This window comes from Neobacillus vireti (assembly GCF_001026695.1).
Classification (GTDB): Bacteria; Bacillota; Bacilli; order Bacillales; family Cytobacillaceae; genus Neobacillus; species Neobacillus vireti.
In genome coordinates, this window is sequence record NZ_LDNB01000012.1 from 460645 (window position 1) to 667491 (window position 206847).

220 protein-coding genes, 2 tRNA genes, 1 rRNA gene, 2 pseudogenes, 1 riboswitch and 1 other annotated feature (1 of these 227 only partly in view) are annotated in these 206847 nt (G+C 38.3%); of the genes and pseudogenes, 167 read left to right on the plus strand and 58 right to left on the minus strand.

Annotation, left to right across the window (positions count from 1 at the left end; all coding sequences use genetic code 11):
* From AA980_RS15325 to AA980_RS15360, 7 genes are all read left to right on the plus strand, one after another.
* Positions 1-722, plus strand: partial view of a hypothetical protein gene (locus tag AA980_RS15325; protein WP_024028703.1) — the 3' portion only. Its footprint begins 88 nt before the window's first position; only the last 722 of its 810 coding nucleotides appear in the window; its start codon lies off the left edge, out of view; the stop codon is at positions 720-722.
* A gap of 453 nt (positions 723-1175) precedes the next feature.
* Positions 1176-2819, plus strand: a complete 1644-nt coding sequence (locus tag AA980_RS15335) for a YceG family protein (RefSeq protein WP_024028701.1) — start codon at positions 1176-1178, stop codon at positions 2817-2819.
* 3 nt (positions 2820-2822) lie between these two features.
* Positions 2823-3926: a toxic anion resistance protein gene (locus AA980_RS15340; RefSeq protein WP_024028700.1), complete on the plus strand. Its 1104-nt coding sequence runs from the start codon at positions 2823-2825 to the stop codon at positions 3924-3926.
* Positions 3927-3959: 33 nt separating this feature from the next.
* Positions 3960-4571, plus strand: coding sequence for a TerD family protein (locus AA980_RS15345; RefSeq protein ID WP_024028699.1), 612 nt, complete (start codon positions 3960-3962; stop codon positions 4569-4571).
* 33 nt (positions 4572-4604) lie between these two features.
* Positions 4605-5183, plus strand: a complete 579-nt coding sequence (locus AA980_RS15350) for a TerD family protein (RefSeq protein ID WP_024028698.1) — start codon at positions 4605-4607, stop codon at positions 5181-5183.
* Between the two features lie 132 nt (positions 5184-5315).
* Complete coding sequence (locus AA980_RS15355) at positions 5316-6110, plus strand: thymidylate synthase (RefSeq protein ID WP_024028697.1); 795 nt, start codon at positions 5316-5318, stop codon at positions 6108-6110.
* Complete coding sequence (locus AA980_RS15360) at positions 6107-6598, plus strand: dihydrofolate reductase (protein WP_024028696.1); 492 nt, start codon at positions 6107-6109, stop codon at positions 6596-6598. The genes AA980_RS15355 and AA980_RS15360 overlap by 4 nt, the downstream gene beginning before the upstream one ends.
* A gap of 47 nt (positions 6599-6645) precedes the next feature.
* Here the strand turns inward: AA980_RS15360 and AA980_RS15365 are convergent, their stop codons facing one another.
* Complete coding sequence (locus tag AA980_RS15365; RefSeq protein ID WP_024028695.1) at positions 6646-6885, minus strand: hypothetical protein; 240 nt, start codon at positions 6883-6885, stop codon at positions 6646-6648.
* Positions 6886-7212: 327 nt separating this feature from the next.
* Here AA980_RS15365 and tatA point away from each other — a divergent pair, with 327 nt between their 5' ends.
* The 15 genes from tatA (at position 7213) to AA980_RS15435 (ending at position 19643) form a co-directional block, all read left to right on the plus strand.
* The gene (gene tatA, locus AA980_RS15370) at positions 7213-7407 is read left to right on the plus strand and encodes a twin-arginine translocase TatA/TatE family subunit (protein WP_024028694.1); all 195 of its coding nucleotides are present in this window, start codon (positions 7213-7215) and stop codon (positions 7405-7407) included.
* A gap of 102 nt (positions 7408-7509) precedes the next feature.
* Positions 7510-8247, plus strand: coding sequence for a twin-arginine translocase subunit TatC (tatC, locus tag AA980_RS15375; protein WP_024028693.1), 738 nt, complete (start codon positions 7510-7512; stop codon positions 8245-8247).
* Positions 8248-8934: 687 nt separating this feature from the next.
* Positions 8935-9546, plus strand: a complete 612-nt coding sequence (locus AA980_RS15380; protein WP_024028692.1) for a TasA family protein — start codon at positions 8935-8937, stop codon at positions 9544-9546.
* A gap of 171 nt (positions 9547-9717) precedes the next feature.
* Positions 9718-10518, plus strand: coding sequence for an amyloid fiber anchoring/assembly protein TapA (tapA, locus tag AA980_RS15385; protein WP_024028691.1), 801 nt, complete (start codon positions 9718-9720; stop codon positions 10516-10518).
* 86 nt (positions 10519-10604) lie between these two features.
* Positions 10605-11189, plus strand: a complete 585-nt coding sequence (gene sipW, locus AA980_RS15390; RefSeq protein ID WP_024028690.1) for a signal peptidase I SipW — start codon at positions 10605-10607, stop codon at positions 11187-11189.
* A 60-nt stretch (positions 11190-11249) separates the two neighbouring features.
* A complete protein-coding gene (locus AA980_RS15395) occupies positions 11250-11873 on the plus strand; it encodes a TasA family protein (RefSeq protein ID WP_047771709.1) in 624 nt (207 codons plus the stop codon).
* A gap of 99 nt (positions 11874-11972) precedes the next feature.
* Entirely contained in the window at positions 11973-12206 is a 234-nt protein-coding gene (locus AA980_RS26975; protein WP_156351185.1) for a hypothetical protein, read from the plus strand.
* 137 nt (positions 12207-12343) lie between these two features.
* Complete coding sequence (locus tag AA980_RS15400) at positions 12344-12595, plus strand: DUF2535 family protein (RefSeq protein WP_024028688.1); 252 nt, start codon at positions 12344-12346, stop codon at positions 12593-12595.
* Between the two features lie 144 nt (positions 12596-12739).
* Positions 12740-13582 (plus strand): DegV family protein, encoded by an 843-nt coding sequence (locus tag AA980_RS15405; protein ID WP_024028687.1) that lies wholly within the window; start codon positions 12740-12742, stop codon positions 13580-13582.
* A 103-nt stretch (positions 13583-13685) separates the two neighbouring features.
* Positions 13686-15194, plus strand: a complete 1509-nt coding sequence (locus AA980_RS15410; protein ID WP_024028686.1) for a spore germination protein — start codon at positions 13686-13688, stop codon at positions 15192-15194.
* Positions 15195-15205: 11 nt separating this feature from the next.
* Complete coding sequence (locus AA980_RS15415; RefSeq protein ID WP_024028685.1) at positions 15206-16327, plus strand: GerAB/ArcD/ProY family transporter; 1122 nt, start codon at positions 15206-15208, stop codon at positions 16325-16327.
* Complete coding sequence (locus AA980_RS15420) at positions 16311-17468, plus strand: Ger(x)C family spore germination protein (RefSeq protein ID WP_024028684.1); 1158 nt, start codon at positions 16311-16313, stop codon at positions 17466-17468. The genes AA980_RS15415 and AA980_RS15420 overlap by 17 nt, the downstream gene beginning before the upstream one ends.
* A 78-nt stretch (positions 17469-17546) precedes the next feature.
* Entirely contained in the window at positions 17547-18122 is a 576-nt protein-coding gene (locus tag AA980_RS15425) for an SCO family protein (RefSeq protein ID WP_034724129.1), read from the plus strand.
* A gap of 112 nt (positions 18123-18234) precedes the next feature.
* On the plus strand, positions 18235-19059 hold the full coding sequence (locus AA980_RS15430) for an SGNH/GDSL hydrolase family protein (protein WP_024028682.1): 825 nt from the start codon (positions 18235-18237) through the stop codon (positions 19057-19059).
* A 5-nt stretch (positions 19060-19064) separates the two neighbouring features.
* Positions 19065-19643 (plus strand): YpmS family protein, encoded by a 579-nt coding sequence (locus AA980_RS15435; protein WP_024028681.1) that lies wholly within the window; start codon positions 19065-19067, stop codon positions 19641-19643.
* Positions 19644-19711: 68 nt separating this feature from the next.
* Here the strand turns inward: AA980_RS15435 and AA980_RS15440 are convergent, their stop codons facing one another.
* On the minus strand, positions 19712-20464 hold the full coding sequence (locus tag AA980_RS15440) for a DUF4397 domain-containing protein (RefSeq protein WP_024028680.1): 753 nt from the start codon (positions 20462-20464) through the stop codon (positions 19712-19714).
* A 329-nt stretch (positions 20465-20793) separates the two neighbouring features.
* Between AA980_RS15440 and rsgA the strand changes: the two genes are divergently transcribed.
* From rsgA to AA980_RS15525, 18 genes and pseudogenes are all read left to right on the plus strand, one after another.
* Positions 20794-21861, plus strand: a complete 1068-nt coding sequence (rsgA, locus tag AA980_RS15445) for a ribosome small subunit-dependent GTPase A (RefSeq protein ID WP_024028679.1) — start codon at positions 20794-20796, stop codon at positions 21859-21861.
* 577 nt (positions 21862-22438) lie between these two features.
* The gene (msrA, locus tag AA980_RS15450; RefSeq protein WP_024028678.1) at positions 22439-22981 is read left to right on the plus strand and encodes a peptide-methionine (S)-S-oxide reductase MsrA; all 543 of its coding nucleotides are present in this window, start codon (positions 22439-22441) and stop codon (positions 22979-22981) included.
* On the plus strand, positions 22971-23402 hold the full coding sequence (gene msrB / locus AA980_RS15455; RefSeq protein WP_152681156.1) for a peptide-methionine (R)-S-oxide reductase MsrB: 432 nt from the start codon (positions 22971-22973) through the stop codon (positions 23400-23402). The genes msrA and msrB overlap by 11 nt, the downstream gene beginning before the upstream one ends.
* A gap of 139 nt (positions 23403-23541) precedes the next feature.
* The gene (locus AA980_RS28160) at positions 23542-23709 is read left to right on the plus strand and encodes a YjcZ family sporulation protein (RefSeq protein WP_024028676.1); all 168 of its coding nucleotides are present in this window, start codon (positions 23542-23544) and stop codon (positions 23707-23709) included.
* Between the two features lie 246 nt (positions 23710-23955).
* On the plus strand, positions 23956-25311 hold the full coding sequence (locus tag AA980_RS15460; RefSeq protein ID WP_024028675.1) for an aspartate aminotransferase family protein: 1356 nt from the start codon (positions 23956-23958) through the stop codon (positions 25309-25311).
* Complete coding sequence (locus AA980_RS15465; RefSeq protein WP_024028674.1) at positions 25312-26004, plus strand: 3-oxoacid CoA-transferase subunit A; 693 nt, start codon at positions 25312-25314, stop codon at positions 26002-26004. It begins immediately after the preceding gene.
* The gene (locus AA980_RS15470) at positions 25989-26654 is read left to right on the plus strand and encodes a 3-oxoacid CoA-transferase subunit B (RefSeq protein WP_024028673.1); all 666 of its coding nucleotides are present in this window, start codon (positions 25989-25991) and stop codon (positions 26652-26654) included. The genes AA980_RS15465 and AA980_RS15470 overlap by 16 nt, the downstream gene beginning before the upstream one ends.
* 30 nt (positions 26655-26684) lie before the next feature.
* The gene (locus tag AA980_RS15475) at positions 26685-27971 is read left to right on the plus strand and encodes a peptidase (RefSeq protein ID WP_024028672.1); all 1287 of its coding nucleotides are present in this window, start codon (positions 26685-26687) and stop codon (positions 27969-27971) included.
* Positions 27972-28013: 42 nt separating this feature from the next.
* Positions 28014-28868, plus strand: coding sequence for a putative beta-lysine N-acetyltransferase (gene ablB, locus AA980_RS15480; protein WP_024028671.1), 855 nt, complete (start codon positions 28014-28016; stop codon positions 28866-28868).
* A 67-nt stretch (positions 28869-28935) separates the two neighbouring features.
* Positions 28936-30330 carry a sigma-54 interaction domain-containing protein gene (locus AA980_RS15485; protein WP_024028670.1) on the plus strand — a complete coding sequence of 465 codons (1395 nt, stop codon included), beginning with the start codon at positions 28936-28938 and terminating at the stop codon, positions 30328-30330.
* Positions 30331-30476: 146 nt separating this feature from the next.
* The gene (gene kamA, locus AA980_RS15490) at positions 30477-31916 is read left to right on the plus strand and encodes a lysine 2,3-aminomutase (RefSeq protein ID WP_024028669.1); all 1440 of its coding nucleotides are present in this window, start codon (positions 30477-30479) and stop codon (positions 31914-31916) included.
* Between the two features lie 11 nt (positions 31917-31927).
* Complete coding sequence (locus AA980_RS15495; RefSeq protein WP_024028668.1) at positions 31928-32212, plus strand: YokU family protein; 285 nt, start codon at positions 31928-31930, stop codon at positions 32210-32212.
* A gap of 117 nt (positions 32213-32329) precedes the next feature.
* Complete coding sequence (locus tag AA980_RS15500; RefSeq protein WP_024028667.1) at positions 32330-32557, plus strand: YozE family protein; 228 nt, start codon at positions 32330-32332, stop codon at positions 32555-32557.
* Positions 32558-33010: 453 nt separating this feature from the next.
* Entirely contained in the window at positions 33011-34486 is a 1476-nt protein-coding gene (locus AA980_RS15505) for a recombinase family protein (protein ID WP_024029350.1), read from the plus strand.
* A 193-nt stretch (positions 34487-34679) separates the two neighbouring features.
* Positions 34680-35321 (plus strand): annotated as a pseudogene (locus AA980_RS15510) (tyrosine-type recombinase/integrase); the annotation flags it as partial.
* Between the two features lie 535 nt (positions 35322-35856).
* A complete protein-coding gene (locus AA980_RS15515; RefSeq protein ID WP_024029352.1) occupies positions 35857-38607 on the plus strand; it encodes a homing endonuclease associated repeat-containing protein in 2751 nt (916 codons plus the stop codon).
* Positions 38608-38650: 43 nt separating this feature from the next.
* On the plus strand, positions 38651-39037 hold the full coding sequence (locus AA980_RS15520; RefSeq protein ID WP_235815168.1) for a helix-turn-helix domain-containing protein: 387 nt from the start codon (positions 38651-38653) through the stop codon (positions 39035-39037).
* Between the two features lie 18 nt (positions 39038-39055).
* Entirely contained in the window at positions 39056-39346 is a 291-nt protein-coding gene (locus AA980_RS15525) for a helix-turn-helix domain-containing protein (RefSeq protein WP_024029354.1), read from the plus strand.
* A gap of 17 nt (positions 39347-39363) precedes the next feature.
* Here the strand turns inward: AA980_RS15525 and AA980_RS15530 are convergent, their stop codons facing one another.
* Both AA980_RS15530 and AA980_RS15535 read right to left on the minus strand, forming a co-directional pair.
* Positions 39364-39747, minus strand: coding sequence for a hypothetical protein (locus AA980_RS15530; RefSeq protein WP_024029355.1), 384 nt, complete (start codon positions 39745-39747; stop codon positions 39364-39366).
* Between the two features lie 3 nt (positions 39748-39750).
* Positions 39751-39999 carry a helix-turn-helix domain-containing protein gene (locus AA980_RS15535; protein WP_024029356.1) on the minus strand — a complete coding sequence of 83 codons (249 nt, stop codon included), beginning with the start codon at positions 39997-39999 and terminating at the stop codon, positions 39751-39753.
* Positions 40000-40670: 671 nt separating this feature from the next.
* Here AA980_RS15535 and AA980_RS15540 point away from each other — a divergent pair.
* From AA980_RS15540 to AA980_RS15550, 3 genes are all read left to right on the plus strand, one after another.
* On the plus strand, positions 40671-41276 hold the full coding sequence (locus tag AA980_RS15540; protein ID WP_024029236.1) for a hypothetical protein: 606 nt from the start codon (positions 40671-40673) through the stop codon (positions 41274-41276).
* Between the two features lie 84 nt (positions 41277-41360).
* A complete protein-coding gene (locus AA980_RS15545; RefSeq protein ID WP_152681159.1) occupies positions 41361-41603 on the plus strand; it encodes a hypothetical protein in 243 nt (80 codons plus the stop codon).
* 1 nt (position 41604) lies between these two features.
* Positions 41605-42150: a hypothetical protein gene (locus tag AA980_RS15550; protein ID WP_024029238.1), complete on the plus strand. Its 546-nt coding sequence runs from the start codon at positions 41605-41607 to the stop codon at positions 42148-42150.
* A 377-nt stretch (positions 42151-42527) separates the two neighbouring features.
* On the opposite strand, the gene AA980_RS27260 is transcribed toward AA980_RS15550, so the two are convergent.
* Positions 42528-42881 carry a hypothetical protein gene (locus AA980_RS27260; protein WP_034724359.1) on the minus strand — a complete coding sequence of 118 codons (354 nt, stop codon included), beginning with the start codon at positions 42879-42881 and terminating at the stop codon, positions 42528-42530.
* Between the two features lie 335 nt (positions 42882-43216).
* On the minus strand, positions 43217-43504 hold the full coding sequence (locus tag AA980_RS15560; RefSeq protein ID WP_024029240.1) for a hypothetical protein: 288 nt from the start codon (positions 43502-43504) through the stop codon (positions 43217-43219).
* Between the two features lie 496 nt (positions 43505-44000).
* Between AA980_RS15560 and AA980_RS15570 the strand changes: the two genes are divergently transcribed.
* The 13 genes from AA980_RS15570 to AA980_RS15620 all read left to right on the plus strand — a co-directional run bounded on the left by AA980_RS15570 (position 44001) and on the right by AA980_RS15620 (position 57815).
* Positions 44001-44339: a YolD-like family protein gene (locus AA980_RS15570; protein WP_024029242.1), complete on the plus strand. Its 339-nt coding sequence runs from the start codon at positions 44001-44003 to the stop codon at positions 44337-44339.
* A 78-nt stretch (positions 44340-44417) separates the two neighbouring features.
* Positions 44418-44807, plus strand: a complete 390-nt coding sequence (locus AA980_RS15575) for a hypothetical protein (protein ID WP_156351191.1) — start codon at positions 44418-44420, stop codon at positions 44805-44807.
* An 88-nt stretch (positions 44808-44895) separates the two neighbouring features.
* Positions 44896-45699, plus strand: coding sequence for a nuclear transport factor 2 family protein (locus AA980_RS15580; RefSeq protein WP_156351192.1), 804 nt, complete (start codon positions 44896-44898; stop codon positions 45697-45699).
* 409 nt (positions 45700-46108) lie between these two features.
* Positions 46109-46240, plus strand: a complete 132-nt coding sequence (locus AA980_RS28045; RefSeq protein ID WP_268926656.1) for a hypothetical protein — start codon at positions 46109-46111, stop codon at positions 46238-46240.
* Between the two features lie 90 nt (positions 46241-46330).
* On the plus strand, positions 46331-47122 hold the full coding sequence (locus AA980_RS15585; RefSeq protein ID WP_024029245.1) for a hypothetical protein: 792 nt from the start codon (positions 46331-46333) through the stop codon (positions 47120-47122).
* Positions 47123-47131: 9 nt separating this feature from the next.
* Complete coding sequence (locus AA980_RS27265) at positions 47132-47281, plus strand: hypothetical protein (RefSeq protein WP_156351193.1); 150 nt, start codon at positions 47132-47134, stop codon at positions 47279-47281.
* A 260-nt stretch (positions 47282-47541) separates the two neighbouring features.
* Positions 47542-48105, plus strand: a complete 564-nt coding sequence (locus AA980_RS15590; RefSeq protein ID WP_024029246.1) for a recombinase family protein — start codon at positions 47542-47544, stop codon at positions 48103-48105.
* A 227-nt stretch (positions 48106-48332) separates the two neighbouring features.
* Positions 48333-49046, plus strand: coding sequence for a hypothetical protein (locus tag AA980_RS15595; RefSeq protein ID WP_024029247.1), 714 nt, complete (start codon positions 48333-48335; stop codon positions 49044-49046).
* Positions 49047-49294: 248 nt separating this feature from the next.
* On the plus strand, positions 49295-49558 hold the full coding sequence (locus AA980_RS15600) for a hypothetical protein (protein WP_024029248.1): 264 nt from the start codon (positions 49295-49297) through the stop codon (positions 49556-49558).
* Between the two features lie 126 nt (positions 49559-49684).
* Entirely contained in the window at positions 49685-51724 is a 2040-nt protein-coding gene (locus tag AA980_RS15605; protein WP_024029249.1) for a type I restriction-modification system subunit M, read from the plus strand.
* On the plus strand, positions 51724-53043 hold the full coding sequence (locus AA980_RS15610) for a restriction endonuclease subunit S (protein ID WP_024029250.1): 1320 nt from the start codon (positions 51724-51726) through the stop codon (positions 53041-53043). The genes AA980_RS15605 and AA980_RS15610 overlap by 1 nt, the downstream gene beginning before the upstream one ends.
* The gene (locus AA980_RS15615; protein WP_024029251.1) at positions 53040-56021 is read left to right on the plus strand and encodes a type I restriction endonuclease subunit R; all 2982 of its coding nucleotides are present in this window, start codon (positions 53040-53042) and stop codon (positions 56019-56021) included. Before AA980_RS15610 ends, AA980_RS15615 begins: the two co-directional genes overlap by 4 nt.
* 120 nt (positions 56022-56141) lie before the next feature.
* Positions 56142-57815, plus strand: a complete 1674-nt coding sequence (locus AA980_RS15620) for an ATP-dependent nuclease (RefSeq protein WP_024029252.1) — start codon at positions 56142-56144, stop codon at positions 57813-57815.
* Between the two features lie 218 nt (positions 57816-58033).
* Here AA980_RS15620 and AA980_RS15625 read toward each other — a convergent pair whose 3' ends face one another.
* Positions 58034-58216: a hypothetical protein gene (locus AA980_RS15625; RefSeq protein ID WP_024029253.1), complete on the minus strand. Its 183-nt coding sequence runs from the start codon at positions 58214-58216 to the stop codon at positions 58034-58036.
* A 112-nt stretch (positions 58217-58328) separates the two neighbouring features.
* Between AA980_RS15625 and AA980_RS15630 the strand changes: the two genes are divergently transcribed.
* From AA980_RS15630 to AA980_RS15635, 3 genes are all read left to right on the plus strand, one after another.
* The gene (locus AA980_RS15630; RefSeq protein ID WP_024029254.1) at positions 58329-58664 is read left to right on the plus strand and encodes a hypothetical protein; all 336 of its coding nucleotides are present in this window, start codon (positions 58329-58331) and stop codon (positions 58662-58664) included.
* 295 nt (positions 58665-58959) lie between these two features.
* Positions 58960-59088 (plus strand): hypothetical protein, encoded by a 129-nt coding sequence (locus AA980_RS28050; protein ID WP_268926657.1) that lies wholly within the window; start codon positions 58960-58962, stop codon positions 59086-59088.
* 125 nt (positions 59089-59213) lie between these two features.
* Positions 59214-59801, plus strand: coding sequence for a hypothetical protein (locus AA980_RS15635; RefSeq protein ID WP_024029255.1), 588 nt, complete (start codon positions 59214-59216; stop codon positions 59799-59801).
* Positions 59802-59807: 6 nt separating this feature from the next.
* Here AA980_RS15635 and AA980_RS27270 read toward each other — a convergent pair whose 3' ends face one another.
* The gene (locus AA980_RS27270; RefSeq protein ID WP_156351194.1) at positions 59808-59969 is read right to left on the minus strand and encodes a hypothetical protein; all 162 of its coding nucleotides are present in this window, start codon (positions 59967-59969) and stop codon (positions 59808-59810) included.
* 190 nt (positions 59970-60159) lie between these two features.
* Between AA980_RS27270 and AA980_RS26470 the strand changes: the two genes are divergently transcribed.
* Both AA980_RS26470 and AA980_RS15640 read left to right on the plus strand, forming a co-directional pair.
* Complete coding sequence (locus tag AA980_RS26470; protein ID WP_024029256.1) at positions 60160-60333, plus strand: YozD family protein; 174 nt, start codon at positions 60160-60162, stop codon at positions 60331-60333.
* Between the two features lie 191 nt (positions 60334-60524).
* The gene (locus tag AA980_RS15640; protein ID WP_024029257.1) at positions 60525-60833 is read left to right on the plus strand and encodes a YodL domain-containing protein; all 309 of its coding nucleotides are present in this window, start codon (positions 60525-60527) and stop codon (positions 60831-60833) included.
* A gap of 32 nt (positions 60834-60865) precedes the next feature.
* Here AA980_RS15640 and AA980_RS28055 read toward each other — a convergent pair whose 3' ends face one another.
* Positions 60866-60997, minus strand: a complete 132-nt coding sequence (locus tag AA980_RS28055) for a hypothetical protein (protein WP_024029258.1) — start codon at positions 60995-60997, stop codon at positions 60866-60868.
* 142 nt (positions 60998-61139) lie between these two features.
* Here AA980_RS28055 and deoD point away from each other — a divergent pair, with 142 nt between their 5' ends.
* The 4 genes from deoD to AA980_RS15660 all read left to right on the plus strand — a co-directional run bounded on the left by deoD (position 61140) and on the right by AA980_RS15660 (position 65388).
* Complete coding sequence (gene deoD / locus AA980_RS15645) at positions 61140-61844, plus strand: purine-nucleoside phosphorylase (RefSeq protein WP_024029259.1); 705 nt, start codon at positions 61140-61142, stop codon at positions 61842-61844.
* Positions 61845-61988: 144 nt separating this feature from the next.
* Entirely contained in the window at positions 61989-63500 is a 1512-nt protein-coding gene (locus AA980_RS15650; RefSeq protein WP_024029260.1) for a lmo1851 family serine protease, read from the plus strand.
* Between the two features lie 70 nt (positions 63501-63570).
* On the plus strand, positions 63571-64479 hold the full coding sequence (locus tag AA980_RS15655) for a CobW family GTP-binding protein (RefSeq protein ID WP_024029261.1): 909 nt from the start codon (positions 63571-63573) through the stop codon (positions 64477-64479).
* 87 nt (positions 64480-64566) lie between these two features.
* Positions 64567-65388 carry a hypothetical protein gene (locus tag AA980_RS15660; RefSeq protein ID WP_024029262.1) on the plus strand — a complete coding sequence of 274 codons (822 nt, stop codon included), beginning with the start codon at positions 64567-64569 and terminating at the stop codon, positions 65386-65388.
* A gap of 39 nt (positions 65389-65427) precedes the next feature.
* Here the strand turns inward: AA980_RS15660 and AA980_RS15665 are convergent, their stop codons facing one another.
* On the minus strand, positions 65428-65673 hold the full coding sequence (locus AA980_RS15665) for a hypothetical protein (protein ID WP_024029263.1): 246 nt from the start codon (positions 65671-65673) through the stop codon (positions 65428-65430).
* 94 nt (positions 65674-65767) lie between these two features.
* Between AA980_RS15665 and AA980_RS15670 the strand changes: the two genes are divergently transcribed.
* Both AA980_RS15670 and AA980_RS15675 read left to right on the plus strand, forming a co-directional pair.
* Positions 65768-66046, plus strand: coding sequence for a hypothetical protein (locus AA980_RS15670; RefSeq protein ID WP_024029264.1), 279 nt, complete (start codon positions 65768-65770; stop codon positions 66044-66046).
* A 12-nt stretch (positions 66047-66058) separates the two neighbouring features.
* Positions 66059-66535: a FixH family protein gene (locus AA980_RS15675; protein WP_024029265.1), complete on the plus strand. Its 477-nt coding sequence runs from the start codon at positions 66059-66061 to the stop codon at positions 66533-66535.
* A gap of 33 nt (positions 66536-66568) precedes the next feature.
* On the opposite strand, the gene AA980_RS15680 is transcribed toward AA980_RS15675, so the two are convergent.
* Positions 66569-67027, minus strand: coding sequence for an Hsp20/alpha crystallin family protein (locus AA980_RS15680; protein WP_082195744.1), 459 nt, complete (start codon positions 67025-67027; stop codon positions 66569-66571).
* Positions 67028-67097: 70 nt separating this feature from the next.
* Positions 67098-67574, minus strand: coding sequence for an Hsp20/alpha crystallin family protein (locus AA980_RS15685; RefSeq protein ID WP_024029267.1), 477 nt, complete (start codon positions 67572-67574; stop codon positions 67098-67100).
* 200 nt (positions 67575-67774) lie between these two features.
* On the opposite strand from AA980_RS15685, the gene AA980_RS15690 reads away from it, so the two are divergent.
* Positions 67775-68563, plus strand: coding sequence for an SDR family oxidoreductase (locus AA980_RS15690; protein ID WP_024029268.1), 789 nt, complete (start codon positions 67775-67777; stop codon positions 68561-68563).
* Positions 68564-68640: 77 nt separating this feature from the next.
* Positions 68641-68799 carry a hypothetical protein gene (locus AA980_RS27500; RefSeq protein ID WP_162837346.1) on the plus strand — a complete coding sequence of 53 codons (159 nt, stop codon included), beginning with the start codon at positions 68641-68643 and terminating at the stop codon, positions 68797-68799.
* Between the two features lie 101 nt (positions 68800-68900).
* Here the strand turns inward: AA980_RS27500 and AA980_RS15695 are convergent, their stop codons facing one another.
* Together AA980_RS15695 and AA980_RS15700 are read right to left on the minus strand one after the other, a co-directional pair.
* Positions 68901-69461, minus strand: coding sequence for a GNAT family N-acetyltransferase (locus tag AA980_RS15695; RefSeq protein WP_024029269.1), 561 nt, complete (start codon positions 69459-69461; stop codon positions 68901-68903).
* Between the two features lie 301 nt (positions 69462-69762).
* Positions 69763-70890, minus strand: a complete 1128-nt coding sequence (locus tag AA980_RS15700) for an amidohydrolase (RefSeq protein WP_024029270.1) — start codon at positions 70888-70890, stop codon at positions 69763-69765.
* A gap of 170 nt (positions 70891-71060) precedes the next feature.
* Between AA980_RS15700 and AA980_RS15705 the strand changes: the two genes are divergently transcribed.
* The 5 genes from AA980_RS15705 (at position 71061) to dapF (ending at position 74894) form a co-directional block, all read left to right on the plus strand.
* Positions 71061-71258, plus strand: a complete 198-nt coding sequence (locus AA980_RS15705) for a PLD nuclease N-terminal domain-containing protein (protein WP_024029271.1) — start codon at positions 71061-71063, stop codon at positions 71256-71258.
* Entirely contained in the window at positions 71258-72166 is a 909-nt protein-coding gene (locus AA980_RS15710; RefSeq protein ID WP_024029272.1) for an ABC transporter ATP-binding protein, read from the plus strand. The genes AA980_RS15705 and AA980_RS15710 overlap by 1 nt, the downstream gene beginning before the upstream one ends.
* Positions 72163-72942 (plus strand): ABC transporter permease, encoded by a 780-nt coding sequence (locus tag AA980_RS15715; RefSeq protein ID WP_024029273.1) that lies wholly within the window; start codon positions 72163-72165, stop codon positions 72940-72942. The genes AA980_RS15710 and AA980_RS15715 overlap by 4 nt, the downstream gene beginning before the upstream one ends.
* 99 nt (positions 72943-73041) lie before the next feature.
* Complete coding sequence (locus AA980_RS15720; RefSeq protein WP_024029274.1) at positions 73042-73833, plus strand: hypothetical protein; 792 nt, start codon at positions 73042-73044, stop codon at positions 73831-73833.
* 77 nt (positions 73834-73910) lie between these two features.
* The gene (dapF, locus tag AA980_RS15725; RefSeq protein ID WP_024029275.1) at positions 73911-74894 is read left to right on the plus strand and encodes a diaminopimelate epimerase; all 984 of its coding nucleotides are present in this window, start codon (positions 73911-73913) and stop codon (positions 74892-74894) included.
* A gap of 7 nt (positions 74895-74901) precedes the next feature.
* Here dapF and AA980_RS15730 read toward each other — a convergent pair whose 3' ends face one another.
* Positions 74902-76746, minus strand: a complete 1845-nt coding sequence (locus AA980_RS15730) for a DNA ligase D (protein WP_034724374.1) — start codon at positions 76744-76746, stop codon at positions 74902-74904.
* Between the two features lie 130 nt (positions 76747-76876).
* Between AA980_RS15730 and ku the strand changes: the two genes are divergently transcribed.
* Positions 76877-77707, plus strand: a complete 831-nt coding sequence (ku, locus tag AA980_RS15735) for a non-homologous end joining protein Ku (RefSeq protein ID WP_034724361.1) — start codon at positions 76877-76879, stop codon at positions 77705-77707.
* A 390-nt stretch (positions 77708-78097) separates the two neighbouring features.
* A complete protein-coding gene (locus AA980_RS15740; RefSeq protein WP_024029278.1) occupies positions 78098-78301 on the plus strand; it encodes a cold-shock protein in 204 nt (67 codons plus the stop codon).
* A gap of 38 nt (positions 78302-78339) precedes the next feature.
* Here the strand turns inward: AA980_RS15740 and AA980_RS15745 are convergent, their stop codons facing one another.
* On the minus strand, positions 78340-78633 hold the full coding sequence (locus AA980_RS15745; protein ID WP_082195745.1) for a DUF6509 family protein: 294 nt from the start codon (positions 78631-78633) through the stop codon (positions 78340-78342).
* A gap of 250 nt (positions 78634-78883) precedes the next feature.
* Here AA980_RS15745 and AA980_RS15750 point away from each other — a divergent pair, with 250 nt between their 5' ends.
* The 4 genes from AA980_RS15750 (at position 78884) to AA980_RS15765 (ending at position 83506) form a co-directional block, all read left to right on the plus strand.
* Positions 78884-79567 carry a TorD/DmsD family molecular chaperone gene (locus AA980_RS15750; RefSeq protein ID WP_024029280.1) on the plus strand — a complete coding sequence of 228 codons (684 nt, stop codon included), beginning with the start codon at positions 78884-78886 and terminating at the stop codon, positions 79565-79567.
* Positions 79546-81939, plus strand: coding sequence for a DMSO/selenate family reductase complex A subunit (locus tag AA980_RS15755; protein ID WP_024029281.1), 2394 nt, complete (start codon positions 79546-79548; stop codon positions 81937-81939). Before AA980_RS15750 ends, AA980_RS15755 begins: the two co-directional genes overlap by 22 nt.
* Before the next feature lie 3 nt (positions 81940-81942).
* The gene (locus AA980_RS15760) at positions 81943-82539 is read left to right on the plus strand and encodes a DMSO/selenate family reductase complex B subunit (RefSeq protein ID WP_328586710.1); all 597 of its coding nucleotides are present in this window, start codon (positions 81943-81945) and stop codon (positions 82537-82539) included.
* A gap of 181 nt (positions 82540-82720) precedes the next feature.
* On the plus strand, positions 82721-83506 hold the full coding sequence (locus AA980_RS15765) for a 4Fe-4S dicluster domain-containing protein (protein WP_024029283.1): 786 nt from the start codon (positions 82721-82723) through the stop codon (positions 83504-83506).
* A 52-nt stretch (positions 83507-83558) separates the two neighbouring features.
* Here the strand turns inward: AA980_RS15765 and AA980_RS15770 are convergent.
* The 3 genes from AA980_RS15770 to AA980_RS15780 all read right to left on the minus strand — a co-directional run bounded on the left by AA980_RS15770 (position 83559) and on the right by AA980_RS15780 (position 85155).
* Positions 83559-83647, minus strand: a tRNA-Ser gene (locus tag AA980_RS15770).
* A gap of 17 nt (positions 83648-83664) precedes the next feature.
* A tRNA-Gly gene (locus AA980_RS15775) sits at positions 83665-83735 on the minus strand.
* Positions 83736-83877: 142 nt separating this feature from the next.
* Positions 83878-85155, minus strand: coding sequence for an MFS transporter (locus AA980_RS15780; RefSeq protein ID WP_024029284.1), 1278 nt, complete (start codon positions 85153-85155; stop codon positions 83878-83880).
* A 179-nt stretch (positions 85156-85334) separates the two neighbouring features.
* Positions 85335-85583 (plus strand) — a binding site (T-box leader).
* Positions 85584-85647: 64 nt separating this feature from the next.
* Here AA980_RS15780 and trpE point away from each other — a divergent pair.
* The 10 genes from trpE to odhB all read left to right on the plus strand — a co-directional run bounded on the left by trpE (position 85648) and on the right by odhB (position 97564).
* Complete coding sequence (gene trpE / locus AA980_RS15785; RefSeq protein WP_024029285.1) at positions 85648-87054, plus strand: anthranilate synthase component I; 1407 nt, start codon at positions 85648-85650, stop codon at positions 87052-87054.
* Positions 87035-87646 (plus strand): anthranilate synthase component II, encoded by a 612-nt coding sequence (locus AA980_RS15790; protein WP_024029286.1) that lies wholly within the window; start codon positions 87035-87037, stop codon positions 87644-87646. Before trpE ends, AA980_RS15790 begins: the two co-directional genes overlap by 20 nt.
* The gene (trpD, locus tag AA980_RS15795; protein WP_024029287.1) at positions 87618-88643 is read left to right on the plus strand and encodes an anthranilate phosphoribosyltransferase; all 1026 of its coding nucleotides are present in this window, start codon (positions 87618-87620) and stop codon (positions 88641-88643) included. The genes AA980_RS15790 and trpD overlap by 29 nt, the downstream gene beginning before the upstream one ends.
* On the plus strand, positions 88644-89435 hold the full coding sequence (gene trpC / locus AA980_RS15800; RefSeq protein ID WP_024029288.1) for an indole-3-glycerol phosphate synthase TrpC: 792 nt from the start codon (positions 88644-88646) through the stop codon (positions 89433-89435).
* Positions 89432-90040 (plus strand): phosphoribosylanthranilate isomerase, encoded by a 609-nt coding sequence (locus AA980_RS15805; RefSeq protein ID WP_024029289.1) that lies wholly within the window; start codon positions 89432-89434, stop codon positions 90038-90040. The genes trpC and AA980_RS15805 overlap by 4 nt, the downstream gene beginning before the upstream one ends.
* A 17-nt stretch (positions 90041-90057) precedes the next feature.
* Positions 90058-91263, plus strand: coding sequence for a tryptophan synthase subunit beta (trpB, locus tag AA980_RS15810; protein ID WP_082195753.1), 1206 nt, complete (start codon positions 90058-90060; stop codon positions 91261-91263).
* Positions 91260-92045 carry a tryptophan synthase subunit alpha gene (trpA, locus tag AA980_RS15815; protein ID WP_024029291.1) on the plus strand — a complete coding sequence of 262 codons (786 nt, stop codon included), beginning with the start codon at positions 91260-91262 and terminating at the stop codon, positions 92043-92045. Before trpB ends, trpA begins: the two co-directional genes overlap by 4 nt.
* Positions 92046-92152: 107 nt before the next feature.
* Complete coding sequence (gene mnmH, locus AA980_RS15820; RefSeq protein WP_024029292.1) at positions 92153-93223, plus strand: tRNA 2-selenouridine(34) synthase MnmH; 1071 nt, start codon at positions 92153-92155, stop codon at positions 93221-93223.
* Between the two features lie 226 nt (positions 93224-93449).
* Positions 93450-96302: a 2-oxoglutarate dehydrogenase E1 component gene (locus AA980_RS15825; protein WP_024029293.1), complete on the plus strand. Its 2853-nt coding sequence runs from the start codon at positions 93450-93452 to the stop codon at positions 96300-96302.
* Positions 96303-96304: 2 nt separating this feature from the next.
* A complete protein-coding gene (odhB, locus tag AA980_RS15830; protein WP_024029294.1) occupies positions 96305-97564 on the plus strand; it encodes a 2-oxoglutarate dehydrogenase complex dihydrolipoyllysine-residue succinyltransferase in 1260 nt (419 codons plus the stop codon).
* A 63-nt stretch (positions 97565-97627) separates the two neighbouring features.
* Here the strand turns inward: odhB and sda are convergent, their stop codons facing one another.
* Positions 97628-97753 carry a sporulation histidine kinase inhibitor Sda gene (sda, locus tag AA980_RS15835; protein ID WP_407937465.1) on the minus strand — a complete coding sequence of 42 codons (126 nt, stop codon included), beginning with the start codon at positions 97751-97753 and terminating at the stop codon, positions 97628-97630.
* Positions 97754-97978: 225 nt separating this feature from the next.
* Here sda and AA980_RS15840 point away from each other — a divergent pair, with 225 nt between their 5' ends.
* Together AA980_RS15840 and AA980_RS15845 are read left to right on the plus strand one after the other, a co-directional pair.
* Positions 97979-99616 carry an AMP-binding protein gene (locus AA980_RS15840; protein WP_024029295.1) on the plus strand — a complete coding sequence of 546 codons (1638 nt, stop codon included), beginning with the start codon at positions 97979-97981 and terminating at the stop codon, positions 99614-99616.
* Between the two features lie 99 nt (positions 99617-99715).
* Positions 99716-99919 (plus strand): DUF6501 family protein, encoded by a 204-nt coding sequence (locus AA980_RS15845; protein ID WP_024029296.1) that lies wholly within the window; start codon positions 99716-99718, stop codon positions 99917-99919.
* Positions 99920-99971: 52 nt separating this feature from the next.
* Here the strand turns inward: AA980_RS15845 and AA980_RS15850 are convergent, their stop codons facing one another.
* The 5 genes from AA980_RS15850 to AA980_RS15875 all read right to left on the minus strand — a co-directional run bounded on the left by AA980_RS15850 (position 99972) and on the right by AA980_RS15875 (position 105813).
* Complete coding sequence (locus AA980_RS15850) at positions 99972-100571, minus strand: YhcN/YlaJ family sporulation lipoprotein (protein ID WP_024029297.1); 600 nt, start codon at positions 100569-100571, stop codon at positions 99972-99974.
* A gap of 128 nt (positions 100572-100699) precedes the next feature.
* Complete coding sequence (yidC, locus tag AA980_RS15855; protein ID WP_024029298.1) at positions 100700-101491, minus strand: membrane protein insertase YidC; 792 nt, start codon at positions 101489-101491, stop codon at positions 100700-100702.
* 488 nt (positions 101492-101979) lie between these two features.
* Positions 101980-102732 (minus strand): pyruvate formate-lyase-activating protein, encoded by a 753-nt coding sequence (pflA, locus tag AA980_RS15865; protein ID WP_024029300.1) that lies wholly within the window; start codon positions 102730-102732, stop codon positions 101980-101982.
* 67 nt (positions 102733-102799) lie between these two features.
* Positions 102800-105025 carry a formate C-acetyltransferase gene (pflB, locus tag AA980_RS15870; protein WP_024029301.1) on the minus strand — a complete coding sequence of 742 codons (2226 nt, stop codon included), beginning with the start codon at positions 105023-105025 and terminating at the stop codon, positions 102800-102802.
* A gap of 335 nt (positions 105026-105360) precedes the next feature.
* On the minus strand, positions 105361-105813 hold the full coding sequence (locus AA980_RS15875) for a cupredoxin domain-containing protein (RefSeq protein ID WP_024029302.1): 453 nt from the start codon (positions 105811-105813) through the stop codon (positions 105361-105363).
* A 262-nt stretch (positions 105814-106075) separates the two neighbouring features.
* Here AA980_RS15875 and mprF point away from each other — a divergent pair, with 262 nt between their 5' ends.
* The gene (gene mprF / locus AA980_RS15880) at positions 106076-108601 is read left to right on the plus strand and encodes a bifunctional lysylphosphatidylglycerol flippase/synthetase MprF (RefSeq protein WP_024029303.1); all 2526 of its coding nucleotides are present in this window, start codon (positions 106076-106078) and stop codon (positions 108599-108601) included.
* Between the two features lie 146 nt (positions 108602-108747).
* Positions 108748-109908 (plus strand): D-alanyl-D-alanine carboxypeptidase family protein, encoded by a 1161-nt coding sequence (locus tag AA980_RS15885; RefSeq protein ID WP_024029304.1) that lies wholly within the window; start codon positions 108748-108750, stop codon positions 109906-109908.
* A 40-nt stretch (positions 109909-109948) separates the two neighbouring features.
* Here the strand turns inward: AA980_RS15885 and AA980_RS15890 are convergent, their stop codons facing one another.
* Entirely contained in the window at positions 109949-110206 is a 258-nt protein-coding gene (locus AA980_RS15890; protein WP_024029305.1) for a hypothetical protein, read from the minus strand.
* A 173-nt stretch (positions 110207-110379) separates the two neighbouring features.
* Here AA980_RS15890 and AA980_RS15895 point away from each other — a divergent pair, with 173 nt between their 5' ends.
* Positions 110380-110868, plus strand: a complete 489-nt coding sequence (locus AA980_RS15895; protein ID WP_024029306.1) for an Hsp20/alpha crystallin family protein — start codon at positions 110380-110382, stop codon at positions 110866-110868.
* A gap of 93 nt (positions 110869-110961) precedes the next feature.
* Complete coding sequence (locus AA980_RS15900; RefSeq protein WP_024029307.1) at positions 110962-111372, plus strand: hypothetical protein; 411 nt, start codon at positions 110962-110964, stop codon at positions 111370-111372.
* A gap of 29 nt (positions 111373-111401) precedes the next feature.
* On the opposite strand, the gene AA980_RS15905 is transcribed toward AA980_RS15900, so the two are convergent.
* Entirely contained in the window at positions 111402-111644 is a 243-nt protein-coding gene (locus tag AA980_RS15905; protein WP_024029308.1) for a YkuS family protein, read from the minus strand.
* A 99-nt stretch (positions 111645-111743) separates the two neighbouring features.
* Here AA980_RS15905 and AA980_RS26475 point away from each other — a divergent pair, with 99 nt between their 5' ends.
* A complete protein-coding gene (locus AA980_RS26475; RefSeq protein WP_024029309.1) occupies positions 111744-111875 on the plus strand; it encodes a YuzL family protein in 132 nt (43 codons plus the stop codon).
* Between the two features lie 229 nt (positions 111876-112104).
* Here AA980_RS26475 and AA980_RS15910 read toward each other — a convergent pair whose 3' ends face one another.
* Positions 112105-113724, minus strand: coding sequence for an ABC-F family ATP-binding cassette domain-containing protein (locus tag AA980_RS15910; RefSeq protein WP_024029734.1), 1620 nt, complete (start codon positions 113722-113724; stop codon positions 112105-112107).
* Positions 113725-114105: 381 nt separating this feature from the next.
* A complete protein-coding gene (locus AA980_RS15915; RefSeq protein WP_024029735.1) occupies positions 114106-114708 on the minus strand; it encodes an SCO family protein in 603 nt (200 codons plus the stop codon).
* 138 nt (positions 114709-114846) lie between these two features.
* Here AA980_RS15915 and AA980_RS15920 point away from each other — a divergent pair, with 138 nt between their 5' ends.
* From AA980_RS15920 to AA980_RS15930, 3 genes are all read left to right on the plus strand, one after another.
* Positions 114847-115242, plus strand: a complete 396-nt coding sequence (locus AA980_RS15920) for a CidA/LrgA family protein (protein ID WP_024029736.1) — start codon at positions 114847-114849, stop codon at positions 115240-115242.
* Positions 115226-115903, plus strand: coding sequence for an LrgB family protein (locus AA980_RS15925; RefSeq protein ID WP_024029737.1), 678 nt, complete (start codon positions 115226-115228; stop codon positions 115901-115903). The genes AA980_RS15920 and AA980_RS15925 overlap by 17 nt, the downstream gene beginning before the upstream one ends.
* Before the next feature lie 374 nt (positions 115904-116277).
* Positions 116278-118206: an endonuclease MutS2 gene (locus AA980_RS15930; RefSeq protein WP_024029738.1), complete on the plus strand. Its 1929-nt coding sequence runs from the start codon at positions 116278-116280 to the stop codon at positions 118204-118206.
* A gap of 43 nt (positions 118207-118249) precedes the next feature.
* On the opposite strand, the gene AA980_RS28060 is transcribed toward AA980_RS15930, so the two are convergent.
* Positions 118250-118381: a hypothetical protein gene (locus AA980_RS28060; protein ID WP_024029739.1), complete on the minus strand. Its 132-nt coding sequence runs from the start codon at positions 118379-118381 to the stop codon at positions 118250-118252.
* A 61-nt stretch (positions 118382-118442) separates the two neighbouring features.
* Here AA980_RS28060 and AA980_RS15940 point away from each other — a divergent pair, with 61 nt between their 5' ends.
* A complete protein-coding gene (locus AA980_RS15940; protein WP_024029740.1) occupies positions 118443-118646 on the plus strand; it encodes a cold-inducible protein YdjO-related protein in 204 nt (67 codons plus the stop codon).
* A gap of 71 nt (positions 118647-118717) precedes the next feature.
* On the opposite strand, the gene AA980_RS15945 is transcribed toward AA980_RS15940, so the two are convergent.
* Positions 118718-118903, minus strand: coding sequence for a hypothetical protein (locus tag AA980_RS15945; protein WP_024029741.1), 186 nt, complete (start codon positions 118901-118903; stop codon positions 118718-118720).
* Between the two features lie 121 nt (positions 118904-119024).
* Positions 119025-119162 carry a protein YhfH gene (gene yhfH, locus AA980_RS26480; RefSeq protein WP_007086707.1) on the minus strand — a complete coding sequence of 46 codons (138 nt, stop codon included), beginning with the start codon at positions 119160-119162 and terminating at the stop codon, positions 119025-119027.
* Positions 119163-119441: 279 nt separating this feature from the next.
* Between yhfH and AA980_RS15950 the strand changes: the two genes are divergently transcribed.
* From AA980_RS15950 to AA980_RS15965, 3 genes are all read left to right on the plus strand, one after another.
* Complete coding sequence (locus AA980_RS15950; RefSeq protein WP_024029742.1) at positions 119442-121595, plus strand: PAS domain S-box protein; 2154 nt, start codon at positions 119442-119444, stop codon at positions 121593-121595.
* A gap of 164 nt (positions 121596-121759) precedes the next feature.
* Positions 121760-123799 carry a formate dehydrogenase subunit alpha gene (fdhF, locus tag AA980_RS27860; protein ID WP_407937466.1) on the plus strand — a complete coding sequence of 680 codons (2040 nt, stop codon included), beginning with the start codon at positions 121760-121762 and terminating at the stop codon, positions 123797-123799.
* A 190-nt stretch (positions 123800-123989) separates the two neighbouring features.
* Complete coding sequence (locus tag AA980_RS15965) at positions 123990-124817, plus strand: LysM peptidoglycan-binding and 3D domain-containing protein (protein WP_024029745.1); 828 nt, start codon at positions 123990-123992, stop codon at positions 124815-124817.
* A 46-nt stretch (positions 124818-124863) separates the two neighbouring features.
* Here the strand turns inward: AA980_RS15965 and AA980_RS15970 are convergent, their stop codons facing one another.
* A complete protein-coding gene (locus AA980_RS15970; protein ID WP_024029746.1) occupies positions 124864-126162 on the minus strand; it encodes an MFS transporter in 1299 nt (432 codons plus the stop codon).
* Positions 126163-127078: 916 nt separating this feature from the next.
* Entirely contained in the window at positions 127079-128584 is a 1506-nt protein-coding gene (locus AA980_RS15975) for a nitrate/nitrite transporter (RefSeq protein WP_024030660.1), read from the minus strand.
* Positions 128585-129044: 460 nt separating this feature from the next.
* Here AA980_RS15975 and AA980_RS15980 point away from each other — a divergent pair, with 460 nt between their 5' ends.
* Positions 129045-129698 carry a potassium channel family protein gene (locus tag AA980_RS15980; protein WP_024030659.1) on the plus strand — a complete coding sequence of 218 codons (654 nt, stop codon included), beginning with the start codon at positions 129045-129047 and terminating at the stop codon, positions 129696-129698.
* Between the two features lie 56 nt (positions 129699-129754).
* Here AA980_RS15980 and AA980_RS27505 read toward each other — a convergent pair whose 3' ends face one another.
* Positions 129755-129913, minus strand: a complete 159-nt coding sequence (locus tag AA980_RS27505; protein WP_034724988.1) for a hypothetical protein — start codon at positions 129911-129913, stop codon at positions 129755-129757.
* Positions 129914-130027: 114 nt separating this feature from the next.
* Positions 130028-130216, minus strand: coding sequence for a hypothetical protein (locus tag AA980_RS15990; protein WP_024030658.1), 189 nt, complete (start codon positions 130214-130216; stop codon positions 130028-130030).
* A gap of 424 nt (positions 130217-130640) precedes the next feature.
* Between AA980_RS15990 and AA980_RS15995 the strand changes: the two genes are divergently transcribed.
* Both AA980_RS15995 and AA980_RS16000 read left to right on the plus strand, forming a co-directional pair.
* Complete coding sequence (locus AA980_RS15995; RefSeq protein WP_024030657.1) at positions 130641-132599, plus strand: LTA synthase family protein; 1959 nt, start codon at positions 130641-130643, stop codon at positions 132597-132599.
* A gap of 52 nt (positions 132600-132651) precedes the next feature.
* The gene (locus tag AA980_RS16000) at positions 132652-133560 is read left to right on the plus strand and encodes a thermonuclease family protein (protein ID WP_024030656.1); all 909 of its coding nucleotides are present in this window, start codon (positions 132652-132654) and stop codon (positions 133558-133560) included.
* A 42-nt stretch (positions 133561-133602) separates the two neighbouring features.
* On the opposite strand, the gene AA980_RS16005 is transcribed toward AA980_RS16000, so the two are convergent.
* Complete coding sequence (locus tag AA980_RS16005) at positions 133603-134079, minus strand: hypothetical protein (RefSeq protein ID WP_024030655.1); 477 nt, start codon at positions 134077-134079, stop codon at positions 133603-133605.
* Positions 134080-134293: 214 nt separating this feature from the next.
* On the opposite strand from AA980_RS16005, the gene AA980_RS16010 reads away from it, so the two are divergent.
* The 11 genes from AA980_RS16010 to AA980_RS16055 all read left to right on the plus strand — a co-directional run bounded on the left by AA980_RS16010 (position 134294) and on the right by AA980_RS16055 (position 148445).
* Positions 134294-137737, plus strand: coding sequence for a hypothetical protein (locus tag AA980_RS16010; protein ID WP_024030654.1), 3444 nt, complete (start codon positions 134294-134296; stop codon positions 137735-137737).
* A gap of 188 nt (positions 137738-137925) precedes the next feature.
* Complete coding sequence (locus AA980_RS16015) at positions 137926-139086, plus strand: cation:proton antiporter (protein WP_024030653.1); 1161 nt, start codon at positions 137926-137928, stop codon at positions 139084-139086.
* Positions 139087-139247: 161 nt separating this feature from the next.
* On the plus strand, positions 139248-139376 hold the full coding sequence (locus AA980_RS28065) for a hypothetical protein (protein ID WP_268926676.1): 129 nt from the start codon (positions 139248-139250) through the stop codon (positions 139374-139376).
* A gap of 265 nt (positions 139377-139641) precedes the next feature.
* Positions 139642-140640: an ABC transporter substrate-binding protein gene (locus tag AA980_RS16020; protein WP_024030652.1), complete on the plus strand. Its 999-nt coding sequence runs from the start codon at positions 139642-139644 to the stop codon at positions 140638-140640.
* A gap of 263 nt (positions 140641-140903) precedes the next feature.
* Positions 140904-141935: an ABC transporter permease gene (locus tag AA980_RS16025; RefSeq protein ID WP_024028905.1), complete on the plus strand. Its 1032-nt coding sequence runs from the start codon at positions 140904-140906 to the stop codon at positions 141933-141935.
* Positions 141910-142704 carry an ABC transporter ATP-binding protein gene (locus tag AA980_RS16030; protein WP_024028906.1) on the plus strand — a complete coding sequence of 265 codons (795 nt, stop codon included), beginning with the start codon at positions 141910-141912 and terminating at the stop codon, positions 142702-142704. The genes AA980_RS16025 and AA980_RS16030 overlap by 26 nt, the downstream gene beginning before the upstream one ends.
* A 245-nt stretch (positions 142705-142949) precedes the next feature.
* Entirely contained in the window at positions 142950-144065 is a 1116-nt protein-coding gene (gene hppD / locus AA980_RS16035) for a 4-hydroxyphenylpyruvate dioxygenase (RefSeq protein ID WP_024028907.1), read from the plus strand.
* 105 nt (positions 144066-144170) lie between these two features.
* Positions 144171-145103, plus strand: coding sequence for a fumarylacetoacetate hydrolase family protein (locus tag AA980_RS16040; RefSeq protein ID WP_024028908.1), 933 nt, complete (start codon positions 144171-144173; stop codon positions 145101-145103).
* Positions 145103-146266, plus strand: coding sequence for a homogentisate 1,2-dioxygenase (locus AA980_RS16045; RefSeq protein WP_024028909.1), 1164 nt, complete (start codon positions 145103-145105; stop codon positions 146264-146266). The genes AA980_RS16040 and AA980_RS16045 overlap by 1 nt, the downstream gene beginning before the upstream one ends.
* A gap of 113 nt (positions 146267-146379) precedes the next feature.
* Positions 146380-146994, plus strand: coding sequence for an NUDIX hydrolase (locus AA980_RS16050; RefSeq protein WP_024028910.1), 615 nt, complete (start codon positions 146380-146382; stop codon positions 146992-146994).
* 89 nt (positions 146995-147083) lie between these two features.
* Complete coding sequence (locus AA980_RS16055) at positions 147084-148445, plus strand: aspartate kinase (protein ID WP_024028911.1); 1362 nt, start codon at positions 147084-147086, stop codon at positions 148443-148445.
* A 90-nt stretch (positions 148446-148535) separates the two neighbouring features.
* On the opposite strand, the gene AA980_RS16060 is transcribed toward AA980_RS16055, so the two are convergent.
* The gene (locus AA980_RS16060) at positions 148536-149102 is read right to left on the minus strand and encodes a hypothetical protein (protein ID WP_024028912.1); all 567 of its coding nucleotides are present in this window, start codon (positions 149100-149102) and stop codon (positions 148536-148538) included.
* 166 nt (positions 149103-149268) lie between these two features.
* Here AA980_RS16060 and AA980_RS16065 point away from each other — a divergent pair, with 166 nt between their 5' ends.
* The gene (locus tag AA980_RS16065; protein WP_024028913.1) at positions 149269-149886 is read left to right on the plus strand and encodes a TrkA C-terminal domain-containing protein; all 618 of its coding nucleotides are present in this window, start codon (positions 149269-149271) and stop codon (positions 149884-149886) included.
* 31 nt (positions 149887-149917) lie between these two features.
* Here AA980_RS16065 and AA980_RS16070 read toward each other — a convergent pair whose 3' ends face one another.
* A complete protein-coding gene (locus tag AA980_RS16070; protein WP_024028914.1) occupies positions 149918-151477 on the minus strand; it encodes an ABC transporter permease/substrate-binding protein in 1560 nt (519 codons plus the stop codon).
* The gene (locus AA980_RS16075; protein ID WP_024028915.1) at positions 151477-152601 is read right to left on the minus strand and encodes an ABC transporter ATP-binding protein; all 1125 of its coding nucleotides are present in this window, start codon (positions 152599-152601) and stop codon (positions 151477-151479) included. Before AA980_RS16075 ends, AA980_RS16070 begins: the two co-directional genes overlap by 1 nt.
* 271 nt (positions 152602-152872) lie before the next feature.
* On the opposite strand from AA980_RS16075, the gene AA980_RS16080 reads away from it, so the two are divergent.
* The gene (locus tag AA980_RS16080; protein ID WP_024028916.1) at positions 152873-153556 is read left to right on the plus strand and encodes a M50 family metallopeptidase; all 684 of its coding nucleotides are present in this window, start codon (positions 152873-152875) and stop codon (positions 153554-153556) included.
* Positions 153557-153939: 383 nt separating this feature from the next.
* A complete protein-coding gene (locus AA980_RS16085; protein WP_024028917.1) occupies positions 153940-154404 on the plus strand; it encodes a GreA/GreB family elongation factor in 465 nt (154 codons plus the stop codon).
* A 72-nt stretch (positions 154405-154476) separates the two neighbouring features.
* Here the strand turns inward: AA980_RS16085 and AA980_RS16090 are convergent, their stop codons facing one another.
* Both AA980_RS16090 and AA980_RS16095 read right to left on the minus strand, forming a co-directional pair.
* The gene (locus AA980_RS16090; RefSeq protein ID WP_024028918.1) at positions 154477-154998 is read right to left on the minus strand and encodes a MerR family transcriptional regulator; all 522 of its coding nucleotides are present in this window, start codon (positions 154996-154998) and stop codon (positions 154477-154479) included.
* Complete coding sequence (locus tag AA980_RS16095; protein ID WP_024028919.1) at positions 154985-155884, minus strand: MerR family transcriptional regulator; 900 nt, start codon at positions 155882-155884, stop codon at positions 154985-154987. Before AA980_RS16095 ends, AA980_RS16090 begins: the two co-directional genes overlap by 14 nt.
* A gap of 254 nt (positions 155885-156138) precedes the next feature.
* On the opposite strand from AA980_RS16095, the gene AA980_RS16100 reads away from it, so the two are divergent.
* From AA980_RS16100 to AA980_RS16165, 14 genes are all read left to right on the plus strand, one after another.
* Positions 156139-156783 carry a VC0807 family protein gene (locus tag AA980_RS16100; RefSeq protein WP_024028920.1) on the plus strand — a complete coding sequence of 215 codons (645 nt, stop codon included), beginning with the start codon at positions 156139-156141 and terminating at the stop codon, positions 156781-156783.
* Positions 156784-156817: 34 nt separating this feature from the next.
* The gene (locus AA980_RS16105) at positions 156818-157414 is read left to right on the plus strand and encodes a TetR/AcrR family transcriptional regulator (protein WP_024028921.1); all 597 of its coding nucleotides are present in this window, start codon (positions 156818-156820) and stop codon (positions 157412-157414) included.
* Between the two features lie 79 nt (positions 157415-157493).
* Positions 157494-157997: a GNAT family N-acetyltransferase gene (locus AA980_RS16110; RefSeq protein ID WP_024028922.1), complete on the plus strand. Its 504-nt coding sequence runs from the start codon at positions 157494-157496 to the stop codon at positions 157995-157997.
* 12 nt (positions 157998-158009) lie between these two features.
* A complete protein-coding gene (locus AA980_RS25850) occupies positions 158010-158669 on the plus strand; it encodes a DUF2306 domain-containing protein (protein WP_024028923.1) in 660 nt (219 codons plus the stop codon).
* Between the two features lie 90 nt (positions 158670-158759).
* Complete coding sequence (locus AA980_RS16120; RefSeq protein WP_024028924.1) at positions 158760-159500, plus strand: polysaccharide deacetylase family protein; 741 nt, start codon at positions 158760-158762, stop codon at positions 159498-159500.
* A 122-nt stretch (positions 159501-159622) separates the two neighbouring features.
* A complete protein-coding gene (locus AA980_RS16125; RefSeq protein WP_024028925.1) occupies positions 159623-159970 on the plus strand; it encodes a hypothetical protein in 348 nt (115 codons plus the stop codon).
* Positions 159971-160119: 149 nt separating this feature from the next.
* The gene (locus tag AA980_RS16130) at positions 160120-161628 is read left to right on the plus strand and encodes an aminotransferase class V-fold PLP-dependent enzyme (RefSeq protein ID WP_034724242.1); all 1509 of its coding nucleotides are present in this window, start codon (positions 160120-160122) and stop codon (positions 161626-161628) included.
* 190 nt (positions 161629-161818) lie between these two features.
* The gene (locus AA980_RS16135; RefSeq protein ID WP_024028927.1) at positions 161819-162121 is read left to right on the plus strand and encodes an urease subunit gamma; all 303 of its coding nucleotides are present in this window, start codon (positions 161819-161821) and stop codon (positions 162119-162121) included.
* A 33-nt stretch (positions 162122-162154) separates the two neighbouring features.
* The gene (locus tag AA980_RS16140; protein WP_034724244.1) at positions 162155-162478 is read left to right on the plus strand and encodes an urease subunit beta; all 324 of its coding nucleotides are present in this window, start codon (positions 162155-162157) and stop codon (positions 162476-162478) included.
* A complete protein-coding gene (gene ureC / locus AA980_RS16145; protein WP_024028929.1) occupies positions 162475-164187 on the plus strand; it encodes an urease subunit alpha in 1713 nt (570 codons plus the stop codon). Before AA980_RS16140 ends, ureC begins: the two co-directional genes overlap by 4 nt.
* Positions 164188-164197: 10 nt before the next feature.
* Positions 164198-164656 carry an urease accessory protein UreE gene (gene ureE, locus AA980_RS16150; protein ID WP_024028930.1) on the plus strand — a complete coding sequence of 153 codons (459 nt, stop codon included), beginning with the start codon at positions 164198-164200 and terminating at the stop codon, positions 164654-164656.
* On the plus strand, positions 164646-165332 hold the full coding sequence (locus AA980_RS16155; protein WP_034724224.1) for an urease accessory protein UreF: 687 nt from the start codon (positions 164646-164648) through the stop codon (positions 165330-165332). The genes ureE and AA980_RS16155 overlap by 11 nt, the downstream gene beginning before the upstream one ends.
* Before the next feature lie 23 nt (positions 165333-165355).
* Complete coding sequence (gene ureG, locus AA980_RS16160) at positions 165356-165967, plus strand: urease accessory protein UreG (RefSeq protein WP_024028932.1); 612 nt, start codon at positions 165356-165358, stop codon at positions 165965-165967.
* A gap of 1 nt (position 165968) precedes the next feature.
* A complete protein-coding gene (locus AA980_RS16165; RefSeq protein ID WP_024028933.1) occupies positions 165969-166793 on the plus strand; it encodes an urease accessory protein UreD in 825 nt (274 codons plus the stop codon).
* Positions 166794-166944: 151 nt separating this feature from the next.
* On the opposite strand, the gene AA980_RS16170 is transcribed toward AA980_RS16165, so the two are convergent.
* Positions 166945-167838: an urea transporter gene (locus AA980_RS16170; RefSeq protein WP_268926651.1), complete on the minus strand. Its 894-nt coding sequence runs from the start codon at positions 167836-167838 to the stop codon at positions 166945-166947.
* Between the two features lie 134 nt (positions 167839-167972).
* Here AA980_RS16170 and AA980_RS27870 point away from each other — a divergent pair.
* Positions 167973-168112 (plus strand): annotated as a pseudogene (locus AA980_RS27870) (alpha-L-glutamate ligase); the annotation flags it as partial.
* Positions 168113-168147: 35 nt separating this feature from the next.
* On the opposite strand, the gene AA980_RS16175 reads toward AA980_RS27870, so the two are convergent.
* Entirely contained in the window at positions 168148-168681 is a 534-nt protein-coding gene (locus AA980_RS16175; protein ID WP_024028935.1) for a YceI family protein, read from the minus strand.
* Positions 168682-169053: 372 nt separating this feature from the next.
* Here AA980_RS16175 and helD point away from each other — a divergent pair, with 372 nt between their 5' ends.
* Entirely contained in the window at positions 169054-171378 is a 2325-nt protein-coding gene (gene helD, locus AA980_RS16185; protein WP_024028937.1) for an RNA polymerase recycling motor HelD, read from the plus strand.
* A gap of 250 nt (positions 171379-171628) precedes the next feature.
* Here helD and AA980_RS16190 read toward each other — a convergent pair whose 3' ends face one another.
* Both AA980_RS16190 and AA980_RS16195 read right to left on the minus strand, forming a co-directional pair.
* Positions 171629-171763: a BA3454 family stress response protein gene (locus tag AA980_RS16190; RefSeq protein WP_034724229.1), complete on the minus strand. Its 135-nt coding sequence runs from the start codon at positions 171761-171763 to the stop codon at positions 171629-171631.
* A gap of 122 nt (positions 171764-171885) precedes the next feature.
* Entirely contained in the window at positions 171886-172116 is a 231-nt protein-coding gene (locus AA980_RS16195) for a hypothetical protein (protein WP_024028938.1), read from the minus strand.
* Between the two features lie 269 nt (positions 172117-172385).
* Between AA980_RS16195 and asnS the strand changes: the two genes are divergently transcribed.
* Positions 172386-173777: an asparagine--tRNA ligase gene (gene asnS, locus AA980_RS16200; protein ID WP_024028939.1), complete on the plus strand. Its 1392-nt coding sequence runs from the start codon at positions 172386-172388 to the stop codon at positions 173775-173777.
* A gap of 58 nt (positions 173778-173835) precedes the next feature.
* Here asnS and AA980_RS27510 read toward each other — a convergent pair whose 3' ends face one another.
* The gene (locus AA980_RS27510) at positions 173836-174009 is read right to left on the minus strand and encodes a hypothetical protein (protein WP_024028940.1); all 174 of its coding nucleotides are present in this window, start codon (positions 174007-174009) and stop codon (positions 173836-173838) included.
* 155 nt (positions 174010-174164) lie between these two features.
* Between AA980_RS27510 and AA980_RS16205 the strand changes: the two genes are divergently transcribed.
* The 4 genes from AA980_RS16205 to AA980_RS16220 all read left to right on the plus strand — a co-directional run bounded on the left by AA980_RS16205 (position 174165) and on the right by AA980_RS16220 (position 175606).
* Positions 174165-174383: a helix-turn-helix domain-containing protein gene (locus AA980_RS16205; protein WP_024028941.1), complete on the plus strand. Its 219-nt coding sequence runs from the start codon at positions 174165-174167 to the stop codon at positions 174381-174383.
* Positions 174384-174577: 194 nt separating this feature from the next.
* Positions 174578-174949: a DUF2089 domain-containing protein gene (locus AA980_RS16210; RefSeq protein ID WP_024028942.1), complete on the plus strand. Its 372-nt coding sequence runs from the start codon at positions 174578-174580 to the stop codon at positions 174947-174949.
* Positions 174950-175333 (plus strand): SHOCT-like domain-containing protein, encoded by a 384-nt coding sequence (locus AA980_RS16215; RefSeq protein ID WP_024028943.1) that lies wholly within the window; start codon positions 174950-174952, stop codon positions 175331-175333.
* A gap of 3 nt (positions 175334-175336) precedes the next feature.
* Positions 175337-175606 (plus strand): hypothetical protein, encoded by a 270-nt coding sequence (locus AA980_RS16220; RefSeq protein ID WP_024028944.1) that lies wholly within the window; start codon positions 175337-175339, stop codon positions 175604-175606.
* A gap of 90 nt (positions 175607-175696) precedes the next feature.
* Here AA980_RS16220 and AA980_RS16225 read toward each other — a convergent pair whose 3' ends face one another.
* Positions 175697-177178 carry an amino acid permease gene (locus AA980_RS16225; RefSeq protein WP_024028945.1) on the minus strand — a complete coding sequence of 494 codons (1482 nt, stop codon included), beginning with the start codon at positions 177176-177178 and terminating at the stop codon, positions 175697-175699.
* Between the two features lie 106 nt (positions 177179-177284).
* A riboswitch (Lysine riboswitch) is annotated at positions 177285-177476 on the minus strand.
* A gap of 132 nt (positions 177477-177608) precedes the next feature.
* Between AA980_RS16225 and AA980_RS16230 the strand changes: the two genes are divergently transcribed.
* The 3 genes from AA980_RS16230 (at position 177609) to AA980_RS16240 (ending at position 180946) form a co-directional block, all read left to right on the plus strand.
* A complete protein-coding gene (locus AA980_RS16230) occupies positions 177609-178469 on the plus strand; it encodes a YitT family protein (RefSeq protein WP_024028946.1) in 861 nt (286 codons plus the stop codon).
* Between the two features lie 179 nt (positions 178470-178648).
* A complete protein-coding gene (locus AA980_RS16235; protein WP_024028947.1) occupies positions 178649-179878 on the plus strand; it encodes an MFS transporter in 1230 nt (409 codons plus the stop codon).
* An 81-nt stretch (positions 179879-179959) separates the two neighbouring features.
* The gene (locus AA980_RS16240) at positions 179960-180946 is read left to right on the plus strand and encodes a DMT family transporter (RefSeq protein ID WP_024028948.1); all 987 of its coding nucleotides are present in this window, start codon (positions 179960-179962) and stop codon (positions 180944-180946) included.
* Positions 180947-180991: 45 nt separating this feature from the next.
* On the opposite strand, the gene AA980_RS16245 is transcribed toward AA980_RS16240, so the two are convergent.
* The 3 genes from AA980_RS16245 to AA980_RS16255 all read right to left on the minus strand — a co-directional run bounded on the left by AA980_RS16245 (position 180992) and on the right by AA980_RS16255 (position 182357).
* On the minus strand, positions 180992-181852 hold the full coding sequence (locus AA980_RS16245; protein ID WP_024028949.1) for a DUF421 domain-containing protein: 861 nt from the start codon (positions 181850-181852) through the stop codon (positions 180992-180994).
* Positions 181853-181872: 20 nt separating this feature from the next.
* The gene (locus tag AA980_RS16250; RefSeq protein WP_024028950.1) at positions 181873-182079 is read right to left on the minus strand and encodes a DUF1657 domain-containing protein; all 207 of its coding nucleotides are present in this window, start codon (positions 182077-182079) and stop codon (positions 181873-181875) included.
* A 74-nt stretch (positions 182080-182153) separates the two neighbouring features.
* Positions 182154-182357 (minus strand): DUF1657 domain-containing protein, encoded by a 204-nt coding sequence (locus AA980_RS16255; RefSeq protein WP_024028951.1) that lies wholly within the window; start codon positions 182355-182357, stop codon positions 182154-182156.
* 225 nt (positions 182358-182582) lie between these two features.
* Here AA980_RS16255 and AA980_RS16260 point away from each other — a divergent pair, with 225 nt between their 5' ends.
* From AA980_RS16260 to AA980_RS16265, 3 genes are all read left to right on the plus strand, one after another.
* Positions 182583-183188, plus strand: a complete 606-nt coding sequence (locus tag AA980_RS16260; RefSeq protein ID WP_024028952.1) for a hypothetical protein — start codon at positions 182583-182585, stop codon at positions 183186-183188.
* 141 nt (positions 183189-183329) lie between these two features.
* Entirely contained in the window at positions 183330-183488 is a 159-nt protein-coding gene (locus AA980_RS27515; RefSeq protein WP_024028953.1) for a hypothetical protein, read from the plus strand.
* Positions 183489-183620: 132 nt separating this feature from the next.
* Complete coding sequence (locus AA980_RS16265; protein WP_024028954.1) at positions 183621-184538, plus strand: YitT family protein; 918 nt, start codon at positions 183621-183623, stop codon at positions 184536-184538.
* A gap of 218 nt (positions 184539-184756) precedes the next feature.
* On the opposite strand, the gene AA980_RS16270 is transcribed toward AA980_RS16265, so the two are convergent.
* The 3 genes from AA980_RS16270 to AA980_RS16280 form a co-directional block, all read right to left on the minus strand.
* Positions 184757-185008 carry a sigma-G-dependent sporulation-specific acid-soluble spore protein CsgA gene (locus AA980_RS16270; RefSeq protein ID WP_024028955.1) on the minus strand — a complete coding sequence of 84 codons (252 nt, stop codon included), beginning with the start codon at positions 185006-185008 and terminating at the stop codon, positions 184757-184759.
* Between the two features lie 318 nt (positions 185009-185326).
* Positions 185327-185557 (minus strand): hypothetical protein, encoded by a 231-nt coding sequence (locus tag AA980_RS16275; protein ID WP_024028956.1) that lies wholly within the window; start codon positions 185555-185557, stop codon positions 185327-185329.
* Positions 185558-185726: 169 nt separating this feature from the next.
* Positions 185727-186437, minus strand: coding sequence for a class I SAM-dependent methyltransferase (locus tag AA980_RS16280; protein WP_024028957.1), 711 nt, complete (start codon positions 186435-186437; stop codon positions 185727-185729).
* A gap of 175 nt (positions 186438-186612) precedes the next feature.
* Between AA980_RS16280 and AA980_RS16285 the strand changes: the two genes are divergently transcribed.
* From AA980_RS16285 to AA980_RS16295, 3 genes are all read left to right on the plus strand, one after another.
* A complete protein-coding gene (locus AA980_RS16285) occupies positions 186613-187419 on the plus strand; it encodes a metallophosphoesterase (protein ID WP_034724232.1) in 807 nt (268 codons plus the stop codon).
* 117 nt (positions 187420-187536) lie between these two features.
* Positions 187537-188109 (plus strand): YkoP family protein, encoded by a 573-nt coding sequence (locus AA980_RS16290; protein WP_024028959.1) that lies wholly within the window; start codon positions 187537-187539, stop codon positions 188107-188109.
* 108 nt (positions 188110-188217) lie between these two features.
* Positions 188218-188490, plus strand: coding sequence for a hypothetical protein (locus tag AA980_RS16295; RefSeq protein ID WP_024028960.1), 273 nt, complete (start codon positions 188218-188220; stop codon positions 188488-188490).
* A gap of 123 nt (positions 188491-188613) precedes the next feature.
* Here AA980_RS16295 and AA980_RS16300 read toward each other — a convergent pair whose 3' ends face one another.
* Positions 188614-189495, minus strand: coding sequence for a VanW family protein (locus AA980_RS16300; RefSeq protein WP_024028961.1), 882 nt, complete (start codon positions 189493-189495; stop codon positions 188614-188616).
* Between the two features lie 183 nt (positions 189496-189678).
* Here AA980_RS16300 and AA980_RS16305 point away from each other — a divergent pair, with 183 nt between their 5' ends.
* The 9 genes from AA980_RS16305 to mug all read left to right on the plus strand — a co-directional run bounded on the left by AA980_RS16305 (position 189679) and on the right by mug (position 198390).
* Positions 189679-190266, plus strand: coding sequence for a helix-turn-helix domain-containing protein (locus AA980_RS16305; protein WP_024028962.1), 588 nt, complete (start codon positions 189679-189681; stop codon positions 190264-190266).
* Positions 190238-191209 (plus strand): alpha/beta hydrolase, encoded by a 972-nt coding sequence (locus AA980_RS16310; RefSeq protein ID WP_024028963.1) that lies wholly within the window; start codon positions 190238-190240, stop codon positions 191207-191209. Before AA980_RS16305 ends, AA980_RS16310 begins: the two co-directional genes overlap by 29 nt.
* A gap of 137 nt (positions 191210-191346) precedes the next feature.
* Positions 191347-191544: a hypothetical protein gene (locus AA980_RS16315; RefSeq protein WP_024028964.1), complete on the plus strand. Its 198-nt coding sequence runs from the start codon at positions 191347-191349 to the stop codon at positions 191542-191544.
* 168 nt (positions 191545-191712) lie between these two features.
* Positions 191713-192414, plus strand: coding sequence for a response regulator transcription factor (locus AA980_RS16320; protein WP_024028965.1), 702 nt, complete (start codon positions 191713-191715; stop codon positions 192412-192414).
* Positions 192386-193810: a sensor histidine kinase gene (locus AA980_RS16325; RefSeq protein ID WP_024028966.1), complete on the plus strand. Its 1425-nt coding sequence runs from the start codon at positions 192386-192388 to the stop codon at positions 193808-193810. The genes AA980_RS16320 and AA980_RS16325 overlap by 29 nt, the downstream gene beginning before the upstream one ends.
* Before the next feature lie 170 nt (positions 193811-193980).
* On the plus strand, positions 193981-195429 hold the full coding sequence (locus tag AA980_RS16330) for a S1C family serine protease (protein WP_024028967.1): 1449 nt from the start codon (positions 193981-193983) through the stop codon (positions 195427-195429).
* Between the two features lie 160 nt (positions 195430-195589).
* On the plus strand, positions 195590-195724 hold the full coding sequence (locus AA980_RS28070; protein WP_268926652.1) for an RAxF-45 family protein: 135 nt from the start codon (positions 195590-195592) through the stop codon (positions 195722-195724).
* A 159-nt stretch (positions 195725-195883) separates the two neighbouring features.
* Positions 195884-197755: a ribosomal protection-like ABC-F family protein gene (gene abc-f, locus AA980_RS16335; protein ID WP_024028968.1), complete on the plus strand. Its 1872-nt coding sequence runs from the start codon at positions 195884-195886 to the stop codon at positions 197753-197755.
* Positions 197756-197883: 128 nt separating this feature from the next.
* Complete coding sequence (gene mug, locus AA980_RS16340; protein WP_024028969.1) at positions 197884-198390, plus strand: G/U mismatch-specific DNA glycosylase; 507 nt, start codon at positions 197884-197886, stop codon at positions 198388-198390.
* Between the two features lie 17 nt (positions 198391-198407).
* Here the strand turns inward: mug and shc are convergent, their stop codons facing one another.
* The gene (gene shc / locus AA980_RS16345) at positions 198408-200294 is read right to left on the minus strand and encodes a squalene--hopene cyclase (RefSeq protein WP_024028970.1); all 1887 of its coding nucleotides are present in this window, start codon (positions 200292-200294) and stop codon (positions 198408-198410) included.
* Positions 200295-200382: 88 nt separating this feature from the next.
* Between shc and AA980_RS16350 the strand changes: the two genes are divergently transcribed.
* The 6 genes from AA980_RS16350 to AA980_RS16375 all read left to right on the plus strand — a co-directional run bounded on the left by AA980_RS16350 (position 200383) and on the right by AA980_RS16375 (position 205161).
* Positions 200383-201507 (plus strand): DUF2515 domain-containing protein, encoded by a 1125-nt coding sequence (locus AA980_RS16350; protein WP_034724235.1) that lies wholly within the window; start codon positions 200383-200385, stop codon positions 201505-201507.
* Complete coding sequence (locus tag AA980_RS16355) at positions 201476-201877, plus strand: CBO0543 family protein (RefSeq protein WP_024028972.1); 402 nt, start codon at positions 201476-201478, stop codon at positions 201875-201877. Before AA980_RS16350 ends, AA980_RS16355 begins: the two co-directional genes overlap by 32 nt.
* A gap of 218 nt (positions 201878-202095) precedes the next feature.
* The gene (locus AA980_RS16360) at positions 202096-202536 is read left to right on the plus strand and encodes a peptidylprolyl isomerase (protein WP_024028973.1); all 441 of its coding nucleotides are present in this window, start codon (positions 202096-202098) and stop codon (positions 202534-202536) included.
* A gap of 106 nt (positions 202537-202642) precedes the next feature.
* On the plus strand, positions 202643-203428 hold the full coding sequence (locus tag AA980_RS16365; RefSeq protein WP_024028974.1) for a divergent polysaccharide deacetylase family protein: 786 nt from the start codon (positions 202643-202645) through the stop codon (positions 203426-203428).
* Positions 203429-203527: 99 nt separating this feature from the next.
* Positions 203528-204280 carry an exodeoxyribonuclease III gene (locus tag AA980_RS16370; protein WP_024028975.1) on the plus strand — a complete coding sequence of 251 codons (753 nt, stop codon included), beginning with the start codon at positions 203528-203530 and terminating at the stop codon, positions 204278-204280.
* Between the two features lie 110 nt (positions 204281-204390).
* Positions 204391-205161: a class I SAM-dependent methyltransferase gene (locus AA980_RS16375; protein WP_024028976.1), complete on the plus strand. Its 771-nt coding sequence runs from the start codon at positions 204391-204393 to the stop codon at positions 205159-205161.
* 55 nt (positions 205162-205216) lie between these two features.
* Here AA980_RS16375 and AA980_RS27275 read toward each other — a convergent pair whose 3' ends face one another.
* Positions 205217-205354, minus strand: a complete 138-nt coding sequence (locus AA980_RS27275; RefSeq protein ID WP_156351188.1) for a hypothetical protein — start codon at positions 205352-205354, stop codon at positions 205217-205219.
* 70 nt (positions 205355-205424) lie between these two features.
* A complete protein-coding gene (locus AA980_RS16380; protein ID WP_024028977.1) occupies positions 205425-206246 on the minus strand; it encodes a YitT family protein in 822 nt (273 codons plus the stop codon).
* A gap of 541 nt (positions 206247-206787) precedes the next feature.
* Here AA980_RS16380 and AA980_RS16385 point away from each other — a divergent pair.
* A 16S ribosomal RNA gene (locus AA980_RS16385) occupies positions 206788-206847 on the plus strand; the annotation flags it as partial.

Genomic DNA, 206847 nt, shown 5'->3' on the forward strand with positions numbered 1-206847 from the left:
AACCCGTTGAGAAAAAAGATAACAACTGGGTTGCTTATATGACAGAAGCCTCTTTCATCGCGTTAGAAGAACTGGCCCGGCAAAGTTTATTTGTCCCCGTTACAACGAGAACAACCGAGCAATTTAAGCGATTCGTGATTTTCGCTCACGACATTCCGATTAAATATGCAATTACTTCAAATGGAGCTGTTATTCTCAATCAAGGTGTGCCAATGGAAGAATGGACGGAGCATATTTTTGCCCGTTTGCATACTGAGTCGGTCCAACAAGATGAATTACTAGCGATTATACAAAGAGAAGGATTTCATTTTGATGGGCAAAAGAAGCAGGCAGAGAAGCTGTTTTTTTATTATATCTTAAATAGTCAGCCTTCTCTGTTTGATAGGAAAGTCCTCAATGAATTAGTGTTAAAATATGGCTGGAGGATTTCCTTGCAAGGAAGGAAGCTGTACTTTATCCCGCGAGCAATCAGTAAAGGAGATGCCCTTGAATTTATTTGTAAGCTTGAGGGGACGAAGGCGATAGCGGGAGCAGGCGACTCCATCCTTGATTGGGACTTCCTGCAGAACTGCCAATATCGTTTTGTGCCAAGACATGGCGAACTAACGAATTTGGAAAATACAAATGGCCTTACATTTACGCTGAATAAGGGTGTGGATGCAGGTGAAGAAATTCTTCACCAGTTTTTAAAATTGATTCCCATAAAATCTAGTTCTTTTTAACCAACCGGTTGAACACAAAAAAATATAGGCTGAAAAAAGCTGCGAAGCTGACAAAAAAGAATAGAATTGAAACGGATATTGATTGCAGCACTGGGGAGAGCAGCAGCGTGAAAACTAAACTGATTACAAAAAGATCAAGATAAATAAACGCATCAGAGGTCATAATTTCCAATAAGGAATTTATTTCCTTATCAATGAGCTCCATCTTCGGGCGCTTATATAAAAATCTCATTCAAGTCACCTACTTTAGTTTGGATACTCCATTAGTATGTAAGGACAAGGAGAAAGGTGAAAAATGATCAAATAACCTAAAATAACGAAACATTTTTAGCTGACTTTCGTATAAACAAATGAACACTTTTGGTAACTGTGATATGATGATAAGGTACCTTTACATAATTTAACTAACAGTCTTGAAAATAAGCTTTCGCTTTCAGAGGGAAGGGATTATGAATGTATCCACCATTAAATCAATTGAGCGTCCGTCCTGTAGGGGCCCTTTCCAATGAAAACTGGTCTGGTATGCTGAAAAAGCCATTGCCAGAACGGCCAAATTATTCGCTGGAAAATGGAACCATTCAGATTGGGCAAGTACTGGGGAAGTTTTTGGGAATACCGATTGATACGGACGATTATTATAACCAGCTTTATGATTATGTTAATAATACGGCAGAATGGAATCTGCATTTGCTAAGTGAGGAGTCACTTGATAAAACTATCAACAACGCCCACTTTCAAGCAATTCAAAAAGTATTTAACATTAATCAAGAACAGAAGCTGTCGATTAACCGTTTTACTGCTTTTCTTGACGGGGAGCAGCTTTTGTTAAAGTCAAGTGTACCTGTAATCCATCGTAAATTAAGAGAAGCGATGATTGCAACGCTTGAATTGTACACAAAAATCGAAACTGACGGGTTGAAAAACCAAGAGCTGAGAAGAGTTCTCGTTGATCTTGTTAAGTGGTCCATCAACCATTTGCAGCCACAATTGGAGACGGCTGACCCGCAAAAAGCGATGCCGAAATTTTTGTGGTACGGTGACTTTAAGAAGAGCCATCAATATTTTTTATTTTATTTAAGCAAGCTTGGCTGCGATATTGTTATTTTTCATCCCGAAGGTAAGGATATTTTAGCAGGAATAATTGATGAGCCCGTTTTCACGCATCGATTCCAAAATAACCTGCCTGCGGAACCGTTTCCTACTGAAAAACGGACCAGGAAAACAACGGTTGCTTACCGGGCATCAAAAGAGATTGAAACAATATTAAACCAAGAAGGTTCCGGCCTTTATAAACCTTGGCAATTAAGGGATTACACGCCTTCTTCAATTACGTTAAAAACAACATATGATGAACTGTTTATTCTTTGTAAAGAAATAGCGATGATTCGACCTGATTTCGAAGTGAGGAATGGGGAAGTTAAAATTCCTACGATTTTCGCTAAAGTACAAGGGGTAAGCAGGAATCGAAAAGAATACTGGGAACGGCTGCAAGCGCTTAGCCAATTAGAGCATAGTTTACTGATTCGTAAACTCCCTCTGACAATCGCAAGCACGAGCGATTTCCGCTTTCATTATCGCAATGCACTGGGCAGAGATGGTTTAATTGTCCCTGAAAATATGATGCGGTCGCACTACTGGCCCTATTCATTTTTATCAGCTGGCCTGCAAAAAGGAATTGCCAATGCCGTTAGAAGCATCTGCGAGAAACCAGGACTAAAGCCTTTACCGAATGAAAGTCTAGAAGATGTGAAAATGTATCTTTTTACCCAGGCAATGTTTATGCAAAAAAATATTATTCAATTGCTAGAACGATTTGACTATTCGCAGCATGTCCCGAAAGTAATTATTTACAATAATGAATTATCGGGGATGCTTTCGAGATCGGATGCGGCGCTGCTGCTGCTGCTAAATCAGTTCGGTATTGATATCGTACTTTACAATCCGCCAGGTCATAATGATATCGAAAATTACCTCGATGACCAATTATATGATAAACATTGGCTTGATGATATAGTATTTGAATTGGAATTTAAAGAGCCCTCTCTTTTCAAAAAAGGGCTTTTTCAAGGAATCTTAAAAAATTTAAGGGGAGATTAACAAGTGAATCTATCGCCAAATCCATCAAATGGCTTAACTCCTGCAGCCGTGGACGACAAATTAACGGAGACAAAGGCTTCTGACATCAAGCTTGCTCTTCGCAAGGAACCGGAAATTCAAAATTTGGCCCGCACGATTGATGAGCGCGACCAAATTCAAGTATTAGAGTTTGGGAAAGAACCTGCCGTGCAAATATCGCGTTTTTCCGATCAGATTTTGAGCAATATGCGGACGACAAAGGTAGAAGATTCGGGTGAACTTCTTAAACACCTTGGCCGAATTATGGATAAATTCGATGCGAAGGATTTCCAGAAAACCTCCGGCGGCATTTTTGGCAAGCTCTTTAATAAGGGCGAAAAAATGATAGAAAAGCTGTTTGGAAAATACCAAACGATGGGTCAGGAAATTGATAAGGTATATGTGGAAATTTCTAAATATCAGCATGAAATGGTCGACTCAACAACCATGCTTGAACAAATGTATGAACAAAACTATCAATACTATTTGACGCTGGAAAAATACATTGTTGCCGGTGAAATCAAGGTCGAGGAGCTAAAAAATACTCAGCTTCCACAGCTTGAGGCACGTACTGCCTCAGGTGATCAGCTAGCATCGATGCAATTGGATTCATTGAAGAATGCGATAGAGCTGTTAGAACAGCGGATTTATGATTTAGAAATGGCGAAAATGGTTTCCTTGCAGACAGCACCGCAAATCCGCCTGCTGCAAAGAGGGAATACAAAGCTAATTGGGAAAATCAATTCCGCTTTTGTTACGACAATTCCAATTTTTAAAAATGGCTTAATTCAAGCCGTGGCAGCAAAAAGGCAGAAGCTTGTCGCTGATTCGATGAGTGAGCTTGACCGCAGGACAAATGAAATGCTCCTTAAAAATGCTCAAAATATTTCGCAGCAAAGTACTGATATTGCAAGGCTTGCCGGCGGTCCAAGTATTAAAATCGAGACAATCGAGGAATCTTGGAATATTATCATCAAAGGGATGCAGGAAACACGAGCAATTGAAGAAGAAAATAAACGGATGAGAATTGAAGGCACAAAACGGTTAGAACAGCTGCAGGATAATTTTAAAAAGCTGAAACAATCATAGTTACTATAAAATTTCTTAATTGGGGTGGATGAATTGGCTATTAATTTGCAAAAAGGTCAACGAGTTGATTTAACGAAAAGTAATCCGGGACTATCTAAAATCTTGGTAGGACTAGGCTGGGATCCGGTCCAAAGCGGTGGCGGCGGCGGTTTCTTTGGCGCACTGTTTGGCGGTGGCAGTGCTCCGAATATTGACTGTGATGCTTCTGTTATCATGTTAGGAGCAAATGATAAGCTCCAAAACAATAAAGATGTCATTTATTTTGCGAATTTAAGAAGCAATGATGGCAGTGTTCAGCACACTGGAGATAATTTGACTGGGGATGGAGACGGCGATGACGAGCAAATCATCGTCGACTTAAGTAAAGTTCCATCAAGAATTCAAAAGCTTGTTTTCGTTGTTAATATCTATGATTGTGTAAAAAGAAGACAACATTTCGGCATGATTCAAAATGCGTTTATCAGGATTGTTAATCCTACCAATAACCAAGAGCTGATCCATTATAATTTATCAGATAATTATGGCGGGCTAACTTGCCTGGTTGCTGGGGAATTATACCGCCATGGCAATGAGTGGAAGTTCGCTGCCGTAGGTACTGGCACGACAGCTGGCAGCCTTAGTGAAATTGTTCGTAGTTATAGCTAAAAAAATATAAAAGTTCTTGATGGGGTGATTAATTTGGGTATTAACTTAGCAAAAGGACAAAGAGTAGATTTAACCAAAACGAATCCTGGGTTAACAAGGGCAATTATCGGCCTTGGATGGGATACCAACCGCTACAGCGGGGGACATGACTTTGATTTAGATGCATCCGCATTTTTAACAGATGCAAACAACAGGGTGATTAATGATTTGGACTTCATTTTTTACAATAACTTAATTCATTCTTCAGGTGCGGTCGAACATACAGGGGATAACCGGACGGGCGAAGGTGAGGGTGACGATGAACAAATCAAGATCAATTTCAGTAAGGTTCCGTCCCATGTTCATCGGATTGCTATTACGGTTACGATTCATGATGCCGAAGCAAGAAGCCAGAACTTTGGTCAAGTCTCAAATGCCTTCGTTCGTTTAGTTGATGAGGAAACAGGCAGCGAGGTTCTAAGATATGATCTTGGCGAGGACTTTTCAGTTGAAACCGCTGTAGTGATCTGCGAGCTCTACCGCCATAACGGCGATTGGAAATTCAATGCGATTGGCAGTGGCTTTGCAGGTGGACTAGCATCCCTTTGCCGTAACTTTGGGTTGCAAGTGTAATTTTTTTCGAAAAAGCTGCCTTTTTTGCAGCTTTTTCTATTGATTGGTGACCACTTTCTCATATCAATTGAATAAATAGCTCCACTCCACTAAAATTAATAGATATGAATTGCAGATAAGGGAGTGTCAGATGTGAAGCAATATTTACAATTATGTGAGCATGTGTTAAAAACGGGTACTGTGAAGAGCGATCGGACCGGTACGGGAACAATCAGTACCTTTGGTTATCAAATGAGATTTAATTTAGAAGAAGGTTTTCCACTAATTACTACTAAAAAGCTTCATTTAAAATCGATTATTTATGAGTTGCTTTGGTTTTTAAAAGGCGATACGAACGTTCACTACCTGCAGGAAAATGGTGTCCGAATTTGGAATGAGTGGGCAGATAAAAACGGTGAATTAGGGCCGATTTATGGTCATCAATGGCGGTCCTGGACAGGGGCCGATGGGAAAACGGTTGATCAAATTAGTGAATTAATTGAGCAAATCAAGACAAATCCAAATTCAAGAAGACTGCTTGTCAACTCCTGGAACGTAGCTGAAATTGATAAGATGGCGCTGCCTCCTTGTCATTGCCTGTTCCAATTTTATGTGGCAGATGGGAAATTGTCTTGTCAGCTCTACCAGCGCTCAGCAGATGTATTCTTGGGAGTTCCATTTAACATCGCTTCTTATGCCCTGTTAACGTTAATGATTGCTCAAGTATGCGACTTAAAGCCGGGAGAATTTATACATGCGTTTGGCGATGTTCATATTTATCAAAACCATCTTGAACAAATTAACGAGCAAATGAAAAGAGAACCGCGGATACTGCCGATTCTAAACATCAATCCGAATGTTAAGGATATTTTCTCATTTGAATTTGAAGATTTTAGCTTAGATGGATATGATCCACATCCACATATAAAAGGAGTGGTCAGTGTATGATATCCTTTATTGTTGCTATGGATGAAAATAGAGTAATCGGCAAGGATAATCAGCTCCCCTGGCATCTTCCAGAAGATTTAAAGTTTTTTAAAAAGGTGACAATGGGGCATCCGATTGCGATGGGGAGAAAAACGCATGAGTCGATTGGCCGCGCGCTCCCTGGCAGGGAGAATATTGTAATTACCCGAAAGCACGGCTATCAATCCGAGGGATGTACGGTCTTTCACTCAGTGGAGGAGTTTATCAAGTACAGCCGTAAACAAAAGGAAGAAATTTTTGTCATCGGCGGGGCGGAAATTTTCAAAGAAACATTTGCCTATGCAGAATGTCTTTACATCACGCTTATTCATGAAGAATTTGCAGGGGACACTTTCTTTCCAGCTTTTGATCTTGAAAACTGGGAGCTCAAATCCTCTGAAAAAGGGACAAAGAATGAAAAAAATCCTTATGATTATGAATTCCGGATATATCAACGAAAAGCAAAGTAAACGAAAAGAAAGCCTCGGCAATTTATGCTGATGCTTTCTTTTCAATATTATAAATATGTCCCATTTAATTCGTATTCCGCTAATTTTGCAAGCATACGTCTGAATTCATGGGGATGGCAAAACTCTTCCTCGTGGAAGTGGGTTTTAACCCAAGCAATTAATTCAATCGGGCTATTAAAGTATTCGCCGCTTCGGTCACTTTTGCGAATGGTGTATCTTCCATTGTCATCATCAATTGTAATCTCAACAGGGAGGGCTCCATCATAACTGCTTAGTGAAAATTCCATCCTCATCACATCCATTCCATAGGGTTTTAAATCTTCATTAGTATATGTTTCTATTGTTCAAATTATATGCAAAAAACGACCAGTTGTCAAAATATTTAAAAAAATTACGCAGAACAATTGGACATTGACTTAAGTTGTGGTTATTGATAAATTGGTCTATAGAGATTTAAATGAGCTTTATAAGGGAAATGCTAAACATCACAGGTAGGTTAATTTTAACGGATATTGTGAACTTACTATGAATTATTCCAGAAAATTAACCCAAAATGAATTTTCGATACTATAATCATAGTAGAAACACACAAACTTTGAAGGGGATGTTAATCCATGTTTTCAAATATCGGAGTACCCGGATTAATTTTAATTTTAACGCTTGCATTGATCATTTTTGGACCGAAGAAACTTCCGGAAATCGGAAAAGCTTTCGGACAAACTTTAAAGGAATTTAAAAAGTCTACTCGCGAACTTACGGACGATGTAATGAAAGACATCGATGAAGTAAAGAAAGATGTGACTAAATAAGGTGTAAGATTTGCGTCTTACACCTTTTTTTCTCGAGATTTGTAACTATAAGACACGTGAATACGTGTTAATCTTCATCCTATGAAATTGGCAGGGGATTACATGGAAGATAAAGAATTAAATTTAGTTGATCATTTAGAGGAATTGCGCAAACGGATTATTATATCGGCACTAGCATTTGTTGTCTTCTTTATTGCCGGTTTTATTTATGTCGATGATATCTATCGATGGTTTGTCGGTGATACCAAACTAATGGTTCTCGGCCCGAGTGATATTATGTGGATTTATTTTATGCTGGCAACAGTAATTGCCGTAGCAGGGACGATCCCTGTTTTAGCGTTACAAATATGGTTGTTCGTTAAGCCGGCATTAAGACCAATTGAGAGAAAAATTACGCTATCCTATATACCTGCATTATTTTTCTTATTTCTACTAGGCCTTGCCTTCGGATATTTTGCTATTTTTCCGATGGTTCTGGACTTTTTGGTGAAAATGGGTCAAGATATGTTCGTCACAAACTTCACAGCTGAGAGATACTTTAGCTTTATCATGAATATGACCCTCCCATTCGGGGTGCTATTCGAACTTCCAGTAGTGGTCATGTTTTTAACTTCTCTTGGGATAATCAATCCCTATCTTTTAACAAAAGTTCGAAAATATGCCTATTTTGTTCTTATCATAATTGCCGTCGTTATTACACCGCCGGACTTTATGTCTGATTTTGTTGTGACTTTGCCGCTCCTGCTTCTTTATGAGATTAGTATAAACTTATCGAAATTTGTTTATCGGAAGCGATTGAAAAAATTGCAGCAAGAAGAGGATGAAATAATCGAAGCCTAAAGACCTTACGAGATCTAAATCTGTGAATAACGAAAATAGTCCCCATTTCAATTCGTTGGAATGGGGACTTTTAATTAAGTTTTATTCCTTTCATCCATCCAAGCTTGAAATTTCACGTAATTAAGATAATCCCTGAAAGCATTTTTTTTAAGCCATTCTCTATAGCAGACTGTATTAAAGCCTTCCACTCATTGTCCAGCACATAGTTTATAGATTCATCGTCTAACAAGGAATCTATACTGACATCTAAGGGGATTGCCACCTTTTTTACAAATTGCATCGATGGATTTGATTGCAAGCCCCGTTGTAATTGGCTCAAATAAGACTTGAAACATTTGCCAGCTTCGCAAGCTCTGTAAGCTAATACCCCTTATTTTCCCGCAGATATTTGATCCGTTCCCCAATCATCACCCTCATCTCCTAATAGTAAAGCAAAAAATTTACACTCTATCATTCAATATAAAGCACAATAGATTCATTATAAAATACAAAATAGTAAGAAAACTAGAGAAAACTAGAGAAAAAGCCCTGAAATTGTTCTTAATTAAGAAAATTTGTCTATATTTGGGGTTTTTCAAGTTGGTTGTTTTGGCCTATACTCAACTTATAAGTTCGTTAAGGAGAACAAAGTAAACCACTGACACGAACTTATAGCAAAAAAACAGGGAATAAGAGGAGGAAACAAAAATGAGTCTTAAAAAGAAATTAGGTTTAGGCGTAGCATCAGCAGCATTAGGTTTGTCATTAATTGGTGGAGGTACATATGCTTACTTCAATAGCGTTGCCACAACAAACAACGCCTTTACAGCAGGTACATTAAATTTAGCAGCAAGTCCAACAACAATTATTGATGTGAAAAATATCAAGCCTGGTGACTGGATGAATCGTACGTTTAAGTTAGAAAACAACGGTACATTAGATATTTCAAAGGTGTATTTATATACTAACTATACTGTTTCCGGTCCGAATTTAAAAGGTGATGATTTCGGAAAGCACATCATCGTTCATTTCTTAAAAAATGAGGATAAGAGCTCTATCCTTGGACCTAGTAATGTAATTGCTAGCAAAACTCTTTATGAATTAAAAAATATGAGTCCTGATGCAGTTAAAAACCAAAGCCCATCTTTCTTAGGTATTCAAGGTGGGGAAAAATCAGGATTAGATGCTGGTACAAAGGATAATATGTACGTTAAATTTGAGTTCGTTGATAACGGAAAAGACCAAAACGAATTCCAAGGTGCATCCTTACAACTTGAATGGAAATTTGACGCACAGCAAACTGCTGGAGAAAATAAATAATATAGAAAAAAGAAGGGTGGGGCCATACCCATCCTTCTTTTAAAGTACTATCAATATTTATTCTTTTCACGTTAAATAAATTTTCCATTACTTTATCTAAGGTGAAGAAAATAAAAACAAGATTCTTACATAGTAATTATATATTTAAATAGTTTCAAGGAGATGAGGGGAGTGATTAGGATTAGATATTCGAGATTAAAAAGGTTGGGGAAAAAAGATAAAAAAATTAAACTAGCATCCCAAATCTTAGCAATTTGGTATCTGCTGCTGTTTACAGTTGGATATTTATCCTCTGATACCGGTGCATACTTTAATTCCTCATCACAAATAAGTGGGGCCATTACAGCGGGGACATGGCAAGAACTCTGGGATAAAAGTTCACTCAAGTTTAAAAATGGTGAAAATGAAAATAGCAAAAAGGTGAAAGACCAAATGATTACTAATTGCGATGTGGTTGAAATTACAGCTGCAATTCAAAATGTTGGCAATGATATGAAAGGTCAATCACAGTTTGAAGTGTTCTACAATGAAAGTAAAAATCCGAAGGATGGGCAAAAAATAGGCGAAGGAAACATTGAGCCGCTTAAATCTGGTGAATTAGCTATCCTTAAATATTCTGTAAACAACCCTGGTAACTATAAATTTAAGGCATTACAACGCCCAGGTCATGCTAATAAGTACGAAACAAGGCAAGAGCTATGGAGTGAAACAATTACTGTCAAATGCCAAGCATCAAGTAAGTCTCAAAATGAGGAAAAATCCACTTCTCAAACACAAGAAGTAATTATTCCGGAAAATAAGAAGAATCAATCAACCGAAGGTACTAAAGATAAAACGCAACAATCATCAAACGAAGATTCTAAAGAAGTGCCTCCATCAAATGAACAAAATCAATCGAAACAAAGTGGAACAGAAGAGAATCATAGCCTAAGTAAGTTTGCAGATGATGGTTCTGCAAGTGAAGGTAATTAACAAATGGAATTCATTTTATATAAGTAAAAATACCTTCAATTTTGTAAAAATAATATGTTAATTTTGAAATAGAAAGGTAGAGGAATATGAAAGTAAAAACAGTGAAAAAGTGGATGAGTAACATAATTTCGGTAATCTTATTATTAGTTTTTGTATTAATGCTATTTGTTGTTGTTTCCTCGAAAGCAGCGGGTGGAGAACCGCAAGCATTTGGTTACCAATTAAAGACGGTCTTATCGGGATCGATGGAACCTGGAATAAAGACGGGGTCAATAATTGTAGTGAAACCTACCGCTGACACGAAAAGGTTCAAAAAAAATGACGTAATCACTTTTAAGGAAGAAGAGAACAAATTAATCACACACAGGATTGTGGAAGTAATAAAAGATGGCGAAACCGTAATGTATAGAACTAAGGGTGATAATAATAAGACTGAAGATATGAACCCTGTTCTATCAGAGAACGTTGTGGCGATGTTTACCGGTTTTACGATTCCCTACCTAGGCTATTTTACGGAATTTTCTAAGTCCAAACAAGGAAATGCGCTCTTATTAATCCTACCTGGTATTTTACTTTTACTTTATTCAGTATTTACCATCTGGAAAACAATTTCTAAACTAGAAAAGGATAATAAATCATCTTCACAGGATACAGAAAAATCTATTAGCTAAAAACGTATATGAAGGGATTTTCTTTTATTAAGAGGAAGTCCCTTCCTAATGGAGGATACTATGAATAAAAAAAAAGTAGTTACTGTCTTGGTTTGTTATTTTTTGTTAGTAGGAATTATCATCTTTGTCCCCTTTTCTCAAAAAACCTATGCTGCTGGGGTGCAGGACATAGACATTGCTACCTCGCCAGAAAAGGTTTTATTTGATGTATCTAATTTAAAGCCAGGTGATTGGGCGGAACGAACCTTAACAATTCAAAATAAAGGGAAACAGGATTTAAAGTATTTATTCTCTAGCAAACTAAAAGAAGGATCTGATAAGTTTTATAAAGAGCTGAAATTAATAGTATCAGATAAAAACAATGTGTTATTCGATGGAAAAATGCAGGATTTCAACAAATTAGATCCTAGGTTTATCGGAAAAAATAACACCGAACAATTATTTTTTAAAGTGGCAGTACCAGAAGAATTAGATAATCAGTACCAAGGGCTTACCTGTAAGGTAGAATTTAAATTCTATGTGGAAGGCACGTTAGGCGGCTTATTGCCAGTAGATGGTCCTAAACTACCTGAAACCGGTACAAATATGTTCAATATCATAGTAGCTGGAGCCGCTTTGATTTTAACAGGTTCAATCTTTCAGTTTGTTCTTGCAAGGCGTAGAAAAATAGCTAAACAAGCTTAATAATGCCTTGATTGTAGATCGATGATCAAGACTTTTATTCTATTAGTCTAAAAAGAGACATATAAATTTTTAAAGAAATACAATAAACGGGAGCTGATAATGATGTACAAAAAGACCTGCCCCAAATGCCATCAACCATCCTTCAGCAGCAGTATTTCAGACAAATGGACCTGCCCAACCTGCAGCAATGACCTCACCCATGAAAGACCCCATGATGCTGAGTCCAGCAAACGAATTAAACCACAATTGTATTTAATCAAAAACTGTGATGCCCAATTTAACCCGAAATCTGATCCGCAGATGAGCCCTTATTTATTTAAATCATTTGACTAGGACAGACCAAAGACTGTGGTCTGTTTTTTGATGTGAAAAATTCACAAAAGTTTTCCTAAACCAAGCATAATTTGACACATTTCGGGGTGCGTTGGGTGTATAATATAGTCAAACGGGTGAAAAAGAGGATTGATATTTTGTTATTGAAAAGCCTAGAGTTCAAAACTAATGTTGGACAGAAGGTTAAGGTTATGGAGATTCCTGTATTGGAGGAAGATAGTAAGTATAAATTTATGATCCAAGTCCGTTTACAGACGTTTCTGACGTCGATTTGCCGGGAGAAATTTCCGAAAAAATGTTACTCCTTTAAAGATTACTTGAAGAAGGTCATGAAGTGGCCGGATTATGAGCAATTATTTAAGGTTGGAGAACTAAAGAATAACGCATAATTCCCTTCGAGTATCGGGTGTTCCGGTACTCTTTTTATTTTACCATTGCGAATAGCCTGACTATTAAAGGGACTGATAGATTGTGTTTCATTCAGTGGCTGAAACCTGTATAATACTAAGCAGTATTCCTAGGGATGTGAATGTATGAGCAGAATAAAAATTGTCACCGATTCGACATTGGATATATCAAAAGAAGCTGCTGAAAAGCTGGGCATTATTGTTGTTCCTTTAGCGATAACGATAAATGGAGAAACCTATTTAGACCGGGTTGAATTGGAACCAGCTGAATTTATTGAAAATATGAACAGCTCTAAGGAACTGCCGAAAAGCTCACAGCCATCCACCGGCGCCTTTCTGGAAGTTTATGACCGTCTTGGGGAAGAGGGCTATGAAGTCCTATCCATTCATATGACCGGCAAATTGAGTGGAACGGTACGCTCAGCAGAAAGTGCTGCGCAAATGACCGAGACAAAGGTAACGGTGGTTGATTCCAAGTTTATTTCGAAAGCCCTTTCGTTTCAAGTAAGGGAAGCGGCTGTACTTGCCGAACAGGGGAAAAGCATGGATGAAATTCTCGACCATATCGAGGTAATCCGCAGGTCTACAAAATTATACATAATGGTGGATACATTAGAGAACCTTGTAAAGGGCGGGCGTATCGGCAAAGGAAAGGCCTTTATCGGCTCGCTTTTAAATATCAAACCGATTGCTTCCCTTGAAGATGCAGAATATACACCGGTTACGAAGGTGCGCAGTCATTCACAGGTTGTTAAATTTATGGCGAAGCAGTTCGCAGAGGATGTTAAAGGGAAAACAATTCGCGGTGTCGGCATTGCTCACGCTGAAGCATATGGGCTGTCAAAAAAAATAAAAGAAGCAATATATGAAGTAACTGGGTTTCAGGATATTGAAATTGACTACACTGGCCCAATTGTCAGCACCCATACCGGACCGGGTGCACTTGCCTTAATGTATTATTTTGATTAAGAATATCAAGACTGGATGGTGCCTGACACCATCCAGTCTTTTTTTTGGTAAAAGTAAAATTTTTGGTCATCCTAAAAGAAATTAATATTCAAAGGTGTTGCCAATGATTAAATGGTTGCTAGGAAAAAAATCGACAGAACCGTCAAAAGCTCATAGTTTCATTATCGATGAACTTAAGGAACAAATAAAAAGCGAATTAAAGGTCGGTTCAGAACTTACCTATAGAACCTTAAAAAAAGATAAGCAAAAGCTGGTTTTTTGTTTTATGGATAGCTTAGTTTATAAACCTGGTCTAGATGAGTTTATTATCGCTCCGATTCAAAAGAATGCAAAATTGGAATGGACCTGCGAAGCAATTGCTCAAATACTGCCTATATCAGATTTGTCAGCAGTTAATCAATTAGATGAGGTCGTCACAGGAATTATCGAAGGAAAGGTTTACATTTATGTTGAAGGACAGCCATACGGATTACAAGCTGATGTAAGTAAGACGGTTGAAAGGGGCATTGAAAAAGCTGAGACGGAATCACTTGTTTATGGGCCGAAAATTGCTTTTACAGAATCACTGATTGGAAATATTAATATTTTAAGGCACAACATAAAAGATCCTAACCTATGCATGGAAGATTTGACGGTTGGAACAAGATCAAAATCCAAGGTGAAGCTAATTTATATTAAAGACATCGCAGCTGAAGAACATGTGAATGGATTTCGGGAGAAAATTAATCAACTTGAGATTGACCATGTTGCCGGCGCTACAGTCCTTGGTCAATTAATTGAAAATAATAGTTGGAGCGTTTTCCCGCAATTAGTGACAACAGAGCTTCCCGATCGGGTCACAATTGCCTTAATGAGAGGAAAAGTCGTTGTACTAATGGACAGGAGTCCAGATGCCTTATATGGACCAACACCTTTTTTTACCTTTTTCGAATCCACAGAAGATGTTTATATGCGCTGGAATATGGGACTTGGTCTACGATTTTTACGGTTACTGGCAGCTTTCTTATCTGTACTCCTCACACCAGCTTATGTAGCTGTTCTAACCTACGAGGTGATTCCATCCGCATTACTTGTTTCATTGGGTCAATCTCGGGCGAATGTACCATTTCCACCTGTGTTTGAGGCACTTCTGCTTGAATTTTTTATTGAGCTCCTACGAGAGGCAGGAGCGAGGCTGCCAACCAAAGTCGGTCAAACTATGGGTATTGTTGGTGGTATTGTCATCGGACAAGCGGCAGTTGACGCTGGGTTCACAAGCAATATCTTAATAATTATTATAGCCCTTAGTGCGCTCGGCTCTTTTACCACTCCCAGTTATTTAATGGGTACGGCGATAAGGATGGTTCGTTTTCCGATAATTATTTTAGCTGGAATTTTGGGTGGAATCGGTATCATGATTGCTTTTTGTTTTTTCATCATTCACCTCTTAAAATTGGACACGATGGGTGGGTCTTATCTTTCACCTGTCTATCCGTTAAGATGGAAGGACTTAGGCTACAGTTTCTTCCGGGTGCCAACCCAATATCTTTCGAAACGACCAATAACGAACCACCCAATAGATGTGCAACGATTTTCAGCCCCAAAAGCGAAAAAAAAGGATGTAGATGAATAGGAGCGAAAAACATGAAAGTGAATTTACATCCGAAGGAAAGTTTACTGTTTAACGCTTTTCAACTTATATTTATTATCCACTCCGTTCAAGTAGGGGTGGGGGTTGTGGGACTGCCGAAAATTGTCTTTTTAGAGACGAAACATGATGCCTGGATTGTCGTGTTCTTTGCGGGAGTTCTCACCTCGGTTATCTTGTGGTTCATGATCGTGATGTTAAGGCAGTATGACAGTGCTGATTTTTATGGAATTCATGTTGATGTGTTTGGAAAATGGCTGGGTAATTTTCTCAGTTTTGGTTATATAATCTATTTAATAGCTTGCTTCTTCGTGATTTTTATGAATTATACCGAAATCGTCCAGGTTTGGATATTTCCCAAATTGCCAACCTGGCAGCTAGCATTCATCCTAATTTTGTTAGCCGTTTATGCTGTTCATGGTGGCATTCGAGTCATTGTTGGTGTTTCTTTTCTCTCCGTTATAGGGACTTTATGGATCATCCTTGTGTTATTTGTCCCGTTGCGGTATGCAGACTTCACACATATTTATCCGATTATGAATGTGGACATTAAACACATGTTAAAAGGTATTCAAAGGACATCGCTTTCGATTATGGGTTTTGAATTAATCATGTTTGTTTATCCATTTGTTAAGGAGAAACACCGCGCTCTTCTATATGTCCAAATTGGGAATCTCTTCACAACGTTTACCTATACACTGGTCACTTTTATATCCATTGTCTTTTTTGCAGAAGATGGCCTCAGTAAGGTCATTTGGCCAGTGATATCGATGTTAAAAATTGTCCGTCTTCCCAATCTTGAAAGATTTGAATTTATAGCCGTCTCCTTTTGGATGCTCGTTATTTTACCTAATTTGTGTCTCTACTTATGGGCATCATCAAAGGGATTTTCTAGAATCATAAAAAGGACGCAAAAAATGGGGATTTGGATTATTGCAATTGTGGCTTTTGGAGCATCCTTCTTCGTTAAGGCCAGATATCAAATGAATATGGTTACCGATCTAGTTGCAAAAGCTGGTTTTTATGCGGCTTTTTGTTACCCTGTCGTTCTATCCATTATTGTCTACTTGAAGAAGTGGTTGGCAAGGAGGAAAAAATCGCATGTTAAATCGGCTTAAATGGATAATGCTCGCAGCGTTTTTTTCATGTGTCATGTTGATTTCAGGGTGTGCCGAGAAAAAACAATTAGAAAAGTTGGGATTAAGTACGGCAGTGGGATACGATTTGGAAAAAGAAAATCATATTAGAGGTACAGTGGTTATCCATAAGTTCGATCCTTTGGCAAAAAATTTGACCGAGATTATTACGGTTGAAGCTAATACGAGCAAGACTCTAAGGCAAAAGCAGAATCTTGAAACGGACCAAAAGCTTGTATCTGGTCAGCTTCGCTGTGTCATTTACAGTAAGGAATTGGCGAAAAAAGGAATTGTACAACTGGTTGATGCCCTAAATCGTGATCCTACTATAGGGAATACAGTTTATTTAACAGTGACAGATGGTAAGGCTTCTACGATTATGAATATGGACAAAGAGAATCAAAAAATAGATCTTGGGACCTATCTATATAATTTAATTAAACAAAATGTCGAAAGTGAGCAGCTTCTTTTGCCGACACTTTTTGAATTTAATCATCGCTACAATGACCATGGAAAAGATCCAGTTTTACCGATTCTTAGGATTAAAAATGGGAATGTTATTCTATCAGGTGTAGCTCTTTTTCAGGATGATCGTACAGTGGCAGAATTAAAAGGGGACAATATTTTTTATTTGAAAATCCTATCAGATAAATTTAAATCTGGGACACATGAAATGGGTTTTGACCGTTCACGATTTAAAAAGCTCATCATGAATCAAGAAGGAAATGCATTTAGGACCGTTTACAAAAAACTATTTCTTAATATTGATAATATTCGCAGTAATACAAAAATCAAATTGGTTGATAAAAAAAATCTCCGTTTTAAGGTAGCAATAAAGCTCCAATCTAGGTTGTTAGAAGCTACAGAGCCATTAGATCTAGCTAATCCGGCGAATATTGAGTATATAGAAAAAGTGGTCGGTAAGGAAATGGAAAAGGAAATAAAAAAGTTACTCATCTTTTTCCAAAAGAATAAAGTCGATCCAATTGGGATCGGAAATGAATATATAGCACATAACCGCGGAAAAATGCTTACTAAAAAGGAATGGAGAGATAAATACAAGGATGTTAAATTTGATGTCCATGTCCAAAACACGATAGTAAAAACAGGAGTAATTGATTAAAGCTTGAATACTTTCTTCTTTTTAAAAAGTTTGTTAGACTATTCACGTAATAGAAAAGAAAAGTATGCAGGTGATAGGATGAAATTTCGGTTTTTGTGGTTATTATTGGTTATTTGTACCCTGTTAGTGTCAGCCTGTGGGCAAAAGAAAATTGAAAATGAGGTTACTTGGCCGGTTAAGGATTTTTCCGCGACCACTCAGGATAACAAGCCGTTTGGCTTAAAAGATTTAAAGGGTAAAATAACGATTTCTAACTTTATTTTTACCAGTTGTCCAGATATATGCCCGCCGATGACTTCCAATCTGATGAAATTACAGAAAATGGTGAAAGATGAAGGGTTAAAGGATGTGGAATTTGTCTCCATTAGTGTGGATCCAACGGTAGACACACCTGAAGTGCTAACCCGCTATGCCAATCAATTTGGTGTTGACTTTAATAATTGGACATTTCTAACTGGCTATTCTCAAGAATTTATAGAAGAATATGCACCGAAAAACTTTAAAACAATTGTTAAAAAGGTGTCAGAGGGTAATGTCATGCACCAACCGTATTTTTATCTAATCGATCAGGACGGGAACATAAAAAAAACATATAAAGGGAACGAACAAGTTCCTTTTGATGAAATTATCAGTGATATCAAGGCATTACAATAGACCAATTAATGGGTCTATTTTTTTATCCAAGAATATGATATAGTACATTTTTGTTTTGTATGATTGGTGTCGTGTTATAATAATATTAGTTTAGAAGGCAGGTGAATAAAAAATGAAAAGGTTTTTCACTCTTCTAATTCTCTCAACATTTTGTTTATCATCCTGCAGTCAGTCAGATCAGTTGGCATTACATCAGGAGAAGAAGGCAGCGACCCAGGTTTTTAAACCGATTCCTGCTGATTTTGTACCGCGGAATTTCACCGTGCTGTCTGCTGGCGATTCCTTAACTCAAGGTGTCGGCGATAGTACGAATCAAGGCGGTTATTTACCATATTTAAAAACATTGCTTGAAAAAGAAAAAGGCGTCCAGCAGGTGGATTTCTTTAATTATGGGATAACGGGAAATCGAACGACGCAGTTATTAAAAAGGCTGAAGACACCTGAAATGAAGGCAGACTTACAGAAAGCGGACATGGTCATTATTACGATTGGCGGAAATGATATCATGAAGGTAGTAAAGGATAACTTTACCAATCTGCAGCTTCCTGTTTTTACAAAAGAAAAAGAAACCTTCCGCCAACATTTAATACAAATTTTCGAGGCGATTGTTCAAGAAAACCCACACGCATCGATTGTGTTAGTCGGGCTGTACAATCCGTTTTCCAAATGGTTTTCTGATATTAAAGAAATGGATGAGATTGTTTCCGATTGGAATAAAGCTGGTCAATCGGTTGTTGCTAACTATCCTAACGCCTATTTTGTACCGATTGAAGATTTGTTTTTGAATACAGAGGAAAATCTTTTGTTTACTGATAATTTCCATCCGAATGACAAAGGTTATGAACTGATTGCCGAGAGATTAAACGAGACCTTGGAAGCACGGGTAATCCCTGATTTAGCGAAAAAAGCATTCCTGGTGACGACAGAGGAGAATTAGTTTTTATGAAAAATAAATGGAAGATTGGATTTCTAATCTTGTTAGGAATCAACCTTTTATCCGCTATTATTATCATATCATTGATTATGTTTCCGTCTGCAGATAAAGAAATCAGCAAATGGAAGGCTCCAGTGGGCGACCATGTAACATTTAATGTGAAGTCAAATAAATCTGATTTAAATAAGCTTATTAATCATTATCTAAAACAGGAAGCTGCCGATTCTCCCATTGCTTATCGGGTATTATTGGGGGACGAAGTGGAACTATACGGAACCTTGCCGTTTTTTAGTGAACAATTAAATATGAAATTAACATTTGAACCAGAGGCATTAAATAATGGCGACTTGGTCCTAAAGCAAAAAACGATGTCGATTGGCAGTTTAAACCTGCCGATTTCATATGTTTTAACTATTATTAATGAAAATTATAAGCTCCCAAAAGGAGTACACATTAAACCAAATGACAAACTTGTCTATGTAAACATGCAGCAATTAAAGCTGAAGAGTGATATTAAAATTAAAGCGAACAAATTTGATCTGAAAAAAGATGACATATCGTTTTCTTTATTAGTGCCTGTAAAATAGGTGCCTCGTCATTTGAGGCACCTTTTTTTGTAGGATTTTTTCGATGCTGATTGAATGGAACCAAGGTATTAATCCTTAATACTGATAATTTGAAATTCTGGTTTATCTTTTGTTAACCCTACAAATACGATTGTGCAGCTTTCATTGGCCCTGAATTGAAGCTGAGGGATAGGCAGGATAATGGTCTCGCTGCCTGCTTCTCTTACTTCGAGGTCTACGGTCATCGGTGTTAGAGCTAAATATTCTGTTGCCTGCTTATAGGTAAGGTTTGGAAAGACTATATCCCTGTCCTTAACGGCAATATCAAGCGGCTGGGTGTCCGGTGATAGGTGGATGAAACGGACCTTGGCTTCATTTGCTGGCACCTGGGGTAGATTTTCAAACATCAAAAGGCGCATTTTTTTGACATGGTCAATGGTTGCCAGTGTATAGGATTTACCCGGCTCCATGGTAATTTTTTTATTTAAAACACTATCCACCATGTTTCCTGCGGGGTATATATCAATATGGTATTTACCAGCCCTTAATGGAATATCCGTACTAACATTTTTAAATGGCAGGTCTCTGATCATCCGTTTCCCATTTATATAAATATCAACATTGGAGGCATCATGGGAGGTATGAAGGACGCGGATCTTTGCTTCTTCTTGGTAGGTTTGAGAATGAGTACGCATCATGTCCATTGCTTTATTCATGTTTTTATAGTGTTTTAAATAGAAATGCATGTGTAAGCCTGGATTTGAATATTTATAGAACTGTGCTAATAAATCATACATGGCTGCCTTTTGAAGATAATCCGCATGGGTTCTTTTTTCAGACATACGAGCAACTCCTATCAAATCGTTTACAACATAAGATATTCATGTTTTATTAGGTGGGTGTCTATTTTTCTTACCCGTTAGAAATATATCCATTTATTATTTACAAATGGATAATTTACACATATAATGATTACAAATAAGTCTGAAAGCGGGTGACGTGCAATGTTAATTGAAAATACGAAGAAAATCAATTATTTGAATATTGTTTGCACAGCCCGTAAATTTTCTATTTAGGATTTTATTACCTTATTTCCTTATGCGAATCAAACCATGGGCTGTGCGTGCCTATGGTTTTTTATTTTTCAAAAAAATTCGCTGGAGGAATAAGAATGAATTTATTATCAATTGGTTTAACTGACATAGAAACAAAAGAATTTGCTCAAATCAACAGAGATGAGGATTTAATCCTTGGCCGCGTGGCACTTGAGCATAAGCAGATGTACCGAGTGTGGACGGAACTTGGTGAATTATTATGTGAAGTAACAGGTAAGTTCAGCTTTCAGGCAATATCACGGGAAGATTTCCCAGCGGTTGGTGATTGGGTCGCCATTAAGCCTCGTGCTGAGGAAGGAAAGGGTACAATTATTACCGTATTACCGCGAAAAAGTAAGTTTTCAAGAAAATCGGCAGGGGGGACGGCCGAAGAACAAATTATTGCAGCAAACGTGGATACTGTATTTCTCGTTAACTCCTTAAATGAAGACTTAAATTTAAGAAGAATCGAGCGTTATTTATTACTGACATGGGAAAGCGGTGCCAACCCTGTTTTAGTGTTAAGTAAAGCAGATCTTTGTCAAAATATTGAAGAGAAAATCGCTGCAGTGGAAGCCATTGCATTTGGTGGTGTTCCGATCATTCCGATTAGCGCAGAAACGCTTACCGGACTTGAAAAGCTCGAACCATTTTTACAGCCGGGAAAAACAATTGCATTGCTTGGTTCTTCCGGGGTCGGGAAATCAACCTTAACGAACCGATTATTAGGTGCTGAGAAGCAATTGGTCCAAGAGATTCGTGAGGCAGATGATAAGGGGAGACACACAACCACCCATCGGGAACTCATTCTCTTGCCGATTGGATGCGTCTTGATTGATACACCGGGGATGCGGGAATTGCAGCTTTGGGAAAGTGCAGATGGATTAGCGGAAACCTTTTCAGAGATCGAAGTGTTAGCGGAAAATTGCCGATTCCGTGATTGCCAGCATACTGATGAGCCAGGCTGCGCTGTGAGGACTGCCATTAATGACGGGCAGCTTGCGGCTGAAAGGCTGGTAAGTTACACAAAGCTGCAAAAGGAGCTGGCGTTTATTGAAAGGAAAGCCGATAAACGCGCCCAAGCTGAAGTAAGAAAACAATGGAAGACTCTAAACAAACAAATGAAACAACGGAAAAGCCGTTAATGAATCATCCCGAGGCAGAATAAAGCTGTCTCGGTTTTTTTATAATATCAGAATTTATTTGGCTTTTCTTTTAAAATCCGATTCGCTAATAAATTGAAATATTCGCTAATAAGTGGTCCAGATACGCTAATAAACCATCTAGATTCGCTAATAAACTCCCGAAATTCGCTAATAAAAAATTGGATGAGTATAATTGACTGAATTCCTTGTGGGAAAAACATGTTTTTCAGACGGGCGAGTCTCTTCTAATTACATTTTTCGCTAAATCGACGTCCAAAATGGATAAACTATCACACAACAGGCTGTTTTTTTCCCAAAAGTTACTGTATTTAATGCAATTTGAGGTACTTTTAAAAGATAAGAAATTTCGACTTCGAGAATTGTCCAGCTCCAGTGCCTAGCCCTTCGAAGTCATAAGGCAATCCGTCTATAAGGTTAAAACGCAACCTTTCGGTCGGCTCATCTTGTGCTTGTCGGGGCTGAACAAGGCGCTTGCGCTTTTCTTATTTCGGACAGTTGATTTTATTTTTGCAGAAACTTTCGTTATACTTTTAGATAAGCTGAAAGGGGTGGGAACGTGGAAAAGAATTATCAACTAGCAACGTTTGCCGGCGGCTGTTTTTGGTGCATGGTGAAGCCATTTGATGAACAGCCAGGCATTAATAGCGTTATTTCCGGCTATACAGGGGGGACAGTTGAAAACCCGACATACCAACAAGTTTGTTCAGATACAACCGGGCATTATGAAGCAGTCCAAATAAATTATAATCCATCACTTTTTCCTTATGAAAAGCTGTTGGAATTATTTTGGCAGCAAATTGATCCAACAGATCCAGGCGGACAATTTTACGACCGCGGGCAATCCTATCAAACAGCAATATTTTACCATGATGAAACACAAAAAAGGCTTGCTGAGGAATCAAAACAAGCTTTACAAGAAAGCGGGCGGTTTAATAAGCCGATTGTAACGCCGATACTTCCGGCACAAACTTTTTATCCTGCTGAAGAATATCATCAGGGTTACTATAAGAAAAATAAAGCCCATTATGAGTCATATCACGTCGGTTCAGGTCGTGCAGGCTTTATTGGGAGGCACTGGGGGAATGAAAATGCAGAATAAAGATTTGAAAAAGGAATTAACACCAATCCAATATGAAGTAACTCAAAATAACGGAACGGAGCCGCCGTTTCGAAATGAGTACTGGAATGAAACGAGAGAAGGAATTTATGTAGACCTTGTTTCCGGAAAACCGTTATTTAGCTCACTGGATAAATTTGATGCCGGCTGTGGCTGGCCAAGCTTCACTAAACCAATACAAGCTGAAGAGGTCATTGAAAAAACCGATACGAGCCACCATATGATCCGTACAGAAGTAAGAAGTAAATCGGCAGATTCCCATTTAGGTCATGTATTTAATGATGGGCCTGAGCCAAATGGTTTGCGTTATTGCATCAATTCTGCTTCTTTACGGTTTATCGCGAAAGAAGACCTTGAAGAGGAAGGGTATCCGGAGTTTACCAAACTGTTTGAAGGAAAATAATTCTCCAAAACAAATATCATCATATCTAACCACAAAATTATCATTGTCTTGTTGGAAATAGGCGAATGCACATACAGGTCAAGTATCTACTTCATAATGTAGGAATGAAAAGACACAATTTCGTGAGGAGTGAAGGCTAATGTATGGATATGGTGGATATGGTGGTTTTGATGGCTGCTGTGGCGGCGGTTATCCCGCAGGAGGATACGGCTATGGTGGCGGCGTAGGATTTGGGTTTGGAGGATTTGCTTTAATTGTTGTCCTGTTTATCCTCTTGATAATCATTGGTGCAAGCTGGGTTTATTAATAAATAAAGCTAAGGCTGTCTTTAGAATTCATTCTAAAGGCAGCCTTTTTTTCTCCAAAGATTATTTTTTTTATTGAATAATGGAATTTTTTGGCCGAAGTGCAAAAGGGATTTTTACTAATAGTGTAGAAACTATTAAAGCAGATAAGTAAAAGATGAAATAAATAAAATGAAAGAAACAAAAAAATGAATCATACAATTTCTATAAGACCTGACATATTTTGATAAGAAAAGTGGTGCTCATTTGTGGAAAAGTCCTATTTAATTAAACCAATGCTTGATGAAGATTACCCTGTTATTGATTATGGTAAAGGGGTCTATTTATTTGATATGGAAGGCAAGAAATATTTAGATGCTGCTTCAGGTGCTGTCACCGCTAATATTGGTCATGGTGCTGCCGAAATTATGGAAGCCATGCAGGAACAGGCAAAAAAGGTCTCGTTTGTATATCGTTCGCAATTTACAAGTGGAGCAGCTGAAAAGCTGGCCCAAAAAATCGCGGCTTTGTTACCGGGAGACCTCAATTGGAGTTTTTTTGTGAACAGCGGATCAGAAGCAACGGAGACCGCGATGAAAATGGCGATTCAATATTGGCAGGAAAAGGGGATTCATACGAAAACGAAAGTTTTATCAAGATGGGTTAGTTATCATGGGATTACTTTGGGAGCGCTTTCAATGTCGGGACATACCGGCAGAAGAGCGCGGTTTGTGCCGCTGCTGGAGGACTTTCCGGTGATCAACCCGCCTTATTGCTACCGATGCCCCTATAATCTTACTGCGCCAACGTGTAATTATTTATGTGCCAGAGAGTTGAATCAAGCGATTGAGCGCATCGGGGCGGAGAAAATCGCTGCCTTCATCGCTGAACCGGTTATCGGTGCATCAGGCGGGGCAATTACACCTCCGAAAGATTATTTTAAAACAATCAAAGAGATTTGTGACGCCCATGACATCCTGTTTATAGCTGATGAAGTGATGACAGGCTCTGGCAGAACGGGAACGATGCTTGCTTCAGAACATTGGGACATCATTCCTGATATTGTTGCCTTAGGGAAAGGGCTGGGGGCAGGCTATGCACCAATTGCGGCAGCTGTTGCCAGTGAAAAGGTGATGGAGCCCATTTTGGCGGGATCAAAGTCAGTGATGAGCGGGCATACATTAAGTGCCAACCCCCAATCATGTGCCGTGGCGCTCGCTGTTCTTGAATACTTAGAAAAAAACGAGATTATGAGAGAAGTAGAAAATAAGGGAGAGTACTTAAGAAACGAGCTTGAAAAGTTAATAGCCCAATACTCCTTTGTCGGTGATGTCCGCGGGAAAGGGTTGTTACTAGGGATTGAATTCGTCGAGGACCGTATTACGAAAACACCATTCCCAAGGCATGCCTTGGTCACGCAACAAATGGTGTCACTTGCAAAAGAAAAAGGTCTCATCGTTTATCCTGCTGGGGCTGGAATTGATGGTGTTAATGGTGACTCAATTATTATTTCTCCTCCATTAACAATCACCACGAATGAAATGGAAGAACTTATAGACTTATTAGCGGCAACATTTGAAGCCTTTTCAAACCAAATAAACGCAGGAATGGCTGGTGACATGTAAATGGATAATCCGTTTGGGAAAATCACGACCTTGGAGCGTGTCTTAGAATTATTTCATAATCGGATGACAATAATGTTTGGCGGATTTGGCGGAGTAGGATCGCCGCCGGCACTTATCGATGGCATTCTTGAAAAAGGTGTTTGCGAGCTTACATTGATTGGTAATGACACGGGTTTTCCGGATATCGGCATTGGTAAATTAGTCAGCCGAGAAAGAGCTGTTAAAGTGATTGCCTCGCATATTGGTTCAAACCCTATTGCAGGGCAGTTGATACATGACGGAAAGCTTGAAGTAGAGTTTTCGCCGCAAGGCATCTTAGCAGAAAGAATCAGGGCCGGGGGGGTGGGCTTAGCCGCTATTCTTTCTGATATCGGGATGGACAACGAGCTGGTCTCAAAAGAAAAACCCCGCGTCCAGCTTGGCGGGAAGGACTATCTGATTGAAACCGCCTTAACTGCAGAGGTTTCGATTGTTTTTGCGAAAAAGGCCGATGAGTATGGAAATTTAATCTACGATAAAAGTGCCCGAAATACCAACCCGCTCGTTGCGATGGCTGGAGAAATAACGATTGCAGAGGTAGAAGAAATTGGTCCCCTTGGAAGTCTTAACCCTGAAGAAATCATTACCCCGGGTGTGTTTGTTGATTATCTGATTCCATCGAAGGGAGTGAACTGGAAATGGGCATGGGAGTAGACATCCGCAATCAAATGGCCAAAAGAGCTGCTGAGGAAATTCAAAGTGGAATGGTTGTTAACCTTGGGATTGGCATCCCTTCACTTGTTCCTAATCATTTATCAACAGAGACAATGGTGATGTTTCACGCTGAAAACGGTATTACTGGAATGGGCCCAAGTCCAGCTAATGGAGAAGAAGATGAAAACCTATGCAATGCAGGGGGATTTCCTGTCACGTTGAATAGCGGCGGTTCCTATTGTGACAGTGCGATTGCATTCGGGATGATCCGCAAAGGGAGAGTCGATATTACCATTCTCGGTTCACTTCAAGTCAGTCAGAATGGCGACCTTGCCAACTGGATTGTACCCGGGAAAAAGGTTCCGGGGATGGGCGGGGCGATGGAACTCGCCCAAAAAGCAAAAAAAGTGATTGTAGTCATGAATCATTGTGACAAACACGGCAACCCGAAAATTGTTGCCTCCTGCTCATTGCCATTAACCTCATCTGAATGTGTCGATCTTATTATTACAGATTTAGCTGTTTTTAAGGTAACCGCAGAAGGACTGCTTTTAACAGAATTGTTTGCTCCTTACAACTTGGAGGATGTTATTAATAAAACAGAGTGTGAATTTAAAATAAGTGAAAATGTTCGCAACATCCCGTACTAAGGATAAAACTGGCGAGGGGGAGTGAAGCGTTTGAAGAAACATGAAATCCGCATTAATCAGTGGTTAAAGGAGAATCGAGCTAGAGGAGCAAGGCTATTACAAATACTTGTTCGGGAAAATAGCACAAGGGGGAAGGAAAGCAGCACGCAGGCCATTATTATTGAAAAATGCCGTCAGCTTGGCTTAACACTGGATATTTGGGAGCTTGGCAGCGATGAATTAAAAGGCCACCCCGCCTATTTCTGTGACCGCCAGAGCTTCGATGGTAACCCTAACTTAGTTGCTGTATTAAAAGGCTCAGGCGGCGGTAAATCGGTTATTCTAAACGGTCATATCGATATCGTTCCTGTCGGAGACGAGTCTAGCTGGAGGCATGACCCGTTTAGCGGGACGATTGAATGTGGTAAGCTATACGGCAGGGGTGCAACAGATATGAAGGGCGGGAACGTCTCCTTGCTAATGGCACTCGAAGCCTTAATTGCTAATGGAATTAGACTTAATGGTGATGTCATCTTTCAAAGTGTGATTGAGGAAGAAAGCGGCGGAGCGGGTACACTTGCTGCTGTATTGCGTGGGTACCATGCCGATGGTGCGATTATTCCTGAGCCGACCAATATGAAAATATTCCCGAAGCAGCAGGGCTCGATGTGGTTCCGAATTACGGTTAAAGGCAGGGCTGCGCATGGCGGAACGAGGTACGAAGGCGTAAGTGCAATTGAGAAATCAGTGGGTGTCATTCAAGGATTACAGCAGTTAGAGAAAACTAGAAATGCCAAGATCACAGACCCTCTCTTTGATAAAATCCCCATTCCCATCCCAATAAATATTGGAAAAATAACAAGCGGCGAATGGCCATCTTCGGTGCCTGACACCGCTATCATCGAGGGAAGAATGGGTGTATCTCCAGAAGAAACGATCGAAGCGGCACAACTGGAAATGGAAACCGCTTTGAGGGAATGGAATCAACAGGATGAATGGTTCCGCGAAAATCCTCTGCAAATTGAATGGTTTGGCGGGAGATGGCTGCCAGGTAATCTTGAAAGTGATCATCCATTGATGAACGCACTTACAAGTAGTTTCAGCGAAGTCCTAGGTGTAAGCCCTGTCATTGAAGCAAGTCCGTGGGGAACAGATGGTGGGATTTTATCTACTGTTGGGAATACTCCGGTGGTCGTCTTCGGTCCAGGTATAACGGAAACCGCTCACGATGCTAACGAGCATATTGACCTTGAAGATATGTTCGTTGCAAGTGAGATTATCGCCCTAACATTACTGCGTTGGTGTGGAGTCAATGAAGTTTCAGATGATGATAGGTAATCAGGTTGTTCGTAAATTATTTATGATAAAGGGGTAAAAGAAATGAATCAAACGGCATCTACTATTTACCTCGAGGAAAGCAGTTATTTCCTCGAGGTTTATCTAGATCCTTTTAATAAACGTATCCGGATCGATAATTATCGTGGAAATACTAAATTACTATTAGAAAAGGCCGAAGAGCTCGTTGAACAATATCAAGCTGAAAAGCTAATTATCAAAGGCCGCAGCGAAGATTGTCTGCCGTTTTTTGAAAAGGGTCTGCAGCCGGAAGCGGTTGTCGATCGCTATTTCCTTGGTTCTGATGCCCATTTCTATTCAAAGTTTTACACCGAAGAGCGCAAGAGAAATGATCATTGGATAACGGAGGATGGGATGATTCGTAGTATTTATCAATTAGATACATCGATTCAAAAAGCCTATCCGCCAAAGGAATATGAATTAAGGAAGGCTGAAGAAAGCTGTGCAGAGGAGCTTGCGGCATTGTACCGACAAGTATTTCAAATTTATCCCACCCCATTAAATCATCCGGAATATGTAAAAAAGACGATGCAGGAGGGAACAGTCTATTATGTCTTTTTCCATCAAGGTAAGATTGTCAGTGCTGCTTCTGCAGAAATAAATGCTTTTTATAAGAACGCTGAATTAACGGATTGCGCAACATTAACGGAACATAGAAAATACGGTCTAATGAAGATTATCCTTCAAGCACTGGAAGTTGAGTTGAAAGGCCAAGGAATCTTTTGTGCCTATTCAATCGCTAGGTCCTTATCCTTCGGCATGAATGCGGTGTTATATCAGCTCGGTTACGCGTACCGTGGAAGGTTAATGAATAATTGCTTTATCTATGACAAGCTTGAAAATATGAATATGTGGGTTAAAAATCTGGCAAACTGCTAAAATTTGGGCTTATAGGTGACAACTTTTCGGCACCTTTGCAACTCGTTCAGAAGGGCAGGTGACATAAATGGTTCAATTAACGGCTTTGACGCAAGAGGTTCTAAGTGCGATTCTAAAAAGCATTGATGAAGGGATTCATGTGGTCAATACAGAGGGAAAAACGATTTTTTACAATGAAGTTGCCGCAAAGCATGATGGCATGGATGTGAAGGAAGTGCAGGGAAAGTACTTAATTGACGCATTTCCCTCGCTGACAAAAGAGTCAAGCACGTTGTTAAAGGTGATTAAAACGGGTAAGCCCATTTACAATCAAACACAAGTATACCTAAATATCCATGGGACGAGAATTGATACGATCAATACAACCCTGCCTATCCTGCTTGGCGAAGAAATTATCGGTGCTGTTGAAATCGCTAAGGACTATTCAAGAATGAAGCTACTTGCCGAAAGTCTATTAGATTTACAAAAAGGCTTAAACAAAGGCAGTCGGAAAAAGGTATTAAAGCAAGTGAATTATACCCTCGGTGATTTAATCTCTATTAATCCAGCCTTTATTAGCATGAAGGACGAGGCTAGGAAGCTAGCGAAATCAGATTCCCCAATCCTCGTCTATGGTGAATCGGGAACGGGAAAAGAATTATTCGTTCAAGGAATCCATCATGAATCACACCGTTCGGGCGGTGCGTTTATTGCGCAAAATTGTGCGGCGATACCTGAAACCCTGTTGGAAAGTATTCTTTTTGGTACGGCAAAAGGCAGCTATACAGGGGCTGTTGATCGAAAAGGGTTATTTGAACTTGCTGATGGGGGAACCCTTTTCCTTGATGAACTACATACAATGCCGATTGAACTGCAGGCAAAGCTCTTAAGAGTTTTAGAGGATGGGATGGTTAGAAGGGTTGGCGGCTCGCAGAACATATCGGTGAATGTCCGCGTTATTGCGGCGATGAATGTGCATCCAACAATTGCGCTTCAAAATCAGGTGCTCCGTTCTGACCTTTTTTACCGCTTAAATGTCTTTACCTTTTCGCTGCTTCCGTTACGGGATCGCAAAGATGATATTTTGTTCTTATCCGCTTATTTTATTAAGGAATTTAACCGGAAATTAGTGAAAAACATTCAAGGCATTGAGAAGAAGTTGGAGTTATTTTTTACTAGCTATCATTGGCCCGGGAATGTACGCGAATTAAAACACACCATCGAATATATGATGAACGTTTGTGAGGACAAGTTCCTTCGCTATGAGGATCTGCCCCTTATGTTAAGAAATCATCCCGACCCGCCAAAAGATAAAAGCTGTCCAACTGAAAGTCTATCATTAAGAAAAAATATTGAGGCATTAGAAAAAAGTCTTATCAGTGATGCCCTTGATTTATGTAAAGGAAATATTAATCAAGCGGCGAAGATATTAGAGATTCCTAGACAAACCTTGCAATATAAAATGAAAAAAATGATAACATAAGCTGCTGATTTTTCGGCAGCTTTTTAACAATGTTTAAAGGCTGAAGAATATGAATTTTCGATCAAATGTTCATCCTTAAGTGTTTTTAGGAGTTGGCACGCTTCTTGCATGTTATATAGTAAAGCATGTTTAAGGGGGAATTCATAATGAAGCCATTTTTATATAAACCAAAAAGGCATTGGCAAGATATCGAGCTGTGGAAAGATATTACCGAAGAACAGTGGAATGATTGGCTCTGGCAATTAACGAATACAATTCGGACATTAGATGATTTAAAAAAGGTGATTAACTTAACTCCCGATGAAGAAGAGGGGGTCAGGATTTCAACGAAAACAATTCCCTTAAATATCACACCTTATTATGCATCCTTAATGAACCCTGACGATCCGCGCTGCCCAATCAGAATGCAATCCGTGCCAATTTCAAAGGAAATATATAAAACAAGATATGATCTTGAAGATCCATTATATGAGGATGAGGATTCGCCGGTACCAGGCTTAACACACCGTTATCCTGACCGTGTCCTTTTCCTAGTAACCAATCAATGTTCGATGTATTGCCGTTATTGTACAAGAAGACGCTTTTCCGGACAAATTGGAATGGGTGTGCCAAAGAAACAGCTTGATGCCTCCATTTCCTATATCAGGCAAACACCTCAGATCCGTGATGTGTTAATTTCCGGAGGGGATGGTCTGTTGATCAATGATAATATTCTGGAATATATTCTAAAAAATCTACGGGAAATTGACCATGTTGAAATTATCCGGATTGGAACGAGGGCACCTGTCGTGTTCCCACAAAGAATCACGGAAAACCTCTGTAATATTTTGAAAAAATATCATCCGATTTGGCTGAATACCCATTTTAATACTTCAATCGAGATTACCGAGGATTCGAAAAGGGCGTGTGAAATGCTTGCTAACGCCGGCGTTCCGGTTGGCAATCAGTCTGTCATCCTAGCGGGAATCAATGACAGTGTGCCAATTATGAAAAGACTTATGCATGATTTAGTGAAAATTCGTGTCCGCCCATACTATATTTACCAATGTGACCTGTCAGAAGGAATTGGCCATTTCCGTGCCCCTGTTTCTAAGGGACTCGAAATTATTGAGGGGCTTCGCGGCCATACGTCTGGATATGCCGTACCAACTTTTGTGGTGGATGCCCCTGGAGGCGGTGGAAAAATTGCCCTGCAGCCGAACTATTTAATTTCGCAAAGTCCGGAAAAGGTCGTTCTACGTAATTTTGAAGGGGTGATCACTTCCTATCCGGAGCCTGAAAATTATCTGCCTGGCAGAGCAGAAGGTTATTTTCATGAAATTTATCCTGACATGGAGAAGAAACGGTCTTTTGCCGGAATCGCAGGCATCATGAATGATCAGCATTTTAATCTTGTGCCGGAAGGGTTGACAAGGCTTAATCGTCGTAAGGACTACAATACAGATCCTGATCATACGTCTCTAAAGGATAAACGAAGTAAACGCGATGAATTAAAGGATAAAAAATTTAGAGCCTTGACAGAGAAAGAAAAGGGCTGCCAAGAAACGAAAAATGCAGTTAAATCGGCAGAGATAATTAATGAATAGGGGTGGAATTAGTGGAAATAGCATGTGAATGGTGCAGCAGCATAAATGTAAAGAAAACGGCTGCATCCGTTTTCTGGGAATTGCCTGATGGCGCGCGGGCAATTGAAATTACAGCAACTCCCACCTATTGCTGTCGGGATTGTGAGATGATATATCAGAGCGAACCAATTATTAAAGAAATAGAAAATCATTTGTATTTAGTTGATTGTAAGCAAATTGGAAAAGTGATTTCCTTTGAAGAATTAATGAAAATACCGAGATTATTGAAAAAGAATTATTTTGACTTCTCTTCATAATGGAAGCAGCCTGAAATTTCGGGCTGCTTTTTACAATGGAATTGCTGGACGATACCTGCATGATTCGTTATAGTATTCCTAAGAAAAAACGAAATTGGCTAAGAAGGGCGAATTACAATGAGGAAATCTTTTTATCACTTTTTAATGAATTATAGACACCCGGCACCAAAGGATGCGATAAGTAGCTTTGCAAATGCGGCTTTTTTGGATGTTGCCTTTCCGAAATCGGCGGATGATTACCATGAGCTTAGTTCCTACCTGGAGCTCAATGGACATTATTTAGATTCGATGACTGTATTTGATGAAGTTTGGGAGCTTTATCTAAGTTCAGAAAACAAAATATAGGCATCAAGAGTCGCCTCATAATTCGAGGCGATTTTTTCATGATATTAGATTTTATATCATTGAACTTTGAGAATTGTCTATCTCCAGCGCCCTAGCGGCTAGTGTCCTTCGCCCTCCGCCCTACGATAAGTCAACATCGAATCGCTCCGCTCTTCGTGTTTCCTTTATCTCAGTTGGAGTGCTCCAGGCCATACGCCGCTGACCAGGGCGCTTCCGCTTTCCTATTTTATAATTGTCATGCGCTTTTATTTCAGGCGGTGCATATACTATTGTAATCAAAATTCACGGCTTATTTTTTGAGGGGATGGGAGGACATGACAAAGAGGAAAAAACCGAATTATAAGATCGGTGATACGGTCGTGATTACTATTTATGGTACTGTCGGCAGGATAACAGATGTTAATTTTCTAAATTACTGGTAATACTACATATCAAGGGAGTGGTAAAACCAAAATGTCATTGTCTGCTATTTATTTACGACTATCAAGAAATGAGGAGCAACTGGATATTGACGAGATTTTAACGAATCATCGGAATGCTCTAATTAAACTTGCGGATCAACAGAAGTTAACCTATGAAATCTACCAGGAAATTTCCAGTGGCGTAAATACTGAAAGACCGGAATTGAATCGATTATTGAGTAATCTAGATCGGTATGATTATCTACTTGTGATGGATATTGACCGAATTTCTCGGGATAATGCTTACGCTGAACAAATAAAGACCATGCTGATTGCCCATGACATAAAAATATTAACTCCTCAAGGAGCAATCGATTTAACCCAAGAAAGTAATGAGATGTTATTTTCATTTCAAGCGATGATGGCGAACTTCGAATATAAGCAAATAAAAAAAAGATTATCAAGAGGACGTCTTGCTGCCGCGGAACAAGGCAGATGGGTGATGAGCAATAAAGCACCGCTTGGGTATAAAAAGGACGAAAATCAAAAATTAGTGGTTGTTGAGCAAGAAGCAAAAACTATCAGATACATCTTCGAGAAAACGAAAGAAAGAGTCTCTGCAAATGAAATAGCTAAACAATTAGATGGGCTTGATTGGAGAAGCAGAAGTGGATTAAAGTTAACCACTTCCCACATTTCTTCTATAAGAAGAAATGTCGTTTATTATGGCGTAGTGGCTGCATGCAGAAGAGTCAATGGGAAAGTGGTGGATGAAGTCTTTGTTGAAAATGCTCACGAACCTATCGTTTCTAAGCAGCGATGGTTAGAGGTGCAAGAAATATTGGATGAAAATTCAACAGGGAATTTCTTTAATAAAAAGAAGGTGACCAGAAGGCTTCAAAATTTGATTTTTTGTAATTGCTGTAATAGAAAACGATACATCCAAACGGACGGTAACGGAACAGATTTCATCAAGTCATGTTCTTACAAAATAAGTAATAATGCCTGTAAAGATAGAGGTCACAAGTATCTCCCTGTCGAGGAATTTATTATACAAATAGTTAAGGGGAGAAAAAAGGACTTTCAACAGGCATTAATAAATTTAAAAGCATTCGATACATCTAAAGAAGAAAATAAATTAATTGTGCAAAGAAATTCCCTTGATAAACAAATGGAAAAGTTTAATAATAGGAAAAAAAACTTAAAAATAATGAGGATGGATGGAGAAATTTCGAAAGCCGACTTTGCTGACTTTAGCAAGGAGATCGAAGAGAAATTAAAGCAAGTTGAGCAACAAATAGAATTAATTAATATACAATTAGAAAATTTGAATAATACAGAAGAGGAGCAAGAGCGGTTAGAACAATGTATTAAAACGTTAGACAATCTAGACTCACTTGATCCTGAGGAATGTAATACCTTCCTTAAGACATTCATAAAGAAAATCTGGTTCTCAACCAATGCAATAGCGAACCACAATACCAAAAAAGAAACCCCTGATGTCACAATAGAAATTGAATGGCTTTAATATGCAGCACGTCCCCATAATGGCGACCGGGAGTCTAATCTCTCCTGGGACGCCATACTACATACCAAAAAAGCGGTTTAAACCGCATTACAAAGCCTTTTAGTTCAAACGGATCTGTCGAATCTGTTCAGCAATAAAAGACTACGGAAGGCTATCCTATTGAAAAGACATTGGTTGCGGTCCTGTGACAGAGGAAAGCGGCTGGATTACGACTAATTTTTGAGCTGACATAAAGATTAAAGTCGATCAGCCGGTCAAGGAAGGGGCAACAGACCGCGAGATAAATCTTCTGTTATCTTTATTGGATTTGACAAAGTTCGTCGAACTGCGGGACGCTGCGGCGGTCCTGTTAATGTACCAGACAGGAGTCCGGATAGGGACTTTATCGCAGTTAGAACAAAAACACGTTGATTTGGAATCGAAACTGCTTCGAATTGACGGCGGAATCATAAAGAACCATGAAGCGATCTATCTGCCTTTTGATGATGTTCTTGCTCGTATCCTGGCGGCGCTAATGAAACAAAACGACCTGATCCGTACAGATTCCAAGATAAATAATGATTATCTATTCATATCTATAAACGGTAGCATGATAACAAATAGTCCGACGAATAACAACATCACGAAAAGACTGTGTAAATACTTGCGGGATTACAGTCTGAAAAATATTAATCCTCACGCCCTACGCCGCGGTTTTGCGAAGAATTTGCTTCGCAAGGGGGCAGATGTCGCGTTAATCTCTAAAGCGCTGGGACATTCGGATTTGGCTGTCACAACGCGTTATCTGCATATTTCAAAAGATGAAGTAGTCGACAGTTTAAGAAAATACCTTTAATAATAAATAAAAAAAATAAAAAATAAAAAAATTGGGTGTCAGCTTAATTGGTTCTCTTGTGGGGATTAAATAGGCAAATCACATACAAAATAGCACTCACCTTAACATTAAATTAATTTTGTATAATAATTATTACATAAGACTGTTTTTGTATAATTTAAATCCTGATTTTTTAACTGTTTGAATAATTGCTAATAAGAAATTTCGTACCGCCTTTATCGAAAGTCAGATAATTTTAATTTTAAAGAAGACTCGCTAAGATGTCTTCTTTTTTTGAATTAATTATGTATTACTGCCATAGTGCAGAAATTTATACCAAAACAAAAAAATCAACATAAAACAACCACCTACCATAAATTGGACGGTGGTTGTTTGTTTTCTTGCACTCTAGTTTACTGTAAAATATAAAATATGTAATAGACACAGAAATCACAGATTAGACTAAAAAATTTACTTCCACCTGCCAGTACGTTGCAGACAATTCCTTTGTTTAAACTTTGATTTCTGTGTCTATACTAAATACGAGGTGAAAATATTGGTAAAATACACTGAAGCGGATATTTTAGAAATGAAACAAGAAATCGTTCAATCCATAAAAAAATATCATGCAGAAGTAGGAGATAACTTAACAAGGCGTGACTATGAAAAAAAGGAATACAGTGTTTCGCCAACAACCATTCGCAGGTATTTTGGTACCTGGAATGAAGCTTTACGGGAAGCCGGAATACAAAGAGATGAAGAATTATCTCGCGAAGAACTGAAAGGAAAAATTAAAGAATCATTATGGAGGTATTACGAGGAAAACGGAAAGATTCCTTATCGAGATACATTTGCCAAAGCTGAATATGGTTTTTCAAGATCAACAGTTGAACATGCATTTGGAAACTTCACAAATGCATTGATTGAGGCGGGACTAAAGGAAAATCCCAAAACACCTCTTGATGAGCAAGGAGAAAAAACGCGAAAGCGAATCTTACTTCTTATCAAAAAATTCATCGAGGAAACAGATGAACGTTCTTTTTTAGCTTTTAGGAATCAAGGGAACCGTATTGGTGACGCTACAATCAAGAAATATTTTGGTGGTTGGGAAGCGGCTTACGATGCGGCGAAATACGGCGACCAAATTCTTTATTCAAAAAAAGAATTAATGGCTAAGTTCGAAATTCCTAAAAACTTCATAAGGGGCTTAGAATATATTGACTGTATAAGGGAAAAGCTGATTGATTCCGGACATGACAAACGGAGCGGCAGTGTGTACCGGATACCTGAGAAAGAAGCTGATTTTATTGTCAGTTATTATCATGAACTAAAAGCCGAGCACGATAGCTATACCAATCAAAAAGGTTGGTTTACAAGCGACGAAGGTTTATTAAGTGTCTTTTATACAAGTGAGTTCTTAAATAAAATGATTTCGAACGGTGAACTTATTGAAGGCAAGGACTTCGTTGTGGTCGACCGGATCGATTGGCATCATGTTGAAACGAATAAATTATCTTCCGCTGGTAAAATTCTTTATTTACACAAAAATTCATTCGTGAAATTCCCTAAAATGACGTTAGGATCGATGGTAAAAGCATTCAGCAAAATGGGTGTTCGAACCTCAACGGAAACCTTAACAAAATTAAGGGAATTAGAGCTGATAAAGGCAACTGAAACAACGTCGTTCGAAAATACTGTGATAGAATATTTTGATCAAGAGAAAGTTTTAAAGGCTCTAAGATATTATTTATCCGCTGCAGAGCGGACAAACAATGAGCTAAGCTCATATGACTTTCTAAATGAAGAGCAACAAAACATTATCGACCAATATATTTCTGCGCGTGAGAGCGGTGTTGTCATCAATTTCAACGGTTATAAAGCCAGAAGGAACGTTGCCCACCCTGAATTGCGTTTACCAGAGGTAAAACAACGATTGGCTAATGCATTTTTTAGCATTATCTGTGGTCGAAGCCGGATTAATTACGGCGGAGGTAGAATTGAAAACATTCCAGAAAAGGAATTTTCAAAATTTGACCCTGACTTATTCGAAATAACCGATGTAACTATGGACGATTATGTCTTTGTGTCAAATGGAAGAAAAACCACAACGCTGATTCAACGCTATGCCGATTTGAAAACTTTTTATTATTGGATTTTAATGAGAAAAGATGCAGAACCAAAAGTGGATTTTGAGGCATATCAAAAATTTGATTCCATGAAAAAATCCATTCAAAATTTCCTTGATCAATTCCCGAGAAAACATTCGGACAAACCTGTACGTGAGGTTATTGATACACAGGTAAAGGTATTCATGACGCCTGAGCAATTGGTTCAAGGCAGGGACGCAATTTTAAAATCATTTAGAGGATTAAAAGCTTTGCAATATGCTGCAATGTGGATGTTAGGTGCCAACGGGATTCGACCGGAGGAGTTCTTTCATTTAAAGCTTGAAGACCACTTTGACTTAGATGAAAATGGGCTTATGAAGCTTAATGACAAAGGCTACGGAGAAATGATTATTAATGAAATAGTAGGTAAAGGGTCATATTCAACATCTCACCCTGATTTTAATTTACCTGTGCCAAATGATACGGTAGAAGCGGTGAACAACTATTTTAAAGCATTATACCGAATGCAAGGACCCAATAACCCGGTCGGCAAGGGATATTTCCTCCGACGTCATGCAATAACACCGGATAAACCTATTAAAACAATGGATAAAAAATTCATGGAACGTCTACGATTGGTTGCTGATTTTTTACCTGCGGAAAAACGGGAGCATTTAATCCTTAAAAATACTCGTCATTCCTTGTATACCATCATGCGGAAAACGCCAATTAATGATGAGCATTTAAGGGACAATGTAAGACCGTATGCCTTGTTATACCATATGAGGCATAATCCGGTTGAACAAACAATTGGTGATAAGTTTTACTTGGAAGCAATAACTCGTGATGAGTACTACGAGTTCCTTGATAAAACAATCAACTTTCCCTGGAAGCTTGAAGAATTACGGGAAAAACATCTAGATGAACGTCCGTCTATAGAATACGAAAAAAATGATCTAATCATGGGGGGAGAGGAAAAAGAAGTAGGTTCAACCCCATCGTCTTCAAAACCTTTAGGACAAAGCGCAGAAGAAAGAGAGTTGCGCAAGCAAAAGGAAATTGAAGAGGAAGCGTTGAACAAACTTAGAACAAGACCTAAAGGAATGAGTATAACCGACTGGAATGCCGCAAGAGACAAACATAAAAAGGCAATAAAAAAGATAGAATTAATATTAAATTTTATCTTCACACAGTCCTAGTCGATAGCAATCTTCCTTTCGGAGAGGAGAAAAAACGGTGGAAATGCAATTTGCTGAGCGCGTTCGAAACATTACTTGGAAGGAATTTCAGGAACAAGCCGAAAAATTTCCTGAAATAAAACTATTTGAAGCCATTGACGATGATGTATTATTAAAAACGGATGATATTGAATACTACGCAGGGGTTACCAAAGAAACTGTAAGAAATTGGGCGAGAACAGGCAAAATCCGTGTTCATGCTCCTGTTGGAAAGATACTGATCAATGGAGATGACTTCAAAGAATTTATGTACGAAAGGTTAAAAAAGCTGGGATTGCAACTGAGCCAAGAAAAAGCAAAACTGGCTAGGCTTAAAGATTCATCCCAAATAATGAAGTCGCAGAAAAAAGTCGAATCCATTGTAAAAAGGTTGGCGTATTATTATCGCTAACATCAGGGGGATAGGGATATGTCTTTTAAAGAGGTTATCCAAGAAATGAGTTGGAAGGAATTTGAGAAGGTGGCGCATCAGTATCCAATTAAAGTGCCGCGTATTTTTGAGTTGGTTGATGACGATACTCTACTAACTACCGAAGACATCGAGGAATTGGTGGTGGTCACTAGAGAAACGGTCAGAAACTGGATTAGAACGGGGGCTTTGCGTGTTCACTCTCCGGTCGGTGTGTATCGTGTTAATGGCGATGATTTTAAAGAATTTTTATTCGAACGTTTTAAAAACGAATTTTTAAAAGATATATAAAAAACCATCGTTCACACTTACGATGGTTTTTTTTCATGGAATTCAATTAACGTCTCAATCTTTTTAAGCAATGTCAAAAAACTTTCATCTTCATACTTGGTGGCGGAACGTCTTAGTTTATTTGTAATCTCCGTAAATTCCCTTCTAGGATTATAGATCTTTTGTTTTTGAATGTTTTTTTGTTTGCCGGGTTGATTTTCGAGAAATTGGTGCAGGGTAATGATATTCCCTTTATTGGCGCATTCGCTGCATACCCACAAGGTGGTCACGGCTTCCATGGTTAACTTATTGCCACAGTGAAAGCATGGAAATTCAATAAATAGCCCACCGTCAAATTTATAGTCAATCTTTAGCTTCTTGAAAAAGCTCAAAGCCACGTAAGCTTTCCCTAATTTGCTCAAGAATTATACACCTTCCGCGGTCTGAAGCCAATTAGGCTTGACCCTGTGCAGCTTCATAAACTCCATAAAATCTGCTCCGGTAACAATATACTTTTTCCCGAACTGATACGACGCTAGCTTGCCAGTCCTGCACCATGACCGCACGGTCTCTTGGGTCATGCCAACCATTTCCGCGATTGTTTCGACATGCAAGATAGTATCAGGATCCACCTTGAACATATCATGGATATCATCGTAACCTCTTTTTGACATATTAACCAACTCCTTATTCATATCTTTGACAGTTTTCACAGAATATATACATTTTCGAAGAAAAAGAATATTCGAGTTGACCGGGTAGAGTTAGCTGCTATTGTATGGTAGACCTTTGAAAGGACCAAGCGAAATGCTGTTGACGGTTTATGCGAATAACGGATACCTGTACAAACCAATGAACACACGGCTGAACTGCAAATAGGATGGCAATGGATACCCTAAATGATTTACACACATACGATGGCGTGTAATGTACACACAGAACAACTGCACATATGTTGGTATTTATGTACCCTATTACATCCATACATACGTGCATGGTAAGTAAGTATAACGTTTAGTACGGCATATTGCCCTCTATTACAATATGGACAAGGGTAACAAAATCCTTAACTACAGAAAATACATAAGCACATACACACATTTGGTGGTATTGTATTACGAGGATACTGACATACAAGCGTGTGTGTCTAGTATGGCAAATAGCACTTACATACTGTACGGATAGGGTAACGGTTGATATGTCAATGTAGTGTACATATATTCGACTGTACACGGGGTTGTATAAAGTCCCATTGAATAATTCACACATATATGGGGGACATTAAGTATAACTAATATACGGTGGTTATCCCTTACATATTGCCGGAAAGGAAGGCAGCCAGAAAATGAAAATTGATTTGGAGGAGTTTGCTAAAAGGAAGAAAAAACTTAAGCGGAAAGATGCCCGGATTGAATTTAGGCTAGACCCTGACCTTCACACTTGGTTCAAAAATTACGTAGAAGGGTTGGGTTTAACTATAACTGAGGCTCTTACCTTTTATATGGAGCAACTTCGACAGTCAGCCTCTAAGGAAGAAAAAACTGCAAATAGCGAAGTACCAAAAGAAACAAACAGAGAACAAAAAAATGGAGGAACCGTATCAAATGAATGTGTACAGAAACCGCATGATGAAACCGAAACATCATTAAAGCAAAAACAAAATGATGGTTTTTGGGAAAAGGAAAATAAAACGGCTAACGCAATTGAAGAGCCTTCAGAAATAATAAAAAAAGAAAAGAAAGCTAGAACCAACCTTAATGCTTTCAAAATTGGTAATATTGCCCCTTGCCCATTGTGTGGTGAGTGGACAAATTATTCTAAATTTGTTGACCACCTCCGAAAATATCACGGGATCGAAAAAACAAAAGAAATTCTTAAGTCTGATGAAAACCTCAAAATTATGTTCAAAATGTACCTTATTAAAAAGGAAGAAATAGCACGAGGAAAATAGAATCTGTTAGCTTTTTCTATTAACTGAGGATTACGACAGTGATTTTATTTTTAGGAAAATGGGAAAACTAGGAATATGAAAATTATGATTAATCGAATCCGACCGATTGAAAATACGTATCAAGTTTACGGAATGCTAGCTGCTTATGATTTTCTGGTTTCGTGGTTTGCTAAAACCAATAACCACTTTCAAATACAAACGGAGGATGATGTATTTCTGCTGGATTTAGTAGGGAAAAACCATTTCTACACGGAAAAGGAAATGAAAAAAGCCGTTCAACAGAAGTTCCACCTTCATTTTAAAAATGCAAATAAAGGAGAGTTGTGACTTGAAAATTACAAACGTCCAAGTTGATTTCTGTTTTCCCCACGGTCGAAAAAAAGATGTCTATATTTTAGGTGGTACAGTAATGATTGCAAATTATTTTCTAATTAAATGGAGAGCGCAAGCCGACAAAGAGTTTAACATCATAAAAAAATCAAAATTCAAATATGATAAAAACCAAGCGGGTCTTGGTCGTGAAGAAGAAATGTGGCAGGAAATAACCAAAGCAGTTCATTTATATAAACCAACCTATTTTGAAGAATTAGAACAAGTGCTTTCTGAATTTTTAGCAAATAGTATTCGAAACGTTGAAGTTACTTCTTGTGTTCTACACAGCAAAAGTGACAACTACTTTTTAAAAGGACATATTAAGCTCCTCCCTATAAGATGGCGAGCACGAGCCAATGAGGAATTTAAAGTGATAGACCCAAAAAAAGACATCAATTTGTCGATGGATTTTGGAAAAGGAGAAGAATTGCGTTTGGCAATTGCCCGTGCTGTAAAACTGCATCGTCTCCCTTATATAACAGGATTAGCGGACGCCCAGTAAAGGTAACGGGTTCCGTTTCCTATCGCAAACAAAGAAAATGTAATATAAAATGTCTATCAAATTAAGGGCTAATTTGATAGACATTTTTTGTTGGTATAAAGGGATTTACCCTTGATTTATATGTTTATTTGTATAGCAATTTGTAGTTGAATATGTTGAAATATACTGGCTAGTATATAACAACATTACTATATACATATTGCTATACAAATTAGGTATAATAAATTCGCTACAAATGCTTGTTGTTTAATTAGGAATAGTGTAAAATTACACTAAATATAACAATGGGTTAACTTAAAAGGGGGAGAGTTTATTAGAATTTTATGGTTTGTAGCCTCGTTAATTCCAATGCCGTTTTTGTTTCACTACTTTGAAACTCAGCCATCTCCGAATGCATCAGTTGTAGCGTTTGGAAGTTCTTTCATATTTGTCCTTTTCGTCGGTCTTTTATCGACCAAAACGGAAGTTCGATTTATTCTTTTTACAAACATCTTTTCTATCATAGTATCGGTTTTGTTGGGGACAACGTTTATAACTCCTCCGAATGAGTCCTGGTTTAACCCTTTTGGAATGAATTTCGCCATTATATTTACCGGTATTGCCATTTTAATCGGGCAATTAATAATTCGATTAATTTCAAAATCCATATTATTAGGATTAAAAAATGAATAAATTCTTATTGCATTAACGGAGCTCAGTTTATACTGGGCTTTTTTATTTTTAATGGACAAAATGCACTGCATAAAGCAGTGCATTTTTGATTACATTTTTAATTACTTTTTGGTCTACATTTTAAAGTTTTGCGATAGGAAACGGAACCCGTTATCAACAGGAGATCCACCTTCATTTTAAAAATGCAAATAAAGCACAGTAGCCTGAGCTGTAATTCTTTATATAACAGTATCAACGGACGCCCATTAAAGAGTTCCGTTAAGGGAGAGAAACATTACAAATGAAGTATCAATTAGCAGACATTTCATCTGTTATTTGGAAAAACAAAAACCGATAAATAAAATTATCGGTTTAATCTTTTAATGGTACATATTTTCTTCGTATTGCGTCGTAACTACTTTTTAGTTTGTGAATCATTTAGTTGCCGAATTATTGCTGTTTTTGCTTTGTTTTCATCATCATTTCCTTTATTTCCTTTCCCACCCTCTAAAACTTCAAATGGACTGTCAAGGTTAAATGCAATTCCTAAATCTATCTTCGTGACCTCTCGTTTATAAAGTTTAATCAACCTTTCTCTTGTTTCATCAATTAAAGCCTTTAGCCCGTCAACTTCGTGTTCACCATCATAACCAACAAGAATTGCAATTGTATCCGAAAGATATTCTTTTTCAATGTCATTCATTTTATTTATCTCCTTTAGTTTCATATTGTTCGGAATGTGAATTACTCATTAAATCCTTTCAAAAGATTTTTAACCAATTTTTTGCTTGTGTCGTCAATAATTTTATCTCACCTTTTTCATCCAATACTGATAATATAACAACCAATGAAATCCTTTCGGATTCAGTGATTTTATAGGTGTTTATCATTTCTTTTTTCACAAACTCCAAATTTATCGTCCTTTCTATTTCACAATATTTGTCTTTTATTACCAATCACATTTTAGCACCAAATAAATAATATAGGTAAAAATATTAGATTTATTAGTGAAATCTTTTATTAATTCCGTAGTTAATTCAGGTACGTTTTAGGGAGAAAAATGAATTGCTAATTGAGATTTTCCCTCCCAAAACGGAACACGTTACCCATTAAAGGGCGTTTTTTATTTTAGTAAAACACCGTAATTATTTCGTTAAGAACGTTAGTTCGTATATAATGATATTAAGGAGATGATCGAGATGAAAATACGCGACCGCGGCAAAATTAAATGGCAGCCGGCTTCATTTATGCCGGAAGGATTTGCGATGACACGCGAGATGTTTAAGGATCAGCAGCGGCTGGCAAAGCCGTTGATTGACGAATATGAAAAAGAGGAGTTTGACCAGCGCATAGCTTATGCAATGGCGTATCATTTGGCGGTAAATCTATCCGTATGGGATGACGGCTTTACGGAGCAAATAACGGGTAATGTACATTACATCGACCCGTTAACGAAGCATTTATGTGTGGAGGTTAAGCCAGGTGAATTTGAGCGGCTGGCATTCGATAAAATCGTTGGCGTAACTGTCGTTGATTAGTTATAAAAGGAATCAATCTTAAAGCGCCAGTCGATGGCGCTTTTTATTTTTGAAGTTCTATGAATATTCTTGGTGGACATGGAAATAACTGTTGAAAATTACGTTGGAGGATTAGCGATGAAAATAAATAAGATAATGTCATATCTTGACACTTTAACTATTGAAGAAAAAAAGCACGGATATACAAAAATCCTGGATCTCTTTTTCCAGTTACTTAAGCAACGTTATTTAAAAGAAGTTGAAAGTATAGCATTTGCGATATTCCTTCACAAACTCCCAGATTCTTTGGTTAAGGATTTAGTAGGCTTTGAAGACAAGCTGTTCTGGGACGAAGTATTAGACATAATACCTGAAAAAGCTGAAATAATATTCAAATGGTTTATGGTTGGTGTTGTACAAATGAATAGACCTGAAGATGATTCTATTAAGATAATGGAAGAGCTTATCGATAATGATATAGCGAAGTAATTTTAAAGAACAAACTAACGCCAATAATTGGCGTTTTTTTAATTGTACATAATTTGAAAATATATGAGAAAAATAATAGGAATCAACAATGATGAATGAGGTGAATCATGTGCCTGATTTTATAAAAAGGCTCATAAAAGGCAAGTTATGCTTTGCGTTGTTTCTGTTACTTTCCTTTAATGGTTTAAGCGTAGAAGCAGCAACAAAAGATGAAGCGTTGAAAGCGGTCGAGAATTTCCTAAAAGCACAAAAAAATTGTAATGTGGATATTATGGTTGATAACTCGGAGTACTTCCTCAAAATCGAGAATCTTAAGGAAATGTACACAGAGCTCTGTCACAAAAGTCCACTAAAACAAGCCAAAATAACGAAATTTAGCTTAATTAACGAAGAAACAGCTTTAGTATCCATTCAAGCCACATATAAAGAAATGATTAATATTAGAACAACTCCAGTCATCAAAAAAGATGGCAAATGGAAGATAGTCATTGGGGTTCCGCCAGCTGGAGTCAAGAATACAAATGTAACAAAAAGAACAGCTAAGGAAGCAGAAATCGCACAGCTGTTTAAAGATTACACTGACTCCATAAAAGCCCGTGATATGGAGAAAATGAAATCCTTCATTAAAATTTTGCCTGATTCCCCGGATGAAAAAATCGAGGAACACCTACAAGCGTTAAGCGAGCAGCCTATACCAGAAATCATCACATATGGGATAAATTATATTTCGGAATCGTTGGCGATTGTTCAAGTTGAAATTAAATTTCCTAAGCATACCTATGCACAAAATTTATCTGTTACGAACGAAAACGGGCAATGGAAAATGATTTATGGACATCTATTAACCAATTCATTTATTCCAAATACCGGTAAATCGATTGACATAAAATAATCAATGAATCATTTTGATCAAAAGATCACCATTTTATTTATGGTGGTCTATTTTTATGAAAATCCAGGTATTGCGGCTAATAAATAGACTAAAGATATGCATCGATTATGTGGAATGATTTGTAAATGCCCGATAAGGCGTTTTTTTCATTGTTAAATGGGTATTGAAATACTAATACGTTGTTTATTAGGAAAGTGGGAGTTAGGAGATAGAATAAAAACCCAATTTGAAAGGGAGGGCTGCCGACAATTTTCGATGACATTTTTGTTTAGTACCAACTTTCATTGGATTGGGAAATGTTTGTAGGGAAATACTGATGAAACATGAAGAATATTGTTTAACGAAAAGGGTAATTAGTAATCAACCGAAACAATAATAATAATTAATAGATTTTTTTTAGGAGGCGCACATGTTTAAAAGAATAGATAAAATATCAACAGATTCTAAAATTGAAAATAAAAGAAAAAAGAAACTTGAGAATGGAAAAACTGTGTATTTAGCAACATTAAAACGAAATAAGCCTAGTGTTTATGGAAAATAAAAGTCCTCTTACCATTTATTGTTGTAGTATTGTCTATATTTTGATAATATTTAAAATTAGACAAATACATAATTGGTGAGGGGGATTTTTTTGTTTAAAAAGCGGTATGGAATACCTGGGGCTCTTTTTGCTTTCATTATATTTAAATATGTTGATGAAAGAGCGGGAGATTTATTGGGGTATCTACATAAATTAATGGCAAAGCCATTTTCTTTGTCCTTTCTACAATATAAAGAAAAGATGAGTCCTGCATTATCTACCGGGCAATTTATTCTTCTGTTCAGCATTTATAGCTTGATTTTCTTTGGAATAGTTTTTTTAATTACAGCTCCTTTTAAAAAGGCTAAAAACATATTTGAAAATTATGAAGATATAGAAGAAAAGTTAGGCGATGCATTACTTTCCTTAGAAAAACAAGACGTTGAAAGAGTTATAGATGTTAAAATAACTTCTTACATGACTGCAATCGAATGGGAAGTTAAAAGAATTTTTAATGTGAGGAAGAAACAGATTGACTTTATCTGGTATTTCCCAAAAAGAGTAAACCAAGTTGTTACTGATGATTATGAGTTAATTTATTTGAAAAATCCAAAAGATCTCCATCATGCAAAGTTTTACATTGATTCATCTTTAAACATCGAAGGTATCAGATTGAAAGAAGAAAATGTAAAAGGAAGATGGGAAACACCAAATGCTAAGTTTTCTCAATTCATTACTGCTCGAAATGTTGGCAAACCGCGTTTAGGACTAGCTGTTTACATTTATAAAGAAAATGTTATTAATGAAGAAAATGAGCAGGAATTTGCTCATTTCACGACGAATTTGTTATTATTAGGTTTATATGATCCATTTGTAAAATCGATTGAAAAAAGAGTAATTTAAGGAGGGAATATGATGGCAAGATTGGGTTATAAAATCGGTTCCTCTACATTAAAAAGAAGCGAAAAGGCTGCAATGGGAAAATATCATAAAGGTGTAAAGTCACTAGGGGAAAGTAAGGTAAAGAATAAAGAAAACAAGCGAGTACCTGTTACTTCATAATAATACAACATTGTAAAAGCTGATTCTTTTATCAGCTTTTTTTGTATGTTTTTAATTTTATTTAAGGCTTATATTAGAAAAAATAAAATTACTTATATATCCGAAAAACGACCGTTTAATGGATAAATTTTCAGAAATCCAAAATGGGTCATTTTTTTGATAAAATAGAGGTAAAATTTGTAAGTAAAAGGGTCCGGAAAGTAAGATGTACGGAAAATTTCCATTTGACCCTTTTTCATACACTAATTGGAGGGAAAATAATGAAACTTGGGTACGCTCGTGTGTCGACCGATGATCAAGACATGCTGATGCAAATTGAAGCGCTGAAGGCTGCCGATGTTGAAGAAAAAAATATTTATAAAGAGCATGTTTCGGGAATGAAAAAAGAAAGACCGGAATTAAAACGTATGCTTGATTATGCCCGCGAGGGCGATGAAATCGTAGTGTTTAAGCTTGACCGCGTCAGCCGCAGCTTAAAGCACCTGGAGGAACTTGCCGATCATCTTGAAAAACGTGGGATAGAATTCATTTCACTTCGTGAAAAAATCGATACAACGACCGCCCAGGGAAAACTCTTCTTCCGGATGATGGGGGCATTTGCTGAGTTTGAACGCGACATCATTTCTGAACGAACAAAAGAGCAATTGGCTGCCAAAAAGAAAAACGGCGTCAAACTCGGTCGACCAAGCGTTGACGCGGAAAAACTTGAAATGGCATTTGCCTTGCATGAATCCAAACGCTATTCAGTCAAAGAAATCACAGAAAAAACCGGAATCAGCCGGACTACGTTTTACGATTATTTACGAAATCGCCCTGTAAGCTAGGGCGATTTTTTTTCATTGATTTCCCGTGAATAAACTTAAGGAGGCTAACCAATTTTCCTTTAATATAAACTTTACTTAATAATTTATCTGAAGTTTGATTTAAATCAACTGCACTTATAACGGTACAGTGTCATCGCATAAATTTTCGTACAATTTTTTTCGCAGAGTTTTCTTGATTTCTCGTTAATTCTTTTTATAATGGTGCGAAATGAAAAGGTGGTGTTGTAATGTTGGGTTGGATATACACTGTGTTAATGGCTTTTGGTACTTACCAATACTATATTTATGGTTCAATTCTTTTTACTTTTTCACTTATAATAACCATTGTGTATTTTTGGTCTTTTGGAATTTTTACAAATTATAAGCATGACCCAGACAATATGCCTACGGTTTGGGTTTGGATTAATGTTTTATCACTAATAATTGGATTGGGGTTATTCGTTTTTTCATTTTTCGTACACAACCCTTCCGACGTTGTACGACATGACAATATTGAAATTAATTCTCAAGAAGAATTGAATACATATGTTGATAATTTAAATAGGATTTTAATTCCGATAGAAATTACGCAATCTAAAATAATTGAATTAAATTCTGATTTAACAGATGAAAATTATGAAGATAAAAGAGAACAAAGTCTAGTTCTTATCGGCGAACAATTAGAAAATATTGATAACGTAATCGATAATTTAAGTGAAATTGATATACCTGATATACCAGAAAAAGAAACGGTAGAAAACTTTAACATCTCATTATTAGATAGTTATAAAGAAACAAAAACAGCGCAAATGAATATGTTTAATTTTTTATCTACAGGTGATTCGCAGTACAAAGAAAACTATGACTCGATTTTAAGCAATCACGATAATTCGATTCATCAACATTATGTTGATGAATTTATTAAAGTTTTAGATAAATATAAAATAAATTCGAGCTTTTAGACCTTTAAAAAAACTTGTTAAATTTGGATAAATGTTTTTTTATGGTAAGAATAAAAAATCGAAAATAATAACAAAAGGGATGGTTTGTATTTCTATTTTATGACTATATGCGAAAGCGTCCTGTAAGCTAGGGTGATTTTATATTTCTTCTTCAAATCATTAAAAAAGCTGGTAAAAAAAATTACCAATTAATTGAAATATATAAAACCTTCGTTATAATGATTGGGATTGAAACGGAGGAGATAATAATGTCTAAAAAAATAGGATTTATATTATTTTTAGTGATTGGATTAATTTTTTCTTTCAAGGCAAATGGAATAAATTTCAATGATAATACTCAGCCATATTTTAAAATGAAAGCTTTTGAAAATGCTGCTAAGCATCCAGAGAATATAAATCGGGAAAAAGCTGACTTGTTGTATAAAGCTAGATTTGGAACACCTTACGAAAGAATGAAGGAATTGGAAAATTATAAAAAACAATGGTCAATGTCCGGTCGTCCTAACTTATAGGACGATTTTTTATTTCTGCGATTTTTATCGTTTTATAAATATAATGAAACTTTCGATTAGTTGCGGTAAAATAAAAAGGAAAATTATGAAAATAGTCTTAGACTAACAGACGGGGTGACTATAAAAATGGAAGTTTTAAACAACAACGAATTCGTTAATTTTATATGGAAAAATGCTGAAATTCTTCGCGGTCCATATAAAAAAGAAGAATACCAAGAAGTAGTGTTACCGTTATCTGTATTACGACGATTTGACTCTCTATTACAACCTACAAAAGAACAAGTTTTAGAAAGGGCAAAAACGATTAAACACGACGCCATTTTAAATAGAATTACTGGATATGACTTTAATAACATAAGTCAATTCGATTTCCAATCGCTTTTAAGAGATCCTGACAACATAGCAGCTAACCTGCGCAATTACATTCAAGGTTTTTCTGCTAATATTCGCATTATTTTTGAGCGTTTTGAATTTGATAAGCAAATTTCAAAAATGGACGAGCATAACCTATTGTACAATGTTATACAGCTTTTCGCTGGGATAGATTTAAGTATAACTCGTGTATCAAATATGCAAATGGGATACATATTCGAAGAATTTATCCGTCGTTTTTCAGAAAATGCGGAAGCAGGTGATCATTACACACCACGTGAAGTCATTCAATTAATGGTAAATCTTATTTTAAACGAAGATCAATCAGAATTGATGCAGGAAGGAAAAATCGTTCAAATAGGAGATTTTGCATGCGGGACGGGGGGCATGCTTTCAGAAGCTACTCGCTTTATTCAAGCGTTAAATCCCAATACACAGGTAGAAGTGTTTGGACAGGAAATCAATCCGAAATCCTACGCAATTGCCTGCGCTGATTTACTGATTAAAGGGCAAAACGCGGGGCACATTGCCTTCGGAAACTCATTGACAGATGCTGACGGTCATAAGGGGTTGCAGGCGCGGTATGCGTTAATGAATCCTCCATTTGGTGTTGATTGGAAGCATTATGGTGAGAGCATTATCGAAGAATATCAAGAAAAAGGTTTTGATGGTCGGTACGGTGCAGGTCTTCCTCGTACATCTGACGGCTCTCTTTTGTTCTTACAACATATGGTATCGAAAATGAAACAGGATGAAAAAGGGAGCCGAATGGCAATTATTTTGAATGGTTCGCCTTTGTTTACCGGAGATGCCGGAAGCGGAGAAAGTGAGATTCGTCGTTGGTTAATTGATGAAGATTTACTGGAGGGTATTGTCGCATTGCCTGACCAATTATTCTATAACACAGGAATTTCAACATATGTATGGATTCTTTCAAATCGAAAAAATGATGATTTAATGAAGGGTGCAGTTCGGAAAGGAAAAGTTCAACTTGTTGATGCTACCAGTTTTTTTCTAAAAATGAGAAAAAGTCTTGGAAATAAGAGAAACGAGATAACGCATTTGCAGATTGACGAAATCACACGTATTTATGGTGATTTCAAGGAGAGTAAAAATTGTAGGATTTTTGATGGTGCTGATTTTGGTTATAAAAAAATAACAGTTGAGCGACCGCTAAGGCTTAATTTTATGATGTCTAAAGAACGAATCGAAAATCTTTATGGTGAATCAGCATTTACGAAATTATTCGATGAAGAAGAATTTTTAAAACTAAATCTTAAAAAAGATAAAAAGGGCGCTGAAGTTAAAAAAACAGAAAAATTAGAAGAAGGAAAAAAACTTCAAGAAATAATTATTTCTATTTTAACAAAAAACTCTTCAGATAAATTGTACAAAAACCGAGAAGAATTTTTAAAAGTTCTGAAACCGTTATTCAAAAATGTTCCAGAGGTCAAAGCGGGTTTATGGAAAGCCGTTTATATGGGGCTATCTGAACGGGATGATACAGCCGATATATGCTTAGATGCCAAAGGCAAAGTAGAAGCAGATCCAATACTCCGAGATACAGAAAACGTTCCGTTAAAAAAAGATATTTTCGAATATTTCGAACGTGAAATATTACCAAACGTACCTGACGCTTGGATTGATGAAAGCAAAACAAAAATCGGTTATGAAATACCATTAACACGCTATTTTTATAAGTACGAAGAACTAGAAAATTCCGCGAATTTAAAACAGCGGGCAATTGACCTAGAGGATAGTATCCAAGTGCTATTAAAGAGGGTGCTTATATAATGAGTTATAGAAGTAATAATCAAAGCAAAATTTCAGATATTGAATGGACTGGAAACATACCAGAGCATTGGCAGATTAAAAAAGTATCAGAGTTATTTGAACAGAGAAACGAAAAGGTCAGCGATAAAGACTTTGAGCCTCTGTCTGTAACCAAAATGGGGATTTTGAAACAATTGGAAAATGTCGCTAAAACGGATAACAATGATAATAGAAAAAAAGTTCTAAAAAATGACTTTGTAATCAATAGTCGTTCCGATAGAAAAGGTTCATGTGGTGTATCCGAATTTGATGGTTCTGTATCTTTAATTTGTACAGTAATAAAGCCAAAAACAAATAATACTTATATGGACTATTATCATCATCTGTTCAGAAACAAGATGTTTTCAGAAGAGTTTTACAGATGGGGCAGAGGAATAGTTGATGATTTGTGGTCGACTAGATGGGATGAATTCAAAAGAATTCTTGTGCCTTGCCCTCCCTTTGAAGAGCAAAAGAACATTGCAAGTTTCCTAAATCAAATTTATAAGTCAATCGAAGACTTAATTTATAAAAAAGAACAGCAATTGATTACACTTCAAAAATATCGCTTGTCGCTAATCACTGAAACAATAACTCGTGGATTGAATCAAAATGAAAAATTGAAGGATAGCGGTTTTGATTGGATAGGAAAGATACCTTACAACTGGGAAGTTAAAAAATTTAAGTATATCAAAGACGCGCCAATGTTATACGGGGCAACAGAATCTGGGGAACCAATACAGGAAGGGCAACCTAGGTATATAAGAATAACCGATTTAACACTAGATGGAGAATTAAAAAATGATGATGTTAAAGGATTAGAACCTCGTAAAGCTAGACCTTTCTTATTAGAGGATGGAGATATATTGTTTGCAAGATCGGGAGCAACAGTAGGGAAAACATTTATTTATAAAGAAAAGTACGGTCCAGCATGTTTTGCAGGTTACATGATTAAATTTTCTCCAGATTGTAGGATAATTGAACCGGATTTTCTTTATTATTTTACAAAATCAAGTATATTTTATTTTCAAGTAAACGAAGCAACAACAGTTGCAACTATACAAAATGTAAGTGCGGAAAAATATTTAAACTTTGTAACCGTTTTGCCACCGATAGAAGAACAAAAGGAAATTGCAAACTATATACAAGAAAAAACGGCTGAAATAGATGATGCTCTTCTGAATATACAAAATCAAATTGAAACATTTAAACAATATAGAAATTCTCTAATTTATGAAGCCGTAACAGGAAAAATCAATATTAATGATTACAATGTAAGCGTATTGGAGGTGAAATTATGATATTTACACCAGATATTTTAAAAGAACGTGCATTTCAAACAGTGGTCAAGGAATACTTGACCACCGTAAATGGTTTTTTTGAAGGTACTAATCAGGATTACAATCGTCAATATGCCTTTGATGAAAAGCAATTGTTTTCATTTCTTGAAGAAACTCAAGAAAAAGCATTGGCGAAATTGAAAGATATTTATAAAGCGCAATACAAACAAAAAATACTATTTCGATTGGACACTGAATTAAAGCGTCGTGGTATGGTCGATGTCCTTCGCAAGGGGATTAAGGATTATGGCGTTCAGTTAAAACTGGCTTATTTCAAACCACCGACTACGTTGAATAAAGAATTGATTGTTCTTTATGATAAGAACCGCCTGTCCGTAACGGAAGAGTTGGTTCATAAAGAAGATGAACGTATCGATCTTGTTATTTTCCTAAATGGCTTGCCGGTCCTCGCTTTTGAACTAAAAAATGAATTCACTGGTCAAGACGTCGTTGATGCGAAACAGCAATGGATGCATGACCGCAGCGGGAAAGACCTTCTGTTCCGGTTTAAGCAGCGGGTCATTGCCTGCTTTGCAATGGATACAAACGAAGTGTTCATGACAACAAAATTAAATGGCACTAAAACATTCTTCCTTCCGTTTAATAAGGGATACAATGGCGGTAAAGGCAATCCTCCGGTCGATGGGAAGCTGAAGACCCATTATGTATGGGAGGATGTATTAACTCGTGAGAACCTGGTTGAAATCCTTGATAAGTTCGTTTATCTGAAAGTCGATGAGGACGAAGATGACGAAGGCAATATCATTACTAAAGAAACATTGATCTTCCCGCGTTATCATCAGCGTGATGCGGTTAAAAATGTCTTAAATCATGCGAAAGCTTTTGGTTCAGGTCAATCATATTTAATACAACACAGCGCTGGCAGCGGTAAAACCAATACTATTTCATGGTTATCACATCGTTTAGCAACTCTTCATAACGATGAAAACCAGCCTGTTTTTGAAGGCGTTATTGTCGTTACGGACCGTAAAGTATTGGATAAGCAGCTCCAAAAAGCGGTCTATCAGCTAGAACATAAAGCGGGAATGGTTGCGAAAATTGAAGAGGACTCTTCTCAATTGGCAGAATCTTTGAATAAAGGCACCAAAATTATCATCACAACAATTCAGAAATTCCCATACATACTCGATAAACTTGGTACATTAAAAGATAAGAATTATGCTATCATCATCGACGAAGCACACTCTTCAACTAGCGGAAAGAACATGGCAGCTTTAACGACCAGCTTAACTCTTGAAGAAGCGCAAAAGCTCGATGAAGAAGCAGAAGCAATTGAAACTGATGCTGAAGAAAAAATCCTGAATGAAATCAATCGTATCGGGAAACAGGCTAATATCAGTTTCTTTGCCTTCACAGCGACACCAAAAGGCAGCACCTTGAAAATGTTCGGCACCGAAGATGCTGAAGGCAAACCGCGTCCCTTCCATCTTTACAGCATGAAACAGGCAATTCAGGAGAGGTTTATCCTAGACGTATTACAAAATTATGTTTCTTATAAAACATATTACCGGGTCGCTAAAAAAATTGAAGACAATCCGGAATTTGAGAGCGCAAAAGCAACAAAAGCCATCTCGCGGTTTGTGAGCCTGCACCCGCACAATATTGAGCAAAAAACTGAAATTATTATCGAGCACTTCCGAAAAGTGACAAGCAAGAAATTAAACGGACAGGCAAAAGCAATGGTCGTTACCGCTTCAAGACTCCATGCGGTCAGATACAAGTTGGCTTTTGATGCATATATCAAGAAAAAAGGTTACAAAGCTATGAAAGCGCTTGTCGCATTTTCTGGTACTGTAAAAGACGACGGAGATGAATATACTGAGCCAGGCATGAACCGTTTTTCAGAAAAGCAATTAACGAAGAAGTTTGATAGTGATGAATATCAGGTATTGCTTGTAGCCGAAAAATATCAAACCGGTTTTGACCAGCCAAAGCTTCATACGATGTTTGTTGATAAAAAACTCTCAGGGCTAAAAGCCGTACAAACTTTATCACGCCTTAACCGGACTTATCCTGGAAAAGAAGACACCTTCATTTTAGACTTTGTTAATGATCCGGAAGATATTCGCAAATCGTTTGAACCATATTATGAAGATACCGTATTAAAAGGCGATGTGGAACCGAATGAACTTTACAGCATCCAGCAGGAAATCGATAATTATATGATTTTGCATGAAGAAGAAGTAAATAAATTTGTTGAAATTATTTATAAAGACAAAAAAGCAAAAAAGGATACGGAGTTATCAAATAATTATATTGATGTAGCGGCAGACCGGTATAAGCGAATGTCTGAAGAGGAGCAGCGGGAATTTATAAGTCTCGCTAGAAAATTCAATAGCCTTTATATGTTCATCCTACAGATTACACCATTTAAAGACGTTGATCTTCATAAATTATTCGTTTACCTACGGTATCTGTTAAAGAAAATTTCTATTAAAGGAAATCCTCCTATCAGCCTAGAGGATAAAGTTGTCCTTGAATATTATTCCATTAAAGATAAAGGGAAGGCGGATATTTCCCTTGGGGAAGATACAGAAAAATATGTTACGATAAATGTTAACGGTAGCGGAGCTAAAGAGGACCCGCCAATAGATCCGCTTACGGTTATTTTAGAGCGACTAAATTCTAAAAACGGGACCGAATTTGGCGAGCATGAAAAGCTGAACATTCAGCAGATTGTTGAAATTGCTGCAAGCGATGAAACGCTCAGGACTCAAGCGCAGAATAATACCTATGATGATTTCATTCTAGGCTTTCGGAAGAAGTTTTTGGATTATGTGGTTGCGGGATTTGATAAAAACCAGGGATTCTTTGGAAAAGTGCTTGATGATGATTTGTTCCGTTCGCAGTTAGAAGAACATATGGGAGAACATGTGTATAAATTATTAAACGCGTCAGGTTTTGATAGCATTAATTAAAAAGGAGGTCGCCCTCCTTTTTTTGATTGTAAAAGTATTAATGCTTTGTTGTATTATAAAAAGTAAGAAAAATATAAAAAATACTACAAAAGCAGTTGAGAAAGGGATTAGGAGAAAACAATGATTACTAAATTAAAATTAAAATTTGGTGCAACTCCAGAAAGTGAAAATTTAGAGCTAACAACAACTCCGGTTACAGTATTTGTTGGACCAAATAATTCGGGAAAGTCCAAGATATTAAATGAAATATTGTATTATTGCAGAGAAGGGCAAAAAAATGCCCAAGATGTAATTCTTGATGATATTGAGTTTCAAAATATGAATATAGAATTTGGGAATATTGCTCTATCTCGACTGAAACGAAAACCATTTCCACAGGAATCAATCCAACCAGGTAACATAATTGTTGGAAATTATTCCGAAAGGACTCAAATAAGTGAGCAGGGGTTTTTAAGCTTTTTCAATAATCCAAATGAGCAAAGATATAATTTTTGTCATTTTTTTTTAAGATACAGTTCTTTATTTTTGGATGGGCAAAACAGGATGCAGTTAATAAATCATCAGCAAGCTGGAGATTTACAAGCACCTCCAGTGAATAGTTTAGCTCTATTATTTAGAGATGATAACAAAAGAGAAGAAGTACGTAGGATATTATATGATGCCTTTAAAAGGTACTTTGTGATTGACCCTACCGAGTTAGGTACATTAAAGATGAAATTTTCTAACGTTGAACCGGAAAATGACATTCAAGAAAGGGGAATTCACAAAGACGCGGTTGATTTCCACTCACAGGGGCAAGAGATAACGAATCTTAGTGATGGTGTAAAAGCATTTACTGGAATTATTACTCAAGTTGTTGCAGGCGACCCTTCTGTCCTTATGATTGATGAACCTGAAGCGTTTTTACATCCCTCATTATCGTTTAAATTGGGAAAAGAAATTTCATCATCTGCTGCAAATTCAAATAAAAATATATTTGTTTCAACACACAGTGCTAACTTTATCATGGGTTGTATTCAATCAGGTGTGCCAGTTAATATTGTACGTTTGACTTATTTACATGGTGTACCAACTGCAAGAATTCTTCCAAGTGAAAATTTATTAAAACTAATGAGGAATCCTTTATTGCGCTCAACAGGCGTAATTGAGGGCTTATTTTACGAATCCGTAATTGTGACAGAGTCAGATTCTGACCGTGCTTTTTATCAAGAAATAAATGAGCGTTTATTAAAATTTATGCCCAACTCAGGTATTCCTAATTGCTTATTTATTAATGCTCAAAATAAGCAAACGGTACACCATATCATAAGACCGTTAAGGGAATTGGGAATTCCTGCAGCAACAATAGTCGATATTGATGTTATAAAAGAGGGGGGAACAGTTTGGGCGAATTTTTTAAAAGGGGGCTATGTTCCCGAAATATCGTACGATTCTCTTGGCAATATGAGGGGAACGATAAAAAGAAAGTTTGATGAATTAGGGATAAATATGAAAACACAGGGTGGTATATCCACTTTGCCTCCAGATGTTCGTGAAGCCGCAGACAATTTTTTAAATCAAATCGCCGAATATGGTTTATTCGTAATTAAAAATGGAGAATTGGAAAGCTGGCTAAAGGAATTAGAAGTTACAGGTCATGGTTCCAAATGGTTAATCGACATTTTTGAAAAAATGGGAGAAAATCCGGATTCTGAAGAATATTTAAAACCCACAGAAGTGGATGTATGGTATTTCATGAAAACAATAGGGGAATGGCTGTTAGAACCTAACAGAAAGGGTATACCAAAAGATTAAATTATTGTGCTAAAATTACCTCCAAATAAAATGCAAACTTTCAAAACAAATGGAAGCCCCCTGCTATAATGAGCGCTTTCATTTACATTAGCTAGTATTTCCTCCGTAAGGTTTTTTTGAAAAGGCTTGAAGTTATTCTAGGAGTGGAAAATCAGGAAAAACAAGCATAAAAAGATTAAGTCCGTATAATTGTGTAAAAGCGCCAAAAGGCGCTTTTTTTAGTAATCTAACTCGATCCGTTTCACCGTAACATCCATTTCATCGAGCAGTGCAACAAGATTTGTTAAGTCGGTCACCATCATTTCTTTATTGTACAGGTCATCACCGATTACCATGTTCAAGATTCCTAAAACTTCTGCTTTGATGGATGCGATTTCTTCTTTTCGTTCAAAATCAATCATAATTTCACCTACTTTGTTGTTTGTTTTCCTACATTTTTCCAACTGTAAATAAAATTATTCCCGAGTGAACAAATTGCTGGTGGGGCATTTTATTACAAAAGGAGGATGAAACATGAAGTTAAAGCTTATGGTTGTTGGTACTGAAACAGGAACTATACGTTTGCCAATATTCATTCCGAGCGGAATGATAACAATATCTGCCGTATTTGATATAAATTGGAGACTGCTGGATGTTTATACTCATCCAATTGAAATAAACCGATTAAATTTAAATGATGATGAAACCAGACTATGTTATAAGCAAATAGCTAATCATATTGAATATTTAAAGTCCTTCGTCCGAAAGAATCGTATGAGATTTCTAACGCGTACGGCTTATGATGAAGATGATTTTATCATGAAAGATTCGTACAATATCACAGATGAAGAGTTAATTTACTCAGAGTAAATAAACGAATAAAAAGAGCGCCGGATGGCGCTTTTTGCTGTGAGCCGATAGTCGGATAGATGATTAGATTTTCACCACTGAATAATTTTACCAATTATGCGCAAATTAATAATAATTGTGAATAATTAAACAGTCTTATGGGAGGATAAGCATTCGTATGATTGAAAATAATAAATTCTTGCGCTTGATTGAGTAAAAAACAACGTTTAATATTTTTATATTATGCTTCTAAAAAAACATTAAAGACAAGATACCAAACAAGTTCCGGTAGCATATTTTGCTATGAGGTGATCTCATGAAAGTGAAATATGCCGAGAGAGGAACTTTTGATTCCGAGAAAGCGGCAAGGGGACTAGTTGAACTGACAAATAAACGTAAGAAACCGTGCCGAAATGATAAAAAAGGAAATGACAAGCTAAAGTAAACTCATGTATCATTTGGTATATGAGTTTTTTTGTTTTGGAAACTCAGACCCCCTTTAAATCATAGGGTTATAAATCCGGCTACTTTAGAAAGTTTACGGATGTTAAATGGCTCGACGGAAAGTACGTGTATGAAGTAAATAAAAGTGATGGGCTGTTCATAGAATCCGCCTTACAATTACTATCGGAGTATGAAGGCACGGTATTGGAGCACGAACAGATTGATATTGAATATAAATTCTTCTTCGGAGATTTAGTTCAAGTCAGTGGTTATGGTGCCGATTTATTTAAAGTGGTTGGCTTTCGAACAGAGATTTGGCGGTACAAAGAAGACGCTTGGGAAGATATTATTTATGAGTTATCAAGGGTGAGTGATGGGGAATGGCTCGAAGCAGGTGAAGAGGAACTGACACTTGTAGCTGATGCGGAGAATGCTGATACATTTATCCAAAAGTTAGGAATCCTATACTTAGTGAATAAGCAGGAAAAGGCAGCAAATATACCTAAACCACTAAACATGGTAAGAAAAGCGGAATTTGAAGAAATTGAAAGAAAGAAGGAAAAAAAGGAATTAATTGACAACCTCTTGGACATATTTAATGATTACCGAATTTTATATGAAATGTTTCATGATCAGGAATATTATCAAGTAATGCGGGTGATTCTCAGGAAATTAGAAAGTCTAGGGAGCAATGATGGCAAAAGTCATGTATAATTACCATCATGATGCCTCAAATAGTAAATACAGGACAAATGGAATTCCTGCCCATTTAATCAGAAAAAACAACGTGTTGGTAATCTTCTCAAAGAGTCGGAGGGTGAAACCATCCTCCTTATTTACATCTTCTATCCATGCCTCAAGCTTTAATTGAAAATATGACATCCTTATCACCTCATAGTGTTCTTTTCAATCATCCTATGCTTGTCCAAGCGGAAATAGACATGGCTTCTTGATAAAATAAAAGGTTCGGAAAAACATTAATAAAGTCTTAAGGGTATACCTTCTCTTTACAACGTAAATGGCATGAAAAAGCTATTTCCATCATACATTCTCTAAAAAGGGGGCGATGCTAATGAGAGAAATTGAAGTATTTATTGATACAGAAGAGATTGCCGAATTTTTCTTTCATGAGCTAGTGAAAAGGGGATACGTTCCTAGTGAAGAAGAATTAGAAGAAATCGCTGATATAACGTTTGAATATTTAATTGAAAAGAGCATTATTGACGAAGAGGTAGAAGATGAATAGGAAACTAGTAACTCAAGGTTCCATATACGATAGATGATAGGTGCAGTTACTCAGTTATTTAACCCTTGAAACATTTTTCTTCGGTAAAATGAGGAATTCGACAAAAATAGTGAAAATTCTAAGGAGGATTTGACAATGTGTATGGCCAATTATTAGAATAAGCGATTAATTCTAATAATTGGAGGTATATGATGATCAAGGTATTAACAAGAAGAGCAAATATTCAGTATGATGTGACGATCTTTCAAACTCCAAAGTACCGCGAAAATAAAGGATATAAAGAGGTCTATCGTACGAACATTTCGGCAAATAGCCGGGAGCAGTGTTTAGAGGAAACCTTCAGCCGCTTTAACGTAACCGATAGATTACCGGCAAATTATAAAGGAAGATTTCTCGCAACCGGCGATATCATCTTGATTGATGAAGCCCGTGGCGGCCAGTATTATTTTCAATTAAAACCCGGCGGCTGGTTCCCCATAAATCGTATCATTCTACTTTAAAATGAACAGTCAATAAACCTAAGGAGATACCCTTAGGTTTTTTTTCTTCCGCCTGTAGCGTTATGCTCTTTTGCATGTGCTTCATGTTCCGCGACAATCGCTTCAGCAGGGATGTGATTATTCTTCTTAGCTGAATTTATTCTGCTTCGATGTTTTTTACCCATCGTTAACCCCCTCCTTATAACAAATAGATTTCCACAAAATCAAAAAAACATGTCAAGGTTTTGCTTTAAAAGCGATTATGTTATAGTGGCTATGGTGCAGAATAACAAATACTGTCCTTATATTTGATTGGAGGTCTATTTAATGAGTGTACATATTGGTGCCAAAGAAAATGAAATTGCCGAAACAGTCTTGCTTCCTGGAGATCCGCTTCGAGCAAAATATATTGCTGAAACGTTTTTAGAGGATGCAAAATGTTATAACGAAGTCCGTAATATGTTAGGTTTTACTGGAACCTATAAAGGAAAACGGATTTCTGTTCAAGGGACTGGAATGGGTGTGCCATCCATTTCTATTTATGTAAATGAATTAATCCAAAGCTATCAAGTGCAAAATCTAATTAGGATTGGTACGTGTGGAGCGATTCAAAAAGATGTTAAAGTTCGCGATGTAATTTTGGCGATGACAAGTTCAACAGATTCGAATATGAATCGTCTTACTTTTGGTCATGTTGACTTTGCCCCTACTGCTAACTTTGACTTGCTTAGAAAGGCTTATGATGCAGGTGTGACCAAAGGACTTAATTTGAAAGTAGGGAATATTTTCACAGCAGATTCATTCTATAATGATAATGCTGAACTTGAAAAATGGGCAAGATATCAAATCCTTGCAATCGAAATGGAAACAACTGCACTTTATACATTAGCTGCTAAATTTGACCGCAAAGCACTTTCCGTTCTAACCGTCAGTGATCATATCTTAACAGGTGAGGAAACAACAGCTGAAGAAAGACAATTGACCTTTAATGATATGATAGAAGTTGCCTTGGAAGCAGCAATCAAGGAATAAAACTTCCCACCTCTTCCAAAAAGGAAGGGGTTTTTTCTATTTTTTTGAAGGTCATAGTGGTTATTATTAATTTCAATAACTTTTCTTGTGTTTTTTTATAAAAAAGATGTTATTCTAATCACTAAGGGTTTACTTTTATGGTTAATGAAAGTGGTGAAGGCTTTGGAAGAAAAGAATGTTGAACAAGAGAAAACTGCAGAAGGAAACATTGAACAAGAGCAAGCAACAGAGAGCAAATCCAGTTATATTCGATTAAAAAAGTTTCACTTTATCATGCTGTTATTTTGCATTGTTTTTCTATCTGCGGGGATTACGACATTTGCCCTGGCGTTTGGAAAAGAAAAGGTCGTAACAGTTGCTCCTCAAAGGACAGAATTTAATAAACTTTATGAAGCCTTTGATACATTAAAAAATGGTTATTACAAGGATTTGGATCAAAAAAAGCTCATAAATGGTGCGATAAACGGGATGGTCGATTCCCTGGATGACCCATACTCCGATTATATGAGTAATGAGGAAGCAAAAAGCTTTCATAGTAGTATTTCTTCTTCGTTTGAAGGAATTGGTGCCGAGATTCAAGAAAAGGATGGGCATATTGTCATCGTGTCCCCGATTAAAGGGTCTCCTGCTGAAAAAGCAGGCTTAAAACCTAATGATATGATTACGTCAGTCGATGGAAAAAGCCTGCAGGGAATGACTTCAACCCAAGCGGTTACCTTAATTAGAGGGAAAAAGGGAACGAAGGTAGAATTGACAATTCAGCGCCCAGGAATAGATGCGCCGATGACGGTGCCGATTATTCGCGATGAGATTCCTATTGAGACTGTTTATGGTGAAATGGTGGATGAGTCGATTGCTAAAGTTCAAATTACCAGCTTTTCAACGAATACATCAAAAGAATTAGTTGAGACCTTAAATGATTTGCAGAAAAAGGGAATGAAAGGTTTGGTCTTAGACTTGCGGCAAAATCCTGGGGGCTTATTAAACCAAGCGATCGACATATCAAGTATGTTCGTTCCTAAAGGTAAGATCATTGTCAAGGAAGAAGACCGGAATGGCAAGATAACCGAAATTCCTTCGAAAAATACCGGAAATCCAGACCTGCCATTAGTGGTGCTAATTGATAAAGGAAGTGCAAGTGCTTCCGAAATTCTTTCCGCTGCAGTAAAAGAATCTGCTGGTGTACCGCTTGTTGGTGAAAAATCTTTTGGAAAAGGTACGGTACAGACAACCGCTGATTTCAAAGACGGCTCCAATATTAAATATACCATTGCCAAATGGCTGACGCCGGATGGAACGTGGATTCATAAAAAAGGAATCACCCCGGATGTAGAAGTTGCTCTCCCTGATTATGCTTCATTGCCGATTATCAATCCGGATAAGGAGCTTGCCTTGTCTATTTCATCTGCGGAAGTGGAGACGGCGCAAAAGATGTTGAAGGCGATTGGCTATGACCCAGGCAGAGAAGATGGATTTTTCGATGAGAAAACGAAAGAAGCTGTCACTCAATTTCAAACAGCACAAAAGCTTCCGGTTGATGGAGTTTTAAAAGGTGAATCAACATTGAAATTGATGGATCTGTTAAGAGAAAAAATAAAGACAAATGATACGCAAATGCTAAAAGCGATTGAGGTCTTAAAAGGGAAAATGAAATAACAAAATGGAACCCGATTCAAATGAGTCGGGTTCATTTCTTATGTCTTATCGGAAAGAGGAGTGAAGGGAAATGACGTTAAAAAAAACAGAAGTATATATTTTATCAGGCTTTTTAGGCAGTGGAAAAACAAGCCTTTTAAAACGTTTTCTAGAAGATGAACGGAAATCAGCGCGAAAAGTCGCAGTCATGATGAATGAATTAGGAAAAGTATCGATTGACTCTGATGCTGTAGATGAAGACGTATCACTGAAAGAGTTATTAGGAGGCTGTATATGCTGCTCGATTCAGGATAAGCTTGAGGCCCAGCTTCAAGGTCTATTAGTAGAGGAAAAGCCGGATGTCATTTATATCGAAACGACAGGCGCCGCCCATCCTGTTGAAGTGTTAGATGCGATTCTTTCTCCGTTGTTTGCGGATCAATTGAATATTAAAGGAATTATTACAACAGTTGATGGCACGAGATGGAAGGACAGGAAATCATTAAGTCCGCAGCTTCAGCAGCTTGTCCTTGAGCAAGTTAGACATGCTGACTTTATCATAATTAACAAGATGAAGGATTTGAAAGAACAGGAACAAGCGGCTATTTCCTTTGAAATCCAAGCCATTAACCAAACAGCAAAATGCTTGCTGACGAATTATTCTCAGGTTTCAATTGAACAGCTTAGAGGTCTATCTGTATCCTTTGAAAAGGCATCACAGCGAATTGATTTAAACTTATCCACCTTTGTCTACCAATTTAAAACCGCAATTAATCATACAGCGTTTGAGGAATTCTTAAAAGTACTGCCGGATACAATTTACCGTATAAAAGGATATGTGAAATTTGATTCTTCGGCACTGCCGTTTTTATTCCAATTTTCATATGGTATGCCGCTTTACATCAAAGAAGAGATGAATTTGCCATTAAACCTCGTATTTATCGGTGAAAATATCGATTGGAATCGGATTGAGGAACAGCTGGGAAATCTTGAGAAATAAGAAAATAGTCAAGATGAAATGAATGATAAATAGATATTCAGGTAACTCTTTTAATGTAGCTTAAAAACCATTAAGAGGGGGTCTGAAATGAAAAAGTTAGCTTGTTTTTTGGTGTTAATTTATTTCCTCCAATATGGACAAGGGGTTCAAGCTGCATCTGATATTAGCTATAAAATTGAAATGCCGGATTGGAAAGAAGTTAATCACATAGTACCAAAATACACAAAATTCACCGTCCTCGATGTTGAAACAGGAAAACGCTTCAAGGTCCAAAGAAGGGCAGGGAGTAACCATGCCGATGTACAGCCGTTAACAAAAAAAGATACGAAAATAATGAAAAAAATATATGGTGGTAAATGGAGTTGGAGACGGCGGGCAATCATCGTTATTCATAAAGAGCAATGGATTGCTGCATCGATGCATGGAATGCCGCATGGTGCAGGCGCATTAGAAAATAATTTTCCCGGTCATTTTTGTATCCATTTTTACGGGAGTACAACTCATCGGACAAACACAATGGACTTCTCCCATATGTTGATGATTTTGAAAGCAGCAGGAAAATTAGAGGAATATCTCGGAAAAGCGAATCCCTACGAGGCGATTAATGCCTATGTGACAGGCTTTAAACAGCAGGATAAACGGATTACTTCACAGGTTTCCTTACAAAAAATAAATTGGAAACCCATTTTAGCAAAGGTTGAAAATATTAGCATCTTCCGGATGGAAATGCTGCCCCCAGAGGACTTAACCGAGGAAATCAGCTTGGATATTCCTGTTGAGGTAGATTGGTACATAGAAAACAGAGGCGGGCAAAAATTTAAAGGGAACATACATCTTGTGCGTTTTTCGCCTATCGATGCTTGGAAAGTGGATTCAGTGGGTTTTTTAAAAGAAAATAATCTTCCTTAAAGACAAAAACACCTATTTGAAAAGGTGTTTTTTAACGGACTATATAGGCTGCTCGCCAAACTTGATAAAGGTTCGTTCATCTTCAATTAAGCCGCAGGCACCGCATTGAACGCGATATTCGGGTCCGTTATATGGAAGATGAAATGGTTCTAATTCATTTTCTTGATATTCCCTGACGATGTCACCAGATTGGGGGTCGAGCTTGACAGCTTGTGAGACTTGCTGGACGATATTAAAACGGCTTCGATTCGTTTTACAGTTTGGGCATCTGTATGGTGTAGACATAGGATACACTTCCTTAGTATTGTTAATATCTATTTTTTGCAATAAGGCTATCAAATATGTAACAATTCAGGTGATAGAAAAAGGGGGAAAGGGTTTGGCGAAAGAACAAGTGAATTTTGATGATTTATTAGCGGAATACCGCTCGATTTGGAACAATCGGATATTGCTTAAAGAGGAAAAAGGCAGCGAAGAAATATTAATCGAGGCGATAAAACGAGAGTTGTTAGATGAAAATTCCCATCCAAGAGTTAGAAAAAGTCGATATGAAAAATATTTTTCTGCCATTAAAAGAGTGATGAATTCCTCGGTCGCGGCAGAAACGAAATTGCGATTAATAAAAATTCATGTAGAAATAATGGAAGAACTAAGTTAGGAGAGTATAATTGTGAGAAAGCTTCTAGTCGTTTTTATTACGGTCCTGCTACTAAGTGTAGCTGTGTCTTGCAGCAAACAAAATGATGCCTTACCTGAAATGATAAAAGTGGAATTATCGGTTAAACCTGAGACTGGGAAAGTAAATCAGCCAATTTTATTTGAAGCAGAGGTAAGTCAAGGAAAAGAAATGGTGAACGATGCCGAATCGGTGATATTTGAAATTTGGCGGGCAAAGGATGAAAAACACGAAAAAATAGAAATAAAACAAGCTAAGAACGGAATCTATCGTCTTGAAAAGTCGTTCCCGCAAGAAGGCACCTATTATATCATTTCTCACGTAACGGCAAGAGATATGCATAATATGCCGAAGAAGGAATTCGTTGTCGGGACTCCAAGTGAACCGGAAGATCCTAAAGCAAAAGATTCGATGGAGAATATGGACATGGATGATCATCATGAAGACGATAATAGCCATGAGGGTCATTAATTACTTAAAAAGACAGCTTAAAGTAGCTGTCTTTCATTCTCTATTAAAGGTAATTGGGATATCTTCAATTTCTTCTCGGTTAATCGGCATGACAATCGATAAAACGCCATAGCGCATTTCTGATTTCACTTTATGAATGTTAACAGGATAAGGTAGTGTTATTTCCTTGGTAAACTTACGGTTGGGCCGCTCTTTGATGAAATACTTTCGATTTTGCACAAATGTTTTACATTCACCAGTGATTGTAAGAAGCTGATGGTGAATGGAAATATGCAAATTTTCCTTCAGTACCCCAGGAATTTCTGCCTCGACTACAAGCTCATTTTCTGTTTCATATAAATCGCATTTCGAAAAATGTTCTGAAACAGTCGGAATTGGGTTTAGGGATGGTGAACTCTTATTTTGGCTATCGAATACATTATTCCAAAATTTTTCTGATTGGAATTGCTGTGCAGTATCCATCCATTTTTTTAATTTATCGATTTCCATCATTTCACTCCTTACGTTAGAGCTGTTATTTTATCATATTTTTAAACAGAAAAAACATTCCCCAAAAATACATTTACAAAATTTCCGTCACATCGATTTGCGAATACTGCATATCAATATTTTTGGGAATTTTAACTTCAAGGATGCCATCTTTATAGTTTGCGATTGCCCCTTTCCGTTTGACAATCGCTGGCAGGGTGATTGTATTTGAATCATTGTGTTCAGGGATGTGCTCGATGATTAGCTGGTTAGAAGTATGATAAAGGCGAAGCATTTTAATCCATTCCTCGTTTTTTAGCGGAATTCTCACGAACACATAGTCGTGAGTCTCAAAGGCTGTGGACTCTAACACCCCTGAAACAGGCCGCTGTTGGGAGGCAGTATTTTGAAATCCATTGAACATTTCCTGCGGGTTCATCATTCCCTGCATATTTCCAGGCATGATTTTTCCAATGATATCCTGGACAAAATTGTTGATTTCCTCCGGCTTCATTTTTTGCATTGATTCCTTCATATCTTTACCGAAGGGAAACATATTCCATGGGAACATTCCTTTTCATCCTTTCAGGCTTACGTAAATCCAGTTTGGAATAAGAAGAATTGAATCGAACAAATATCGGTGATATCCCATAATATGCAATTCTCACCCTTTCCGTTAATTTGTGTTGGAAGTTAATTATTTGCATATATATTTGAATCTTTTTAACATATAGTATAGAAAGGAATTCTAACAATAGAGAGGTAATGTTTGTGAGAAAAAAGACGGCTTTGATTACAGGAGGAGCTTCTGGTATTGGTAAACAAACGGCAATCCAGCTTGCAGAAAAAGGGTATCAGCTTGCCATTAATTATAGAAATAGTGAATCCGAAGCAGTTTCTCTGGCAAGACAATTAACAGATAGTTTTGGTACGAAAATCATCACTGTTCAGGGGGATGTTGCAAATTATGATGATTGCTATCGAATGGTAGAGGAAACTCTTTCTGCTTTTACAGCCGTGGATATTTTGGTACATAATGCCGGTCCATACATACATGAAAGAAAAAAACTGACAGATTATACTTTAGAGGAATGGAATTACCTAATACAAGGAAACTTAAGTGCTGTTTTTTATTTGTCGAAGCTAATAATTCCTTTAATGCGTAAACAACAGTGGGGAAGGATTATTACTCTGGGCTACGATCGGGTCGAAACGGCACCAGGCTGGGTTTATCGCTCTGCCTTTGCAGCAGCGAAAACGGGATTGGCCTCACTAACACGGACATTAGCAATTGAAGAAGCGGTACATGGGATAACGGCAAATATGGTCTGTCCAGGTGATATTATCAACGAGTGGAAAGAGAAAAATATTGAAGAATCGATTGCTGCATTCGAGGGGACTGTCCCTGTTGGAAGGCAGGGAACAGGTGAGGATATCGCCAGGGTTATTGCCTTTCTGACAGATGAAAAATCTGACTTTATTACCGGAAGCATTATTCCCGTAACAGGCGGTATAGATGTATTAGGGAAAGCCTTTAAAAACGGAGATAGTGGCATGTAACGCCTAATGAGTTTTGTATGAAATTTGTTCCTTTTGTGGATAATAGCTAGTAATCATCTATGAAGGGAGCAAAGAAAATGAGTTTTAACATCAACAGAATTAATCCAAATCAAACCCAAGTTTTTTTTCATGATGGCCGCTTTGAAACATTAACCGACGAGGAATTGAAAGAATTTTTGCTCCAAATGGGTCTAAGTGAAGTTAATGAAAGTATTGAACAAAACATAACGGATTAAAAGAAAAGCGTAAGCGCCTTGGTCAACGGCCTATGGCCTGGAGCTAGACAATAAAAGCCGTGTTCATGTAAAAAAAGCAATCGGTTGTTAACCGATTGCTTTTATGCTTCCAGCAAGTGCGAGGAATCTTGTTCAATTGAGCCATTCCGAAGTAAGTGAAAGGTGTATAAGTCTTTCGGAATTTCATACAAATCATAAACTTCGCCGGTTGCATTCAATTGCTGATAGATTGATAGTCTGGTCTCGTTTGCTTTAATTACATACGGCAGTTTCTCCGCTGCCCTTATTGAGCGGATATTAACCTTTCGAATCCGCATAAAAACAGTTTCAATCCCTATTTCGTAAAAGAGCTCCTGAAAAAAAGCTTCTTTAGCTGGGCTGTTATAGCCCTTGCCGTGATACTCTTTTCCCAGCCAAGTCCCTAAAAATCCGGCATTATCTTCAATATCAAACAAATTAATCGTGCCGATTGGTGCACCCCATTCATCTAGAATAGTCCGTGATATTATTTCACCGCGCTCCTCAGCTTCGATCGTTTGTTTTGTCATAAATAAGAATTCTTCATATGAGTCAGCTTTCTGTCGTACAAAAGGGAAGACATCAGGGTGCGTCATTAGTTCGTACAATGTATGGCTGTCATGAAGATCACGTTTCTTCAGCATGATTATCCCTCCATTAGGGCATTCCGATCCCGTGTCAAAAGAAGCGGACCACCCTCGAAATTTTTTATATAGGTACTAAAAAATTTCGGGGTGGGAATCGAACCCACTAGAACCAGTAAACTGGTGGCGCACCATTTGCCTTCCCTATATCATTTTTTGCCAATAGGTTATGTTCGTAAACCCCCATGTAATTAGGTCTAAAACAGTTTCACTTAGAGTATAATACAAGAAAAAAAGAAAAAAATAAATAGTTTTTTTGTTGATTTTTTGTTAAAATTTTTTATCATTTTTCTACAAAATTCTACACCTCTAAGTAAATCAATTCCCCGCCAATCATCGTCCACTTCGGCTTCGCTAAATAATGAAAAGGATGATGACTCCATAGGACTAAATCAGCATCTTTCCCTTCCTCAATACTTCCAACCAAATGGTCAATTTTTAGATTTCTTGCTGGGAGAATCGTAATTCCTTCAAGAGCCTTTTGCTCTGAAAGCCCTTCTCTTACGGCAATGCCTGCACAAATATTTAAGTATTGAATGGGCGTGTACGGATGATCAGTTGTAATCGAAACTTCGACGCCTTGGTTTGTCAGCTCCTGATAGGTTTTCCATGTCTTATTTTTTAATTCGACCTTTGATCTTCTTGTCAGAGTCGGACCTACTGAAACTTTTAGATTCATACCAGCCAATTCATTGGCAATAAGATGTCCTTCTGTACAATGTTCAATCCGTAAATCAAGATTAAACTCCTCGGCTAATCGAATCGCCGTAATGATATCATCAGCACGATGGGCATGAATTCTTACGGGAATTTCTCTTTTTAACGCCATCACAAGCGGAGTAATTCGCAGGTCATCTGGGTTATCAGCATGGATCGCTTGATAGAAGGCTTCCCTAAGCATTCCCATAATTCCCATCCTTGTAAGGGAGTTGCTATTTCCATTGCTGTGAATTCTTTTAGGATTTTCCCCTAACGCTATTTTTAATCCAGCTACGTCTTGGACAATCATCTTCTTAATATTTTTACCTGTGGTTTTGATGACAGAAGTGGTACCGCCGATAACATTTGCACTCCCGGGCATAATATGAACGGTGGTTATTCCGCTTTTAATGGCATCGGTGAAGGCCGGATCGAGCGGATAAGCCCCGTCAATTGCCCGAATATGGGGCGTAAGTGCTTCAGCGGTTTCGTTTGCATCATTTCCGGCCCAGCCGGTGCCTTCATCATACAGACCTAAATGGGTATGAACATCGATAAAGCCGGGAAACAGGTACAAATCTCCGCAATCGATGATTTTTACATGCAAATCGGTCGTAATATTCTTTCCTACCTTTTTAATTTTCCCATCTTCAATGAGAACATCTCCGTATTTAAACGGTTTGGAGGTAATCGGATAAATATATGCTTTTTTTAAAAGTATTTTTGTCATAATAAAACCTTTCTGTACGTTGATAATAGTATTTTATCTATTTTATCAACTTGCGTGCCAAAGGAAAAGGCGCAAAAAAACCGGCAAATTTTTTTGTCGGATTTTTGAACGTTTTTATCGTTCAAACGTCATATGATTGATAAAGATAAACAAACCAAGGGGGAAAGAACATGGATCAATTAGCAAATTATATGCCTATTTTAGCACCAATCGCGATTATTCAGCTTATTTTACTGATCACAGCCATCATTGATCTCGTTAGAATTGAAAGAACCAATGGGCCGAAGTGGTTGTGGGCCCTTATTATTTTGTTCATTAATATAATCGGACCGATTCTTTATTTTGTGATTGGAAGGAGAAGTAACTGATGTCCCTTATTCAAATAAGCGGTTTAAAAAAGCAGTTTCAAGGGACTGAAGTAATTAAAGGGCTTGATTTCAGCCTTGACAAAGGAAAGTGTATTGCCCTATTAGGACCAAATGGAGCAGGGAAAACGACAACACTGAGAATGCTCTCGGGCTTGATGAATCCGACCGAAGGAAAGATCACCTTTACTGAGGCGAAAAAAGGGGAGGATATCCGCGGCTTAATCGGATACCTCCCGCAGTTTCCTGTTTTTTACGATTGGATGACCGGACTAGAATTTTTATCCTATGTAGGCAGATTAGCTGGATTATCGGCGAAGGAAGCGAAGGAACGATCATTAGAGCTGCTAGAGCTAGTTGGAATCTTAGATGCAAAAAACCGAAAAACAGCTAAGTATTCAGGCGGGATGAAGCAAAGATTGGGTATTGCCCAGGCACTGATCCATCGGCCTCAGCTGATTATGCTCGATGAGCCCGTGTCTGCTCTAGACCCAATCGGCAGAAGGGAAGTATTAGATCTGCTTGAAGGTTTGAAGAAGGAAACAACAATTCTATTCTCGACACATATTTTAAGTGATGCTGAAGAGGTTTGTGACGAAATTCTGTTCTTACATAATGGGAAAATTGTTGAATCAGGAACGATGACAGAGCTTCGTGAACGGCACCAGCAGGCAAAAATCGACTTATTTTTCAGGGGGAAAGCAGTTCAATATGCTCATTTTCTGGAAACTCATGAGGTTACACAATCGGTGATGCTTGAAGGAAACCGGGTTAGTATTTTTGTGAAAGACATTGCCATTGCTAGAAGGGCCTTCCTGCAAGCGATAGCAGAACAAAATTGGCCGCTTGAAAAATTTGAGGTTAGCAGTATGACCCTTGAAGACGTGTTTATGAAGGTGGTGAGGAAATGAGCCAATGGTTGACATTGTTACAAAAAGAGACGTTAGAAATGTGGAGAAATTTCAAATGGATTTGGGTGCCGATTACCTTTATTTTATTAGGGGTAAAGGAACCGTTAACCAGCTATTATATGCCGCAAATCCTCGATGCAGTTGGCGGGCTCCCGGAAGGTGCAGTCATTCAAATTCCTACACCATCTGCTGCTGAGGTGTTAATTACTGGTTTAGGTCAATATACAACCCTTGGTGTCCTAATCATCGTCCTCACAACGATGGGGATTATTGCTTCGGAAAGAAAAAGTGGCGTGGCTGCAATGATTTTAGTAAAGCCTGTGTCCTTTCAATCTTTTGTTACGGCTAAATGGGCTGGAAGTGCATTATTAATGTGGATTTCCTTTTTTATCGGTTATCTGGCAACCTGGTATTATACTGGTTTTTTATTCGAATGGATTCCATTTGATCAATTTCTTCAAACTTATTTCTTTTATGCCCTATGGCTGACGGTTATTTTAACAATTACAGTCTTTTGCAGTGCAGCGCTTATGAGCCCGGGAATAGCTGGGTTTATTTCTCTTGCAGCTGCCATTGTTATAAGTCTTGTGAGCAATACTCTCTCTAACTGGTTTGAATGGAGCCCGGCGCAGTTAACTGCTTATGCCAACGAGGTCCTTATCGGTCAAGGAATTTCGGACCACTCCTTACCGGCCGGCATATTGGCTGTTGTCTGCATCATAGTTCTATTATCGTTAAGTGTGCTTATTTTTAGGAAAAAAGAGCTTGCGGCGTAATTGAATTTTGCGAAATTATTTCTGCTAGAAAATCTTCTATCATTTTTTTCTTTATAGTAAATAAACTAGTATAAGAGGAATGGAGAAGGAGTTTTCTAGATGAAAATCAACGAATTTTACGATGACTCAGCGAATATTAACTTAAATGGCAGTATAGCTGCGTTAGTTCCGGCGGTTATAATTGTCATTGGAAACCTTTCTTTATATAAAAGTCAAGAAATAATGTTATTAACAATCCCATTTCTAACTTATAGTTTTATCTGCTTTCATTTCTATCTTTTTAGGATGAAACAATCGATTTTAATTGCTAGAAACATGGTTAATGGTAGGCATAAGAGCTGGAATGATTCTTTATTTGTAGCCAGGCATCTTCTAGTATGTTACCTAAATACCCACTCACCAAGTATACTGTTTTACTTTCCAAATGGCGATTTGGCGGGAAGGATAACGAGGTACCGCCGAAAGGGTTTAAGTCGATTGCGGCATTCGAAAATGTATGCCCTTTACAATTCACAGGATGAAGCCATTGGTTTTTTCGAGGTGAAAGGGAATAGAAATATAAAGATTGGAACATTCGACCAAGAAAGACGATATTTAGGCTGCTTTGAAAAAAAGAAGCTTACTTGGCGAAAAAGTAAAAAACAATTGCTTGATGCGGTTGGAAAATCTATTGGTGCAGTAGAAGGGTCGTCTATATTTATGGATGAGAAGGTAATTCATTCGGGGAATCAGACTGATTTGCGTCTGCGCAGAGGATGGATGCCGGTGGAGTGGAGTACTTATTTCCCAGAAGCCAATACACCTGTCCTCTCGTTTTGGGGAACCTTATCGGATAAAGAGAAGCTATTAAGAATGTCATTTTTAATAAATGAATACTTTATCGAAAGGTAGAGGATTGGACAGTTCCCCTCATGATTAATGTTTGATATGATAGTAACAAAATGAACATCTCATCTGGGGGGCAAATCATGCAAATCAAGGTAATAAAAGGTCATGGGTCTGGGAATGATTTTCTATTAATCGATGAAATATCAAATACTTATACTTTCACAGAAAAGAATCGGGCAGAACTTGCCCGTTTGTTATGCCATCGTGAAACGGAATTAGGGGCAGACGGGATTCTTTTTGTCATGAATAGCGAACATGCCGATGCAAGAATGCGGGTATTTAATGCGGATGGTTCGGAGGCCTCAATGTGTGGAAATGGGCTTCGGCTTGTTGCAAGATATATTTGTGAATTATATGGGCGCAGTGAAGCTGTCATTGAAACCATGAAGGCAGACTTAAAGGTTAGTAAACAGAGAGACCTCTTTCCAGATGTCCATACGTATCAAGTGGAAATTTCTCCCGTGCTGTTTGAATTAAAGGCATTGCCATTAAATTTAAACCAGCCAACGCTTTACAACGAGAGAATTAAGGAGTTATCAACGGAATTAAGATTTACAGCGGTGGCTGTGCCTAACCCGCATTTAATTGCGATAGTAGAGACGGAACAGCTTCAAAGTGGCATCCAAAAACAGCTTAGTGAAAAAGTGAATGGTCCCAACGAATTATTTCCAGACGGTGTAAATGTTAGTTTTGTTAAGCAATTAGACAATGGGGCGATATATGTACGAACTTTTGAACGGGGAGTTGGCTTTACGAATGCCTGCGGGACAGCGATGTCAGCATCTTCCCTGGTTACCTGCCTACAAGAACTAAATCCATTTGAACAGCCGATTACGGTTTATAATAATGGCGGAAAAGTTCAATGTGTGGTTCATAAACTCGCTAGGGATTATAAGATTGACCTTATCGGAAATGCTACCTATCTATACGAGTCAACAGTTGAGGTAAATCTTGAGCGTGAATTAGTGGAAATAACCGATAAAAAAGAATTAACAGAGGAAGGCATATACGAAAAACTGCAATCCGAGGTACAGCAAATAATAACAAAGATGTTAAAAGGATAAGGCAACCTTATCCTTTTTTTCTCTGCCCCTTCTTTAGTATCTCAAGGATTGGTCCAAAGGGCTGAATTTGTTTTGTTTGAAAATAGTTCCGAAACGGATTTCCTTGTTTCTGAAGCCGTTTTAATGCGTTTTCCATATTAAAGGCAGCAGGGCTAATTTTTTCATCCACTTCCTCCCAATAAAGTGGTGTAGCAACTCCTGCAGCTTCATTCCCGCGTAAGGAATATGGGGCAACAATCGTTTTCCCTTCTCCATGCTGGACATAATCAACATATAGTCTTTTCCCGCGTTTTTTTTTCATTCTTTCAATTGTAAAGGAGTCAGGGTCTTTTGCGATTAAATACTCAGCCATAAAGCTTGTAAACAGTCTTGTATCGTCGTAGGAGAATTTTCCTTCCGGCAGAGGCAGATAAACTTGCAGGCCCTTATTGCCCGAGGTCTTAATAAATCCGATCAAATTTAGTTGATCAAGCACTTCTTTTATCAATAAAGCCGCCTTAACAGCTAAATGGAAGGAATCTTGATCAGGCGGGTCTAAATCAAAAACAATTTCACTTGGTCCCTTGCTGTGGATTGTTTGAAAGGGAACATGGAATTCAATTGCTAATTGATTTCCGAGCCAAACGAGGGTTTTCAAATTATTGCATAAAATATAATCAATCCCGTCGGCGGAATGGGTCCGGATAAATTCCGGTGCATAATCCGGACAGTTTTTTTGATAAAATGCTTCCCCGAACATTCCGTGGGGATACCGAATCACTGTCAGCAGTCGATTTTCTAAAAATGGCAGCATGAAGGGAGAAACTTCCCGTAAATAAAAAATATAGTCAATCTTTTCGATATGCTGATTTTCCCAAAGCGGTTTATTAGGATGGGTGATAGCTAAATCCGCCGGTAAATTTTTTTGTTGAATCATAAATTGTTCATATGTACATTCAGCTGGTTCCAAATCGAAGCGGAAATGGTCAAAATGCGGCTCTCGGAGTTGATTATCGTAGAGCTCTAAATATTTTACTTCAAGGCAGATAGCTGGGTTTACAAAAATTAATGATCCATCTTCACGAATAATATTTTGTTTTATCGTTTGCCGTAGTGCTTGTTTTTCTTCCGGTTTAAATCCGAACAAAACCTGACCAACAACATGAATGTCATTTTCCTTATACACGCTAACGTAAAAGTAGCCGTTTGTTTTATCGAACGAAGTGACAAAACAGCTAACATATTTCCAATTTTTATATTTCAACCATTGTAAAGTACGTTTCCCTTCCTCCCAAAGGCTAGTTCTAGATTTGGCGATAATTCCTTCGCCATCATATAACACCACTTTTTCCCATAAGTCATTAAAATCCTCATAGGGAAAAACAAGTTGAAGTATTTGGCGATTATAAGGATTAGAATCTACTTCTAGTTCAAGTTGTTGAAATAAGTTAATCAACTTATCTTTTCGTTTATGGTAGGGCTGATTTAGCAGTGGTTTACCTTTAATCATTAGTAAATCAAAGACCATCAACCGGCAAGGAGATTTCATAGCTTGCTCGGAAATTTTTTTCACTGCCTTTAAACGCCCTCGTACTTGGATGGCGGAAAAATTGGCTTTATAAGCGTTTTCCAAGGAAACAAGTTCACCATCAAACTGAAGTGGTAAATAAGCTTTAAATTGCTCCTCGTACGTTCGTAAAAATTCTTCAATTTCTGGAAATTGAGGTGAAAGGGGCTTTCCATTCCTGCTTGTTAACGTTATTCCGTTAATGGTCCATTCTAATAATGCTCGAAATCCGTCGTATTTAACCTCATACAACCAATCAGGACGAACGGGAAGCTCAAAGGTAAGACTCGGGAGCATCGGTTTCATCATAGTATATCCCCACCTTTATTTTATTTTGTATAATTTTGAACTGTTTCATTCTTTTCCAAATGTTGTAAGGGATGTCCTTGTTAAGTTGATGCAAAATAAAAGCAAAAAAGGAATGGAGAATAACTTTATGCATACGATGTGGAAGGGCAGTATCAGCTTTGGGCTTGTAAACATTCCCATCAAGCTCCATACAGCAACAGAAGATAGAGATATCAAGCTTCGTACGCTTCATAATAAGTGCCATGCCCCGATTAAATATGAAAAAATCTGTTCAGTTTGTGAAGAAGAAGTAAAGCCAGAAGATATTGTAAAAGCGTATGAGTACACGAAAGGAAAATTTGTTGTTCTTGACCGTGAGGACCTTGAAAAGCTGCAAAAGGAAAATGAAGAGAAAGCAGTGGAAATCATTGATTTCGTTAAAATCGAAGAAATTGATCCGATTTATTTTGACCGCAGCTATTATATGTCCCCGAATGATGGCGGCAGTAAGGCCTATTCATTGTTACGCAAAGCATTACAGGAATCACAAAAAGTGGGACTAGCGAAAATTATTATCCGTTCAAAAGAACAGCTGGCGGTCATCCGCGTTTATGAAAATACATTGGTAATGGAAACAATTCATTTTCCAGACGAAGTGCGAAAGTCAGGAGACGTACCAAATGTTCCGGCAGAAAACAAAGTGACTAAGAAAGAGCTGGACACGGCCATCTTACTTATTGACCAATTGACATCAGAATTCGAACCGGAAAAATACACGGATGAGTACCGTACAGCACTGCTTGAATTGATTGAATCGAAACGAAACGGAAAAGAAACAGTAACCGCTGCAACCAAGGAAGAACCTTCAAATGTTACTGATTTAATGGCTGCATTACAGGCATCGATTGACCGTACAAAACCCAAAAAAGCCGCTGCACCAAAGAAAAAAGCTGCAGCAAAAATGAAGAAAGAAGCATAAGAAAAAATAAAGCCGATTTTACACGTTGAATCGGTTTTATTTTGCTCCGAATATTTTCAGGATTCCCTAGTTTAGAAATTGGTTTGACTAAAAGCTGGAAGTGCGGTAAAATAAGAGTATGTTAAATATTTTTTAAATTATGCAGTCGTAACTGCACGTGATTTTGGGAGTTACTATTCCCCAAAACGTGCCAGTGCGTCTTTTTTATTAATGGAATTGTAAGATTAACTGCATGTGAACAATTTTTTTCTTGGAATAGAAGGGTGATGCACTTGGTTAAGCATCACCTTTTTATCTATATATAGTTATAAGTTTACTAGAAAAATAGCTTTACAGCTAACAAACTAGTGTTCAAAAACAGTCATAACTAAGTACAAGGGGTGATAAGTTTTGGCGTTTGGAAGAAAAAACGATGAAGAAATCAAACTAGAAGAAACGAAAATTTGGGTATGTAATTCAGCGAATTGTAAATGCTGGATTCGTGACAATTTTAAAAGCAGTGATGTGCCCCTTTGTCCAATTTGCAAAAGTGAAATGAGTGAATCGACAAAAGAACTTCAAGTGATTCATAATCATAGTAAAAATTTCATGTAAGTAATGGAAAAGCAGGAGGAAGTTTATCCCCTGCTTTTTTATTCTTCCAAGTGTTCCTTGCAAAATTGAAGGACTAATTTTTCCTCATCCTCTTCAAGGGCAAAGTCTAACACTTTTTCAGTCCCCTTTTCAAAGAAATGATACTGGGAAAGTCTTTGTCCATTCTCATCGCTTACGAAAATTATTTTTAAACCTACACCCTTCTCAGAATAAAGCTCATCTTCCTCATCTACATCAAGGTCAAGAAAAAACTCATAGCGGTCACCTGATAATAAACCAAATGGATCTTCTAGTTTATCAACTAAATAGCCAGTAATGTTCAAGCAAATCATCCTTTGCATATTATTTAATCGTCTTATTATACACTCTTTTTGTGTTTTAAGAAAAATTAGAATCGGTTTATAAAGCTTTATGTCTAAATTGGCTAACCTTATATGAAGAAAATGTGAATAAATGCACAAAAGAGATAACAATTATGGGAGAATGCGGTAATATGAAGATGAAATAAACTATGAAAGGCAGGCGCAGGTGATAAAATAACAAATAATCATGTGAAGTTTTTCACAAGGGGGAGAAAGTGAAGTGGCTTTGACGACAGAACCATTACATATTCAATTACAGCCGTTTTTGTTAGCGAGAAAAAATTTTTATCAGCTGTTACACTTGTTATTTTCTATGCCAGTAGATGTTGACGCGTTAATTGGAATTAAAAGAGATGAAATCTTCGAAGAATTAGGGGAGTTCCATGAAGGAGGAAAAATCCTTGATGGCTATTTTAAACACCTGACTGTTGAGCAAATCAAAAGAGAGCAGCAAGAGTTCCAAAGGCTCTTTATTGGACCAGGCCTGTTAGGTGCGCCTCCCTGGGAATCGTACTACAGGAGCAGGGAACAGCTTTTGTTTGAAGAATGGACCTACCAAATTAGGGAGCTATACCATCGATTTGGACTCCAATATTGCAAAGAAAATAATGAACCAGACGACCATCTTCTCCTTGAACTGGAATTTATGATCCATCTTACTGATCTATGTTTTCAAGAAACAAAGGACGACAGCATAGAAAAATTGCTAGCCACCCAGATTAGCTTCATTGAAGAACATTTACTGATTTGGATTGCATCCTTTTGCGAAAAAGTTATTGAAAATACAAGTAGTCAATTATATTTGGGAGCGGCGATGCTTCTTGAAGATTTTTTGAGCTTTGATTTGGAATCATTAGTGGAAGTTAGGGAGGGTTCAATATTATGTCTGAAAAACATCCATTAACGAATATATTAGCCAATAAAATGCAGCGTCGGACGTTTTTGAAATGGTCAGGGGCAATCGGTTTACCTGTGATTGCTGGTGGAATCGGCACAAAGATGCTCGTTAAACGGAAGAAAGAGGCAAAGGCAGTAGGTACGAAAGATAATGAGCAAATTATTTCTACCTGCAGCGTGAATAACTGCGGCGGGCGCTGTGTAATTAAGGCGCATGTTAAGGATGGAGTAGTTGTGCGGGTCAGCACCGACTCACAAGGAAGCGGAGACTTGTCTGCCCCGCCATTGAGGGCATGTGTCAGAGGAAGAAACTACAGGCAAATGCTTTACCATCCGGACCGTTTAAAATACCCAATGAAACGAGTTGGCAAGCGGGGCGAAGGGAAATTTAAACGGATTTCATGGGATGAGGCCATCGAGACGATTGCATCTGAAGTAAAGCGAATCGGTGATAAATACGGCCCAGAATCCAGGTATGATAACTATGCCTCGGGACAATGCTGGGGACTTCATGGCGGCAGTGCATCAGTAAGGAAATTATTATCGCTTACCGGCGGCTTTCTAAATTATCGAAATGATTATAGTTCCGGTGCAGGGAATGTAGCAACGCCTTTTACGTACGGAACCAACAATTCAGGTAGCAGCTTTGATTCGCTTTTACACTCCAAATACATTATTTTGTGGGGGCAAAATCCTTCTGAAATGATTTTCTCGACACCCTACCGTGAGTATTTAATGCAGGCAAAGAAAAATGGCGCAAAAATAATTGTCATTGATCCGCGTTATACGGATACGGCCATCGCCTTTGCAGATGAGTGGATTTCGATTCTGCCAACTACGGATAATGCGATGATGGATGCGATGGGATATGTCATTATTACCGAAAACCTGCACGATCAAGCATTTCTTGATAAATACTGTCTTGGCTTTGATGGTGAGCATATGCCTGATGGAATAGCGAAGGAAGAGTCTTTGAAAAGCTATTTACTGGGGGAAAAGGATGGTACTCCAAAAACTCCGGAATGGGCCGAAAAAATTTGCCGGGTACCAGCTAATAAAATTCGTGAAATTGCCCGGGAGTACGCAAACACAAAGCCCGCAGCTCTTATTCAAGGCTGGGGGCCGCAGCGCCATGCATATGGTGAACAAATTATGCGCGGTGGTGCTCAGTTAGCCTGCCTCACAGGAAATGTCGGCAAGCTTGGCGGCTGGGCTGCCGGTACTGGCTATTGGAATCGCTCGAATATCGTCTTTCCATTTTCCTATGATAATCCAGTAAAAGCATCTATACCCTGTTTCCTTTGGACAAAAGCAGTTGAAATGGGAACAGAAATGACTGCAGCAGATGGACTAAAAGGAACAGAACGATTAAATGCGAATATTAAATTAATTTTTAACATGGCCGGAAATATGCTTATTAATCAGCATGCGGATATTAATAAGACACGCAAACTTCTTGAGGATGAAAGTAAAGTAGAATTTATTGTTGTCAGTGATATCTTTATGACTCCAAGTGCAAAGTTTGCAGACATCCTTTTACCGGGAACGACGTTCTTTGAACGCTATGATATTGGGGTTCCATGGTGCTTTGGCGATTACGTGGTTTTTGGCGAAAAAACAATTGAGCCGCTTTTTGAATGCCGTGATGAATATGATGTCTTCGCAGCGGTAGCAGATAAATTAGGTGTGAAAGAAAAGTATACAGAGGGAAGAACCATCCTCGACTTGGTGAAGGAGAGTGTGGAGAGGACAAGGAAAGAATTGGATGCAAGCTTTCCCACCTTTGAGGAATTCCGTCAGAAGGGGGTCCATCATTTTAAATATGATGCTCCGCTTGTAGGCTATAAAGAGCAAATTGATGACTTTGAGAAAAATCGTTTTGAAACACCTTCAGGAAAAATTGAATTATTCTCAAAGACTTTATGGGATATGAATCAGCATGACGAAATTCCGGCAATCGCCAAATATATACCATCGTGGGAAGGACCGGAGGATCCATTAAAGGCGCAATATCCATTGCAGCTTATCAGCTGGCATTATAAGCGGAGATGTCATTCCACCTATGACAATCAAGAATGGCTGGAGGAAGCAGCAAAGCAAGAAATGTGGTTGAATCCTAAAGATGCAGACAAGCGCGGAATAAAAGATGGTGACCGTGTGCAGGTGTTTAATGACCGAGGCAGTTTATTGATTGATGTAAAGGTGACACCAAGAATCACTCCAGGTGTAACAGGGATCCCTCAAGGTGCCTGGTATACCCCTGATACGAATGGACAGGATCAACGGGGTTCGGTTAATGTGCTGACATCACAGCGGCCAACACCTCTTGCAAAAGCGACTCCGCAACTAACAAACCTTGTTGAAGTGAAAAAAGCATAAGGAGTGAGGACGTTGGCACAGTTAGGGTTTTATATTAATCAAAGTCTTTGCACTGGCTGTAAAGCCTGTAGTGTTTCATGTAAGGATAAAAATAATCTTGACGTCGGGGTGAATTTTCGCCGGGTTTACACCTATGAGGAAGGAACCTTTATCCAGCAGCCATCAAGCGGTTTTGTGAATAACATAAAAGCTTTTTATTTCACTATTGCCTGCAATCATTGTACGAAACCAAGATGTATTCCCAGCTGCCCAACCGGAGCAATCATAAAGAATAAAGAAAATGGGGTAGTGACCATTGATCAAGAAATTTGTGCCGGAGCGCAACTTTGCGTTAAGGCTTGTCCCTACGGTGCCCCGCAATATAATAAACAGAAGTTTAAATCGAATAAATGTGATTTTTGTATCGACCTTCAAGAAAAAGGCGAGGAACCAGTGTGTGTAGCAACGTGCCCAATGAAGGCAATTGAATTTGGACCGGTAGAAAAGCTGAGGGAAAAATATGGGAGTGTCAGCCAAATTAAAGGGATGCCAAGTAATTCGATTACCCATCCCAATATTGTCATTACTCCCCACAAAGATGCGAAATTGTATAGTTCATAAAAATTAATCAGCCGCGATGCCACAGAGATAAGAGGCATTGCGACTGAATTATCCGGGTGATTCTATGTCTTTGATTCTAAATTGGTTAGAAAGTCTGTATGCGGATGTGAAAATAACAGAAAAATGTTCAAGGCAGAGAAACTATAGGTCCACCTGCACTGTTTGTGAGCAGGTATGTAAATTGGAAGCAATTTCATTCAATGAAAGAACAATGGTAATCGATTTACAGTGCTGCAATTCCTGTGGCGATTGTATCATTGCCTGTCCATTGTCAGCCATTAAAGGCTTAGCAGCATCAAGAGAATTTGTTCATACCAGTCTCATTTATAGTGAGGCCTATACACCATCGGAAAAGGAACTGTTGATTTATAAAAAAAGAGGAATGAACGCTATTCAGATCACCGATATTCCACTAAATCCACAATGGGATTTTGTCCTAAGCAAAACAAATCGAATATTGAAGCTATTAGGTGAAAAGCCGATTAAAGTTGTTCGGAATAGTAATGAGGAGAAGCTGTCACGGAGAGACTTGTTTTCCAAACTGCAAAAAGAAGGGAAACAGTTAGCTAAAAATATGGCTCCGGTTTCGTGGCAGATAGAAGAAGATGAATGGAATCTAACAAGGTATTTTCAAGATTTTCAATTTTACTTAGTTGAAATCGACAAAAATAAATGTACACTCTGCCAGGCGTGTTTTTCCTTTTGCCCGCAAAAACTGTTTAGTTTAGCAGGTTCTGTTTTGCATATCGATCATGAGAAATGCGTGAATTGTATTGCTTGCACAGATATTTGTTCAGAAGAAGCCATCCGGATAAGACCTAAAATAAAGGAAAAAAGCGACTCGGTTGAGAGCGTTTATACAAACAAATGTCAGGATTGCGGACAGCTATTTTATTCCTTTCAGGAGGAAAAAGAGAAATGTCATATTTGTGTAGACAGGGATCCTGAGTGGTTAAGTCCATATTAATCAAAATCAAATAAAAAACGCCAATTTACTGGCGTTTTTTATGTTCTTAAGAAGGAGAAGATGAGATTCGAACTCACGCGACGGTCGCCCGCCCTAACGCATTTCGAGTGCGCCCCCTTATAACCACTTGGGTACTTCTCCACATTGTATTGTGTTAAAGCGGGTGAGGGGAATCGAACCCCCGCCGTCAGCTTGGGAAGCTGAAATTCTACCATTAAACCACACCCGCAAACACTATTTGATACAGTAATTATTATACCATAATACCTTCAAATGTGGTAGAAAAATTAGGGCATTTATGGGGCAGCCAACAGGTTACGTTTAAGCGACCGTGGAGATGAGAAGAAAGGGTACGGTCGCTTATAGGTGTGTTAGCCCTTGGCCTTTGGTTTAATCGCAAATAGAGCAACGATTGCTGCCAGGATGCTGAGACTGCTCATAACGATAAAAATCCATTGGTTTGAAAATTTCATTAGCACGGCAATAATCGGCGGGCCTGCTGCGACCCCAATAAATCTCATCGACGCATAAAACGATGTGATTGTTCCGCGTTCCTTCTTTTCTACCCCATCAGTAATAAGTGTATCAAGACAAGGAAGCCCAATACCGATCCCAATACCACTTATTAAAAACATTGTAATCATATACCACAACTTAATCGAAAACCATAAGGCTCCAATCGAAAGAGCCGCAGCCAGTATACCCCCAAACGTTAACCATTTCATCAATACTTTATTTTTTTTGATGATTTTTCCGCCGATAAATGATGAAAGGCAAAGTGCACCAAGGGGTAAAGCTAGAAAGAAACCTTTTTTAATATCCTTGATTCCATATTCTTTTTCGAATATTTCCGAAAGGTAAAACAGAATTCCGAATAGGACGAGCATTAAAATGCCACCAATAAAAAAGATGGCATAAAGCCAACGACCCTTTTCACTAAAGGTCTTCTTAACCCCATTAAAGAATTCCCTGAAAGGGACTGGTTTTTGGGAACTTTTTGGAGATTTAACTAGAAAGATCATCATTACAACAGAAATAGCACAAAAGACAGGAAAAGAAAGAAAAGGTAAAAACCAAATAAACCCGGCTAGAAATGCCCCAAAGATGGGACTTAAAACCTTTCCGAACGTATTAGATGTCTCGATAATTCCCAAACAAACACTAACATCATCTTCATTTTTAAACATATCTCCTACTAATGGAAGTACAATTGGAAATGCCCCGGCTGCGCCCACTCCTTGAAGAGCGCGGCCCGCTAAGATGACCCAATAAGCATTATCCAATTTCCAAGCAGCTCCGCCGGCAATAATTCCGCCAATTCCAGCAATAATGAGGCTTGGGATGATGACCTTTTTTCTGCCGATATGGTCTGATAAATAGCCGGCGATTGGGATTAAAAAAATCGCAACGATTGAATAAACCGTAATAATCATGCTTGTTTGTAACGATGAAATATCTAATTTCTTTTCCATCGTAGGTAAAATAGGAATCAACATAGAATTGCCTAATGTCATAACTAAAGGAATCGAAGATAAGGAAAGAATTGCCCACTTTTGCTTTGAGATCTCATTCCAACGTTTATGGCCTGCTTTAGCTTGTTTCTTTTTTGCTGCAGGTGGGCTTTTCGATAATTGCTCAATATGTTCCATTTTTTCTCTCAATCCCGCCTTCATTTTTTTTTATATTGTTAATATGGCTTTTTTCAATATAAAAAAACTATGGGAAAAGAATCCTTTTAATAGCAGCACAAATTAAAAAATTCTAAAAAATATCTCTTGACAGTTGCAGCTAAATTTAATAACATTTAAAACAATATCAAACTAAATAATGCAAATTGTTGAACAAGAGGAGTACACATATTTATTTCTTTGCAGAGAATCGGGGATGGTGAGAACCCGATAAGAAAGAATTTGTGGAATGGACTTGTGAGAGGTATCTTGAACAAAAGTAGGGATACACGGAGTTCTGCCGTTAAAAGGATAGGATATCGAGCGATTGCTCTGTATCTGAAATTGAGGAAGCAATTAATTTTTGCTTCAAACAGAGGTGGCACCACGACAATAGAATCGTCCTCTATATGCATAACGCTTGTTATGCATATAGAGGACGATTTTTTTTTATTTTTTGAAAGGAGTTATCAAATGTCTGTTAAAACTGGCTTTATAAGAAAAGAAATTCGTGGAGATATCCATACGCCAATCTCTATTTTGCAAAAAATCAAAGGGAAAAAGAAGTTTTTATTGGAAAGTTCTCATAAATTTAATGATTCTGGCCGCTATTCCTTTATTGGAGCAGACCCGGCATTTGAACTAATTTCGTATGGAGATGATAACGAAATTATCAATCGGAATGGCGAAAAAAAGACTTTAAAAGGAAATCCTTTGGAGATAGTAAAAAACCTTTTGCCGTTAATTGAGAGCGACGAAATACTAATTCCCTTTATTGGCGGAGCGGTTGGGTATGCAGGCTATGACATCATCAGACAGTACGAAATCATCGGGGAAGAGTACCCTAACGGATTAAATATGCCTGATGTCCACCTAATGTTTTATGAGGAAATCATTGTTTATGACCATCTTGAGGAAAAGGTATTGATTTTTGGAATTCCGCTTTCAAACGAAAGTAATCTAGAAAGTGTTGATAACAAAGTAAACCAAAGGGTGGCGGAACTGAAACGGCCGTACGATTTTCCTGAAGAGGAGCCCTTTTCGCTGGCAGGGTTTAGCTCAGATACGACAAAAGAGGCGTTTGTTCAAAATGTTACAGCTGCAAAGGAGTATATAGTAGCAGGTGATATTTTCCAGGTGGTGCTTTCTAGGAGAATGAAGTCAGAATTCCAAGGCTCCACCTTATCGCTTTATCGAAAGCATCGGTCTTATAATCCCACACCATATATGTTTTATATAGATTTTGATTCCTATACCGTTATCGGTTCATCGCCTGAAAGTTTAATTAAAACAAGGGGGAGAACTGTAATCGCAAATCCAATCGCCGGTACAAAAAGAAGAGGGAAAAAAGCCGAGGAAGATTTACAGCTTGAAAAGGAATTATTACAGGACGAGAAAGAGCTTGCCGAACATAAAATGCTGGTTGATCTTGGCAGGAACGACCTTGGCAAGGTAAGTGAATTTGGCTCCGTACAGGTTGAGCGCTACATGGCAGTCGAAAAGTTCCGCCACGTCATCCATCTTGTCTCAGAAATCAGCGGCCGTCTTCAGCCTGATAAAACAGCGATTGATGCACTTGCTGCCTGCCTTCCTGCCGGTACCGTTTCGGGTGCCCCAAAGGTGCGAGCAATGGAAATTATTAATTCCTTAGAAAAGTCAAAACGCGGACTTTATTCTGGGGCAATTGGTTACTTATCGGTAAACGGAAATATGGATTTTGCCCTAGCAATTAGAACAATGATACTGAAAGAAGGCATAGCCTATATTCAAGCGGGAGCGGGAATTGTTTTTGACTCCAATCCCGAGTCAGAGTATGAGGAAACCGTAAGCAAGTTAAAAAGCTTTTTGGAGGGTCCCAAGGATGATTTTATTAATAGATAACTTTGATTCTTTTACATTTAACCTGTATCAGTACTTAGGAGAATTGGGGGAAAAGGTTGTAGTATACCGCAACAATCAGATAACGATGGATGATATCAAAAATTTGAACCCAAGAGCAATCATCCTGTCGCCGGGGCCAGGAAAACCCGAGGATGCGGGAATATGCATAGAATTGATTCGGACCTTTTACCGGAAATTTCCGATTTTAGGAATTTGTCTTGGCCATCAGGCGATTGGTGCTGCCTTTGGCTCCGAAATTAGAAGTGCCCAGAATATAAAGCATGGCAAAACCTCCTTCATCCTTCATAAGGACAGCAAACTATTTGATGATTTAATATCACCATTAGAGGTCATGCGGTATCATTCATTGGCAATTGAAAAAAGCACCATGCCTGTAGAGCTTGAATGTATCGCTCATTCAATTGACGACCAAGAAGTAATGGCCATTCAGCATAATCAATATCCCATTTTTGGTCTTCAGTTCCATCCTGAATCGATTGGGACTCCGTCAGGAAAACAAATACTTAAAAATTTTTTACAAGCGATAGAAAGGAAGGAAGCAGATGAAGAATTATTTACTCCAGTTAGCTGAGCAAAAGTCATTTTCTGAAAATCAAATGAAGGATGCGATTGATTTTATTTTGGGGGAAGAAGTTTCTGAGTCGGAAATAGCCGCCTTTTTAATGGGCTTGAAATCAAAAGGGGAAACAGTCGACGAAATTGTTGGTATTGTGCGGGCACTGAAAGCAAATACACTCCCATTTATGAAGAATTTCCCGAATGTTCTTGATAATTGCGGGACGGGGGGAGATGGTTCATCAAGTTTTAATGTCAGCACAACATCCGCCTTTGTCATTGCAGGGGCTGGAGTTCCAGTTTCCAAGCATGGAAATCGAAGTATCTCTAGTAAAACGGGAAGTGCTGATGTCCTTGAACATTTGGGGATAAATCTAAATTTACCAGCTGAATGTACGGAAGAAATTCTCGAAGATATCGGGATCGCCTTTCTATTTGCACCACATGTTCATCCAAAACTTAAAAAGGTGATGACCGTTCGTAAACAACTTAAAATACCTACTATTTTTAATTTTATCGGACCGCTGACAAACCCAATGGAATTAGATTACCAGCTACTTGGGGTTTATCGTAGGGATTTAATCCATGTGTTTGCTGAGGTGTTAAAACAATTGGGACGTAAGCGGGCAACAATCATCAATGGTGCAGGCTTTATGGATGAAGCATCACTGCAGGGCGAAAACCATCTTACCATTTTGGAAAATGGAACGATTACCAATCATTCCTTCTATCCCGAAGAGGCAGGCTTGCCGCAGTATGAAAATAGCTGTATTAAGGGCGGCGATGCGAAGGATAACGCAGAAATATTGGTTAACGTTTTGAAAGGGAAAAGTGGCGCTCATCGGGACACAGTATTACTCAATGCAGGGATCGGAATTTTCACTGCAGGTAAGGCAGACACGATTAATGAGGGGATTCAAATAGCTAAGGACATCATTGATTCAGGGGCAGCATATGAAAAGCTTACGGCTTTAATTGAAAAATCCCAAGCGGTGCAAAGGGAGGCAATCTAAGTGGGAACGATACTTGAGAAAATTATTGAACAAAAAAAGCAGGAAATTAATATTCATCGTGAGAACAAGAAGTTCATCCCGAAACAACACTCTGAAAGACGTTCTTTTATAAAAAAGCTGCGAAAAGCCGAGGAATTAGCGATTATTGCCGAGTTCAAACGGGCATCACCGTCAAAAGGAATCATCAATAACAATGTCAATCCAGCTGAGCAAGCGGCAGCTTACGAAAAGTTAGGTGCGAGTGCGATATCTGTCTTAACAGATCAAACTTTTTTTAAAGGATCTTTTGCAGATTTAAAGACGGTCCGTGAGGCTGTAGAACTGCCGATTCTTTGCAAAGACTTTATTATTGATCGCATTCAAATCGATCAGGCTGCTATACATGGTGCTGATTTGATTCTGTTAATCGTTGCAGCGTTAGAGGACGAAAGATTAATTGACCTGTACCAATATGCAAAGGAATTGGGATTGGAAATATTGGTGGAAGTCCATAATCAAAACGAGTTAGAAAGGGCAATCAAAATGGGTGCGGAGCTGATTGGCATTAATAATCGCGACTTGAAAACCTTTGAAGTGTCACTGGAAGTCACAGAAAAATTGGCTGCCCTTGTAAAGAATTCTGGAGCTTATTTGATAAGTGAAAGCGGCGTTCATGTTCAGGAGGATGTTAAACGAGTCAGAAATGCCGGGGCAAACGGGATTTTAGTCGGTGAAGCCTTAATGAGAAGCCTAGACGTAAAACAAACTTTTAGCGATTTTCGTATGCCGATTAGTGAGGAGATAAGACAATGAGGGTGAAGATTTGTGGAATAATGGATGTTAATACAGCAAGAGTTGCATTAGATTACGGAGCCGACGCTCTCGGGTTTGTGTTTGCGGAAAGTAAACGCAAGATATTACCGGAAATAGCCGGAGAAATTATTTCACAGTTACCTAAGGAAGTCATCAAGGTAGGCGTCTTTGTTAACGAAACAAAAGACGAAATCGAAAGGATTGCTGCAATTGCCGGTCTGACTCATATCCAATTACACGGTGACGAAACAGAGGTTTTCAGTTCGTCTTTATCATTACCAGTAATAAAAGCGATTAGCTTTCATAGTAACGAAGAGTTAGCTGGTTATTTTCAATATCCATGTGAGTATCTGCTCCTTGATGGTCCAAAAGGAAAATACAGAGGCGGTAACGGGACGGCGTTTGCTTGGAGTGAAGTGAACCCAACCATAATCGATGGAAAAAAAGTAATCCTTGCAGGGGGATTACATGTTGGTAATATCGAAGCGGCGATAAAGACAATTAGACCTTGTATGGTGGATGTAAGTTCAGGAGTCGAAACCGAAGGAGTTAAGGATTTTAGGAAGATTAAAGAATTTATCAAAAAGGCAAAGGGAGCCATTTAGAAGTGGAGGAGCAAGGAATGATAACTTATACATTACCAAATGAAAAAGGCCATTTTGGAATTTTTGGCGGAAGGTTGGTTCCTGAAACATTGATGAAGGCCGTCTTGGAATTAGAGCAGGCCTATGACAACGCTAAAAAGGACGCAAGCTTTCAAGCTGAAATCGATCGATTATTAAAAGAATATGTCGGCAGAGAAACGCCGTTATATTTTGCTGAAAATCTTAGCAGGCATGCCGGGGGAGCAAATATATACCTTAAAAGGGAAGATTTAAACCATACAGGTGCCCATAAAATCAACAATGCAATTGGGCAAGCGCTATTGGCAGTTCGAATGGGGAAAAAAAAGATTGTTGCCGAAACTGGAGCCGGCCAGCATGGGGTTGCCACTGCAACTGTTTGTGCGCTTTTAAACCTCGAATGCATCATTTTTATGGGCGAGGAAGACATCAAACGCCAAGCCCTTAATGTTTTCCGGATGGAATTGCTCGGTGCAAAGGTTGTCAGTGTTACCTCTGGTAGTGCGACTCTAAAGGATGCGGTTAACGAAGCGCTCAGGTACTGGGTCGCTAATGTGGATGATACTCACTATTTATTGGGGTCTGTTATGGGTCCACATCCATTCCCGACAATGGTTAGGGATTTTCAAAGTGTAATTGGCAAGGAAACCAAAGAACAATTTAAACTCCGCAATAGCAGCCTTCCAGACGCAGTCGTGGCTTGTATCGGCGGCGGAAGCAATGCAATGGGAATATTCTATCCATTTATAGAGGATGAGGAAGTCAGTTTATATGGGATAGAGGCTGCCGGGCAGGGCGTGGATACGGAATATCATGCTGCTTCGCTGACAAAAGGGAAACCAGGCGTTTTACATGGCGCATTAATGTATTTGCTCCAAAATGACGATGGGCAAATTCAAGAAGCTCATTCGATTTCAGCCGGTCTAGATTATCCTGGGGTCGGTCCTGAACATAGCCATTTAAAGGAAGTCGGCAGAGCCAAATACTTTTCGATTACGGATGAAGAAGCACTTGAGGCCTTTCAGCTGTTATCCAAGCTGGAAGGAATAATCCCTGCGCTTGAAAGTGCGCATGCCATCGCTTTTGCCGTGAAACTGGCATCTGAAATGAAGGAATCTCAAAATATCGTTGTTTGCTTGTCAGGGCGCGGTGATAAAGATGTTGAGACAGTAAAGGCAAGGTTAAAAGGGGGAGAAGGAAAATGAACCGATTCGAACAATCATTTAAATTACTAAACGAATATAATGGAAAAGCCTTTGTTCCCTACATGATGGCAGGGGATGGCGGTTTAGAATGTTTAGTAGAACGATTGGTGCTCCTTGAGAAGTTCGGAGCGGCAGCCATTGAAGTCGGAGTTCCATTTTCGGATCCGGTTGCTGACGGGCCAACCATTCAAAGTGCGGGGATTAGGGCGCTAAAAAATAAAACAACATTAAAAGGTATAATAACTGAACTAGCAAAAGCACGTGAGGTCGTTACGATCCCAATTATCATGATGACCTATCTTAATCCCATTTATGCTTACGGGATTGATGCCTTCGCCCAGGATATTCAAACAGTCGGGGTGGACGGTTGTATTATTCCAGATCTGCCGCTTGAAGAAGAGGATATTATTGCACCCCAGCTTGCTGATGCGCAAGTGGAATTAATCCGCCTTGTGACACCTGCATCGCCACTTGAAAGAATAACTGAGATTGCTGGCAGAGGAAAAGGTTTTTTATACGCGGTTACCGTAAAAGGGATAACGGGAACGAGAAATTTGTTCGACAATGACTTAAATGAATTTTTGAAAGCCGTAAAAAAGCTAAGTCCAATTCCAGTTTTAGCAGGATTCGGAATTTCCAACGAAGAGCAAATAAAAGAATTGACCAAAAATTGTGATGGTGTTGTAGTCGGCAGTAAAATCGTCGAATTATTTGACAGGAATAATCTCCATGAAATGGAAAAATTAATGGCGGTATTCAAGCAGGGAGTAAAGATAGTATAAAGTAACAGTCTCCTCCCATCCATGGGGAGGGAGGGTTCCAACTCCTTGAAGGCTATCGGTATCTCCTATATAATGTGTATATAGTCATTCAAGGAGCGTAGTTTAATATGAAGGAAATAACTGTTGATGAACTTTTTACAATAAAGGAACCAATAATCATTGATATACGCTCTCCCATTGAATTTAAGGATGGTGCAATTCCGGGAGCAATTAATATTCCGATCTTTTCAAATGATGAACGTCAAGAAATCGGAACGATATATAAGCAGCAAGGTCAAGCAGCAGCAAAATGGCGTGCAATGGAGCTTGTCTCACCCAAAATCCCCGAATTAATGAGGACAATAAAAGCCTATCAATCAGGTGGGGAGCTTGTTGTTCATTGTTGGCGCGGAGGAATGCGCAGTAAAGCGGTGATAACCTTTTTGGAATTTTCCGGAATTTACGCATGGCGTTTAATCGGTGGTTATAAAGCATACCGGAACTATATCCTCGAGCAATTACCAACGATGCTTCCAAACAAAGCAATCGTTCTCCATGGGTTGACCGGTGTTGGTAAGACTGAGGTGTTAAAGCAATTGAAAAAGAAGGGCTATCCAATCCTAGACCTTGAGGAAATGGCCGGCCATCGGGGATCTATTTTTGGAACGATTGGACTTAGCGAAGGTCACAACCAAAAAACATTTGATTCCCTTTTATTTAAAGGACTTCAGGACATTCAAGGCTCAGAATATTTTCTTGTCGAAGCTGAAAGTAAACGGATTGGCAAGGCCGTTCAGTCTGAGGAATTAATGAATAGTAAGTTTAAAGGTACAAATCTCTATATCCATACGCCACTTGAACAACGGGTAAGGCATCTTGTTTCTGAATACGTTATACCTTATGAACAGGAACCATGGTATTACGATAAAATCTCCGTGGGAATAGAAAAGGTATTGAAACGTATAAAAGATGCGGAGGTTAGGAAAGATCTTAAAGAAGCACTCACTGACCGGAATTATCCTGTCATGATTAAAATTTTACTTGAATCCTATTATGACCCGCGTTACGATCATGCCAGACAGGAGTACGAAGAAGATTTTATTGATATTTTTGCTGATAACCCGCTTGATGCAGCCCAAAAAATTGAAGCTAAATTAGAAGAGTTAGCGGGCGAGGCAGTTCCTAAAGCACTAAATTAATGATGGCAAAGATTAATAATTTATGGAAGCACACGTATTGAAAGCGTGTGTTTTTTTTGTTTTGGGGTATACATTTAAAGTGGTGCTTAGATTGGAAAATTAATTGTTTATTAAACATTTTTTTGTTCCTAATTAACACACACTAAACAATATTCATTACATAATTATGAAATGATAGTAGTAAAGGTGTTGTGAAGATACATATGTACTAAGGAGGGATTGATGAATGACCGGGCCTAAAGCAGATAAAAAAGTGCTATTAGAAGATTTTTTTGGTCCAAATCTTGGCTATTTGATTGATCAATTTGAAAGGTATAAACAGGATCCATCTTCAGTTGAACATGAAATAGGTTTATTCTTTGAGGGGATGAATGAGGCTGATTTTTCCACGTTGGCTCCGAAGGTTCCAGCTGATTTAGAAACAAGTCCTGTCCAGTACGAAAAAATAATCGCAGCAACAAAGCTTGCTGAAAATATTCGTACCTATGGGCATCTTGCTGCAAATATTTATCCGTTAGAAAATCATAAACCTGATATAAGTCATCTTGAGTTTGAAGGGTATGGACTAAGTGAGGAGGACTTAAAGCAGCTGCCTGCTGCGATTTTTGCTAGGAAGGGGCTGTCAGCTCAGCGAACAGCACTGGAAGCCTATAACTCTTTAAAGGAAGTCTATACAAAATCAATTGCCTATGAATTTGACCATGTCCATGATGCGAAGGAGAAAAATTGGTTGTTAGAGAGAATTGAAGGTAGGCAATTTCAATTACCTTTATCAAGGGACAAAAAGCTTACAATTTTAAAGAGACTATTTGAAGTGGAAGAGTTTGAAAAGTATCTTCATAAAACCTTTGTTGGCCAAAAGCGATTTTCGATTGAGGGACTAGATATAATGGTTCCACTCATTGATGAAATTATTTCGGGGGGCGTTCTGAATGGTGCGGAATATATAAACATCGCGATGGCACACAGAGGCAGATTGAATGTTTTGGCACATGTACTAGGAAAACCGTATGAAATGATTTTTGCAGAATTTCAGCATGCACCCAATAAAGAACTTGTCCCATCGGAGGGGTCGATTGGAATTAACTTTGGCTGGACAGGAGATGTAAAGTATCACTTGGGATTGAATCGCCAGCTCACCGCTGACCATTCAGGAAGGGTTAAGGTAACCCTTGCTAATAATCCCAGCCACCTTGAATTTGTGGGAGCAGTGGTTGAAGGATTTTCGCGTGCTGCACAGGATGATCGGAAGAAACCTGGCTATCCTATTGAAAATTTAAAATCAGCACTGTCGATATTAATCCATGGAGATGCGGCATTCCCAGGCGAGGGCATCGTCGCTGAGACGTTAAACTTAAGCAGGCTTAACGGTTACCGTACGGGTGGGACTATCCATATTATTGCTAATAACACGATTGGCTTTACGACGGAATCTAAGGATGCCCGTTCAACTCGTTATGCAAGTGATCTTGCAAAAGGATATGAGATTCCTATTCTTCATGTAAATGCCGACGATCCAGAGGCATGTATTGCTGCCGCCATGTTAGCGGGAGAATATCGGTCCGTTTTTCATAAGGATTTTCTCATTGACTTAGTGGGCTATCGTAGATTTGGCCATAATGAAATGGATGAACCGATGACAACGAGCCCGCAAATGTATACGCTTATTCACAAGCATCCAACGGTAAAAGAGATATATTCCTCAAGCTTGAAACAAGAGGGAATTGTCACTGAGGAACAGCTTACGGATATTCATAACAAGGTCCTTCAAAAACTAGAAGCAGCCAATAGTAAAGTTACAATGCTAAAGAAAAAGGAAGAGGAAGAGTTAAAGATTCCGGAACCTCCTAGTTTCAATAAGAAACAGGCATTAATATCAACCAAGGTTCCTTTAGAAATATTAAAAAGAATAAACAGCGAATTACTTCAATGGCCAAAAGATTTTAATGTATTTAATAAGCTTGAAAAAATTTTGCAAAGACGGACCGCTGCACTTGATGAAACAGGGAAAATTGATTGGGCATTAGCCGAGACGCTTGCCTTTGCAACGATATTAGCAGATGGCACCCCGATTCGGATATCAGGTCAGGACAGCGAACGTGGTACATTTGCACAAAGAAATCTTGTCCTTCATGATAGCAAAACGGGAGAAACCTTCGTGCCCTTGCATCATTTTTCGGATGCTAAGGCATCGTTTGCGGTCTATAATAGTCCATTAACAGAAGCAGCAGTAGTTGGATTCGACTATGGATATCATGTCTTTTCTCCGGAAACATTAGTCATTTGGGAAGCGCAATATGGTGATTTTGCTAATGCGGCACAGGTTATGTTTGATCAATTTATTGCTGCCGGCAGAGCCAAATGGGGACAAAAATCCGGGATTGTCCTGCTTCTGCCTCATGGTTACGAAGGACAAGGTCCAGAACATTCTAGCGCTAGGCTGGAGAGATTTTTACAATCAGCAGCTGAAAAAAACTGGACGGTTGTAAACCTGACTAGTGCAGCCCAATACTTTCATCTCCTCAGGCGTCAAGCCGCGATGCTTACGAAGGAGGAGATACGACCGCTTGTGATTATGGCGCCAAAAAGCCTTTTACGAAATCCACTTGTATCTTCCTCTGCAAGTGATCTAAGTGAGGGAGAATTCAGGCCGGTGATTGAACATTTCACCTTTTCCAGGGAAGATGCAAAGGTAGAGAGGGTTGTTCTTTGTTCTGGAAAAATTGCAATTGATATCGCAGAACAACTGAAAGAGGCTAATGGGTTTGAATGGCTTCAGGTTATTAGACTGGAAGAAATTTATCCGTTCCCGACAGAGGAATTAACGACAATATTTTCTAAATTTAACAATCTGAAAGAGGTGCTTTGGGTTCAGGAAGAACCTAAGAATATGGGCGCTTGGAATTTTGTTGAACCACGCATACGTGAAATAGTTTCCAATGGTATAAATGTTGATTATATTGGACGACGCCGGCGATCAAGCCCTGCTGAAGGTGATCCAAATGTTCATAAACTAACTCAATCAAAAATTCTTCAATTAGCATTAACGAGGGTTGAAGTTGAAGAAGGGGGTAATTAATTATGGCTGATATAGTAGTGCCTGAATTAGCAGAATCGATTTCAGAAGGAACGATTGCGAAATGGTTAAAGGATGTCGGGGAACATGTTGAGCAAGGTGATTATCTAGTAGAACTGGAAACCGATAAAGTAAATGTAGAAATTATCTCAGACTTTTCCGGTATTCTTACTGAACAGAAATTTACTGAAGGCGATACAGTCAAAGTGGGGGAGGCAATTGCCACTGTAGATGAAAGTGCTCGGACTGCTCCAGAAACTAAACAAGCCGAATCAATTAAAAATGAAAATATGGAAACTTCGCCAGAAAGTGCTGGTACCGATGCCATTTCTAAGAATCCGCCGGTGGAAAATAAAGAAAATAAAGCTTTGCCTCCAATCGCTTCTCCGGCGGCACGACGGCTTGCAAGGGAGAAGGGGCTTGATTTAAATGAAATTAGGACAGCGGATCCACTAGGAAGAATAAGAAAACAGGATGTAAGTTCTTATCAGCCGAATCCTAATCAAAACAATCAGGGTGTGCCGAAGGCGGATCCAAAAGGAGAAGGCGTCCTAGATAGTGAAAAACCAATCATCTATGAACGGATGTCAAGACGCAGGCAAACCATTGCGAAACGGCTGGTAGAGGTTCAGCAAACGGCTGCGATGCTGACGACATTTAATGAAATTGATATGACTGCAGTAATGGACTTGAGGAAACGAAGAAAAGATAAATTCTTCGAAGAGCATGATGTCCGGCTCGGTTTTATGTCCTTTTTCACGAAAGCGGTCGTAGCCGCCTTAAAGAAATTCCCTTATATTAATGCTGAAATTCAGGAAGACCAACTGCTGGTTAAAAAGTTTTATGACATTGGGATTGCTGTAGCGGCTGAGGAAGGACTTGTCGTCCCTGTTGTTAGGGATGCTGACCGTAAATCTTTTGCTGAAATTGAAATGGATATTATGGAGCTTGCCGAAAAGGCAAGGACAAATAAATTAGCATTAAAGGATTTACAAGGCGGAACGTTCACGATTACAAATGGCGGAGTGTTTGGATCTTTACTATCTACTCCTATCCTTAATGGCCCGCAGGTCGGAATCCTTGGAATGCACAAAATTCAACTTCGCCCAGTGGCGATTGATAAAGAGAAAATGGAAAATCGTCCAATGATGTATGTGGCTCTTTCCTATGACCATCGAATTGTAGATGGGAAAGAGGCCGTCAGTTTCCTTAGTAAAATAAAAGAATTGCTGGAGGATCCGGAGAATTTACTTCTTGAGGGATAAAACGATCTAAGCTTTAAAAAAACCGCTGAAACTCTATTCAGCGGTTTTTCCATGTATGAATGACTAACGGATCTTGATCGGCCCTAAACCGCGGCGCCTGATTTCATCTTTTAATATCTTTATCCATTCCTTTTCCTTTCCAGTTTTTAATGCATCCCGATACGAAACAACCAACTGCTCGTTACTCATAATTTTCAATTTGCGAATGCCCTCCTTGGAAAATGGATTGAATATTCAGTTTTAACTATTGTAATGGTTTTCTTTGTTTTTGAGAACCCCTATTTAACAATAAAAAAAAGATTCACACATTTTCCACAAAGTGTAATTATATTTTAAAAATATTGAATATTCATATAAATATGGTAACATAATTTTGACAGCGTTTTATTTTAAAAGGACTAGGGGGAGAAAAGTTTGTCGACTTTATTGAATGTTACGATTGGTGAATTATTAGAAAAAAAGGCAGATTTGCATCCATATCATGAAGCTGTGATTTATTCAGACCGCAATTTACGCCTTACATATCGCGAATTTGATGATGTTTGCCGCAGGACCGCAAAAGGTCTTATCAAATTAGGAATTGATAAAGGAGAACATCTTGCAGCTTGGTCGACAAATACGCCAGAATGGCTAATCACCCAATTTGCGACCGCGAAGATGGGGGCAGTCCTTGTGACCGTGAACACGAATTATCGCACAGCTGAACTGGAATATTTGTTGGAGCAATCAGATGCCACCACAATCATATTAATGGATACCTGGAAAGATTCATCTTATATCGAGATGCTCAATGAGATTGTACCGGAATTAAAAGATGCTGAGCCTGGTAAGTTGAAAAGCAGCCGTTTGCCCTTTTTAAAAAATGTCATCGTCCTTGGGGAACAAAAATATCCTGGAACCTATTGCTGGGATGACATTTTAAAACTTGGCGAAACCGTTACAGATGAGGAATTAAATGAACGAATGTCTTCTCTCGACCCGGAGGATGTCATAAATATGCAGTACACCTCAGGAACAACCGGGTTCCCAAAAGGAGTAATGCTCACCCATAACAATATCGTCAATAATGGTTTTAATATTGCTGGCTGTATGGATCTGAAAACAGAGGACAGGCTTTGTATACCTGTACCGTTTTTCCATTGCTTCGGCTGTGTTCTCGGAATTATGGCCTGTGTATCTGTTGGTGCCACAATGGTTCCGGTTCAAGAATTCAATCCAAAAAGAGTTTTACAAACCGTTCAAGATGAAAAATGTACAGGGCTTCACGGCGTTCCTACGATGTTCATAGCCGAATTAAATGATCTTGATTTTGAAAAGTATGATTTATCCACGCTTAGGACAGGAATTATGGCGGGATCGAATTGTCCAATAGAGGTGATGAAAGCAGTTATCGAACAGATGGGAGCTGCCGAAATAACAATCGCATACGGGCAAACAGAATCATCACCAGTTATCACACAAACAAGAACTGATGACCCGATTGAATTGCGTGTTGAAACGGTAGGTAAGGCACTTCCGAATGTTGAAGTGAAAATTGTTGAGCCTGGGACGTGCAAGGAAGTAGCTCGGGGCGTACAGGGAGAGTTATGTACAAAAGGTTACCATGTTATGAAGGGGTATTATAAAAATCCTGAGGCCACAAAGGAAGCCATCGATAAAGATGGCTGGCTCCATACAGGCGATTTAGCTGTAATGGCCGAAAATGGCTATTGCAAAATTACCGGCCGTCTAAAAGATATGATCATCAGGGGAGGGGAAAATATTTATCCGCGTGAAATTGAAGAATTTCTCTATTCCTATCCAAAAATTCTTGATATCCAGGTAGTTGGTGTTCCAAATGAAGTTTATGGGGAGGAGGTAATGGCTTGGATTATTTTAAAAGAGGGGGAATCTGCCACTGTAGAAGAAATTCAGGAATATTGTAAAGGGAAGATTTCCAAACATAAAATTCCGCGTTACATAAATTTTACTGATTCTTATCCAATGACTGCATCGGGGAAAATCCAGAAATTCCTCCTTAGGGAACAATCTGTTAACAGTGTCAAAAAATAAAATGATTTCAATAGTCGAAGAACACGATATTGTTGCACTGCATTGCTCCAATTGATTATACTAATAATTGGACAATGACCGAAAGGAACGGTGGCAGCAATGATTCATTTATCTTGGCGTGATCGGGAAACAATTAAGAAAGTAAAATGTGTTCATACAGATGCAAAAAAATATCTTGTCAGTAATACCTTAACGGCAGGGAATTACTATGATGTGAAAAATGAGACAGAAGAGTTTTATTACCTTATCGACAATACCGGAAAAATCGGCGGCTTTTACAAAGAATATTTCCAAGAAGTTTAACTCCAATAAATGCCTGGCTTAACAGCCAGGCATTTAATAATAATATTAGCCATTATCTTTGGTTAGGGAACACCCTGCGGATGGTATCGGTAAAATCGTTAAAGAAACCTGAGATTGGTCTGCCATTTCGAATATCGCCTGAATAAGTATTCATTCGATCATAGAAATCTGGATTAACGGATACATAAACATTGTCGATATCCCGATCGACAGATTTAACCGCACGGGAAATTTTATCCTCAATAGTTGATGTCAATTCGTTTCGAGATGAACGGTCCAACTTAGCAGCAACGTAAGCGTTATTTTCGGTTACGATAACATTGGCTCGGTCCACTTCAGGTAAATCCGCTACCTTATCTGCAGCCTTATCAGCTACTCTCATTTTTGACTGATTGTTCCCAACATTATTTCGATTATCATTACGTACATTTCTTACATTGGTACGATTCATATTTCGATCAATCCCTGTGTCACTTGTATCAATACCCGTAATGGCAGGACCGCCGGGGTAATTAGGATTGGTGTAATTTACCCTAGTAGGTTCTGTTGCATTTCGGTTGCGGGCAACATTATCATTGACATTATTCCGTGCGCAACCGGATAAGTAAAGACTAAAGATGAGGGTTGAAATGACGAATAAACTTTTTTTCATGTTGTTTTAACACTCCTTTTGTCTTAGTGGTACAACATTAGGATTCCAAAATTGAATCAAACTATCCTTACAAACAAAATGGAAAAAAATAAAAAGAAGCGCTCAAATTGCGCTTCTTTTTTGTCCCTTTATTTTTGCTTAACCGGCATTACTTCCGGTTTTTTCGTTTGATAAAGCTTTCTGCTTATCAGTGTTTGAACAGTTAAGAATAATCCACCCACTACCCAATAAAGCGGCAGGGCCGCTGGAGCGCTAAATGAAAACATGACAATCATCAATGGAGAAAGTAATCCCATGTACTTCATTTGCTGCTGCTGTGCTGTTGGCATATTAGATTGTGAAACCTTAAATTGAAAATAATAAATAATCCCGGCGATTATGGTAATCGCTATATCAGGATGTCCAAGGCTAAACCATAAGAATTTATGGTGTGCAATCTCTTGAGATCCGCGAATCGCATAATAAAAGGCCGTTAGAATTGGCATTTGAATCAGCAATGGTAGACAGCCCATATTTAAGGGATTTACACCATGCTTTTTATACAAGCCCATCATTTCAGCTTGAAGTTCTTGCTTTTTCTTTGGATCTTTTTCGGTCTTCATTTTCTTTTGAACAGCATCCATTTCAGGCTTTAGAACATCCATTTTCTCTTTCATGCCCATTTGGTTTTTATACTGTTTTAGCATTAATGGCATTAAGATGAGTCTGATTATTACTGTCACAAGGATAATAGCTAACCCATAGTTTCCATTAAATAATTCGGCAACAGATCTAATGAAAATCCATAACGGATGAACAAGAAAATCGTGGAAAAAATTTCCGTTTGTCCCGCTGGGATCTTGTGAAGAGCATCCAGAAAGCAATAAGGTTGTTAACGATAAAAGAGTGATTAGTATAAGTGAAGAACGTTTTGTTTTCATATTTCCTCCTAAAATGTGGATAGATTGTTAAGTAAGAAGGAAGGAAATAGGTTCTTCGGAATCATCTTGAGAATATTCTTTTTTGCGTATAAATTTTACAATTCTAATGAGAATAAAACTGATATTTAAACAGCTTTTTTTCTTATAAAAAAACAATGGATGAATAATTTTTGTGTTCGCAGGATTTGATAGGGAGCCAATAAATGAATATTCCACACCCCATGCCAATAAAAATTTCAGTATTAAACCAAAGTAAATACTGATATAAAGTGCATTCAGGGTATTAATATCCGAATGATCGATAAGTAACTGAAACAAAAATTATCACCTCGTTTGTGTAACCAATGATATGAGTATATAGGAGAATAGCTAAATAATCAATTTAAACTATAGCAAAATACCAGTGTTTGAAAACTTTAATAAGTGTAAAATGGGCATCGATAAACAACAACACCGATTCCATTTGGAAGCGGTGTTCATAAAAAACGTTATTTTTCTATTATTGGTTTATTCCAATGTGCAGTCAGCATGTGATAAGCAATTTCCACTTTATCTTCCGCTGGCGGCTCGATATCCTTTAATGGATATTCAAGACCAAGTGCTTCCCATTTATAGACCCCAAGTTTGTGATAGGGGAGAATCTCAATCTTTTCGACATTTTCCAGCGTTCCAATGAATTCACCGAGCTTTTGCAGGTCTTCAGGATCATCGCTTACAGTTGGCACCAATACATGACGGACCCAAATTGGTATATGTCGATCTGATAAAAATTTTGCAAATTCAAGGATATGATCATTTGCCATTCCGGTTAGTTGGATATGCTTTTTACGGTTGATATGTTTTAAATCAAGCAGGATTAGGTCAGTGTACTGCAATAGTTCCTCAAGCTGCTCTATGAAAAGCTTAGAGTGAGAGAAACAGCCTCCTGAAGAATCAATGGTTGTATGAATCCCTTTTCGTTTACATTCTTTAAATAATTCAATCAGAAAAGGAATTTGCAATAACGGTTCACCGCCGCTTACCGTGATTCCTCCTTTAGAAGCCTGAATGAAAGGGAGATAGCTCATCAAATCATTCATGATTTCGGAAACGGACATTTGCTTTCCCGAGCCGATTTCCCAGGTATCTGCATTATGGCAAAACTGGCAGCGTAAAAGGCAGCCTTGTGTAAAAACAATATAACGAATCCCTGGTCCGTCGACTGTCCCTAATGTTTCTATGGAATGAATATTTCCGTTCATGATGATAATCCCCTTTCATTTATCGGAAGGGAGCTCCTCGAAAAAGGACCCCTTCCTATACTGCTATTTACAATGATTCATGGAAAGTACGGTTGATGACGTCAAGCTGCTGTTCTTTTGTTAGTTTAATAAAGTTTACTGCATAGCCTGAAACACGAATTGTTAATTGTGGATATTGCTCAGGATGTTCCATTGCATCAATTAATGTTTCTCGATTAAAGACATTTACGTTAAGGTGATGTCCTGTTTTTATGGCATAGCCATCCAAGATGGAGACTAAGTTTCGAATTTGAGTCTCTTCTTCTTTGCCCAGCGCCTTAGGAACAATCGAGAAAGTATTGGATATACCATCCATGGCATAGCTGTAAGGAAGTTTAGCAACAGAAGATAGGGAAGCTAATGTTCCTTTCGTATCACGGCCATGCATTGGGTTTGCACCTGGTGCAAACGGCTCTCCTGCGCGGCGGCCATCAGGCGTATTACCGGTTTTCTTACCATAAACCACGTTTGAAGTAATGGTTAATACTGATAATGTGTGAACAGAATTGCGATACGTTCCATGTTTGCGTAATTTTTTCATGAAGGTTTCAACAATCTCTACCGCGATGCTGTCAACTCGGTCATCATTGTTACCGTATTTAGGATAGTCACCGGCTGTTTCAAAATCTACAGCCAAACCATTTTCATCACGAATCACCTTTACTTCACCATATTTAATTGCACTAAGGGAATCAGTGACGACGCTTAAGCCGGCAATTCCTGTTGCCATTGTACGAAGTATTTCGGTATCATGCAGAGCCATCTCAATTCTTTCATAGCTGTATTTATCGTGCATATAATGGATGACGTTCAAGGTGTTAATGTATAGACCTGCAAGCCATTCCATCATTTGATCAAATTTTTCCATGACTTCCTCATAATTCAATACTTCTTTAGTGATTGGCTGATATTGTGGGCCAACCTGAATTTTTAACTTTTCATCGACGCCGCCGTTGATGGCGTAGAGAAGGGCTTTAGCAAGGTTTGCACGGGCACCGAAGAACTGCATTTGCTTACCGATTTCCATTGCGGATACACAGCAGGCAATTCCGTAATCATCGCCATATTCAGGGCGCATAATATCGTCATTTTCGTATTGAATCGAACTTGTTTTAATCGACATATTCGCACAGTATTTTTTAAAGTTTTCAGGCAGCTGCGGCGACCATAGAACAGTTAAGTTTGGTTCTGGTGCAGGTCCTAAATTATCTAATGTGTGAAGGAAACGGAATGAGTTCTTGGTGACAAGAGCACGTCCATCCAAAGACATTCCGCCGATTGATTCTGTTACCCATGTTGGGTCGCCGCTAAATAATTCATTATAATCCGGTGTTCGGGCGAATTTCACAAGGCGCAGCTTCATGACAAAGTGGTCGACAATTTCTTGTGCTTCCGCTTCAGTTATTGTACCATTTTGCAAATCTCTTTCGATATAAATGTCAAGGAAGGTAGATACACGTCCAAGGCTCATTGCGGCGCCGTTTTGCTCTTTGATTGCTGCTAAATAACCTAAGTATAACCATTGAAATGCCTCTTGGGCCGTTTCAGCAGGGCGTGAAATATCAAATCCATAGGTTGTGCCAAGCTCTTTCAATTCTTTAAGAGCCCGCAGTTGTTCAGCCATCTCTTCGCGTAACCGAATATTTTCTTCTGACATAACTTTGCTTGTATTTCGATAATCCTGTTGTTTTTCTTTGATTAAGAAATCGACACCATATAAAGCAACCCGACGATAATCGCCGATAATCCGGCCGCGGCCATAGGCATCTGGAAGGCCGGTAATGATGGCGGCTTTACGAGCAAGCATCATTTCGTCTGTATAGGCATCAAATACACCTTGATTGTGAGTTTTTCGGAACTCAGTAAAAATTCTTTCGATTTCAGGGTTTAATTCGTAACCGTACGCTTCGCAGGCTGCTTTAGCCATCCGAATCCCACCGAAAGGCTGCATCGACCGATTAAATGGTTTGTCCGTTTGAACACCAACGACCTTTTCCAGTTCTTCATTAAGATATCCTGGTCCGTGGGATGTAATCGTAGAAACCGTTTCAGTATCCATATCGAGGACACCGCCATTTTCACGTTCCTGCTTAGTAAGTTCCATTACTTGCTCCCAAAGTTTGTTTGTAGCGTCTGTTGGACCAGCTAAGAAGGAGTCGTTACCTTCATAAGGAGTGTAGTTTTTTAAGATAAAATCGCGAACGTTAACTTCCTTGGACCATGTCCCAATAATAAATCCATTCCATGCTTTCATTATTTTTCACCTCGTAGGTTTTTTTATAAAATATAACAGATGAGATATTTTTAACTTGAATTTAGTATAACAGCTGTAATATGAATTGTGGCAGGTAAAATAGCGGGTAATTGTTAAGATATTGTGAAATGTTGGTGTTTAAGGATTTTTAGGGGTTTAGATGTGACTATTCTATGAACTATTCCTAGTTCAAATAAAAACTGTACTATAAAAATTAGGTAAAGTAGATAATCTGTTATATAAGTGGAAGTCGATAATATCAACATATTAACAGTGAAAACCTATGAAACAGTAGACTTTGAACAATGAAAAAAGCAGGAATACTGCCCCTGCTTTTAATTGACTACAATATCCGCAACCATCGGACCATTATGCGATCGATCTGAATGTGCCTCACAAATTATCCGGTAAGTACCTGCTTTATCGAATTGAAGTGGAACTATGGTTTCCTCACCTTTTTTTACAGTTCCCTTAATTTTTGTGCCTTCAATATAGAAAGGATGTTTTTCTCCGTTAATTCCACTAATAAACAAATTCACTTTTTCCCCCTGTTTCATTGAGATTGATCCAGGATCCCACCGATATACCTCTAATTCCTTGCCATTTTTCATTTTCGTCTTGAATTCTACTGTAACCATATGAATCTCACGGATATCCTTATCTGATTGTGAATTAAATACGGTAGAATCACCTGCTTTTAACATAAACCATGCTGAAATACTGGCAAGCACAACTCCTACCGCTAGAAAGAAAAGCAATGTTTCTTTTTTTAAGACCAAGAATTTCACCTAATAACCCCCTTATCAATTTGTCCTAATTAATACTTATGCAGAGTAGGTTAGAAAACTTGTCTATTTTTAAAAATTTTAATTTGCATAAGCGAAAAAAGGGAACACAGCATGTTGGTTTCATAGATTACAATGGTTGAACATCCAAGAAAATGTCTACAATGTGAATAACGAATTGGCGTTTAAACGAATATATTTCTTTGTTTTTCCTAGCGAAAAGTTTATATTTAAATCAGGAATGAAAAAATAGGTGGTTATCTTGTTGGGGATTAGAAAAGAAAAAATATTAAAAGCAGTAAAAATTATTTTTCCATTGTTTTTATTAATCTTTGCAATCATAGAAATCAAAAAGTTTACCGGGGATTTAAATGTACAGTTGCTTAAAGATGAGATCAATCAACTGAACTTCTGGATTTTATTGGTTATATTAGCGATTACCTTTGCTGCTGTATTACCAATGCTGTTATACGATGTTATTTTAATCCGCATATTGAAATTAAGAGTTCCAAAAAGAGAGCTATTAGAACAATCGTTTATTGCTAATTCTTTTTCCAATTTAATCGGTTTTGGCGGTCTGATTGGCGCCATGCTTAGAACCTACTTTTTTCACAAGCTTGAACAGGATAAAAGAAGGCTGCTTGGGGTCATTGCCTCGGTTTCACTTTTTTATTTAACAGGGATTTCAGCGCTGACCTGGATTGTAACGATTGGATTCCGGCACTTTCCATTGTTTGCAGATGTAAAGTGGCTCTATTTTGCCGTGTTAGGCGTGGGGCTTTATCTGCCGATTTTTTTAGTTATCCATACCTTTAAGTCAAAAAAAAATCAGTCCTCGATTACGGCTAATGTCAGTATTGAGCTTGTTATCGTTTCTATTGTAGAATGGCTGGCAGTTTTTATAGCTATTTATGCTTTAAGCAGGATTTTGGGCATTCCGATCTCTTTTAAGAATCTTTTTCCTGTTTACATTGTGGCAGCATGTGCAGGCATTATTAGTATGATACCGGGCGGACTTGGGTCGTTTGATTTAGTTTTTATCTGGGGCATGCAGGATTTACATATACCCGAAGAAAAAGTATTAGTGCTTCTATTGTTTTACCGAATCGGTTATTATTTCATCCCTTTTCTTATCAGTCTTGTGTTTTTTGTAAAACTATATTGGGAAAAATGGAACCAGTCATGGAATTATTTGCCGAAAGCGATTATCCAAAGATTGAGCCATGTCCTATTAACAATGCTCGTTTTTTTATCAGGATTAATCCTGCTTTTATCTGCAAGTGTACCAGGCATCATGTCCAGGCTAAGGGTAGCTCAAGAACTATTAGCACTGCCAATTATTAATGTTTCCCACCAACTGTCGGTGGCGGCAGGTTTTTTACTGTTGGGTTTATCCCGCGGAATTGAATACAGTGTTAAAAGGGCATATGAGTTGACAATGTTCGCCTTAATTCTTGCGGCGTTATTCTCTATTTTTAAAGGAATAGATTATGAGGAAGCTATCTTTTTAATTATTGTAGCGCTAATCCTTCGGTCATCAAAGGGACAATTCTATCGCGAAAGTTATGTTCTGACATGGGGTAAGACCATTTTTGATGTTACAGTCATTCTGATTATCACATCGATGTACATTTTAATAGGGTATTTAAATTTACCGCTAGCAAAATTAACCATTCCACAAAAATTGTTACCTTATGTGATTGTCGATTACCGTGATTTATTTACGAGTGCCTTCATTGGATTGGTGATCGCGTCATTAATTATTGTTACAGGCTATTTGATCAGCTTTCGTAAAAAATGGAAATTTGAGAAATCTCGGGGGCGTGAGAAGGAAATTTTCATCCATTTAAAGAAGTATCAAGGGAAGGTTTTATCCCATTTGATATTCCTGCATGACAAATATATCTTTTGGAATTGCAAGAAAAATGTTTTAATCCCTTTTCAGCAATACGCAGACAAGCTTGTTATTCTAGGAGATCCAATTGGTGAACAAAACGAAATCTCTAACGCAATCGATGAATTTCAGGAAATCGCGGACTTACACGGATTTACGCCTGTTTTTTATCAAGTCAGTGATGCGATGCTTCCTTATCTACACGGACATGGCTTTGCGTTTTTTAAATTAGGGGAAGAGGCATTTGTCGATCTTAAGAACTTTTCACTCTCAGGAAACAAAATGAAAAGTCTAAGAGCGATAAAGAATAAATTTAATCGTGAACATTTTTATTTTGAATTGTTGCAGCCTCCTTTTACAGATGGACTCTTATCCGAACTAGAAGAAGTTTCAAATGATTGGCTCCAGGGGAGAAAAGAGAAGGGGTTTTCATTGGGATTCTTTGATCGCGACTATTTAAATAAAGCGCCGATTGCACTGGTTAAAGATAATCAGAACCGGATTTTGGGCTTTATGAGCATTATGTTTGTGTATGATGATTATCAAACTATTTCAGTTGATTTAATGAGGTTTAGGCCAGAAGCAGAAACAGGAACCATCGATTTTCTTTTCCTTTCTTTAATTGATTGGGCAAAGGATCAGGGTTATCAACGATTTAATATGGGAATGGCACCGCTGGCAAATGTTGGACTATCAAGATTTGCTTTCTTAAGCGAAAAGATTGCGGCGCAAATTTTCTTGCACGGACACTTTATTTACCACTTTCAAAGCTTAAGAAAATTTAAAGCGAAATATACAAATATTTGGGAACCGAAATATTTGGCTTACAGAAGAAAAACGTCCTTACCTCTCATAATGACACAAATTACCTTATTAATTTCGAAAAGAAGAACTTAAGTTACCGCCGGTTGGGGAATAGTCCTCCAACCGGCTTTTTGTCCTGTATAATTTCCACTTTGAACCAAACTTTAGGAAAAACTATTTATTTTTCCAAAAAATCTGGTAAAATCAAAGAGGAATTAAACATAAAAGGGTGTTAAATATTGAATAAATTTGTTTCTTTTATCATGGTTGTACTCCTGCTGTTAACGAATCAATTAACTGCCAATGCAGCAGAAAATCAGCAATTAGCTCTAAAAAGTGAAGGAGTTGTCTTGCTGGATTCAGATACTGGTGTTGTGCTCTACGCAAAAAATGCAGAAGAAAAAATGTACCCGGCAAGTCTTACCAAAATCGCTACCGCCATTTATGCGATTGAAAAAGGGAATTTAGACAGTATCGTTACCGTCAGTGCTAATGCAGTAAATCAAGATGGAACCAGGGTATATTTGAATGAAGGGGAACAGGTCCCATTAAAGAAACTAATCCAAGGGATGCTAATCAACTCCGGAAATGATGCAGCAGTGGCAATTGCTGAGTATATGGACGGAACTGTAGAACATTTTGGAGAAAATCTTAATGAATATCTTAAATCAACGATTGGAGTGAAAAATACCCATTTCATCAATCCTAATGGTTTGTTTGATCAAAATCATTATACAACAGCAATGGACTTAGCTTTAATGACGAATTATGCCATTAAGAACCCTGTTTTTTCTGAAATTTTTGGAACCAAAAGGCTTGAGTGGGAAGGGCAGTCATGGAAAACGACGCTCTTCACCCATCACCGGATGTTGAAAGGCGAATTGCCTTACGATGGTATTACCGGCGGGAAAACAGGCTATACAACAGAAGCGAAACAAACCTTGGCAACGACCGCTGATAATGGGAAAATAAGGTTAACTGCTGTTGTCCTGAAGTCTGAGCAAAAAAGAGATAAATATGATGACACGGCACTATTGTTTGATTATGGATTTAAAGCTTTTCAGCAGGAAACAATTAAGCAAGGGGAAATTTTTAAAGAGGATAATAAAGAATTTTATCCTGAAAACGACACCATTATTACAGAGTCAGTCGACGGATGTATTAAAAACGTAGATAGTAACGGAATGTTGTCGATAGAAAATAAAAATGGTCAAGTAATCCAGTCAATCCAATTAAAATATAACGAACCGCCAAAGCCTAAGGTAGCTGCTAAGAAGATTGAAAAACCAAAAGAAAGTGAAAAACCGCTCCTACAGGTAAATGTTATTTTGGGGTTTATGATTATTGCGTTTATAGGAATCTTAATAGGTATCCGAAAAAAGATTAATAGAAAATTTTAAAAAGCCGTGGAAAGAATCCTCTTTCCGCGGCTTTTTTTCCTTACATCTTTTCAAAGTTTAAAGGACTGGAGTCGAAGGATGCAGGAGAATCAATTTGATCTCTGTCATCAACAAAACTTCGTGTTCCGAAAAAATCACTATTATCAGCTGAATTTTGCCCAAAGCCCTGATTTTTTTTATCATAATTATGCCAATCAGCTAAAAGATTTTGACCAATATTTACTGCAGAAGCATTTTCAAAGGAATTAATTTTAATCATAAATATATTAATATTAATATATGGAGCTGGAGCGGGCATTTCATCGCCTCCTTTTTCTTGCTTTTAAATATATGCGTTTCTTGAACGTTTATGAAGAAGAGGGATATAAGGATTAAAATACAAACCAGTTTAGTAATATGGAAGTAGGCAGATAAAAATGGATTACATTGTTGTTAGGTACCCTTTTAAAGGGACGAAGGGGGTGTGGATAGATGGATATGGAAAAGTTAAAACAATGGATGGATGTTGCCAAGAATATGAATGGCGGGGATTTCTGGAGTAATATATTTGACCAAGAGTTCACCAAACAATTTATGAATGACCAACAATTTAAAACGCCTTTTTCAAACGTTGAGGGGGAGGGGGTTCGAGAACAGAAAAATTCACGGACATTCCCGATTATCGACGTGTTAGAAAGCGAGCATGAAGTGATGATTATGGTGGAGCTTCCAGGGGTTAAGAAAGAGAATATTGAATTAGGACTCAACGGCGATATCCTAACCATTAAAGGCGAGGCCCTGCCAATCCATCCACAATTTAAAATCACCTATTCTGAAAGGTTTTATGGCGAATTCCAGCGTCAAATTAAATTACCTGATACCGTCCGTCCTAATCAGCTTAATGCTAAATTTTGGAACGGCTTATTGTTTGTAAGTTATCATCGCACGATTGAAAAAGGAGAAATCATTCCCATCGACTAGCTAAATTAACCGTCTCCTTTTTAAAGTGGACATGTTAAGCTGTTTTTCCCATATAAATGAAGTATGGTATAAAGTAAGGGAGCGTTTGTGAGCATGTCATTAAAAAATTTATTCTTGATATTCCGGAAAAATGAATATGATAAGGAATTAAAGAAAAAATTGTCTTCCTTGGAAATCAATTTAATGGAGATAAAAAGTACTTTGCAAAGCTTCCAAGAGCAAATACCGACAGAAAAAATAATCAAAACCAAGGATCCGCCGATTATCATCGAAAAAATTAATATTGAAAAAATCATAGTGGATAAATACGAGCTCAATAATAATTTTGGCCAGCTGGGAATAAAAGAATTAACAGGTAAGTTAAACATTGGGGCAACATATGGCAGTGAATATACCCCTAATTTAGATGAAGAAGAAAAAGGGGAAAATAATCGTAATGAAAAAAAGCAAGAGCCTTTTTCAGAAAAAGGCCCGAGGGTGAATATTAAAGCAAAAAAAGACTAAAGTGGAAATTCTTTAGTCTTTTGAAAAAATTAGTGCAGCCTGCTCTCCACTTGTTGACAAACTTCATCTGCGGACATCCCATTTGCATCAATAACAGAACCTTTTGTGAAGGTATCCTGCATTCCCATCATGTTAGAATCCAGACCGGTAATCACACAGCAATCACAATTTTGGGCATCTGCTTCCTGTTTTAGTTCTACAACATCATAACCCTTTTCCCTTAATGCCTGCTGAATATTTGTAAGAGATTGTTCCACTCCAACTTTTGCCATACAAAACACCTCCTCCTCTAGATTATCATGCCAAAGTTTCAGCTAAATATTCTGTATAAAAGAGATAATCTTCCAAAAGCTAATAGGGGAGGTGGGCATATGGGAAAGCGTAAAAAAGACGCATCAACAATTGGGCTTAATTCTGCGCAAGTGGAAGGCCAAGGAACAACAACAACCGAAACAGGTGCAATAGCAGAACCATCATCAAGAAAAAAACAAAAAAGATACTAGGAAAAGCGCAAGCGCCCTGTTCAGCGGCGTATGGCCTGGAGCGCTCCAACTGAGATAAAGGAAACACGAAGAGCGTAGCGATTCGATGTTGACTTATCGTAGGGCGGAGAGCGAAGGACATTAGCCGCTAGGGCGCTGGAGCTGGACTCAAAGTTCAATGATTTAAATTCTGATAAGATAACAAAAATGGCACCCAAGGATTTAAACCTGGGTGCCTTTTTCTGTTCTATTATTGATACATTTCTGCCACTTGTTTTTGAACATCCGCATTTTCAAGATATTCATCATATGACATTTGCTTATCCACTAATCCATTTGGCGTTAATTCAAACACGCGGTTTGCTATAGTTTGAATGAATTGATGGTCATGTGAAGCGAACAGTAATGAGCCTTTAAAATTGATTAGTCCATTATTGAGAGCGGTAATCGATTCTAAGTCCAGATGGTTTGTTGGCTCATCCAGCAGCAACACATTGGCACCGTTTAGCATCATTTTAGAGAGCATGCAGCGAACTTTTTCTCCCCCTGATAGGACGCTTGCTTTTTTCAATACTTCTTCCCCAGAGAAGAGCATTCTTCCTAAGAATCCTCTTAAGAAGCTTTCGCTATCATCCTTAGGAGAAAACTGGCGAAGCCAATCGACAAGGTTGAGGTCGCTATTTTCGAAATACTCGGTGTTATCTTTAGGAAAATAAGCCTGTATAGTTGTAATTCCCCATTTGAAAGTTCCGGCATCTGCTTCCATTTCACCCATTAAAATCTTGAAAAGAGTCGTCTTGGCCAGCTCATTTGTCCCAACAAGGGCAATTTTGTCTCCCTTATTCATTGTAAAACTAATATTATCAAGGACCTTCACACCGTCAATTGTTTTTGTTAACCCATCCACTCTTAATAAATCGTTTCCTATTTCACGATCTGGAGTAAACCCAACAAATGGATACCGGCGTGAGGAAGGTCTTATATCATCAAGTGTTATTTTATCTAACAATTTCTTCCGGGAAGTAGCTTGTTTTGATTTAGAAGCATTCGCGCTAAAGCGGGCAATAAAGGCTTGAAGTTCCTTTATTTTTTCTTCTTTCTTTTTGTTCGCGTCTGATGCCATTCTTGTGGCTAATTGGCTCGATTCATACCAAAAATCATAGTTTCCTACATAGACTTGAATTTTTCCAAAGTCCAAATCTGCGATGTGCGTACAAACCTTATTAAGGAAATGACGATCATGGGAAACAACGATAACAGTATTTTCGAAATTAATTAAAAAATCTTCAAGCCATTGAATCGCTTTGATGTCCAAGTGGTTTGTCGGCTCGTCTAGCAGCAGTACATCTGGTCTGCCGAATAAAGCCTGAGCAAGCAAAACTTTCACTTTTTCTGAGCCTGATAGGTCGGCCATTTTTTTATCGTGAAGGTCTTCACCAATACCCAGCCCTTTTAATAGAATGGCCGCCTCTGGTTCAGCTTCCCAGCCATTTAATTCAGCAAACTCACCCTCGAGCTCGGCAGCTTTCATGCCATCTTCATCCGTAAAGTTTTCTTTCATGTAAATCGCGTCTTTTTCCTGCATAACTTCATAGAGTCTCGCATGACCCATAATAACGGTTTTTAGTACTTCAACTTCCTCATATTCAAAATGGTTTTGTTTTAACACAGCCATCCGTTCATTTGGTCCAAGTTGAACAGTTCCGGTTTGCGCTTCGATTTCACCAGATAAAATTTTCAAAAAAGTTGATTTTCCGGCGCCGTTTGCGCCAATAAGGCCGTAGCAGTTCCCAGGTGTAAATTTAATGTTTACATCTTCAAATAGCTTGCGGTCTCCATATCGTAAACCTACATTACTAACGGTAATCATATTTAAAACATCCTCCAAAAAACCATATTGCCATATATTATATCATGAAAATAGAAGAAGAGCGAATTCCGTTTTTAAGGGTAAGATTCTAGTAAGAAAAATTTTCTAAAAATTTTTTTCTATTTTCACACTTTATTCATAAATTTGTTGTAGAATTGTTTTTAAGAAGTCTTAAAGAGGGTGAGAAGTATGGCAAAAAAACAGCTTACTGAACTCGTTAACAAGTTAAAAAAAGCAGGTATTAAGGCGAGTCTAACCAAACCAAAGTCCAATTACCTATTATCTTTACAGCAAATTAAAAAATTTCCTTCATCCGTGAATTAAATAAGAAAAGATGGTAATAAAAGCGATTGATCCAAAGGGACTAACCGCTTTTTTTATTCACCTAATTTTCTCTATGATTTTGTCGTAGACATCTTGTTTATTAAAGCCTTTTCCCATTGGAAATTTCGCAGTAAATTTATTGTTTTGATCCACTAAATAAATAAACGTTGAATGGACGAACTGTCCGTTTCCCGGGTCCTTGTATTGAAATTGCAAGGCATCCGTTACCCGGTTAATATAGCTTTGATCCCTTTTTATATTTTTCTTTTCCCCCGTTAAAAACATCCAATGATTGTCATTGTTAATTCCGAACCCTTTCATATACACTTGAAGAATCTCTGGGGTATCACGATAGGGGTCAATTGTTATCGTGATAAATTCAATATCCTTACCGAAAACTCCACTTTTTACTAAATCCTTTTTCAGATCCACCATCTTTTGTGTGGTAGTTGGACAAATGTCTGGACATTGGGTATAAATAAATTCTATTAGCTTTAATTTGGTCTTATCCTTACCAAAATTATAGGTTTCGCCATTCTGGTTAATTAAGCTGACATTTGCTGGTATGACCGCATTTGCATCCCGAATGAGAAAGAAAGAAATTCCTCCGGCTATACCGAAGAACACGGCAAGACAGCAAATGAGATAGATTTTTTTCATAACATTCCCTCCTACCATTAAGATAAAGAAGTTTTTTTAAAAAGGATATGGATATTCTGTGAACAAACATAATGATTCTGATTTGTCATTCATTTATACTTATTATTGGTTGTAATTTTGGAAAGTTAGGTGTTAAACATGATTAGAACGATGGGAAAATTTTCGATTCAAATGTTGATACTTATTGGTATTTATCAAATTGGCAATCTTACAGTGCGGATTTTCCATTTGCCGATCCCTGGTAACGTCAGCGGTATAATTATTCTTTTCTTCTTGCTTTGGATAGGTATCATTAAGATTGACCATATAGAAATGGCGGCTGGCTGGCTGCTAAAGCATCTAAGCTTCTTCTTTATTCCGATTTCGGTAGGATTAATGACACTAGGGCCGGTCTTTGTAACGAAAGGCGTATCCTTCCTGCTTGTTCTTATCGTTAGTGCATTTATTGGTCTTTTATCAGCGGGAAAAGCAACGCAAGCCGTCATTATGAAAAAAGAAAAGGAAAAAGTAAACTATCATGATCACGCTTTATAGTATTCTCTTAACTATGTCTGTCTATTATTTTGCACGTTTCCTAGCAGCGAAATATTCCTCTCCGTTAACAAGTCCGGTATTTATTAGCACGGTCATCATTATCATTTTTTTAGTTATGTCAAATGTTTCTTATGATGAATACATTCCTGCAAAAAACATCATGACCTATTTGCTTGGTCCAGCAACGATTGCTTTAGCAGTACCCATTTACAAAAATCGGCTTATGTTTGCTAAATACTTTGTCGCAGCTATTATGGGGTTGTCAATCGGGATTATTACCACGATAACATCTGCCATTCTATTAGCAAAATGCTTTCAATTTTCGAAAGATTTTACGCTTGCTTTAACCGTAAAATCGGTAACTGTTCCGGTTGCAACGGAAATAGGGAAGATAATTCATGGCAATATCTCGTTAATCGTTGCCTATGTGATTATAACTGGAATGATTGGCGCGATGTTTGGAGCAAAGCTCTTGAACATGTTTAAGGTTGATCATCCATTTGCCCGAGGGCTGTCTATAGGTACGATTGCCCATGGAATTGGAACTGCAGAGGCAGTAAAGGAAGGAGAGATTCAAGGGGCAGTTGCAGGTGCAGCGATGGGGATTGCAGCAGTATTCACGTCGTTTATCATCCCATATCTCATTCCTTTAATGTTTTAATTGAGGTTTAGATTTGTATATTGACATATGGTTCCAAATATCATATTCTTTAGAAGAATTTAATTTTTCTTATAAGGGAGTATGTTTTATGTCTGGTGTCGTTCTTAACTAATCCAATCAATTGGATAGTTTCATTCCGGGTAGTCTCGTTTTTTGAATTACATGAACGGGGTCTTATTTAGTCATGGAATGAAGATAAGAACAATGGGCAAGCATACGCATACATCCTTTTACCAATGTAGCTGTGTACACTCGTGTAGACAGTTTTTATTTTGGTTAAATTTGAGTATGAAAAATGAGTGATTCCACTCATATCCTTTAGCCGCAATGACATTGTTCATTGCGGCTATTTTTAATTTAAGGAGGAAAATAAATTGAACCTGCATACCATTAACACTTTAGAATTCAACCAAATTAAAGAACAAATTACACAATACGCTTTGACAAAAGAGGGGAAAGCAAAAATCGGGTGCCTGACACCTTCTACCAATAAAAGGCAAATTGAAGCGTGGCTTGATGAGGTTTCGGAGGCGGTTGAAATATTGAAAAAGAGTGCAAGTGTTCCTGTTCATGGGCTTGACGGGATGGAACAGCTGATAGGGAATATGAATAAGGGTGCTGTGCTTAGACCAGATCAGTTGACAAAATTTTATGATTTTTTGGATTGCTGCGGCAAGATGCGCCGCTTTATGAAGGATAAAATTTACTACGCTCCAAGAGTGTCCGCCTATATAGATGCAATTGATGAATTACCTGAGTTAGCAAGTGAAATCATCCGCTGTATTCGAAATGGCAGAGTAGATGATTATGCGAGCAAGGATCTATTAAAAATAAGAAAGCAAATAGCCATACATGAGGAACGGCTGAAAGAAAAAACAATGCAATTGATTCGCTCGAATAAATATAAAACGTATTTACAGGAAAATGTAGTCAGCCAGAGAAATGGGCGCTACGTTATTCCGATTAAAAAGGAATTTCGGAATAAACTAAAAGGAACGGTGTTAGATACTTCGGCTTCCGGTTCCACTCTGTTTATTGAGCCTGAAGAAATCACCATTTACCAGGACCAGTTAACGTGGGCAATTGCCGATGAAGAAATGGAAGAGCAAAAGGTTTTGAGTTATTTAACCGGTTTAGTTGAGGAAAAGGAACAGCAGATCCACCTAGCAATGGAAACAATGGTCCACTATGACTTCTTATTTGCAAAAGCAAAGTATTGTCGTTTTATTAATGGCTCTAAAGTGAGTATTAATGAAACAGATGAAATTAGTTTGATTCAAGCGAGGCATCCGCTCTTAGGAGAAAAAGCGGTGCCGTTGTCACTCAGGTTAGATAGGGAGCAGCAGGCATTAGTTATTACCGGTCCGAATACGGGCGGAAAAACGGTAACAATTAAAACTGTCGGTCTATTAACCTTAATGGTCCAGTGCGGTCTTCATATTCCTGCAGCCGAACAAAGTAAACTTTGTGTCTTTGAGAAGATACTGGTGGATATCGGGGACGGACAGAGTATAGCAGAAAATTTAAGTACGTTCAGTTCAAGAATTGTCAATATTATTGAAATCTTGAAGGATACTACTAACCGGACATTGGTTTTATTAGATGAACTTGGGTCTGGAACGGATCCCGGGGAAGGAATGGGACTGGCGACAGCGATACTGGAAACCCTTTATGAAAAAGGAGCCGCTATCCTGGCCACGACACATTATAGTGAGATTAAAGAGTTCGCCGAAACACATCACGGATTTATTAATGGTTCAATGGAATTTGATTTAAATACACTTAGTCCAACCTATCGCTTAAATATAGGCAGAGGCGGGGATAGTCGGGCATTTGCAATTGCTCTAAAGCTTGGGATTCACCCGAAAATTATTGAGAGAGCCCATCACATTACCTATAAGGAAGAGAAGCAGTATACAACGGAAGTAACAACTACGTGGAAATTGAAGGAATTAGAAAAACAAGTGATGGTAAATAAATACAAGGACCGTAAAAGTGACACGAACAAAACCGAGATGAAAGTGTCAATTTTTCAGCATGGTGATAATGTAAAGATTTCGCCAACAAACGAGTTTGGGATTGTCTATTCCGGTCCTGATACCCATGGGAATTATGTGGTTCAGATTAAGGGGGAGAAATCATTAATCAACCATAAGAGGATTAAGCTATATATCGCAGCCAATGAGCTGTACCCTGACGATTATGATTTCGATATTATTTTCCAAACTAAAGAAAACCGCAAGAAAAGCAAACTTCTTTCCAAAGGACATGAGGAAAATTTAACGATTGATTATAATGAATAAAAAAATGAAAGCTGGAACTTTTGTGAAGAAGTTCCAGCTTTTTTTATTTCTGTTTCATATATTGTTTTGCAAGCAACTCTTTTACTTCATTATAGCTTAAACCAGACTGGCTGTTTAACCGTTTGACCTCTTCAATGTCAGTTCCTACAACAGTATATCCTTTTTGATTTTTCATTTTTTAATTCCTCCAAAGTTAGAATGTTTTCCGAAATGAAAAGGGACTTTTTGGACATACTATGAAAAAGGAGGCGGTTCTCATTTTTTATGGTAAACGTAAAGAAGAAGAAATTGAAGTTATAATGGTGGATACTGAAATTTATTCGTGTATGGACCATTCATGTATCGGGTGGATGAGAAAAGATTTTGTTGCAGATGACTTACTTTGCCCGATGTGCGGCAATGAAATGACACATGAAATAAGAGAGCTTCCGAAAATTTAATAACGGGATAATGCAGAAGACTGTCACAGGACATTTGACAGTCTTTTTTATTTCCCGTAGGAAACGAACTACTATAGATTTTCGTTCTGTTGCCCAATTTCATCGCCTGCAATTATGGTATTCGCTTCTTCAAGGTATTTATGTTCATCCACTGAATCCCCGGCAATATTTTTTAAATTAGGAAAAATAGCGCCATTATTTATCGTCATTTGAGGTTCTTTTGGAGCCGTAGTTAAATAATCTTCCTTTTTCGCCATTCCCATCATCTCCTTAATTAAAGTTTTTGTTTCCCAAGCAAAGATTATCCCTGCCTAATCCTATCCAAAACGGAAATAACATGAAAAAACTCTCCATTACCTGGAGAGTTTTTTTCAATTCCTATTCTTCTCGTTTTGATAAACAGCGATCGCATTCCATTAAATAGCTTTCTGCTTGTTCCTCCATGATGTGTTGACCACATTCTGGACATTCCTTCTTTGGCAGGTTTCTGAAAAATTCAACCGGGCTCATTAACATAATAAAATCCTCCTTTGTTAATACAGTTTATTTAAAATCCGTTTGTTATAGTACAGTATAAACAAAAAAAGCGAAAATGTGTAGACTATTTTTTAAAAAATCCAAAGAATTTTAAAAAATAAGTCTTTTATCACAAAAACCGATAAGGGTGATTTAAATGAATATATTTTTTAGTTTTTTAGTAAATTTGCCTTTCCTATTGATTTTATACTTCCATAACGTACTCCTTTACATTACAATCATAGTAGAAACAGATATGGAAATGGGGGATGCTGGATAATGAATGCATTGTTAGGAGCTTTTCATCCTTATTTTATTATCATTGCTATTGGGTTAACCATCATGGCATCGTATACAGCATTAGATATGTTTACCTTAATTAGAACATCCGACCAAAATAAACGGATATTGTTTCTTGGTGGTACATTCTCAATGGGAATTGGAATATGGGTAATGAATTTTATGGGGTTGATATCAGCCGATACAGACCGATTTGCCAGCTACCACATACCACTAACGATTCTTTCCATTTTTATAGGTGTGGCTTTTACAGGAATGGCCTTTCTTCCGTTTTATGGTAAAATAATTCGATTTTACCATTTGCTCGGCGGCAGTTTATTTTTAACGTTTGCCGTTATTGCGATTCAAGTAATTGGGCTTTATGCGATGAACTTAAATGTAACCTACAATATACCATTATTTACTTTTTCAGGGTTGTTAATCGCCGGGTCATTTTTATTTTCTTTATGGATTCTATTTTCTTCAAAGAGCTACAATCAAAGTCATCAGGTTTGGTTAAAACCTATTAGTGCCATTATCATGTCAGCTGCAATCGCCGAAGGACATTTCTTGTTAAAAAGGGCAATAGTTACGACAAGTGAGCTATTACAAGAGTCAAACACTGAAAGTCCGTTCTTTATTTATTTAGTCCTATTTATTTCAGTATTAATTATTGGTGGGCTCATTGTCTCAAGTACGTTAATTAGTAGGCAGTTAGCAGCGACAGATACAAATTTAAAAGACATTAAGGCAGCGCTTGATGCGTCAACAATTGTTGCCATTACAGACCCGAGTGGAATAATCGTGTATGTTAATGATAAATTCGAAGAGATTTCAAAGTATAAACAAGAAGAAATTATCGGAATGAATCATCGCATTTTAAATTCAGGCTATCATTCTAAGGAATTCTTTAAAAATCTATGGACAACAATCCAATCAGGAAAGATTTGGCGCGGAGAAATCCGTAATAAAGCAAAGGATGGCTCATTTTATTGGGTTGATACCACAATTGTTCCTTTTTTGAATAAAAAAGGGAAACCAATCCAATATATTGCGATTCGGTCAGATATCTCTGACCGAAAAAGGGCAGAGGAGCACCTAAAGGAAACAATTAAAGATAATATTGATATTAAATTTGCCCTTGATCAATCCTCGATAGTAGCCTTTACGGATGCAAGAGGAAAGATTACCAGTGTTAACGATAAGTTTTGTGAAATTTCCAAGTATAGTCGTGAAGAAATACTGGGAAGGGACCATAATATCCTCAATTCAAATTACCACTCAAAAGATTTTTTCAAAAACCTCTGGAAAACGATTGGTGAGGGAAATGTGTGGAAAGGAGAAATTAGAAATAAGGCTAAGGATGGGACGTATTATTGGGTGGACACAACAATTGTTCCCTTTTTAAATGAACAAGGAAGGCCATACCAATATTTAGCTATCCGTAATGACATTACTGAGCGGAAAAAAACAGAGGAGGTCCTGCACCGCCAGGATAAGCTTGCCGCCGTTGGGCAATTGGCAGCAGGTGTAGCCCATGAAATCCGCAATCCGCTTACTTCAATGAAAGGTTATACGGAATTCTTACAGCTAGATGAAAAAGATCCGGAGCGGCAGGAGTTTTTGAACATCATTCTTGACGAAATTGAGCGGGTTAATACGATCGTAGAGGACTTTATGGTGTTAGCCAAACCAAAGGCAGTTGAATTAGAAGAAAAGAATGTCGTTCCTGTGATTCAAACGGTTGTTTCTCTACTTGAATTTGAAGCGCGTAAGAAGAATGTTCGCTTGTCATTTGACTGTGCCCACGAAATTATCCAAATTGAATGTGATGAAAACCGCTTAAAGCAGGTCTTTCTCAATTTCATAAAAAACGGAATTGAAGCAATGCCAAATGGCGGGGACCTGCACGTTAAAACATTTATCCAGGATAATAATGTGCAAATCTCGATTCAGGATTCAGGGGTTGGGATACCAAAGGAAAAATTGCAAAAGCTCGGTGAACCGTTTTTCACCACCAAGAAGAACGGGAATGGTTTAGGATTAATGGTTAGCTTTAAGATTATCGAAAGCCATAATGGTAAAGTATTTGTTGAAAGTGAGCCTAACAAAGGCACAACCTTTAATATATTACTGCCGGCAAAAATTGCTTAAAACGAGAGGAGTCCTCTCGTTTTTTTTATTCCATTTAAATCCTTTTGAAAAAAGACACAATATTTTCAAAAAAGGAATCTACAAATGGAATAAATAGATTAATATGGTTATATAGGTATAAAAGAAATTAATGGGAGGGAACCAAAGTGGCTGAAGAGAATTTTGTGAAAACAATCTGCGGATACTGTGGTACTGGATGCGGCTTAGTCCTTGAAGTCCAGGATAATAAAATTATGAAAATCCGCGGGGATAAAGAAGCACCAGTGAACAAGGGACAAACCTGTGTAAAGGGTGCATTTGCCTATGAATATGTCCATGCAAAGAATAGATTAACATCCCCACTAATAAGGAAAGCCGGTCAGCTTGTTGAAGCAACATGGGAAGAAGCCTATCAATTCATCGCCAATAAATTAACGGCAGTCAAAACAACATGGGGTTCAAATGCGATAAGTATGTTCGCTTGTGCTAGATCCACAAACGAATCTAATTTTATTACGCAAAAATTTATGAGAACGGTCATCCACAGCAATAATATTGACGGTTGTAACCGAACGTGACATGCTCCTAGCGTTGCCGGTCTGGCAACTGTTTTTGGAAGCGGTTTCCCAACTAATACTCTAGAAGACTTTGATAAGGCAGAAGTATTACTTTTAATGGGCTCAAATACGACAGAGGCACACCCGATTATTGCCAATCGGATGAAAAAGGCCGTAAAAGCAGGTTTGAAAATAATTGTAATTGATCCAAGAAAAATTGATATGGTAAAAGTGGCTCATCGCCACTTACAAATCAATGTAGGTTCAGATATTGCACTAATTAATGCTTTCATTCGCGTAATTCTGAAGGAAGGCTTATACAATCCGGAATTTATTGAGCAATTTACAATCGATTTCGATAAATTAGCAAAGCAGGTTGAACCATATACACCTGAAGCAGCAGCGGCAATAACCGGCTTAAAGGCGGAAGATATTATTGCAACAGCAAGGGAATATGCGAATTCAAGCGGTTCAATGATTGCCTATACACTCGGGATTACCGAGCACCATTGTGGTGTGAACAATGTATTTGATATCGCCAATTTAGCATTGCTAACGGGTAACATTGGGAAGGAAGGAACTGGCATCATGCCGCTAAGAGGACAAAATAATGTCCAAGGAGCAGGCGATATGGGCTGTTTGCCAAACCAATTGGCAGGAGCAATGAGCTTAGCAAATGAAGAGTTCCGGGCTCGTTACGAAAAAGTTTGGAAGGTTGAGCTAAATCCACAAGCAGGGGACACGCAAACCCGTACGTTTGATCGATTAGAAATGGGCGAGTTAAAAGCTCTTTATATTATTGGCGAAAATCCGCTGCTTGCCGATGTTAATATGAATCATACGAAAAAGCTGTTTGAAAAGCTCGATTTGTTAATCGTCCAGGATATTTTCATGACGGAAACTGCGAAGATGGCCGATGTTGTTCTGCCTGCGCGTTCATGGGGAGAGGTGGATGGAACCTATACCAATACTGATCGCAGAATCCAACGTGTTCGCAAAGCAATCGATGCCCATCCTAATACAAAAGAAGACTGGGAAATCCTTTGTGATCTTTCTACAATGATGGGTTATTCGATGCACTATCATAATAGTGAGGAAATCTGGGATGAGGTTAGAAAACTTGCCTGGGAGATGTATGGCGGCATTTCGTATGAACGACTTGAAAAAGAATATAGCATCCATTATCCATGCCCTGATGAAAGCCATCCAGGAACATTTATTATGCATCAACGGTTTCATACCGAGCAGCCAATGGAGAAAAAATCTCCATTTGTCCCAGTGGACTATACGGAACCATTAGAATTGCCTGACGCAGAATATCCGTTTACATTAACAACAGGGCGAAGGTATGAATCATATAATACCCATACACAGACCCGCCACTATGCAGCTGGTGTCAAGGTGAAACAAACTGAGGAAACTGTCGATATCCATCCAGAAGATGCAGCTGTATTAGGAATTACGAACGGAGATATAGTACAGGTTCGTTCACGAAGAGGGGAGCTTGAGGTGAAGGTTAAGGTTACAGAACAAGTGGTGCCTGGTCTTGTCTTTATGAGTTTCCATTGGAGTGAAACGCCTACGAATGTGTTAACCTTAAATGAATATGATCCTATTTCCGGGACTGCCGAGTACAAAGCATGTGCAGTTGCGATTTCAAGGGTATAAAGAATCTAAAGAATAGTGCGAGAGGAAAATTCCGCACTATTCTTTTTGTTCAAGGGTTTTGTTGTTAAGAAATATTATTGTAATATAATTGCCATTCTTGTAAACGAATTAACATCCCCCTGTTCTTTGTTTCAGAAAAAACCATGTTATCATTGCTACAGTTAGCTGCGAAATCATGGGAGGTAAGGAAATGATAAAAAAAATAAAAGCATTCATTGCTGTAGCTGCACTCTCAGGAACAGTAGGTGCTAATGTACAAGCTGCAGAGGTAACAGTGGAAAAAGGGGATACCCTCTGGGGTCTTTCTCAAGAACATCATACTTCAGTGGAAAATATTCAAAAATGGAATCATCTTTCGACACCACTTATTCATACGGGAGATGTTTTAACAATTGCGACTGAAAAACATTATACTGTCGAGCAAGGTGATACCTTGTGGGGTGTGGCAGTGAAATATGAGGTTTCGGTTAATCAAATTAAAGAATGGAACAAATTAAATACAGACCTGATTCATCCAGGATTAAAGCTTGTCATCTATGATGAAATAGCTAATAATGTTAAAAATGCGGAGTCAACTCCAGACTCCCAAAATAGCAATACCAATCAAAGTGAAACTGGTCGTGTAGAAAGCACTTCGCAAGCCGCGGCCTTGACAAGTGAGAGCAAAACACCCGCAGTAAAAGCGGCTGACAGCGGTAGGGAATCTACCACAAGTACTAACAATTCAACAGAAATTACTGTAAAAGCAACAGCTTATACAGCTTCATGTGAAGGATGTTCCGGCACAACAGCTACTGGTGTGGATTTAACTGCTAACCCGGATGCAAAGGTCATTGCTGTTGACCCATCTGTCATCCCGTTAGGAAGTAAAGTATATGTCGAAGGTTACGGTACCGCTATCGCCGCAGATACGGGCGGAGCGATTAAAGGGAATCGAATTGATGTGTTTCTCCCTGATGAACAAGACGCTTTAAATTGGGGTAATAAACACGTGACTGTAAAAATATTAAATAACTAATCAAAAAACCTGCCTAAACGTTTAGGCAGGTTTTTTGAATATACTTTTACGCTTGTTTTGCTACTGTTCTTGCAGCTGTTGCTTTTCGTTGGTAGAAGAACCAGTTAAGTCCAAAAGCAATTATATAGAATCCGATAAAGAAGTAAAATGCGGTAACCGGTGTACCGGTTGTTTTAACAGACCATCCGAAAAGCTTTGGAATGAAGAAGGAACCGTATGCCGCGAATGCTGCTGAAAATCCAATTACAGGTGCTGCTTCTTTTGGAATAAAGATATTTGGAATCATTTGGAATGTTGAACCAGAGCCGATTCCAGATGCAAGGAAAAGGACTAAGAAAGAAATTAAGAATCCGGCGAATTGTTTACCATTTAAGAAATATATAACCCCAGCTGCTCCAATTCCCATGATCACTAGAACATATGCTGTAACCCTTGCACCGCCGAGTTTGTCTGCCATCCAACCGCCGACTGGTCTTGCCGCAGCTGCCAATAAGGCGCCAAGGAAGGCGAGTGAGATGTATTCAGGAAATTGAGATTTTAATAACAGCGGGAATGCCGCAGAATAGCCAATGAATGAACCAAAGGTTGCCACATAAAGGGCAGTCATAATCCAAGTGTGTTTTCGTTTCACAATCACGAATTGATCTGCTACCGATTGTTTTGCTCCGGGTACATTATCCATCTTAAACATTGCAAGGAGCGTCATAATGACAATCGGAATGACCCAAATGAATGCTGCGTTTTGTAAATATACTGCCTGACCGTTTGCTAATACTTGTTTGCCGCCAACTAGTGCGAAAGTTCCTGAAGTAATAATTAATGGTGTGACGAATTGGACAACAGATACACCCATATTTCCTAAACCGCCGTTAATTCCTAAGGCTGTTCCTTTTTCCTTCTTAGGAAAGAAAAAGCTAATATTGGCTGAAGATGATGAAAAGTTACCGCCCCCAAGTCCACAAAGGGCTGCCAGTAAAAGCATAATAGAGAATGGCGTTTCTGGATTTTGAACGGCAAAACCGATTCCGATTGCTGGAATTGCTAAAACAGCTGTCGAGATCACTGTCCAATTCTTTCCGCCGATAGAGCCGACAGCGAAAGTATACACAAAGCGAAGTGTTGCCCCTACAAGACCTGGTACTGCTGCTAGTGTGAATAGTTGTTCATCAGTAAAATGAAAACCGATATCGTTAAGCCTGATTGCGACTACTGACCAAATTTGCCAAACGATAAATGCAAGCATTAAAGATGGTACTGAAATCCAGAGATTCCTTCTTGCATGTTTTTTTCCTTCTGCGTTCCAGAACTTTTCATCTTCTGGATTCCAATAATTAATTCGAGCCATGATTGTTTCCCCCTATATTGTTTTTTTAAAAGTTTCAAAGTTGCTGTTGTTTATGTTGTTACTATAAACCACATGTTAACATGATTTTTGTGACGTACGTCACAAAAGTAGTGAAGGATTTGTGAACTCAAATTAATTGACAAAAAGTTGTAATATTTATCACTTAATCAATAAAAAAGAGACCTTCTATAGGAGAAGATCTCTCATGCAGTCGAAAAACTTTCGATAGCCTATTATTTAATTCGGATTATTTTTTCGATTTACCACGTTAATTCGTTATAAAAATATTTAAAAATATAGGCTGTTCAACAGATCTGTTGATTTGCGCTCCAGGCGCTTCGCTTTCCGCGGGCGTGCCGGGGAGCCTCCTCGGCGCTGAAGCGCCTGCGGGGTCTCCCCAGCCCCGTACTCCCGCAGGAGTCTTCGCGCCTTCCGCTCCAATCAACAGTGTGGTTTCAATATAGACTTTCGACTCAATCATAAATAATTAAAATAAGTGGTGAATTCAATGTTTAAGCTAAAAAGTCTAGACAAAGTGAAAAAAGATGTTTATTGGTACTCTTTATGGCATTCATTCGTCTTATGAATTATTGCTAAAAGAACAATTCCATCATAAATCTCCTGAAATATTTGGTATCCTTAAAACGGTGTTGACGATTCAAACTAATCGTAGACGGACGTGTTTTATTTACGAATTCTTCACATTTAAAGGCAAACGCAAATAAACAAAAGTTTACAAAACAAGAAGTGGAAGTGGATACTCGGGAATATTTTGATGACTTAAACAAATCAATATAAGAGGATAGAACTAAACTCCTTAAGACAGCCTGCCAAAAAATAAAAAAATTGTCGAGAAATATACACCTTCTCGACAATCTGAGAGAACCTCCAAGGAAGGAATCTCTCTCGTTTCATTTTAAATTTTCTTAGATTTTTTGTCTTCTTCGTTAAACATGCCAACATAATTTTTAGTTTCTCCGGTGTCATCTTTAATGGCCGTAATCGTTAACCATTCTTTATATATTTCATTATTTTTGCGTTTATTCCATATGTATCCTTCCCACACTCCTGCTGATTTTAAGCTATCCCACATTACTTTATAAAAATCATTGTTATGTTCCCCGGATTGAAGGACACTTGGTGTTTTTCCGACTACCTCCTCTTGGCTAAACCCGGTTATTTTTGTGAATGCCGGGTTGACGCTTTGAATGATCCCATTGACATCAGTAACACAAATGCCGTCAACAGCATGGTTGACAATCTTTGCGGAAATATCGAGCTTTTCTTGATAGTAAAGCCAAACAACGATGACAAGGCTCGCAAGTGAGAATTCAGATAGAGACATAAACCCAATCGCATAATGTCCAGTCCAATTAAAGAGTATTGTTAGAATGATTGGCGGGAAAAAACCGCCAAGACCACCCATTGCTGCTACAATCCCATTGACAATCCCTGCTTGTTTTGAAAAATATAATGGAACTAACTTAAAGATGGCTCCATTTCCAATCCCTGCGAAGAAGGCAACTAATAAACAGCCGAATGAATAAATTGGCAGAGATGGTGTGAACGATAGCAGGAATCCTGCAAAGGTAAGGCTGAAAAACACTGCCATAAGGATAAGAAAGGGATTAATTTTATCGCCAAGCCATCCTCCTACTGGTCTAAAAAAAGTAGCTAAGGCAATGAAACCCGCTGTTCGTAAGCCGGCATCGACCTTATCTAATTCAAAATGATTCACTAAAAATGAAGGCAGATAAATGGTGAAAGCAACGAATGAGCCAAATGTGATGAAATAAAATAAGCTTAAAAACCAGAGCTTAGGATTTTTATAAACCTGTTTAAAGCTCGCGGAAAAGGAATTATTTACTTTATGTTCTTTTTTGTCTCCAAATAGGAAATTCATTATAGCAAAAATTAGAACAATAATTAAAAAAATCTTTATCGTCGTTCTCCATCCAAAGGAACTAGCGAGAATAGGTGCAGAAAAGGAAGTAATCGCTGTCCCGATATTACCTGCACCATAAATTCCATTGATAAAACCGTGTTTAGCTTTCGGATAATATTTCGGCAAGGATGTCACACCGATTGAAAAGACTGCTCCCCCTATACCTAGCATAAATCCGCCCAATATCAGCATGAAGATCGAATTTGCATAACTGAGAATGGCGATTGGCAGAAGCAAAATAATAAAACTAATCGTAAATAATATTCTAGCACCATAGCGATTGGCCCAAAACCCAATTGGAATCCTGAGCAGTGAGCCGAGGATCACAGGCACTGCCGTGGCCCAGGCAATTTGTGTTGAAGAAAGGTTAATATCCTCTTTAATAAAAGGCATTAGTGAAGAAATTAGAACCCAGACCATAAAGCCAGCAACAAGGCTTCCAGTTTGAATAAAAAGCTGTTTTGTTCCTTGATTCATTTTAATCCCCCTCAATTCCCATTCCATCTTATTATTTCCTTTAGCAAATCATTGTAAAGATAGATAATAAAACTAAAGATGCGAAATAATATCCTAATTTTTCCGGTTAGTTGTGTCACATGTTTCGAAAAATGGTTATAAATATCGTGATAAAATTTATTTATATCTATTCAGTTGGGTAGTATATTTTTCCTGTAATGGCATTTCCCATTATATTATGGATATTAACAAAAGGGGAAATAGACGTAAAGAAAAAGGAACTGTTGAAAAAACCTTCATATATAAGGTTGCTTTGGGAAAAGTAGAATAGACCATTAATATCTTTACAATGTTCGCCTGCAGGTGGGACCATATACTATTGCCTATGCCTTATCCATACGTAAAAATTCGGATTCATTCCGATACCTTAAGGGTAAAATCATGATAGGTAGTTTTAACATCAAGGGGGCTCGAAGAAAATATGGCTAACCAATACGCAGTAATTGGTTTAGGTAGATTTGGGCTAAGTATTGCCTATAAGTTATTTGAATCAGGTCAAGAAGTACTTGGAGTGGATGTAAATGAGGAGCGGGTGGAGGAGTCCCAGCCGTATGCAACTCATTCCATTATTGCAGATTCGACAGATGCTGATGCATTAAAGTCGATAGGGATTCGAAATTTTGATACCGTCATTGTGGCGATAGGAAATGATATCCAAGCGAGTATTCTTAGCGTTTTGCTATTAAAGGAGCTAGGGGTTAAAAAGGTGATTGCCAAGGCGCTAAACAAGCTTCATGGCCAAGTGTTAAAAAAAGTGGGGGCGGACTGGGTTGTTTTTCCGGAGCGAGATATGGGGATTCGAGTTGCCCATCAGCTTTTATCACCCAATGTTCTGAATTTTATTGAGCTATCAAAGAATTATAGTGTGGAAGAAGTGAAAATTCCAGATCGGATGTTGTATAAAACTTTAAGGGAGCTTGACTTAAGGGCAAGGTATAATTTGAGTGTTATTGCCATTCGCCATGAAGATGAAATTAATATATCGCCTTCACCTGATAAGAAAATGGATGATGGGGACGTCCTTGTTGTGATAGGGGAGAATCGTGATCTCGAACGATTTGCCAATCTCAAATAACTTAGTAATTGATAATGAAATAAACAATATTAAAGGCAGGATAAGCTTCCTGCCTTTTACATATCTTCGTTTTCTTTGTCGACATCACTGGGCTGCGGCTGTTCTTGCGATACGATACTCCCAAGGACCTCTCTGTTTTGACTACTGGCATCTTTTCCTGCACCCGGTGCAATATTCGCCATAGGCAGCTGTTCTAATTCTTTTCCTCTAGGCATTTTCCACATCTCCTTTTCCTTACCTTATCCAATTCGTTGGACTTCAATTCATTTGAAGGTTGGTGGTAATGGTAATAGTTTGTAATCGCTTTCTTCTATTATATATATTCCATGCTAATGATCATAAGGATAATCAATTTGAACTCCATTCATGGACCCGGGATCTTCTAGGTCTTCTAAGCTGTTTAGATAATTTTCCAACTCTATTTGCAGTTCTTTTGGTGCTCCGTCCTTTAAATGCCAATTTCCGGGTTCATCAACAAAATACTGACTCTTTGTAAATTCAAGTCTAATTCTCGGCATACTTCATTCCCCTTTCATCACCTTTTTGTTCATTCCGGTTATATTAACCAATCGTTATTACTATTATTAGCTTGTTCCATTTTTCTGTAAAAATAAGGCTAAATTCATATTGCTTAGATGAAGGTTCAGGTATATGATAATTAGCAAATGAATATTAGGTGAAACTATTTATTAATTTCTTCGTCTTATATTAATGAAGATTGAAACGGACATGTCCATATGTGAAACCCACACAACTAACTATGGCAAATTGTCATCATGAAATTACGTTTCAGTCGAATTAACAAGAATATTGACATAAATTATTGCTATGCATAAGACAAATAATGGCATGATTTGTGTTTTTATTTTTTATGAAAATATGATATAGTAGTTGAGGTTCGTTTACCGAAGCTTAATTGGTAAGTGAGAGGAGAATATAGAAATGAATAAACTAAGATTGCCTAAAAAAATAAACAATAGCCATATTACGTTTTTTGCAATTGCCGTAGTTTTATTTTGGCTCAAGACTTATGCGGCCTATCAAATTGAATTTAAACTTGGAATTGATAATAGCCTGCAAAAATTTTTGTTATTAATTAACCCATTGAGCTCTGCACTATTCTTTTTTGGAATCGCCCTGCTATTTAAGAAGCGTACAAAACTTGTCATGATTATCATAAATTTCATTTTATCGTTCTTATTGTACGCAAATATAGCCTATTATCGTTTCTTTAATGATTTCATTACAGTGCCAGTTTTAATGTCAACAAAGACCAATGCGGGTCAACTTGGAGATAGTGCTCTATCCTTAATGTCGCCGCTTGATATTTTTTATTTTGCTGATTTCATTATATTAATTGTATTAGCATTTACCGTTTTTAAGAAGGTTACGGTAACGAACAGAAAATCATTTAAAATTGTGTTTTTGTTTGCCATCACCACATTTTTATTTAATCTAGGTTTAGCTGAGAAGGATCGTCCACAGTTACTTTCACGTTCCTTTGATAGGAATTACTTAGTTAAATATCTTGGTGCCTATAACTTTACGATTTATGATGTTATTCAAAATATTAAATCTTCGAGTCAGCGAGCTTTAGCTGACAGCAGTGATATTACCGATGTTGAGAACTATCGGAAAGCTAATTATGCAGCACCAAATCCAGAATACTTTGGTAAGGCAAAAGGGATGAACGTTATTTATATTTCAATGGAATCCTTCCAAACCTTTATGATTGACTATAAATTGCCTAATGGTCAAGAAGCAACACCGTTTTTAAATTCCTTGGCTCATGATAATAACACATTTTATTTTGAAAACTTTTACCATCAAACAGGACAAGGGAAAACATCAGATGCTGAATTCTTGATGGAAAACTCATTATATCCAATGGGTCAAGGTGCAGTATTCGTTAACAAAGCTCAGAACACCTTCCAAGCTGCACCGGCTATATTAAAAGGCCTTGGCTATAATTCCGCTGTCTTTCACGGTAATTACAAAACGTTCTGGAACCGCAACGTGATGTATAAGGCTTTAGGGTATGATCAATTTTTTGATGCTGATTATTATAGCATGTCAGATGAAAATACAAAGAACTATGGTATGAAGGACAAACCATTCTTTAAAGAGTCAATGCCTTTGCTTGAAGGTTTGAAACAGCCTTTCTATACAAAGTTTATATCATTATCGAACCACTTCCCATTTGCGATGGATCCGGGAGACACCGATTTCCCTGCAGGTGATTTCGGAGATACGGTGGTAAACCAATATTTCCAATCAGCCAATTACATGGATCAAGCATTTGAACAATTTTTTAACGATTTAAAAGCTAATGGTTTATATGATAATACTGTGATTGTCATGTACGGTGATCACTACGGTATATCCGAGAACCATAATGAAGCAATGGCAAAAGTGCTTGGTGTTGACGAAATTACACCTGATATCAATGCGAAATTACAGCGCGTGCCATTATTTATCCATGTGCCAGGTGTTAAAGGCGGCGTTCAGAAGCAAGTAGGTGGTGAAGTAGACGTACGCCCAACAGTTCTTCATTTATTAGGTGTTGATACAAAGGACTATATGGAGTTTGGTTCAGACCTATTATCTAAGGACCATCGAAATTGGGCTTTATTCCGAAATGGTGATTTTGTATCTTCAGATGTCATTCAGATTAAAGACAAGTGCTACTCATCTGAGACAGGCGAATTACTGGAAAATGCTGAATCATGTAAGGATATTTCTGAAAAAGTGAATACTGAGCTTCAGATGTCCGATGAAATCGTCTATAAAGATTTGCTCCGTTTCTATAAACCTGATGGATATACACCGATTAATCCAAACGATTATGATTATCTAGGGCCTAAAGGAAACAAAGGGAGCAAAACATCTGATAATAATTAAGACAGAGAGAAGATTTATTCTTCTCTCTTTTTGATACAATAGGGGGCTTTATATGAAAAACAAAATTGTTCATGCACTATTATTTTTCTTGGTAATGGCTTCAATCCTTATTTCTGGCTGTGCCAGCAGTGATGTGACGAAAGAAGCCACCACAAAGGATACAACACCGCCAGCTGTTAGCTCTAATCAAACAGCGAACGGGGTAAAAGATAAACAAACAGCACAGGAAACTGCCACGCCTGCTATCGCAAAAAGCGGTGCGAAACTAATTGCGGGGACGATTGTTAAGAATATCGATGGCGATACTATCGAAATCGAGATAAATGGTAAAGCGGAAAAGGTAAGAATGCTTTGTGTGGATACACCCGAGACGCATCATCCACGGTTGGGTGTACAGCCATTCGGGCCTGAAGCATCCGATTACACAAAAAAGATTCTCCCTGTTGGGACAAAGGTTGAAATTGAACCTGGGATTGGATCAGGCCGCGATAAGTATGGGCGTTTACTTGCCTACATTTATATCGATGGCAAAATGTTCAATGAAATGCTGTTAGAACAAGGACTAGCCCGTGTCGCGTATATTTATGCCCCAAATACCCAATACGTGGATGAATTTTATGCTATTCAAAAAGAAGCGCAGAAAAAGGGAATAGGTATTTGGTCGATTGAAAATTATGCTCAAGAAGATGGCTATAACACGGATGCAGCCAAAGGGACACAAGAAAAAGATACAAATTCAAAAACTTCAACTGGAACATCATCAGCGAACAGCTATCAAAATAACCCAAGTGATGATAAGGAAACAAATATAAAATGTGAAGGGAAGATTAAGGGAAATGCCAATTCCCATATCTACCATGTTCCTGGTGGGTCTTTTTACGAGTCTACCAAAAATAACATCGTATGGTTTTGTTCAGAAAAAGAGGCGGAAGATGCCGGTTATCGAAAGTCAAAGAAATGAAAAAAGGCTGTGCTGATAAAATCAGCACAGCCTTTTTTTCGACTATTTTCGATTAAAGCCCTCTTCCTTCAAAAACTCTTCTGCTTCACCGTATGTATCAAAGCTGGCATCGAGGTTTAATCCAAAGTAGATATTCCAGCTATCATTTTCATTTATTAGGATTAGCTGATTGTTTTCAGCGTCAAACCAGCGTTCTTCCGTAGAATCTCCAATGATTGCTTCCTCAGATGCTGTTTTTTCAATTGGTGACAACTCTTGAATTGCCGATTTAATCAACTGTCTGAGTTGATCGGCAGAAAAGTCGCGGATATTGACCAAACCCTTTTCGTCCGTTTCATAGGTTCCTGACTTTCCAGCATAGACAAAGCCATTTCCATTTGGATGTAAATGATAAACAATATTTTTTTTATCGGAAATACTATTTGGGAATTGAAAATTAACGCGGCCGAGAGAGACATTCTTTCTTTCTAACTCGGGGAACGATTCGATAATGGCTAATTTCTCATTAAATGTAAGCATATTTTCCTCCATCTTTAGATTTGAACATTCTTATATCATACAGATTTTACCCCCAAACATACAACTTTATTTTTTAACCGTGATTATTTTTAGAAAAAATATTGAAAATATTCCACGGTAGTGTAAAATTACACTATAGAGGAAAAAACATACAGTTGCTTAATTGATGCACGTAACCAATAAACCATTAAAGGGATGAATGTGGGGAGATTTAATGGAGCCGAATAAGAGGGAAGAGAATAGACGGATTTTTAGGCAAGAGCTATTTACCTTAAGAGAAGAAGGGTACTTATCTGAGGATATCGTAAATACAGTAGCTAAGGCGCACCGCCAGTATCACCTGGATTTAGTAGAAATAGAAGCGATTCCACTGCCAGCTGAAGCGAATGTACAAATCAAAAAGGCGGTGCCTCCAGAACCGAATGTTCAAATCAAAAAGGCAATGCCATCAGAACCGCCAAAAGTTAAAAAAACACTTTCGCCGGAAGAGGTTCGTGAAAGAAACATTACATGGTCATTAAACATTGGCGTTATTTTTTTATTAATAGGCGGGTTATTCGTTGCTACTAGTAACTGGGGATCAATGACAAGCTACATGAAAAGTGGGTCAATTGCATTTGTAGCTCTGCTATTTTACGGAATATCCTTGTTAACAAAGAAAGTATTGCATATCGATAAAACAGCCTTTGCCTTTATCGTCCTAGGAAGTTTATTTTTACCGATCTTTATTCTTTCGCTTGGATGGTTTGGCCTTTTGGGTTCGTATTTAGCGGTAGACGGAGAAGGGCGTTACCTGCTGGGGATGCTGGGCAGCTTTCTTCCCATGATTGTTTACATTCTATTTGCCAAAAACTTAAACTCGAGACTATTCGTCTGGTTTACCTTTGTTTCCCTATCAGCTGGGATGGCCTTTTTATTGGCTGGACTGCACCTAAAGATTGATTTCTTTTACTTGGGAATGATGGTCTTTAATGCGGCGCTCATTTTTGGCTATCTTCAAGTAAAACAGAGGGAATCACTTAAATTATTTACAAACGAATTTGTTCCATATGTACAGATTAATTTGGTCCTTAGTACACTTTTCATGCTTTTTTTATACAATAATGAGGTGCTCTACAGTTTCAACCTTTTATTGACTGCGGTTATTTATTTATCGATGATGTATGTCAGCGGGCGCAAGGAATACCATTTTATATTTAGTGTCATGCTCGTTTATGGAGCCTATCAGCTAATCGAGCATAGCTTCCTCAATTATTTTGGCGAGGTTGTCTACGCGATAATCGGACTTGGAATAGTATTTGTTCCGAGGACGATGAACGGAAGATTTTCTCTTGATAAGGTGTTTCAATATACGAGTGCAGTGATCTCCGGATTCGCCTTTATTTATATTAGCCTTGAAGGAATTCTGCTTCGAGCAGGCAACCCGTCGATTACCTTAATGCTGGCCTACTTTATTATTGCTGTTAACTTTATTTATTTATCCCATAACAGTCCAAACCGTCTTTTTACCTATTTGAGTTCGGTTTTTGCCGCTTCAGGCATCTATGAGGCTATTCTCTTACTGGTCAAACCAATTTATAGTATTAACTTTTCACTTGCATTGTCTTTGACTGGTTTTATCTTGTTTGTCGTGTTTGGGGTTGTACCATTAGCCAAATATATAAGAATCCTTCAGAATAGCTCTAAGGTCGTAGGAATCGCGATTATGACTCTCGCACTTTTGGCTGCGATAACGCTCTTTCAATGGTGGCAAGCCGGAGTTATTCTACTGCTCGTAACAATTGTTTCCTTTTTGGTCATTAAAAAGGAAACAAGGAGCTATTATAAGGAAGCTGCCTTATGGATCTTACCAAGTGCCCTTGGTCTTTCAATTGCCGCTTTCGCTGAAGAAATGAATGTCAATTTCATTTATTACCGTGAAGAATTTGGTTACGCAATTAATTTTGCATCGGGGGCAATTCTTGTTCTATTGACGAGCTTTGTCTGGAAAAAAGCCGGAGAAAAACAATTAGCGAGGATTTCATTCTTTGTCTCCCAGGCATTGTATACCTTTGCCATTTTCTATGCGCTATTAAGCCCAATCAATCGATTGTGGGTTCAACCCTTCGTGTTGTTAGCCGGAATTGGGATGTATTACTATTTATATAAAAAGATTGGCACGAAATGGGTTCCATATCTTGTCAGTATCACAACCTTGTTTGCATATTTTTCTTTGATTGATGCGATTAGGATAAGGATTCCATTCAGCGGTACAGTGGATTCATTAATTGTCTCAGTAAGTGCGGTCGTTCTTCTGTTTACCGCTTTTCTTTGCAGGAAAAAAGATTCTTTTATAGCCGCTGCTTTTGCCTGGACAGGTCACTGTATATACCCAGCGGCGCTTGTGTTTACCTGGTTTGTCTATCATACTGATTCGATTTATAGTTTTATTTTGGCATTGCTTGCATATGGGATTAGTACAAAATTAGCCAGTCGGGAATGGAAGATCAAAGTATTTCTTTATGGAGTTTTTACAACTTTATTTTTTGCTGTTTCAACAGGAATCGATTTTTTTAAAATTCACTTTACCGGACTGTATGAATTTCCAATAACAAGTGTTCTTATTCTCCTGTTTGCACTTTTTGCCAAAGGAGAATTTAACAAACGGACAGCCTATTATTTAGTGCCATTTTCGATTATTGGAATTGGAGTGATGCTATTGGTGTATCCGTATTCCTGGCTGCCTTACCTGATCACCGGTGGGTATGCTTCTGTTCTCCTGTTCTATTTGCATAAAATTAAATGGGATTTATTGGGGCTTATTCCCCTGTTCCTAGCTTTTATAGCAACCGTAGAATTTTCGTATCTAAGTGATATGGGTGCACTGCAAAAGCTGCTTTTATCCGGCGGGTTAGGAATACTTATGGCACTAAATGGACAGATTGTCTATAAAAAACTGTTTGAAAGTGGACCGAAAATTGGGGATACAAAAATAGATGGATATACAGCAGTTTCCTTCTTGTATTTTTGGGTGATGTACTTTTTTGATTATCCGTCAATATGGAGTAAAGCGCTACCGGGCGTTCTGATTGCTGTTTCTTTTTGGATGCAGAGAAAGCGAGTTCCAGCTAATCTTTCGGTCTTTATGTCTATCCTTGGAGCTTCCTATTTATTACAGCCTTATTATTCGACTATTGCTAAGCTAAATATCCCGCCCTTGTGGGAAAGGGAAGTGCAAGTCCTTCCATTTGTTGTTTTGATTATTTTTATCAGAATCCTATTAAAAGGGCGATATTCGAATATAACGAAGGCAATTCAATGGGGAGTCCTCGTTTTCGTTTCACTTGTCTTAATTCAAGATGGGTTAGCGAGCAATACCATTTATGATGCAGTTATCTTAGGATCACTCTCCTTGTTATCGATGTTGGCGGGGATGTTACTGCAAATTAAGTCATACTTCTTCGTCGGTGCCGGTGTGTTATTATTAAATGTCTTTCTGCAAACAAGACCATATTGGGGACACATGCCATGGTGGTTCTATTTATTAGTTGCCGGGCTTATCTTAATCACCGTTGCCAGCTTCAATGAATGGAATAAGCAAAAGACATTGAAGGGAGAATCAACCTTTATCGTTAAAATAAAGAAAAAGGTAATTGGAAAAATAAAACAGTGGGATTAATCAGCTTGAAATATAGGGTAAACCATGTTATTATAGTGTTAACTTAATGTTCGTCAAATGGAGGAGTCTGTCACCAAGGGGGAATTATGCCCTTTTGGTTTGACAGACCTTTTTCTATTGTTTAGGGAAGAGTCTGTCAATGTTGTGACAGGCTCTTTTTAATTTTCTAAAAAAGGAATGGTGATTAGATGGAATTAATCTTTGAGTTAGCGATTATTTTATTTGCTTCTAAAATAGCAGGGGATATTAGTGTAAAGTTTGGCCAGCCCTCTGTTTTAGGGAAGCTCCTTGTAGGAATTCTTTTAGGACCAGCGGTTTTGGGGCTCATTTCTGAAACGAAAACATTGGAAGAACTAAGTCAAATTGGTGTTATATTGTTAATGTTTATTGCTGGCATGGAGACCGATTTAGATGAATTTAAACGATCTGGGAAAGCATCTACTCTCGTGGGTGTTAGTGGAATAGTCGTCCCGCTTTTTGTCGGTTACTTAGCAGGAATCATGTTGAAGATGACGACCATTGAAGCGGTATTTTTAGGACTGCTGCTGTCAGCTACCAGCGTAAGTATTTCCGTACAGGCGCTTAAAGAGCTTAATAAAATGCAGTCAAAAGAAGGGACGACAATATTAGGCGCGGCAGTGATTGATGATGTGCTCGTTATAATTGCCCTAGCGTTTTTAATGAGTATGGCAGGCGGGGATGTAAATTTAAGCGTAGTCATTATTAGTAAAGTACTGTTCTTTGGAGGTGCTATTTTAGTAGCTTGGAAGGTTGTGCCGTGGGTATTAAGGAAGTTTGCCCCGTTAAAGGTGACGGAATCGCTCCTATCCTCAGCATTAATCATCTGTTTCCTTTTTGCCTATGTGGCTGAATTAGCAGGTGTTGCCGCCATTATTGGCGGTTATATTGCCGGGGTAGCGATTAGTGTTACCAATTTTAAGCATGAAATATTTGAAAAGGTAGAAACTATTAGTTATTCGATTTTCGTGCCGGTTTTCTTTACCTCAATCGGTCTGAAAGCAAGCTTCGCAGGTCTTTCGCAGCATTTAGGTCTTATTATTGGTCTTAGTATTCTAGCAATCTTAACCAAATTAATTGGTGCTGCAACCGGGGCGAAAATGGCCCGCTTTTCGTGGAGGAACTCGCTCGGAATTGGGGCGGCCATGGTTTCGCGAGGAGAGGTTGCTTTAATTATTGCCACGATTGGATTGGAGACGAAGTTAATCAGCCCTGAACTATTTTCGATATTAGTCATTGTCGTTCTTGTAACAACGCTTGTTACTCCGCCGATGATGAAATACTTTTTTAAGCAGCCAAAAGTCCGAAAAGAAATGAAAAACACTGCGTGAAAGTAGAAAAATTCAGCCTGATTAGGCTGAATTTTTCTACTTTTTATGGTACAGATTTTAAGGGGATGAAACTTTATAAAATACCCCCGTATATAACATAAATAGATCGAAATATTTATTAAAGTGATATACAACTAAAAACTTAGGAGGTTAGAGATGAGATGGGCATCGTATTAATCGATATCGACAAATTACTTGAAGCAACAACAGATCTAACATCTGAGAAAAACGTTCATAATGTGAAAAAAGTTGAGATAGATAAATTACTCGAAAAGACCCGTGATTGGTAAGATACATAAATTTGTTCCCCCACTCATAATTTAATATACATGCGTCAATGCCTTCTACTAGTTAGAAGGTATTTTTTTTTTCTAAGAAGGGAGGATGGGGTAATATGTGTTCTTATAGTGGATTATGTCGCTTTAAAGCGAAAAAATATTTTTGCTATTTCTATTGCTTTTAAACCAAAAAAACACTAGAATAATTTCTAATATATTTAATTTTTAGAAAATTAATTGTTTTCAAAAAAAGATGCTTTTAGGGGGATATTGATTAATGAAGAAAAAAGTACAAGCACTTTCAATTGCTTTGGCAGGAATGCTGTTGCTAGCCGGCTGTGGCAGTAAAGAATCAGCAGGTGGAACGAATAAGGGAGGAACGGATAAAAAATTCAAGGTCGGAATAACTCAGTATGCCCCGCATCCTTCTTTAGATGCTGCTACGGAGGGATTTAAGAAGGCGTTGGCAGATAAAGGAATTAAGGTAGATTATGATGAGCAAAATGCGCAGGCAGATCCGAATAATACACAAGTAATTGCCAAGAATTTTGTCGGCGACAAAGTAGACTTGATTTTTGCCAATGCGACCCCAAGTGCAACTGCTGCCTTAAATGCGACCAAGAAAATTCCGATAATCTTTACATCGGTAACAGACCCAGTCGGTGCTGGATTGGTAAAGGCGTTTGATAAGCCAGGGGAAAATATTACTGGTACAACTGACAACCATCCGGAAGCAACTAAAAAGACGATACACTTTATTACCGATGAATTAAAAGCAAAAAATATTGGTGTCATCTATAACTCGGGGGAACAGAATTCAGAAGTTCAAGTGAAAGAAGTAAAAAAATTAGCGGAAGAAAAAGGCGCTGCACTAGTTGAAGTTTCTGTTGCGAATACGTCAGAAGTTAAGCAGGCAGCCGAGTCACTAGTCGGTCGAGTCGATGCTATCTATATTCCAACTGATAATACTGTTGTTACCGCCCTTGATTCGGTCATTGCTGTAGCAAACAGCAAAAAAATTCCCCTTTTCGTCGGCGAGCTTGATTCGATGAAAAAAGGTGCCGTTGCGGCAAGTGGATTCAGCTATTTTGATCTTGGCTATCAATCCGGATTAATGGCTGTTGAGATTTTAACGGGGAAAAAGAAGGCTTCAGAAATCCCTGTTGAACTTCCAAGCAGCTTAAAGCTAGTCATCAATAAGGCTGCTGCCGAAGCACAAGGTTTAAAAGTGAAAGAGGAATGGAGCAAGCTTGGCGAATTTTATGATGGTAAATAGAAAAGCGGAAGCACCCGTTTAGCGGCATATGGACTGGAGCGCTTCGCCTGAGATAAAGGAAACACGGAGAGCGGAGCGATCCGATGTTGACTTATCGTAGGGAGAAGAGCGAAGTCCACTAGCCGCTGGGTGCTGGAGCTGGACAGTTATCAAAGTTCAATGAAATAAATTCTGATATTATGGAATTTTTCAAGGGGGAGGCCTTCTTACGGGTTACCTCCTTGATTCTTACATATGAATGAAATTTAGAAAGGATGATCTCAATGTTTACAGCCATATTTTCATCATTCGAAACAGGTATCATCTATGCGATTATGGCACTTGGCGTCTATCTTTCCTTTCGTATTCTGGACTTCCCAGATTTGACGGTGGATGGGAGTTTTGTAACAGGGGCAGCGATATCAGCGGTTATGATTGCGGGTGGAGTTAACCCATTTATCGCTACAATAGTGGCCTTATTTGCTGGTTTTGCCGCAGGATGTATAACAGGGCTTCTCCATACATTTGGAAAAATAAATAACTTGCTCTCCGGAATCTTAATGATGATAGCACTATATTCAATAAATTTAAGAATCATGGGACGCCCCAATACCCCACTATTAAATATCGAAACAGCATTTACCAAGATTAGCGGCTTATTTGAGCGCACCGGAATTGATTCATTTTTCAATCGTTTTCTTTCAATGGTTGGTCTTGGGGATAGTCTTCCGGACACATGGGGAATTCTCATTTTTATGGTTTTCGTCACCTTCGTTATCAAGTTCCTAACCGATTTGTTCTTACAAACGGAAATTGGTTTAGCAATCAGAGCGACCGGAGACAATAAGCGAATGATTCGCAGCCTATCCGCTAATACAAACCTTCTTGTCATACTTGGACTGGGGCTTTCCAACGCATTGGTTGCTTTCTCAGGCTCCCTTATTGCCCAGCAAGGCGGCTCCGCCGATGTCGGCATGGGAATCGGAATGATCATTATCGGCTTAGCCTCTGTTATAATCGGTGAGGCTCTATTCGGGACAAAAACCATTGCAAGAACAACACTTGCTGTCATTGGCGGTTCGATTATTTACCGAATTGTCGTATCCATGGCCCTTCGGATTGATTTCTTAAAACCTGGCGATATGAGGCTGATTACTGCAGTAATTGTCATTATTGCTTTAACAACTCCTAAAATGATTGAGCGATCGAAAGAGAAAAAGCGAAAAGCACGGAGAAGGGCAGAACATCTATCTGCCATTCGTACTTCTGCCACGGAAAAGGGGGACAATCATGCTGCACTTAAATCAGATTCATAAGATTTTTAATGAGGGGACACCCGATGAAAAAATCGCGATTGATCATGTTAACTTAACCCTTAATCCCGGTGATTTCGTTACGATTATTGGTAGTAATGGCGCGGGAAAGTCGACTTTAATGAATGTCATTTCCGGTGTTTTATTTCCTGATATCGGGGAGGTGCACATTGGCGGAAAAATTGTAACAAATATATCCGAGTTTAATCGATCGAAAATGATTGGACGCGTCTTTCAAGACCCAATGGCCGGAACGGCTCCAAGTATGACGATTGAAGAAAATCTGGCGATGGCTTATTCACGGAATAAATCAAGAACTTTCCGAAAAGCAGTCACGAAAAGAAGACGCGATTTATTCCGGGAAGTGCTTGAATCCTTGCATCTTGGTTTGGAAAATCGCCTCAATGCAAAGGTCGGTCTGTTATCCGGTGGAGAACGCCAGGCACTATCGTTATTGATGGCCACCTTCACGGAACCATCCATCCTTTTATTGGATGAACATACGGCAGCACTTGATCCATCAAGAGCAGAGTTGATTACGAATCTAACCAAAGAAATTGTTGAAAAATACAAACTCACTACCTTAATGGTTACCCACAATATGCAGCAGGCAATTGACCTGGGGAATCGTTTAATTATGATGGATAAAGGTCAAGTTATTTTGGAGGTTGATAAGGAAAATAAGCGGCAGCTGACGATTGAACGATTATTAGCGGAATTTAAACGAATTCGTGGTGTCCAAATGGTTAATGACCGAGCGATTCTTTCGTAAAATTTTTTTAACCACCTTATAAGCAGGAATATTTTAGTGGAAAATATATTCCCTACTTCAATAGTAGAAACAACCAAGTCCTAGGTATGTTTCTTTTTATTTTTGCAGCTAATAATATTATGATGGTAGAGTATTTCTTTACTGCCTAAAAGCGTTATTGCTTTACTTCCTGCTCTTGAGAGATTAAGATCCTTCATTTAGTATTAATTCAGAATATTAATACTATTATAATTGGAGGTTTCTAAATGAAAGAACAAAGAGTAAGGGCAGATCAACTAGTCGATGACTTTTTTCCGGTACGAGATGTAGATTATATTGAGATTTACACGGGAAATGCTAAGCAATCTTGTCACTATTTTTGCACGGCCTTTGGGTTTACGCCGGTTGCTTATGCCGGACTAGAAACAGGGAATCGCGAAACGGTCTCTTATGTCCTCAAGCAGCGAAATATTCGTCTTGTGATTACAGGCTCTTATTCTGAAGAGAGCCGGGTAGCTCAATTTGTCAAGAAACACGGGGACGGCGTTAGGGATGTGGCTCTGTTGGTCGAGGATGTAGACAAGGCATTCGAAGAGGCTGTAAATAGAGGAGCAATCGCACATGCAGCTCCATTTGAAATGAGCGATGAAAAGGGAGTCGTTAAAAAAGCTGTGCTGGGTACATATGGTGACACAATCCATACGTTAATCGAACGAAAAAGTTATCAAGGGGCGTTTCTACCAGGGTTTGAGCCATACTCTATCTATTTGCCAAATGAGGATGCCGGGTTAATTGGGATAGACCATGTGGTGGGTAATGTGGAGCGCATGGAAGAATGGGTTGAATATTATTCGAAGGTAATGGGCTTTAAAGAAATGAAACATTTCTCTGACAAGGATATTACTACAGAATACTCGGCCTTGATGTCAAAGGTCATGCATAATGGCGGGCGCATCAAGTTCCCAATCAATGAACCGGCAGAGGGGAAACGGAAATCGCAAATCCAGGAATTTCTGGAATTCTATAATGGCCCAGGAGTCCAGCATCTGGCCATTTTAACCGAAGACATTGTCTCGACAGTTACCGCTTTGAAGAAAAACGGTGTTGAATTCCTTAAAACACCAAGTACTTATTACGAATCATTAGGTGAGCGGATTGGCAAAATTGATGAAGAAATTGAAAAGCTACGCGAATTAAATATTTTAGTTGACCGTGATGATGAAGGTTATTTATTGCAGATTTTCACTAAGCCGATTGTTGATCGTCCGACCGTTTTCATTGAAATTATTCAACGGAAAGGGGCTCGCGGTTTCGGTGAAGGAAACTTTAAGGCATTATTCGAATCGATTGAGCGGGAGCAGGAGAAACGTGGAAACTTGTAAAGTATTGGAATAATAAAAAGGAATATTAAAAGGGGAAAATTACCAAACGGGGCGGAAAAAGGGAGAAAAATTTCTCCCTTTTTTAAAAGGAAAAAAGGTGAGCTTATGAAATTTGTAACTTTTGAAAAAAACGATGGGAAGATTAGGGCAGGGTTTCTTTTGGACCAAGAGCATGCAGTCGATATGTTTGAAATGTCTGATGGGGAGTTACCTGATAATCTAATAGATTTTCTCGATAACTGTGAGGAAAATTTAAAAAAAGCAGCATTTTTTTCCTCTACAAACAAGCAGCAAGGTGTTTACTCATTAAAGGAAATCCGCTTACTTGCTCCTCTTCCCTTACCCAGAAGCTTTCGTGATTTTTACGCATTTGAGGCGCATGTGAAAACAGCAAGAGAGAACCGCGGTCTTGAGATGATTCCTGAATGGTATGAAATTCCAGTCTATTATTTTTCCAATCACCTCGCCATCAAGGGGCCAGGAGAAGAAATTATCAAGCCATTAGGATGCAACTGGCTCGATTATGAACTCGAAATCGCCTGCATCATTGGCAAAGAGGGAAGAAATATCCGGGTGGCAGATGCTGATGAGTATATTTTTGGTTATTGTATTTTGAACGATTGGAGCGCGAGAGATTTGCAGCGGAAGGAAATGAAGATTGGACTTGGCCCAGCAAAGGGAAAAGATTTTGCCACCTCGATTGGTCCATGGATTGTCACGAAAGATGAGCTGGAACCATTGAAAACGGGAAAGGGCTTTGATCTTTCCATGAAAGCGCGGGTAAACGGAGAATTACTGTCGGCAGGAAATATGAAGGAGATTTTTTATTCCTTTGGGGAGATGATTGAGCGTGCCTCTGCCGGCGTTACCCTGTATCCAGGAGAGATAATAGGTTCTGGAACAGTCGGAACAGGATGCATCCTTGAACTTGGCCAGGATGTGCACCGCTGGCTTTTACCAGGGGATATAGTAGAGTTAGAAATTGATTGTCTAGGTGTTTTACAGAATTCTATTATCGAAGGAACTGAGGTGAAATAATGTATTACCGGCAAATGGGAAAAGTCCCTCATAAACGTCATACGATGTTTAAAAAAGAGGATGGCAGTCTGTATCGAGAGCAGGTTATGGGAACACGAGGTTTTTCTGGCACCCAATCGATTTTATATCACCACTATATGCCTACGGAAGTGGTGAAATCTGAGGTGGTTGGTCATTACTTGCCGGAATACGAAGCACAAAGAGAGCTTAAACACCGTCACTTTTTGACCAATAAGACAATCCAAAAAGGTAATGCTTTAAACGCCAGAGAATATATATTAGGAAATCAAGACTTGCTAATTGGAACTGCAAATGTTACTGAGCCAATGGAAAGCTTTTATAGGAACGGTGATGGCGATGAAATGCTCTTTATCCATTATGGTTCGGGAAAATTAGAAACGATGTTCGGGACGATTTCCTATACTCATGGTGACTATCTCATCATACCGATTGGAACGATTTATCGAATAATCCCTGATGCGAATGAAATGACGAAAATGCTCATTGTTGAATCGTATCGTCAAATTACGACACCAAGGCGCTATCGTAATGAATATGGTCAGTTATTAGAGCACAGCCCGTTTTGCGAACGAGATATTCGCGGACCAGAAACATTAATGACTTTTGCCAAGAAAGGTGAATATGAGGTTTTAACGAAATCGAGAGGAATGATTTCCTCCCATATGCTGGGGCATCATCCCTTTGATGTAGTCGGCTGGGATGGCTACCTATATCCCTGGGCCTTTAATATTGAAGATTTTGAACCGATTACAGGAAGGGTTCACCAGCCGCCGCCTGTTCATCAAACCTTTGAAGGAAATAATTTTGTTGTTTGTTCCTTTGTACCTAGATTGTATGATTACCATCCTGAGGCAATTCCTGCACCATACTACCACAGTAACGTTAATAGTGACGAGCTCCTATATTATGTGGAAGGCAATTTTATGAGCCGTAAAGGAGTTCAAGAGGGGTCAATCACGCTCCATCCAGGCGGAATTCCTCATGGACCACATCCTGGGAAAACAGAAGCGAGTATCGGCAAAAAGCAAACACTAGAATTGGCTGTGATGATCGATACCTTTCATCCTCTAAAAATTGTAAAAACTGCTCAGGTCTTCGAAGATTCAGCTTATATGTATTCATGGTATGAAAATAAGGAATAAGATTTTCCAGCGACAATCCAACTTTGTTGAAGTTGGGTTGTTTTTTTTCAATATCAGGATAAAAATGTTATTGTAGATAGTAATAACACTCCAGAATGAATAGAGGTGAAATCATGGAGCTGGAAACAGTTGTAACAAAATTAAAAAGACATAACCCTGTGATATTAGGGAGCGAGAAATTCGCAAAATATGCTGTAATGCTGCCTCTTATCGAAAAAGAGGATGGGATTCATGTGCTATTTGAAGTTCGTTCGCTGGAGCTTAGGAGGCAGCCGGGCGAAATTTGTTTTCCCGGGGGAAAAGTCGATTTAGAAGACAAGGATGAAAGAGAAACAGCTATTCGCGAAACAATGGAGGAATTAGGGATTAGCGGGGAAAATATCACGGAAGTTTATCCGCTTGATTTTATGGTTTCTCCTTTTGGTATGTTGGTATATCCATATACAGGATTTATTAGTCATTCAGAACTGATTCAACCTAATCCTGCAGAGGTTGGAGAAATTTTTACGGTTCCTTTATCTTTTTTTATCAATAAAGAGCCGGAAATCTACCATATTGAATTTAAGGTAGTACCCGAGGAGAAATTTCCCTTTGATTTAATTGTCGGCGGTCAAAATTACAATTGGCGGACAAGAGGGATTGAGGAGTATTTTTATGTATATGAAGGTAGAACAATTTGGGGGATGACCGCGAGAATCCTTGCTCATTTTATTGAAATAATTCGTTAATTTCTCCAAAATCCCGTGGTAAAATACTTGAATTTTTTCTGAATTTAGATAAAATTAAGATTATATTTTTGGGATTAGGAGATGTATTCATGAAGGTAGTAAAGTTTGGAGGATCCTCTTTAGCTTCCGGAAACCAAATTGAGAAGGTTTTCCAGATTGTTATGTCTGATCCCGCGCGTAAAGTTGTCGTCGTATCAGCTCCAGGGAAACGGTTTGCCGAAGACCAAAAGGTAACGGATTTGTTAATTGAATGTGCAGAGCGATGTCTGAGCAATCTGGATTCACAGGAAATAGTTGCAGCCGTTATCAAAAGGTATGCGACGATTGCTGAGGAGCTACAGCTTCCTTCTGAAATTGTTAGTGAAATTCAAGCTGATTTAGAAGCAAGACTAAATGGGGATAGATGTAAACCTGAACGGTTTATCGATAGTGTTAAGGCAAGTGGCGAGGACAATCATGCTAAATTAGTTGCTGCATACTTCCAAGAGCAGGGGGTAGAGGCTACTTATGTTAACCCTGGAGAGGGTGGTCTGCTTGTTAGTGCGGAGCCGGGAAACGCTCAAGTTTTACCGGAATCGTATGAACGGTTATATTCCTTGCGCGACAGAAGCGGCTTGTTAATATTTCCGGGGTTTTTCGGGTATAGCAAAGAAGGAGAAGTATTCACTTTTTCACGGAGCGGCTCGGATATTACGGGCTCTATCCTCGCAAATGGCCTGAAAGCTGATTTATATGAAAATTTTACTGATGTGGATGCCGTTTATTCGGTCAATCCCTACATTGTCAAGAGGCCTAAGGAAATTAAGGAATTAACGTATCGGGAAATGCGTGAGCTTTCTTATGCAGGGTTTACCGTTCTGCATGACGAAGCCCTTGTGCCGGCCTTTCGAGCAGGAATTCCCGTTCAAATCAAGAACACGAATAATCCTTTAGCACCAGGAACGAGGATTGTTAATGAGCGCGACAATACAAATGGTCCTGTCATTGGGATTGCCAGCGATCAAGGGTTTTGCAGTATTTATGTGAGTAAATACTTAATGAACAGAGAGATTGGATTTGGCCGGAAACTTTTAAGCATCTTAGAAGAGTTTGGCTTATCCTATGAACACACTCCTTCGGGAATTGATGACATCTCGATAATATTAAGAGAAAACCAGTTTGAGGCCGAATTGGAGGAGGAAATAACCAAACGGATAATTGCAGAATTACATGCAGATGAAGTGAAATTCGAGCACAGCCTTGCCCTAATCATGGTTGTTGGTGAAGGCATGCGCCATAATGTCGGCACGATGGCAAAGGCGTCCAAAGCCTTGGCAGGGGCGAGCGTTAATATTGAAATGATTAATCAAGGCTCGTCTGAAGTCAGCATGATGTTTGGCGTAAAGGAAGTTGACGAAAAAAGAGCTGTTCAAGCATTGTATGACGAGTTCATTGCTTCCGTAACGGTGTAATCGTGAATGAAAAAAGCAGTTCTAAATTTGCATTTAGACTGCTTTTTTCATTCATGATATCGAGCTTACGATTCATCTAATCACCTCGAACTAAACCTTGTGTTTTCGAACAAGAGCATACAATGCCACAATGAGACCGCCGGCTAAACCACAGATCAGGTCATACATTGTATCCTTATTGCCGCCTCTTTGCATCGTGTGGGCAATGGTTAAATCGCCAACAAATTCATAAATCTCCCAGAATACACTGGCCAAAACGGAAAGTGAGAGGACGAAAAGAAATAGTAACCAATGGGATACATCATTGCGGACATATTTTGGAATCCATCGTTTATATAATGTTATTCCAATGCAGCCAATAAATATCCCCTTAAAAAAATGAAGGGTCGAATCCCACCAATTGAGATGAAGATAAAAGCTTTTAATCGAGCCTAAAAACAATGAACAAAATAAAAAAATAAAATAACTTACAATAATTAGAATGTTAAAGGGGTTATTTTTCAACCGTAGTAGTAGAAGTGGGAGTGCGCCAGCAAAAATACCGCCGAGGGCAACCTGCCACCTAGAAGAATCAGCTTTCACTATGTAATAAATACATAATGCAGCCATAAAGATGATGAAACCCACACTTAAAATGATGATTATTTTCCGTTTCATTCCTACACCTCGATATAAAAAGACTCCCTACAATTATGTCCAATGTTCGTAAAATCAAGACAAAAGGTGTCAGTGGGAGCTTATGATTTTTTTCCTCGCAAACATGTTTGTAAAACGGTATAGTGATATGGTAATGCTATTGATTAAATGGTGGTGATGGTCTGCTATGCAAAGGGCACAAATCCCAACTTATGAACGAATTGCGATTGATTTAGCCAATCGCATTTATGACGGGAAATTTAAAGTAGGGGAAAAGATTCACGGCAGGTCTACGTTGGCGAGTGAATATAAGGTATCTCCGGAGACAGTTAGGAGAGCAATTAAGATCTTAGAGGACGTGGAAATTGTTCATTCCACAAAAGGTAGCGGCATTGTCATCTCTTCCCGTGAGAATGCTTTTAAATATATATCTCGTTTTTCTAACCTGGCCAGCATCAAAGATCTTGAAAAGCAAATGAATTCTCTAATCGCAGAAAGAGAAAGCCTGGATGAAAAGGTATTCGAAACTTTGCGTAAAATCATGGAATATTCCGGGAAACTACGACACACGAATCCATTGGCACCAATTGAAGTAGAGGTATATCCAGGATGCATTCACATTGGCAAGACGATATCGGAAGTCAAGTTTTGGCAAAATACCGGCGGCACCGTAATCGGGATGAAGCGAAAGGACGAAATGATTATCTCCCCTGGGCCGTATGCACTAATCCTAGAAGGGGATGTCCTCCTTGTCATCGGAGATGAAAAAGCGTATGACAGAGTCGTTCACTTTTTGGAGGAATAAGAAAAAGCCGGATAACCGGCTTTTTCTATATTTATTTACTTAATAATCCTTCTTTTTCTAAAAATTCTTTTGCAACTTTTGCAGGAGATTGTTTGAGGCTGTCAACCTTATAGTTAAGTTCCCGCATTTTTTCATCGTTAAGCTTACCGGATAAGGTGTTAATTGCCTTTTTTAATTCTGGATGTTCCTTTAATGTTTCTTCTTTAATAATTGGCACAGCATAATAAGGTGGGAAAAAGTTTTTATCATCCTTTAACACCTTCAAGTGAAAGGCCTCGAGTAATCCATCGGTAGAGAAGGCATCGATAACATCACTCTTATGATTCTCAAGTGCGGTATAGCGCAATCCGCCATCAATGGCTTTGACATCTTTGAATTCGATATTATAAGTTTTTGCAAGTCCAGGTAATCCATCTACCCGGTTTGGAAATTCAATAGTTGGACCAAAGACTAATTCATTGCTTACATTGGCCAAATCAGATATCGTCTTTAAATTATACTCTTCAACAGTGTCTTGGCGTACAGCTAAGGCATAGGTGTTATTAAACCCAAGCGGTTTTAATAAGTCAATTCCATATTTTTGCTTGAATTCACGTTGAACAAAATCATAGACTTTGTCCGGGTTGCTTTCTGGAGGCTGATTTAAAATATTTACCAAACCTGTCCCCGTATATTCAACATATAAATCAATATCCCCATTTTTAATCGCACTAAAAGCAACCTGGGTCCCACCAAGATTTAACTTTCTTTCTACCTGAAGATCTGTCTTGTTTTCGATTAGATCAGCAAGCATATTCCCTAAAATTAATGACTCACTGAAATTCTTGGAACCAATGACGATTTTGTCTTCAGCATTGGCAATTGTATAAACTTTAAGTGAACCTGCAGCAAGTAACAAAATAGAGGCCACACCAATTATCCATTTTTTTGCCTTTTTACTTGACTTAGCTGCAGATTTTTTCTTGTTCATATATGAAAGGGAGGATTCAAGTTTCCCAACGACAAAGTCAATCAAAAGTGCTAAAATACAGGCTGGAATCGCTCCAGCTAAAATCATATGATTATCGACGGTCTGCACACCCGAGAAAACGAGGTACCCCAGTCCGCCTGCTCCAACGAAGGCAGCAATGGTCATTAACCCAACAGCAGTAACCGCTGAAATTCTGATACCCGCCATAATCATCGGAAAGGCGAGCGGAAGCTGAACCTTTCTCATTGTTTGACTCTTAGTCAGACCGATGCCTTTGGCGGCTTCCAGAATGTCTCCGTCAATGTTCGTTAAGCCCGTATACGTATTTTTTACGATTGGAAGGAGGGAATAAAGGACAACCATCACAATCGCCGGCGTACTGCCAATTCCAACAAAGGGAATCAGGAATCCGAGTAAGGCCAAGCTCGGGACAGCCTGAATAACGTTTGTCGTTCCGATTATAGGTTTTGAGAGCTTCTTTTCATTTGAAATTAAAATCCCTAGTGGAATACCAATGATAATGGCAATAGCTACTGATACAATACTTAAATATAGATGCTCTCCTAGTAAACTAAGTATTTGCTGATAGTTACCAGTTAGATAATTCCAAAAATCACTCATTAAAATGCCACCTCCAAGTCAATTAATTGACTGCTTAATGCCGATAAAATGCTGCTTCTTGTAATCAGTCCCGTTAACTGCTTTGCCTTGTTGACAACAGGAAGATACCCAATTTTGTGCTCATTCATTGTTGCTAAAACCGAAATTAAATTCGCATCCTGTGAAACGGAAAGCACATTTTGCTCCATAATCAACTCAATTGAAGTCGTTCGATCGAGCAATTGAATAGCTTTTAAGGTCACAAGACCCTTGAGGACATTATTTTTATCTGTCACCATTAAGCTGTCTACCTTATTGTCCTTCATAATCTCAATTGCCTGTAATACGGTACGCATTGGGGTGATTTTTACAGGTTGATGAATCATGATATCCTCTGCCATCAATAATTCAGGATTGTTCCAAACCCTTCTTTTTCCAATAAAGTCTTCAACAAAATCATTAGCAGGGTTTTTAAGAATATTTTCAGGAGTGTCATACTGAAGAATATCTCCGTCTTTTAAAATACAAATTTTGTCTGCTATTTTAATAGCCTCATCCATATCATGGGTGACAAAGATGATGGTCTTGTTTAATTCCTTTTGCATTTGGAACAACTCATCTTGAAGTGAACTTCTAGTAACAGGGTCTAGTGCACTGAAGGGTTCATCCATTAGGATAATATCGGAGTTTGTAGAGAAAGCTCTTGCTACACCAATTCTTTGCTGCTGACCTCCGCTCAGTTCTTTTGGAAAACGATGTAAGAATTCCTTTGGGTCTAAACCGACTATTTCAAGCAATTCTTTTGTCTTTTTCTCAATTGAAGCCGGCTCTTCACCTTTAAGCTTTGGAATCAGCTCTAAATTTTCTTTAATCGACATATGTGGAAAAAGTCCAGTGTTTTGAATCACATATCCGATATTCCTCCGTAGTTCAATCGGATTCATTGTCGAGATATCCGTCCCATTCACATAAATTTTTCCTGATGTTGGTTGGATTAATTTATTAATCATTTTGAGTAAGGTGGTTTTCCCGCAGCCACTTGGTCCAATAAAAACCACCAACTGTCCAGCATCAATTTCCAATGAAAAAGGATTAATGATGGTTTTGCTTCGATATTTCTTTACAATATTCTTAAACTCTATCAAATTACATTCCTCCTAAAATAAAAATGTACGTTCGCTAATGCAACAACCTGATGATAACATATAAGTTGTTGGTTTGTCGAACCCATTTCAATTTGATTCACCCTTTTTTCCAAATTATATGTTTTCCGGTACAATAGATAAAAGCAATAAACGGAAAGTATGAAGAAAATAAAATAAAAATTTTCTAAGTCTCAGAGTGTTAATTTGCGATAGATTCAACAAAAATGTTAAAATAAGGGATGAAGAAATTTATTAAAGAGGGGAATTTATTTTGAGCTTTGTTCGCGAAAAATTAAGTACGAAGTTTTTCCTATTCCTCGTGATAGCTTTTTTATTGATTCACGTACCGCTTCTCGGAAATTATGCTAAGGTCATTAATACTCTTATTCATGAATCAGGTCATGCTTTGATCGCCTTACTTGGCGGTAATGTAGAAAGGATTTCTTTATTTATGAATTCGGAAGGGGCAACATATAGTAATCAGTCTACCTGGATTGGCAGCTTCTTTACGAGTATTGCCGGCTATACCTTTGCCTCATTTATGGCGTTCCTATCTTTCTTACTGATAGGAAAGAAAAAGCAAACTCTTTTAATTGATATTTTGCTAGTTTTTATTTTTCTCAACCTTATTTTTTGGGTTCGGAACCCATATGGGATCTTTTGGTTATGCTCATTCGCTGTTGCCTTCCTCTTCTTACTAATCAAAGGGAGCCAGGCTGTACGGGATCATTTGTTACTTCTTATTGCTTCTATTCTATTAGTGGATTCAATTCAAAGTGCCTATGAAATCTTATATTTAAGCGTTATTCAGCCGTACGGGGCGGGGGATGCTGCTAACCTTGCCCAGTTAACAGTTATTTTTCCGGCACCGGTCTGGGGGATGTTTTTCTTTCTTCAATCCTTGTGGTTTTGTTATTTCGCGCTAAAAAGAGGGTATTATAAATTAAGAAGTTAAAAGACTCCAGTGACTGAGCAAGAAGCTGGAGTCTTTTCTTGGCCGATAGGAAAGTAAAACTTTCCTATCAGGCATAAGGGCAACTACGCCTCTGTCTTCGCCCTTCGGTCTCGCCAATCGGCGAGTTTTCTTTAGCGTTTAGCATATTGGCGACTTTTCTGACTAGATATGGTAATATAATACTAAGATTTTCCTTTCCTAAAAGGATAGGATAACTTTTCATTTTCGTATAGGGATACTATGGTTTTACTCTTTTTATTAGGGGAAACCAAGGATTTTCTATACAAAATGGAAGGTTCATTTTTTTATTAAGGAGGAATTTATTATGAAAAACTTTATGAAGTTCTGCAGGAAATTTGACCCTAGCTTGGAGGCAATTTATTATGAACCATAGTAAACCCACCAAAGACTTTTTCAGCCAGCAGGTTGTATTTATTGAGGAGAATATACAGGAATTAACCACTCTTTATTTTTCATCAACCCCTGTCCAAGAGAGAATGAAGCATTTCTTTAGCTTGTACGTCTTAGAGGTTGATGATTTACTAAAGCAAAATCGTAATAGCAATTTCATCTCTTCAATTCCTAAAGTTTTTATCGGAACAAAAGTAACTGTCCTTTACAACGATGACAATGAGACGGAAGATTATACAATCTGTTTTCCAGAACAGTCAGAACCCGATCAAGGTCATATTTCCTTTTTATCACCTGTCGGCAGACAGCTGCTCCTAAAAAATCTTGGTGAACAGCTATCTCTGAAGATTCCTACAGGCGAAATTCCTGTTACTATCAGGGAAATAACATATGCTGGGGAGTTGTTTGAAGTGAAAGAGAGATTAAAAGAAGCATGACAATGACAGAAAAAACATGTCCGAACGAAGGAAATCTGTTTGGACATGTTTTTTTGCCCGGTTAATTTTGAATTAAAAGCCAAATAGAGAACTAACGATATTTTTCTTTTTTCTTTTTACTTTGCTATCATTTAATACAAGTGGTTTGTCTAATTGTGGGGGTGTGTTCATTTCCTTTATTTGAATTTGAAGCCGTTCAAGCTCCAGTGCTAATAGGGTTACATGATTTTGTAAATCATCTATTTCTCGGCGATGCTGGAGGATTTGGTAGGATGTAACGGAATCGGCCTTGGAATTTAACGATATTTCTAATTCGCTGACCTTCGTTACCAATCTTTCCATGGCTGTTTCCTTTTCGCCTAGTTTAACCGCCCCTTTTCTAACGCGTTTTTTTTCAATCACTGGGGAAAGATCCTGAAGTAATCTTCCATTTTGAAGCTGTTCATGAATCGTTTTTAATAGCTCAATATCTTCACTATTAAAATGATAATGTCCCCGCTCATTTCTTTCCATTGGCAGCTCCATCAGTTTAACCCAGCGTTGGATGGTGCTCGCAGACACCCCTAATAATTTCGCCACTTCACTTGTATTCATGTGAGTTCCCCCTTAAAGACCAGAATTTCCACCATTTCCTCTCTTTGGCTGCGGCGACATCTCTAAAGCTTCCTAACATTTGCTGGAAAGCTCGTTCCCTTTGTGTAATTTCAAGCCGATATTGATTACGCTCTTCAACAAAGAATTCACGGTCAGTTGAAATAGCCTCAGTTAGACTTGAAATTTCGTTATTTGTTGTATCTGCATAATGAGATAACTCTTCAGAGGCTTCAGACAGCTTCCTAGAAAGGGTATGAATCTCTTCGGAAGTCTCAATTGAAATATTAGCAATGCTGTTACTAAGGTATTGCAAAGAGTCAGCGGTCAACTCCAAAGATTTTTCAAATGTTTCGGTTAACTCCCCGATATCAGCTTGTGTGTTGGCTGTTGATTTGTAAATGGAATCTGACAGTGATTTCACCGTAATTAAGGTGCCTTTTGATATTTCTTTTTTCAGTTCGTCTACTACCTCTTTACGAATAACATTACGAATTTCATCCTTAACCTCATTTAAGAAATTTTTCTTGTACATTTCCATTGCCTCAAAAAATAGGTCAGCATTATTTGGTGCTGTTTCATCAACAGCGATTGGAGAAACCTTTTCAGCAATGATTTCTAGCGAAACTTCCGCTGGTTTTATGCTATTTTCACCCTCAGCCTTTTGTCCATTTTTCATTAATTTTCGTATCTGATCTTTACTTAACTTCTTGGTGGTCATTTGTTTTAGTTCTACAAGTTGGTCAATCAACAAATCTGAATAGATTCTTGCACCTTGTTTAGATCGGGGAATTTCTAACGTTTCATCAAAGTCTTTTTCCCATTGACGTAACGTCCCTGGTGCAATATTTATTTTTCTAGAAACTTCTTTTAAGGTATAGGTTTTCATTAAATACATTCCTCTCTATTGAATCTAGGAAATAATTTTCTTTGTGATAGTTATTCACCAACTGGTATCCCATTTTCCTGCCTATTGACAAAAGCTATCAAAACAAGACTGAAATCACGAAATAACAACATTTTCTTGCAAATTGAGCAATATTAACTTCAGGAAAAAAAGTTAAAAAAACATTTGACAAACCGACGGTCGGTTTGTAATATTAATTTAGAACATATTGAAGGTGATAAGGGGAGGAAACAAAGGTGAATGTTAATTCAAAAAAGAAATTGATTCAAACGATTGTGTTAAGTCTTGTGATTAATGGTGCCATTCCTGTTGTTGTTTATAATCTGCTTTTAAACTATTATTCAAGTTTTGTCTCGCTGCTAATTGCAACCTTGATTCCGTTGGGGGATAACCTGTATCATATTGTGAGGTATAAAAAGGCAGATGCGTTTGGTTTGTTTATGCTAACGGGGTTTGTATTAAGTTTACTGGCATTTGTGCTCGGTGGGAACGAAAGGCTCATTTTATTAAGGGAATCAATGGTAACCGGATTATTAGGCCTAATCTTTATCGCCTCCTTGTTCTTTGCAAAGCCACTGATTTATCACTTCGCAATCAGATTTAGTGCCCAGGATCAGTCAGAAAAGAAGGGGCAATTTGCAAAGAATTGGGAGCTGCCATATTTTCGTTTTGTCTTGCGATTCATGACCGCTATTTGGGGCATTGCGCTTTTGGGTGAGGCTATAGTAAAAATCATTCTTGTCTATGAACTTTCCATATCAGCCTTTTTAGCTATTTCACAATTAATTTTTTACGGTGTCATTGGTGCGGCGATTTTAATTACAATGGTGTATCGAAGGTATGCAAAAACACGATTAGACTTATTAACCAATGGTCGTTAACACAACTCGATGAACAAATAAGGAAGGTAGAAAAATGACTAATTCAATCTATAATAATCCAAGCTTTCAACATATTCTTTCTACAACTGAAGAAATCATTTTAGAAAAAGGCTGCCGAAGTACAACTCTGAAGGATATCATTGAAAGGTCGGGATTGTCTAAGGGGGCCATCTATCATTACGTTGACAGTAAAGATGAATTGTTTGGGCTTATCTTACAATCAAAAATTGAAGAAATGAATGAAAAGTTTCATAGCACCATCACTCGTTCAATTAAGGAAGAAAGCCCTAATCAAGGACGATTCGGCGTTGTCAGCCAATTTTTTCATTCGCGGCAAAATAGCAATGATATCGGAAATTTAATTTTTATTTATTTGCTAAGTCAGGATAATGAAAAGGTCAAAAAAATTCTTAATGATATTTTCAGATACAGCAAAGAAACAGGTACTCATTGGATTAAAATGGGGCAAGCGAATGGAGTGATTCCGAAAACCATTGATGCTGTAAAAATGGCAACATTAATGATGACCTTTTCATATGGACTGCGGGTCACACAAATATTAGCGACTGAAGAAGAGGATACAGTGGAAGCAAGTGATGTATTTAAAGTGATTATCAAGACGTTGACGTAACGATTATTGCCCCTTTAATAAGGGGATTTAGAACACAGAGCATACCGACAGTCGGTTTGTTCGCGATGAGGTGAAAGGGATGGAGATTCACACTATTGGAATTAAAGAATTAAAAGAGGTAAGTCAATTTTATGCTGAGATTACGGCTGATTTAAGGAAAAAGGGGGTTAATCAGTGGGATCGGTTTTACCCCAATCGATTTGTTATAAAAGCAGACATAAAAAATGGGAATCTTTTTGGGATACAAGCAGACAAAAAAGTAGTTGGAGCGGTGGCCCTTAATACGAATGAAAGCAAAAAGTACCGGGATCTTTTATGGGAGGACGTAAATGGCAGCCCATTAATTATCCATCGTTTAGCGGTCCACCCGCGATACCAAGGGAAAGGTTTTGGGAAAAAGCTGCTCCAATTTGCAGAAAATTATTCTTTGACAAATGGTCATACAAGTATTCGACTTGATGTGTTTAGTGATAATCCCGGGGCTTTAACCATGTATGAACGGGCAGGGTTTCAAGAAAGAGGAATAATTAGATTTCCATTTCGTAAAGTACCATATAAATGTTTTGAAAAAATTTTAGGATAGGGAGAAATGAACATGCAGACTAAACAAAGAAAACTGACAATCGGGGTTTTATATTTTACGATTGCCTTATTTACAATCTATATCTTTATTATGTTTCTATTGAATGGAGTAGAATGGGCACCAATGGTTAAAGGGAAGATGAAAAATCCAGACTTTTCATTGGCAACGTGGAAGTTGTTTTTTTACCCGCATATTTTTTTGGGTACAATTGCTCTTGCCATTGGACCCTTTCAATTGACGAAGATTAGCCGAAGGAAACCTAAGCTGCATAAAATGTTAGGGAAAATTTATGCAGTGGCGATTTTTATAAATATTCTGGTCGTACCTTATATTTCTCTTTCTGCAACAGGTGGGAGGGGAACAATGATTGCCTTTCTTATCCTAAATGCGCTTTGGCTGTGGACGACTGCCATGGGAGTAATCAAAGCAACTCAGCGCAAAATCAGCGCACATAAAGAGTGGATTCTTCGTAGTTATGCAATTACCTGGGTTTTCGTTACGTTTCGGATTTTCGTCATTCCCTTTTCATTATTCTTAGACAGTTCCCTTGCATTTCCGATCGCCGTTTACCTGGGTATCGCCATGAACCTCTTATTTGTTGAATGGCGGAAGCGGAAAAATAAGAAACTTACGACAGGGCGAAAAATCGCATCGCCAAATCCCGTCATATAAATGAAGTTTTTTAGAAAATAGTAATAGTTGATATCTTTTTCAGGAAGAATAAGAAGAAAAACATATTAATGGCATAAAGTGAGGCATGCGATGAAAAGGCTATTACTTCTATTCTTTTGTATTCACTTCTTAAGCCTTCCTGAAAAAGTATCAGCTGCGGACCCAGTTCCCATTTTGATTTATCACTCGATTGACGAATACAATGGCCATGGCTCTAAAGAGCTCTTTGTAACTCCTGAAAATTTTGAAAAACAAATGACTTATTTACGGGACCATGGTTTTACATTATTAACCTTTGAACGCTGGCAAGAAAGGAAGAGAGTGCACAAACCGATTTTTCTTACCTTTGATGATGGCTACAAAAATAATCTAACAGTATTCACTATTTTTCAAAAGCTGAAAATGGACCATTTTTCGCCAACAGGAACCTTTTTTATCATTTCTGATTTTATCGGCCGTACCAATCGCCTATCAAAAAAGGATTTAAAAATGCTGGCCCAATCAGGGGTCATTTCTGTCCAATCACATACGGCCACACATCCGGATTTAACAAAAGTGGATAATCTAGATTATGAACTTAAAAAATCGAAAGAAAAGATTGAAAAAATAACCGGAAAAGCGGTCGTAGCACTTTCTTACCCTTATGGAAGCTATAATAACCAGGTTGTATCTGAAACGAAAAAGCATTACCAATTTGGACTTACAACAACACCGGGTCCTTTTTCGGAAATAGGTACAAAAAATGAGCTTTATTTGCTGCCAAGATCATACATTAAGTATTCAACATCACTTGCAGACTTTGTAAAACTAGTGGAAGGAAATAAAAATTGATAACTTTTCCGTAAAAAGAAAGATATTGATAAACCAATGTAATCTGAACGAAACTTCTATGTAAACAAACACCGTTATAATAGTGGAAACGTACTAAATCCTCGACTAGGGTGGGTGTTTATATGGAAGAAACAATCGTAAAATCCTATTTGCAGAAATCATTGGATGAGTGGAAGGATGATATTTCCTTAGTCCTAGCTGAAATTGCTAAAGAATATGATGAAGTAGCACAGGAATTAAAGGTGTATTCTTATAAATATGGGATCACGAAGCAAGTAATTCAATCGACGGTCAATGAGGAAATCATCGAAAAAATTCGTGAGATGTACCATAAACCTTTTGAAGAAAATTATAACCAGTTGAAAGAATACATAAAAGATCTAGAAGAAAAACGCCGCGTATTTCAAATGTTTATCCAAAAAATTGATGAAGTAAGCAGAAAAGAATCTGCGAAAATTACCACTTATTAAGAATTAAAACTAAATTATTGATTAACAGAAAGGGAGGCACTTCTTTTAGAATGCTTCCTTTTTGTTTTTCTAAATCGGAAAGAGCGAACCACTGGAAAAGTGTCCTGCATATATTGATTAGCAGGACTGATTTGTGGAGTGTGAAACAAATGATCACCGCTACTATTGGGAGCAAAACCTATCGAATTCCGAATAACCTTGAGGAATATTTTAAAACTTTCCGTTCGCAGGTGATTGGTATGGATCAAGAATTTGAGTCACCATATGGAAAAAAGAAAATTATTTATGCGGATTGGATAGCAAGCGGGCGTCTTTACCGGCCAATCGAGCAAAAGATTTCTGAGGTATTTGGACCTTTTATGGCAAATACACATACAGAATCAAATGTAACCAGCTTGATGATGACAGGGATTTATAAGCAATCGAAGAATATTATTAAGGACCATGTAAATGCGGGTAAGCATGATGCTGTCATCCTCGATGGCTTTGGGGTGACATCTGTAATAAATAAATTACAGCGGATTTTGGGAATCAGGGTACATGAAAAGTGGAAAAAACGTCTGCAGCTTCAGCTTTCTGATAATGAAAGACCCGTTATTTTCTTAACGCATATGGAACATCATTCGAACCATACATCCTGGCTTGAGACGATAGGGGACGTGGTTGTAGTAGGACCTGATACGAATGGAACAGTGGATGTCAATCAACTGGAGCAGCTCCTTCACCATTATAAGGATCGCCGGTTGAAAATTGGCTCGTTTACAGCCTGCTCGAATGTAACTGGGATTAAAACCCCCTATCATCAATTAGCAAAAATTATGCATCAGCATGGAGGTCTTTGTTTTGTTGATTTTGCTGCATCCGCCCCGTATACAGCGATTGACATGCATCCGAAGGACCCGTTGGAAAAACTGGATGCAGTATTCTTCTCGCCACACAAGTTTTTAGGGGGACCGGGTTCAAGTGGTGTCTTAGTTTTTGATAGAAGGTTGTATATCAATAAGGTTCCTGATCATCCTGGCGGTGGAACAGTTACCTGGACGAATCCATGGGGGGAGCACCAATATTATGCAGATATTGAGATGCGTGAGGATGGTGGCACACCTGGGATACTGCAAGCGATTCGGACCGCACTTTGCTTGAATTTGAAAGACCGAATGGGTGTTGAAAATATTTTAAATAGAGAGAAAGAACAGTTAGCCCTTTTACTACCCCGATTAGAACAAATCCCTGAGTTCCATCTATTGGATGGTCATTTAAAGGACTGCTTAGGGATTATTTCGTTTTCAATCGAAGACATACATTATAATTTAATCGTTCGTTTGTTAAATGATCGGTTTGGCATTCAAGTTAGAGGCGGTTGTTCTTGTGCGGGTACTTACGGGCATTATTTATTTCATCTAAATAAGGAGGCTTCGAAGCAGATTACTGAAAAAATTGATCATGGTGATTTGTCAGATAAACCGGGTTGGGTTCGATTCTCCCTCCATCCAATTATGACAAATGAGGATGTCCTGTTGTTCGTTAAGGCTATCAAAGAAATTATTATTAACATTGACGATTGGAAAAAAGATTATGTTTATGATAAAGCAAGTAATGATTATTTCTATATAAACCATATAAGGGAAGATATGTCACCATTATTCCGTTTCGAATGATAGTTTAAATGGGTGTAAGGATTCTCCCTAAAAAGACCGAAATAAAATGAAAAAGGCCGATTTAAATCAGCCTTTTTTCATTTTATTTAATTAATAATTTTCTGCCCCCTGTTTAAAAAGAACACAATATGGAGATTTTTATTGAAGGATGGGTAAATCATTAGACTAAATTCCCAAAGGAGGCTTTTCAATGCAATTAGTACCCCGCGAGATTGACAAGCTTATGATTGTTGTCGCAGCCGATGTTGCTAAAAGGAGAAGAGAAAGAGGCTTGAAATTAAATTATCCCGAAGCAGTGGCACTTATCACCAATGAAGTGTTAGAGGGCGCAAGGGATGGAAGAACTGTAGCGGAATTGATGGAATATGGTGCCACCATTTTGAGGCGTGAAGATGTAATGGAAGGTATTGCAGATATCATTGACGATATTCAAGTAGAGGCAACATTTCCGGATGGAACAAAACTAGTGACCGTCCATGATCCAATTCGATAAATTCAGCAGGAGGCATAAATAATGGAGATTGAAATGGAACCAGGGCAATTGTTTTTAAAAGAGGAACCGATTATTTGTAATGAGGGAAGAGAGAAAACTAGGCTAAGAGTAACTAATACGGGAGACCGTCCTGTCCAAATAGGTTCTCATTTTCATTTTTTTGAGGTGAATGAAGCCTTGCAATTCAAACGGGATGAAGCCTTCGGTAAACGATTGAATGTCCCCGCTGGAGCTGCGGTTCGCTTCGAACCTGGTGATGAAAAAGAAATAGAATTGGTCTGTTTCGCCGGGGAAAGGAAAGTTTACGGATTTAATAATAAAACCGATGGTTCTGTTGAAAGCGAGTGTGGAAAATGAGCTTTAAAATGACAAGAAAACAATATTCCGAAATGTACGGACCAACTACTGGTGATTCCATTCGGCTTGCAGATACGGATTTATTTATTCGAATTGAGAAGGATCATACTACATACGGCGACGAGGTTGTTTTTGGCGGTGGTAAAGTGATTCGTGATGGGATGGGGCAGCATCCGCTTGTAACTCGAGGAGATGGAATACCTGATGTGGTCATTACAAATGCGGTTATTTTAGATTACACGGGAATCTATAAAGCAGATATCGCGATTCGTGACGGGAAAATAGCCGGAATCGGTAAAAGCGGAAATCCTTTGGTTATGGATGGAGTCGATATTATTATCGGTGCCTCCACAGAAATTATTGCCGGTGAGGGTATGATTGTGACCGCAGGCGGAATTGACACACATGTGCATTTTATTAATCCGGCACAAGTGGATGTTGCGCTCACGGCGGGGATGACAACTTTAATTGGCGGCGGTACAGGAGCAACGGCAGGCTCAAGGGCCACTACAGTCACTCCTGGAGAATGGAATATGCACCGTATGCTCGAAGCAATAGAAGGGCTTCCAATTAACGTTGGATTAACAGGTAAAGGACAAGCAGCAACCGAAGAACCGTTAGCAGAACAAATAGAAGCTGGCGCAATCGGACTAAAGGTTCATGAAGACTGGGGAGCAACACCTTCAGCCCTTGACCATTCATTGAAGGTCGCAGACAAATATGATGTGCAAGTGGCCCTTCATGCAGACACCTTGAATGAGGCAGGATTTGTTGAAAACACGATTGCTGCAATCAAGGACCGGGTTATTCACTTGTATCATACGGAAGGGGCAGGCGGCGGACATGCTCCGGACTTAATCAAGGCAGCCAGCTTTATGAATGTTCTGCCGTCATCAACAAATCCAACGATGCCCTATACCGTTAACACCGTCGATGAACATTTAGATATGCTAATGGTTTGCCATCACTTAAATCCATCGGTGCCTGAAGATATAGCCTTTGCCGATTCACGAATTAGAAAAGAAACAATTGCTGCCGAAGACATCCTTCAAGACATGGGAATTTTCAGCATGACCAGTTCAGATGCACAGGCGATGGGGCGGATTGGCGAGGTGGTCATTCGGACATGGCAGGTAGCAGACAAAATGAAAAAACAAAGAGGCTCTTTAACAGGGGATAGTAAGCTTTCTGATAATAATCGGGCAAAGCGATATATTGCGAAATATACGATAAATCCTGCGATTACCCATGGAATCGCTGATCATGTCGGATCTATAGAAATAGGAAAAATCGCGGATCTTGTGGTGTGGTCACCAGCGTTTTTTGGTGTGAAACCAGAACTCGTTCTAAAGAGTGGATTCATTGTATATGGGATGATGGGGGATGCAAATGCATCGATTCCAACGCCGCAGCCGATTATAAGCCGCCCGATGTATGCTGCATATGGAAAAGCATTACCAAAAAGTTCAATAACGTTCATTTCTCAAGCCGCGTTTGAAGGGAAAGTACATGAACAACTTGGTTTAGAAAAAATTATCCTACCAGTTCATAGCATTCGGAAATTAACAAAGAAAGATATGAAGCTAAACTCCGAAACACATGAACTATCTGTGGATCCCCAAACGTACGAGGTACGAGTAAACGGTGAATTAATTACATGTGACCCAGTAGATAAAGTGCCAATGGCGCAACGATATTTCCTGTTTTGAGGTGAAGAAATTGTTAATTGAAAGAATTGAAACAAATATTGAACGCATGGAAAAGGAAGAGATTATCAATCGTCATATTGAAAAGGTGTACCTTGAAAGCGCTCATCTAGTGAAACGGATTCAACGGGTTAAAACAGACCACGGCCGGGAAATCGGCATCCGATTGAAAGACCCGCGTGACCTAGTCGCGGGTGATGTGCTGTATATGGATGATTGCAATATGATTGTAATTGACGTGGTTGCGGATGATTTATTAGTGATTAGCCCGCGCAGTTTAACAGAAATGGGCACGATTGCTCATCAATTAGGAAATCGACACCTGCCTGCCCAATTTGCTGATGATGAAATGATGGTTCAATACGATTACCTTGTGGAGGAGCTTTTAAAGGAATTGCAAATTTCTTATAAGCGGGAAGACAGAAAAGTGAAGCAGGCGTTCCGTCATATTGGACATAGTCATGAAGCATAATATCCTCTCATTATTTCAGCTTTGTGATTCTAACTTTCCAACCGGGGCCTTTAGTCATTCCTACGGACTTGAAAGTTATATACAAGAAAATAAGGTACACAACCAAGAAACATTCTCTGAGTGGCTTCAGGTGTATTTGAATGAGCAGCTCATCTATTCAGATGGGCTGGCTTGTCACCTTGTTTACCAAGCGTTGGAGGAGGATAACCTTCAGAAAGTGTGGAAGTTGGACCGTTTATTGACAGTACAAAATTTACCCCGTGAAACGCGAGAAGGCACGCAAAGAATGGGAGAGCGGATGTTAAATCTAGTCGAGTCATTATATGATGCCCCGATTTTCTCAACTTACAGAAATAGGATTGGGACAAAGCAATCATTTGGTCATCCAGCAATTGTGTTTACGATGATTGCGCAATACATTAATGTTTCAAAAGCCGAGACTACTTTATTTTACCTGTATTCTGTTGTTTCCAGTCTTGTCCAAAATGCTGTCCGTGCAATCCCGTTAGGGCAGACAGCTGGACAAAAAATTATTCACCAGATTCAAGGTGATTTAGCCACGGCCACATTAAAAATTGAGCAGTTAGATGAAGAGGATTTTGGGATTGTTTCACCTGGTTTAGAGATGTCACAAATGATGCATGAGCGAATTAATATTCGTATTTTTATGTCATAAATGAAGAAGGGAAGTGTGTTTATATGGAACCAATTAAAATTGGCGTGGGAGGCCCTGTTGGCGCAGGAAAAACCATGCTAGTGGAGAAATTAACTCGTCATTTTAATGATGAAATAAGTATGGCAGTGGTCACAAACGATATTTACACAAAAGAGGATGCAAAATTTTTAATTCAAAATGGCGTACTCCCTGCGGATCGGATAATAGGTGTAGAAACAGGAGGATGTCCGCATACTGCCATTCGTGAAGACGCATCAATGAATTTTTCTGCGATAGATGAATTAAAAGAAAAACACCCTGATTTAGAACTTATTTTTGTAGAAAGCGGCGGAGATAATCTGGCGGCAACCTTCAGCCCGGAATTAGTTGATTTTTCTATTTACATCATTGATGTTGCACAGGGAGAAAAAATTCCGCGAAAAGGCGGGCAGGGAATGATTAAATCCGATTTATTTGTCATTAATAAAACGGATTTAGCACCGCATGTGGGAGCAAGTCTTGAAGTAATGGAGTCTGATACAAAAACTTTCCGTGGAGATAAACCATTTGCATTTACGAATTTAAAAGACAATACAGGTCTTAATGATGTCATCGATTGGTTAAAGCAAAATGCTCTTTTAAAAGGGTTGGCCTAAAATGGAGGATTGGACGGGAGCATTAAACTTAGAAGTGGAAGATAGAAAAGGAAAAACGGTCGCAAAGAAGGTATATTTTCAGGGTGCATTTAAAGTTATGCGCCCTATTTACCATGATGATTCTGGCCATGCTTGTTATTATTTATTAAACCCAGGCGGCGGATATTTAGATGGGGATCGCTACCAAATGAAACTCTCACTTTTGGAAAAGGCTAAGCTGACGCTAACAACACAGTCTGCAACAAAGGTGTATAAAACACCGAACAATTTTGCCTATCAAGAAGCAGAGATCTCCCTTCAACCGGGAAGTTATCTTGAGTATCTCCCTGATCCGCTAATTGCCTACCAAAATGCAAAATACAAACAAAAAAATATAATTCGAATGGATAAAACAGCTACTTTCCTTTATGCTGACATTGTCACACCAGGCTGGTCACCGGACGGTGAACGATTTAGCTATCAAACGGTCCAGATATTAAATGAGGTTTACGTGGATAATGAATTAGTGGTTTATGACCATATTAAATTAAATCCTGCTTCGCAAAATATGAACGGACTTGGATTCATGGAAGGATTTTCGCATTTAGGTTCAATGCTTGTAGTAGGGAAACAAACGAACAGCTCACTGCTTGATCAGTTATATTCTGCGATTGATATGAATTCAGATGAATATAAACTTGGATTATCGATACTTTCGGTTCCAGGATTGACAATTCGGGTGTTAGCAAATACAACACAAGTAATAGAAAAACTATTTTCGGAAATTCACCGTGTAATAAGCCAAGAATGGTTTAATTCAGAACCAAGCTTTCTTAGAAAATATTAATAGTTACTACCCAGTAGATTAAATTTATGCTCCCACGATTTTGGTAGATGATGGTTTATTTAGCCATGAGTATATTTAATATATTGAAAGGTCATTGAGTTATACGAAACAAAGCATCCCTAACTTTCAATCGGAATGCTTTGTTTTTTCTTCAAATAGACCGGAGGGATTTCATTGCACCGAGGAGAAGCCATGTACAGAAAACAAAAGGCAATGTCAGTGCCGGAAGTCCATATGGTAAAAGCCAAGTCACAACACTAGCCGTAATGGGAACGGTTAAACATGCCGCCAAAACGCCATATAAAAGTGCATATCGATGTGCCTCTTTATAAACAACCGCTACAGCGATTATGGTTAAAATCGCATTGTATCCATATAGTCCCATAAAGATCAAGCTATGTTCTCCCCCGAGTGCATACGCGGTCAGTAATGCTGCCCCATTTCCTAATATTGCATAGAGCCCGAATCTCCACCCCGCCCAAAATATGGCAATGTAAAGCAAAATTCCAGACCAGTTATTATCAAGAAAGAAAATTTGCCCCATTCCATTAACGGCTCCATCAAGCCAATTTGTTTCGCCTTTTATATCTAGTATCCAATTAGCTAATGATTGTGGTGCAAGCTTAGGATCAATCTTAAATGAAACTAAGCGGTAAGCAGTCAGCAATAAAAACCATGTTAAGATAATAAAAGGAAAGGTGAGAACCGGGAGTCCAGGCTGCCTCATGATATGAATCATTGCTGCTGTAAATATGGCTGCGATTGCGGCCCCAGCTAAGGCAATAATCCAGCGGTTATCCCCTCTTAAAAACAAGGATAGGGCCATTCCGGTCAGCACTGAGTTATAACCATAAATCCCTTGGTTAACAGTCTTTCTATCTGCTCCTCCTAATTTTCCAATTAGTGTTCCAGTGATGGATGATAAAAGGGCAATAATTCCGATCGGCAGGGAAGACACCATTATCGCAATTAATATTATGAATCCCGTGACTGCATTTTCAATCAAAATAACTTGAGAAATTCCTTTTAGGGATGAAGATATCAACCAATTAAGCGTTTCTCTGCTAATTATTTTAACTATCCTGTAATGAATTTATTACCACTCCCTTGATATGCTACTAGTAATAAATTCCCCTAAAATAAACAGAAATATGACCCGAGCAATTGTGGATCTCTTCACAATTTATCCGTAATTCATCAGGTCAAATTTATACTTATGATAATAAGAATACAAACTATAATTCTGATGCAGAAGAAAAAGCGAAAAATTCGTCATGCTCGAGCTCGCAAAATTCTTAAAATCCGAACTAAATAACTAAGAAAAAAGCTCTCCCGAAAAGGAGAGCTTTTGCTATTATTCAGCTTTTGCTGCTTGAAGTTGCAGGTTGATTTTTACTTTTTCCGCAACAAGTACGCCGCCAGTTTCAAGAGCTGCGTTCCATACTAGGCCATAATCAGAACGGTTAATGGTTCCTACAGCACTGAAGCCCACTTTTTCATTTCCCCATGGGTCTTTTCCTTGACCTTCGAAAGTCACGACGAAAGTTTCTGGTTTTGTGGTACCACGAAGTGTTAAATCACCAGTGACGTTGTATTCATCATCATCTGTTTTTTCAATGTTTGTTGCTTTGAAGGTCATTGTTGGGTGATTTTCAACATCAAAGAAATCTGCAGAAACCAAGTGGCCATCACGATCTTTATTGCGAGTGTCAACACTTGCAGTATCAACTGAAAATTCAATGCTTGCAGTAGTTAAATCAGCAGGATCTGCTTCAATCGTAGCATTGAAGCTATTAAAAGTTCCTTTCACGTTGGCAATCATCATGTGACGAACAGAAAAATCAACACTGCTGTGTGTAGGGTCAAGAGCCCATTTTGTTTTTGTCATTAAAAATCTCTCCCTTTTTGTTCTGAAATTATTTATCTTGAATTTAATATAACTTATTTCAAGATAAATTATATGATGTTAGTCACTATATTGTCAATTGTTTTTATAAAAATATATTAGGGAATTAGATAAAGGGGGTGTGTAGGAGAAAAAGAATTGGAGATCGCTTTCAGAAATTTTTCAAAAAAAAAAACGCCAATACGGCGTTTTTTTGTAAGCAAATTATTGAAAATAAAAAAGGAGCATGATAAAATGAAATTTGGCACAAAATGTTATTATTTTCATTTAGATAAATTACTCTATAATAACATTAACACATCTATTTGTGGTTGTCAACATATTGAATCAAAATTTTAGCTGGAGAGTGGTTTCATGAGCGATGTTCAAAGCAGAGACTGGCAATTGGAACAGCAACGAGTCAATTTAGTAGTTACTGAAATTGATAAAAAAGTTAGTAAATTAACACAAAATGCCGGCAAAGTTAGCTCAGACGTTCTCGAGATACGGAAAACCTTTTGGGATGATGTTACCGTCAATATGGATGAACCGGATGATATCATAGAAACGGCAGCGAGTATAAAGCAGCAGGCAGAATTACTTTCAGAGCGGGAACGGACGCATAAACAATTAGATCACCATCTCAAAACCCTTGCTAGGCTAAAATATTCCCCCTACTTCGGCCGCATAGATTTTTGGGAAGAGGGGGAAAAGTCGGCAGACCATGTTTATTTAGGGATTGCTTCGTTCATGGATGAACAGGACGAAAACTTCTTAATCTATGACTGGCGCGCCCCGATTTCGAGCCTTTATTATGATTTTTCTCCAGGTCCTGCCCAGTACAAAACCTTAGACGGGGACATCAAAGGGGAAATGGAATTAAAACGGCAATTTATTATAAGGGGTTCGGAAATTAAAGGGATGTTTGATACAGGGGTAACGATTGGAGATGAAATGCTTCAGGAAGTACTTGGAAATAATGCCAGTACGCAAATGAAAAGTATCGTCGCCACGATTCAACGTGAGCAAAACCAAATTATCCGGAATGAGCGAAGTAAATTGCTCATTGTTCAAGGTGTGGCTGGGAGTGGTAAGACCTCAGCTGCATTGCAGCGAGTTGCCTATTTGCTTTATCGCTATCGGGATACGCTTAAGTCGGAAAATATTATGCTGTTTTCTCCCAACCCAATGTTTAATAGCTATGTTGCAACAGTGCTGCCAGAGCTTGGAGAGGAGAATATGCAGCAAGCCACGTTCATGGAGTATTTAAATCACCGATTAGATCGTGAATTTGATGTAGAGGATCCATTCAGCCAAATGGAGTACCTACTTAACGGGCAAGAAGACGAAATATATACAACTAGGGTTGCGGGAATTCGCTATAAGGCAAGTCTGGATTATAAAAAGATGATTGATCAATATGTCTCATCTCTGTCAAAACAGGGATTAATGTTTATGGATTTATTGTTTAGAGGCGACGTATTAATCTCGAAAAAAGAGATTCAGGATTATTTTTATGCTTTAGATGAAAGCTATTCTATTGCTAATCGGATACAGTTGGTTAAGGAGTGGCTTTTAAAGGAATTGAAGCGAGTTGTAAGAAGGGAACGGTCACAAAGCTGGGTGGAAGAAGAAATTCAGTTCCTAGAGAAAGAAGATTATCTTGAAGCATTCAAGAAAATGCAGGAAAAGAATCGCTTTACTGATAATACATTTGATGATTTTGAGCAAGAACAAAAGCTCTTAGCCCAAATGGTGGTGAAAGAAAAATTCAGGCCTTTATTTAACAGGGTAAAAAGGTTGAAGTTTATCGACATGTCAGGTATCTATTGTCGTTTATTTGATCAAGATTGGCGGAGTGCTGTAGGCCTGCCGCCGGACTGGGATCAAATTTGCAAGGTAACGGTGAACCGATTAAACAAGCTGGAAATTCCTTATGAAGATGCCACTCCATACGTATATCTTCAAGATTTAATCGAAGGGCGGAAATCAAACACTGCGATTCGCCATATATTTATTGATGAAGCGCAGGATTATTCTCCATTCCAGTTTGCCTTTATGCAATTGCTTTTTCCTCATAGTAAAATGACGATGCTCGGTGACTTTAATCAAGCGATTTTTTCCGGTGCGACGGGATCGGCGACAGTTTTAACGGATTTGGATATAAAGGGTGAGGAAATTGAAACGTTTGTTTTGACAAAAACCTACCGTTCAACACGGGAAATCGTTGAGTTTACAAGCGGTTTGATTGATGGCGGAGGAAAGATCGAACCATTTAACCGAAAAGGAAGGAAGCCCGTTATTGAACGAACAACAAAGACAAGGATCAACCATTTGATTTTAGAAAAGATTAAGGAATATCATAATGAAGGACATCGTACTATTGCGGTTATTTGCAGGACCACAGCAGAAAGTAACCTTGTTTTTGAAGCACTTAAAAATGAAGTGCCCCTTTATTTAATTGAAAAAGGAACGGTTTCTTATGAAAAAGGAAATCTGGTTATCCCATCCTATCTGGCAAAAGGGATTGAATTTGATGCGGTCATTCTTTACGATTGTTCGGAGTATAAGCGTGAAAGTGAACGGAAGTTATTTTATACTGTCTGCACTCGTGCCATGCATGAATTGTATATGTACGCAACAGGTGAAATTAGCCCGTTATTAAATCTCGTATCGATGGATGCTTACGAGTTAAAATAATTACTTGCAGAATAAACGACTGTCGAAACCTTTCGATAGTCGTTTATTTCAATCATATTCTTTAATAATTTACCGCGTTAATTAATTTTAAAATTACTAGTATGCAGTCTTTTCAACAGGCCCAATTGCAGGGACAATCAATAAAATTGGTATTTAAATTCTGACAAAATAAAAAAATGCCGAGAAAAATAACCTTTCTCGACAAGCAGCGGCATAAGCCGCTGTCTTATTAAAAAACAATGGTAAAATGTTATTTTTTCCATTGTTTTTGGACTTGTTCATATGCAAGACGAAGGATTTCTTCATCCGATGTGTCCTGATTCGTAATGACATTTGTTAAATAGTTTCTTCCTTCAAACGTTATTGTAACTTCTACTTGTACCATATTAAATCACCTTTCTTTACAAATTGAATATTTATTTGTTGATCAAAATTCCATAACAATCTATTGTATTAATGAAACTTATAAAGTATGCTGATTGAAAAAAAACTTCCCTAAAGGAAGCTTTAAACCTCGATGACCATAAATTTCTCGGCGAACAATTGCACCTTGTTTTTGTCTACTTTGTTCTTTTTAAGTAAGGATTCTGCAATGACCAGATGGGCTTGAAGGGAAACAATTCTTTTTAAATCACGAATGGATACATCGCCATTCAATAATTGAATAGCTTTATCTTGGATGTCTTGATTCTTAGAAGAATTGTAAAGGAGATACGCAATACAGGTAACTTTGTCCACGACAAACACTCCCTATTAATCAAGAATCGAACTTCTAATTACAAATTCGCCACAATAGTTGATTTTCCTGCTAGTTTCCAGAAAAAATTTGAAAAAGTCTGACAATAACTGAACCGGAAAATTTGTTGAATATTGCTTATTTGTTGTTCATTTTATATAATATTGTAGGGATAAAAGAAAAACGATGAGAGTACTATGGAATTTTACCTTTCGTCCCAATGGGGTGGGAGGTATTTTTCTTTTTTACATATGATTTAGGAGGATAACTAATGAAACAGACCTTAGTCAAGGATTTGTACAGAAATACCGACAGCTTTATTGAACAAAAGGTACAATTATCTGGATGGATTCGTACCATCCGCGACTCTAAAACTTTTGGATTCATTGAATTAAATGATGGCAGCTTTTTTAAGGGTGTCCAGATTGTTTTTGATGAGCAATTGGAGAACTTTAAGGACATTGCCAAACTGCCTATTAGTTCATCACTCACGGTTGAGGGAGATTTTATACATACTCCTCAAGCAAAGCAGCCTTTTGAAATCAAGGCAACTAATATTGTCATTGAAGGAACTTCAAATGTTGATTATCCTTTACAAAAGAAAAAACATTCATTTGAATATTTACGAACAATTGCGCATTTAAGACCGAGAACCAATACATTCTCAGCAGTATTCCGCGTAAGATCACTTGCATCCTATGCGATTCATAAATTTTTCCAAGATAAAGGTTATGTTTATGTGCATTCTCCAATCATTACTGGCAGTGATACAGAAGGTGCGGGGGAAATGTTCCGTGTTACCACACTTGATTTGGATAATCCTGCAAAGAACGACGAAGGAAAAACTGATATTACAAAGGACTTCTTTAATAAAGAAACCAATCTGACCGTTAGCGGGCAGCTTTCAGCTGAATCCTTTGCGTTAGCATTCCGGAATGTCTATACGTTTGGACCGACATTTAGAGCGGAGAATTCAAATACAGCACGACATGCAGCTGAGTTTTGGATGATTGAGCCAGAGCTGGCATTTGCCGATCTTTTAGATACAATGGATGTGGCTGAAGAAATGGTGAAATACGTAATTGGCTATGTTCTAGAACAAGCTCCTGAGGAAATGAATTTCTTTAACAGCTTTATTGAAAAGGGGTTATTAGACCGTCTTAATAATGCCTATACGGCAAACTTTGGCCGTGTGACTTATACGGAGGCTATCAAGTTGTTAGTTGAATCAGGTGAAACGTTTGCCTACCCTGTGGAATGGGGAATGGACCTGCAAACAGAGCATGAACGATATTTATGCGAGCATATCTTTAAACGCCCAGTATTTGTCACCGATTATCCAAAAGACATTAAAGCCTTCTATATGAGGTTAAATGAAGATGGCAAAACAGTTGCTGCAATGGATTTACTTGTGCCGGGAATCGGAGAATTAATCGGCGGCAGCCAGCGTGAAGAACGTGAAGAAATTTTGGCTGGAAAGATTAAAGACCTTGGCATGAACGAGGAAGATTATTGGTGGTACCTTGAACTCCGAAAATACGGCGGTACAAAACATTCCGGCTATGGGATTGGTTTTGAGCGCTTAATTATGTATTTAACAGGTATGTCAAACATTAGAGACGTCATTCCATTCCCTAGAACACCAGGTAATGCAGAATTTTAAAACAATTAGAAAAGACCAATTCGCTGAATTGGTCTTTTCTTGGCTTGTAAACTTCATTTTAAAGATCCTGTAATTCTTCCTCGAAATAAAAAGTTTCCGGGTGCTCTTTAACGGTATAAGAATATCTCTTCATATTTTTTACATATTGCCATTTCAAAATAGTGACTGCCTCTCCCGTTTCAATAATATTAACAGTCTGACCGGATTTGTATCGATTATTTGCGTTTTTCAAATTTAACACCCCTTTTATATTCCCATCCTTAGTATAACACAAATGTATGAATTACTATGTAACTTCATCTGATTAAAGGAATAGAGATGAGGTAAAGCCATTCATTTTGAATTATTACCTAACTATGATATGCTAAATAAAAGTGAGGTGTCGTTTTGACAAATTTTAAAGCAAAAAAGAGTAACCTCAAAAATTTATTAGCAAAAAGAGGAATAGACCTGGATAGTTTGGAAAGGAATACAAATATACCCAGGGATCAGCTCGATGACTACCTGTCAAAGAGAGTTATGAATTTAAATAATGCAATGACAATCTCCAAAGAATTGAATTGTCGAATTGAAGATTTATATGAATGGACGGCAGAAGAAGCTTAAATATGAAAAAGCAGACTCGAATGATGAGTCTGTTTTTTTTGTTTTTTTTTTAAAATATATCAAATTCAATAAAGTTGATAAAATAATTAACAAAATCAATTTTTTGTTTTAATTTTATAAAATATATTAATATTAATATTTACTTTTTAGAGAGAATGATGTATTATATGGTTAAATAAGGAAAGGAGAAAAAAATGTCATTTCCGGTTATTACACATTGCCCTGTTTGCAGTAAACAATTAAAAATTATGAAGTTACAATGTAATCATTGCCAAACGACAGTGGAAAATGAATTTCAGTTTTCAAAATTAGCAGCACTAAGTCAGGAACAGCTCCATTTTATCGAGATTTTCCTAAAATGCCGTGGAAATATTAAAGAGGTTGAAAAAGAATTAGGTATTTCATATCCAACTGTTCGAGGGAAATTGGATGATATTATTTCTTCACTTGGATTTGCATTAAGCAAGAAGACAGAAATCGATAAACAGAAAGTTGTTTCCATGCTGGAAAAAGGTGAAATTACTGCCGAAGAAGCCATTAACTTATTAAAAGAGGGGGAAACGTAAATGAAGGAAGAAATCTCAAGGGTGTTAACAATGGTTGAAGAAGGCAAGCTGGATAAGGAAAAAGCAACTGAGCTGATTAATGTATTGCAGGGGAAGGACCAGCCTGTCAAACTACAAAAAGAAATCCCCTATGGTAACAAAATGCTAAAAATCCGAGTAAACTCGGAGAAAGGTGACAATGTAAACGTAAATCTGCCAATTAATTTGGTCAAAGCTGTACTAAAAGTGGGAACGAATATTGCTGAAAAAATTCCCGAAGCAGCAAAATACGTAAAGGATATCAACGTAGATCTCTTAATAGGGGCCATCGAAAATGAATTAGACGGCCAAATTGTCGATATTACTTCGGCAAATGGTGATAAAGTATTCGTGGTGATTGAATAGCCGATGCTTAAAGTCAGAGTGAAGGTGAAAGATAAAAGGTTTACTGTACCTGTTCCTTACCTCGTTTTAAATTTAGTCAGTACTATTATCACTTCAAAAAAATTCAATCGTTTTGTAAATCAAGCAATAGAAAAAGATGGGAGGAAATTTAAAGTTCCCCAAATTGATAGGAAAGACCTCAAACCGCTGCTTAAGGCATTGGTGGAGCATAAAGGGATAACGTTGGTTGATACAAAATTAAACGATGGAACAGAAGTGACGGTCAAGTTGTGAAGCATTATCCGAAATTTAGGGATAATGCCTTTTTTTCTTCTTAATTTTATAAAAAAATACACGCGATTTCGCGTGCTTTTTCATCATTAGTTAATTTGTTAAATCGCATTTCTCTAATGGGATAACCTTGGTTTTTTTCGTGAATTTATAACCAAGCCATAATATTAAGAAAAGCGGCAGGCCAATATAGGAAACCAGAACACCGTTCCAGTCAATATGGCCGCCAATGAAGGCTGTATAGTTTTGCCCTAAAACCACAAATCCACAGACAGAAAACGCGAATATTGGACCAAATGGGAAGAACTTGGATTTATATGGTAACAAGCTAAGGTCCTTACCTTGTGCGGCAAACGCTTTTCGGAAACGATAATGACAAACCGCGATTCCGAGCCACGCAATAAAACCTGACATGCCTGAAGCGTTTAACAGCCAATTATATACTTTCCCATCTCCAAACAGGGAAGCAAGGAAGGCTAGGGTACCCACTAAAGATGTTGCGATTAAAGCATTAACTGGAACACCATTCTTGTTTAATTTACCAAGGAATCTTGGGGCTTTACCTTGACGGGCCAAATCCCATAGCATACGTGTCGAGGCATACATCCCTGAATTCCCTGCAGATAATACCGCTGTTAAGATAATGGCATTCATGACAGAAGCGGCGAAGGCGATACCAGCTTTTTGAAATACAAGTGTAAACGGGCTTACCCTGACACTCTCAATAGCCAGATTACTGTTGGTATAAGGGATTATCAGCCCAATCACTAGGATGGCCAATATATAGAATAAAAGAATCCGCCAAAAAACTTGTTTTACGGCACGTGGAATCGCTTTTGCCGGATTGTCGGTTTCACCAGCAGCAATACCAAGGAGCTCGGTTCCTTGAAAGGAGAAGCCTGCTGCCATGAAGATTCCCAGCATAGCCATAAAACCGCCATGGAAGGGAGCATCGCCAATTGTAAAGTTTTTAAAGCCAATAGCGTGATCACCCATTATACCGAAAATCATCAACGTTCCAATAATAATAAAGATAACAACCGTTACGACTTTAATGAGGGAGAACCAATATTCAGCTTCCCCAAATCCTTTAACAGAAAGATAATTTAATAGAAACATAATCGCCAAAAAGAGGCTGCTCCATAGTAAAGATGGAGTACTTGGAAACCAGAACTTCATAATCATTGTTACGGCGGCTAATTCGGCAGCAATCGTAATCGCCCAGTTAAACCAGTAGTTCCACCCGAGAGCAAAACCCAGAGAAGGATCAACAAACTTAGTGGCATATGTGCTAAAGCTGCCGGCAACAGGCATATAGGCACCCATTTCTGCTAAACTTGTCATCAAGAAGTAAACCATGATACCAATGATAAAGTACGATAGCAGGGCGCCGCCTGGACCAGCTTCATGGATGGCACCGCCACTTGCAAGGAATAGACCAGTACCGATTGTCCCGCCAAGTGAAATCATTGTAAGGTGGCGCGATTTTAAACTGCGTTTTAACTCAGATGGTTCCTTTTTTGCTGATATGTCACTAGTATATTCATTATCTTTTATTTCACGTGCTGATTGCATTGTCTTGACTCCTTTTAATACTTATTTTGTGGACGAGAAGGAGTTTGGAATAAAAAATGCCATCGAAGTAGAATCGATGGCATGTCAATACCCCGCATCATACCTTCCGAAAGATAGCTCAACACGCTCGGCTGGTAAAGCCTCACGTGACAGTTCTGTTCCTATTTGGAGACAGTCCCAGCATGCTTTTCTAGAGATGAAAAACACACTTCGGCAGTTTTTCCTTTCAAACGGAGTCAGGGATGTCTCTTCCATCTCGTCCGCTTTACTGATAAAAACCGCGACCTCTACCTCATCGGTTTGATGAGGATTTTTTTATGAAGTTTAATATTACTAAAGTATAATAAATTTTTTATTATTGTCAATATCAACAGACAATATATTACTATTGTGAAAAAACTATCAATTTACATTGGATGAGAGAATCGGTATGATTTTAAAATATATTAATGCTGGTATTGGAGGAAACATAAAAATGCGGTTTGTGGGAATAATTACAGGTTCTCTTATTATTGTGATCGCCTTTAACCTATTCTTAATTCCTCACGAGGTGTTAAGCAGCGGCTTGAGCGGAATTTCTATGGTTCTGGGGATGATTTCCCCTTTAAATACAGGCTTGGTCAACTTAATATTGAACCTTCCTCTATTGATTATCGGTTATAAAATGCTTGGCAAAAAATTCATCATGAATTCCATTTTTTCGGTAGCAATCATTTCCCTCGGACTTTATTTAGTCCCTGTATTTCCAATCGCGAAAGACTCGATTCTTTCCTCGATATTTGGCGGCGCTTTAACAGGTCTGGGGGTAGGAATTGTGTTCCGTTCTTCGGGATCAACTGGAGGATTCGATGTTATTGGCATGATTGTTGCAAGGAAAAAGGACTTTCCCATCGGTGTGCTGCTATCTGGGATGAATGCAGTTGTCATCGTTATAAGTGGATTTTTGTTTAATTGGGATTCCGCGCTAAATACTTTAGTATCCATCTTTGTCACAGGAAAAGTAGTGGATGCCATTTATACTGATCATGCAAAATTAACGATAATGATCATTACAGAAAAAGGTCAAGAAATGAGATCGCATTTACTGACAAATTTGTATCGTGGCTTGACGATTCTAGACGGAGTTGGCGGCTATTCAAATGATAAACGAAATGTTTTGGTTACAGTCATTTCGCGATATGAATTGAATGAAGTAAAAAACCTAATTACGGAAGTTGATCCAGCCGCATTTGTCAATATTACTGAAACCATTGAAGTGATGGGGCTGTTTCACAGGCCCAGTCCGCAATAAACGGCTTGTACAATTCATTTTTGTGCAAGCTTTTTTTTCGGATTCCAGAAATATGAGTACCAGATTTATTTGAAAATTTGCTATAATAGGGAGATAATAAAGCGAAATGAACGGGAGGCAATCCGATGTAAAATCCTTTACTTTTATCCAATCAATTGAATAAAAAGTGAGGGTGTTTTATGTCTACTATTGTCGGAAAACAGACTTCTTTCCGGTTTCTTTGGTTTGGGCAAATGTTTGCCAACCTGGCAGATATTTTATATCTTGTCTGTTTAATTAAGTTGATTTTTGATGCGACCGGTTCTGTTACCTATATGTCACTTGTTCCGTTCTTTAATACGATTTCCGCTTTGATTAGCGGTTTATTGGCACCATTGGTGATTAATAAATACAGACTCAAGTCAATACTGTTTTATTCACAAATTGGTAAGACCATTTTGCTGCTTGTATTGACCATAAGTGCTGCCGCGATTAAAACGGGAGGCTTGTTTTGGGTCTATTTGTTCATATGTCTTATTTCTTTTTTAGATGGCTGGGCTACACCTGCCCGAAATGCACTTGTACCAAGTCTGGTGGAAGAGAATAAACTCGTGAAAACGAATAGTTTACTGTCAATATCCGATCAGATTGTCCAGCTGATTGCCTGGCCAATCGGCAGCATTCTGTTAGTATCCTTGGGCGCCGGTAATATTCTTTGGTTCACCTTTAGCTTATATTTCATCTCAACGGCTTTAATGGGATTAATTGAACAAACTGTACACATTCAAGCTAGAGAAGACCAAACTCGTTTGGATGCCTTGAAAGAGGGCTGGGGAATCATTTGGAAATCTAAACAGCTTCGGACCATCAGTTATATGAATATCCTGGAAACCTTTGCAAACGGGGTATGGATTGCAGCCATTTTATTTGTTTATGTTTCCGAAGCATTAAATAAAGGGGAAAATTGGTGGGGGTTAATTAATGGCTCGTTTTTTGCCGGGATGCTGTTTGCCGGGCTCCTGATCTATCGTTTTTCACATCTTGTAGAAAGAAATTTAGGAAAAACAATTCTTTGGTCCACCTTTATTTTAATTGCCATCACCTTAATGTTCGGCATGACCTCGATTCCTTGGTTTGCCCTTTTCGTCTCCTTTTTGTTTGGACTGCCACAAATGGCCCGGGATGTTGCGGAAACAACGATTATCCAAAAAAGCGCAAGGGTACAGCTGCTTGCTAAAGTGTATTCTGCCAGGGGAACAATGATTTTTGCTGCATTTGGGATTTCGTCGCTCGTGATGGGCTGGATTACTGATGAATTTGGGGTAAGAATGGCATTTAAGGTTGCAGCCGCGCTTTTCATTTGCTCCTTTTTTGTTGCACTTAGCCGCAGAAGGTATCTTTTTGGCGAGTCCAATATGGAAAGAAATTAATTTTTAGCGGGAAACTACTTGATGGTTTCCCTTTTTTCATGGAAAATAGCACTATATTGTTAGTGAGAAGGGGATTGTTTAATGCGGCCCATCCTATTAGGCATCTTTGCTGCTTTCTTTTTTGCCTTTACCTTTATTTTAAATAGATCAATGGATTTAGCAGGCGGCAGCTGGATTTGGAGTGCAGCTTTACGCTATTTCTTTATGGTGCCCTTTCTTTTTGTCATCGTTATCGCTCGGAAAAACTTTACACCACTGCTTAAAGAAATGAAAAGCCGCCCATTCGCATGGCTGTTATGGAGCTCGATTGGATTTGGCTTGTTCTATGCACCGATTTGTTTTTCTGCGGCCTATGCACCTGGGTGGTTAATCGCAGCTACATGGCAAATCACGATTATCTCTGGCTCATTGCTTGCTCCTCTTTTTTACGAACTGGTAATGACTGAAAAAGGACCAATTCAAATGAAAGGAAAAATTCCTTTTAAAGGAATGGCGATGTCATCTATCATATTGCTAGGGATCATCCTAATGCAGTTGCAGCAGGCCAATCATTTATCAATTAAGGCTATCTCTTTGGGTGTGTTTCCTGTTATACTAGCCTCATTTGCCTACCCGCTGGGAAATCGTAAAATGATGGATGTGTGCGGGGGGCGCCTTGATGTTTTCCAACGTGTATTAGGAATGACGCTGGCGAGCATGCCTTTTTGGCTAGTTTTATCAGTGTATGGTTTACGAACTGCTGGCCCACCCAGGATCGGACAAACCATTCAATCCAGCTTGGTTGCCATTTCGTCTGGTGTCATCGCAACGGTTCTTTTCTTTCATGCCACGGATCTTGTTAGAGGGGATATGCAAAAATTAGCTGCCGTTGAAGCTACTCAATCGATGGAGGTTTTATTCGCAGTTATCGGCGAATTGTTACTTTTGAATTCCTTATTCCCAAATGCCTTATCATGGAGCGGGATGGTATTAGTTATACTTGGTATGGTGCTGCACAGTTATATTTCAAACAAAAACAGTCCTGTTTCTATTTCAATAAACACAACCGATAATACAATGAACTCTTAAAAAATAAAAAATCCTTATCAATCTTTGTTGATAAGGATTTTTATTTTAACCATTAAGAAAAGGGGCTAGTTTTTCAATTGCATCCTGAAGAATCGCTGCATTTTTTTTATACATTGCTTTTGATTGATCACAATCGGTTGAAAGTGAAAATATTTCTAAATCGGCTTGGGTTTTTTTTAGCGTCGCAAGTAAGAGGGGACGCTGTGCTGCCTGTGGCACCTTGATTTTATCATCATAAAGGTCAACGGTTAATTCACCGTATGAATCCACTTGGCCAAAAAAGACATTATCTAGCGTTACTCCTTGTTTTTCCAATTCTGTATAAAGCCAGCCTCTGCCTTTTCCTGAACATCTTAATGGTTCATCCATAATATTTCCGTCCATTATTACGGTTTGCGGTTCTTTTTCTTTCGCCATTTTCATTTGTAAATCTTTTGGTGTAAGTGGACGGTTTTCTTTTTTCAATAACGCGCTTAAATTTCCTCTTGGTTCTAAAACGGCAAATTCAACGTCTGCCACGCGAAATATATCCTTTGCCCGAAGAAGGGCAGAAAGTTCATCAATGGTATACTTTTCTTTTTTTAGATTGTTCTCTAATATTTTCCCGTCCTTAATAACAACAGTACCTTTACCTTCAACGAGATCACTGAATTTTTTGCTTTTTATTGATATAAAGTTGACCAAAAAAGTAATAAAGCCAAATACACAAATAGCTAAAGCGCCATGATACATGTTAGATTCAAGGCCGGTAACTACTTCACCAGCAATACTTCCAATTGTAATTCCTACTACATACTCAAAGAAAGAAAGCTCGGAGATTTGTTTCTTTCCAAGTATTTTTGTTGTTATAAATAAGAGCAGCAAAAAAATCAACGACCGAGTTATAATAAAAAACCAGCCTGGCATTATTTTTCACCTCAGAAAAGTTATGAACCTTTGTATTGCGGTTCTTGGCGTTCAAGTTCCAAAACACGGTATTGGAGGTCTTTTTTCACTTCAGCCATCGTTAAAGCGGTTTCATGGAAAACAGCCTTTGCTTCCTCATCAAGAGAATTTAGAGCGAGGGAGGATAACTGTGCTTCGATCCCTTTTATTGTTGAAAGGCATTGATTTACGTTTGAAGCGATGGTCACATCGAAGACTTCCTTTCTAATTGTTGTAGAAAATGAAAAATGGGTTGGCAGAATCGCCAACCTATTCTAAGCCATTATTGATTGTATTGTGGTTCTTCAGAGATAATTTCTTGAAGACGCGGTTCTACGCTGTCCAGAACAGATTGAGTTTGCTGCGCCGCCTGCTGATAAAGTTGTTTGGCATTTTGGTTATCTGTTGCAAGTGCAAAGGTTTCAAAGCTTGCCTGTGCGCTTTTTAAACCTGCTAATGCTTGTTTTACCTGTGTTCCTACTGTCATCAAAAATTCCTTCTTTCTTTAAAAGATTTCAATTACAAAGGTAGTATGCCAAGATAATGAACGGATATGTATTTTCGAAAACTTTCTTTTCCAACAGCTTTTTCCAATCAGATAGCTTCACAAAAACCCCTACTTTTTGTCAAAATTTTCGCCAAATAATTTAAATTTTGGCAATTATAAGGTAAAATAAAGAAAGACAGAACAATGACATAAGGGGAGATTTTTTTGTTATTATTAAAAAGAAGAGAAGCATCTGAGGATCATCATGTAAAATTAGTCGCCTATACGATTATTTTATACATAAGTAGTTTGTTTGTTCCGTTCGTAGTGGTGGCATCATTTCAAAGTCTCGTTTATTATTCGCGGTCTCATTGGTTCTTTTCAACGCCATTTTCTGCCTATATAACGTTTATGTGTGGAATGTTATTTATCGCAGTTATATTTACCGTTTATTTAATCTTTAGGGAGCGCTTTGAAGGGCGTACTTTCAAATGGGTAATAGCTGTTTTACTGATTGTCAGTATCCCGGCTTTTGTCCAAAGCCTTACCAACTATTATTACTTGGATGAAGATGGAATTCATTATAACGCCTTAACAAGCTTTAAAGAAAAAGAGTATAAATGGGATGAAATAACAAAAGTACAGGTTGTCTATCGAAACCACCAAGGGACCACGAGTTTATATCAATATAAATTTGAGGATAGGGATGGCGGTGTAGTAACGCTCCCTTTTAATGACTACCTGTCCGATCATAAATGGCAAATTGAGGGGAAAATTGAAGAGAACAATATTCCTGTTAAGGACAATTTTAAAAATCCGATTGTGGATTAAATGGTAGCACCTAGTTAATTTGGCAGTTTTTTTAAAGGGAGTTACTTTAATAAGAAGTAGCTTTTTATATTTTTGCACAAAATAATTCGGTATATTACCCAAAGTATTTGGGAAAATATTCTCGGAAAGGAGTGTTTTAAATTGTCTAAAAAGAAAGACAACCAATATGAACGACCAACACTTGCTCCGGGTATCGATGACCAGGAAGAATTAGAGCAAAGTGCCTCAGAGAAAGAGATAGACAACGGAGAATATACGAGAGTTACCACGCTTTCATACGACGAGGTTGACCCAAGTTAATGAAGTAAACCGGCTGCCTGAAATCAGGCAGTTTTCTTTTTCTAATCGATTAATATAAGGCATATTAATATAAATCAAAGGCAAAATTCGCTATACTGTATTTAGAACTCTATAATCGAAAGGGGCAAGATAATGACAGGAACACAAGAATTAACTTTACTTGAACAACAGGAAGCGATTATGGCTAGAATTCAGCATCGAAGATTGACGAAACGAAAGATTTTTCTACGGGTTCTTTTAATTACGATTGGTGCCACTCTGATGTCAGTAGGACTCGAGGTATTCCTCGTTCCCAATAATGTAATTGATGGCGGGATTACCGGAATTTCTATCATGCTATCCTACATTACAGGTTGGAAACTAGGGATTTTCCTATTTATTCTTAATATCCCTTTCTTCTTTATTGGTTACAAACAAATCGGAAAAACCTTCGCCTTATCAACCCTATACGGTATTATAGTCCTTTCAATAGCAACTACCCTGCTCCACCCGGTTCCCGCCTTTACCCAAGATATCCTTCTTGCAACTGTTTTCGGTGGAATCGTACTCGGGATTGGCGTGGGTATGGTTATTCGATACGGCGGCTCTTTAGATGGTACGGAAATTCTTGCCATTCTTTTTAATAATAAACTCCCTTTTTCCGTAGGGGAAATCATTATGTTCTTCAATCTATTTATTCTAGGCTGTGCCGGTTTTGTTTTCACATGGGACAGGGCGATGTATTCATTGATTGCCTATTTTGTCGCTTATAAAACGATTGATATTACCATTACAGGGCTAGATGAATCCAAATCGATTTGGATAATTAGTGATAACGCCAGACAAATTGGTGATGCAATTATGAATCGACTTGGGCGCGGTGTTACATATATCAATGGAGAGGGTGCCTATTCAGGTGATGATAAAAAGGTTATTTTTTGCGTTATTAATCGCCTTGAAGAAGCAAAATTGAAGGAAATTGTTACCGAAAATGACAATAGTGCCTTTTTAGCTGTTGCGGATATTGCAGAGGTTCGCGGAGGAAGATTTAAGAAAAAAGATATTCATTAGCAGCTTGATGAATAGCGGATTTGTCGTTTTTAGGATGAATTAGAAAATAATAGGATTTGCCCTTGTAATTTTAAGGCGTTTTGTGTCACTTAATAGGGAAATAACTAAGGTATATCTATAGTCATTTGTCGTACTGTGCGCTTACCTTGGAAATAATTTTGCAAAATATGAAATATTTCGTTAAAAGATGGCAGAAAGGTATCTGCCATCTTATTTCGTTAAAAAAGTAGCTCGTACACTTCATTTAGTTCATATGCTCTTTTTTCGTCTTGTTCCTCTTTCGCATAGTTAATTTCAGTTGGGAGAATTTTATTTAAAAAATGACTTTCTTTTTGGCTTAATTCACGGACAAATGCTCCTTCGGAAGCATAATGACCTTCCAGTAATTTCCTGTATAAGTGTCTTCCCTCTGTATGTTCATCGGTATAGTTAGCTAAAATTTCCCTAAGATAGCCTAATGTTTTATCCATAGACTTCACCCATCCTTTCAGCGTTATTTTCCGACGAAATGCCAATAATATTCACTTAGTAAAGGAATTCATCCTATTAACTTTCGAGAAGGGGAGAAAATACGAAAAATAAAAGCAAGTATAAACCTATACTTGCTTCATAGTGTAGACAAAAGGCATTCGAATAAGCCCATTCGGATGCCTTTTGTTGAATTTATGCTGGTAGGTGCAAAATTTGGACCTATCATATGCCTATTATTGCGCCATTACTGGACCGTTCTACGTCCAGCTGGCCATCTTTTTCAAGTTCATGGCAGCAAAAGTAAGCATTATACTTGCTTACCAAAAGAAGAATGGAAAACCAAAACCAATAAACGGTCTGAAAAACGGTCTAGGACCCCAAAAGCCATAACCGTATCCTTCATTAGAGCTTGAGGAATTAACTTCTTCGAGCTCAAGGCCATCTTTTCTTACCTTGACCACCCGTCCCATTACCCATTTTCCTTCATTATTTTGAACCCTGATTACTTTTCCCTCTAAACCCCGTGCTTGCTCATAATTTAGATTCATGCCAAATTCCTCCTTTAACCTGTAATTGATATAAAATATGAAAGGAGGTTGTTGATTGCACAGGCTAATGAACTAATCTTGTCCTTTTTTTTGAAAAGGGGCGGTGTACATCTATGATCAAAAAAAGCCCCATCACTTTTTCAAAAAAATAAGGGGCTTTCCTCGCTTATCATTTTGTACAGAAAATAGTACGATAGCTTAAAATATCATGATACTTGATGACAATATTTCCGTGCTGATTAAGAATATCAAAAAGCTCAGGTTCAAAGTTCTTTGAAAAATTAAATTCTTGTGACGGGTTACCTTGACTCATGGTTTGTGTTTGGCTTTGTAATTCAATATTTTGAAACCCTGTCGTTTCTAATAACCGCTTCCAATCTTTCTCGAGTAATAATGAATCTAACCCGTAAAATTTCTTAATTTCTGCCTCTTCAAGCGTACTTAATTTTTTATTTATGGTCATTTCGTTGGCAATTAAGCGGCCGCCTTTTTTTAATACTCGATAAAATTCCCTTAATGCTTTCGGCTTATTAACAAAAGCCAAAACGGATTCTGACAGGACTATGTCGAAGGTATCATTTTCAAACGGAATTTCTTCTACAGAACCCTGGAATAATTGAATTGGCAGCTGTAAGGTTTCAAATCGGGTCTTCGCTTTTTCAATCATAATTGGATTGAGCTCCAAACCGAATACGTTAGCGTTATACTGCTGGGATAAATAAGCAGTCGTTTGTCCTGTACCGCAGCCTGCATCCAAAATAATTGTCTTCTCAGTAATATTTTCTCCGGAAAGCATGTTTTTGGTTAAAGGAATTCCACCAGGATGGGCACCGCCAACACCAAATTTGGCTAAGAAATCAATATACGTTAATCCTCCCATAGATTCCACCTACTTATCTTTTTTTGCATAGTATGATAAGAAGCGGAGAGAGGTTCTCTTTTCTCATTAAGTTAAAATTAGGTTTTGTTATAATATTATTATGTAAACTAAATATTCCCATCAACTTCCACTATAATGTATCAGCACTTGCTACTATACTCAGTAGAGGGAGGGGATATCATTGATTTATTTCATTAGTATCATTATTCTACTCGTTATTTTCTATCAGGCTTATAAAAATACAAAAAAAGTAACCATTAATACGATTAAGGTTTCTCACTCAAAATTAGCGCATCCTGACTTAAATATTCTTCATCTTTCTGATATTCATCTTGAAAATATATCGATTTCACCAGAGGAATTGTATCAATCCGTCTCGAAGGAACCGATTGATTTGATTGCCTTAACAGGTGATTATCTTGATAAAAAAAGAAGTATTCCAAAATTAGTTCCCTATTTAAATGTGTTAGGCAGATTAAATCCGAATCTTGGGATTTACGCTGTCTTCGGTAATCACGATTATTACCTAAAAGGTGAAAATTTTGATTACTTAAAGCAAACCTTAGAGGAAAATGGCTGTATCACCCTTCAAAACCAGCATGTATCATTAAATATGAATGGGGATATTCTTAATATTATCGGAATTGATGATAATCATTCAGGCCGAAGCAATGTTGAAGAATCTTATCAAAACTTACCTGATGGTTACAATCTTGTTTTGACACATGATCCAAACGTGGTCCTGCAAATGAAGGACTACGCGTTTGATTACCTCTTATCTGGCCATTTTCATGGCGGACAAATCCATTGGCCAAAACCATTCCATTTATGGAAGATGGGGAAACTTGTTCGGATGAACATTATTAAAGGACTGCACTATCATCACGGAAAGCCATTTTATATTAGTGAAGGTCTTGGTCAGACAGGTGTTAATATCCGTATTGGCAGTCGTCCTGAAATTACCTTTCACCAAATTTCTTAAAGCCGGGCTAATTGCCGGCTTTTTTTCATGTCCCATACATATCCTTACATTACCAAACTAAAAACGAAACATCTTTATCATCCTATTGATGAAGACCGTTAAGGGAGTGAGTCTAAGATGATTTTACGGCTAACAATATTATGGATATGGAAGCTTGTAGACCCGCTATTTTATTTATGTTCTCGTTTACATTATATTAACGATTACCAAAATAACCAATCCGTTTTTCGGGTTCGAATAACCAAATACAAAGGCGGAAATTTTACTCTTTCTGATGGTACCAGGATTAGCAGAAATGATTGTTTATTAAAAATCCATTTGCATAATGTTAGGCTATTAGATGAATTTAAAAAAATTAAAAATGATTTAATGAGGGCAAGGCTGATGTATAAGCTAGTTCTAAGTTCGATGCCATTGCTCGCAAGTTATCTGAAGGACCATCCCGAGGAGTCTAATATTAAGGGGATTATTGGAATTACGACGATAAATAAGGGTGTTAGGTCGTTAGGCTTTGAATGTCATCCTCCGAGTAACCGCTGGTATAAATATTTTAAAAAGCTTGGCCAGATGCCTATTTCCTTAATCTCTAGTTCGTCTATCAAAAACTATCGCACCAATAGTCTCAATTATTTATTTTTATCAAAAGAAAAACTTTACCACCTATACGGACAAAATCCTTCCAGTAAATAACAAAGCAAAAACAGATTTCAAATCATATTTTCAGCTGAGAATGTACAAATTAAACAAATGGAAAGGGGACTATTCCAATTTCCAGACTTAGCGGAAGGAGTGCTGTTAATGAGGGATATTAGGAGGCAGCCAATTATCAGATTATTTGCACCGAAACGAAAAAGCAGAGGCGCCATGTGGGCATCTCTGATGGGGATCGGCTTAGGTGCTGCCGTTTTTGGTGCAACTAGAGGAAGAGGAAGGCGTAAAGACGTAGCACTTCCTTTACAAAATGCAGTAAAAAACTTTTCCTCAAAGATGAATTTTAATAAGATGGACGATGCAGCCCTAACCGAATTTTCAGAAGAGCTTTTAACAAGCGCCTTAAATAAAGATCAATAATAAAGAAAACTCGTCGATTGGCAAGCGGTTAGGCGGTTCATGAGACGTAGTTGCACTTATGGCTAATAGGAAAGTTTTACTTTCCTATTAGCCGAAAAAGTCCGCATTCATTGCGGACTTTTGTTAATTTATAGCGGAGGGTACTTTCCGCGGTATGTACTCGATGTTTTCTGCAGAATAGAGCTTTATGATTAATAAATGGCCAAGGGTTCTTGCTTGGATTAACACAGGCTGGTGATAATTATTTTTAAATCCAAAGTCAGGTCCATACCAGCTAACAGTGGCATCGCGCCCTGGTGGAATATAGGGGACAGACCGACTGTGAGAAAATCGTTCGACAATCTTGAGCCCGGCATTATCAACAGCATTAAAGAGTGTTGAGGAAACCTGGCAAATACCACCGCCAATGTCCTCAGCATACTCACCTCTGACAATTACTTTAGCCCGCTTGTAGCCCCGTGCATCTGTCCGTTTACCAACTACTTTGTTAAAAGAAAACACCTCTCCAGGAAAGACGACATGATTATTAATCGCTTTTGCTGCTAATTCAATATTGGTCGAGCGGTTTATATTATGAGAATTGAAAGAAGTAACATAACGGCCAATACGCAAACTGCGGATATTACTGAGCAATTCACTATCTACCTTAGGATAAACGGTAAGCATAGGGATTTCCAATTGGGATTGTTTATGTGAAAAAAAGTAAATATAGAATTGTTCTGTGAACGCCTGGCGATGAATTCGGTAGCCAACTTGTTCAGCTAAAATAGTTCCATTGCGATCAATAATGGCATTTTTCGGTTCGACCGCAAATTGTTTATCTAATTTATCCAAAAAATTGTTGTATTTATTAGAATCAATAATTGGTAAATCAGTATATGGAAAGGAAAAATCCAACCGATTGATGTTTGTCACACTGTGGCCTTCTTTGGTAATGGTTAAACTATCTGGTGCATGGATTTGTTGTGTAGCCAGCACTGCTGCAAATATCCAAGATAAAATCATTCAACACACCTCCCTTGTAATAATATTGCTAGAAGTTTGCCATTTCATGTAACTAGGATGGAAAGAATCCACTAAATAAGATAGAAAAAATTTATAAAAATTTACAAAATTACCCTTTACAAAACTCAAAAAGTATAATATTATCATTATTGATAATGATAATAAAAAAATTAGGAGCTTATTATGACAAAAGAATCTACTGTAGACGTTATCTTACACCCTGTCCGGATGAGAATTATTCAATACTTACTAAATCAGCAGCTTACAGCCCAGCAATTAAAGGAATTGCTTCCTGATATCCCGCAGGCATCTTTGTATCGTCACATTAAAAAACTTGCGGAGGCAGAAGTAATTCACATTATCGATGAAATCCCAAACAGAGGCACAGTCGAAAAAGTGTATTCCATCCATAATCCAAGCAAGGCAATTATTGGCCCGGAAGAAATAAAAAAACTTTCAAAGGACGAACATATGGGATTATTTATTAAGTTTCTCGCCAATTTAATGGGCGAATATGAAAGATATTTAAACCAGGGGACGATTGATTTAGCTAAAGACGGGGTTTCTTTCAGGCAGGCATCATTATATTTAAGTGATGAGGAACTCACTGAATTTGTCAGGGATTTGACCGCTGTTTATGCAAAGGTTACGCAAAACATGCCGCAAAAAGGCAGGAAAAGAAGAACACTTGCGACAATCAGTATTCCAGAACCAAAAAACAATACAATAGGGGGATCAGAATATGGAGAAAGAAGTAACGATTCAAAGTAAAACAGTATTAAAAGGGACATTAAGTTTACCGGAAACACGAGCGGTAAAGGGGCCAGCCGTTTTAATCATTCCAGGAACAGGGAAACTGGACCGTAACGGAAAATTGAATAAAAAAATTGATGTAAAGTTATACCGTCAATTAGCGGAATTTTTAACTTCGATAGGCATCATCAGCCTGCGCTATGATAAACGTGGAGTTGCCGCAAGTGAAGGGGATTATTTAGCAACGGGGCTATGGGATTTGGTCGATGACGCTCGGGCAGCTGTTCAATTTTTAAAAAGCATTCCAGAAGTGGATCCCCAAAAAGTAATCGTCTTGGGCCATAGTGAAGGCAGTACGATTGGGAGCTCACTTGCTGCCCGTGAGGAGCTGGGTGGGTTAATTTTACTTGCAGGTGCGGGGGAGAGACTAAGTGAAGCTTTGAAGCGGCAAAGGGATCTTGCAACGGAGGATATTATCAATGCCAAAGGTTTTCAAGGATTTTTACTTCGCTTATTAGGCGTACAAAACAAGGTTGAAAAACAGGCGCAAAAATTCATGGATAAGGTTCTCAGTTCCCCAAAGGACGTAATTAAAGTTAGTTTTGTTAAAACAAATGCGAAGTGGCTGCGCGAGCATTTAAGCTACAATGTAAGAGAAGACCTAGCAAAGGTTACCTGCCCGCTCCTAGCGATTACAGGTGCGCGTGATACCCAAGCAAATCCCGCACTGCTAAAGGAATTACCAAAGTATGTAAAAGCTGATGTCCACTATTATGCTGTCGAAAATATGGCTCATTCTTGTAAATTTACGGAACAAACCTCGACCATGTTTACAACTAAAAAGGATATAATTGCACAAGCGGAGCTGCCGATTCATCCAGAATTAAAAAAACTGCTAGAGGTTTGGTTACAAAATCATTTTGCGAACAATTCTTTACGTGAAGAGCAAGTAATAATCTAAATAATAATGAAGTGGCTGTCAATATGATGGCTACTTTTTTAATGAAAAATTTGTAGAATTATAGTATATTAGCAATTAATAACAATGAAATAGTTAACTGCTAGCAATTAGCTAACAGTGGGATAGGAGTGTCTATCATGACAGAAACTGAGAGAATTCAATTAAATGTAAGAATCACGAAGGAAACTTCCGCGAAACTGGATGAAATTGTCGAGTATTATCAACAGGGGTTGAAGCTGGGCAGGATCTATAAAGGTGATGTCTTAACGGATATTATCGAAAAATCGTATGAAGTAATGAATAAGCAAAAGAAGTCCTTTAAGAGATATCCATAAAAGAGATGAAAAAGGTCTTGAGGTCATTAAGGCCTTTTTTCATTGAAAATATTAATAAACCATGAACAAAGTATGAAAATATCGAGAAGATTTAGGCTGATGGTTTGATATAGCTGCAAATTCGATTACACTAAAGATATGAGTTTTTATGCTAGGGGTTGAAGAATCATGAAAATTTTAGTGATTGAAGATAATAAAAGTGTCTGCTCGATGATTGAGATGTTCTTTGCAAAAGAAGGAATTGAAGGCGAATTTGTCAATGATGGTGTCCAAGGATACAACCGTTTTAAAAGTGGGACATGGGATGCCCTTATTGTAGACTGGATGCTTCCAGGAATGGATGGCGTGACGATTTGCCGGAAAATACGAGAAGAAAAGTTTGCCGTTCCGATTATTATGTTAACAGCGAAAGATAGTGAATCTGATCAGGTGCTTGGACTTGAGATGGGGGCGGATGATTACGTGACGAAACCGTTTAGTCCGCTTACGCTGATGGCAAGAATTAAGGCGGTTACCCGCCGTTTCCAAAACCAGGCGCCGAAGGAGATGGAGGGTTTACTGCAAACTGAACATTTTAACGTTAATAGAATCACCCGAGAAGTGTTTGTTGACGGGACGCCGGTTACCAACTTAACGCCCAAAGAGTTCGATTTACTTTATTATTTGGTCGAGCATCCAAAGCAGGTATTCTCTAGAGAGCAGCTGCTTGAAAGAGTGTGGGGATATCAGTTTTACGGTGATGAACGGACCGTCGATGTGCACATCAAGCGGCTCCGAAAAAAAGTTGAAACGGCGTCGCAGCCATTCTTCCATACTGTTTGGGGAGTAGGGTATAAGTTCGATGAATCAAGCAAAGCAGATGAAATTTAAGTATATTTATCAGCAGTTTTTTAGTCACATTAGTGTCATCATAATTGCATTTTTATTGTTAAGCATCATCTTTACCCATTATGTTGAAAATTTGATTTATGAAAACAAAGCTGACGAACTGATTTCATATGGTGACGCTATTATTTCAGATATGAAAGAGTATCCTCTTGCCCCAGGTCAGATAATAAATCAATATACTAATGTGTTAGCTGCGAGAAATATGAGCTTTACTTTGTTCGATCAGGATGGCTTATATTTGGTCAAAAAAAAAGGACCGGATATTAAGCAGTTGTCTCCTGATCAATGGGATTTGGTGACAAAAGGAAAAACACTGATTATCCCAATTGATTATAAAAGTTTTGGTCAAGAAGGTGTTACATTTGTAGTATTACCTTATGTTAATAACGGCAATTTTTATGGCGGTGTACTATTAACTTCACCGATTAGTGGATCAAGTAACATGATACAACAAATTAATAAATTTTTATTGTATACCATCTTGATTGGCTTCGGTGTTTCTTTTTTCCAAAGCTGGTATTTATCGAGAATTCATGTCCATCGGATTAAACGGCTCCGTGATGCTACGTCACTCGTCTCTGAGGGAAATTATCACGTGAAGGTAAATTCCTCCAATTTTGACGAAATCGGTGAATTAGCCAATGATTTTAATCATATGGTCGATAAAATTAACGCCTCAATGGAGGAAATTGAGAGTCTAGAAAATCGCCGGCGGCAGTTTATGGCCGATGTGTCACATGAGATGCGGACACCGTTAACGACGATTAGCGGTGTCGTTGAAGGATTGAAGAATAACATGATTTCCGAAGAAGACAAAGAGCGGGGCATCAACTTAGTCAGCCACGAAGCAAAAAGGTTGATTCGCCTTGTCAATGAAAACCTAGATTATGAAAAAATCCGATCGAATCAAATCCAGCTTTTTAAAGAAGAAATTCAGCTCTTGGAAGTGCTGGAAATCATTCAGGAACAATTGATGCTCCAGGCAGAAGAGAAGAATAATCAAATTGTTGTTGAGGCCGCACCAGATGTAATGGTGAACGCCGATTATGATCGCCTTGTGCAAATATTAATTAACATCACCAAAAATAGTATTCAATTTACAGAAAACGGGACCATCTGGCTGCGGGGGCGAACCGAGCAGAACGATACGATTATCGAGGTGGAAGACACCGGAATTGGAATCAATTCAACTGAAATTGAAAACATTTGGCGTCGCTTCTATAAAGCAGATATCTCAAGGACTAGTAATCCCTATGGTGAATTTGGACTGGGGTTGTCGATTGTAAGACAATTAGTTCTCCTTCATAACGGCGACATTGAAGTGTCTAGTGAAGAGGGAAGAGGAACGAAATTTGTCATCCGAATTAAGAATAAATAATTACCTGAAAGCCGTGGGTTGGAGCCTGCGGCTTTTTGCATGCTAATTACAAAGTTTTCTTATTTTTTTCCTAAAGTCGTTAAAGTTTGTTAATAGTTTGTTAAGATTTGTCGGTTATAGTAGGGATAGTTAAGAACTACTACTAGCAAACTTAAAGGAGATTGATGAAGATGGATTATAAAAATGAAAATGAATTCGAAAAAGATCAAACAAATTCATCTGAGATAACTGATAGCAGCAGTACAGAAGCATTTTCTAATGATACAAACGATTTCGAGAATGATGGGGGAAATAGGCATGCCGTCGATGCTGAGTTTACTGTCGAGGCAGTCGATTCGATCAATACAGACAAGAGTGAAGAGCCAACAAAATCGGATAGATTAGAGGAAGCAGCTGTTCCGCCAGGTATCGAACAAACCCGAACAACGAACGAGGTTGTGCAAAAGAAACCTAAAAAACGGAATCTAAAAGGATTTGCTTCTACACTTGCAGCCGGTGTGATTGGCTCTGTATTGACGTTAACAATTCTTCCGCATACGGATTACATAAAAAGCTTTTATCCGAATGCGGAGAATCAAGTGGCGAGCAGTTCTGATAATTCAGTAAAGCCAGTTTCAGCGCAGCCAACAATGGCATCTTCTGGTTCGATTGCTGATACCGTAGAAAAAGTATCTAAGGCAATTGTTGGCGTTGTTAATTTCCAGCAGCAGCAAAATAACGATATTTGGGGAAATTCTAGTTCAGGGCAAAGTGTGCAGGCAGGTTCTGGATCAGGGATTATTTTTCAAAAAAACAATGATATTGCCTATATTGCGACCAATAATCATGTAGTCGAGGGCGCTTCGAAACTGGAGATTTCTTTATATGACGGTCAAAAAACAACGGCAGAAGTGGTTGGAACAGACGCCTTAACTGATCTTGCTGTTTTAAAAATTGATGCAAAATATGTGACTTCAACAGCCGCATTTGGGGATTCATCGAAACTTCGCCCCGGGGATCAGGTTTTTGCGATTGGGAACCCGCTTGGCCTTAACCTTTCTAGAACAGTTACACAGGGAATTGTCAGTGCCGTCGACCGCAGCATAGCGATTTCGACATCGGCAGGAAACTGGGATACAAATGTAATTCAAACGGATGCAGCAATTAACCCTGGAAACAGCGGCGGCGCATTAATTAATCCACAGGGGCAAGTAATTGGCATTAATAGTTTGAAAATTTCCGAGAGTGGTGTCGAAGGATTAGGTTTTGCGATTCCTAGTAATGATCTGCTTCCCATCGTGAACCAATTAATCAAGAGTGGCAAAGTTGACAGACCGTATCTTGGTGTCGGCCTAGCCGATCTTGATCAAGTTCCGCAAGTTTATTGGCAAAACCTTCCTGACAACGTAAAGGGTGTGCTGGTGATGAATATTGATCCAAATTCGACAGCAGCCCGGGCGGGATTCCAGCCGAAAGATGTCATCGTTTCGATGAATGGAACGAAAATAGCTAATTCATCGGAATTACGAAAATTTTTATATTCAAAAGTGAAGACCGGTGATGCAATCAAATTTGAAGTGTACCGTGACGGTAAATTGATTACTTTAATAGGGAAATTGTCTGCTAATAAAGGGGCCTGATTTCAAATATTTAAATAAGGTTATAAATGAAAGGGCGAACTGAAGAAGTTCGCTTTTTTTAATGTGAAATATTAGATTATTCAACCAAAATGGTCTTGCAATCTATACCGGATATATTTACAATGAAACTAACTTATTTGGAAACGGAGGTGGGTAAGAGATGAAACGTTCTATTTTTGCACGCTTACAGTGGCTTGAAGCCCTTACTATTTATCGTGCAATTTTTCATGATGAAGTTCTCAAAGGGGGAAGTCTGCCCTTTTTTCGAAACTTCAATGTGAATATAGAACGATAACACATCTCTTTACCCACTATAATTAGGTATGTAAAGAGTGCGTCCATGCACTCTTTTTTCATGCTCAAATTTACAAGCTGCGGGTTATTAATGATGCCTGCGGCTTATTTTACGTTGGAGAGATGTTCATTTTAATTTAAATTTGTGAGGAGAATGAACATGATTGTTTGTAGTGTGAATCATATAGCAAAATCTTTTGGCGGTAATATTATTCTTAAAGATTTGTCATTTGATGTGCTAGAAGGGAGCCGGATTGGGCTTGTCGGTCGTAACGGGGGCGGAAAAACGACATTATTAAAACTGTTAGCCAATCAGGAAGCCGTAGACGAAGGGGTTATTCATTGGAAAAAGGGTCTGAAAATTGGCTATCTAGCACAGATTCCTGACTTTTATGATTTAACTGCCAAGGAAGTTTTAAAAACAGCATTTGAACAGTTGACAGAAACGGAAACGATGCTGCGAAAATTGGAAAGGGAAATGGGGCATGAATTGGAACCTGATTTGCTGCAAAGATTAATGGAGCAATATGGAAAACTCCAGGATGATTTCATCCTTAATGGCGGCTATGAAATGGACGCGCAATTAGATCGGATAGCTAACGGTTTGAATATTACCAGCCTTCTTGATAAAACTTTTTCCACCTTAAGTGGTGGAGAAAAAACGAAGGTCGGGCTTGGGTTAAGCTTATTAAAAAATCCAGAATTACTATTACTGGATGAGCCGACTAATCACCTCGATCTAATGGCGATTGAATGGTTGGGTTCTTTTCTTAAAGACTACAAAGGGACAATTATTTTGATTTCCCATGATCGTTACTTTTTAGACGAGGTCGTAACAAAAGTGCTGGAGATGGAGGATGGGGAAATTGATTTGTACCATTCGAATTTCAGCGGCTATGTAAAGGAGAAAGAGGAAAAACTTTTACGCGAATTTCAGGAATTTCAAGAACAACAGCGAAAAATAAAAAAGATGAAAGAAGCTATAAAGCGGCTGCGGGACTGGGCAAATCGCGCGAATCCACCAAGTGCAGCACTTCATAAACGAGCAACTAATATGCAGCGGGCACTTGATCGCATTGAAAAACTTGATCGTCCAAAAATCGTTGTTAAAAAAATGGCGATTGATTTTGAAGCGCATGATCGGAGCGGCAAAGATGTGATCGTACTTGAAGATGTTTTGAAGCGCTTTGGAAGTCGAACCTTATTTGACCATGTGAATATGCTTATCCAATATAGGGAACGAACGGCGATAGTAGGTGAAAACGGTACAGGAAAATCCACACTTTTAAAAATTATTCTTAAAGAATGCGAAGTAGATGGTGGAGTCGTAAGGGTTGGAAGTAATGTAAAGGCTGGCTATTTATCACAGCATGTATTCGAGGATATTGGCGATGAACAACTCATTGACGTATTTCGCTCTGAAGTTGTTGTAAATGAAGGAGAGGCCCGTCATATTTTAGCACGATTTTTATTCTACGGTCCAGCAGTGTTTCGTAAGGTAAACCAGCTTAGCGGCGGCGAGAGGATGCGGCTGCGACTTGCGCAATTGATGTACCAGGATATCAATCTGCTAATTTTGGATGAACCAACTAATCACTTAGATATTGATTCCTGTGAAGTACTCGAGGATGCCCTAGAACAATTCAATGGCACGATTTTAGCCGTGTCCCATGACCGTTATTTTCTCAATAAACTGTTTAACAAAATTTATTGGCTACAGGATGGGACGGTTCACTGCTTCGCTGGAAATTATGATTGGGCAAAAGGAAAGTTGAATGAGCTTGAGGTAAAGCCGATTGAACGGGTTGTACAAAATAAAATCAAGCCGCAAAAAGTGAGGAAAGTGGAAGAAGAATTAAGTATAAATAATATTGAAGACAAGATAGAGAAAATCGAAGCGGAAATTCATAAGTTAAAACAACAGCTTGAAGCTGAAAATGAATTGGATTCGCTACAAAGAATTTATCATGAAATCGAGCTAAGGGAAAGTGAATGTGAATATCTTTACCTGCAGTTAGAAGAATTCGTTTAAGAAAGAACGCTCCTCGCAGTATAGGCGAGGAGTGTTTCTAAATAGTAAGATCTGTTATTTCCTCAATCCACACCCTGAATAGGGTAAAATAAATAGAAAGCCTTTTTGGCAGAAAAGAAGGAGAAAATATGAACCCGATCAGTGATCATCTAAAAGAAGGTTTACAGATTTTATTTGTTGGTTTCAACCCAAGTATTCGTTCCAGTGAACTTGGTCATCATTATGCAAATCCCAATAATCGCTTCTGGAAAATTATTTACAATGCGGGCTTGACGGACCGTAAGTATGAGCCAAATGAGGATGCAACGCTATTAGGCTTGGGATTTGGATTTTCTAATATCGTTCAAAGACCAACGAAGGCAGCCGATGAAATTACAAAAGAAGAATACCTAGAGGGAAGAGAGGTTTTAAAGGAGAAGATCCAACGTTTTATGCCAAAGGTCGTTTGTTTTGTCGGAAAAGGAGTTTATCAACAATATAGCGGCCGTAAAACAGTTCCTTGGGGAGCCCAGGCAAAATCGGTTGTGCCAGGGACGATTGACTTTGTAGCTCCATCTTCAAGCGGGTTAGTTAGGATGCGGCTCGAGGAAATGGTCGAAATCTATAAGCAGTTAACGACTATAATCTCAAAATAAAAACACCGACGGAGTCACTAAACCGTCGCTGTTTTTTCTTTTTGTTCAAATTTTTTCTGAAAGTGTGCTAAGGTCAGTAGTGGAAAAATATAGCGGTAGCCGTGATAGTGAATATAAAAGGCGCCGCCCATGCCTTGCCCTTTTGGATAGGCAGTGGTCCAATCATCTTTATCGAGAGAATCTAATAAATATTGAATTCCCTTGCGAATCTCAGATGTTGGTTTTTCTGACATCGTTATCAAGGCATCCAGCGCCCACGAGGTATGGGTTAAAGTGCTCGTGCGTAACGGTATATACCTTTTCGCACTGTCACTATGACAGGATTCACCCCAGCCGCCATCCTCGTTTTGGATGCTTCGTAACCAGCCGGCCGCCTTTTGAATGCTTGGATTACTGTTCGGTACCCCAACAGCTGATAGTCCTGTTACAGCGCCCCATGTTCCATAAAGATAACAAATGCCCCAGCGCCCATACCAAGAACCATCGCGCTTTTGGTCCTTCATCAGCCATTTGAGGCCTTTTTTAATTGCTGTGTGGTCTCTTGAGAGGTTGGTATAATTTCCGAAAAACTCTAACGTTCTTCCGGTAAGATCGGCACATGATGGGTCCATCAGGAGGAATTCAGCTTCTTCAAGCGGTAAAAATTCAATCAGCTTTGAATCCGCATTTTTTTCAAACGCCGGCCAGCCGCCGTCATCGTTCTGCATCGAAAACGTCCAATTGATTCCCCGTTCCCAGGCCGCAAGTTCGGTTGGAACGATTCTCGCAATCGACCTGAGAGATGCGGTGGTATCATCAACGTCAGGCAGGATGGTGTTCACGTTGGAAAAGCCCCACCCGCCTGGTAGACTATTGGGATTATGAATCACCCAATCGCCGAATTTATGGTGCTGCCGGTCGAGGAGGTAACGATTGGCGTTCACCACCATCGGGTCTGTTATTGGGATACCCGCTGTTTGCAGGGCAAAGCCTATTAATGAAGTGTTCCAGACGTTAGCTGTTGTATACTGCATATGTGGCAAACCGTTGATCTCACATTTCATCGATTTTATACCCTCTATTGCCTTTAAGATGACAGGGTCGGTTTTCTTATATCCTAACGACAGCAAGGCGAAGATCATTAAAAAGGTGCAGCTGTAATAACTGTAATAGGTCCCATCTGCTTCAATGTGATCGAGCATATACTTTTTCGCCCGCTCGATCGCTAACCGCCGAAGTTCTTTAGGTATGCCAATTAAACTTTTCACACCATCGTCGAGAAAAGATAACAACGACCGCATTTCGGTGGAGCGAATCCATGAGTCCTCCTCATCCCGGTGTAGATGTAATTCTGAGAGGTCCGGACTGAGAGACGTCCTGATTGATAATTTTTTATCAGCAAGAATCATGATTGGTGTTAAGTTTGCTCTCCCGAAAACAGAGAAGGAATAGAAATTGAGCGGGAACACCTCTGGTAATAGAATCACTTCAATCGGAAACGGGGAAAATGTCGGCCATTTTTGTTGTCCAGTTATAGCGAGCATGATTTTTGTATACGTGCTAGCCTGTTTAATCCCTCCATTAGCTAAAATAAATTTTTTCGCTGTCCGGAGCCGTTTGTCATTTTTCGAGTAATATCCTGAATAAAGGAGGGCGTAATAGGCCTCCAAGGTTGCCGTTACATTCCCATCACCTTCATCAAAAAATAATTTCCAAGCCCCGTTTTTTTCCTGTCTGCTTAATATTCGCTTTGTAAGCCCTTGAATTAATTCCTCATCATTTATCTCCAAGGTCCGTAATAAAATAATCATATAAGCATCTGTTGAAATGCCAGTATCAAATGGATAACTCCAAGAGCCGTCGGGAGATTGGTCTTTTCTAAGCACGTTAATGATCCAATCCATGCCTTTTCTTGTACCGAACATCTTATGTAATCATTCCTCTCCAAAAAGTATTCTCTATTCATACATATTCCCTTTAGGCAAGGAGAATTCATAAAGGGGGGAAACTATCATTTTTTTTGCGAGAAGTCACGAAAAAACACCACTTGAAGGAATAAGGGATGAATTAAAGAAGAAAAGCAGCAACAATTTTGTTACCTCCCATCATTTAACTTTGAGTGATCGGAAGTTATTGGAAAAAATAAGAACGATGACCGCGGAACATAATGTAAACAACGTTACGAGAACGAAAGCCTATTTGGATTTTTATCTGCAGTATCCAGAAATTCAATGGGCATTTTTAGGGCATATGGTTTCCCGGAATGGCGGCTGGAATATGACTGATTTAAAGGGGGAGTTTCTTACTCGGTTGCTGTCGAAAAAGGAGCGGAACTCGTTTTTTAACTTTTTAGAGCGCGGCAATTGGCTGATATTTCAAGACGTCTATCCACAATTCTTTCTGTACAAGGAAAGCCTAAAACAAAAGAAACCCTTGTTTTACTTATTATCTTATTTAAACATCTCAACGTTTATGGAGACTATTTGGAACCATTTTTGGAGAAACCAAGATACTTATATTCTTTGTATTGCCTTGGTCATCAATGAACAAAGCTACTTGGAAAAAAGAGTTGTGCAGCATCCGGTTTATCAAAAGGAAGTATTAAATAAAATTGAATTTATGCTCCAGGACTGGCTGTCTTTTAATCACATTCTTTTTCCGTATGAAGACGGGGAACTAGCGGGGCAGACACTTCATCAATTTGAATCAGTAAACGAGCGGATTTTACTTGGGAAAAGGTTATATTCTATCCTCTTTAAAAATAAGGATTTTCTAAGGGGGGTTGTAGAGTGGGCCAAAAGCCATCCGCATACGGGTTCAAGAAAAGATTACTGGCCGCATCTCTTTAATAATATTAAGGAAGGACTTCCAGGCTTCACCTATCCGATTCGATTAAAAGCATGCCAGCTTAGAAAGGGCGCAAAAAGATTTTATAGTCCAAAACTAGAAAATGCCTGGAAAAATGTCATCCAGTTGGAAGCGGAAAAAGGGGATTGGTTTGATGACTGGCGGGTTGTGGATTATTTAGTAGAGGATAACGAACAGGTAAATGGGGAGATAAGAAATGAATACTGTAAAACAATTGAACGGCTCGAGGTTGCAGCCCTTGCTAAAAAAACGATTAACTTTTTGGAATAAGAATTATTTTGCATGTATGATTCTTGGCACCTTACTTGGGACGTATTTAGACCTTTATTTTGTCGGGAAGAAGATGTATCAGTTTCCGGTAAGACCCCTCCCTGAGATCTTTTCCGTAAATATTGCTTTTACACTCCTTGGACTTCCTCTTTTCGTGCTTGTTTTTGTTTATTTCACTTCACAGGTGAATAAATGGGGAAAGGCGGGTCTAATTTTATTTGCCAGCTTATTAATGCCCATTTTTGAAAAATTCGCGGAAGAGGTTGGATTCTTTGTTCACTCTGATCAGTGGGAGCATCTTTATACGTTTTTTGGATACTTCCTGTTTTTTTCGATTATTTCTGGATTTTATCAATGGCTAGATAAATAAAACAAAAAGCCAGGACGTTGTCTTGGCTTTTTGTTGGGGGCTCCCTTCCGTCCGTACAGTGGTTAAGTGTCCCGCAACAAGCGAATGTTCGGAAGGGAGCCTTATGAATATTTTATCACAATCACCGTGAAAATATAATGGTCAAAAGTGCCAATGCTTTCTTTTCTTTATTGAAAAGTGTATGATTAAAATGATTTTTTACATAAGGAGTGTTGGAGATGGCGAAAAAAGGATACATATTAATGGAAAACGGAGATAAGATTGAGTTTGATTTATTTCCAAATGAAGCACCTGGTACAGTAGAGAATTTTGAAACATTAGTTAACAAAGGTTTCTACGATGGATTAACCTTCCACCGTGTTATTCCTGGCTTTGTTAGCCAAGGTGGATGCCCAGAAGGCCGTGGAACTGGCGGTCCAGGATACACAATTAAATGTGAGACAGAAGGAAACCCACACAAACATATTCCTGGGGCCTTATCAATGGCTCATGCAGGAAAAGACACAGGTGGAAGTCAATTCTTCATCGTCCATGAATCACAGCCGCACTTAAACGGGGTTCATACCGTGTTTGGTCAAGTGACATCTGGTTTAGAAGCTGCAAAGTCAATGAGAAATGGCGACAAAATGGTAGAAGTTAAGGTTTTTGATGCTGAATAAGTAAGAATAAGGGAGCTGAAATAGCTCCCTTTTTTATATCCACTTTAGAATTTATGCAGCATATTGTGGGCAAATTAACTTGAAAATATTACTTTTGGAGGTAATTATGAAAAGGTTTTTGTTCGTGTTTATTCCAATGCTTTTGATAACATTTCAAGTAAATGCTGCTGAAAATAGTGAAACGAAAGAATTTAAAGCTGCGATTATCATTGACGACTTTGGCGGCGGTACCGGTGGTGTACGCGACTTTTTAGAAGGCGACATTCCAATTACCGCTGCGGTTATGCCATTCTCTGATAACTCGAGGGAACACGCCGAATGGGCCCATAAAAATGGTTTTGAAGTCATGATTCACTTGCCGATGGAGCCAAAACGAGGGAAACGATCTTGGCTTGGACCAAAGCCGATAACAGTGGACCTTTCTCCTACAGAAGTTAAACAGCGCGTTAACGAGGCAATCAAGACTGTCCCACATGCTGTCGGGCTTAACAATCATATGGGGTCTCGTGCCGTTGAAAACAAAGAAATTGTCCGTGCAATTGTAGAAGTGGCAAAGGAAAAAAATCTTTATATTATCGATAGCGGCACAAGTCCAAAATCACAATTCCCCGAAATTGCGAAAGAACTTGGGGTACCATTATTAAAAAGAGATGTATTCCTTGATGATATCTCCTCGTCTTCCTATGTTCGAAAACAGATGATCCGCTTAGCAAGGGTAACCGAAATAAAAGGCACAGGAATTGCGATTGGCCATGTTGGTGTAACTGGTAAAGTATGTTCGATTGGTATTTTTCAATCAAAGGAAGAGTTTGAAAAGCGGAACATCAAAATTGTTCCCGTCTCAGAACTTTTTTCAGGAAGATTAACTGAAAAGTATTTTATTCCACATTAAAGGGCGGCCGCAAGCTGCTTTTTTTTGCTGTTTGTCAAAAATCTGATAAAATGTTTTCTATTAATCTTTTATACAGTAAGGGAGAAGGAATCGAAAAAAATGAAACTAGTATCTTGGAACGTAAATGGCCTCAGAGCGTGCGTGAAGAAGGGATTTTTGGATTATTTTCAGGAAGTAAATGCAGATATTTTCTGTATTCAAGAGACGAAATTACAAGCAGGTCAAATTAGCCTTGAGCTTGAAGGATATCATCAATACTGGAATTATGCTGTGAAAAAAGGGTATTCCGGTACGGCTGTTTTTACAAAGATTGAACCACTTTCTGTCAAATATGGTGTAGGCACGAATGAAAGTGAGATGGAAGGAAGAATCCTCACGCTAGAGTTTCCTGAATTTTTCCTTGTCAATGTCTATACACCGAATTCACAACGAGATTTAGCCAGAATCGGCTATCGTCTTGAATGGGAAGAGCACATTCTTAAGCATTTGCAAGAATTAAATGCCGTGAAGCCGGTTATTCTTTGCGGGGACTTGAATGTCGCACATCAAGAAATCGACTTGCGAAATTCAAAGTCCAATGTTGGTAACTCAGGGTTTACTGATGAAGAACGAGGAAAAATGACCGCCTTGCTGTCTAATGGCTTTGTGGATACCTATCGCCATTTTTATCCAAATCAAGAAGGAGCCTATACGTGGTGGTCGTACATGAATAAGGTGCGCGAGCGGAATATTGGCTGGCGGATTGATTATTTTATTGTATCGGAATCAATAATAGAGCGACTAAAAAAAGCTGACATTCATTGCGATGTAATGGGAAGTGATCACTGTCCGGTTGTTTTGGAAATCCAATAGTTATGCCGATAACTTTTTCTTATGTTAAATAATTAAAAACCCGTAATTTTCTTTCTGTAATTTCTGTTTTATAGTTACAATACAAAGGAAATTTCAGGGAGTGATTGAACATGGATATCAAAAATGACGTACTGCAACAATTTGGAAAAAATGCGGCTTCCTATGTCAGCAGCAAGGTTCATAAAGATGGGAAGGACTTACTAAAGTTAGTGCAGATGGCGACGATTAATGGGGAGGAAGAGCTGCTCGATATAGCTACAGGCGGCGGACACACGGCAAACGTCTTTGCTCCTTTAGTAAAAAAAGTAACCGCGGTAGATTTAACGCCTGAAATGTTGCGGGTGGCCGAAACATTTATTAGCGAAAATGGCCATCAAAATGTCGATTTCAAAAAAGCTGATGCTGAACAACTCCCTTTTGCTAATGAAGCATTTGCGATTGTGACTTGCAGGATTGCCCCGCATCATTTCCCGAATGTAAATAAATTTATCGAAGAGGTCCATCGTGTTTTAAAATCCAATGGACAATTTTTGCTTGATGACAACGTTGTACCCGAAGATGATGATTATGATCTATTTTATAACACAATTGAAAAATGGCGGGATCACAGTCACTTTCGGGCCTGGAAAAAAACCGAATGGCTTCGGATGCTTGAATTAACTGGTTTTGAAATTAGCGAGTGGCATCGTTTTGAAAAAAACTTCCGTTTTGAATCATGGTGTAAGCGGATGAATTTACCTCAAAGTGAAATGGACAAATTATCTGAGCACATCCTTGCTGCTTCCCAAAAAGTAAAAGATAAGTTTAGAATTGTGATTGAAAATAAACAAGTGATTTCCTTTCAAGGGGAAGCTATCGTGTTAAAGGCTATAAAAAGATAAAAAAATCCTTTGCAAGAAGAGAGGACTCTCTTTTTGTAAAGGAATTTTTTTAAACCTAAATATCGTTAAGAGCGGTACCGAATACATCGAATTCTGGTGTTTTCTCCTTTTGCCTCGAATTCTCTAGTTCGTCTTGGCCGGCAGGATTGACAGATCCAATGTCATCCTCATTTCTCGGCTGAATGAATGTCATAGTAGCGGCATCTCCTTTTATTTTAATTACACTAGTATTTTTGCCGTAAAATAAGGAAATTAACCTTTTCTTAATCTCTGCGGAATTTTCCCATTACTTCTATCGCTTTTGTAATATGGACAAATGCACTGGGGTCATTTTTTTTAATCGTTTCTTTCGTTTCCGCTAATTCATATTTTGTGATAACGGTAGTTAAAACTTTTTTAGGATGATGAGAATAAACGCCCTCGGCATCTGTCATCGTAATCCCGCGGGGATGCAATTTCAGTAACGCTTCATTCAATTCTCTCCATTTATCGGTAACAATCGTGACTGTTAGTTTTGTATGATTCGTGTGAACGGCATCGACTGCCCTGCCAGACGCAAAGATGGCAAAAAGCGTATAAAGTGTTTTGTCTACACCAAATACTAGTGCCGATACGAAAACAATAGCAAAATTCAAACAAGTTATGATAAAGCCAACTGACACATCCTTCTTTTTTGCTAAAATTAAACTAATGATATCGACGCCGCCCGCTGAAGCGCCGACACGAATATTGGCTCCAACGCTTAATCCGAACAGTACACCGCCAAATACGCTGGATAATAAGATGTCTTCGCTAAAAGCATGGATAGGAATCAGTTTCATTGAAATTGACAATAGAATGACAGAATAAACAGTTAAGAACATAAACTTTTTTCCTAAATGAATATAGCCAATAATAAATAATGGAAGATTAATAGCCAGTATAATCCAGCCGGTGTTAATAGAAAGATAATTATTAATGATGATTGCTACTCCGGCAATTCCACCAGTTAAGACTTTGTGGGGAATTAGGAAGGTATTCAAAGCATAGGCCATAACTAATGTAAAAAAGGTGACAGCAATGGTTTGAACAACAGTTTGTTTCACTTTTAACGCACCTCATTGAATTCATTTAGTCTTAGAAAAACTTTACTTTCTATTTTGTAGTTTATAAGCTTTTATATGTAATAACCAGAGAATAAATTGTGACATTAGCTTTGAGAAAGGATTTAGGGAAGTAATTCGAATAGCACAAAATTAGTTGTTGACGAAAGTGATTTGGGATAGTATGATAGTCAATGTCGCTGTTACGAAATGATAAATTTTTGCTGAATTAATAAGCAATCATTTTTAAAAAAAGTAGCTTGACAAGGTGATTAAATATTATTATGATAATAAACGCCGCTAATTGATAGATTAGCAGGCGGGATAGTAGAAGTTTTGTTCTTTGAAAACTAAACAAACAAAAACGTCAACAAACAATATTTTTTAGTTTCATTTATGAAACTAAGCCAACGTAACAAATGAGCTAATCAACTTTCTCGCGATTAACCGGCAGTAATATCCTATCGGATAAACTGCCTGTAAATGCCCGATTGATTCGACTAACCATCACGGGGTAAAACATCCCGTGATGGTTAGTCTCATCTTATTGGAGAGTTTGATCCTGGCTCAGGACGAACGCTGGCGGCGTGCCTAATACATGCAA

Excerpts from the sequence above, each read along its gene's own strand:
- AA980_RS16235 (WP_024028947.1), top strand. The coding sequence starts at position 178,649 with ATGTCTACTATTGTCGGAAAACAGACTTCTTTCCGGTTTCTTTGGTTT.
- AA980_RS15685 (WP_024029267.1), bottom strand. The coding sequence starts at position 67,574 with ATGTTCCCATGGAATATGTTTCCCTTCGGTAAAGATATGAAGGAATCA.
- AA980_RS15650 (WP_024029260.1), top strand. The coding sequence starts at position 61,989 with ATGAAAGTGGTGAAGGCTTTGGAAGAAAAGAATGTTGAACAAGAGAAA.
- AA980_RS27505 (WP_034724988.1), bottom strand. The coding sequence starts at position 129,913 with ATGCCTAGAGGAAAAGAATTAGAACAGCTGCCTATGGCGAATATTGCA.
- AA980_RS16120 (WP_024028924.1), top strand. The coding sequence starts at position 158,760 with ATGAAAAGGCTATTACTTCTATTCTTTTGTATTCACTTCTTAAGCCTT.
- AA980_RS15680 (WP_082195744.1), bottom strand. The coding sequence starts at position 67,027 with ATGATGGAAATCGATAAATTAAAAAAATGGATGGATACTGCACAGCAA.
- AA980_RS15850 (WP_024029297.1), bottom strand. The coding sequence starts at position 100,571 with ATGAAAAAAAGTTTATTCGTCATTTCAACCCTCATCTTTAGTCTTTAC.
- AA980_RS15335 (WP_024028701.1), top strand. The coding sequence starts at position 1,176 with ATGTATCCACCATTAAATCAATTGAGCGTCCGTCCTGTAGGGGCCCTT.
- AA980_RS27500 (WP_162837346.1), top strand. The coding sequence starts at position 68,641 with ATGAGTTTTAACATCAACAGAATTAATCCAAATCAAACCCAAGTTTTT.
- AA980_RS16290 (WP_024028959.1), top strand. The coding sequence starts at position 187,537 with ATGATTTTACGGCTAACAATATTATGGATATGGAAGCTTGTAGACCCG.
- kamA (WP_024028669.1), top strand. The coding sequence starts at position 30,477 with ATGAAGCCATTTTTATATAAACCAAAAAGGCATTGGCAAGATATCGAG.
- AA980_RS15485 (WP_024028670.1), top strand. The coding sequence starts at position 28,936 with ATGGTTCAATTAACGGCTTTGACGCAAGAGGTTCTAAGTGCGATTCTA.
- AA980_RS16110 (WP_024028922.1), top strand. The coding sequence starts at position 157,494 with ATGGAGATTCACACTATTGGAATTAAAGAATTAAAAGAGGTAAGTCAA.
- AA980_RS15425 (WP_034724129.1), top strand. The coding sequence starts at position 17,547 with ATGAAATTTCGGTTTTTGTGGTTATTATTGGTTATTTGTACCCTGTTA.
- odhB (WP_024029294.1), top strand. The coding sequence starts at position 96,305 with ATGGCTGATATAGTAGTGCCTGAATTAGCAGAATCGATTTCAGAAGGA.
- AA980_RS16045 (WP_024028909.1), top strand. The coding sequence starts at position 145,103 with ATGTATTACCGGCAAATGGGAAAAGTCCCTCATAAACGTCATACGATG.
- AA980_RS16255 (WP_024028951.1), bottom strand. The coding sequence starts at position 182,357 with ATGACAGTAGGAACACAGGTAAAACAAGCATTAGCAGGTTTAAAAAGC.
- AA980_RS16070 (WP_024028914.1), bottom strand. The coding sequence starts at position 151,477 with ATGAGTGATTTTTGGAATTATCTAACTGGTAACTATCAGCAAATACTT.
- AA980_RS15435 (WP_024028681.1), top strand. The coding sequence starts at position 19,065 with ATGAAAAATAAATGGAAGATTGGATTTCTAATCTTGTTAGGAATCAAC.
- AA980_RS16370 (WP_024028975.1), top strand. The coding sequence starts at position 203,528 with ATGAAACTAGTATCTTGGAACGTAAATGGCCTCAGAGCGTGCGTGAAG.
- AA980_RS15500 (WP_024028667.1), top strand. The coding sequence starts at position 32,330 with ATGAGGAAATCTTTTTATCACTTTTTAATGAATTATAGACACCCGGCA.
- AA980_RS16295 (WP_024028960.1), top strand. The coding sequence starts at position 188,218 with ATGAGGGATATTAGGAGGCAGCCAATTATCAGATTATTTGCACCGAAA.
- AA980_RS15630 (WP_024029254.1), top strand. The coding sequence starts at position 58,329 with ATGAAGTTAAAGCTTATGGTTGTTGGTACTGAAACAGGAACTATACGT.
- AA980_RS15615 (WP_024029251.1), top strand. The coding sequence starts at position 53,040 with ATGATATTTACACCAGATATTTTAAAAGAACGTGCATTTCAAACAGTG.
- mug (WP_024028969.1), top strand. The coding sequence starts at position 197,884 with ATGAACCCGATCAGTGATCATCTAAAAGAAGGTTTACAGATTTTATTT.
- AA980_RS16365 (WP_024028974.1), top strand. The coding sequence starts at position 202,643 with ATGAAAAGGTTTTTGTTCGTGTTTATTCCAATGCTTTTGATAACATTT.
- AA980_RS16245 (WP_024028949.1), bottom strand. The coding sequence starts at position 181,852 with ATGCCAGGCTGGTTTTTTATTATAACTCGGTCGTTGATTTTTTTGCTG.
- AA980_RS16315 (WP_024028964.1), top strand. The coding sequence starts at position 191,347 with ATGACAGAAACTGAGAGAATTCAATTAAATGTAAGAATCACGAAGGAA.
- AA980_RS16220 (WP_024028944.1), top strand. The coding sequence starts at position 175,337 with ATGCTTAAAGTCAGAGTGAAGGTGAAAGATAAAAGGTTTACTGTACCT.
- AA980_RS15420 (WP_024028684.1), top strand. The coding sequence starts at position 16,311 with ATGTTAAATCGGCTTAAATGGATAATGCTCGCAGCGTTTTTTTCATGT.
- AA980_RS15395 (WP_047771709.1), top strand. The coding sequence starts at position 11,250 with ATGAATAAAAAAAAAGTAGTTACTGTCTTGGTTTGTTATTTTTTGTTA.
- pflA (WP_024029300.1), bottom strand. The coding sequence starts at position 102,732 with ATGAACGGAAATATTCATTCCATAGAAACATTAGGGACAGTCGACGGA.
- AA980_RS15705 (WP_024029271.1), top strand. The coding sequence starts at position 71,061 with ATGGATCAATTAGCAAATTATATGCCTATTTTAGCACCAATCGCGATT.
- AA980_RS15845 (WP_024029296.1), top strand. The coding sequence starts at position 99,716 with ATGATTCATTTATCTTGGCGTGATCGGGAAACAATTAAGAAAGTAAAA.
- ureC (WP_024028929.1), top strand. The coding sequence starts at position 162,475 with ATGAGCTTTAAAATGACAAGAAAACAATATTCCGAAATGTACGGACCA.
- AA980_RS15720 (WP_024029274.1), top strand. The coding sequence starts at position 73,042 with ATGAAAATCAACGAATTTTACGATGACTCAGCGAATATTAACTTAAAT.
- AA980_RS15700 (WP_024029270.1), bottom strand. The coding sequence starts at position 70,890 with ATGACAAAAATACTTTTAAAAAAAGCATATATTTATCCGATTACCTCC.
- AA980_RS15890 (WP_024029305.1), bottom strand. The coding sequence starts at position 110,206 with ATGCCCGCTCCAGCTCCATATATTAATATTAATATATTTATGATTAAA.
- trpB (WP_082195753.1), top strand. The coding sequence starts at position 90,058 with ATGATAACTTATACATTACCAAATGAAAAAGGCCATTTTGGAATTTTT.
- AA980_RS15590 (WP_024029246.1), top strand. The coding sequence starts at position 47,542 with ATGAAACTTGGGTACGCTCGTGTGTCGACCGATGATCAAGACATGCTG.
- AA980_RS28070 (WP_268926652.1), top strand. The coding sequence starts at position 195,590 with ATGAAACGTTCTATTTTTGCACGCTTACAGTGGCTTGAAGCCCTTACT.
- helD (WP_024028937.1), top strand. The coding sequence starts at position 169,054 with ATGAGCGATGTTCAAAGCAGAGACTGGCAATTGGAACAGCAACGAGTC.
- AA980_RS27275 (WP_156351188.1), bottom strand. The coding sequence starts at position 205,354 with ATGACATTCATTCAGCCGAGAAATGAGGATGACATTGGATCTGTCAAT.
- AA980_RS15710 (WP_024029272.1), top strand. The coding sequence starts at position 71,258 with ATGTCCCTTATTCAAATAAGCGGTTTAAAAAAGCAGTTTCAAGGGACT.
- AA980_RS15790 (WP_024029286.1), top strand. The coding sequence starts at position 87,035 with ATGATTTTATTAATAGATAACTTTGATTCTTTTACATTTAACCTGTAT.
- AA980_RS15545 (WP_152681159.1), top strand. The coding sequence starts at position 41,361 with ATGATTAATCGAATCCGACCGATTGAAAATACGTATCAAGTTTACGGA.
- msrB (WP_152681156.1), top strand. The coding sequence starts at position 22,971 with ATGCAGAATAAAGATTTGAAAAAGGAATTAACACCAATCCAATATGAA.
- AA980_RS16360 (WP_024028973.1), top strand. The coding sequence starts at position 202,096 with ATGGCGAAAAAAGGATACATATTAATGGAAAACGGAGATAAGATTGAG.
- AA980_RS15950 (WP_024029742.1), top strand. The coding sequence starts at position 119,442 with ATGAATGCATTGTTAGGAGCTTTTCATCCTTATTTTATTATCATTGCT.
- AA980_RS16265 (WP_024028954.1), top strand. The coding sequence starts at position 183,621 with ATGACAGGAACACAAGAATTAACTTTACTTGAACAACAGGAAGCGATT.
- yhfH (WP_007086707.1), bottom strand. The coding sequence starts at position 119,162 with ATGTTAATGAGCCCGGTTGAATTTTTCAGAAACCTGCCAAAGAAGGAA.
- AA980_RS28045 (WP_268926656.1), top strand. The coding sequence starts at position 46,109 with ATGTTTAAAAGAATAGATAAAATATCAACAGATTCTAAAATTGAAAAT.
- AA980_RS16055 (WP_024028911.1), top strand. The coding sequence starts at position 147,084 with ATGAAGGTAGTAAAGTTTGGAGGATCCTCTTTAGCTTCCGGAAACCAA.
- AA980_RS15915 (WP_024029735.1), bottom strand. The coding sequence starts at position 114,708 with ATGAAAAAAATCTATCTCATTTGCTGTCTTGCCGTGTTCTTCGGTATA.
- AA980_RS15525 (WP_024029354.1), top strand. The coding sequence starts at position 39,056 with ATGTCTTTTAAAGAGGTTATCCAAGAAATGAGTTGGAAGGAATTTGAG.
- hppD (WP_024028907.1), top strand. The coding sequence starts at position 142,950 with ATGAAAGAACAAAGAGTAAGGGCAGATCAACTAGTCGATGACTTTTTT.
- AA980_RS16175 (WP_024028935.1), bottom strand. The coding sequence starts at position 168,681 with ATGACAAAAACAAAATGGGCTCTTGACCCTACACACAGCAGTGTTGAT.
- AA980_RS15535 (WP_024029356.1), bottom strand. The coding sequence starts at position 39,999 with ATGTCAAAAAGAGGTTACGATGATATCCATGATATGTTCAAGGTGGAT.
- AA980_RS15595 (WP_024029247.1), top strand. The coding sequence starts at position 48,333 with ATGTTGGGTTGGATATACACTGTGTTAATGGCTTTTGGTACTTACCAA.
- AA980_RS15945 (WP_024029741.1), bottom strand. The coding sequence starts at position 118,903 with ATGGCGAAAAAGGAAGATTATTTAACTACGGCTCCAAAAGAACCTCAA.
- AA980_RS15580 (WP_156351192.1), top strand. The coding sequence starts at position 44,896 with ATGATGAATGAGGTGAATCATGTGCCTGATTTTATAAAAAGGCTCATA.
- AA980_RS15825 (WP_024029293.1), top strand. The coding sequence starts at position 93,450 with ATGACCGGGCCTAAAGCAGATAAAAAAGTGCTATTAGAAGATTTTTTT.
- AA980_RS15620 (WP_024029252.1), top strand. The coding sequence starts at position 56,142 with ATGATTACTAAATTAAAATTAAAATTTGGTGCAACTCCAGAAAGTGAA.
- AA980_RS15405 (WP_024028687.1), top strand. The coding sequence starts at position 12,740 with ATGAGCAGAATAAAAATTGTCACCGATTCGACATTGGATATATCAAAA.
- AA980_RS15970 (WP_024029746.1), bottom strand. The coding sequence starts at position 126,162 with ATGGCTCGAATTAATTATTGGAATCCAGAAGATGAAAAGTTCTGGAAC.
- AA980_RS15360 (WP_024028696.1), top strand. The coding sequence starts at position 6,107 with ATGATATCCTTTATTGTTGCTATGGATGAAAATAGAGTAATCGGCAAG.
- AA980_RS15505 (WP_024029350.1), top strand. The coding sequence starts at position 33,011 with ATGTCATTGTCTGCTATTTATTTACGACTATCAAGAAATGAGGAGCAA.
- AA980_RS16155 (WP_034724224.1), top strand. The coding sequence starts at position 164,646 with ATGAAGCATAATATCCTCTCATTATTTCAGCTTTGTGATTCTAACTTT.
- AA980_RS15780 (WP_024029284.1), bottom strand. The coding sequence starts at position 85,155 with ATGGAACATATTGAGCAATTATCGAAAAGCCCACCTGCAGCAAAAAAG.
- AA980_RS15715 (WP_024029273.1), top strand. The coding sequence starts at position 72,163 with ATGAGCCAATGGTTGACATTGTTACAAAAAGAGACGTTAGAAATGTGG.
- trpD (WP_024029287.1), top strand. The coding sequence starts at position 87,618 with ATGAAGAATTATTTACTCCAGTTAGCTGAGCAAAAGTCATTTTCTGAA.
- AA980_RS16020 (WP_024030652.1), top strand. The coding sequence starts at position 139,642 with ATGAAGAAAAAAGTACAAGCACTTTCAATTGCTTTGGCAGGAATGCTG.
- AA980_RS16240 (WP_024028948.1), top strand. The coding sequence starts at position 179,960 with ATGCGGCCCATCCTATTAGGCATCTTTGCTGCTTTCTTTTTTGCCTTT.
- yidC (WP_024029298.1), bottom strand. The coding sequence starts at position 101,491 with ATGAAAACAAAACGTTCTTCACTTATACTAATCACTCTTTTATCGTTA.
- sda (WP_407937465.1), bottom strand. The coding sequence starts at position 97,753 with ATGAGTAACGAGCAGTTGGTTGTTTCGTATCGGGATGCATTAAAAACT.
- AA980_RS16025 (WP_024028905.1), top strand. The coding sequence starts at position 140,904 with ATGTTTACAGCCATATTTTCATCATTCGAAACAGGTATCATCTATGCG.
- AA980_RS15605 (WP_024029249.1), top strand. The coding sequence starts at position 49,685 with ATGGAAGTTTTAAACAACAACGAATTCGTTAATTTTATATGGAAAAAT.
- AA980_RS15905 (WP_024029308.1), bottom strand. The coding sequence starts at position 111,644 with ATGGCAAAAGTTGGAGTGGAACAATCTCTTACAAATATTCAGCAGGCA.
- AA980_RS16375 (WP_024028976.1), top strand. The coding sequence starts at position 204,391 with ATGGATATCAAAAATGACGTACTGCAACAATTTGGAAAAAATGCGGCT.
- trpE (WP_024029285.1), top strand. The coding sequence starts at position 85,648 with ATGTCTGTTAAAACTGGCTTTATAAGAAAAGAAATTCGTGGAGATATC.
- AA980_RS15900 (WP_024029307.1), top strand. The coding sequence starts at position 110,962 with ATGTCATTAAAAAATTTATTCTTGATATTCCGGAAAAATGAATATGAT.
- AA980_RS15730 (WP_034724374.1), bottom strand. The coding sequence starts at position 76,746 with ATGAAACCGATGCTCCCGAGTCTTACCTTTGAGCTTCCCGTTCGTCCT.
- AA980_RS15965 (WP_024029745.1), top strand. The coding sequence starts at position 123,990 with ATGATAAAAAAAATAAAAGCATTCATTGCTGTAGCTGCACTCTCAGGA.
- AA980_RS16125 (WP_024028925.1), top strand. The coding sequence starts at position 159,623 with ATGGAAGAAACAATCGTAAAATCCTATTTGCAGAAATCATTGGATGAG.
- AA980_RS16135 (WP_024028927.1), top strand. The coding sequence starts at position 161,819 with ATGCAATTAGTACCCCGCGAGATTGACAAGCTTATGATTGTTGTCGCA.
- AA980_RS28065 (WP_268926676.1), top strand. The coding sequence starts at position 139,248 with ATGGGCATCGTATTAATCGATATCGACAAATTACTTGAAGCAACAACA.
- AA980_RS16095 (WP_024028919.1), bottom strand. The coding sequence starts at position 155,884 with ATGAAAACCTATACCTTAAAAGAAGTTTCTAGAAAAATAAATATTGCA.
- AA980_RS15925 (WP_024029737.1), top strand. The coding sequence starts at position 115,226 with ATGATCACGCTTTATAGTATTCTCTTAACTATGTCTGTCTATTATTTT.
- AA980_RS16090 (WP_024028918.1), bottom strand. The coding sequence starts at position 154,998 with ATGAATACAAGTGAAGTGGCGAAATTATTAGGGGTGTCTGCGAGCACC.
- AA980_RS15695 (WP_024029269.1), bottom strand. The coding sequence starts at position 69,461 with ATGCTGAAGAAACGTGATCTTCATGACAGCCATACATTGTACGAACTA.
- abc-f (WP_024028968.1), top strand. The coding sequence starts at position 195,884 with ATGATTGTTTGTAGTGTGAATCATATAGCAAAATCTTTTGGCGGTAAT.
- AA980_RS15520 (WP_235815168.1), top strand. The coding sequence starts at position 38,651 with ATGCAATTTGCTGAGCGCGTTCGAAACATTACTTGGAAGGAATTTCAG.
- AA980_RS28160 (WP_024028676.1), top strand. The coding sequence starts at position 23,542 with ATGTATGGATATGGTGGATATGGTGGTTTTGATGGCTGCTGTGGCGGC.
- AA980_RS16030 (WP_024028906.1), top strand. The coding sequence starts at position 141,910 with ATGCTGCACTTAAATCAGATTCATAAGATTTTTAATGAGGGGACACCC.
- AA980_RS16085 (WP_024028917.1), top strand. The coding sequence starts at position 153,940 with ATGAACCATAGTAAACCCACCAAAGACTTTTTCAGCCAGCAGGTTGTA.
- AA980_RS15575 (WP_156351191.1), top strand. The coding sequence starts at position 44,418 with ATGGAAATAACTGTTGAAAATTACGTTGGAGGATTAGCGATGAAAATA.
- AA980_RS15540 (WP_024029236.1), top strand. The coding sequence starts at position 40,671 with ATGAAAATTGATTTGGAGGAGTTTGCTAAAAGGAAGAAAAAACTTAAG.
- ku (WP_034724361.1), top strand. The coding sequence starts at position 76,877 with ATGCATACGATGTGGAAGGGCAGTATCAGCTTTGGGCTTGTAAACATT.
- AA980_RS16215 (WP_024028943.1), top strand. The coding sequence starts at position 174,950 with ATGAAGGAAGAAATCTCAAGGGTGTTAACAATGGTTGAAGAAGGCAAG.
- AA980_RS16140 (WP_034724244.1), top strand. The coding sequence starts at position 162,155 with ATGGAACCAGGGCAATTGTTTTTAAAAGAGGAACCGATTATTTGTAAT.
- ureG (WP_024028932.1), top strand. The coding sequence starts at position 165,356 with ATGGAACCAATTAAAATTGGCGTGGGAGGCCCTGTTGGCGCAGGAAAA.
- mnmH (WP_024029292.1), top strand. The coding sequence starts at position 92,153 with ATGAAGGAAATAACTGTTGATGAACTTTTTACAATAAAGGAACCAATA.
- AA980_RS15560 (WP_024029240.1), bottom strand. The coding sequence starts at position 43,504 with ATGAATGACATTGAAAAAGAATATCTTTCGGATACAATTGCAATTCTT.
- AA980_RS26975 (WP_156351185.1), top strand. The coding sequence starts at position 11,973 with ATGATGTACAAAAAGACCTGCCCCAAATGCCATCAACCATCCTTCAGC.
- AA980_RS15995 (WP_024030657.1), top strand. The coding sequence starts at position 130,641 with ATGAATAAACTAAGATTGCCTAAAAAAATAAACAATAGCCATATTACG.
- AA980_RS15465 (WP_024028674.1), top strand. The coding sequence starts at position 25,312 with ATGGATAATCCGTTTGGGAAAATCACGACCTTGGAGCGTGTCTTAGAA.
- AA980_RS15745 (WP_082195745.1), bottom strand. The coding sequence starts at position 78,633 with ATGATTTGCTTGAACATTACTGGCTATTTAGTTGATAAACTAGAAGAT.
- AA980_RS16280 (WP_024028957.1), bottom strand. The coding sequence starts at position 186,437 with ATGGGAGGATTAACGTATATTGATTTCTTAGCCAAATTTGGTGTTGGC.
- AA980_RS16050 (WP_024028910.1), top strand. The coding sequence starts at position 146,380 with ATGGAGCTGGAAACAGTTGTAACAAAATTAAAAAGACATAACCCTGTG.
- AA980_RS16325 (WP_024028966.1), top strand. The coding sequence starts at position 192,386 with ATGAATCAAGCAAAGCAGATGAAATTTAAGTATATTTATCAGCAGTTT.
- AA980_RS15920 (WP_024029736.1), top strand. The coding sequence starts at position 114,847 with ATGATTAGAACGATGGGAAAATTTTCGATTCAAATGTTGATACTTATT.
- AA980_RS15415 (WP_024028685.1), top strand. The coding sequence starts at position 15,206 with ATGAAAGTGAATTTACATCCGAAGGAAAGTTTACTGTTTAACGCTTTT.
- tatC (WP_024028693.1), top strand. The coding sequence starts at position 7,510 with ATGGAAGATAAAGAATTAAATTTAGTTGATCATTTAGAGGAATTGCGC.
- AA980_RS28050 (WP_268926657.1), top strand. The coding sequence starts at position 58,960 with ATGAAAGTGAAATATGCCGAGAGAGGAACTTTTGATTCCGAGAAAGCG.
- deoD (WP_024029259.1), top strand. The coding sequence starts at position 61,140 with ATGAGTGTACATATTGGTGCCAAAGAAAATGAAATTGCCGAAACAGTC.
- AA980_RS15380 (WP_024028692.1), top strand. The coding sequence starts at position 8,935 with ATGAGTCTTAAAAAGAAATTAGGTTTAGGCGTAGCATCAGCAGCATTA.
- AA980_RS15640 (WP_024029257.1), top strand. The coding sequence starts at position 60,525 with ATGATCAAGGTATTAACAAGAAGAGCAAATATTCAGTATGATGTGACG.
- AA980_RS15470 (WP_024028673.1), top strand. The coding sequence starts at position 25,989 with ATGGGCATGGGAGTAGACATCCGCAATCAAATGGCCAAAAGAGCTGCT.
- sipW (WP_024028690.1), top strand. The coding sequence starts at position 10,605 with ATGAAAGTAAAAACAGTGAAAAAGTGGATGAGTAACATAATTTCGGTA.
- AA980_RS15990 (WP_024030658.1), bottom strand. The coding sequence starts at position 130,216 with ATGCCGAGAATTAGACTTGAATTTACAAAGAGTCAGTATTTTGTTGAT.
- AA980_RS16060 (WP_024028912.1), bottom strand. The coding sequence starts at position 149,102 with ATGAAACGGAAAATAATCATCATTTTAAGTGTGGGTTTCATCATCTTT.
- AA980_RS15365 (WP_024028695.1), bottom strand. The coding sequence starts at position 6,885 with ATGGAATTTTCACTAAGCAGTTATGATGGAGCCCTCCCTGTTGAGATT.
- AA980_RS15660 (WP_024029262.1), top strand. The coding sequence starts at position 64,567 with ATGAAAAAGTTAGCTTGTTTTTTGGTGTTAATTTATTTCCTCCAATAT.
- asnS (WP_024028939.1), top strand. The coding sequence starts at position 172,386 with ATGAAACAGACCTTAGTCAAGGATTTGTACAGAAATACCGACAGCTTT.
- AA980_RS16305 (WP_024028962.1), top strand. The coding sequence starts at position 189,679 with ATGACAAAAGAATCTACTGTAGACGTTATCTTACACCCTGTCCGGATG.
- AA980_RS15895 (WP_024029306.1), top strand. The coding sequence starts at position 110,380 with ATGGATATGGAAAAGTTAAAACAATGGATGGATGTTGCCAAGAATATG.
- AA980_RS15430 (WP_024028682.1), top strand. The coding sequence starts at position 18,235 with ATGAAAAGGTTTTTCACTCTTCTAATTCTCTCAACATTTTGTTTATCA.
- AA980_RS28055 (WP_024029258.1), bottom strand. The coding sequence starts at position 60,997 with ATGGGTAAAAAACATCGAAGCAGAATAAATTCAGCTAAGAAGAATAAT.
- AA980_RS15980 (WP_024030659.1), top strand. The coding sequence starts at position 129,045 with ATGGCTAACCAATACGCAGTAATTGGTTTAGGTAGATTTGGGCTAAGT.
- AA980_RS15655 (WP_024029261.1), top strand. The coding sequence starts at position 63,571 with ATGACGTTAAAAAAAACAGAAGTATATATTTTATCAGGCTTTTTAGGC.
- AA980_RS16015 (WP_024030653.1), top strand. The coding sequence starts at position 137,926 with ATGGAATTAATCTTTGAGTTAGCGATTATTTTATTTGCTTCTAAAATA.
- AA980_RS15805 (WP_024029289.1), top strand. The coding sequence starts at position 89,432 with ATGAGGGTGAAGATTTGTGGAATAATGGATGTTAATACAGCAAGAGTT.
- AA980_RS16005 (WP_024030655.1), bottom strand. The coding sequence starts at position 134,079 with ATGCTTACATTTAATGAGAAATTAGCCATTATCGAATCGTTCCCCGAG.
- dapF (WP_024029275.1), top strand. The coding sequence starts at position 73,911 with ATGCAAATCAAGGTAATAAAAGGTCATGGGTCTGGGAATGATTTTCTA.
- AA980_RS27270 (WP_156351194.1), bottom strand. The coding sequence starts at position 59,969 with ATGTCATATTTTCAATTAAAGCTTGAGGCATGGATAGAAGATGTAAAT.
- AA980_RS16270 (WP_024028955.1), bottom strand. The coding sequence starts at position 185,008 with ATGGATAAAACATTAGGCTATCTTAGGGAAATTTTAGCTAACTATACC.
- AA980_RS16165 (WP_024028933.1), top strand. The coding sequence starts at position 165,969 with ATGGAGGATTGGACGGGAGCATTAAACTTAGAAGTGGAAGATAGAAAA.
- AA980_RS15625 (WP_024029253.1), bottom strand. The coding sequence starts at position 58,216 with ATGATTGATTTTGAACGAAAAGAAGAAATCGCATCCATCAAAGCAGAA.
- trpA (WP_024029291.1), top strand. The coding sequence starts at position 91,260 with ATGAACCGATTCGAACAATCATTTAAATTACTAAACGAATATAATGGA.
- AA980_RS15440 (WP_024028680.1), bottom strand. The coding sequence starts at position 20,464 with ATGTCTGAAAAAAGAACCCATGCGGATTATCTTCAAAAGGCAGCCATG.
- AA980_RS15975 (WP_024030660.1), bottom strand. The coding sequence starts at position 128,584 with ATGAATCAAGGAACAAAACAGCTTTTTATTCAAACTGGAAGCCTTGTT.
- rsgA (WP_024028679.1), top strand. The coding sequence starts at position 20,794 with ATGAATTTATTATCAATTGGTTTAACTGACATAGAAACAAAAGAATTT.
- AA980_RS16000 (WP_024030656.1), top strand. The coding sequence starts at position 132,652 with ATGAAAAACAAAATTGTTCATGCACTATTATTTTTCTTGGTAATGGCT.
- AA980_RS26470 (WP_024029256.1), top strand. The coding sequence starts at position 60,160 with ATGAGAGAAATTGAAGTATTTATTGATACAGAAGAGATTGCCGAATTT.
- AA980_RS15610 (WP_024029250.1), top strand. The coding sequence starts at position 51,724 with ATGAGTTATAGAAGTAATAATCAAAGCAAAATTTCAGATATTGAATGG.
- AA980_RS15570 (WP_024029242.1), top strand. The coding sequence starts at position 44,001 with ATGAAAATACGCGACCGCGGCAAAATTAAATGGCAGCCGGCTTCATTT.
- AA980_RS16225 (WP_024028945.1), bottom strand. The coding sequence starts at position 177,178 with ATGCAATCAGCACGTGAAATAAAAGATAATGAATATACTAGTGACATA.
- AA980_RS25850 (WP_024028923.1), top strand. The coding sequence starts at position 158,010 with ATGCAGACTAAACAAAGAAAACTGACAATCGGGGTTTTATATTTTACG.
- ablB (WP_024028671.1), top strand. The coding sequence starts at position 28,014 with ATGAATCAAACGGCATCTACTATTTACCTCGAGGAAAGCAGTTATTTC.
- AA980_RS26475 (WP_024029309.1), top strand. The coding sequence starts at position 111,744 with ATGGGAAAGCGTAAAAAAGACGCATCAACAATTGGGCTTAATTCTGCG.
- AA980_RS16040 (WP_024028908.1), top strand. The coding sequence starts at position 144,171 with ATGAAATTTGTAACTTTTGAAAAAAACGATGGGAAGATTAGGGCAGGG.
- AA980_RS16275 (WP_024028956.1), bottom strand. The coding sequence starts at position 185,557 with ATGAATCTAAATTATGAGCAAGCACGGGGTTTAGAGGGAAAAGTAATC.
- AA980_RS15910 (WP_024029734.1), bottom strand. The coding sequence starts at position 113,724 with ATGATTACCGTTAGTAATGTAGGTTTACGATATGGAGACCGCAAGCTA.
- AA980_RS15600 (WP_024029248.1), top strand. The coding sequence starts at position 49,295 with ATGTCTAAAAAAATAGGATTTATATTATTTTTAGTGATTGGATTAATT.
- AA980_RS16300 (WP_024028961.1), bottom strand. The coding sequence starts at position 189,495 with ATGATTTTATCTTGGATATTTGCAGCAGTGCTGGCTACACAACAAATC.
- AA980_RS16310 (WP_024028963.1), top strand. The coding sequence starts at position 190,238 with ATGGAGAAAGAAGTAACGATTCAAAGTAAAACAGTATTAAAAGGGACA.
- AA980_RS16065 (WP_024028913.1), top strand. The coding sequence starts at position 149,269 with ATGCAAAGGGCACAAATCCCAACTTATGAACGAATTGCGATTGATTTA.
- AA980_RS28060 (WP_024029739.1), bottom strand. The coding sequence starts at position 118,381 with ATGAAAAATCAAAAAGGATATACTGTTGTAGGAACTGACATTGAAGAG.
- AA980_RS16190 (WP_034724229.1), bottom strand. The coding sequence starts at position 171,763 with ATGGTACAAGTAGAAGTTACAATAACGTTTGAAGGAAGAAACTATTTA.
- tatA (WP_024028694.1), top strand. The coding sequence starts at position 7,213 with ATGTTTTCAAATATCGGAGTACCCGGATTAATTTTAATTTTAACGCTT.
- AA980_RS15665 (WP_024029263.1), bottom strand. The coding sequence starts at position 65,673 with ATGTCTACACCATACAGATGCCCAAACTGTAAAACGAATCGAAGCCGT.
- pflB (WP_024029301.1), bottom strand. The coding sequence starts at position 105,025 with ATGAAAGCATGGAATGGATTTATTATTGGGACATGGTCCAAGGAAGTT.
- AA980_RS15755 (WP_024029281.1), top strand. The coding sequence starts at position 79,546 with ATGTCTGAAAAACATCCATTAACGAATATATTAGCCAATAAAATGCAG.
- AA980_RS16010 (WP_024030654.1), top strand. The coding sequence starts at position 134,294 with ATGGAGCCGAATAAGAGGGAAGAGAATAGACGGATTTTTAGGCAAGAG.
- AA980_RS15410 (WP_024028686.1), top strand. The coding sequence starts at position 13,686 with ATGATTAAATGGTTGCTAGGAAAAAAATCGACAGAACCGTCAAAAGCT.
- AA980_RS16330 (WP_024028967.1), top strand. The coding sequence starts at position 193,981 with ATGGATTATAAAAATGAAAATGAATTCGAAAAAGATCAAACAAATTCA.
- AA980_RS16130 (WP_034724242.1), top strand. The coding sequence starts at position 160,120 with ATGATCACCGCTACTATTGGGAGCAAAACCTATCGAATTCCGAATAAC.
- AA980_RS16320 (WP_024028965.1), top strand. The coding sequence starts at position 191,713 with ATGAAAATTTTAGTGATTGAAGATAATAAAAGTGTCTGCTCGATGATT.
- AA980_RS15940 (WP_024029740.1), top strand. The coding sequence starts at position 118,443 with ATGAAAAAGGAGGCGGTTCTCATTTTTTATGGTAAACGTAAAGAAGAA.
- AA980_RS16230 (WP_024028946.1), top strand. The coding sequence starts at position 177,609 with ATGATTTTAAAATATATTAATGCTGGTATTGGAGGAAACATAAAAATG.
- AA980_RS16105 (WP_024028921.1), top strand. The coding sequence starts at position 156,818 with ATGACTAATTCAATCTATAATAATCCAAGCTTTCAACATATTCTTTCT.
- AA980_RS27265 (WP_156351193.1), top strand. The coding sequence starts at position 47,132 with ATGATGGCAAGATTGGGTTATAAAATCGGTTCCTCTACATTAAAAAGA.
- shc (WP_024028970.1), bottom strand. The coding sequence starts at position 200,294 with ATGTTCGGTACAAGAAAAGGCATGGATTGGATCATTAACGTGCTTAGA.
- AA980_RS16210 (WP_024028942.1), top strand. The coding sequence starts at position 174,578 with ATGTCATTTCCGGTTATTACACATTGCCCTGTTTGCAGTAAACAATTA.